Origin of the sequence: Pseudomonas monsensis, from assembly GCF_014268495.2 — a bacterium.
GTDB lineage: Bacteria > Pseudomonadota > Gammaproteobacteria > Pseudomonadales > Pseudomonadaceae > Aquipseudomonas > Aquipseudomonas monsensis.
Genome location: NZ_CP077087.1, coordinates 2,543,319 through 2,774,004, shown reverse-complemented (window position 1 = coordinate 2,774,004; position 230,686 = coordinate 2,543,319). Strand labels below are relative to the sequence as shown.

General features: G+C 60.6%; 206 protein-coding genes and 4 pseudogenes. 118 read left to right on the top strand and 92 right to left on the bottom strand.

Translation table 11 applies throughout. From position 1 onward, the window contains the following. Positions 1-417 precede the first annotated feature (417 nt). On the top strand, positions 418-957 hold the full coding sequence (locus HV782_RS12200) for a thioesterase family protein (RefSeq protein WP_186747738.1): 540 nt from the start codon (positions 418-420) through the stop codon (positions 955-957). 237 nt (positions 958-1,194) lie between these two features. Here HV782_RS12200 and HV782_RS12195 read toward each other — a convergent pair whose 3' ends face one another. From HV782_RS12195 to HV782_RS12185, 3 genes are all read right to left on the bottom strand, one after another. After that, a complete protein-coding gene (locus HV782_RS12195; RefSeq protein WP_186747736.1) occupies positions 1,195-1,674 on the bottom strand; it encodes a GNAT family N-acetyltransferase in 480 nt (159 codons plus the stop codon). A 13-nt stretch (positions 1,675-1,687) separates the two neighbouring features. Further along, on the bottom strand, positions 1,688-1,900 hold the full coding sequence (locus HV782_RS12190; protein WP_186747734.1) for a DUF4287 domain-containing protein: 213 nt from the start codon (positions 1,898-1,900) through the stop codon (positions 1,688-1,690). Between the two features lie 230 nt (positions 1,901-2,130). Beyond that, positions 2,131-2,679, bottom strand: a complete 549-nt coding sequence (locus HV782_RS12185) for a cytochrome b (RefSeq protein ID WP_186747732.1) — start codon at positions 2,677-2,679, stop codon at positions 2,131-2,133. Positions 2,680-2,888: 209 nt separating this feature from the next. On the opposite strand from HV782_RS12185, the gene HV782_RS12180 reads away from it, so the two are divergent. From HV782_RS12180 to HV782_RS12145, 8 genes are all read left to right on the top strand, one after another. Next, a complete protein-coding gene (locus HV782_RS12180) occupies positions 2,889-3,566 on the top strand; it encodes a thermostable hemolysin (protein WP_186747730.1) in 678 nt (225 codons plus the stop codon). Beyond that, entirely contained in the window at positions 3,556-5,037 is a 1,482-nt protein-coding gene (locus HV782_RS12175; protein ID WP_186747728.1) for an AMP-binding protein, read from the top strand. Before HV782_RS12180 ends, HV782_RS12175 begins: the two co-directional genes overlap by 11 nt. Next, positions 5,034-5,708 carry an iron-containing redox enzyme family protein gene (locus tag HV782_RS12170; protein WP_128615603.1) on the top strand — a complete coding sequence of 225 codons (675 nt, stop codon included), beginning with the start codon at positions 5,034-5,036 and terminating at the stop codon, positions 5,706-5,708. The genes HV782_RS12175 and HV782_RS12170 overlap by 4 nt, the downstream gene beginning before the upstream one ends. Then, entirely contained in the window at positions 5,695-6,504 is an 810-nt protein-coding gene (locus tag HV782_RS12165; RefSeq protein WP_186747725.1) for an SDR family oxidoreductase, read from the top strand. The genes HV782_RS12170 and HV782_RS12165 overlap by 14 nt, the downstream gene beginning before the upstream one ends. After that, complete coding sequence (locus HV782_RS12160) at positions 6,501-7,145, top strand: tetratricopeptide repeat protein (protein WP_186747723.1); 645 nt, start codon at positions 6,501-6,503, stop codon at positions 7,143-7,145. The genes HV782_RS12165 and HV782_RS12160 overlap by 4 nt, the downstream gene beginning before the upstream one ends. Positions 7,146-7,156: 11 nt before the next feature. Next, positions 7,157-7,819 carry a response regulator gene (locus HV782_RS12155; RefSeq protein ID WP_123467753.1) on the top strand — a complete coding sequence of 221 codons (663 nt, stop codon included), beginning with the start codon at positions 7,157-7,159 and terminating at the stop codon, positions 7,817-7,819. Next, positions 7,816-9,234, top strand: coding sequence for an ATP-binding protein (locus HV782_RS12150; RefSeq protein WP_186747721.1), 1,419 nt, complete (start codon positions 7,816-7,818; stop codon positions 9,232-9,234). Before HV782_RS12155 ends, HV782_RS12150 begins: the two co-directional genes overlap by 4 nt. A gap of 148 nt (positions 9,235-9,382) precedes the next feature. Beyond that, positions 9,383-9,946 (top strand): GNAT family N-acetyltransferase, encoded by a 564-nt coding sequence (locus HV782_RS12145; protein WP_186747719.1) that lies wholly within the window; start codon positions 9,383-9,385, stop codon positions 9,944-9,946. 47 nt (positions 9,947-9,993) lie between these two features. Here the strand turns inward: HV782_RS12145 and HV782_RS12140 are convergent, their stop codons facing one another. After that, positions 9,994-11,067, bottom strand: coding sequence for an NAD(P)-dependent alcohol dehydrogenase (locus HV782_RS12140; RefSeq protein ID WP_186747716.1), 1,074 nt, complete (start codon positions 11,065-11,067; stop codon positions 9,994-9,996). A gap of 255 nt (positions 11,068-11,322) precedes the next feature. Here HV782_RS12140 and HV782_RS12135 point away from each other — a divergent pair, with 255 nt between their 5' ends. Then, a complete protein-coding gene (locus HV782_RS12135; protein ID WP_186747713.1) occupies positions 11,323-12,255 on the top strand; it encodes a universal stress protein in 933 nt (310 codons plus the stop codon). Positions 12,256-12,352: 97 nt separating this feature from the next. Here the strand turns inward: HV782_RS12135 and HV782_RS12130 are convergent, their stop codons facing one another. Beyond that, positions 12,353-13,246 carry a LysR family transcriptional regulator gene (locus HV782_RS12130; RefSeq protein WP_123467745.1) on the bottom strand — a complete coding sequence of 298 codons (894 nt, stop codon included), beginning with the start codon at positions 13,244-13,246 and terminating at the stop codon, positions 12,353-12,355. Positions 13,247-13,379: 133 nt separating this feature from the next. On the opposite strand from HV782_RS12130, the gene HV782_RS12125 reads away from it, so the two are divergent. Further along, positions 13,380-15,029, top strand: coding sequence for a GMC family oxidoreductase (locus HV782_RS12125; protein ID WP_186747711.1), 1,650 nt, complete (start codon positions 13,380-13,382; stop codon positions 15,027-15,029). 146 nt (positions 15,030-15,175) lie between these two features. Next, positions 15,176-16,798 carry an MFS transporter gene (locus HV782_RS12120; RefSeq protein ID WP_123467741.1) on the top strand — a complete coding sequence of 541 codons (1,623 nt, stop codon included), beginning with the start codon at positions 15,176-15,178 and terminating at the stop codon, positions 16,796-16,798. A gap of 54 nt (positions 16,799-16,852) precedes the next feature. Here HV782_RS12120 and HV782_RS12115 read toward each other — a convergent pair whose 3' ends face one another. Together HV782_RS12115 and HV782_RS12110 are read right to left on the bottom strand one after the other, a co-directional pair. After that, complete coding sequence (locus tag HV782_RS12115; RefSeq protein WP_186747709.1) at positions 16,853-17,221, bottom strand: DUF427 domain-containing protein; 369 nt, start codon at positions 17,219-17,221, stop codon at positions 16,853-16,855. A 304-nt stretch (positions 17,222-17,525) separates the two neighbouring features. Next, the gene (locus HV782_RS12110) at positions 17,526-18,932 is read right to left on the bottom strand and encodes a serralysin family metalloprotease (RefSeq protein WP_186747707.1); all 1,407 of its coding nucleotides are present in this window, start codon (positions 18,930-18,932) and stop codon (positions 17,526-17,528) included. Between the two features lie 279 nt (positions 18,933-19,211). Here HV782_RS12110 and HV782_RS12105 point away from each other — a divergent pair, with 279 nt between their 5' ends. The 3 genes from HV782_RS12105 to HV782_RS12095 all read left to right on the top strand — a co-directional run bounded on the left by HV782_RS12105 (position 19,212) and on the right by HV782_RS12095 (position 22,686). After that, complete coding sequence (locus HV782_RS12105; protein WP_186747705.1) at positions 19,212-21,140, top strand: DNA topoisomerase III; 1,929 nt, start codon at positions 19,212-19,214, stop codon at positions 21,138-21,140. Between the two features lie 202 nt (positions 21,141-21,342). Then, positions 21,343-21,846 carry a GNAT family N-acetyltransferase gene (locus HV782_RS12100; RefSeq protein ID WP_128615594.1) on the top strand — a complete coding sequence of 168 codons (504 nt, stop codon included), beginning with the start codon at positions 21,343-21,345 and terminating at the stop codon, positions 21,844-21,846. Between the two features lie 510 nt (positions 21,847-22,356). Continuing rightward, positions 22,357-22,686: a hypothetical protein gene (locus HV782_RS12095; protein ID WP_123467733.1), complete on the top strand. Its 330-nt coding sequence runs from the start codon at positions 22,357-22,359 to the stop codon at positions 22,684-22,686. Between the two features lie 334 nt (positions 22,687-23,020). Here the strand turns inward: HV782_RS12095 and cynR are convergent, their stop codons facing one another. Next, on the bottom strand, positions 23,021-23,908 hold the full coding sequence (gene cynR / locus HV782_RS12090) for a transcriptional regulator CynR (RefSeq protein WP_186747703.1): 888 nt from the start codon (positions 23,906-23,908) through the stop codon (positions 23,021-23,023). A gap of 122 nt (positions 23,909-24,030) precedes the next feature. Between cynR and cynS the strand changes: the two genes are divergently transcribed. From cynS to HV782_RS12075, 3 genes are all read left to right on the top strand, one after another. Beyond that, the gene (gene cynS / locus HV782_RS12085; RefSeq protein ID WP_123467729.1) at positions 24,031-24,498 is read left to right on the top strand and encodes a cyanase; all 468 of its coding nucleotides are present in this window, start codon (positions 24,031-24,033) and stop codon (positions 24,496-24,498) included. 80 nt (positions 24,499-24,578) lie between these two features. Continuing rightward, positions 24,579-24,815: a DUF2790 domain-containing protein gene (locus HV782_RS12080; protein WP_123467727.1), complete on the top strand. Its 237-nt coding sequence runs from the start codon at positions 24,579-24,581 to the stop codon at positions 24,813-24,815. A 12-nt stretch (positions 24,816-24,827) separates the two neighbouring features. After that, the gene (locus HV782_RS12075) at positions 24,828-25,487 is read left to right on the top strand and encodes a carbonic anhydrase (RefSeq protein ID WP_123467725.1); all 660 of its coding nucleotides are present in this window, start codon (positions 24,828-24,830) and stop codon (positions 25,485-25,487) included. Positions 25,488-25,532: 45 nt separating this feature from the next. On the opposite strand, the gene HV782_RS12070 is transcribed toward HV782_RS12075, so the two are convergent. Then, positions 25,533-27,035 (bottom strand): aldehyde dehydrogenase family protein, encoded by a 1,503-nt coding sequence (locus HV782_RS12070; RefSeq protein ID WP_186747700.1) that lies wholly within the window; start codon positions 27,033-27,035, stop codon positions 25,533-25,535. 214 nt (positions 27,036-27,249) lie between these two features. Continuing rightward, complete coding sequence (gene glsB / locus HV782_RS12065) at positions 27,250-28,158, bottom strand: glutaminase B (protein WP_186747698.1); 909 nt, start codon at positions 28,156-28,158, stop codon at positions 27,250-27,252. Positions 28,159-28,296: 138 nt separating this feature from the next. Here glsB and HV782_RS12060 point away from each other — a divergent pair, with 138 nt between their 5' ends. Continuing rightward, positions 28,297-28,785 carry a GFA family protein gene (locus HV782_RS12060; protein WP_186747695.1) on the top strand — a complete coding sequence of 163 codons (489 nt, stop codon included), beginning with the start codon at positions 28,297-28,299 and terminating at the stop codon, positions 28,783-28,785. A gap of 185 nt (positions 28,786-28,970) precedes the next feature. On the opposite strand, the gene HV782_RS12055 is transcribed toward HV782_RS12060, so the two are convergent. From HV782_RS12055 to HV782_RS12045, 3 genes are all read right to left on the bottom strand, one after another. After that, positions 28,971-30,257 (bottom strand): ATP-binding protein, encoded by a 1,287-nt coding sequence (locus HV782_RS12055; protein ID WP_186747693.1) that lies wholly within the window; start codon positions 30,255-30,257, stop codon positions 28,971-28,973. Next, positions 30,258-30,965 carry a winged helix-turn-helix domain-containing protein gene (locus HV782_RS12050; RefSeq protein ID WP_186747690.1) on the bottom strand — a complete coding sequence of 236 codons (708 nt, stop codon included), beginning with the start codon at positions 30,963-30,965 and terminating at the stop codon, positions 30,258-30,260. Positions 30,966-31,192: 227 nt separating this feature from the next. After that, positions 31,193-31,801 carry a MiaE family protein gene (locus HV782_RS12045; protein WP_025111469.1) on the bottom strand — a complete coding sequence of 203 codons (609 nt, stop codon included), beginning with the start codon at positions 31,799-31,801 and terminating at the stop codon, positions 31,193-31,195. Positions 31,802-31,960: 159 nt separating this feature from the next. Between HV782_RS12045 and HV782_RS12040 the strand changes: the two genes are divergently transcribed. Then, a complete protein-coding gene (locus HV782_RS12040; protein ID WP_123467713.1) occupies positions 31,961-32,824 on the top strand; it encodes a universal stress protein in 864 nt (287 codons plus the stop codon). Between the two features lie 104 nt (positions 32,825-32,928). Here the strand turns inward: HV782_RS12040 and HV782_RS12035 are convergent, their stop codons facing one another. Next, positions 32,929-33,399, bottom strand: coding sequence for a DUF1289 domain-containing protein (locus HV782_RS12035; protein WP_108590615.1), 471 nt, complete (start codon positions 33,397-33,399; stop codon positions 32,929-32,931). A gap of 467 nt (positions 33,400-33,866) precedes the next feature. On the opposite strand from HV782_RS12035, the gene acnB reads away from it, so the two are divergent. Beyond that, a complete protein-coding gene (gene acnB, locus HV782_RS12030; protein ID WP_186747746.1) occupies positions 33,867-36,476 on the top strand; it encodes a bifunctional aconitate hydratase 2/2-methylisocitrate dehydratase in 2,610 nt (869 codons plus the stop codon). A gap of 75 nt (positions 36,477-36,551) precedes the next feature. On the opposite strand, the gene HV782_RS12025 is transcribed toward acnB, so the two are convergent. Continuing rightward, positions 36,552-38,207 (bottom strand): SulP family inorganic anion transporter, encoded by a 1,656-nt coding sequence (locus tag HV782_RS12025; protein ID WP_186747688.1) that lies wholly within the window; start codon positions 38,205-38,207, stop codon positions 36,552-36,554. A 144-nt stretch (positions 38,208-38,351) separates the two neighbouring features. Beyond that, on the bottom strand, positions 38,352-39,632 hold the full coding sequence (locus HV782_RS12020; protein ID WP_128614397.1) for an HAAAP family serine/threonine permease: 1,281 nt from the start codon (positions 39,630-39,632) through the stop codon (positions 38,352-38,354). Positions 39,633-39,939: 307 nt separating this feature from the next. Between HV782_RS12020 and HV782_RS12015 the strand changes: the two genes are divergently transcribed. The 3 genes from HV782_RS12015 (at position 39,940) to HV782_RS12005 (ending at position 42,311) form a co-directional block, all read left to right on the top strand. Further along, positions 39,940-40,323: a tautomerase family protein gene (locus HV782_RS12015; protein ID WP_186747686.1), complete on the top strand. Its 384-nt coding sequence runs from the start codon at positions 39,940-39,942 to the stop codon at positions 40,321-40,323. 416 nt (positions 40,324-40,739) lie between these two features. Then, positions 40,740-41,174, top strand: coding sequence for a hypothetical protein (locus HV782_RS12010; RefSeq protein ID WP_177490473.1), 435 nt, complete (start codon positions 40,740-40,742; stop codon positions 41,172-41,174). Positions 41,175-41,342: 168 nt separating this feature from the next. Beyond that, positions 41,343-42,311: a 2-hydroxyacid dehydrogenase gene (locus tag HV782_RS12005; protein ID WP_128614400.1), complete on the top strand. Its 969-nt coding sequence runs from the start codon at positions 41,343-41,345 to the stop codon at positions 42,309-42,311. On the opposite strand, the gene tssA is transcribed toward HV782_RS12005, so the two are convergent. From tssA to HV782_RS11980, 5 genes are read right to left on the bottom strand one after another with little or no spacing between them, the layout of a single operon-like run. Next, positions 42,308-43,390: a type VI secretion system protein TssA gene (tssA, locus tag HV782_RS12000; RefSeq protein ID WP_186747684.1), complete on the bottom strand. Its 1,083-nt coding sequence runs from the start codon at positions 43,388-43,390 to the stop codon at positions 42,308-42,310. The genes HV782_RS12005 and tssA overlap by 4 nt on opposite strands. After that, the gene (locus HV782_RS11995) at positions 43,387-47,208 is read right to left on the bottom strand and encodes a type VI secretion system protein (RefSeq protein WP_186747674.1); all 3,822 of its coding nucleotides are present in this window, start codon (positions 47,206-47,208) and stop codon (positions 43,387-43,389) included. Before HV782_RS11995 ends, tssA begins: the two co-directional genes overlap by 4 nt. Beyond that, positions 47,205-47,969 carry a DotU/TssL family secretion system protein gene (locus HV782_RS11990; protein ID WP_186747672.1) on the bottom strand — a complete coding sequence of 255 codons (765 nt, stop codon included), beginning with the start codon at positions 47,967-47,969 and terminating at the stop codon, positions 47,205-47,207. The genes HV782_RS11995 and HV782_RS11990 overlap by 4 nt, the downstream gene beginning before the upstream one ends. An 18-nt stretch (positions 47,970-47,987) precedes the next feature. Continuing rightward, complete coding sequence (tssK, locus tag HV782_RS11985; RefSeq protein ID WP_123467689.1) at positions 47,988-49,319, bottom strand: type VI secretion system baseplate subunit TssK; 1,332 nt, start codon at positions 49,317-49,319, stop codon at positions 47,988-47,990. A gap of 46 nt (positions 49,320-49,365) precedes the next feature. Then, positions 49,366-49,791, bottom strand: a complete 426-nt coding sequence (locus tag HV782_RS11980; protein ID WP_128614472.1) for a type VI secretion protein — start codon at positions 49,789-49,791, stop codon at positions 49,366-49,368. A gap of 250 nt (positions 49,792-50,041) precedes the next feature. On the opposite strand from HV782_RS11980, the gene tssB reads away from it, so the two are divergent. The 10 genes from tssB (at position 50,042) to HV782_RS11930 (ending at position 62,376) form a co-directional block, all read left to right on the top strand. After that, positions 50,042-50,584, top strand: a complete 543-nt coding sequence (tssB, locus tag HV782_RS11975; protein WP_123467685.1) for a type VI secretion system contractile sheath small subunit — start codon at positions 50,042-50,044, stop codon at positions 50,582-50,584. Positions 50,585-50,613: 29 nt separating this feature from the next. Next, complete coding sequence (gene tssC / locus HV782_RS11970; RefSeq protein WP_186747670.1) at positions 50,614-52,098, top strand: type VI secretion system contractile sheath large subunit; 1,485 nt, start codon at positions 50,614-50,616, stop codon at positions 52,096-52,098. A 74-nt stretch (positions 52,099-52,172) separates the two neighbouring features. Then, a complete protein-coding gene (locus HV782_RS11965; RefSeq protein ID WP_123467681.1) occupies positions 52,173-52,670 on the top strand; it encodes an Hcp family type VI secretion system effector in 498 nt (165 codons plus the stop codon). A 15-nt stretch (positions 52,671-52,685) separates the two neighbouring features. Then, the gene (tssE, locus tag HV782_RS11960) at positions 52,686-53,129 is read left to right on the top strand and encodes a type VI secretion system baseplate subunit TssE (RefSeq protein WP_123467679.1); all 444 of its coding nucleotides are present in this window, start codon (positions 52,686-52,688) and stop codon (positions 53,127-53,129) included. Next, positions 53,113-54,906, top strand: a complete 1,794-nt coding sequence (gene tssF / locus HV782_RS11955) for a type VI secretion system baseplate subunit TssF (protein ID WP_186747660.1) — start codon at positions 53,113-53,115, stop codon at positions 54,904-54,906. Before tssE ends, tssF begins: the two co-directional genes overlap by 17 nt. Continuing rightward, positions 54,870-55,895 carry a type VI secretion system baseplate subunit TssG gene (gene tssG / locus HV782_RS11950; protein ID WP_128615333.1) on the top strand — a complete coding sequence of 342 codons (1,026 nt, stop codon included), beginning with the start codon at positions 54,870-54,872 and terminating at the stop codon, positions 55,893-55,895. Before tssF ends, tssG begins: the two co-directional genes overlap by 37 nt. A 2-nt stretch (positions 55,896-55,897) precedes the next feature. Continuing rightward, on the top strand, positions 55,898-58,441 hold the full coding sequence (gene tssH, locus HV782_RS11945) for a type VI secretion system ATPase TssH (RefSeq protein WP_186747650.1): 2,544 nt from the start codon (positions 55,898-55,900) through the stop codon (positions 58,439-58,441). 66 nt (positions 58,442-58,507) lie between these two features. After that, positions 58,508-59,788 (top strand): endonuclease/exonuclease/phosphatase family protein, encoded by a 1,281-nt coding sequence (locus HV782_RS11940; protein WP_186747647.1) that lies wholly within the window; start codon positions 58,508-58,510, stop codon positions 59,786-59,788. A 23-nt stretch (positions 59,789-59,811) separates the two neighbouring features. Next, positions 59,812-61,821 (top strand): type VI secretion system Vgr family protein, encoded by a 2,010-nt coding sequence (locus tag HV782_RS11935; RefSeq protein WP_186747645.1) that lies wholly within the window; start codon positions 59,812-59,814, stop codon positions 61,819-61,821. Positions 61,822-61,833: 12 nt separating this feature from the next. Then, positions 61,834-62,376: a toxin-antitoxin system YwqK family antitoxin gene (locus tag HV782_RS11930; protein WP_123467665.1), complete on the top strand. Its 543-nt coding sequence runs from the start codon at positions 61,834-61,836 to the stop codon at positions 62,374-62,376. A gap of 597 nt (positions 62,377-62,973) precedes the next feature. On the opposite strand, the gene HV782_RS11925 is transcribed toward HV782_RS11930, so the two are convergent. After that, positions 62,974-63,369 (bottom strand): DUF4280 domain-containing protein, encoded by a 396-nt coding sequence (locus HV782_RS11925; protein WP_008083980.1) that lies wholly within the window; start codon positions 63,367-63,369, stop codon positions 62,974-62,976. A gap of 190 nt (positions 63,370-63,559) precedes the next feature. Here HV782_RS11925 and HV782_RS11920 point away from each other — a divergent pair, with 190 nt between their 5' ends. Together HV782_RS11920 and HV782_RS11915 are read left to right on the top strand one after the other, a co-directional pair. Continuing rightward, the gene (locus tag HV782_RS11920; RefSeq protein WP_186747643.1) at positions 63,560-64,627 is read left to right on the top strand and encodes a phosphotransferase family protein; all 1,068 of its coding nucleotides are present in this window, start codon (positions 63,560-63,562) and stop codon (positions 64,625-64,627) included. A gap of 22 nt (positions 64,628-64,649) precedes the next feature. Continuing rightward, complete coding sequence (locus HV782_RS11915; protein ID WP_041480848.1) at positions 64,650-65,417, top strand: SDR family oxidoreductase; 768 nt, start codon at positions 64,650-64,652, stop codon at positions 65,415-65,417. 126 nt (positions 65,418-65,543) lie between these two features. Here HV782_RS11915 and HV782_RS11910 read toward each other — a convergent pair whose 3' ends face one another. From HV782_RS11910 to HV782_RS11880, 7 genes are all read right to left on the bottom strand, one after another. Continuing rightward, a complete protein-coding gene (locus HV782_RS11910; protein ID WP_189655927.1) occupies positions 65,544-66,197 on the bottom strand; it encodes a trimeric intracellular cation channel family protein in 654 nt (217 codons plus the stop codon). Beyond that, positions 66,182-66,403, bottom strand: coding sequence for a hypothetical protein (locus HV782_RS11905; protein ID WP_128616307.1), 222 nt, complete (start codon positions 66,401-66,403; stop codon positions 66,182-66,184). Before HV782_RS11905 ends, HV782_RS11910 begins: the two co-directional genes overlap by 16 nt. 726 nt (positions 66,404-67,129) lie before the next feature. After that, positions 67,130-67,387 carry a DUF1652 domain-containing protein gene (locus HV782_RS11900; RefSeq protein ID WP_123467658.1) on the bottom strand — a complete coding sequence of 86 codons (258 nt, stop codon included), beginning with the start codon at positions 67,385-67,387 and terminating at the stop codon, positions 67,130-67,132. 134 nt (positions 67,388-67,521) lie between these two features. Continuing rightward, positions 67,522-69,018 (bottom strand): helix-turn-helix transcriptional regulator, encoded by a 1,497-nt coding sequence (locus HV782_RS11895; RefSeq protein WP_186747641.1) that lies wholly within the window; start codon positions 69,016-69,018, stop codon positions 67,522-67,524. 100 nt (positions 69,019-69,118) lie between these two features. Further along, positions 69,119-70,021, bottom strand: a complete 903-nt coding sequence (locus HV782_RS11890; protein ID WP_186747638.1) for a LysR substrate-binding domain-containing protein — start codon at positions 70,019-70,021, stop codon at positions 69,119-69,121. A gap of 6 nt (positions 70,022-70,027) precedes the next feature. Further along, positions 70,028-72,241 carry a xanthine dehydrogenase family protein molybdopterin-binding subunit gene (locus HV782_RS11885; RefSeq protein WP_186747636.1) on the bottom strand — a complete coding sequence of 738 codons (2,214 nt, stop codon included), beginning with the start codon at positions 72,239-72,241 and terminating at the stop codon, positions 70,028-70,030. Next, positions 72,241-72,705, bottom strand: coding sequence for a (2Fe-2S)-binding protein (locus HV782_RS11880; protein WP_128615187.1), 465 nt, complete (start codon positions 72,703-72,705; stop codon positions 72,241-72,243). Before HV782_RS11880 ends, HV782_RS11885 begins: the two co-directional genes overlap by 1 nt. A 118-nt stretch (positions 72,706-72,823) precedes the next feature. Between HV782_RS11880 and HV782_RS11875 the strand changes: the two genes are divergently transcribed. From HV782_RS11875 to HV782_RS11835, 9 genes are all read left to right on the top strand, one after another. Beyond that, positions 72,824-73,729, top strand: coding sequence for a LysR substrate-binding domain-containing protein (locus HV782_RS11875; RefSeq protein ID WP_128615186.1), 906 nt, complete (start codon positions 72,824-72,826; stop codon positions 73,727-73,729). A gap of 642 nt (positions 73,730-74,371) precedes the next feature. Further along, positions 74,372-75,301 carry an amidohydrolase family protein gene (locus HV782_RS11870; protein WP_095047475.1) on the top strand — a complete coding sequence of 310 codons (930 nt, stop codon included), beginning with the start codon at positions 74,372-74,374 and terminating at the stop codon, positions 75,299-75,301. Positions 75,302-75,305: 4 nt separating this feature from the next. Then, positions 75,306-76,211: an amidohydrolase family protein gene (locus tag HV782_RS11865; protein WP_003224037.1), complete on the top strand. Its 906-nt coding sequence runs from the start codon at positions 75,306-75,308 to the stop codon at positions 76,209-76,211. Between the two features lie 220 nt (positions 76,212-76,431). Beyond that, the gene (locus HV782_RS11860; RefSeq protein ID WP_186747634.1) at positions 76,432-77,817 is read left to right on the top strand and encodes a UbiD family decarboxylase; all 1,386 of its coding nucleotides are present in this window, start codon (positions 76,432-76,434) and stop codon (positions 77,815-77,817) included. Continuing rightward, the gene (locus HV782_RS11855) at positions 77,814-78,443 is read left to right on the top strand and encodes a UbiX family flavin prenyltransferase (protein ID WP_437180213.1); all 630 of its coding nucleotides are present in this window, start codon (positions 77,814-77,816) and stop codon (positions 78,441-78,443) included. Before HV782_RS11860 ends, HV782_RS11855 begins: the two co-directional genes overlap by 4 nt. A gap of 93 nt (positions 78,444-78,536) precedes the next feature. Then, positions 78,537-79,586 (top strand): CobW family GTP-binding protein, encoded by a 1,050-nt coding sequence (locus HV782_RS11850; RefSeq protein ID WP_186747632.1) that lies wholly within the window; start codon positions 78,537-78,539, stop codon positions 79,584-79,586. Positions 79,587-79,845: 259 nt separating this feature from the next. Continuing rightward, positions 79,846-81,213 (top strand): nucleobase:cation symporter-2 family protein, encoded by a 1,368-nt coding sequence (locus HV782_RS11845; protein ID WP_128615407.1) that lies wholly within the window; start codon positions 79,846-79,848, stop codon positions 81,211-81,213. Positions 81,214-81,226: 13 nt separating this feature from the next. Continuing rightward, the gene (locus HV782_RS11840) at positions 81,227-82,615 is read left to right on the top strand and encodes an amidohydrolase family protein (RefSeq protein WP_186747630.1); all 1,389 of its coding nucleotides are present in this window, start codon (positions 81,227-81,229) and stop codon (positions 82,613-82,615) included. Between the two features lie 216 nt (positions 82,616-82,831). Then, positions 82,832-83,023, top strand: a complete 192-nt coding sequence (locus HV782_RS11835) for a hypothetical protein (protein WP_128615405.1) — start codon at positions 82,832-82,834, stop codon at positions 83,021-83,023. A gap of 50 nt (positions 83,024-83,073) precedes the next feature. Here the strand turns inward: HV782_RS11835 and HV782_RS28580 are convergent. After that, positions 83,074-83,310, bottom strand: a pseudogene (locus tag HV782_RS28580) (NUDIX hydrolase); the annotation flags it as partial. 14 nt (positions 83,311-83,324) lie between these two features. Here HV782_RS28580 and HV782_RS11830 point away from each other — a divergent pair. After that, positions 83,325-83,645, top strand: a complete 321-nt coding sequence (locus HV782_RS11830; protein WP_186747628.1) for a hypothetical protein — start codon at positions 83,325-83,327, stop codon at positions 83,643-83,645. 45 nt (positions 83,646-83,690) lie between these two features. Further along, complete coding sequence (locus tag HV782_RS11825) at positions 83,691-84,119, top strand: nuclear transport factor 2 family protein (protein WP_123467650.1); 429 nt, start codon at positions 83,691-83,693, stop codon at positions 84,117-84,119. A gap of 110 nt (positions 84,120-84,229) precedes the next feature. Here the strand turns inward: HV782_RS11825 and mqo are convergent, their stop codons facing one another. The 3 genes and pseudogenes from mqo to HV782_RS28955 all read right to left on the bottom strand — a co-directional run. Continuing rightward, positions 84,230-85,879 carry a malate dehydrogenase (quinone) gene (gene mqo, locus HV782_RS11820; RefSeq protein ID WP_128615404.1) on the bottom strand — a complete coding sequence of 550 codons (1,650 nt, stop codon included), beginning with the start codon at positions 85,877-85,879 and terminating at the stop codon, positions 84,230-84,232. A gap of 497 nt (positions 85,880-86,376) precedes the next feature. Continuing rightward, positions 86,377-87,102: a methyl-accepting chemotaxis protein gene (locus HV782_RS28960; protein WP_371921311.1), complete on the bottom strand. Its 726-nt coding sequence runs from the start codon at positions 87,100-87,102 to the stop codon at positions 86,377-86,379. 132 nt (positions 87,103-87,234) lie between these two features. Continuing rightward, a pseudogene (locus HV782_RS28955) lies at positions 87,235-87,990 on the bottom strand (MCP four helix bundle domain-containing protein); the annotation flags it as partial. A gap of 235 nt (positions 87,991-88,225) precedes the next feature. Here HV782_RS28955 and sodC point away from each other — a divergent pair. The 3 genes from sodC to HV782_RS11800 all read left to right on the top strand — a co-directional run bounded on the left by sodC (position 88,226) and on the right by HV782_RS11800 (position 89,697). Next, on the top strand, positions 88,226-88,747 hold the full coding sequence (sodC, locus tag HV782_RS11810; protein ID WP_186747624.1) for a superoxide dismutase family protein: 522 nt from the start codon (positions 88,226-88,228) through the stop codon (positions 88,745-88,747). A 153-nt stretch (positions 88,748-88,900) separates the two neighbouring features. Continuing rightward, positions 88,901-89,215 carry a DUF2388 domain-containing protein gene (locus HV782_RS11805; RefSeq protein WP_025111286.1) on the top strand — a complete coding sequence of 105 codons (315 nt, stop codon included), beginning with the start codon at positions 88,901-88,903 and terminating at the stop codon, positions 89,213-89,215. A gap of 80 nt (positions 89,216-89,295) precedes the next feature. After that, positions 89,296-89,697, top strand: a complete 402-nt coding sequence (locus HV782_RS11800) for a hypothetical protein (protein ID WP_185015820.1) — start codon at positions 89,296-89,298, stop codon at positions 89,695-89,697. Here the strand turns inward: HV782_RS11800 and ligD are convergent, their stop codons facing one another. The 4 genes and pseudogenes from ligD to HV782_RS11780 form a co-directional block, all read right to left on the bottom strand. Further along, complete coding sequence (ligD, locus tag HV782_RS11795) at positions 89,698-92,349, bottom strand: DNA ligase D (RefSeq protein WP_186747622.1); 2,652 nt, start codon at positions 92,347-92,349, stop codon at positions 89,698-89,700. Positions 92,350-92,366: 17 nt separating this feature from the next. Further along, entirely contained in the window at positions 92,367-93,320 is a 954-nt protein-coding gene (locus HV782_RS11790; RefSeq protein ID WP_186747620.1) for a methyltransferase, read from the bottom strand. Positions 93,321-93,331: 11 nt separating this feature from the next. Continuing rightward, on the bottom strand, positions 93,332-94,708 hold the full coding sequence (locus HV782_RS11785) for an iron-containing redox enzyme family protein (protein WP_186747618.1): 1,377 nt from the start codon (positions 94,706-94,708) through the stop codon (positions 93,332-93,334). Between the two features lie 184 nt (positions 94,709-94,892). After that, positions 94,893-95,701, bottom strand: a pseudogene (locus HV782_RS11780) (tellurite resistance TerB family protein). A gap of 199 nt (positions 95,702-95,900) precedes the next feature. On the opposite strand from HV782_RS11780, the gene pcsA reads away from it, so the two are divergent. Continuing rightward, positions 95,901-96,623, top strand: coding sequence for a phosphatidylcholine synthase (gene pcsA, locus HV782_RS11775; protein ID WP_123467635.1), 723 nt, complete (start codon positions 95,901-95,903; stop codon positions 96,621-96,623). Positions 96,624-96,688: 65 nt separating this feature from the next. Here pcsA and HV782_RS11770 read toward each other — a convergent pair whose 3' ends face one another. The 5 genes from HV782_RS11770 to HV782_RS11750 all read right to left on the bottom strand — a co-directional run bounded on the left by HV782_RS11770 (position 96,689) and on the right by HV782_RS11750 (position 99,770). Then, positions 96,689-97,501 carry a class I SAM-dependent methyltransferase gene (locus tag HV782_RS11770; protein ID WP_123467633.1) on the bottom strand — a complete coding sequence of 271 codons (813 nt, stop codon included), beginning with the start codon at positions 97,499-97,501 and terminating at the stop codon, positions 96,689-96,691. Positions 97,502-97,534: 33 nt separating this feature from the next. Next, positions 97,535-97,807 (bottom strand): DUF4242 domain-containing protein, encoded by a 273-nt coding sequence (locus HV782_RS11765; protein WP_123467631.1) that lies wholly within the window; start codon positions 97,805-97,807, stop codon positions 97,535-97,537. 166 nt (positions 97,808-97,973) lie between these two features. Then, positions 97,974-99,185 (bottom strand): cytochrome c biogenesis protein DipZ, encoded by a 1,212-nt coding sequence (locus tag HV782_RS11760; RefSeq protein WP_186747407.1) that lies wholly within the window; start codon positions 99,183-99,185, stop codon positions 97,974-97,976. A 39-nt stretch (positions 99,186-99,224) separates the two neighbouring features. Further along, entirely contained in the window at positions 99,225-99,479 is a 255-nt protein-coding gene (locus HV782_RS11755) for a hypothetical protein (RefSeq protein ID WP_186747405.1), read from the bottom strand. A 27-nt stretch (positions 99,480-99,506) separates the two neighbouring features. Further along, positions 99,507-99,770 (bottom strand): DUF2790 domain-containing protein, encoded by a 264-nt coding sequence (locus tag HV782_RS11750; protein WP_186747403.1) that lies wholly within the window; start codon positions 99,768-99,770, stop codon positions 99,507-99,509. A gap of 296 nt (positions 99,771-100,066) precedes the next feature. Here HV782_RS11750 and HV782_RS11745 point away from each other — a divergent pair, with 296 nt between their 5' ends. Together HV782_RS11745 and HV782_RS11740 are read left to right on the top strand one after the other, a co-directional pair. Further along, positions 100,067-100,807, top strand: coding sequence for a response regulator (locus HV782_RS11745; RefSeq protein ID WP_007919579.1), 741 nt, complete (start codon positions 100,067-100,069; stop codon positions 100,805-100,807). Further along, positions 100,804-102,105 (top strand): sensor histidine kinase, encoded by a 1,302-nt coding sequence (locus tag HV782_RS11740; protein WP_186747401.1) that lies wholly within the window; start codon positions 100,804-100,806, stop codon positions 102,103-102,105. The genes HV782_RS11745 and HV782_RS11740 overlap by 4 nt, the downstream gene beginning before the upstream one ends. Before the next feature lie 51 nt (positions 102,106-102,156). Here the strand turns inward: HV782_RS11740 and HV782_RS11735 are convergent, their stop codons facing one another. Next, positions 102,157-102,909 (bottom strand): HvfC family RiPP maturation protein, encoded by a 753-nt coding sequence (locus HV782_RS11735; protein WP_186747399.1) that lies wholly within the window; start codon positions 102,907-102,909, stop codon positions 102,157-102,159. Continuing rightward, positions 102,902-103,741, bottom strand: coding sequence for an HvfB family MNIO-type RiPP peptide maturase (locus HV782_RS11730; RefSeq protein ID WP_186747391.1), 840 nt, complete (start codon positions 103,739-103,741; stop codon positions 102,902-102,904). The genes HV782_RS11735 and HV782_RS11730 overlap by 8 nt, the downstream gene beginning before the upstream one ends. A gap of 301 nt (positions 103,742-104,042) precedes the next feature. Between HV782_RS11730 and HV782_RS11725 the strand changes: the two genes are divergently transcribed. From HV782_RS11725 to HV782_RS11715, 3 genes are all read left to right on the top strand, one after another. Then, on the top strand, positions 104,043-104,921 hold the full coding sequence (locus HV782_RS11725; protein WP_186747388.1) for a hypothetical protein: 879 nt from the start codon (positions 104,043-104,045) through the stop codon (positions 104,919-104,921). 185 nt (positions 104,922-105,106) lie between these two features. Then, a complete protein-coding gene (locus HV782_RS11720) occupies positions 105,107-106,153 on the top strand; it encodes a class I SAM-dependent methyltransferase (RefSeq protein ID WP_123467613.1) in 1,047 nt (348 codons plus the stop codon). 215 nt (positions 106,154-106,368) lie between these two features. Further along, a complete protein-coding gene (locus tag HV782_RS11715) occupies positions 106,369-107,211 on the top strand; it encodes an NAD-dependent protein deacetylase (RefSeq protein ID WP_186747386.1) in 843 nt (280 codons plus the stop codon). Between the two features lie 19 nt (positions 107,212-107,230). Here the strand turns inward: HV782_RS11715 and HV782_RS11710 are convergent, their stop codons facing one another. Then, the gene (locus tag HV782_RS11710) at positions 107,231-108,106 is read right to left on the bottom strand and encodes a LysR family transcriptional regulator (RefSeq protein WP_123467609.1); all 876 of its coding nucleotides are present in this window, start codon (positions 108,104-108,106) and stop codon (positions 107,231-107,233) included. A gap of 174 nt (positions 108,107-108,280) precedes the next feature. On the opposite strand from HV782_RS11710, the gene HV782_RS11705 reads away from it, so the two are divergent. Genes HV782_RS11705 through HV782_RS11695 form a run of 3 tightly spaced genes read left to right on the top strand, consistent with a single transcriptional unit; the run spans position 108,281 to position 110,864 of the window. Next, positions 108,281-108,979, top strand: coding sequence for a CoA transferase subunit A (locus HV782_RS11705; protein WP_103306907.1), 699 nt, complete (start codon positions 108,281-108,283; stop codon positions 108,977-108,979). Positions 108,980-109,005: 26 nt separating this feature from the next. After that, positions 109,006-109,671, top strand: coding sequence for a CoA transferase subunit B (locus HV782_RS11700; RefSeq protein ID WP_025111273.1), 666 nt, complete (start codon positions 109,006-109,008; stop codon positions 109,669-109,671). An 11-nt stretch (positions 109,672-109,682) separates the two neighbouring features. Then, positions 109,683-110,864 carry an acetyl-CoA C-acetyltransferase gene (locus HV782_RS11695; RefSeq protein WP_186747384.1) on the top strand — a complete coding sequence of 394 codons (1,182 nt, stop codon included), beginning with the start codon at positions 109,683-109,685 and terminating at the stop codon, positions 110,862-110,864. A gap of 248 nt (positions 110,865-111,112) precedes the next feature. Here the strand turns inward: HV782_RS11695 and HV782_RS11690 are convergent, their stop codons facing one another. Together HV782_RS11690 and HV782_RS11685 are read right to left on the bottom strand one after the other, a co-directional pair. Further along, a complete protein-coding gene (locus HV782_RS11690) occupies positions 111,113-112,432 on the bottom strand; it encodes an Nramp family divalent metal transporter (protein ID WP_186747381.1) in 1,320 nt (439 codons plus the stop codon). 79 nt (positions 112,433-112,511) lie between these two features. Then, positions 112,512-113,048 (bottom strand): chalcone isomerase family protein, encoded by a 537-nt coding sequence (locus HV782_RS11685; RefSeq protein ID WP_186747379.1) that lies wholly within the window; start codon positions 113,046-113,048, stop codon positions 112,512-112,514. Positions 113,049-113,195: 147 nt separating this feature from the next. Here HV782_RS11685 and HV782_RS11680 point away from each other — a divergent pair, with 147 nt between their 5' ends. Next, positions 113,196-113,978 (top strand): hypothetical protein, encoded by a 783-nt coding sequence (locus tag HV782_RS11680; protein ID WP_186747377.1) that lies wholly within the window; start codon positions 113,196-113,198, stop codon positions 113,976-113,978. Between the two features lie 109 nt (positions 113,979-114,087). Beyond that, complete coding sequence (locus HV782_RS11675; RefSeq protein ID WP_186747375.1) at positions 114,088-114,651, top strand: DcrB/PsbP domain-containing protein; 564 nt, start codon at positions 114,088-114,090, stop codon at positions 114,649-114,651. Here HV782_RS11675 and HV782_RS11670 read toward each other — a convergent pair. The 4 genes from HV782_RS11670 to HV782_RS11655 all read right to left on the bottom strand — a co-directional run bounded on the left by HV782_RS11670 (position 114,641) and on the right by HV782_RS11655 (position 118,418). Continuing rightward, on the bottom strand, positions 114,641-115,357 hold the full coding sequence (locus HV782_RS11670) for an alpha/beta hydrolase (RefSeq protein ID WP_186747373.1): 717 nt from the start codon (positions 115,355-115,357) through the stop codon (positions 114,641-114,643). The genes HV782_RS11675 and HV782_RS11670 overlap by 11 nt on opposite strands. 168 nt (positions 115,358-115,525) lie before the next feature. Then, positions 115,526-116,638 carry a succinylglutamate desuccinylase/aspartoacylase family protein gene (locus tag HV782_RS11665; protein WP_186747371.1) on the bottom strand — a complete coding sequence of 371 codons (1,113 nt, stop codon included), beginning with the start codon at positions 116,636-116,638 and terminating at the stop codon, positions 115,526-115,528. A gap of 198 nt (positions 116,639-116,836) precedes the next feature. Continuing rightward, positions 116,837-117,616, bottom strand: a complete 780-nt coding sequence (locus HV782_RS11660; protein ID WP_123467594.1) for an ABC transporter substrate-binding protein — start codon at positions 117,614-117,616, stop codon at positions 116,837-116,839. A 373-nt stretch (positions 117,617-117,989) separates the two neighbouring features. Continuing rightward, positions 117,990-118,418 carry a rhodanese-like domain-containing protein gene (locus HV782_RS11655; RefSeq protein ID WP_123467592.1) on the bottom strand — a complete coding sequence of 143 codons (429 nt, stop codon included), beginning with the start codon at positions 118,416-118,418 and terminating at the stop codon, positions 117,990-117,992. Positions 118,419-118,519: 101 nt separating this feature from the next. Here HV782_RS11655 and ftrA point away from each other — a divergent pair, with 101 nt between their 5' ends. Further along, positions 118,520-119,494, top strand: a complete 975-nt coding sequence (gene ftrA / locus HV782_RS11650; RefSeq protein WP_186747369.1) for a transcriptional regulator FtrA — start codon at positions 118,520-118,522, stop codon at positions 119,492-119,494. A 112-nt stretch (positions 119,495-119,606) separates the two neighbouring features. On the opposite strand, the gene cobF is transcribed toward ftrA, so the two are convergent. Both cobF and HV782_RS11640 read right to left on the bottom strand, forming a co-directional pair. After that, entirely contained in the window at positions 119,607-120,362 is a 756-nt protein-coding gene (gene cobF / locus HV782_RS11645) for a precorrin-6A synthase (deacetylating) (protein WP_186747366.1), read from the bottom strand. Next, complete coding sequence (locus HV782_RS11640) at positions 120,362-121,114, bottom strand: histidine phosphatase family protein (protein ID WP_367616132.1); 753 nt, start codon at positions 121,112-121,114, stop codon at positions 120,362-120,364. Before HV782_RS11640 ends, cobF begins: the two co-directional genes overlap by 1 nt. Positions 121,115-121,262: 148 nt before the next feature. On the opposite strand from HV782_RS11640, the gene HV782_RS11635 reads away from it, so the two are divergent. From HV782_RS11635 to HV782_RS11600, 8 genes are all read left to right on the top strand, one after another. Then, on the top strand, positions 121,263-122,117 hold the full coding sequence (locus tag HV782_RS11635; protein WP_186747364.1) for a MurR/RpiR family transcriptional regulator: 855 nt from the start codon (positions 121,263-121,265) through the stop codon (positions 122,115-122,117). Positions 122,118-122,119: 2 nt separating this feature from the next. Then, positions 122,120-122,764 (top strand): cysteine hydrolase family protein, encoded by a 645-nt coding sequence (locus HV782_RS11630; RefSeq protein ID WP_123467582.1) that lies wholly within the window; start codon positions 122,120-122,122, stop codon positions 122,762-122,764. Further along, positions 122,761-124,092: a type I glutamate--ammonia ligase gene (locus HV782_RS11625; protein ID WP_186747362.1), complete on the top strand. Its 1,332-nt coding sequence runs from the start codon at positions 122,761-122,763 to the stop codon at positions 124,090-124,092. Before HV782_RS11630 ends, HV782_RS11625 begins: the two co-directional genes overlap by 4 nt. Further along, the gene (locus HV782_RS11620; RefSeq protein ID WP_186747360.1) at positions 124,076-124,828 is read left to right on the top strand and encodes an N-formylglutamate amidohydrolase; all 753 of its coding nucleotides are present in this window, start codon (positions 124,076-124,078) and stop codon (positions 124,826-124,828) included. The genes HV782_RS11625 and HV782_RS11620 overlap by 17 nt, the downstream gene beginning before the upstream one ends. 88 nt (positions 124,829-124,916) lie before the next feature. Beyond that, positions 124,917-126,266: an APC family permease gene (locus HV782_RS11615; protein WP_128615882.1), complete on the top strand. Its 1,350-nt coding sequence runs from the start codon at positions 124,917-124,919 to the stop codon at positions 126,264-126,266. Between the two features lie 118 nt (positions 126,267-126,384). Further along, a complete protein-coding gene (locus HV782_RS11610) occupies positions 126,385-127,401 on the top strand; it encodes an arginine N-succinyltransferase (RefSeq protein ID WP_186747358.1) in 1,017 nt (338 codons plus the stop codon). A 61-nt stretch (positions 127,402-127,462) separates the two neighbouring features. Continuing rightward, positions 127,463-128,497 carry an arginine N-succinyltransferase gene (astA, locus tag HV782_RS11605; RefSeq protein ID WP_123467572.1) on the top strand — a complete coding sequence of 345 codons (1,035 nt, stop codon included), beginning with the start codon at positions 127,463-127,465 and terminating at the stop codon, positions 128,495-128,497. 355 nt (positions 128,498-128,852) lie between these two features. Further along, positions 128,853-129,722 carry an isocitrate lyase/PEP mutase family protein gene (locus HV782_RS11600; protein WP_123467570.1) on the top strand — a complete coding sequence of 290 codons (870 nt, stop codon included), beginning with the start codon at positions 128,853-128,855 and terminating at the stop codon, positions 129,720-129,722. Between the two features lie 133 nt (positions 129,723-129,855). Here the strand turns inward: HV782_RS11600 and HV782_RS11595 are convergent, their stop codons facing one another. Continuing rightward, complete coding sequence (locus HV782_RS11595; protein WP_186747356.1) at positions 129,856-130,158, bottom strand: hypothetical protein; 303 nt, start codon at positions 130,156-130,158, stop codon at positions 129,856-129,858. A gap of 757 nt (positions 130,159-130,915) precedes the next feature. Here HV782_RS11595 and HV782_RS11590 point away from each other — a divergent pair. Both HV782_RS11590 and HV782_RS11585 read left to right on the top strand, forming a co-directional pair. Beyond that, on the top strand, positions 130,916-131,869 hold the full coding sequence (locus HV782_RS11590) for a reverse transcriptase domain-containing protein (RefSeq protein ID WP_186747346.1): 954 nt from the start codon (positions 130,916-130,918) through the stop codon (positions 131,867-131,869). After that, complete coding sequence (locus tag HV782_RS11585; protein WP_186747344.1) at positions 131,869-133,218, top strand: ATP-dependent nuclease; 1,350 nt, start codon at positions 131,869-131,871, stop codon at positions 133,216-133,218. The genes HV782_RS11590 and HV782_RS11585 overlap by 1 nt, the downstream gene beginning before the upstream one ends. Positions 133,219-133,290: 72 nt before the next feature. Here the strand turns inward: HV782_RS11585 and HV782_RS11580 are convergent, their stop codons facing one another. Together HV782_RS11580 and HV782_RS11575 are read right to left on the bottom strand one after the other, a co-directional pair. Next, positions 133,291-134,529 (bottom strand): M20/M25/M40 family metallo-hydrolase, encoded by a 1,239-nt coding sequence (locus HV782_RS11580; protein WP_186747342.1) that lies wholly within the window; start codon positions 134,527-134,529, stop codon positions 133,291-133,293. Between the two features lie 156 nt (positions 134,530-134,685). Next, positions 134,686-135,759 carry a diguanylate cyclase gene (locus HV782_RS11575; RefSeq protein WP_123467564.1) on the bottom strand — a complete coding sequence of 358 codons (1,074 nt, stop codon included), beginning with the start codon at positions 135,757-135,759 and terminating at the stop codon, positions 134,686-134,688. A gap of 189 nt (positions 135,760-135,948) precedes the next feature. Here HV782_RS11575 and HV782_RS11570 point away from each other — a divergent pair, with 189 nt between their 5' ends. The 17 genes and pseudogenes from HV782_RS11570 to HV782_RS11490 all read left to right on the top strand — a co-directional run bounded on the left by HV782_RS11570 (position 135,949) and on the right by HV782_RS11490 (position 156,217). Continuing rightward, on the top strand, positions 135,949-137,403 hold the full coding sequence (locus HV782_RS11570; protein ID WP_186747340.1) for a flavin-containing monooxygenase: 1,455 nt from the start codon (positions 135,949-135,951) through the stop codon (positions 137,401-137,403). A gap of 21 nt (positions 137,404-137,424) precedes the next feature. Beyond that, positions 137,425-138,351 carry an alpha/beta fold hydrolase gene (locus HV782_RS11565; RefSeq protein WP_123467560.1) on the top strand — a complete coding sequence of 309 codons (927 nt, stop codon included), beginning with the start codon at positions 137,425-137,427 and terminating at the stop codon, positions 138,349-138,351. Between the two features lie 189 nt (positions 138,352-138,540). Then, positions 138,541-140,040, top strand: coding sequence for a glycolate oxidase subunit GlcD (gene glcD / locus HV782_RS11560; protein ID WP_186747338.1), 1,500 nt, complete (start codon positions 138,541-138,543; stop codon positions 140,038-140,040). After that, the gene (gene glcE / locus HV782_RS11555; protein WP_186747336.1) at positions 140,040-141,089 is read left to right on the top strand and encodes a glycolate oxidase subunit GlcE; all 1,050 of its coding nucleotides are present in this window, start codon (positions 140,040-140,042) and stop codon (positions 141,087-141,089) included. The genes glcD and glcE overlap by 1 nt, the downstream gene beginning before the upstream one ends. 2 nt (positions 141,090-141,091) lie before the next feature. Then, positions 141,092-142,312: a glycolate oxidase subunit GlcF gene (gene glcF / locus HV782_RS11550; protein WP_186747334.1), complete on the top strand. Its 1,221-nt coding sequence runs from the start codon at positions 141,092-141,094 to the stop codon at positions 142,310-142,312. Positions 142,313-142,400: 88 nt separating this feature from the next. Next, positions 142,401-143,789, top strand: coding sequence for a 2-oxoadipate dioxygenase/decarboxylase HglS (gene hglS, locus HV782_RS11545; RefSeq protein ID WP_128616079.1), 1,389 nt, complete (start codon positions 142,401-142,403; stop codon positions 143,787-143,789). Between the two features lie 363 nt (positions 143,790-144,152). Further along, positions 144,153-144,668 (top strand): Hcp family type VI secretion system effector, encoded by a 516-nt coding sequence (locus HV782_RS11540; RefSeq protein ID WP_007949952.1) that lies wholly within the window; start codon positions 144,153-144,155, stop codon positions 144,666-144,668. A gap of 131 nt (positions 144,669-144,799) precedes the next feature. Further along, positions 144,800-146,842 carry a type VI secretion system Vgr family protein gene (locus HV782_RS11535; protein WP_128616078.1) on the top strand — a complete coding sequence of 681 codons (2,043 nt, stop codon included), beginning with the start codon at positions 144,800-144,802 and terminating at the stop codon, positions 146,840-146,842. Then, positions 146,832-147,572, top strand: coding sequence for a DUF4123 domain-containing protein (locus tag HV782_RS11530; RefSeq protein WP_186747332.1), 741 nt, complete (start codon positions 146,832-146,834; stop codon positions 147,570-147,572). The genes HV782_RS11535 and HV782_RS11530 overlap by 11 nt, the downstream gene beginning before the upstream one ends. Then, positions 147,569-152,431: an RHS repeat-associated core domain-containing protein gene (locus tag HV782_RS11525; RefSeq protein WP_225931070.1), complete on the top strand. Its 4,863-nt coding sequence runs from the start codon at positions 147,569-147,571 to the stop codon at positions 152,429-152,431. The genes HV782_RS11530 and HV782_RS11525 overlap by 4 nt, the downstream gene beginning before the upstream one ends. Continuing rightward, the gene (locus HV782_RS11520; RefSeq protein WP_186747330.1) at positions 152,428-152,847 is read left to right on the top strand and encodes a hypothetical protein; all 420 of its coding nucleotides are present in this window, start codon (positions 152,428-152,430) and stop codon (positions 152,845-152,847) included. The genes HV782_RS11525 and HV782_RS11520 overlap by 4 nt, the downstream gene beginning before the upstream one ends. Positions 152,848-152,974: 127 nt before the next feature. Continuing rightward, positions 152,975-153,268 (top strand): barstar family protein, encoded by a 294-nt coding sequence (locus tag HV782_RS11515; protein WP_367616133.1) that lies wholly within the window; start codon positions 152,975-152,977, stop codon positions 153,266-153,268. Positions 153,269-153,468: 200 nt separating this feature from the next. Then, positions 153,469-153,669 (top strand): annotated as a pseudogene (locus tag HV782_RS28805) (HNH/ENDO VII family nuclease); the annotation flags it as partial. 8 nt (positions 153,670-153,677) lie between these two features. Next, positions 153,678-154,124, top strand: a complete 447-nt coding sequence (locus HV782_RS11505; RefSeq protein ID WP_186747328.1) for an SMI1/KNR4 family protein — start codon at positions 153,678-153,680, stop codon at positions 154,122-154,124. A gap of 463 nt (positions 154,125-154,587) precedes the next feature. Then, the gene (locus HV782_RS11500) at positions 154,588-155,058 is read left to right on the top strand and encodes a hypothetical protein (protein WP_186747325.1); all 471 of its coding nucleotides are present in this window, start codon (positions 154,588-154,590) and stop codon (positions 155,056-155,058) included. A gap of 131 nt (positions 155,059-155,189) precedes the next feature. Then, positions 155,190-155,660, top strand: coding sequence for a hypothetical protein (locus HV782_RS11495; RefSeq protein ID WP_186747323.1), 471 nt, complete (start codon positions 155,190-155,192; stop codon positions 155,658-155,660). Positions 155,661-155,719: 59 nt separating this feature from the next. After that, complete coding sequence (locus HV782_RS11490) at positions 155,720-156,217, top strand: hypothetical protein (RefSeq protein ID WP_186747321.1); 498 nt, start codon at positions 155,720-155,722, stop codon at positions 156,215-156,217. A gap of 38 nt (positions 156,218-156,255) precedes the next feature. On the opposite strand, the gene HV782_RS11485 is transcribed toward HV782_RS11490, so the two are convergent. Further along, positions 156,256-157,068, bottom strand: coding sequence for a VanW family protein (locus tag HV782_RS11485; RefSeq protein WP_186747319.1), 813 nt, complete (start codon positions 157,066-157,068; stop codon positions 156,256-156,258). Between the two features lie 224 nt (positions 157,069-157,292). On the opposite strand from HV782_RS11485, the gene HV782_RS11480 reads away from it, so the two are divergent. Then, positions 157,293-158,090 (top strand): glycosyltransferase family 2 protein, encoded by a 798-nt coding sequence (locus tag HV782_RS11480; RefSeq protein ID WP_186747409.1) that lies wholly within the window; start codon positions 157,293-157,295, stop codon positions 158,088-158,090. A 359-nt stretch (positions 158,091-158,449) separates the two neighbouring features. Here HV782_RS11480 and HV782_RS11475 read toward each other — a convergent pair whose 3' ends face one another. The 7 genes from HV782_RS11475 to HV782_RS11445 form a co-directional block, all read right to left on the bottom strand. Then, positions 158,450-159,034, bottom strand: coding sequence for a hypothetical protein (locus HV782_RS11475; RefSeq protein ID WP_186747316.1), 585 nt, complete (start codon positions 159,032-159,034; stop codon positions 158,450-158,452). Positions 159,035-159,119: 85 nt separating this feature from the next. Next, on the bottom strand, positions 159,120-159,302 hold the full coding sequence (locus tag HV782_RS11470; RefSeq protein WP_186747314.1) for a hypothetical protein: 183 nt from the start codon (positions 159,300-159,302) through the stop codon (positions 159,120-159,122). Between the two features lie 11 nt (positions 159,303-159,313). Further along, on the bottom strand, positions 159,314-159,556 hold the full coding sequence (locus tag HV782_RS11465; RefSeq protein WP_186747311.1) for a hypothetical protein: 243 nt from the start codon (positions 159,554-159,556) through the stop codon (positions 159,314-159,316). A gap of 75 nt (positions 159,557-159,631) precedes the next feature. Next, positions 159,632-160,702, bottom strand: a complete 1,071-nt coding sequence (locus HV782_RS11460) for a lipocalin-like domain-containing protein (protein WP_186747309.1) — start codon at positions 160,700-160,702, stop codon at positions 159,632-159,634. Next, positions 160,692-163,163 (bottom strand): ABC transporter permease, encoded by a 2,472-nt coding sequence (locus HV782_RS11455; RefSeq protein WP_186747307.1) that lies wholly within the window; start codon positions 163,161-163,163, stop codon positions 160,692-160,694. The genes HV782_RS11460 and HV782_RS11455 overlap by 11 nt, the downstream gene beginning before the upstream one ends. After that, complete coding sequence (locus HV782_RS11450) at positions 163,160-163,813, bottom strand: ABC transporter ATP-binding protein (RefSeq protein ID WP_186747305.1); 654 nt, start codon at positions 163,811-163,813, stop codon at positions 163,160-163,162. Before HV782_RS11450 ends, HV782_RS11455 begins: the two co-directional genes overlap by 4 nt. Positions 163,814-164,008: 195 nt before the next feature. Next, on the bottom strand, positions 164,009-165,706 hold the full coding sequence (locus HV782_RS11445) for a sulfatase-like hydrolase/transferase (RefSeq protein ID WP_186747303.1): 1,698 nt from the start codon (positions 165,704-165,706) through the stop codon (positions 164,009-164,011). A 389-nt stretch (positions 165,707-166,095) separates the two neighbouring features. Here HV782_RS11445 and HV782_RS11440 point away from each other — a divergent pair, with 389 nt between their 5' ends. The 17 genes from HV782_RS11440 (at position 166,096) to HV782_RS11360 (ending at position 184,855) form a co-directional block, all read left to right on the top strand. Beyond that, complete coding sequence (locus HV782_RS11440; protein WP_123467516.1) at positions 166,096-167,448, top strand: UDP-glucose dehydrogenase family protein; 1,353 nt, start codon at positions 166,096-166,098, stop codon at positions 167,446-167,448. Further along, entirely contained in the window at positions 167,445-168,482 is a 1,038-nt protein-coding gene (locus HV782_RS11435) for an NAD-dependent epimerase (protein WP_128614155.1), read from the top strand. The genes HV782_RS11440 and HV782_RS11435 overlap by 4 nt, the downstream gene beginning before the upstream one ends. 18 nt (positions 168,483-168,500) lie before the next feature. Further along, positions 168,501-169,247, top strand: coding sequence for a sugar transferase (locus tag HV782_RS11430; protein ID WP_123467512.1), 747 nt, complete (start codon positions 168,501-168,503; stop codon positions 169,245-169,247). Further along, complete coding sequence (locus tag HV782_RS11425) at positions 169,247-169,894, top strand: CpsD/CapB family tyrosine-protein kinase (protein ID WP_186747301.1); 648 nt, start codon at positions 169,247-169,249, stop codon at positions 169,892-169,894. The genes HV782_RS11430 and HV782_RS11425 overlap by 1 nt, the downstream gene beginning before the upstream one ends. Before the next feature lie 21 nt (positions 169,895-169,915). Further along, on the top strand, positions 169,916-170,941 hold the full coding sequence (locus HV782_RS11420; RefSeq protein ID WP_128613588.1) for a polysaccharide biosynthesis/export family protein: 1,026 nt from the start codon (positions 169,916-169,918) through the stop codon (positions 170,939-170,941). Positions 170,942-170,958: 17 nt separating this feature from the next. After that, a complete protein-coding gene (locus HV782_RS11415; protein WP_186747299.1) occupies positions 170,959-172,551 on the top strand; it encodes a GumC family protein in 1,593 nt (530 codons plus the stop codon). Further along, positions 172,548-173,639: a glycosyltransferase family 4 protein gene (locus tag HV782_RS11410; protein WP_123467504.1), complete on the top strand. Its 1,092-nt coding sequence runs from the start codon at positions 172,548-172,550 to the stop codon at positions 173,637-173,639. The genes HV782_RS11415 and HV782_RS11410 overlap by 4 nt, the downstream gene beginning before the upstream one ends. Next, a complete protein-coding gene (locus HV782_RS11405; protein WP_186747297.1) occupies positions 173,636-175,006 on the top strand; it encodes an O-antigen ligase family protein in 1,371 nt (456 codons plus the stop codon). The genes HV782_RS11410 and HV782_RS11405 overlap by 4 nt, the downstream gene beginning before the upstream one ends. Beyond that, a complete protein-coding gene (locus HV782_RS11400) occupies positions 175,003-175,971 on the top strand; it encodes a glycosyltransferase (protein WP_186747295.1) in 969 nt (322 codons plus the stop codon). The genes HV782_RS11405 and HV782_RS11400 overlap by 4 nt, the downstream gene beginning before the upstream one ends. Then, on the top strand, positions 175,964-177,100 hold the full coding sequence (locus HV782_RS11395; RefSeq protein ID WP_123467498.1) for a glycosyltransferase: 1,137 nt from the start codon (positions 175,964-175,966) through the stop codon (positions 177,098-177,100). The genes HV782_RS11400 and HV782_RS11395 overlap by 8 nt, the downstream gene beginning before the upstream one ends. Positions 177,101-177,113: 13 nt before the next feature. Then, positions 177,114-178,115, top strand: coding sequence for a polysaccharide deacetylase family protein (locus HV782_RS11390; RefSeq protein ID WP_123467496.1), 1,002 nt, complete (start codon positions 177,114-177,116; stop codon positions 178,113-178,115). Then, positions 178,112-179,419 carry a lipopolysaccharide biosynthesis protein gene (locus HV782_RS11385; protein ID WP_186747293.1) on the top strand — a complete coding sequence of 436 codons (1,308 nt, stop codon included), beginning with the start codon at positions 178,112-178,114 and terminating at the stop codon, positions 179,417-179,419. The genes HV782_RS11390 and HV782_RS11385 overlap by 4 nt, the downstream gene beginning before the upstream one ends. Continuing rightward, on the top strand, positions 179,416-181,338 hold the full coding sequence (locus HV782_RS11380; RefSeq protein WP_186747291.1) for a hypothetical protein: 1,923 nt from the start codon (positions 179,416-179,418) through the stop codon (positions 181,336-181,338). Before HV782_RS11385 ends, HV782_RS11380 begins: the two co-directional genes overlap by 4 nt. 68 nt (positions 181,339-181,406) lie before the next feature. Then, positions 181,407-182,096 carry a GNAT family N-acetyltransferase gene (locus tag HV782_RS11375; RefSeq protein WP_123469143.1) on the top strand — a complete coding sequence of 230 codons (690 nt, stop codon included), beginning with the start codon at positions 181,407-181,409 and terminating at the stop codon, positions 182,094-182,096. A gap of 4 nt (positions 182,097-182,100) precedes the next feature. Continuing rightward, a complete protein-coding gene (locus HV782_RS11370; protein ID WP_123467490.1) occupies positions 182,101-183,285 on the top strand; it encodes a GNAT family N-acetyltransferase in 1,185 nt (394 codons plus the stop codon). After that, on the top strand, positions 183,257-184,048 hold the full coding sequence (locus HV782_RS11365; protein ID WP_186747288.1) for a ChbG/HpnK family deacetylase: 792 nt from the start codon (positions 183,257-183,259) through the stop codon (positions 184,046-184,048). The genes HV782_RS11370 and HV782_RS11365 overlap by 29 nt, the downstream gene beginning before the upstream one ends. 114 nt (positions 184,049-184,162) lie before the next feature. Beyond that, entirely contained in the window at positions 184,163-184,855 is a 693-nt protein-coding gene (locus HV782_RS11360; RefSeq protein ID WP_186747286.1) for a GNAT family N-acetyltransferase, read from the top strand. A gap of 152 nt (positions 184,856-185,007) precedes the next feature. On the opposite strand, the gene HV782_RS11355 is transcribed toward HV782_RS11360, so the two are convergent. After that, complete coding sequence (locus HV782_RS11355) at positions 185,008-185,805, bottom strand: class I SAM-dependent methyltransferase (RefSeq protein ID WP_186747284.1); 798 nt, start codon at positions 185,803-185,805, stop codon at positions 185,008-185,010. Between the two features lie 199 nt (positions 185,806-186,004). On the opposite strand from HV782_RS11355, the gene HV782_RS11350 reads away from it, so the two are divergent. Next, on the top strand, positions 186,005-186,352 hold the full coding sequence (locus tag HV782_RS11350) for a hypothetical protein (protein ID WP_186747282.1): 348 nt from the start codon (positions 186,005-186,007) through the stop codon (positions 186,350-186,352). 159 nt (positions 186,353-186,511) lie between these two features. On the opposite strand, the gene HV782_RS11345 is transcribed toward HV782_RS11350, so the two are convergent. From HV782_RS11345 to HV782_RS11325, 5 genes are all read right to left on the bottom strand, one after another. Further along, positions 186,512-187,942, bottom strand: a complete 1,431-nt coding sequence (locus HV782_RS11345; protein ID WP_123467480.1) for a sigma-54-dependent transcriptional regulator — start codon at positions 187,940-187,942, stop codon at positions 186,512-186,514. Beyond that, entirely contained in the window at positions 187,911-189,404 is a 1,494-nt protein-coding gene (locus tag HV782_RS11340; RefSeq protein ID WP_186747280.1) for a sensor histidine kinase, read from the bottom strand. Before HV782_RS11340 ends, HV782_RS11345 begins: the two co-directional genes overlap by 32 nt. 94 nt (positions 189,405-189,498) lie before the next feature. Further along, positions 189,499-190,602: an SCO family protein gene (locus tag HV782_RS11335; RefSeq protein WP_186747278.1), complete on the bottom strand. Its 1,104-nt coding sequence runs from the start codon at positions 190,600-190,602 to the stop codon at positions 189,499-189,501. Continuing rightward, complete coding sequence (locus HV782_RS11330) at positions 190,599-193,406, bottom strand: multicopper oxidase domain-containing protein (RefSeq protein ID WP_186747276.1); 2,808 nt, start codon at positions 193,404-193,406, stop codon at positions 190,599-190,601. The genes HV782_RS11335 and HV782_RS11330 overlap by 4 nt, the downstream gene beginning before the upstream one ends. A gap of 217 nt (positions 193,407-193,623) precedes the next feature. Next, positions 193,624-195,072: an ATP-binding protein gene (locus HV782_RS11325; RefSeq protein ID WP_186747268.1), complete on the bottom strand. Its 1,449-nt coding sequence runs from the start codon at positions 195,070-195,072 to the stop codon at positions 193,624-193,626. Positions 195,073-195,885: 813 nt separating this feature from the next. Between HV782_RS11325 and HV782_RS11320 the strand changes: the two genes are divergently transcribed. The 6 genes from HV782_RS11320 (at position 195,886) to HV782_RS11295 (ending at position 202,276) form a co-directional block, all read left to right on the top strand. After that, positions 195,886-197,232 (top strand): hypothetical protein, encoded by a 1,347-nt coding sequence (locus tag HV782_RS11320; protein ID WP_186747855.1) that lies wholly within the window; start codon positions 195,886-195,888, stop codon positions 197,230-197,232. A 35-nt stretch (positions 197,233-197,267) separates the two neighbouring features. Next, on the top strand, positions 197,268-199,502 hold the full coding sequence (locus tag HV782_RS11315; RefSeq protein ID WP_186747853.1) for a cadherin-like domain-containing protein: 2,235 nt from the start codon (positions 197,268-197,270) through the stop codon (positions 199,500-199,502). 72 nt (positions 199,503-199,574) lie between these two features. Further along, on the top strand, positions 199,575-200,039 hold the full coding sequence (locus HV782_RS11310) for a curlin (protein WP_128616044.1): 465 nt from the start codon (positions 199,575-199,577) through the stop codon (positions 200,037-200,039). A 28-nt stretch (positions 200,040-200,067) separates the two neighbouring features. Then, entirely contained in the window at positions 200,068-201,519 is a 1,452-nt protein-coding gene (locus tag HV782_RS11305) for a curlin (RefSeq protein WP_186747850.1), read from the top strand. Between the two features lie 276 nt (positions 201,520-201,795). After that, positions 201,796-202,002, top strand: a complete 207-nt coding sequence (gene relB, locus HV782_RS11300) for a type II toxin-antitoxin system RelB family antitoxin (protein WP_034152589.1) — start codon at positions 201,796-201,798, stop codon at positions 202,000-202,002. After that, complete coding sequence (locus tag HV782_RS11295; protein ID WP_186747848.1) at positions 201,992-202,276, top strand: type II toxin-antitoxin system RelE/ParE family toxin; 285 nt, start codon at positions 201,992-201,994, stop codon at positions 202,274-202,276. Before relB ends, HV782_RS11295 begins: the two co-directional genes overlap by 11 nt. Before the next feature lie 180 nt (positions 202,277-202,456). On the opposite strand, the gene HV782_RS11290 is transcribed toward HV782_RS11295, so the two are convergent. The 21 genes from HV782_RS11290 to HV782_RS11190 all read right to left on the bottom strand — a co-directional run bounded on the left by HV782_RS11290 (position 202,457) and on the right by HV782_RS11190 (position 226,038). Beyond that, positions 202,457-202,828 carry a DUF6124 family protein gene (locus HV782_RS11290; protein ID WP_186747846.1) on the bottom strand — a complete coding sequence of 124 codons (372 nt, stop codon included), beginning with the start codon at positions 202,826-202,828 and terminating at the stop codon, positions 202,457-202,459. Between the two features lie 979 nt (positions 202,829-203,807). Beyond that, positions 203,808-204,668 carry a CsgG/HfaB family protein gene (locus HV782_RS11285; RefSeq protein WP_186747843.1) on the bottom strand — a complete coding sequence of 287 codons (861 nt, stop codon included), beginning with the start codon at positions 204,666-204,668 and terminating at the stop codon, positions 203,808-203,810. A gap of 29 nt (positions 204,669-204,697) precedes the next feature. After that, entirely contained in the window at positions 204,698-205,129 is a 432-nt protein-coding gene (locus tag HV782_RS11280) for a curli assembly protein CsgF (RefSeq protein WP_128615748.1), read from the bottom strand. Then, positions 205,126-205,518 carry a curli production assembly/transport protein CsgE gene (csgE, locus tag HV782_RS11275; protein WP_093439237.1) on the bottom strand — a complete coding sequence of 131 codons (393 nt, stop codon included), beginning with the start codon at positions 205,516-205,518 and terminating at the stop codon, positions 205,126-205,128. Before csgE ends, HV782_RS11280 begins: the two co-directional genes overlap by 4 nt. Next, positions 205,515-206,054: a type II secretion system protein gene (locus tag HV782_RS11270; RefSeq protein WP_186747841.1), complete on the bottom strand. Its 540-nt coding sequence runs from the start codon at positions 206,052-206,054 to the stop codon at positions 205,515-205,517. Before HV782_RS11270 ends, csgE begins: the two co-directional genes overlap by 4 nt. After that, on the bottom strand, positions 206,029-206,403 hold the full coding sequence (locus HV782_RS11265) for a type II secretion system protein (RefSeq protein ID WP_064588154.1): 375 nt from the start codon (positions 206,401-206,403) through the stop codon (positions 206,029-206,031). The genes HV782_RS11270 and HV782_RS11265 overlap by 26 nt, the downstream gene beginning before the upstream one ends. Positions 206,404-206,408: 5 nt before the next feature. Beyond that, positions 206,409-206,882: a type II secretion system protein gene (locus tag HV782_RS11260; RefSeq protein WP_123463232.1), complete on the bottom strand. Its 474-nt coding sequence runs from the start codon at positions 206,880-206,882 to the stop codon at positions 206,409-206,411. Between the two features lie 2 nt (positions 206,883-206,884). Next, positions 206,885-208,732: a secretin GspD/PilQ domain-containing protein gene (locus HV782_RS11255; protein WP_186747839.1), complete on the bottom strand. Its 1,848-nt coding sequence runs from the start codon at positions 208,730-208,732 to the stop codon at positions 206,885-206,887. Continuing rightward, positions 208,729-209,241, bottom strand: a complete 513-nt coding sequence (locus tag HV782_RS11250; protein WP_186747837.1) for a hypothetical protein — start codon at positions 209,239-209,241, stop codon at positions 208,729-208,731. The genes HV782_RS11255 and HV782_RS11250 overlap by 4 nt, the downstream gene beginning before the upstream one ends. After that, complete coding sequence (locus HV782_RS11245; RefSeq protein ID WP_128616014.1) at positions 209,241-209,789, bottom strand: GspMb/PilO family protein; 549 nt, start codon at positions 209,787-209,789, stop codon at positions 209,241-209,243. Before HV782_RS11245 ends, HV782_RS11250 begins: the two co-directional genes overlap by 1 nt. Continuing rightward, positions 209,776-210,321 (bottom strand): PilN domain-containing protein, encoded by a 546-nt coding sequence (locus HV782_RS11240; protein WP_186747835.1) that lies wholly within the window; start codon positions 210,319-210,321, stop codon positions 209,776-209,778. Before HV782_RS11240 ends, HV782_RS11245 begins: the two co-directional genes overlap by 14 nt. A gap of 1 nt (position 210,322) precedes the next feature. Then, on the bottom strand, positions 210,323-211,126 hold the full coding sequence (locus HV782_RS11235; protein WP_186747833.1) for a hypothetical protein: 804 nt from the start codon (positions 211,124-211,126) through the stop codon (positions 210,323-210,325). Beyond that, positions 211,107-212,813, bottom strand: a complete 1,707-nt coding sequence (locus HV782_RS11230) for a GspE/PulE family protein (protein ID WP_186747831.1) — start codon at positions 212,811-212,813, stop codon at positions 211,107-211,109. Before HV782_RS11230 ends, HV782_RS11235 begins: the two co-directional genes overlap by 20 nt. Before the next feature lie 81 nt (positions 212,814-212,894). Next, positions 212,895-213,425 carry a response regulator gene (locus tag HV782_RS11225; RefSeq protein WP_128616012.1) on the bottom strand — a complete coding sequence of 177 codons (531 nt, stop codon included), beginning with the start codon at positions 213,423-213,425 and terminating at the stop codon, positions 212,895-212,897. A gap of 219 nt (positions 213,426-213,644) precedes the next feature. Beyond that, on the bottom strand, positions 213,645-214,406 hold the full coding sequence (locus HV782_RS11220; RefSeq protein WP_128616011.1) for a peptidylprolyl isomerase: 762 nt from the start codon (positions 214,404-214,406) through the stop codon (positions 213,645-213,647). Between the two features lie 15 nt (positions 214,407-214,421). After that, on the bottom strand, positions 214,422-215,972 hold the full coding sequence (locus HV782_RS11215; protein ID WP_186747829.1) for an ABC transporter substrate-binding protein: 1,551 nt from the start codon (positions 215,970-215,972) through the stop codon (positions 214,422-214,424). A 9-nt stretch (positions 215,973-215,981) separates the two neighbouring features. Continuing rightward, complete coding sequence (locus HV782_RS11210; RefSeq protein WP_123463253.1) at positions 215,982-216,602, bottom strand: SCO family protein; 621 nt, start codon at positions 216,600-216,602, stop codon at positions 215,982-215,984. Beyond that, the gene (locus HV782_RS11205) at positions 216,599-217,249 is read right to left on the bottom strand and encodes an SCO family protein (protein WP_186747827.1); all 651 of its coding nucleotides are present in this window, start codon (positions 217,247-217,249) and stop codon (positions 216,599-216,601) included. The genes HV782_RS11210 and HV782_RS11205 overlap by 4 nt, the downstream gene beginning before the upstream one ends. Positions 217,250-217,263: 14 nt before the next feature. Beyond that, positions 217,264-219,186 (bottom strand): YncE family protein, encoded by a 1,923-nt coding sequence (locus HV782_RS11200; RefSeq protein WP_186747825.1) that lies wholly within the window; start codon positions 219,184-219,186, stop codon positions 217,264-217,266. 208 nt (positions 219,187-219,394) lie between these two features. After that, positions 219,395-225,229 carry a manganese-oxidizing multicopper oxidase MnxG gene (gene mnxG / locus HV782_RS11195; protein WP_186747823.1) on the bottom strand — a complete coding sequence of 1,945 codons (5,835 nt, stop codon included), beginning with the start codon at positions 225,227-225,229 and terminating at the stop codon, positions 219,395-219,397. Positions 225,230-225,429: 200 nt separating this feature from the next. Next, on the bottom strand, positions 225,430-226,038 hold the full coding sequence (locus tag HV782_RS11190) for a lytic transglycosylase domain-containing protein (protein ID WP_186747821.1): 609 nt from the start codon (positions 226,036-226,038) through the stop codon (positions 225,430-225,432). A gap of 206 nt (positions 226,039-226,244) precedes the next feature. Between HV782_RS11190 and gspG the strand changes: the two genes are divergently transcribed. The 3 genes from gspG to HV782_RS11175 all read left to right on the top strand — a co-directional run bounded on the left by gspG (position 226,245) and on the right by HV782_RS11175 (position 228,457). After that, entirely contained in the window at positions 226,245-226,673 is a 429-nt protein-coding gene (gene gspG / locus HV782_RS11185) for a type II secretion system major pseudopilin GspG (RefSeq protein WP_123463262.1), read from the top strand. Between the two features lie 14 nt (positions 226,674-226,687). Beyond that, positions 226,688-227,875: a type II secretion system F family protein gene (locus HV782_RS11180; RefSeq protein WP_186747819.1), complete on the top strand. Its 1,188-nt coding sequence runs from the start codon at positions 226,688-226,690 to the stop codon at positions 227,873-227,875. Positions 227,876-227,950: 75 nt separating this feature from the next. Next, the gene (locus tag HV782_RS11175) at positions 227,951-228,457 is read left to right on the top strand and encodes a hypothetical protein (RefSeq protein WP_186747817.1); all 507 of its coding nucleotides are present in this window, start codon (positions 227,951-227,953) and stop codon (positions 228,455-228,457) included. A gap of 146 nt (positions 228,458-228,603) precedes the next feature. Here HV782_RS11175 and HV782_RS11170 read toward each other — a convergent pair whose 3' ends face one another. After that, entirely contained in the window at positions 228,604-229,503 is a 900-nt protein-coding gene (locus HV782_RS11170; protein WP_186747815.1) for a LysR family transcriptional regulator, read from the bottom strand. Positions 229,504-229,664: 161 nt separating this feature from the next. On the opposite strand from HV782_RS11170, the gene HV782_RS11165 reads away from it, so the two are divergent. Then, a complete protein-coding gene (locus tag HV782_RS11165; RefSeq protein WP_186747813.1) occupies positions 229,665-230,684 on the top strand; it encodes an alpha/beta hydrolase in 1,020 nt (339 codons plus the stop codon). The last annotated feature ends 2 nt before the right edge of the window (positions 230,685-230,686 follow it).

Below are 230,686 nucleotides of genomic sequence, written 5' to 3'. Positions count from 1 at the left end.
CCAGGCACCCGGCAGACCCGAAGGTCTCCCGCACAAAGCTGCCATTAAGCGGACACGAACGAGTGTCCTTTGGCTGGCTGTGCGACTGGTTTTTCCGGCGGGCTTGCAGACCCGATCACTGATGAGCAGTGACAGGAATCAAGGTACGGAGGACGTGCCAGGCGCACAAGCCGGCGGATTCTGGCGCACTCGTAGGCAATGGCGCAAGGCGCTGTAGGGCATGGATGATAACGACAGGCTTATTTAAACATTTCGATTGTTTTCTGTTTATCCGCCGATTGAACTGGCTACCAATCCAACACCACCTCCGCAATGATCGGAATGTACTGTTCAGACCAAAAAAGTCATTTACGCACCTACCTCACCGACGTCCGGGTCGCTAGAGTGCAGCGCCCCTCTCAAATGGCTGACGTACTTATGAATTTGTGGTTTCGACTGCTCTGCATGCTTTTTCACCGACCGTGGCGCAACCCGGTCAATGCGCTGGAATCCACCATTATCCGCATGCGCGTGTGGCCACTGGATCTCGATTTCAATCGGCATGTCACCAATGGCCGCTATTTCACAATGGCAGACGTCGGACGCATGGATTTTGTGTTGCGCAGTGGCGCGTTTCGGGTGGCGCTGCGCACCAAGGCGCTCCCGATCGTTGGCGACACCTGGGGTAAATTTCGGCGCGAACTCAAGCTGTTTGAAGCGTTTGAAATCCACAGCCGGATGCTCGGCTGGGATGATAAATGGAGCTTCATGGAACATCGCTTCGTGAGTAAAGGCCGGGTGATCGGCGTGGTGGTCATGCGTGGGCTGTTTCGTTCGGCGAAAGGAACGATTGCGCCGGGTGAGTTCGTCAGGGAGTTGGGGTTGCCTGAGCGGTCGCCCGAGATGCCGGAGTGGCTGACGTCGTGGTCTGCGAATTGCGATGCAATGAGTTGTCAGCTTAGGGGTGAGGAGGCTTGAGTAATGTGGTTTCTGGATGATCGCGTTTATGGATAGGGTGCGGTGGTGGTTGGTCGTGCGCCATCGCTCGCAGGCTAGCTCTCAAAGGTTGTTTGGCTGACTTGGGAATGGGGGTGGCTGGGCTGGCGTCTTCGCGAGCAAGCTCGCTCCCACAGCTTGCGCACAAGTCTTGGGAGCATGTCCGGCCGGGCGAACGCCATTGCGAGCAAGCCAGTTTCCCTCAGGTTTTGGGGATGGCTATGGTCGGTGGCGCGTCATGTTGATGAGGGCAGAACGTCCACCATTTGGCGCCGGGCGTTCTTCGATAGAGAACGGCACGAAGCCGAGTTTCGGGTAGAGCAGCAGGCCTGCAGTGTTTTCGTTGAAACACGACAGTTGCACTTCTTTGGCCTGATATTTTTCGAAACCCACTGCGGTCATGGTTTCGACGATATACCGCGCAATACCTTGGCCTCTGGCGTAGGGCGCGACGATGACGTTGCCGATGCAGCAGATGCCATCGCGCTCAGCGCGGTAGAAGTTGGCGAAGCCGACGAACTCGCCGTTGGCCAGAAAAGCCGTGGAGTCGAAGCGCTGGCTGATCGCGCTGTGCATTTGCTCTTCCGTCAGCGGGAAGTTGGCTTTCGGGAACATGAAGAACAGCTCTTGTTCGCCTTGGGGAAAGCTGCAGAGGGTGTTGACGTCGTCGGCCGTCACTGGTCGGTGGGAGAAATTCATCGCTGCCCTGCCCTCACTTTTTAGCCGCCAGATGATGCGCAACCAAGGCGTTGGCATGACCGTGGCCCATGCCGTGTTCATCCTTGAGCCACGCCACCAGTTCCATGTGCTTCTTGTCGGTGATGCCGGCGAGCAGGTTTAGCCAGTGTTCGATGGGCTGGCCGTATTTTTTCTCGATGGAGGGGAAGTACGACGCCGGGCCTTTTACCTTGTTGTCTTCGCTCATGCTGCAAGCTCCCTGTGGTCACGACGGAGGGTCGGCGGACGCTCCTTGTCGGCAGGTCATAGAGTGGACGCGAAGTGCGGTTCCGGCAACTGCCCCGTTCTGCCAGACATCACAAAATCCTGTGGGAGCGAGCTTGCTCGCGAAAGCGTCGTATCAGCCAACATCATCAGAGGCTGACACATCGCCTTCGCGAGCAAGCTCGCTCCCACAGGGGTTGTAGTGGATCAGGGTTATTCGGTGCGGCCTGGCAGCATCCGCACCAGCGTGTTATCCCGCACCCAGTAATGGTGAAACAGCCCCGCCGCGGCGTGCAGGCCGATCAGCCAGTAGCCAGTGCTGCCCAGCAGTTCGTGCCAGTACTTCAGTTGTTTGGCAAAGTCCGGGTCGATGGCCACGGGTGCCGGGACGTGGAAGCCGAAGTACGGGAACGGTTTGTCGGCGGCGGCGAGCATCAGCCAGGCGAGGATCGGCGTGGCGATCATCAGCACGTACAGCGCCAGGTGCATCAGGTGCGAAATGCCGGTCTGCCATGCCGGTGGCTTGGGCGTGATCGGCGGACGCGGCGTCAGACGGCCGAGCAGGCGCAACCACACCAGCGCGAAGATGCCCGTGCCGAACAAACCATGAAAGCCCATCAGCAAGCCGCGCGCTTCGCTGCCCTTGGGCATGTAGCCCTTGATTTCGACGCATGCGTAGACGCCGACAAACAGCGCCAGCATCAGCCAGTGCAGGGTGATTGAGAGTTTTCCGTAACGGGTTACGGCGATGTCGCGGGACATAAGCTGCGCCTCTTGATTGTCATGAGTGACGGCCAATTCGTTCGACCGCCTCGCTCCGGTTGTTGGGCGAACCGACGGCGTTACCCTGCCCGCCCAGTCTTAAGAGAGTCTGAAGACAGACCCTCAGGTTAACCTTTTTTTACCTTCAGACTTCGTTAAGAAATGGCTTGGATACTTCGCTCAAATCTATTGAGGGAGGCGTTCTGCCCATGCCCGAATCTGACTGGAACATCCCCCTGCCCCTGCGCTTCGGTCAAGCCGAAACACCGCAGATGACACTGACCGGCGCGCTGCCCGAGGACACTCTGCGAGCGACGTTTGAAAGTTTTATCCAACAACGCTTTCGCAAGGCCCACGGCGCCGACATCCGACACTTTATGCCCGAGCTGTTCGGCATGCACAACGGCGACGGCGAGTTGTGCGCGGTGGCCGGGGTGCGTCGTGCACATCTGGAGCCGCTGTTTCTCGAGCGCTATCTGGATGAGCCGATCGAACCGTTGATCAGTGCTGCGGCGGATCGTCCGGTCGAGCGCAGCGCCATTGTCGAAGTCGGCAACCTCGCCGCCAGCGACACCGGTAGTGCGCGGCTGAGCATCATCGCCATCACCTACCTGCTGGCGATGGGCGGCCTGGAATGGGTGACGTTCACCGGCAACATCGGGCTGGTCAACAGTTTCCATCGCCTGGGTTTGAAGCCAGTGACATTGTGCGCCGCTGATCCGGAACGATTGGGTGACGAGCGTCAACACTGGGGCAGTTATTACGAAAGCAAGCCTTGGGTGCATGTCGGCAACATCCGCGCCGGCTTCATCCATCTGCGCAATATCGGTCTGTTTACCCGCCTGGGTTTGCCGAGTTCGATTGAAGGAGCCTGTCATGTCGCTTGAATTGCAACGTTTCCAGGAAACCCTGCGCGACCATGCCCGGCGCAATGACCACGCGACCGCCCTGTGGGGCGACACGCTGAAACTCGATTACGCCACGCTGTACGCCGAGGTGCTGTATCGCCAGGAGCGTTTGCGCGATGAGCAGGCGCAGGTGATTGCGCTGGCGTTGGACAATGGCGTCGACGCGATGCTGTGGGATCTGGCCGTGCTGTTTGAAGGCCTGACCTGCGTGACCTTGCCGCCGTTTTTCAGCCCGGCACAGCGCGCCCATTGTCTGGAACAGAGCCAGGCCGAACGGGTGATCGCCGAGCCGGAACTGGGCGCCGAACTGCTCGCAGCTGGCTATGAACAACGTGGCGAGTTCTGGTGTCGCGCGTTCAGTGGCCCCAGTCGCATGCCCGCCGGCACCGCGAAACTCACCTTCACTTCCGGCACCACCGGCACGCCGAAAGGTGTGTGCCTGAGCGCCGACAGCCTGCTGCGGGTTGCACGGGAGCTGCATCAGGCCAGCGAAGTGACCGGCCCGCAGCATCATCTGGCGCTGTTGCCGTTGGCGATTCTGCTGGAGAACCTCGGCTGTTATGCCGCGCTGTATGCCGGTGCGACGCTGAGTTTGCCGAGCCAGAGAACCCTCGGCATTCAGGGCGCCAGTGGCGTCGAGATCCCGCGCTTGCTCGGTTATCTGGCCAGCCGTGCGCCGGAGAGTCTGATCCTGGTGCCGCAGTTGCTGTTGTTACTGGTCAGCGCCGCCGAACAGAAAGCCTTCGACCCGCAAACCCTGCGCTTTGCCGCTGTCGGTGGTGCGCGAGTGTCGGAGGATCTGCTGCACCGCGCGCAACGGCTCGGGCTGCCGGTGTTTGAAGGCTATGGCTTGTCCGAATGCGCCTCGGTGGTGTGCCTCAATCGCCCCGGCGCACGGCGTCCGGGCAGCGTCGGCCGGCCGCTGCCGCACGTTGAAGTGCGCCTGGCCGAGGACGGCGAGGTGCTGATCAAGGGCTCGACGTTGCTCGGTTATCTGGGCGATGCGCCGTACGCCGATGAGTGGTGGCCCAGTGGTGATCTGGGCGAGTTCGACCCGGAAGGGTTTCTGTACCTCAAGGGCCGCAAGAAGCACCAGTTCGTCACCAGCTTCGGGCGCAACGTCAACCCGGAATGGGTCGAGTCAGAACTGACCCAGCGCCGCCACATCGCCCAGGCCTTCGTCTACGGCGAAGCAATGCCGCACAACCACGCCCTGCTCTGGCCGCACCGGGCCGACTGCAGCGACGCGGAACTGGCCGCTGCTGTCGCCGAAGCCAACGAAGCCTTGCCCGATTACGCCCAGGTGCATCAGTGGACGCGCCTGCCGCAACCCTTTACCGCCGCCAATGGCTTGCTCACCGCCAATGGCCGCCCGCGCCGCGACGCCATCGTCGCGCAGTATCACGCCCAATTGACTGAATCCGCTGTTTCCGAGGAGTCCGCATCATGAGTTTTTTCGACACCCTGCAAGAAGCCACGCAACAGGAACGCCACGAACTGTTTAACCTGCCGATCATCGTCGATGCCCTGCAAGGCAAGGTCAGCCTCGACAGCTATCGGGCCTTCCTCGCGCAGGCGTATTACCACGTGCGCCACACCGTGCCGTTGATGATGGCTTGCGGTGCGCGCCTGCCAACGCGCCTGGAATGGCTGCGCAAAGCGGTGGCCGAATACATCGAAGACGAATACGGCCATGAACACTGGGTGCTCAATGATATTGCCGCGTGTGGCGGCGACCGCGATGCGGTGCGCGACGGCCAGCCGTCGTTGCCAATCGAACTGATGGTGAGTTTTCTCTACGACCTGATCGCTCGCGGCAATCCGGTGGGCCTGTTCGGCATGGTCAATGTGCTCGAAGGCACCAGCATTGCCTTGGCGACCCATGCGGCGGGCAGCATTCGCGAGCGTCTGGCGCTGCCGGACAGCGCATTCAGCTATCTGAACTCGCACGGTTCGCTGGACATCGAGCACATGCAGACCTATCGCCGTTTGATGAATCAGCTGGAAGATCCGCAGGATCAGGCGGCGGTGATTCACGCCTCGAAAGTCGTCTATCGCTTGTACACCGACATGTTCCGTGGCCTGCCGCGTGACGCGGAGGCTCAACATGCAGCTGCGTGATGCACGTGTGGTCTTGACCGGCGCCAGCGGTGGCATCGGCCTCGCGATTACCGAGGCTCTGTGCGCCGCCGGTGCCAGGGTGCTGGCCGTAGCGCGACATCAGGAGGCGCTGGCGCCGTTGCTGGCGCGCTATCCCGACACGCTGTGCTGGGTCGCCGCCGACCTGACCTTCCTCAGCGACCGGCGCAAAGTGCTGGCCGCCGCCGAAGCCATCGGCGGCATCAACCTGCTGATCAACGCGGCCGGGGTCAATCACTTCGCCATGCTCGAACAGCTCGATGACAGCGAGATCAACGCGATGCTCGCGGTGAATATCAGCGCGCCGATCTGCCTGACCAAGTTGCTGCTGCCACTGCTCAAAGAGGCCAACAGCGCCATGGTAGTCAATGTCGGCTCCACCTACGGCTCGATCGGCTACGCCGGTTATGCCAGTTACTGCGCGACCAAGTTCGCCCTGCGCGGTTTCTCCGAAGCGCTGCGCCGGGAGCTGGCCGACACTCGGGTCAACGTGCTGTATGTCGCGCCCCGCGCCACCCGCACGTCGATGAACAGCGCGGCGGCGCAGGCCCTGAACGATGCGCTCAAGTCCAACGTCGATGACCCGCAAACCGTGGCTTCGGCGGTGGTCCACGCGATTGCCGGCGACCGCCGCGACCTGTATCTGGGCTGGCCGGAACGCTTCTTCGTGCGCCTCAACAACTTGCTGCCGCATCTGGTGGATCGCGGCTTGCGCAAGCAATTGCCGCTGATCCGCCGCCTCAGTGAAAAACCTGACAACGAGTCCCTCAAACCATGAAAAAACTTAGCGCATGTCTGTTGTTCGCCGCCCTCAGCCAAAGCGTCTGGGCGCTGGAACCGGCCGATCAGCAACGCCTCAACGGTATCCAGCAAAGTTGGGCGCATATCCAGTACGAAGTGGCAGAGAAACAGCGCGGTGCCGCGTTCGAGCAACTGTCGTCCGACGCCAGCGCCTTCGCCACCCAGCGTCCGTCGGTGGCCGAAGCGTGGATCTGGAAAGGCATCGTCACCAGCAGTTGGGCCGGTGCCCAGGGCGGGCTCGGCGCCCTGGGCAAGGCCAAGGACGCCAAGGCCGATCTGGAAAAAGCCCTGAGCCTCGACCCCAAGGCCCTCCAAGGTTCGGCCTACACCAGCCTCGCCGCTCTGTATGATCGCGTTCCGGGCTGGCCGATCGGTTTCGGCGACAGCGACAAGGCCGAGCAACTGCTCAAACAGGCCCTGCAACTCAATCCCGATGGCATCGACAGTCTGTACTTCTGGGGCGATCACCTCTACCGTCAGAAGCGCTACGCTGAAGCCAAGGCTGCCCTGCTCAAAGCCCAGCAAGCCGCGCCACGTGCGGGCCGTGAAAGCGCCGACGCCGGGCGTCGCAAAGAGATCGCCGCCCTGCTGGTGGACGTGAACAAGAAACTCGACTGACAGGAGTGCGTGTGCGTTTATTACTGATCGAGGATGATGTGGCGCTGGGTGAAGGCATTCATCAGGCGCTGGGGCGCGAGGGCTACACCGTCGACTGGCTCAAGGACGGCAGTAGTGCCTTGCATGCGCTGCTCAGCGAAACCTTCGATGTCGCCGTGCTGGATCTCGGTCTGCCGCGCATGGACGGCCTCGAAGTCCTGCGCCGTCTGCGTGACAGCGGTTCGAACCTGCCGGTGCTGATTCTCACGGCCCGCGATGCCACCGAAGACCGCATCGCCGGGCTCGACGCCGGGGCCGATGATTATCTGATCAAGCCGTTCGACCTCGCCGAACTCAAGGCACGCTTGCGCGCCTTGTTGCGTCGCAGCGCCGGGCGCGCCCAGGCGCTGATCGAACACGCCGGCATCAGCCTCAACCCCGGCACCCAGCAGGTCAGTTATCAGGGCCAGCCCGTGGCCCTGACACCCAAGGAATATCAGCTGCTGCACGAACTGCTGTCACCGCCGGGCCGGGTGATGACCCGCGATCAACTGATCCAACTGCTGTATGGCTGGAACGAAGAAGCGGAAAGCAACACCCTCGAAGTGCACATCCATCACCTGCGCAAGAAGTTCTCCACCGACCTGATCCGCACCATCCGTGGTGTGGGTTATCTGGTGGAGGAGCGCCGATGACCTCGATCCGCCGCCGCACGCTGACCCTGATCATTGGCCTGTTGCTGGCCGGGCTGGCAGTGCTCAGCACCTTCAACCTGCACGACAGCAACCACGAAATCGCCGAGGTCTACGACGCGCAACTGGCGCAGAACGCACGCCTGTTGCAGGGGGTGATGCGCATGCCGTTGGCCGGTAACGATCACTCGCAGTTGTATCAGGCGTTCAATCAGGCCTTGAGTGAAGCGGCACCGCGAGTCGACGGTCACCCTTACGAAGGCAAGATCGCCTTTCAGGTGTGGAACCCCAAAGGTGAGGTGCTGGTGCACACCACCAGCGCGCCCTCCTTCACTGTACCGCCGACCCAGCCCGGTTTCAGCGATGTGGTGGATTTGAAAAATCGCCAGTGGCGCGCGTTCCTGCTTGAAGACAAACAGAACGGCCTGCGCATCTGGGTCGGTGAGCGAAATGACGTGCGCGCTGATCTGGTCGACCGCATCGTCCGCCACACCCTGTGGCCCAACGTGATGGGCAGCCTGATCCTCGCCGGCATGGTCTGGCTGGCCATCGGCTGGGGCCTCAAGCCACTGGCGAACATGGCCGCCACCCTGCGCGCCCGGCACAGTGGTTCACTGGAGCCGCTGCAACTGACCCCGCTGCCCAGCGAACTGGAACCGATGCAAGCGGCGCTCAACCGCATGCTCGCGCAGATTCAGGAGGTGCTCGGCCGCGAACGCCGCTTCATCGCCGACGCCGCCCACGAAATGCGCACGCCGCTGGCGGTGCTGCGGGTGCATGCGCAAAACCTCCTGGAGGCCGGCACCGAACAGGAACGCCGCGACTCTCTGGAGTTCCTGATGGCCGGCGTCGACCGCACCAGCCGTCTGGTCAACCAGTTGCTGACCATGGCGCGCCTGGAGCCCAGACCCGACCCGCCGCCCCTGCAACGCATCGACCTCAGCGAAACCGTGCGCAACAGCCTCGTGCAACTGACACCGTGGCTGTTGAGTAAACAGCTGGAGCTGGCTTTCGACGACAGCGCGCAACCGTTCAACGTCATGGCCAGTGCCGCCGCGATCGACATTGCCCTGAACAACCTGATCACCAATGCCGCCAACTTCTCTCCGGAACACGGAGTAATCACTGTCAAGCTGAGTCAGGCCGAAGGTTTCTACCAACTGAGCGTCGAGGATCAGGGACCGGGCATTGATGAAGCGGACCAGGCGCGGTTGTTCGAACGTTTCTACAGCCGAGGCAATGCGCAAGGAGCAGGTCTGGGGCTGACCATCGTCAACACCATCGCCACACGCCTGGGCGGACGAATCACCTTGGCCAACCGGGCCGAGGGAGGCCTGCGCGCGACGTTGTCGATCCCCGAGAGGTCATCGCACCCCGCTTCGCCGCGCAGCACCCGTGAGCCGCCGGGCCGAGCATGACAGCGGCGCGAGGAGCGCCATCATCGCCTCAGATCAGTGGCCGCGTGCCGATCTGATCCAGATCAGATCGCGGCGTTGCCATCGGCGTAGAACAGACCTCAGCGCACTCCCCCGCGCGTTGCTCGTTCAGCCGATGGAGGCTCACCTCATGCTCACTGTCAAAGACCACAACGACCGCGCAGCGGCGGCTTATGCCGCGCACAACGGTGAATACTGGATCGAATCGCTCAAGGATGGCCGACACGTATTGATCCGCGCTTTGGCCGCCAAGGACCGCGAACGCGAGTACGCGTTCATCAAGCGCTTGTCGCCCGAATCCCGGCACATGCGCTTTCTCGCGCAAATCAGCGAACCGGGCACGGCGCTGCTCGATCAGTTGATGGACATCGACTACAAGCAACGCGCGGCCTTCATCGCGCTGGTGCACGAAAACGGCGAGTTGATCGAAATCGGCATCAGCCGCTACGCCGCCACGGGCGAAGAGGATTGTGAATGCGCGGTGACGGTCGCCGATGAATGGACCCAACTGGGCCTGGCCACGCTGCTGATGGAACACCTGATCAAGGCCGCCCGCCGCAACGGTTTCAAGCGTATGTACTCGGTGGACTCGGCCAGCAACACGGCCATGCGCGACCTGGCCAGATCCCTGGGCTTCGAAACCCACGGCGACCCTGATGACACCCGTCAGGTCATTCATCGCCTGAGCCTGTAGCGAATCCTGCGCCCCGCCGTCTTCAACGCTGCGGGGCGCAGCACCGGTCAGGGTGTAATCGCCACTTTCATCACGCCATCGCGCTGATGACCGAACAACTCATACGCGGCCTCGATATCGTCGAGTTTGAAATGGTGGGTCACCAGGGGCGACAGATCGACGCCGCCGCTTTGCACCACCGCCATCAATCGCCGCATGCGTTCCTTGCCGCCGGGGCACAGGGTACTGACGATGCTGTAATCGCCCAGTCCCGCCGCAAAAGCATCATAGGGAATGCGCAAATCCGAAGCGTAGACCCCCAGGCTCGACAACCGACCGCCCGGACGTAACACCCGCAGCGCTGACTCGAATGTGCCCTGGGTGCCCAAGGCTTCGATGGACACATCGACGCCACGCCCGTCGGTCAACGCCATGATCTGCTTGACCACGTCGCCGTCCTTGAAATTGACCACATGGGTCGCGCCCAACTGACGAGCGACAGTCATGCGCTCGGCCACCGTATCGACGCCGATAATGACGCTCGCGCCCTTGAGTCGCGCCCCGGCCACCGCGCAGAGCCCGATCGGGCCCAGTGCGAAAACCGCCACCGTGTCGCCGATACTGACCTCGCCACGCTCGGCACCGGAAAACCCGGTGGACATGATGTCCGGGCACATCAGCACTTGCTCGTCGCTCAATCCGTCGGGGATCGGGCACAGGTTGGCCAATGCATCAGGGACCAACACGTACTCGGCCTGGCAGCCGTCGATGATGTTGCCGAATTTCCAGCCGCCAGTGGCGCGAAAGCCGTGGCGGGTGTCCGGGCCGTCCTGGGAGCCGCAGCCGCACAGGCAGGCGTAGCTTTGGCCACTGGGGGTGATGGCGCCGGCGATCACTCGCTGGCCTTCGGTAAACCCGCGAACCTGTGAACCGAGCTTTTCGATCACCCCCACCGGCTCGTGACCGATGGTCAAGCCTTTGGCCACCGGATACTCGCCGCGCAGGATGTGTACGTCGGTGCCGCAGATCGTGGTGGTGGTGATCCGCACCAGTGCGTCCAGCGGACCGACGTCGGGGATCGGCTTGTCATCCAGTACGATGCGATTCTTTTCGACGAATATCGCCGCTTTCATCATGGCCATGAGCGAGGCTCCTGCGCAGGTCGGTTCAGTGAGTTCAGCACCTTTCACAGGCTGCGCCGTGCTCACCGGTGCAAGGTTGATAACAATCAACAATTGCGCAATTGCGCCGGTCACTGCCATCCGTCGGGCGCGCGCATGGCGCTGTCGCGTCATTGACAAAGATCAAGCTGCGCCCGGCTACCCGGAGCAGCATGACCCTACGCCTCTGTCGCCGTTGCGCCCACGCATCCCGGCCATCCCCACAGGAGATTCGTCATGTCCGAGCAAGCACGTTTCATGCTGGTGGCTTCACCTCTGATGAAAAACAGCCCCGCATTCGACCGGGCGGGCGCGCTGGCCAAGGCCTCGGGCGCGGCGCTGCATATCGTCGCGTTCGATTACCTGGAAGGCCTGGCAACCGCCGGACTGGTCAATGAACAGGCGCTCGAACAGATGCGCCTGGGCTATGTCGAACGCCATCGTCAATGGCTGGAAGACCAGGCCCGGCCGATGCGCCACCTCGGTGTCACGGTGACGACGGAAGTGGTGTGGGTCGACAATCCGTTGCGCGAGATCCAGATTCACCTCAAGGAACAACCCATGGCCCTGCTGATCAAGGATCTGCAGCACGCCTCGTTCATGTCGCGGCTGATGTTCACGCCGCTGGATATCCATTTGCTGCGTGAGTGCCGGGTGCCGCTGCACTTCGTCAGCCATGTGCAACATGCCAGGCCGCGGCGGATCGTGGCGGCGGTCGATCCGTTTCATCGTGACGATCAGTACGCCGATTTCAACGACCGTATCCTGCGCGAGGCCGTCAAACTGGCCAGCCTCTGCGACGCCGAGCTGGATGTGGTCTATGCCTATGACTTGTCCTCGATCAGCGCCGACGAGTTCGGCTTTGGCAATCCCTCGCCGTTTTTCAAGGTGGGCGACGCGAAAGCGCTGTTCGATGCACAAGGCGATGCATTCCGTGAGCTGGCCGAGCGCAACGGCATCCCGCCGGAACGCCAGCACATGGTCATGGGCAACCCGGCCAAGGTGCTGTGCAGTTATGCCGATGCCTATGACATCGACGTGATCGTCATGGGCCGCATCGGCCATCGTGGCCTGGGCCGGTTGATTGGCAGCACGGTGGAGCAGTTGCTGTACAAAATGCCGTGCAGTGTCTGGGTGGTGTCGCCGCAACTGATAGAGCAAACCAGTTAAGCCCTGCCCACATTCAGGCAGGCGCTGCGGCACGCTGCGATCTTTTGATCCTGCTTGAAAGATCGAGATCAACAGACCGCAGCGCCTACAGGGGATGTCATCCGGACTGACCGCGCAGCAAACCCTGCTCCGCCTCGCACAGGCCCACCACATAATCCCAGACCACCCGCAACCGCACCGATTTGTGCAACTCGCGCCGCGTGCTGATCCAGTAACTGCGCTCGATGCCCTCGTCCGGCAGCAGCGGCACCAGGCCGGGATCGGCTGCTGCCATGTAGCACGGCAGCACGGCGATCCCCAGTCCCGAACGCGCCGCTTCCTGCTGGGCGATGACACTGGTGCTGTGAAACACCACGCGCGGACTGCGGCAGAAGCTGTTGAGGAACATCAGTTCCTGGCTGAACAGCAAATCATCGACGTAACCGATCCACGCCTGTTTCCCCAGGTCTTCACGGCTGTGCAGCGGCGGCGCGGTGTCGAGATAGGCCTGGCTGGCATACAGCGCCAAACGGTAGTCGGTGAGCTTGCGCGTCACCAGCATGTCCGCTGCCGGGCGCTCCAGATGAATACTGATCTCCGCCTCGCGGTTGAGGATGCTGACGAAGCGCGGCACGGCGACCAGCTCCACTTCCAGCCCCGGATAGCGCTCGAACAGGCCGATCATGCGACTGGCGAGAAACTTTACCCCGAGGCCCTCGGTGACGCCGACGCGGATCTTGCCCAGTGGCGCGGTGGATTGGGTGATTTCTTCCTGGGCCAGCAGCGCGACGTTTTCCATGGCTTCGGCGTGCTTGAGCAGCGCCTCCCCCGCCGGGGTCATCTCATAGCCTTGGGCGTGCTGCACGAACAGCGCGGTGCCGAGGCTTTTTTCAATGGCCTCGATGTGCCGGGCGACGGTGGCGTGGGTGGTGTTCAAGCGCCTGGCGGCGGTGAGCAGGCGACCGCTGCGTTGCAGTTCAAGAAAAAACCGCAGGTCGTTCCAGTCGAACATGGCAGGTCCTTGTCAGCGATGGTCAGGTGAGGCTGTTTGAAAACGCACAGCGGCTGCGCAAAAACTAACATTCTTTTGACGAAAGCTAACAACTAGAGTGTCCGACAATAAAAACAAAAAGCGAGGTCAGGGAATGCAGACTTCCCTTGAGGAATACGATTACATCGTGGTCGGCGCCGGCCCTGCCGGGTGCCTGCTGGCCAATCGACTGTCGGCGGATAAACAGCAGCGCGTGTTACTGCTCGAAGCCGGCGGACGCGACAACTATGCGTGGATTCACATCCCGGTCGGCTACCTGTTCTGCATCGGTAACCCGCGCACCGACTGGTGCTTCAAGACCGAAGCGGAACCCGGCCTGCAGGGCCGCAGCTTGAGCTACCCGCGCGGCAAAGTGCTGGGCGGCTGTTCCTCCATCAACGGCATGATCTACATGCGCGGCCAGGCCAACGACTATGACGGCTGGGCGGCCGAGGGCAATCCGGGCTGGGCCTGGAACGATGTGCTGCCGCTGTTCAAACAAAGCGAAAACCACTTTGCCGGCGCCGCCGAATTTCACGGCGCCAAGGGCGAATGGCGCGTGGAGCAACAGCGCCTGTCGTGGCCGATTCTCGATGCGTTTCGCAGCGCCGCCGAGCAGAGCGGCATCGCCAGCATCGACGACTTCAATCAGGGCGACAACGAGGGTTGCGGCTACTTTCAGGTCAACCAGAAGGCCGGGGTGCGCTGGAACGCGGCGAAGGCCTTCCTCAAACCGGTTCGCGACCGGGCCAATCTGACGGTGCTGACGGGGGTGGAGGTGGATCGGGTGCTGCTGGAGGACGGTCGCGCCTCAACCGTCAGTGCGCGGCATGCAGGTCAGGTCAAACAGTTCAAGGCCCGCAAGGAGATCGTGTTGTGCGCCGGCTCGGTGGGTTCGCCGAGCATTCTGCAACGCTCCGGGATTGGCCCGCGTCCGTTGCTGGAGCGCCTCGGGATCGGGGTGATTCATGAGCTGTCGGGCGTCGGCGGCAATCTGCAGGATCACCTGCAACTGCGCCTGATCTACAAACTGCAGAACGCCCGCACCCTGAATCAGATCGCCGGCAGTGTCTGGGGCAAGATGGGCATGGGCCTGCGCTATCTGTATGACCGCAGCGGGCCGTTGTCGATGGCGCCGAGTCAGCTCGGGGCGTTTGCCCGATCCGGGCCGGAGCAGACCTCGGCCAACCTCGAATACCACGTGCAACCCTTGTCGCTGGAGCGCTTTGGTGAGCCGTTGCACAGTTTTCCGGCGTTCACTGCATCGGTGTGTGATTTGCGGCCGCAGAGCCGTGGGCGCATCGAGATTCGTTCGGCGGACCCATCGCAGGCGCCGCTGATCCAGCCCAACTACCTCAGCCATCCCGAGGACCTGCGCGTGGCGGCGGATGCGATTCGTCTGACCCGACGCATCGTCAGCGCGCCGGCCTTGCAAGGGTTCAAACCGGTCGAGTACCTGCCGGGTGCCAGCCTGCAAAGTGAAGAAGAATTGCAGCAAGCGGCGGCGAAGATCGGCACGACGATTTTCCACCCGGTCGGCACCTGCCGCATGGGCCAGGACGCGGACTCGGTCGTCGACGCGCAACTGCGGGTACACGGCGTGCCGGGCCTGCGTGTTGCCGACGCGTCGATCATGCCGCGCATCACCTCGGGCAACACCTGTTCGCCGACGCTGATGATTGCTGAAAAAGCGGCGCAACTGATCCTGAAACCTACAGTACACATAACCCCTGTGGGAGCGGGCTTGCCCGCGATGACGGTATGACATTCAACATTGAAGTTGGCTGACCCAGCGCAATCGCGGGCAAGCCCGCTCCCACAGGTTTTGGCAGCAGATTCAAGGCATCGCGCATCAACCGGACACGCAACACCAGTGGAACAACAAAAACAATCACTGTGAGGGATACCGATATGTCAGAACACGCTCAGACGCTGGACGCCGCGAGCGGCGCCAGCACCAGCAATGCCACGCAGAAAGTCATCTTCGCCTCGTCCCTGGGGACCGTGTTCGAATGGTATGACTTCTTCCTCTATGGCGCCCTCGCGGCGGTGATCAGCAAGCAGTTTTTCGCCGGGGTCAACGACACCACGGCGTTCATCTTCGCGCTGATGGCCTTCGCGGCCGGGTTTATCGTGCGGCCCTTCGGCGCGCTGGTGTTCGGGCGGCTGGGGGACATGATCGGGCGCAAATACACCTTCCTTGCGACCATCATCCTGATGGGCGTCGCGACCTTCTGCGTCGGCCTGCTGCCGACCTACGCCAGCATCGGCATCGCCGCACCGATCATTCTGGTGGTGCTGCGCATGCTGCAGGGCCTCGCGCTCGGCGGTGAGTATGGCGGCGCAGCCACCTACGTGGCCGAGCACGCGCCGATTGGCAAACGCGGTTTCCACACCAGCTGGATTCAGTCCACCGCGACCCTCGGCCTGCTGCTGTCGCTGCTGGTGGTGCTCGGTTGCCGCTACTTCACCGGCGATCAGTTCGAAGTCTGGGGCTGGCGCATTCCGTTCCTGCTGTCGATCGTGCTACTGGGCATTTCCACATGGATCCGCCTGAGCCTGCACGAATCGCCGGCGTATCTGAAAATGAAAGAGGAAGGCAAAACGTCGAAGGCACCGATCCGCGAATCCTTCGGCAAATGGGAAAACCTCAAAGTCGTGCTGATCGCCCTGTTCAGCATCAACGCCGGGCAAGCGGTGACCTTCTACGCGGCGCAGTTCTACGTGCTGTTTTTCCTCACCCAGTTCCTGAAAATGGACCCGGCGGTGGCCAACAGCCTGCTGATTATCAGTGTGGTGATCGGTGCACCGTTCTTTATCATTTTTGGCTGGCTGTCGGACAAGGTCGGGCGCAAACCGGTGCTGATGCTCGGCCTGCTGCTGGCCACGGTGCTGTACTTCCCGATCTTCAAATCCCTGGCCCACTACGCCAACCCGGCGATCGACCAGGCCAGCCGTCAGGCACCGATTACCGTGCTGGCGGACCCGGCGACCTGCACATTCCAGTTCGATCCGGTGGGCAAGGCGAAATTCGACAGCCCGTGCGACAAGGTCAAAACCTTCCTGGTCAAACAGGGCCTGCCCTACTCCAGCGCCGCCGCTCCGGCCGGCAGTGGCGTGCAGGTGAGCATCGGCGACATGAAGATCGACGGCTACGACGAAGCCGCACTGCGCGGCGCGGTGACACTCGCTGGTTACCCACAACAGGCGGATCTGCAGCAGATCAACAAACCGATGATCGTGGCGCTGATCGTCGCGCTGATCATCATCTCGGCCATGTGCTACGGGCCGCTGGCGGCGCTGATGGTCGAACTGTTCCCGACGCGCATCCGCTATACCTCGATGTCCCTGCCCTACCACATCGGCAATGGCTGGTTTGGCGGGTTCCTGCCAACCGTGTCGTTTGCGCTGGTGGTGTACACCGGGGATATTTTCTATGGGCTGTGGTACCCGGTGCTGATTACCGGGGTGAGTTTGGTGGTGGGCATGTTCTGTCTGCGTGAGACGAAGAATATAGATCTCGACAAGAACTGAAACTCACCCAGACAACTCAATCGGCGAGGGCTTTTACCCTCGCCGTTTTTTTGCTCAGGCATCAGCCTTGATCACTTCGAACTTCACCTGATCCGGATAAAACGCCACGTAGTTTTTGATCTGCTCGACCGAGATTTTCGGTTTCTCATAAGTCCACACCGCATTCGCCCCTTCATGCCCCGGCACTTGCAGACTGAAGTAATTGGCATCGCCCTTGTACGGGCAATAACTGGTGTGATCGGTGCGGGCGAAATACTTTTCGTCGATGTCTTCGCGGGGGACGTAATAAACCGGTGGGTAGTTGGCTTCGTTGAGGATCAGCACGCGGGAGGACGCAGCGACCTGGATGCCGTGGAATTTCACCACCAGGCACCCGACAAGTTGTTCGAGGTTTATAACGGGACTGAGGCCGGAACTTTTCATGGGGTTCCCCTGAATACGGCGAAGAGACCGGTTCAGGTATAGCCCATCGGTTCTGGTTGGGGTGGTTTTACAGCCGAACGGCCCATCAACTTCAAAAGCCCCTCACCCTGGCCCTCCCGAAACGTCGGACTGCCCCGAGGGAGAGGGGACTGACCGAGTTGTCTGACGAAATCCATCGACCTGAAAAATCGAGTCGATTATGGATTCAAAACCAATCGTTCAAGTCGGTGAATTTCGCCAAAATCCCCCAATCAGTCCCCTCTCCCGCTGGGAGAGGGTTAGGGTGAGGGCCGATCTTCAGGCATCACGCCAGAATATCAGTCGCCACCGCTTGCCCCACCACACCGACGGCAAAGTCCACCGAGCCCTGCCCCGTCAGATCAACCATCAGGCTGGTCTGATTGGTCTGCGCGAAGTAGGTCAGGATCGCGTCGCCGGCATGTCCGGTGAAGCCGCTGACGAAGTTCAGCGAGGCTGCACCCGTGGCGAAACCGGCGATCCCCGACAAGTCGATCTTGTCCAGACCGCTAGTGAAATCCATGATCCAGTCCGGCGCGGTCATGGTCGAATCGCTGGCCGCGCCAAACACAAAGGTGTCTGCGCCTGCACCGCCCCACAAGGTATCGCCACCGCCACCACCGTAAAGGATGTCATTACCGGCACCGCCGACCAGATCATTGGCCGCCGCATTGCCGATCAGCAGATCATTGCCTGAACCACCCAAAGCGTTTTCCACGGTCACACCGTAAGCGATGGACACGTTACCCACCAAACCGCCGACGTCGGAGAACGAACCCTCATTGAGGTTGATTTTCTGGTTCTGGCTGAAGCCTGAGAAGTCCAGCGTGTCGTTGCCGCCGCCATCCCACACCGAAAACACCACTTTCGACGACGCCGAAGTGGCGCTGTAGAAATCGCGCTCGGCGTTGGAGTTGAAACCGTACGTAGTGTCCTCGGCACGGGTCGCGTAGTTGGCGCCATAGAGTTTTTGCACAGCAACGATATCGTCCAGCAACGGCGCCGAGGCGTACGCGCCGCTGCCGTCCTTGCTGAAGTTCTGGTCGGTGTTGGCTTCGCTCCAGTAGCTCATCAGGCTGTAGCCACGAGTATCTTCAGCGTATTTGGCATCGTTGTAGGTCGGGTTGCCGTTGCCGGCGTTGTAGGCGCCCGGGTGCGACAGACCGAGGGTGTGGCCGATCTCGTGGGTCAGGGTCTGGCGCCCGTAGTTGTTGGTGTCCGGGGTCTTGTTGACCTGATATTGATTGTTGATCAGGTACCACGACTGGCCGTCATAGCTGCCGCCGCTTGGCAGGTAGGCAAACGCCGCGCCACCGGTGCTGACGTCGTAGTTGCCGAACGTCATGTGCCCGTCGCCGCCCTTGCCCTCGGTGAACGTGACCCTGGCGACATCGGCCCAGGATTGCATGGCCAGCACGGCCTGCGCCTTCTGCTGGGCGCTGAATTCGCTGAAGTTGCCCAGTTGCGGATTGTAGTTCGCCGGTTTTTCCGTGAGGAAGCTGTAGCTCAGGTCGATTTTGCCGTCAGCGTTCTTATCGCTCCACGACAGGCCTTTGCGCAGAATTTCGTCAGCGGCCTGGTCGGCGGTGAACGACGGTTTGCCGTTGATCAGACCGACGCCACGGTCGTACAGGTGGCTGAACGTATTGACGTCGTCGTAGGCGCTGCTGGTGCTGGAGGTGGCTTGAGCCATGATGGACTTCCTTGTTTCTGAGTAGTCAGTGTCCGACAGACCACGGCGATCCCGTGCCGGGATCGTCCTGTCACGTGCTTGTCATAAAAACGCACTGAACCTGACATGGCGGGCAACACGAGGCTAATCAATTTCTCGATAGCCGGGGTGACGTCCCCGGATTACCCGTCACGTGCTGCAATCGTTTTTATCTGTATATCCATACAGATAAACGTTGCCCCTGAGGCGAAGTCCGGACATTCTGTGCACCTGTTCCGACCTTGATCGACGATGGTGGTTATGCGGCTGTACCTCTGTGAAAAACCTTCCCAGGCCAAAGACATTGCGGCCGTGCTCGGCGCCCGGCGCCGGGGCGACGGTTGCTGGCTGGGAACGGACGTCACGGTGACCTGGTGCATTGGCCACTTGCTCGAAACCGCGCCGCCGGATGCCTACGACGCCCGCTACAAGCGCTGGGTGCTGGCGGATCTGCCGATCATTCCGGACAAATGGAAAATGACCGTCAAACCGCGCACTGCCAGCCAGTACAAGGCAGTCAAGCGCCTGCTTGGCGAGGCCAGCGAACTGATCATCGCCACCGACGCCGACCGCGAGGGCGAGATGATTGCCCGGGAACTGGTCGAGCACTGTCGCTATCGCGGGCCGATTCGGCGCTTGTGGCTGTCGGCGCTGGACGAGGCATCCATCCGCAAGGCGCTGGCCGCACTGAAGCCGGGGGCAGAGACGTTCAGCCTCTATCACTCGGCGCTGGGTCGCTCGCGGGCGGACTGGCTGATCGGGATGAACATGAGCCGGTTGTTCACGCTGCTGGGCCGTCAATCCGGTTATCAAGGTGTGCTGCCGGTGGGCCGGGTGCAGACGCCGACCCTGCGCCTGGTGGTCGATCGCGACCGCAGCATTGCCGATTTCGTCCCGGTGCCGTACTGGGCCGTCGATGTGCAACTGCTGCACAACGGCACAACATTCACCGCGCAATGGCGGGCGCCGGGCGACGCCTGTGACGATCAGGATCGCTGCCTGAATCAGGCGCTGGCTCAAACAGCGGCAGCCGCTATGAGTAGTGCTGCCAGCGCCCGGGTGGTGAAGCTGCGCACGGAGCGCATGCGCGAAGTGGCGCCCCTGCCCTTCGACCTCGGCACCCTGCAGGAAGTCTGCTCGAAGAAACTCGGCCTCGGCGCACAGGAAACCCTCGACATCGCCCAGGCCCTCTACGAAACCTACAAGGTCGTCACCTACCCGCGCAGCGACTGCGGCTATCTGCCCCTGAGCCAGCACAGCGAGGCGCCGCAGATTCTGGCGGCATTGCGTCAGGCCGACCCGAGCCTTGAGGTGCTCAACGGCTTTCTGCAGCCCCAGCGCAAATCCCGGGCATGGAACGACGCCAAGGTCAGCGCGCACCATGGCATCATCCCCACGGCTGCAGCGAAGAACCTCGAACGCCTGAGCGGCAAGCACCGCGCGGTCTACACACTGATTCGCGCGCGCTATCTGGCGCAGTTTCTGCCCAATCATGAATACGATCGCACCCAGGCCGACTTCGATTGCGCCGGTGAAACGTTGCGCGCAGTCGGCAAGCAGATCATCGAACCGGGCTGGAAACGTGCCTTGCCCGAAGCACTCGCACCGGCCAAGGGTCGTGAAGCGCCCGCACCGCAGACCTTGCCGACATTGCACGAGGGCATCGACTGCGCGGTGGCTGACGTCAGGCTCAAGGACCTGTGGACGCAACCGCCCAAGCCCTACACCGAAGGCGATCTGATCAAGGCGATGAAGAACGTCGCCAGACTGGTGGAGGATCCGCTGCTCAAACAGAAACTCAAGGACACTACCGGCATCGGCACCGAAGCGACCCGGGCGTCGATCATTCAGGGCTTGCTGGATCGCGGCTATCTGGTGAAGAACGGCAAGGCACTGGCCGCGACACCGGCGGCGTTCAGCCTGATCGATGCCGTGCCCCGCGCCATCGCCGACCCCGGCACTACCGCGATCTGGGAACAGGCGCTGGACATGGTGCAGAGCGGCGAAATGAGTCTGGAAGAGTTCGTCACCAAACAAGCGGCATGGATGAGCAAACAGGTCACCCGCTGTTCCGGCCTGAGCCTGACCATCAGCGGCCCGCCGCCGTCAGGCAAGGCTGCCGCGCCGTGGAAGAAAAAGCGCAAGTCGCCACGCAGTAAAACCACCGGTACCAAGCGCAAAACTCAATGACCACAGCCTCTGTGCCGAGGGGATTTATCCCTGTCAGGTCGCGAAGCGGCTCCTCTTTTGTTACAACCATCAGGGGGACTGCTGCGCAGTCCAACGGGGATAAATCCCCTCGCCACAAGGTATGTGCATTCGCAATACCTGGGCTTACTACAAAGTGTTGGGGCCACAATACTGGCTCATCACTGCCGGGAGTTCAGCCACTATGCCCACCATCGCACTGCACCCCGCCCACCGCGACGAATGGGACACCCTGGAAAACCTGATGCAGTTCTACATGCACGACTTCAGCGAATGGCTGCCGCTGAAACTGGCCGGGCACGGTTTGTTCAGCATTCACCCGAAAGACGACTACTGGCGCAATCCCGCCACCCAGCCCTTTCTGATCCGCGTCGACGGCGAACTCGCTGGTTTCGTCACCGTGGACAACGACACCCACATCGCCGGTGCCGAATTCAACATCGGCTACTTCTTCATCGCCCGGCGCTTTCGTGGCCAAGGCGTCGCGCAATTTGTCGTCTCTGCCCTATTGAGCCGTATCCCCGGTCAGTGGCAAATTTTCCATATCGACGCCAACCTGCCGGCACAGCGCTTCTGGGCCCGACTGATCCCCGAGTTGAGTGGCGGCGAATTCACCTGCCAACCGCGCGAAGTGGACGGTTACCCGTGCACCTTCTACGCGCTGTACGCGCCTTTTTCCGTTGCCTGAACGGATCCTTTCTCATTCCAAAACAGCTTTGTCCGACAATATGTAGTGAGAAAAAATAATCACTACAAAACCGTTGACGGCATCGTTTTGCTTTTGCATGATGAAGACGTTCCCCGATCGGGAGCACTGGCAACACGCTTGAGCAAACTCGTCTGACCGCCGAGTTGTTTTTTCCGGATACACGCTGCCCACAAGGCAGATTGAAGAAGCTGACCTGGCCTGAACGTCCAGTACAAGGACGAGAAGCGCTGGCGAAAATTCTCAAGACGCTTGTGGTCGACACTGTAAAGGTCGTCAAGGAGCCTCCCGGTTTTCGCTGCTTCTCCTCGTTGTGACGCTATTGCGTAGCAGTTATTCAACACGACTACATGCAACAGATGCACGACCCCGTACTTGTCACGGGCGAGCGCTGACGTCCTGGTTTCGGTGCCAGGGATCAACTAACCGATGGGCTACCTGTATTAGCGAATCAACTTTGAAAGATCACCAAACTGGTCAAGGGGCAACATCATGAATCTGAACAATCAACCGACTATTGAAGAACTGGCTCGTATGTTCGCTGCGCAAAAAGACAGCCACGACAGCCATATTCTGTGGATCAGCAAGACGGGCCAGGTGCATATCGACTGCCTGTCGCCCCATGCTGGTGAAGAAGAGTTCGACCAGAACAACCAGAACCTGCTGGCCCGCCTGAAGATGTACCGCCGTGGCCACGGTTATGTCGGCAAGAAAGCTGCGGCCGACAAGGACTTCATCGGTAATGTTCTGCAAACGCTGAAACAGGCGTGGGACTCGATGCAGAACAACAATGAAGTTCGGGTGATTGACCGGTTCTGCTGAGTTAGTAATTAGATAATTGAAAGGCCTGCGTCCTTAAAGGAAGCAGGCCTTTTTTTTGTTCGCTTGCATTGATATGGCGTGACTGGAATTGTAGCCCCTCACCCCAGCCCTCTCCCGAGGGAGAGGGAGCTGATTTGTGCTGCGCTGAAAATTTTAGTTCGGCTCAAAACTTTCAGGTCAGCGTAAATCGCACAAACACCTCAGTCAGTCCTCTATCCCTAAGGAGAGGGAGCTGATTTATGGTGCTTTCAGAACCTGAGTTCGACTCAGGTTTCTCAGGTCGGCGTAGACCGTACAAACACCTCGGTCAGTCCCCTCTCCCTCCGGGAGAGGGTTAGGGTGAGGGGCTTCCCATGCCCAACACCAATTCCACAAACGCCACCGACGCCGCACTGTGATAATTATTGCGCCGCCGCAACAACGCCGCCCCACGCTGCGGCGCCTCGCTCTCTACGCGCAACCGGCGCAACGCCCGATCTTCCGTCGCGATCGCCTGCGGCAACATCGTCGCCATCGGCGAATGACGCACCACCTCCAGCAACGTACTCACCGAATTCACCTCAATCCGCACCTGCGGCGTAATTGCGTGCTGACGGAAATATTCATCAACCGATAGCCGGGTGATGAAGTCTGACGCCAGTAACGCGAAATCCAGTTGGGCGATGTCCTCCGGGGTCAGCACCGAAGTGCTTTCGTACAGCGGATGCTCGCGCCCGACCATGATCCCCAGGGTTTCGGCAAACGCCGGAATGCATTCGATATCCGGGTGGCGCACCGGGGTGAAGGCAATGGCGATGTCCAGCGAGTCATCCGCCAGGCCCGCCTCGATGTCGTCCATCGACAACTCGAAGATCTGCAGGTGAATCCCCGGATACCGCACCGCATAGTCACGCACCAAGGGCCCGACCAGATACGCCATGAACGTCGGCGTCATCGCCAGGCGCAAAGTGCCACGGGACAGGTCCTTCACGTCATGCAACGCACGCCTGCCCGCCTCCAGCTCCACCAGCACCCGCCGTGCAGATTCCAGATACGCCATGCCGGCATCCGTCGGTTTCACCGTGCGTGAGGTGCGATCGAACAGTTCCACCCCGAGGCTTTCCTCCAGTTGGCGAATCTGTTGCGACAGGGTTGGCTGCGACACGTGCAGCGCCTCCGCCGCGCGAGTGAAGCCACCGTGATCGGCAACGGCCAGCAGATAACGCAAATGACGCAGCAGCATGGGGGCACACCATCTATAGGCAGGACTTATGCAAAGCATTGTATATCGGTCTTGGACGCTATGGGTCAATCGGCAGAAGATGAATCCCACACAGCAAGCCAACCCCTGAAAGGAGTGACACCATGCAACAGTCCCATGCCTACAACGACACCAGCCTGGCCCTGACCACCCGCATTCTGGACATCAAGGCACGCAAAAACCTGTCGTGGCAGGATCTCGCCGACGGCACCGGCCTGAGCCTGGCCTTCGTCACCGCCGCTCTGCTCGGACAGCATCCGCTGCCGGAAAACGCCGCCCAAGTGGTCGGCGACAAACTCGAACTGGACGCTGATGCCGTCGCCGCCCTGCAAATCATCCCGCTGCGTGGCAGCCTCAGTGGCGTGCCGACCGACCCGACCATCTACCGCTTCCACGAAATGATCCAGATCTACGGCACCACGCTCAAAGCCCTGGTTCACGAACAGTTCGGCGACGGCATCATCAGCGCGATCAACTTCAAACTCGACATCAAGAAAGTCGAAGACCCGGAAGGCGGCTCCCGCGCCGTGGTCACCCTCGACGGCAAGTTCCTGCCCCTGCGTCCGTTCTGATCCAGCCCGGCCCGCACCCTGCGTGCGGGCCGGCTCCCCCGAATGACTCACTGTCACCACCTGCGTCTGGAGGTTGCCCCATGCAAAAAATCCTGTTGACCCTGGCCCTGATCGGCGGCCTGTCCGCCCAGGCATTTGCCGCTGACGAAGTTGTCGCCTACCGCTACGGCATGCCACTGGACATCGCCCAGGTGCTGAGCATTACCCCGGTTGCCGACGTTTGTGGTGTGGTGCCGGTAGAGATGACGTATCTGGACAGCAACGGCGGCAAACACATTCTTCAATACAGCGAATTCGGCAGCGGTTGCTCGAACTAAGAGGACAACACCATGAAAAACCTGATTGATGGTTTCCTGAAATTCCAGAACGAAGCGTTCCCGCAACGTACCGAACTGTTCAAACACCTGGCGACCACGCAACAGCCGGGCACATTGTTCATCACTTGTTCCGACAGTCGTGTCGTGCCGGAACTGCTGACCCAACAAGAACCTGGCGAGCTGTTCGTGATCCGCAATGCCGGCAATATCGTACCGTCCTACAGCCCGCATCCGGGCGGGGTGTCGGCGACGGTGGAGTATGCGGTGGCGGTGCTGGGTGTGACGGACATTGTGATCTGCGGACATTCGGACTGCGGTGCAATGACCGCGATTGCCCAGTGCAAATGCATGGATCACCTGCCCGCTGTGAGCGGCTGGCTGCAGCATGCCGAGTCGGCCAAAGTGGTCAACGAAGCACGGCCCCATGCCAACGACGCGGCGAAGTTGAGTTCGATGGTGCGCGAGAACGTGATCGCGCAACTGGCGAATATCCAGACCCACCCGAGCGTGCGTCTGGCCCAGGAGAAAGGCCTGTTGAATCTGCATGGCTGGGTGTACGACATCGAGACAGGCTCGATTGATGCGCTGTCCTCGGATCGTCGCACCTTCGTGCCGCTGGCCGAGCAACCAGCGACTTGCGCGGTGCACGCTCAAGCCACCCACGCTGCCTGAAAAAAACACCCCTGTGGCGAGGGAGATCCCTCGCCACAAGTGTTTTTAGCGCTTCACATCGAGGTCGGTCTGGCTCATGCGGCTACGTACGGTGAACACACCATCGCCAGACAAAATCGCACTGCGGGCAAACAACCGGCCGCTCTCCCAGTTCGAAAGGCCCAGCTCCGGCTTGTTCAACGCGTACTGCCCATCCACCCAACGGGTAATGCCGTTGCCTACGAAAGGCGCGTTGACCGCGTTGTAAAACCGCTCTTGAGCCAGCGCATCCTCACTGATCAGCGACACGGTGAACTGCGGACTGTAGCGGTTGAACAGATCAATCGCCTGATCCAGATCGTCGACGATCATCAAGCTGACTTCCGGGGTTTCTTCCCACTCCCACTCGCGGCCCAACTCGGCTTCCGCCAGCGGTTCGGCCAGTGCTTCGGTCTGCAAACCTTCGGCGCGATAGACCTCGACCGTCGCGTTCTGCCATTCGCCTGGCAAGCAAGCTTCGCTGCCTTCGACGATGTGCAATTTGCAGCCCTGCCCGCGCGCGGTGCCCGCCTGCTTCAGTGCATCGAGGAACAGCGGCACCAGTTCAGCGGCACGTTCACGTTGAATCAGGCACACGTTCAGGGTGTTACACACTTTGCGATCCAGCGAGTTGCGCACCACCGCCGCAAAACGCCCGGCGTCAGCTTCACGGTCGGCCACCAGCCACGCGCCACCGGTGCCGTGCAGGCTGACGGCGGTGCCGGCCTGCTGGGCGATGCTGCCCAGTTGACTGACCGCACGACCCGAACCACGCGCGACGGCCAGCGACAAACGCCGGTCAGCGAACATCGCCCAACCGGCGGCATGATTGACACTTTCCACCAACGACACCGCACCAGCCGGCAGACCGGCATCGGACAGTGCCGGGTTCAACGCATGAGTGACGATGGCTTGCGCGGTGCCCAACGCATCGCTGCCAATGCGCAGCACGGCGGTGTTGCCAGTGCGCAAGACACCGGCGGCGTCGGCGAATACGTTCGGCCGGCCTTCAAAGACAAACGCGACGATGCCCAACGGCGAAACCACTTGCTCGACCTTCCAGCCGTCGTGTTCAACGCTGCTGATGACTTTGCCCCGGGTAGGTGCGGCATCGCGCCAGGCACGCAGGCCAGCGATCATGTCGCGACGCATGCGCTCATCGGCCAGCAAGCGTGTGGTGGAACGTCCGCGCGCCCTGGCCCGTTCGATGTCGGCACGGTTGGCGGATTCGATCTGCGCCCAGCATTGCGGGGTTTCCAGACGCTGCGCGAACAGATCGAAAAACTGACTGATCGCTTCGTCGGACACCGCCGACAGCGCGGCAAACGCCGCAGCCGCACGCTCGATCGCCACCGCGGCGGCTTGTTGGTCAGCCACGGGAATCAGTAACAGCTCGCCACTCACCTGCTCCACCAGCAGGTGATCGCCGGGTCGAAAGCGCTCCGCCAGTTCGGGGCTGACCACGGTGACGCGGTTACCAGCGAAAGGAATCGGGGTGCCAGCGACCAGACGTTCGAGCGCGAGAGACATGAAGCGGATTCACCATGCAGAGAGCGGCCGGAAAATGTAGCGGATTATTCGATGAAATACATCTCTTCACACACTAAAGAAACTTGAGGGAGCTCGCTTGTCGGGGCGCCGCATCGCCGCGATGGCGGTGGTTCAGGCGACATTGATTCTGGATCTCCCGGCCTCATCGCTGACAAGCAGCTCCCACAGGGTTTGTGGTGTTTGTGTGATCGGATCAGAACACCGACCAGCCAATTCTTGAGCTGAGCATCTCCAGTGCCGCCATCCCTGCCAGCGAGTTGCCGGCTGCATTCAACTCCGGTGACCACACGCACACCGTGAACTGCCCCGGCACCACCGCGACGATCCCGCCGCCCACCCCGCTCTTGCCCGGCAAACCGACGCGATAGGCGAAGTTGCCGGCTTCGTCGTACAAACCGCTGGTGGCCATGATCGAGTTGACCTGCTGGGTCTGGCGCCGACTGAGGATCTGTTCGCCGCTGTGCTTGCAGAACCCGTCGTTGGCCAGGAAGCAGAACGCCCGGGCCAGATCAATGCAGCTCATACGCAGCGCGCAATGGCTGAAGTAGCTGCGCAGCACCGCTTCGACGTCGTTGTGGAAGTTGCCGAACGATTGCATCAAATACGCCATCGCCGCGTTGCGCGCACGGTGCTGGTATTCGGAATCGGCGACTTTGCCGTCGATCATGATTTGCGGATTGCCCGACAGGCGCCGGACAAAATCGCGCATCGACAGGGTCGGCGCAGCGAAGCGCGACTGATTGATGTCGCAGATCACCAGCGCACCGGCGTTGATGAACGGGTTACGCGGCCGACCGCGTTCGAACTCCAGTTGCACCAGGGAATTGAACGGCTGGCCGGACGGTTCGTGACCCAGCCGCTCCCAGATCGCCTCGCCGGAATGCTCGATCGCCTGCACCAGGCTGAACACCTTGGAAATACTCTGCACCGAGAACGGCGTCTCGGCGTCGCCGGCGTAATACATCTCGCCGTCGTTGCCATACACGGCAATGCCCAGTTGATTGGCCGGCACGGTGCCGAGGGCAGGAATATAGTCAGCCACCTTGCCCTGCCCGATCAGGGGCCGGACAGCGTCAAGGATCTCGTTCAACAGCGCTTGCATGCCGGGTTCCGAAGTCTCGCCCCATGGGATTGCGGGGACACTGGGGCTAGACGCTGCGCCCGCCCGTCGAATCACACCGACCGCCATCGCACTGAATGTTCTAGGCTCAACCGCACATTCAAAAACGGGAGAGCAACCATGCAACTCGAAGGCTCCTGCCATTGTGGCGAGGTCACGTTCAGTCTCACCAGCGCCCATCCCTACCCTTATCAACGCTGCTACTGCTCGATCTGTCGCAAGACTCAGGGCGGTGGCGGTTATGCGATCAACCTTGGCGGCGACGCGACCAGCCTCAAGGTGCGCGGGCGCAAACACATCAGCATTTACCACGCGAAGATGAAAGACGAAGGCGACCAGCGCGCCCATCGCAGCAGCGCCGAACGACATTTCTGTTCACTGTGCGGCAGCGGCTTGTGGCTGTTCAGCCCGGAATGGCCGGAACTGATCCACCCGTTTGCCTCGGCCATCGACACGCCGTTGCCGGTGCCCCCGGAACATACGCATCTGATGCTCGGCTCGAAAGCACCGTGGGTGGAAATCGACGTTACAGCGAAAGACAAACAGTTCGACGTCTACCCCGAAGAATCCATCGCCCAATGGCATGAACGCCTCGGTTTGACCCGCTGACCGCGTAACTCCAGACTCCCCCCTGTAGGAGTGAGCCTGCTCGCGATGGCGGTGGGTCAGTAGCAAAAATGCCGATTGGACTGACCCCTTCGCGAGCAAGCTCGCTCCCACAATGATCTCTGGCGTTCACAAATCCAATGTGGGAGCGAGCTTGCTCGCGAAGGGGGCGGCACAGAGCAACGCATTCAATCCAGATGCGCCCAGGTCATGCGAAACGACGCCCCGCCCCAAGCCGAATCCCCGACCTCAACCTGCCCGCCATGGGACTGCGAAACCCGCCGCACCAACGCCAGCCCCAGACCGAAACCGCCGGTACGGCGATCCCGGCTCGCGTCCAGCCGCGAAAACGGTTCAAAGATCTTCTCCCGGCCGTCCACCGGCACGCCCGGCCCGTCGTCGTTGACCCGCACTTCGTAGTAGTCGCCATGGCGCACCAGCGACACCTCCACCCGCTGCTCGGCATAGCGAATCGCGTTGCGCAGCAGATTGATCACCGCCCGCGCCATGAAGCGAGGTTCGATACGCACCGTGTCGAGCCGGCAATCGCCAATCAGCAACTGCACCCCCGCCGCTTCCGCCTCCAGCGCCACACTGCCGACCACACTATCGAGCCAGTTGGCCGCCTGGATGTTCTCGCGCTTGATCACCGTGGCACCACGCTCGAGACTGGCGTAGGTGAGCAATTCGGAGACCATTTCTTCCAGTTCGCCCAGGTCGGCGTACATGTCGGCAATCAGCTCGCGGTTCTGGCTGGCGTCCGGCTGTTGCTTAAGCTGGTCGAGTTCAAACGACAGCCGCGCAATCGGCGTGCGCAACTCGTGGGACACGGCGTTGGTCAGTTCCCGCTGATTGGCAATCAGCCCTTCAATGCGCGCCGCCATCAGGTTGAAGTGTTCGGCCAGATCACGGATGTTCGAACGCTTCGACAACTGGATGCGCACCGACAGATCGTTATCGCCGAAACGCTCGGCGGCCAGGCGCAGTTTTTCCAGATCGCGCCAGTGCGGGCGCACCCAGAAAAACAGGACGATGCCGATCAACACGGCAATCATCAGGTAGGCACTGGCGATGTAGAACGGCATCAGGCTCGGCTCGGCCGGCAAGCGGATGCTGAGCAACTGCGGCCCCTCGTCAATCGCAGAAATGTACTGGTTGTACTTGTCGCGGATCACCAGCAGCCCTTTGGCCAGCTCGGCTTTTTCCTCGTTGCTCAGAGCCAGTTCAGAGGCGTCGACCAGCGTCAGCCCCAAACCGTAATGCGGTCGGATCGTTTCCAGCTGTTGTTCCCGGGCCGGTCTGTCGAGGTCGCGCAGCTGCTGGCCCAAAGTCCAGGCCTGGCCGCGCACGGCCTCACGGTTGTAGTCCTGCATCTGATAATCGAGCAAGGCATCAAAAGTGCGCTCGACCGTTTGCAGGGCCAGCACCAGACCTATTGTCATCACCAGAAACAGCCCGAGAAATAACCGCAGCATCTACAGCTCCCACGCAAACGGATTGAACAGATAGCCCTTGCCCCACACGGTCTTGATACACACCGGCTCGCGGGGGTTGTCCTTGAGTTTGTTGCGCAACTTGCTGATGTACACGTCGACGCTGCGGTTCAGGCCATCGAAGGCGATGCCGCGCATACGGTTGAGAATGTCATCGCGCGAAAGGATCTTGCCCGCCGCGCTGGCCAGCAACCACAGCAGCTCGAACTCCATCGTGGTCATTTCGATGACCTCGGCGGCCAGACGCACTTCGCGGCAACTGCGGTCGATGCTCAACTGGCCGAACTCCATGAAGCTGACCACGTTGCTGTCCGGCACTTGTCGCCGTTGCAATGCGCGCAGGCGGGCCAGCAACACCGGTGGCTTGATCGGTTTGATCACGTAATCGTCGGCACCGGATTCGAGACCGAGAATATGGTCGAGGTCATCCTCCTTGGCCGTCAGGATGACGATCGGCGTGTCCGACACGCTGCGGATCTCGCGGCACACGTGCAGACCGCTCTGCCCCGGCAGCATCAGGTCGAGCACCACCACTTTCGGTTTGAATTCGAGAAAGGCCGCCACTGCCAGGTCGCCGCGATGCACCGCGCGCGCCTCGTAACCGTGTTGTTCGAGGAAGTGTGCGATCAGCGTGGCCAGACGCTCATCGTCTTCCACCAGCAGGACTTTGCCAAAACCCAGGTTATCCATAACGCCCGTCTGCCACCCTTGTGTGAAGTGGGCGACATTATGGCGGCAATCGCGGGCAGGACGTTTGTTTCAGGCAGCAAAAACCGGCCATGGGGGCCGGTTTTCGGTGATGTTTCATACTCTTAAGAGTTTTTTACAATCAAGAGCAAGGATCGCAGCCTTCGGCAGCTCCTGACGTTGACATGCTATGCCCTGTAAGCGCTGCCGCAGGCTGCGATCTTTTGATCTTAGGCCGCGGCCGGTACGCCACTGTGAAAACGGAATTCTTCATCGGGCGACTCGATCAGTTCCTGCTCGGCAGCGCGAACCTTCTCGATCACCTGGGCGATGTCCTTCGCGTCGCCATACTGGTAAGCCAGTTTCAGGTAACCCTGAAAGTGCCGCGCCTCGCTTTTCAGCAGGCCAAAGTAGAACTTGCCGAGTTCTTCGTCCAAATGTGGTACCAGTGCTTCGAACCGCTCGCAACTGCGCGCTTCGATAAAGGCCCCGACCACCAGTGTGTCGACCAGTTTCACCGGTTCGTGGCTGCGCACCACTTTGCGCAGGCCCGAAGCGTAACGCCCGGCATGCAGCTGACGCAGTTCGATCTTGCGGCGCTTCATGATGCGCATGACTTGTTCGTGGTGCACCAGTTCTTCCCGGGCCAGGCGCGACATCATGTTGATCAGGTCGACGTGGGAATGGTACTTGGCAATCAGGCTCAGCGCGGTGCTGGCAGCCTTGAACTCGCAGTTCTTGTGGTCGATCAGCAGGGTTTCCTGATCGGCCAGTGCGGCCTGAACCCAGGCGTCGGGCGTGCGGCAGCCAAGGAATTCGTGGATTTCGGGAAGGATCATGGGGCTCACGGTAAAAGGTGTTCGAGCGAAGGCCGCCGATTATACCGGCCTGTCCGCAGACCACCAGTGGCGGGTGTTGATATGCATCAAGTCACGGACGTTCGGGCAGCAACTATAGTTGTGCAACGCCGTGCCTTTTCTTTGCTGGAGACTCCGCTCATGCAAGCCATTCGCAGCATTCTGGTGGTCATCGAACCCGAACATTCGGAAAGCCTGGCGCTCAAGCGCGCCAAGTTGATCGCTGGCGTGACCCAGGCTCATCTGCACCTGCTGGTGTGCGACAAGAAGCACGACCACGCCGGCATGCTCAGCGTGCTCAAGGCCGCGCTGTTGGCGGACGGCTACAGCGTCACCACCGAACAGGCATGGAACGAGAGCCTGCACGAAACCATCATCGACGTGCAGCAGGCCGAAGGCTGCGGTCTGGTGATCAAGCAGCATTTCCCCGACAGCTCGCTGAAAAAAGCCCTGCTGACCCCGGCGGACTGGAAACTGTTGCGCCACTGCCCGACCCCGGTGTTGCTGGTGAAAACCTCCACTTCCTGGAAAGACCGGGTGATCCTCGCGGCCGTCGATGTCGGCAATGCCGATGGCGAGCACCGGCATCTGCACACCACCATCATTGATCACGGCTACGACATTGCCAGCCTGGCCAAGGGGTATTTGCATGTGATCAGCGCCCACCCATCGCCGATGCTGTCGGCGGCCGATACGACCATGCAGTTGAGTGAAACCATCGAGGCGCGCTATCGCGAGCAATGCCGGGCGTTTCAGGCGGAGTTCGATGTCGATGATGCGCATCTGCACATCGAAGAAGGTCCGGCGGACGTGTTGATCCCGTTCATGGCGCACAAGCTGAAGGCGGCGGTGACGGTCATCGGCACCGTGGCGCGCACCGGGTTGTCAGGGGCGCTGATCGGCAATACCGCCGAAGTGGTGCTGGATGCACTGGAAAGCGATGTGCTGGTGCTCAAGCCGCAGGAGGTTGAGGATCATCTGGTGGAGCTGACGGTGAAGCACTAAGGATTGCGGTGCCTGAACCGGCCCCTTCGCGAGCAAGCTCGCTCCCACATTGAATTGATGTCGTTCACAAAATCATTGTGGGAGCGAGCTTGCTCGCGAAGCTTTCAAGCGCCGAAGGCGTCTTTCAAAAAGCCCGGGGCGATGTAGCGCTGGTAGTGCGCTTCCGACAGCAGGAAGAATTCCCGATCAATGGCATCGCGCAGTTCCGGCAGGTTCCAGTCGCGGAACTCCGGCAGCAGTACCATCCCGTAGGCCTCCAGATTAATGATCACCCGGGCCCCTCGGGCAATCAGCTGATACGCCCAGCAGTACTCCGACTGATGCGGCACGAAGCGGATCTTGCGCTGTTCCAGCTGCTGGCGCAGGCGCGCCGGATCAAAGATCTCGACCTTGCTCGCCATCACTTGTGACAGCAACTGCTCCAGACGCAACCACACCGCGCGCTTTTCCTCCTCCCCGTAACCATTCCAGTTGATCACTTCGTGGTGGAAACGCTTGCAGCCACGGCACACCAGATCACCGTAAACAGTGGAGCAGAGGCCGACGCAGGGGGTCTTGATGGTCTGATTGGGCATAAATTGGCAAAACACTGAAACGCGGAACAGGCCGGCATGTTAGCCCTTTGTCGGGCATTGATCACCCCTCAAACGTCAGGGGCAAGGCCTCGATCGCGGTTTGCCCCGTGCACGCACAACGCCACCAAAGTCCAATAGAGCCCGACTTACCTTTAAATTTTTTTTGCCGTAGAATCAGCCAGCCTTTTAAGGCGCCAATGTCCGTTAGAAGCTGTTTTCAAAGCGTCACGAGCACAGTCGTTCCTTCAGAGCGGTGTTGGCGAAGGGTTTTTCCAGCGGGGAAAAGCCTGTCGCCAACCCTCATCAGCTCCCCGTTCTGCAGGCGTAAAACTTTGAAAGCAGCTTCTGTAAGGAATTGCCGGTAATTCTGACCGAGCGACCCACAACGTCGTGAGGTGCATGAGTACGGCCATTTCGGGATGAGCGTCCCGGACACCCATTTGGGACCACTGATGAGGGTAATAACTGTGCTTGAAGCCTACCGCAAACATATCGAAGAGCGTGCAGCCCTGGGTATCGTTCCCCAGCCGCTTAACGCCGAACAAACTGCAGGCCTGGTCGAGCTGCTGAAGAATCCTCCGGCTGGCGAAGAAGCTTTCCTCGTTGACCTGATCACCAATCGCGTACCACCAGGAGTGGACGAAGCCGCTTACGTCAAAGCCGGTTTCCTGTCGGCCCTGGCCAAAGGCGAAGTCACCTCCCCTCTGCTGGACAAGAAGCGCGCTGTAGAACTGCTCGGCACCATGCAGGGCGGCTACAACATCGTGACCCTGGTTGAACTGCTGGACGACGCCGAACTGGCGCCAGTGGCTGCCGAAGAACTCAAGCACACCCTGCTGATGTTCGATGCCTTCCACGACGTGGCTGAAAAAGCCAAGAACGGCAACGTTCACGCCAAAGCCGTGCTGCAATCCTGGGCTGACGGCGAGTGGTTCAAGAAGCGCCCTGTGCTGGAAGACAAAATCAGCCTGCGCGTATTCAAAGTAACCGGCGAAACCAACACCGACGACCTGTCCCCGGCGCCAGACGCCTGGTCGCGTCCGGACATCCCGCTGCACGCCCTGGCCATGCTGAAAATGGCCCGTGACGGCATCGTTCCGGACGAGCAAGGCAAGACCGGCCCGATGAAGCAGATCGAAGAAATGCGCGGTCAAGGCTTCCCGATCGCCTACGTCGGTGACGTGGTCGGTACCGGTTCTTCGCGTAAATCGGCGACCAACTCGGTGCTGTGGTTCTTCGGCGACGACATCCCTTACGTGCCGAACAAGCGCGCTGGCGGTTTCTGCTTCGGCAGCAAAATCGCTCCGATCTTCTACAACACCATGGAAGATGCCGGCGCACTGCCAATCGAGTTCGACGTATCGAACATGAACATGGGCGACGTGATCGACCTGTACCCGCACGCTGGCAAAGTCTGCAAGCACGGTACCGACGAAGTCATCACCACCTTCGAAATGAAGACCCCTGTGCTGCTGGACGAAGTCCGTGCCGGCGGTCGTATCCCGCTGATCATCGGCCGTGGCCTGACCGAGAAGGCTCGCGCCGAACTGGGTCTGCCAGCATTCGACCTGTTCAAGAAGCCGGAAGCACCGGCTGAAAGCACCAAGGGCTTCACCCTGGCGCAGAAAATGGTCGGCAAGGCGTGCGGTCTGGCAGAAGGCCAAGGCGTTCGTCCTGGCACCTACTGCGAACCGAAGATGACCACCGTAGGTTCTCAGGACACCACCGGTCCAATGACCCGTGACGAACTGAAAGACCTGGCGTGCCTGGGCTTCTCCGCTGACCTGGTAATGCAGTCGTTCTGCCATACCGCGGCGTATCCAAAGCCGATCGACGTGACCACTCACCACACCCTGCCTGACTTCATCATGACCCGCGGCGGCGTTTCCCTGCGTCCGGGCGACGGCATCATCCACTCGTGGCTGAACCGCATGCTGCTGCCGGACACCGTAGGTACCGGTGGTGACTCGCACACCCGTTTCCCGATGGGCATCTCGTTCCCGGCCGGTTCCGGTCTGGTCGCGTTCGCCGCTGCCACCGGCGTCATGCCGCTGGACATGCCGGAATCGATCCTGGTGCGCTTCAAAGGCAAAATGAAACCTGGCATCACCCTGCGTGACCTGGTTCATGCGATTCCTTACTTCGCCATCCAGAACGGTCTGCTGACCGTCGAGAAGAAAGGCAAGAAAAACGCCTTCTCCGGCCGCATCCTGGAAATCGAAGGCCTGGAAGGTCTGACCCTGGAACAGGCGTTCGAACTGTCCGACGCCTCGGCCGAGCGTTCGGCTGCCGGTTGCACCATCAAGCTGTCGAAAGAGTCGATCACCGAGTACCTGAACTCCAACATCACCCTGCTGCGCTGGATGATCGGCGAAGGCTACGGCGATGCGCGTACCCTGGAACGTCGCGCGCAAGCGATGGAAGCCTGGGTTGCCAACCCGGAACTGATGGAAGCCGATGCCGACGCCGAATACGCCGAAGTCATCGAAATCGACCTGGCCGACATCAGCGAGCCTGTACTGTGCGCGCCGAACGACCCGGACGACGCCCGTCTGCTGTCCAGCGTTGCTGGCGAGAAGATCGACGAAGTGTTCATCGGTTCGTGCATGACCAACATCGGTCACTTCCGCGCTGCCGGTAAGCTGCTGGATCAGGTCAAGGGTCAGCTGCCAACCCGTCTGTGGCTGTCGCCGCCGACCAAGATGGACGCTCACCAACTGACCGAAGAAGGCTACTACGGCATCTACGGCAAGGCCGGCGCACGCATGGAAATGCCAGGCTGCTCGCTGTGCATGGGTAACCAGGCACGCGTTGAGCCGAACAGCACCGTGGTCTCGACTTCGACCCGTAACTTCCCGAACCGTCTGGGCGACGGCGCGAACGTCTACCTGGCTTCGGCTGAGCTGGCGTCCGTAGCCTCGATCCTGGGTCGCCTGCCGACCGTCGAGGAGTACATGAAATACGCTGGCAAGATCGACAGCATGGCGGCCGATGTTTACCGCTACCTGTCCTTCGACCAGATCGCCGAGTTCCGTGAAGCTGCTGCGAACGCCAAGATCCCGGTCGTTCAAGCCTAACGTTACAAAGCAATGAAAAACGCGGCCCATCGTGAGATGAGCGGCGTTTTTTTATACGTTGAAAATAGCGAAGGCCTACAAGGGGTCAGTGTTGGGCTTGAGGGCCTGCTGCACCGCGCCATCAACGCTCAATCCGCTGAGGATCACCCCATTGGCCGTAACCTCCGGCAACGCTTCCAGCGCAGCCAGCGCCTCATGCTTGAGCCGCGCCAGAATCAACCGCTTGTCTTCCTGATGCACGCGCAGGAAGAACTCCTGCATCGCCTCGATACTGGTACCGTCCAGGTCCGGGCTTTCCTCCAGACTGATAATCACCGTATGCAGCGGCGCGTCCGAATGACGTATCAAGTGCAGCGCCGCACCGAGAATTCGCTCCACATTGGCGAAAAACAGCGCCTCGCTGGGTCGCAAGATCAACACGCCCGGCTCAACCATCGCCGTTGGATGGCGCTGCAAATCGACAAAATCGTGCCCGCCGTCGATCCGCCCGAGCACCTGAATATCCGCCGCCGACATCTGTTTGAGCATCAGCAACACGCTGATGGCTACCGACACCAGCAAGCCGTCGAGAATACCCAGCACCAGCACCGCCGCCACCGCGCACAACACCAGCACCCGGTCCCGACGCCAGATGAAATAGCGGCCCAGCGGCTGCAGACTCAAGCCGCGGCCAAGGGCGTGCATGACGATCGCCGCCAGAATCGGCTCCGGCGTCAGGGCGATCCATGGCAGCACCGTCAGTACGATCACTAGCACCACCAGCGCCGCTACCCCGCCCGCCCAGCGTGACGTTGCCCCCGCTGCCTCGTTCGCCGAAGTCGCCGAATAGCCCGCCCCTGCCGGCATGCCGTGGAACAATCCAGACAGCAGATTCGAGGCGCCGAGTGCCAGCAGATCGCGGTTGGAGGTGACGCGGTCGCCATGCTTGAGCGCAAACGAGCTGATCGAACCGTAGGACTCGGCATACAGAATCATCACCATCGCGAACGCCACTTCACCCAACCGGAGCCAGTCAGCGAACGGCAACACCGGCAGATTCGGCACCTCCAGACTCAGGTCAATCAGCCCGATCATCTTCACGCCATACGCCGGCAGGTTCAGCCACTGCCCGGCGGCGATGCCGATGCCGACCACCAGCAAGCCACCGGGCACTCGGGGGAATCGCGAAAACAGCCACAACAACACCAGCGCGACGCCAGCGACAGCGGCCGCCGGCCAGTTCCATTGCGGCAGTTGTTCGAGTAATTGCGGGGCGAAGCGCACCAGATTCGCGTCGGTCAAGTGCACGCCGACGACGCTGGCGACCTGCTTGATAATGATGGTCAGCGCCAGTCCGAAGGCAAATCCGCGCAACACCGGTTTGGCGATAAACGCGGTAACGCTACCAAAACGAAAGATCCCCGCCAGCAGAAACAACCCACCCGTGACCAGCACCAGGCCGATCGCCAGGCTCGCGCGCAGTTGCGGATCGCCATTGGCCAGCGACGCCGTGGCCGCCGCCAGCACGGCAGCTGACGATGACGTCGCCGAGACGATGGCGAAACGGCTGGTGCCGAACAGCCCATAGCAGAGCAAACCCGCAAACAAGGCAATTACCCCGGCCTGGGGCGCCAATGCGGCGATGGTCGAATAGGCGACGGCTTCGGGCAACAACAGGCCGGCAATCGACAGTCCGGCGAGAATGTCCTGCCAGCGATTGGGTGGTTCTACAGCTTGGGGCGCGCTCGACAATCCACTGTCTCCAGACGAAAAAAAGCCGCTGCGCATCACGGATGCGCAGCGGCCTACTGTAGCTGAAAAGCAAAAGATCGCCGCCCTCGGCAGCGCCTGCGGGTGTAGATAAAACCCCGCAGGCGGCGATCTCTCGATCTCGCCTTAAGCGCTCAGCGAATAAACCAGCGCCGAAATCGCTACCAGCCCCACGGCGGTGACAAATACGTTCGACGCCTGACCACGATAACGGGCCATCGCCGGCACCTTGCGAATCGCATACATCGGCATCAGGAACAGGATGGCTGCGATCACCGGACCACCGATGGTCTCGATCATGCCGAGGATGCTCGGGTTCAGCGTTGCGACGATCCAGCAGATGACCAGCATGAACGCCGCGACAATGCGATCCAGCGCCTTGGCACCCGGACGCTTGCCGCTTTTGACGATCAGGCCTTTCAAGCCTTCACTGGCACCGATGTAGTGACCGAGGAACGACTTGGAAATCGCCACAAACGCAATCAGCGGCGCGGCAAACGCGATGGTCGGGTTGCTGAAGTGGTTGGCCAGGTACGACAGGATCGACAGGTTCTGCGCCTTGGCTTCGGCCAGTTGTTCCGGCGACAGGGTCAGCACGCAACTGAACACGAAGAACAGCACCATCGCCACCATCAACAGGTGCGCACGGGACAGGATCTGCGAGCTGCGTTCTTCGGCGTGAACCCCGTAACGACGCTTCTGATCCACCGCGAAGGCCGAGATGATCGGCGAGTGGTTGAACGAGAACACCATCACCGGAATCGCCAGCCACAGGGTGTGCAGCAGCGCCGACGGTGCGGGCACCTGCGAAGCGGTGGTCAGGATGCCACCGTTCCAGTGCGGAATCAGATACACCGCCAGAAACAGCAGCGCGACGATAAACGGATACACCATCAGGCTCATCGCCTTGACGATCGCCTGCTCACCGCAACGCACCACGGCCAGCAGGCCGAGGATCAGCACGAACGACAGCAACGCGCGCGGTGGTGGCGTGATGTGCAGTTGGTGTTCAAGGAAACTCGCGACCGTGTTGGTCAGGCCAACGCTGTAAATCAGCAGGATCGGGAAGATGGCGAAGAAATACAGCAAGGTGATCAGCGCCCCGGCCTTGATGCCGAAATGCTCCTCGACCACGTCAGTGATGTCGGCGCCTTCGCGACCGGAGAGCACGAAGCGGGTCAGGCCACGGTGTGCGTAGAACGTCATCGGGAAAGCCAGCAGCGCAAGGATCACCAGCGGCCAGAAGCCTCCCAGCCCTGCGTTGATCGGCAAAAACAGGGTACCGGCGCCGATGGCCGTCCCAAACAGTCCCAACATCCAGGTGGTGTCCTGGCGATTCCAGCTCGAAAGTTCAGCGGGTGCTGCTGCATCAAAGCGTTGATCGACGCTTTTGGCCTGATCATTCATCCGGTCGGATCTCCGCATTCCGGTCACTTGCCACTCGGTCAGGACGCATCGGAAAAAACCGACAGACATGCCCCGGCCGAAACAGGGGCGCGATTCTCCGCGATAAATGAGCAGAAGCAAAGACTTAGCTGAGGAATGGTTGTGCGGTGCAGATCAGCGGGGTGTCGCTTTTGGGAATAAAGCTGTCGCTGAGAGACACCTGAAATGTCGTTTTTGATACATCTTTTCGAGCTCAAGCACCCAAGCCTTTCAATTTAGGCCACATGATCTAGCGTGAGATGAGTCCCCTGCCCTGCGGAGCCTTCTCATGCCTTTGGTTCGCGTTGACATCAAACAAAACCCCGCCCCCCACTTCGCCAGACACATCGGCGAACAGGTCTACGCCGCCATGCGCAGCACCATCAATGTGCCGGAGCACGACAACTTCCAGATCCTTGCCGAGCACGATGGCGAGCACTTCATTTTCGACCCGCAGTACCTGGGCATCCAGCGCACAGACCAATTGGTAATCATCCAGATAACGCTCAACGAAGGCCGCACCCTGGAGCAGAAAAAAGCGCTCTATCAGACCATCGCCCAAAACCTCAACACCCAACTGGGCATCCGTCTCGAAGACGTGTTCATCAATCTGGTGGAAGTGAAAAAAGAGAACTGGTCGTTCGGCAATGGCATCGCGCAATACGCCAGTTGACCGCCCTTCACCTCCCGCCACGCGGCGTTCGCAGGGCTGCTCACCCGTGTCGATGGGACGTTCTGAGCCGGGGCTGCGCCGTTGCACCAAAGTGCGGCGGCGTCAATGCCCTCTTTTATTGGCGCTCGTTTTCCTACAACTTTGTTTAAGTATTTATTGTGACTGGCAATAACCCGCACCTGTATCGCGCGAAAAGAATATTACCCACCGTATAAATCATCAAAGAACTCAGATATTTCCTACAACTAAAAACACCTTATAAAACCATAACAAAACGTGACTAAAAGTTTATTTGTTACAAGCAACTTCCCCGCCATTGAACAGACTTTCAATCCGGGCCTATATTTTCCCGCGACGAATATGGCAATGAATACCGCCCGATGAAACCCCGGGCGGCCATCAAACAATAAAACAGGATGCCCATCGTGCAAAAACTTAAAACACTGCTGATGTCGACAGCGCTGATCGCTTCGGTCTGCTGCAGCGCTGTTCATGCACAAGCCGTCACTCCAGCTGCAAACCATGCGGCTGCCACTCCGGACAACGCGATGATGCTCACCGTGTTTCTGAAACACGATCAGTCGCGACCGTTAAGCGAAATCAAGGCTCAGCTCGCTCGCCAGGGGTTCTATGAAACCTTCCCCCCGGCCGGCGTCGAAGTGGTGAGCTGGAACATCATGATGGGCATCGGCCAGGTGGTCACCGTGCGCTTCCCGGCTTCGCGTCTGGCGGAAGTCAACCTCGCCCTGGAGAACACCGCGTGGGGCAGTTACCGGACCGAGTTCTATCCCACTTATGATTTCAAACCGATTGCCCTCGCCGAACAAACCAGGGCCCGGGCAGCCCAGTGATCATGCCGGCACACTGGATGGCCGGTATTGCGGTGCGCTTGCTTCTTGCGCGAAGGCGTCCAGAATCAATCACAGCGCGAATGACAAAGATTGCCAGGCCGCTCCGCAATCAGCACTCTGCTACGACTTTCGCGAACCAACCCCGCCGACGATCTCAGGAGCCGCGCAATGCCCGCCACCGTTCTGGTACTGGTTGAAACCATCAATGACTATCTGCCGATTCTCGAACATCAGGGCTTTCACCTGATTCTCGCGCCGACGCCGGCCGAACGCGCGCAGGCCATCGCCAGCCAGGGTAGCCGCATCGACGCCGTATTGACCCGCGGGCCACTGGGCCTGACCGCCGAAGAAATCGCCGCCCTGCCCGCGCTGAAGATCATCACGGTGATCGGCGCCGGTTACGAGCAGGTCGATCTGCAAGCCGCCAGTGACCGCGGGATTACCGTCACCAATGGCGCCGGGGTCAACGCCTCGTCGGTGGCCGACCACGCCATGGCCATGCTGCTGGCGCTGGTGCGGGATATTCCGCGCTGCGATGCGGCGGTGCGCCGGGGCGAGTGGCCAAAGATCATGCGCCCGTCGCTGGCGGGCAAACGCCTGGGGGTTCTCGGCCTCGGCGCGGTGGGCATGGCGATTGCCAAACGCGCCCACCTGGGCTTCGACATGGCAATCAGTTACCACAGCCGCCAGGTGCGCACTGACGTGCCCTACGCCTTTTGCTCGACCCCGACCGATCTGGCAAGAGCCTCGGATTTTCTCGTCGTCGCCACTCCCGGCGGCATCGGCACGCAATCGCTGGTCACGCGCGCGGTGCTCGATGCCCTCGGGCCGAAAGGCTTTATCGTCAATATCGCCCGCGCCAGTGTGATTGCCACGGCAGATCTGATCGCCGCCCTCGAGCAACGGCGCATTGCCGGCGCCGCACTGGACGTGTTCGATCATGAGCCACAAGTGCCCGACGCGCTGAAAACCCTCAGCAACGTGTTGCTCACGCCACATGTCGCCGGGTTGTCACCGGAAGCCACCCAAGGCACGGTGGAACTGGTGGGGAAAAACCTCGTGGCGTTTTTCTCCGGGCAACCGGTGCTGACCCCCATCGCCCTGCCGCCGCGAATCTCCAACCAGCGCGTGCACTAGAGCACGCCAAGCAAGGTCCACAGGCGTCGCGATTCGGCATCGGCGGAGATCAATTCACCGAGCAGTTCGCTCAGCGGCTTGTTGCCCCACTCGACCCCGCGCCGGATCAGATACGGCACCGGGCTGTGGGGTTCGGTGCGGGCCAGGTATTCGGCAATCAGCAGCAATTGCCGGTAAGCCTCCTCACGGCTGGCCGGTTCGCGGAATACCTGCGCAACCGGCGCCTGCGCTTCAGGCTGTGCCACAGCGGGCGGTGCTTCGGCGAGCGGCGGTGGCGGCGCCGGTTGTTGTGGGTGCATGGCGATAAACTCCTGAACCAGCGTCAGCAGCGCTTGAATGGTTTCCTGCAACGGCCGCAACCCTGGGCCCTGTTCGCCCAGATAGGCATCGCTCCAGGTGTCGAGCCGTTGCAGATGTTGCAGGCTCAGTAGCAGATTGCCCTGGGTGCGCAGCCAAAAGGCCAACGGCGTGGCGCGGATCTGTTCGTTGAGTTTCTTCTGTTCGTTGCGCGCGGTTTCCGCCGAGCTCTTGGCATTTTTACTGTCGTTGACCTGTACCTGCTGCAGCTGCAAGCGCCGCCATACCTCAAGGGTGCAGCTCTCGAAATCACTGTTACGGGTGCCGAACAATGGCACCCGCGTCAGCAGGATTTCACTGTAACGCCGCACCAGCCATTCCAGCGGGATGACCCGCCAGGACTGATCGCCGTCCTCGGCCTGCGGGTGCAGATGCTCGGGAAAGCGTTCGCACAACCCGGCGATCAACGCCAGGCTGCCGGGCAGTCCATCCAGCGCTTGCAGGTGCAGCCACGCCTCGCCCAGCCAGGCACTGAGCATCAGGTCCTTGCTGCGTTCCAGCAATAACGTCGTCGTGAGTTTCTCCACTTCCGGCCAATTCGCCCGCTTCAGCGTCGACTGCCAGACCCCGGTCGGCAAGCTCGCATCATCCTCGCGACGCAGATCACGCAACTGATCAAACTCGCGTTCATAACGCAAATCGACGCCACACGGCGCTTCGGCGCTGATCGGTGCGAGCAACTGATCAATCAAGTCCGGCAATTGGGTTAATGGCAGGCTCACAGGCCCTCCTTCTGCGTTTCAATGGCGGCCGTGGTGCCGGTGAACTGGAACGGTGAACGCGGTGCGCGGGTCGGCAGCGGCGCAATCGCCAGCGGCAGTTTCGAGCCCTGACTCATCAGCGACAGCCGCACGTACATCCGCGTGAATTCGCTGGTGACGCTGTCTGTCGAGGCCGTCACCGGCAGGCGCAAGGTCAATGGAAAATCGGTGTAATCCATGCTCGGCTGACGCTGCACAGAGAAGTGCGCACGCATCATGCGCAGCAACGACCACGGCCCGCCGTATTCCCAACCGGCTTCCAGATCGCGCACCACCAGGTTCGGTTGCAGCGGATCGTTGACTGGACGTTCCTTGCCATTGCGCGCCCAACGCAGGGTCAGGCGAACAGGCTGGCCGACCATCCAGCGCAGGTTCGGTTGCTCGGCGGCGGGATAGTTGATCTGCTGACTGCCAGCGAGCAGACCCCAGGCAATCACCTGATCGGCGCCCTTTTCGTCCTCGCGATCGGTACGCCAGCGCACATCAAGTTCAACGCCGAGAATGCCACTCTTGTCGCGCACGAACAGCGGCGTCAGCCACGTGCTGGCCTGCTTCAAGCGGTTGAGGAAGTCTTCTGCCGCCTGGCGTTCGGGAGTCTGGCTCAGCACCAGCCCGGCCTGGGCCACCGGCAGGCGTTTGTCGATGATCTCGAGAAAATGCTGGACGCGCGCCGGGTCGGCATCCTGCGCCTGCACGCCGTTGGCGAAGGGGAAGCGATCGGCCAGGTACTGATTGAAGTAATTGGCCAGTTCATTCCACGCCGCCGCAGCCTGCTGTTGTTGCAGGTACTGGCAACGCTGCATGGCCGACTGCTGCAATTCCACCGCACGCATCGCCAGGGTCCCGCGGCCACCAGCAAGGTTGGCGGTCTGCAGGACCTGCACGCAGGAGGCGGTGTCCATCTCGATGAAATCGCGGCTGACCAGTTGCTCGATCTGCGCCGGTGAACTCGCCGGGTTCGCCTCCTTGTACTTGAGCAATTCGTCATTGAGTGCGCTGAACTGGGTGACCCGCTCGTAATCCAGCGCCGACAGATTGCCCTGTTGGGCCATCAACCACTGCAATGCCGACGTGCGCCGTTCGGTGATGCCGAGCATGGTGTTGAACTGCTGCTTGAGGCTCAGCTTCAAGTCCTGCACATCGTTGGCGCCATAGAGTTGCAGGCCGAGGTTTTTCGAGCCGTCCCACTGGCTGATTTCGGTGCGTCCGGCGAACAGCGGTTGCGCGGTGATTTCATCAAGACCGCCAACGATTTGTGCCAGTGCCCGACGATTGAGGGCGCCTTGCAGCCGCGCAGCAAGATCGTTGCGATGCACTTCGACAAAGGCCTTTTGCAACGCCATCGCCTGCTCGGCCTGTACATTGAACACCGCATAAGGATGCATTTGATCGTCGTGATCCTTGAGGCTCAGCCACATCGCCTGCGCGGCAGCACTTTCGGCGGTTTGCAGCAAGGCTTCACGATAAGCCGGCGGAATGCGCGGCAGTTCTTCGGCGATGTAACTCTTGTAACTGGAGAAGTAGTTCAACGAGGTGTTGAGGTCATCGCCATCCACGGTCTGACCTCGCAGATTGGCGCTGTCCTGACTGGCGCGCAGAGCGACCGAAACGAAGTCACGTTTGAACAGCGCCTGCACCGCGTTGTCGAGTTTGACCACATGTTCCTGCAATGCCAGTTGCCCACTGCCCTGCTGGATCAGCAAGTTGCCGCGCGAGCCGACCTGGGCGATCCACTGATCGCGGAAACTCTGCTGCAACTTGCTCGCCTGGGCCTCCAGTTGCTGCTCGACGGCAGGGCCAAGCAAGATGCTTTTGTGCACCTTGTCGAGAAACTCTCGATAACCCGGCACCAGTTCCTGGCCTTTGCCGCGGCTCCAGGTGGAATTGGTCAGGGCGATCGCCGCTTGCAGGTCGTCGATCAGTGCCCGCAGGTCTTCCAGTTCGGTCAGGCTGTTGCCGCTGCCGGCCTCCAGTTGCTCCAGGTGCAGCTTGAGATATCCGGCCTTGCTGACGAAGTTGTCGGCGAGGAAGTACTGATCGAGCCAACGCTCCATCAGCCCGGTAAAGTGGCTGGTGATCAAGGGCCGCTCGACGCTCAGATCCAGCGCTTGCAAATCGCCGCCATCCCCTGCTGCCAGCAGGCGGTTGTAGTACGCCGCATGGGGCAAGGTCGCCGCGTTGAGATTGAGCGACAGCGCGCTGTTGCTCAGTTTCACCAGGTCATCCAGCGGCGCCCGTTGATTGTTCTGGACCTCCCCGAACAATTGGTTTTGCAACTCGAGGCGCAGCGCGCGGTCGACCAGATCGCTCGCCTTCTGATAGTTCTGCCACTGCGCCGGGTCTTCGCTTTCGAGGCTGCTGCGTCGGTCGGTGGCGCGGATCGCCTTGATCCTGTCCAGTTCGTCGACCAGCCATTCGTGCAGAGGCACGAGCATGTGGCGTTGCGTTGACTTGAACACCTCTTGTTCGAGCTGAGTGTCGAGGGAGGAAAACCACGAGGTCGGAAACGCCAGCGACACATAGTGCCAGTGCGGCGCACGCTCCAGCACCCGCCAGAAACTCTGCACGTTGCGCCGGGTCGGCTCGAGCCGATGTGCGTCATCGGTGACCGCCAAGTAGCTCTTCTGCGCACCCTGCATCAGCCGCGCCAGCTCGTGGGCATCCTTGACCGACTGGTGCCAGACCCACAGCATCGCCACCGCCCAGATCACCCCGACCACCAGCGCCACCCCGGCGGTCAGCCGTTGCCAGCGCTGACGCAGGCGCAACAGGCGCGGCACCCCTTGCGCCAGGCCCCGTTCGCCGACCAGACGCTGACGCCACAACTGGCGCACGAACACGCTTTGCTGCAAGCCGCTGTCATCGGCGGAAAAACCGTCCCTGGCGTCCTCGCTAGCCTGACTCGCACTGAAGTACACCCCGCGAAAGCACGGCGCCTCACCCTGCGCATTGCCCTGAAAAACCGGCTCCAGCACACTCTGCAAACCACGGCGCAGGGTTTCCAGACGCTCGGGCAACGCATACAGATCGGCGCTCAGATGCCCGGACAAGGTGCCGATTTCGATCACTGCTTCAGCCACGGCACGATGAATACGGTCCAGCGCCTGATCGCTCCACTGCCCTTGCCACACAGCATCGCGCGCGTAGGGCGACGACCAGCCCAAGGTGCGTTCACGAGCCTCATCGGGCAAGGCATCAATCAGCTCCTGAAACCCCGGCAACTCTTCAAGTCCCGTAACGATCACGTACACCGGCACGCTCAAGCCAAAGCGTTGCAGCAGATCAATGAAGCGGCGGCGTGCGGCCAGACCGAGGCTCGCTGCCTGCTCCAGATTGCTCAGGTGGCTGACCGGCACGGTCCAGATCACGCCGTCCAGCGGCCGTTTGCTGCGCAGGCGCAGGATCAACCCGAGCAGCCGCCACCAGCCACCGCGTTGCAGATGCATGCCGTCGTCCGGCAAGAACAGCGCCTGCGGCACCACCAGCACCGCGCCCTCGGGGTCCGACCACCAACGACCGAACCACGCCGGTTTGTCGGTGGGTTGCAAATGCCATTCAGTGACCAGCTGCGTACCTTGAGTGTCATCGCCGAGCATCAGCAGCCACGGCATCTCATACCGATCGCGACTGCCCTGCTCCTGTTCCATATGGCGTACGGCCGCATAGAAACTGCGGATCGCCGCACCACTCTGGGTGCGCAGCCACCACACCGCCACAGCGATGATCACCAGCAGCAACAGCAACCCGACGACCCACGCGACAATCGTCAGGGTGCTCATGAGTCTTGCTCCGGCGTGGCCACGGAATCGGGCATTTGCAGCACCGGTTCCAGCTCGGAGCGAATGTCACGCCAGAGCAACTGGCCGAACCCGGTCAACAGCAACACCATTGCCAGAATGCCCAGCGCCAGACGAAAGCCGTCCGGCAGCGCCGTGCGGACCGGCAACTGCAACGGCGCGGCCAGCGACGGTTGCACCAGTCGCTGACTGACATCGTCGTAAGTGGCGTCGTCCTGCCAGGCAAAGTTGAACAGCGCCAGCCGCCATTTCGCCAGCTGCGCCTGGCTGTGTTCGCCGCGCAGACGCCCGTGAAAGCCGAGAATCAGGCATTGCAAATACACGTTGGCGAGGTCGCGGGTGGTCGGTTGTTGTTCATCGAGCAGGGTTTGAATGGCCGCCGGCACTTGCTCGCCAGCCTGGCGACTGGAATACAGCCGCGACTCCAGTGGTTTGTCCTGCCACGCCGCTTGTCCCGGCCACGGGCTGAACAGCAGGGTTTCATCGACCAGTGCGACGAACGCGTACACCAGCGCCTTGACCTGCTCGGTCGCCGAGTCGCCGACCCGCGAATACGCCGTGCGCCACAGTCGCTGCGAAGCCTGGGTCGACAGCTCGACCACGGTCTCCACCAGCGCCGCTTCGTCCTCGCTGTCCTTGGGCAATTGTGCCCAATCCTGTTGCCATTGCTGCCACGTCTGGCGGAACGCGCTGCTCAACGGTGCGTCCTGCAACCCCAGGCTTGCGGCACTTCCCTGCGACATACGGCGTTCCTTGTGTGATCAGGCACTTTCACTGTTCTGGGCGACAAACAGCACCACCTGCCAGGGGCTGCTGGTCAGCTTCGCAGCAGGCGCGGCGATGGTCAGCGGCAGTTGGGCGTCGAACCAGGCGCCTTCGGCCGTGACCACAAACAGGCGCGTGTCATCGCCGACGCTGTAGGCCACTTGTTCGCTGCGACTCATCGCCTGATGGGGCAAACCGCTCATGCGCTGACGGCTGAGCAAGGCGATATGCGGCGCCGAAGCGATGATCGCGCCACGCAGCCAGTCGCCGGCAGCCTGCTCGCTGGCGCCGTTGGGCATGCGCAGGCCGATGACCAGACGCTGGCTCGGCTGCTCGTCGGGCAACTGGATCGAAAAGTGCTGTTCACTGCGTTCGAATGGCAGGCTGCGATAACCGGCACGGATCAGTTCCAGGGTGGTTTCCAGCCACTGCAACACGGCGTCGTAACCGCGCTGTAACTCAAGAAAATCCAGCGGCGCAAACGCCGGCACCCCGGCCAGCGGATCAAGCGCCGACCACGCGCCAGCCAGACCGAGCAAGTGCACGTAAAGACTTTGCGGGTGGGCGATGCGGCTGTTGAGTGCGCCTTCGACTTCCGGCAGACGCGCCCACAGTGCGGTCAACTGGCGACGGATTTCCAGGGCATCGTCCTGATTGCCGGCCTGTTGCGCCTGACGCAAGCGGCCACCAAGAAACAGGCACTTCTCCCGCGCCCGCGCGCAGAGTCCGGCGATGCGGCGACCCAGTGGCGACTCCGGCAACAGCAGCGGCGTCGGTGCGGTGTAGGTCAGCGGCAGAAAACCACCACCCTCCTTGCGGATCTTCAACAGCGGCAGGCAGATCGAATCCGCCTTGTTCAGTTGCGTGCACAGCCGTGGGTTGGGTCGCCAGACCGTGATCGACTCAGGGAATTCACCGCTGGTGAGGTCCGGCAAGGCCTCGCCGACCACCGACTGCAAACGGCCCTTGAGCGGCAGCAATTGCCCGGCGCGCCACATCGGGCTGATCGCCAGATACACGGTGACGGTGGCATCGTCGGTGGCGTCGATCGCGGTGCTGACGTCCAGCTCCAGGGTCGGGCCGATCCCGGCCTGCAAGTCCACCGGCAAACCGTCGGGCAGAGTGCCTTGCAGCGACACCACCCGCACCACGCCTGCGCTCAGCGCCGACGGGTCGAATTCCATATGGCTGACGCCCCAGAACCACGGGTTGCACGCCTGCGCCAGATGCGCCCCGAGCGCTTCGGCCCGCAGCCCTTGCAACTGAAAATGCTGCGGCAGCAATTGCATGCCTTCGTGCCAGCAAACCGCGTCAGGTAGCAGACTCATACGACTCCCTTCGACTACGCCGCGATCCGGCGGCAGCGGTGGTTTTTCAGTGCTCGGTGGGATTGACCAGCGTCATCTCGCGACTGTCGAATTTCAGCCACGCTTCGCTCTGGTCATCGAGGCGCAATCGGTGCGCTCCGGGTGTGTTATAGCTGGCGAAGACTAAAAGTCCAGCGGCCTTCTTGCCCCCCAGCGGGAAGGGTTGGCGGTCGATGAATTGCCCCGGCACCAGCTCCAGTCCCCACACACTCATCAACTGACGATAGTCGCGCTGGTACTGCTCGCGTCCGGCAAACCACTGGCTGGCGCTGATGCCCGAGAGTTGCTTGAGCAGATCCGGGTCGGCGACCGCAATGAAATCCACGGCAATCGGCGTGTCGTCATTGGCCTTCGGTGCGACGTCGAGGGTCAGGCTGTCGAGGTCCACCTTCGGCCCGAAGAAGGAACAGCCGGCCATGAGCGCAAACACCATCGCTACAAAAAAACGTCCGTACAAAATGAATTTTCCTTTTCCCGACCCTGTCCAAAAATGTTTTTGCTTGCATTTTTATAGACCTGTTCTAGCGTCTTGGGTAGTTCGGCCGCTACCGCCGAATGAGGAAGGTTTGTCAAAGGAACGACAGGTCATCTGCTCCCCTTTCTAACCTACGGTCCAGTAAGGGAAAGCGATGAACGGGCCTCCCGATGCATTGCGCCCGCCCAACGCATCGGAGTCCGCCGTCATGGCAGAAAGTACTCAGCACAAGCTCGACCGGGTGCGCCCGCCCCGGGTGCAAATCACCTACGACGTCGAAATCGGCAACGCCATCGAGAAAAAGGAATTGCCCCTGGTAGTCGGGATCCTCGCCGACCTCTCGGGTAAACCGCTTGAGCCATTGGCAAAACTGAATGAACGGCGTTTTACCGAAATCGACCGCGACAACTTCAACGAAGTGCTCGCCTCGATCGGCCCGCGCGCCACGCTGCAAGTCAACAACACCCTGAGCGGCGACGACAGCAAGCTCAACATCGAACTCAACTTCAAGCACATCGACGACTTCGATCCGGTCAAGGTGGTCGAGCAAGTCACGCCGCTGCGGCGCCTGTTCGAGGCCCGCCAGCGTCTGCGCGATCTGCTGACCAAACTCGACGGCAACGATGATCTGGACAAGCTGTTGCGCGACGTGATCGCCAACACCGAAGGCCTGCAAGAGATCAAGTCGGCCCGCCCGGACACCGCTACCCCGGCAGCTGATGCCGAGGCGCCGGCCGAACCGCAAGCCTGATCATCCACTTAACCGAGGGAGCATCCGTCATGCCCGCCGCCGCCCAGAATCAAGCCAGCGACAATGCTGCAGCCGAGACTTTATCCCTGCTCGACCGGATCATCGCCGAAGGCCGCATGGCCCACGATGACAGTCAGCAGGATTACGCCCGCGACATGCTCGCGGAATTCGCCACCCAGGTGCTCGACGAAGGCATGGCCATCGACAAGGACACCGTGGCGATGATCAACGACCGCATCAGCCAGATCGACGAACTGATCAGCGCTCAGCTCAACGAGGTGCTACACCACCCCGACCTGCAAAAACTCGAAGCCTCGTGGCGCGGTTTGCACATGTTGGTGCAGAACACCGAAACCAGCACCCGCCTCAAGTTGCGCCTGCTGAACGTCACGCAGAAAGAGCTGCAGAACGATCTGGAGAAAGCCGTCGAATTCGACCAGAGCGCGCTGTTCAAGAAGATCTACGAAGAGGAATACGGCACCTTCGGCGGGCATCCGTTCAGCCTGCTGGTGGGTGACTACACCTTTGGTCGTCACCCGCAGGACATCGGCCTGCTGGAGAAACTGTCGAACGTCGCCGCCGCCGCGCACGCACCGTTCATTGCCGCCGCCAGTCCTCGGCTGTTCGACATGAACAGCTTCACCGAACTGGCGGTGCCGCGCGATCTGTCGAAAGTTTTCGAGAGTCAGGAACTGATCAAGTGGCGCTCGTTCCGCGAGAGCGAAGACTCGCGTTATGTGTCGCTGGTGCTGCCGCACTTCCTCCTGCGCCTGCCCTATGGCCCGGACACTTCACCGGTGGAAGGCATCAATTACGTCGAAGACGTCAACGGCACCGACCACAGCAAATACCTGTGGGGCAATGCCGCGTGGGCACTGTCGCAACGCATCACCGAAGCGTTTGCCAAGTATGGCTGGTGCGCGGCAATTCGCGGCGCTGAAGGCGGTGGTGCGGTGGAAGGCCTGCCGGCGCACACTTTCCGGACCAGCTCCGGCGACCTGTCGCTGAAATGCCCGACCGAAGTGGCCATTACCGACCGCCGCGAGAAGGAACTCAACGACCTCGGTTTCATCGCCCTGTGCCACAAGAAAAACAGCGACATCGCGGTGTTCTTCGGCGGCCAGACCACCAACAAATCCAAGATCTACAACACCAACGAGGCCAACGCCAACGCACGGATCTCGGCGATGTTGCCGTACGTGCTCGCGGCCTCGCGTTTCGCCCATTACCTGAAGGTGATCATGCGCGACAAGGTCGGCAGTTTCATGACCCGCGACAACGTGCAGACCTACCTCAATAACTGGATCGCCGACTACGTGCTGATCAACGACAACGCGCCGCAGGAAATCAAGGCGCAGTACCCGTTGCGCGAAGCGCGGGTGGATGTCACCGAGGTGGCCGGCAAGCCGGGGGCCTACCGCGCGACGGTGTTCCTGCGGCCGCACTTTCAGCTGGAGGAACTGACGGCGTCGATTCGCCTGGTGGCGACCTTGCCGCCACCGGTTGCTGCCTGACCTGCTGCCCCCGCCGCCCGTGCGGCGGGGGCCTGCCCTATATCTAGCGTGATACCTTTCAGGAGTTTCAAGCGATGGATGCAATCATTCTCGACCTCGGTGGCGACATCAAAGGCGACAGCCTGCTCGAGGGTTACAAGGACAAGATCGAAGTCATGTCCTACAGCCACAACGTGGCCATGCAGGTCACCAATGACGTCAGCAACTCGGAGCGCACGTCGGGCCGGCCACACATTGGTGAATTCACCCTGACCAAATTCGTCGACAGCTCAACGCCGTCGCTCAACGAATACTGCTGCGCGGGCAAACCGATTCCCGAAGCGAAGATCACCATCGGCCGCAATGCCGCCGAGGGCAGCGGGCAGTTGATGCCATTCATCATCTACACCCTGACCAATGTCGTGCTGTCCAACGTCAGTGTCAGCGGTGGCACCGGTGGCAAACCGGTGGAAACCCTGTCGCTGAACTTCACCAAGATCAAATGGGAACTCACCGCGCAGAAAGACGACGGCACCAAGGAAGGCACCGCCGGTACGGTCTGGGATCTGGCGGCCAACAAGGCCAGCAAGTAACCGGTCGCCCTGGCCATGGCTGGCACCGGGATCCGCGCGCCGCTGTTCGAACGCCTCGCGTCCAGCGAGGCCGAGGGCGCACGGGAGTTTGATCGGCAGGCGTTGCTCGACTCGGTGCATGCCGAGCTCGGGCGCCTGTTCAACACCCGTCGCGGCTCACGCCCACTGACCCGGCCGCCCAGCGTGATCGACTACGGCATCGCCGACTGGAGCGCCTTGCAACAACAGCGCAGCGATGACCGCCGGCAACTGGCGCGGGACATCCGCGAAGCCATCACCCATTTCGAACCGCGCCTGAAACTCGGCGAGGTGCAGGTCAATCCGGTGCCCGAACACCCGCAACAATTGAGCATTCGCCTGCTCGGCGAGTTGCGCAGTGGCCAGCAACACTGGCCGGTGGCATTTGTCATCGAGCCCGGCGGCCAGGGCCTGGAGGTGCGCCATGAGCGACTCGATTGACGCGCAACTGCTCGATTACTACCAACGCGAACTGACCTGGCTGCGACACGCCGGCAGCCAGTTTGCCGAACGCTATCCGAAAGTCGCGCGGCGCCTGGAGTTGTCACCCGGTGAATGCCCCGACCCGCATGTCGAACGTTTGCTGGAAGGCTTTGCCCTGCTTGCAGCCCGTCTACAACGACGCCTGGATGACGATTACGCCGAATTCAGCGACGCGCTGCTCGAACAGCTTTACCCCTTGGCCATGCGCCCGCTGCCCTCCTGCGCCATCGTCCAGTTCGAGCCGGACCCGAGCAAAGGCAATCTCGACGAAGGCTATCCCCTGCCCCGCGACACGCCATTATTCGTCACCACCGACAAGGGCCAGAGCATTCACTTTCGCAGCACGGCTGCCGTGCACTTGTGGCCTGTCGAAGTGACTGAAGCCTTGATCCTCGGCAGTGACGAAGCCCAGGCGCTGACGGGTGTTGCACAGTCGCGCTCGGCCTTGCGACTGAGCCTGCGCTGCCTGGGCGAAAGCCAATGGGCGGGGCTCGGCATCGAACAGTTGCGCATTCACCTGGCAGCGTCGCCGGTGATCAATGCCTGCCTCTATGACTTGCTCGGTGCGCATGCGATGCAGGTTCTGGCCGGCTCACCGGGCAGCGTTCCGACGCCGCTGAAAGGTCTGCCGAAGATTGTCGGATTTGCCGACGACGAAGCGCTGTTACCCGACGAAGACGGTGTGCATCCGGGCATGCGCCTGCTGGCCGAATACTTTGCCTTTGCGGACAAATTCCACTTCTTCGACCTGCCCTTGCGCGGCGTGACCAGCGACAGCCAGACACTGTATCTGTACATCGTCTTCGACCGCGCTCCGGGCAGTCGCCTGCATTTGCAGGCCAGTGATATCGCCCTCGGTTGCGCGCCGGTGATCAACCTGTTTCCGCGGACCTCCGAGCCGCTGCGTCCCGATGGGACCCACAGCGAATACCGCCTGATTGCCGACAGCCACCGCGAGAACAGCGTGGAGATCCACAGCATTCGCGGCATGCGCGCCAGCTCTAGCGCGGGGGTGCAACGCTTGCCGGCCTACTACGGCAGTCAGCACAGCGGTGGCGATCAGCAGCGTTACTGGCATGCACGACGGGTCAGCGGCATGACACCGAACCGCCTCGGCAGCGACCTGTTGGTCAGCGTGGTCGACACCCGCTTCGAGCCGCAGACGGACTTGCCCGATTACAGCCTCACCGCCGAACTGCTCTGCACCAATCGCCACCTGGCGCAAAGCCTGCCGGCCGGCACACCGTTGGGATTCGAGCGCCCGGGACCTGTGGCCTGGGCGCGTCTGCGCAATCCGCCCAGCCCACAAAGTCTGCCACGGCTGGACGGTGATTCACGCTGGCGACTGGTGTCGCAACTGACCCTCAATCACCTGTCACTGGTCGAAGGCCCACAGGCGCTCGATGCGCTGAAAGAAATTCTGCAGTTGCACAACCTGCGCGATGAAGCCAGTGCCCTGCGCCAGATCGAAGGCCTGTTGAGCCTGCATGCCGAGCGGATCATCGGTCACGTCGGGGCTGACGCCTGGCGCGGTTGGCGCAATGGTCTGGAGGTGCAAGTGCAGCTCGATCCGCAGCACTTTGTCGGCAGTAGCGCGGTGTTGTTTTGCGCCGTGCTGGCGCAGTTCTTTTCGCTGTACGCCACGGCCAATCGCTTTGTGCGCACGGTATTGATACAGGACGACAAGGAGGTCAAGGCATGGCAACCCCAAGCCGGCATGCCCCTGTCGCTCTGACCCTGAGCCAGCGTCTGCGCCGCGATCCGCAGGCGTTCGAGTTGTTGCAGGCGCTGTTGCTGCTGGAGCGCGAACAGCCGCAGGCCGAATCCCTCGGCAGCGGCACTTCGCCCCAGGCCGAAGCGGTGAAACTGCGTGGGCCGTTGACGCCGATGTTCGCCGCCAGCCAGATCGAAAGCCTGCGCGAAGCGCCGGGCGAGCCGCTGACCCTCGACACGCCGGTGTTCGGCCTCGGCGGTCCCGACGGCCCCCTGCCCTACGCCTATCAGGAATGGCTGCAACAACGCGCCCGGGCCAAGGATCATGCGCCGGCCGAGTTCCTCGATCTGTTCCAGCATCGCCTGCTCAGCCTGCTGTACAAGGTGATGCGCAAACACCGGATAGCCTTGGGTTTCGTCACGCCGGGAGCGTCGCCGGTGCAGGCGCAATTGCGCGCACTGACCGGGTTGTTACCCAAGTCGTTGCAGGAGCGCCAGGCCGTGCCGGATTGCGCGGTGCTGGCCTGCACCGCGTTGTTCGCCGATGGCCGCCGTTCGCTGGCCGGGTTCGCGGCGATTGTCCGCGAACAGTTTGCCGTGCCGGTCGCGCTGAGTGCCTACGAAGGTGCCTGGCGCGAAATTCCAGTGGCCAGCCGCAGCCTGATGCAGGCCGGCGGCCGCAACCTGCAATTGGGCCGTACAGCGGTGGCCGGCACGCGGGTCTGGGATGAGCACGCCGGCATTCGCCTGACACTCGGGCCATTGCCGTCGGCGCAGGCCGCACGGTTCCTGCCCGATGGCGAAGTGCATCCGGCGCTGGCCAGCCTTGCCGCATTGTATTTCGGCCCGGATCTGGACGTGAAACTGGTGTTGCTGGTGCGCGGTGCCGGGCCGCTGAAACTCGGCCGGCAGGTGCCGACGCTGCTGAGCTGGAACGGCGGTCTGCAACGCCAGGCCAGCCTTGCCGTGCAACGCATCGAAACCCGTCTGCGTCAGCTGGAGATCACCTGAAAATGGAACTGGCCAGCCTGATCGGACGCCTCAACCCGGACAACCGCCGCGCCCTCGAACGCGCCGCGCAACGCTGTTTGCAGCGCGGCCATCACTTTGTCGAGATCGAACACCTGCTGCTGGAATTGCTCGACATCGAGGGTGGCGACTTTGCTTTTCTGCTGCCGCGTTTCGGGCTGGAACGGGATGCGCTGAGTGCGGAAATCAACAAGGCACTCGACCTGTTCAAGGCCGGCAGCACGCGCACGCCAGCACTGTCATCGCACACCTTGGGCCTGCTCGAAGATGCGGTGGTGCAGGCCAGTGTGCTGGGGCTCGAAAGCATTCGTTCCGGGTTGTTATTGCTGGCACTGATTGACCGTGATGAGCGCCGCAGTCTGCTGCTCAACAGCGCCTCGTCGTTACTGCGAATTCCCAAAGAAGCGCTGCGGGCGAACTTGCTGGAGTGGACCGAAAACTCCCGTGAACATGTCGGCTCGCGTTCCGCGGCTTCCTCTGGAAATCCTGCGCCACGCCAGGATTCGGTGCTGGATCAATACACCCAGGATCTGACCGCCGATGCCCATGCCGGGCGCATCGACCCGATCGTGGGTCGCGATGGCGAAATCCGCCAATGCATCGACATCCTGCTACGCCGCCGGCAGAACAACCCGATTCTGGTCGGCGCACCGGGCGTGGGCAAAACCGCCGTGGTCGAAGGCCTGGCCTTGCGCATCGCCGCCGGTGACGTGCCGCCGTCGTTGCAGGAGGTCAGCCTGCGTGTGCTCGACCTAGGCCTGTTGCAGGCCGGCGCCGGGGTCAAAGGCGAGTTCGAACAACGGCTCAAAGGCGTGATCGACGCGGTCCGCAGTGCCGACAAACCGATCATCCTGTTCATCGACGAAGCCCACACCCTGATCGGTGCCGGCGGTGCCGAGGGTGGCAGCGATGCGGCCAACCTGCTGAAGCCGGCGCTGGCCCGTGGCGAGTTGCGCACGCTCGCGGCCACAACGTGGATGGAGTACAAAAAATACTTCGAGAAAGACCCGGCCCTCGCCCGTCGTTTTCAACTGGTGCAGGTGGAAGAGCCGGACGAAATCACCGCCGTGGAAATGCTCCGTGGCGTTGCCGCCAAACTTGAACAGCACCACGGCGTGCAAGTGCTCGATGCGGCGATCCACGAAGCGGTGAAACTCTCGCACCGCTACATCTCCGGTCGCCAGTTACCGGACAAGGCCATCAGCGTGCTCGACACCGCGTGTGCCCGCGTCGCCCTCGGCCAGCACGATGTGCCGCCGCCGCTGGAAAGCCTGCGTCATCGGCAAAACAGCCTCAAGGACGAAGTCGAACGCCTGCGCCGCGAGCAAGCCACAGGCCTCGATCACCGCGAACGCATCACCCTGCTGGAAAGCGAATCGCAGGGCAACGTGCAGGCGATCCGCGAACTGGAAACCCGCTGGAGCGAAGAACGCGTGGCCGTGCGCGAACTGCTCGACACCCGCCGCGAATTGCTCGACTTGAGCGAACGCGCCGACAGCGACAAACCCGATGAAGCCACCGACAGCCGCATCGACCACCTGGCCGCCGAACTGCTGCGCCTCGAGGCGGGACTGGACGCGATTCGCCAGGACGATCCGCTGGTGCCCGAACAGGTCGACGCAAAAACCGTCGCTGCGGTGATCGCCGGCTGGACCGGCATCCCCGTTGGCAAAATGCTCGCCGACGAAGCCCACGCGGTACGCACCCTCGGCACCCGCATGGGTCAACGGGTGATGGGCCAGAGCACCGCGCTCAACACCATCGCCCAGCGCTTGCAGGCGTATCGCGCGGGCCTGACCGATCCACAGAAACCGGTCGGTGTGTTCCTGCTGGTCGGCCCCACAGGCGTAGGCAAAACCGAAACTGCGTATGCACTCGCCGACGCCTTGTACGGCGGCGAACGCAACCTGATCAGCATCAACCTTTCCGAATATCAGGAAGCCCACACCGTAAGCCAACTCAAAGGCGCGCCACCCGGTTATGTCGGTTATGGCAGCGGCGGCGTACTGACCGAAGCGGTGCGACGCAAACCGTATTCGGTGGTACTGCTGGACGAAATCGAGAAGGCCCATCCGGATGTGCTCGAAGCGTTCTACAACGTTTTCGACAAGGGCTTGATGGAGGATGGCACCGGCTTGGTGGTGGACTTCAAAAACACTGTGATGCTCGCCACCAGCAACGTCGGCGCGGAGCTTTTGCTGGATACACCCGCCGCGCAACTCGGCTCGGATGCCTTCAACGAGGCACTGCACAAAGTCCTCTTGCAAGCCTTCCGCCCGGCGTTTCTGGCGCGCATGACCGTGGTCGCCTATCGACCGCTGGATGAAGCGACGCTGGAGGGGATTGTGTTGGCGAAACTGGAAAAACTGCGGGGCCGTTACAAGGCGGCAACGGGCAAACAATTCGAGTTTGATTCGGGAATCGTTAAAGCGGTACTCGCCAAGTGCAGCGCGGCGGGTGCGCGGGATGTCGAGAACGTGTTGATGACGCAGGTGACAGGGAAACTGGCGGAGTGGGTTTTAGAGTGAACGACACAGGAAAAGCTGCGTCGCGCCCTTTCTCGTAAGTGTTCGACTTCTTTGCAGGTATTCGCGATGCCCTACAAAATTCTTATATGGAACACGCAGCACTTCCATAACCAGAGCAAAAAAGAATCAGAGGCATACCAGGCAAAGGCCGCTTACCTGAGCAAAGTATTGCTGCTCAAGCGGCCCGATATTCTTGCACTCTTTGAAACGGGCACGACCGGGGCGCCCAATGTCAGCGCAGAGAAGTTGCTGGAATCGCGCGGATACCGGTTGGTGCATGCGCTGGACAACGAGGGCGGCGCGCGAATCGACACGACTTTAGGTTCGATGGTGTTCGTGCGCAATGAACTGGCAGGAGCCTTCGAGATGCTCTCCGACTACATACTGGGCGCTTCCGAGCGGCGCGCACCGATCGTCATACGACATAAATACAATGGCGACGCCCTGGCCTTCTATCATGCCAACTCATCTTATAAGGCGGCCGAAATCACGGCCGAAACCATCAACTTCATCGTTGCCAACAAGCGTGAAAAATTTCGCGAACTGATTTTCTTCGGCGGCGACCTGAATGCCGAGCCTCACGAGAATCACAAGGAAATCAGGCCTCCCGAGCACAGACCGCTGAAGCCCGTCCCACCCGCTACAGCCGGCACCCATATTCAGATCACCAACAAGACGCTCAAGGAGGCCAGACTGGATTGGCGCAACAATGTCGAGTATGTGTTCGACGACGAACAAGGCATTGATGTGCCCGTGCGTTCCCAGGAAAGCTGGAATACAAGCTATCGGTGGGATGAGGGCATCTGCGAGGACGAGTATGTTGCCACCCCTCGGGTTCTCGACTACGCCTACGTCACAGATACCTATCGCTGGAATTGCGAATGCGACGGCCGAGCGCAGTGCATCCCGAACGGTACCGGCGGTTATAAAGCCATCAGACGTATCAGTTATGGCGACGTAATTCGGAGTGACCACTTCCCGGTATTTTACTTCGGCAAACGACATGATGAAGAAGCGACCTTTCTCGTGCATATCGCAGAAGATCCCTATCTGAGTGCCGCATTGAAAAACCGGCTCGGCGCCGGTGAGCAGCGGATAACCCTGCGTTTTGGCTCCTTCAAGTCTTCACCGGTAGAGATGGAAGCTCCGCTTGACGCTACGTATTGGGCCTGGACGAGCGCAAAGACTTTGCGGGTGACATCAACGAGCAATCTGACAGGGCATTTTCGCTTCAAGAAACAGATTGGCGTGACATGGCCGGCCATCATCGAATTTCCCGCCGTGTCCGGAGCAATCGGCAGCAGCGCAAAGCTCACGCTGTATGTAACGGGTATCGACTATGAATAGTTTTCCCCCCCTCGAGATTGCTCATGACTCGCTCGACTGACAGCAACACCACCCTCTCCCTCACCGCCCCCTCGCTGTCGGCGCTTTATCCTGAATCACTGTCCGGTGAAGAAGCCCTCAACTCACTCGGATCGCAAACCCTCAACGGCGTGAATGACGGCGCCTCTCTGACGCTGACCAGTGCCATTGCCACCCACGTCACCACCACCCTGCACAATGACGCGCAACTGCGCCCGTACGATGCGCTGGTTGCCGAAATCCGCCAACTGCCCGCCGATGCCACGGCCGAGCGCTACCAGTTGCTGTTAAGGCCGTGGCTGTGGTGGCTGACCCTGGCGAGCAATAACCGGGTGTTCCAGAACCTCGCCACCTCGGACATCGTCACGACGATTTTCAAGGCCCACGGCTTTACCGATTTCAAGCTGTCGCTGAGCGGCAGTTACACACCGCGCGAATACTGCGTGCAGTACGGCGAAACCGATTTCGCATTTGTTTCGCGGTTGCTGGAAGAAGACGGCATTTTCTGGTTTTTCACCCACGACAGCGGCAAACACACGCTGGTGCTCGGTGACAGCAACGACGCCTTCGTAGCGATCCCCAACGGGCCGAAGGTCAAGTATCTGGGTCAGGGAATGGGTGAACGTGAGTTACACGGAATTCGCGCCGGGCAGGTGTGCCTGCAAGCGGTGGCCGGAGTGTATCGGGCCACGGATTACGAATTCACCACGCCAACCACATCGCTGTATGGCCAGGCGGAAGCGGTGGCCGGGCCGCGTTCGATCTACGAGCATCCGGGCGGTTACAACGCCAAGGCCCGGGGCGATGCGCTGACCAAGCAACGGGTTGAGGGTTTGCGCAGCGAAGAGAAACGTTTTGTCGGTGAAAGCGACTGTCGCTGGCTGGTGCCGGGGCACTGGTTCACCCTCGACGGGCATGAAGACGCGAGCCTGAATATCGACTGGGTGGTGACGCGGGTCACCCATGACGTCAGCCACGAACGCTATCGCAACCGTTTTGAAGCGATCCCCAAAGCCACGCCGTTCCGCGCGCAACGCACCACGCCGAAACCGCGCATGCATCCGCAGACCGCCATTGTCGTGGGCAAGTCTGGCGAAGAAATCTGGACCGACGAGTACGGCCGGATCAAGTTGCAGTTCCCGTGGGATCGCGACGGCAAGAACGATGAAACCAGTTCCTGCTGGGTGCGTGTGGTGTTGCCGTGGAGCGGCAAAGGCTTCGGCATGCAGTTCATTCCGCGCATCGGTCAGGAAGTCATCGTGACCTTTATCGACGGCGATCCCGACCGGCCGCTGGTCACCGGTTGCGTGTACAACGGCGACAACGCCCTGCCCTACGCCTTGCCGGCCAATCAGACCCATTCGGGGATCAAGACGCAGTCATCCAAGGGTGGCGGTGGTTTCAACGAGCTGCGTTTTGAGGACAAGAAGGATGCCGAAGAGGTGTTTTTGCAGGCGCAGAAAGACCTGAAGATCAATGTCCTCAACGACACCACCGCCACCGTCGGCCACGACGAAACCCTCACCGTACAGAATGCACGCACCCGCACGGTCAAGGACGGCGACGAGACCGTAACCCTGGAGAAAGGCAAACGCAGCGTCACGATTCAGACCGGCAGCGACACCCTGGACGTCAAGGACAGCCGCACGGTGAAAGTCGGTGCCGATCAGAATCACAGCACCGGCGGCAACTACACCGACAAAGTCACCGGCGATTACAGCCTGACCGTCGACGGCAACCTGACGATCAAGGTCAGCGGCACCCTGACCCTGCAAAGTGGCGGCAGCTTCACCATCAAAAGTGGCGCCGATCTGGCCACGTCGGCCAGTACCTCGATCACCCACAAGGCCGGAACTGCCTTGACCAATCAGGCCGGTACATCGCTGGACAACAAGGCCGGTACCACACTGACCAACGATGCCGGGATAAGCCTGACCAACAAGGGCGCGGCTTCGCAGACTGTCGATGGTGGCGGCATGCTGACCATCAAGGGCGGGCTGGTGCAAGTCAACTGACAGGGAGCACTCATGGCGATCACACCGCTGGATCTGCAGCAGGATGACAAGCAGCTCAAGGGACGTCTGCAGGAGGGCCAGCTCGACGGGCCGCTGCAGATCAAGGATGACGGGCGCAAGCAGGCAGACCTCAACTACAGCGCCGGGGTGCTGCAAGGAACCTCCCTGCTCTATCACCCCAATGGCAAGGTCTCGGCGCAGATGCCATTTGTGCGCGACAAGGTGCAAGGCGTCGCGAGTTTCTATTCCGCAGAGGGCTGGTTGCAACGCAAGGCGACCTACCGCCGTGGGTTGCTGCATGGCGAGGCGTTCAATTACTTTCCTGACGGACAAGTGGCTGAGGCGGAGTTTTATCGCGATGGTGTGCGTGAGGGGCGTTATCAGCGCTTTCATCCCAATGGCAAACCGGCGGCCGAGGCGCGGTATGTGAACGGGCAGTTGCTGGAGCCGGAGCAAGGCTTTGCCGAGGATGGCCGGCCGCTGGGAGCGGATGGCAAGCCGATTTCGCGGGTGCGGTGGTGGTATCGGCAGTGGGCGGATCCGCAGCAGGCCTGAGAACCTTGGAAAGCCCCTCACCCTAACCCTCTCCCCGAGGGAGAGGGAACTGATCGGGGGAGATTGGCGAGTTACGCCGACGTGAAAGGTATGCAGTGAATCCATAATCGACTCGGTCGTTCAGGTCGATGTATCGCGATAGACACCTTGGTCGGCTCACTCTCCACGAGGGAGAGGGAATTGATCGGGGGAGATTGGCGAGTTACGCCGGCGTGAAAGGTATGCAGTGAATCCATCATCGGCTCGGTCGTTCAGGTCGATGTATCGCGATAGACACCTTGGTCGGCTCACTCTCCCCGAGAGAGAGGGAACTGATCGGGGGAGATTGGCGAGTTATGCCGGCGTGAAAGGTATGCAGTGAATCCATCATCGGCTCGGTCGTTCAGGTCGATGTATCGCGATAGACATTTTGGTCGGCTCACTCTCCCTCTCCTCGACGGAGAGGGAACTGATCGGGGGAGATTGGCGAGTTACGCCGGCGTGAAAGGTATGCAGTGAATCCATCATCGGCTCGGTCGTTCAGGTCGATGTATCGCGACAGACATCTTGGTCTGCCCCCTCTCCCTCTGGGAGAGGGCTGGGGTGAGGGTTAGCGGTTCAGGGGATGAGCATCTGCATCTGCCCCGGCATGGCGATCTTGATCACCCCCGCCCAGTTGCACATCAAGGTGCTGTTGGCATCAATCGCCGGCATGCCGCCCAATAACAACGTCGGCGCGCCACCGGGGATCCACGGTGTGGCCGTCGCCGGAATGCACGGCATCGGCGTCAACACCCCAAGCGCCGCAGCGGTTGCCGCCGCCACCATAGGATTGGCCATGCTCATGCACACTCCGAACGGCAGGATATTGACCAGCGGGATGTGATCCATGATGTTCGCCGCCGGCATGCCGCCGGTCAGCGTGCGGTTCACTGGCAGCACATTGAGCATCGACGGCGCGGCGCCAAAGCTGCATTGCAATGTGGCGGTGGCACAGACTTGCGGACAGCCCATTTCCCGACTCCTTCGTGGACACGGCATACCCGCTAAACCTTAGTCTGCTGCGGCTCCTCGCGCACATTCCCAAAGGTGATTATCCGGCAACACGCTAACCTATAAGACCGACCCGCGCTTGTGACCGCCCGAGCGCGCCATTAGATTAGCCAATGATGTCTGGCCTCCAAAATAAGCAGAAGGGATAAGCATGGCGCTTACTGACCAGTCCACCCGTATCCGCTCTGGCGAAGAACTCGATGCCAGCCTGATTGATCCGTACCTCAAGGCGCATATTCCGGGCCTGAGCGGCTTACCTGCGATCAGCCAGTTTCCCGGCGGCGCGTCGAACCTGACCTACCTGCTGGAATACCCGGAGCAGGAGTTCGTCCTGCGCCGTCCGCCGTTCGGCCACAAGGCCAAATCCGCCCACGACATGGGCCGCGAATTTCGTATCCTCAATCAATTGCGCGACGGTTTTCCGTACTGCCCGAAAGCCTACGTGCACTGCACCGACGAAGCGGTGATCGGCGCCGAGTTCTACGTGATGGAACGGGTCAAGGGCATCATCCTGCGCTCGGAACTGCCGCCGGAGCTGGGCCTCGATGCGGCGAAAACCGAAGCACTGTGCAAAAGTTTCATTGACCGCTTCGTCGAGCTGCACCGGGTCGACTACAACGCTTGCGGCCTCGGCGATCTGGGCAAGCCGGAAGGCTACGTTGCCCGTCAGATCAAGGGCTGGAGCGAACGCTACGAAAAAGCCCTGACCCCGGACGCACCGCACTGGGAAGCCGTCAAAGCCTGGCTCAACGACAAGATGCCGGCCGATCACCCGACCTCGAGCATCGTCCACAACGACTACCGCTTCGACAACGTCATCCTCGACCCGGACAACCCGATGCAGATCATCGGCGTGCTCGACTGGGAACTGACCACCCTCGGCGATCCGCTGATGGACCTGGGCAACACCCTCGCCTACTGGATCGAAGCCGGCGATCCGGCACCGGTGCAACTGATGCGCCGTCAGCCGAGCCACGCGCCAGGCATGCTCACCCGCCGCGAGTTCGTCGACTACTACGCCGAACGCTCGGGCATCCAGATCGACAATTTCGACTTCTACTACACCTACGGTCTGTTCCGCCTGGCCGGCATCGTGCAGCAGATCTACTACCGCTTCTACCATGGCCAGACCCAGGACAAACGCTTCGCGCAGTTCATTCACATGAACAAACTGCTGGAGCAGATGAGCCTGCAGGTCATTGCGAAATCGAGCCTCTGACGGCCCACACCAAGGAACCCCTATGTCCAAGACTCAGTTGTTCGACCTCGACGGCAAGATCGCTTTTGTTTCCGGCGCCAGCCGTGGCATCGGTGAAGCCATCGCCAAACTGCTGGCCCAGCAAGGCGCCCACGTGATCGTTTCGAGCCGCAAGCTCGAAGGCTGCCAGCACGTCGCCGATGCGATCATCGCCGCCGGCGGCAAAGCCACCGCCGTGGCCTGCCATATCGGTGAAATGGAACAGATCAGCCAGGTGTTCGCCGGGATCAAGGAACAGTTCGGCCGCCTGGATATTCTGGTGAACAACGCTGCGACCAACCCGCAGTTCTGCAACGTGCTCGACACCGATCTGGGTGCGTTCCAGAAGACCGTCGATGTAAACATCCGCGGCTATTTCTTCATGTCGGTCGAAGCCGGCAAGCTGATGCGCGAGAACGGTGGTGGCAGCATCATCAACGTCGCGTCGATCAACGGCATTTCGCCGGGGATCTTCCAGGGCATCTACTCGGTGACCAAGGCTGCTGTGATCAACATGACCAAGGTCTTCGCCAAGGAATGCGCGCAATTCGGCATCCGCTGCAACGCCCTGCTGCCGGGCCTGACCGACACCAAATTCGCCTCGGCGCTGGTGAAGAACGATGCAATCCTCAAGCAGGCGCTGACGCAAATTCCGCTCAAGCGTGTGGCTGATCCGAGTGAAATGGCCGGGGCGGTGCTGTACCTGGCGAGTGATGCGTCGAGCTATACCACCGGGGTTGCGCTGAATGTGGACGGTGGGTTTCTGTCCTGAGTTAAACGGCAAATGATTAACCCTGTGGGAGCGAGCTTGCTCGCGAATGCGGTGTGTCAACCCAATCATTGTCGATTGACACTACGCCTTCGCGAGCAAGCTCGCTCCCACAGGTCGTTGCTTGAATCAGGCATCGAGGACCTTCGGTAACTGCCAGCCGAAATGCACCGAGAGCAACCGCAGCGTCAGACACGCCGCTCCCGCCAGCAACGCCGCCGCTACCGGCGAAACGCCCAGCCTGCGGCCCATGATCAACACCGCTGCACCGACAAACGCCGAACTGGCATACAAATCCGCCTGCAACACCACGGGTATCCGCGCCAGCACAATGTCGCGAATCACCCCGCCACCGACGCCGGTGATCGTGCCCATCAGCATCGCCACAAACGGCGTGATCCCGAAATTCAACGCCTTCTGCGCCCCGGCCACGGCAAACAGCGCCAGCCCCGCCGCGTCCAGTACGATCAGGGTTGAACCGGACCAGCCCAACACCTGCTCATGACAGACAAACGCCAGCCCGCCCATGAAAAACGCCAGCGCCGGATAACGCCAGTCGGCCACGGCGTTGGGCGGCGTGGCACCGATCAGCACGTCACGGGTCACCCCGCCGCCAAGCGCGACAATAAACGCAATCACCATCACCCCGAGCAAATCGAGCTGACTGTGCATTGCCGCAATCGCACCCTCGACAGCAAACACCGCCGTACCGGCCAGGTCGGCCACCAGCACAATCCGCTCAACCCGAGACTTGCGCCCCGCCGGCGCTATTGAGTGACGCAACGGGTCGTGGTGATGTGACGAGTGGTTTGCCCGTCGACATACATGTCGCCGGCCACTTGAGTGTTCTCAAGCACCTGACAGGTGCGTACCGGCGGCGGAGGCGGCGCGGCCGGTGGAGGTGGCGGCGGACTGGCACAACCGGCCAGCAACGCTACGGAAAAAACCAGCGACAGCGGCGAACACACGCGTTTCCCAAGATTGTTCATAGGACGACCCGCGATAAAGGGAGACCCACTCCCGCGCACAACCCAACACGGAAGACCTGACCACTCATTCTTTATAGCCGAGCCCCCTGTAACCGCCAGTAAACCCGCCGCCGAAGACATGCCTGGCTGTCGATTTTGCTTTTCGGCACAGCCGAACCCTGGTCGGCTGTCAGGCCGCCATCGCTGGCAAGCCAGCTCCCACAGTTGGTTTGAGTGCATTCAGTTAGAGCATGGTCGGTTATCAGGCCGCCTTCGCTGGCAAGCCAGCTCCCACAGTTGGTTTGAGTGCATTCAGTTAGAGCATGGTCGGCTGTCAGGCCGCCACTGTCTCCCACAATAACCGAGCCAACCAATAGGCCGAGTGTCAGCTCGCCTGCTTTTGATCTTGATCTTCAGGCCCCTTCGGCAGGCTGAGTGGAGGGATTCATCCGGGGGGCAGGCGCGGAGCGCCGTGCGGCGAAGCCGCATACATCGAGAGGAGGTGCAGCGAAGCAAACCGGAGGCGATGCCCCCGGATGAAACCCGCAACGAAGGAACCCCGAGCCCCAGCGAGCGGGCCGAACGCTGGGGCAAGCCTTTTTTTGCTTACTTTTTTGAGGCGTTTGTCAAAAAAGTGAGTCGCCGTAAGGGCGAAACCGCCAGCCGCCACACCCCAAAAAACGGATATACACCCAACCCCCAAGAACATGGTCGGCCCAAAGGCCGCCAAGTCTCACACCCCCAACCCTAGGCCAAATCAGGATCCCGAGAAGAGCGCAAAGAAAAACTCTCAAGCTCATACCGCAACTCGTCAATCAACCCCTGCACCGCCTCAGGCGTACGCAGAGAATCCAGCTTCAACCCACTGATCACCAGATCGACCTGCCCCGACCCCGGGTGATAAAGCTTCACCGTCAAGGAATGGTCACCATCCACCAGACATTCGCACGCCAGCGGTGAAAAGCTGTGTTCCAGCCGCGCGCGCAACTGCGCAATATTCATCATGGGGCTGTTCCTATAGTTACTTCGAAGGGACGCGATCCCGAACCCGAATGGCTCGTATCGCACCCCACCAGACTAAGAACAGCCCCCTTGAGCCAACACCTCCATTTGCACTGATTCAACTAGTGCATTTGCACCTACCGCTGATTCTTGCTGCTCCACTCACCGGAAAACAACCCACGCTCCCGCGCCCAGACAATCGCCTCGCTGCGGCTATGCACATCGAGTTTGGAATACACCGTCGCCACATGATTGCGCACCGTGTTCGGCGCCAGTTTCAGCCGCGCTGCAATCTCCTTGTCAGCCAGCCCTTCACAGATCAACCCCAGCACATCGCGTTCACGCGCCGTCAGATCGGTGAACGAAACACTCGGCAGCTGTGGCGCGTTGATCTTCTTCACATTGGCCAGCTTCTCAATCAGCGTGCGGCTGAACCAGGAGGCATCTTTCATCACCTCTTCAATCGCCGCGACCAGTTCAAGCTCGGTGCGTTTGCGCTCGGTGATGTCCATCAGCACCAGCAAATAACAGCGCGTGTCCTGAATGTTGACGGTATCGGCGGACACCGCGCACTCAAGCAACTCCACATCCTTCTTGCGGACCCGCACATCGACCCGATCAATCCGGCCGTTCTGCTCCAGCGCCGTCAACAACCGCGACCGGGTGCTGCTGTCGTCGATGAAACCCAGCTGCGTCACGGTTTTGCCCAGCACCTCTGCGCTGTCATACGCCAGCGTGTCGAGGAACGCCTGGTTGACATCAATCACCTGTTGCTCGTCGGCGCTGCAAATCAGAATCGGCACCGGGCTCAGCCGAAATGCCTTGGCGAAGCGCTCCTCGCTCTGGCGCAGCGCCACTTCGGCCTTGCGTCGCAACTCCATGTCGACGAAGGAAAACAGCATGCAATCCTCATCGTTGAGCGTCAGCGGCTGCCCGGCCACGATCACTTGCTTGTTGCTGCCATCAGGCAAGCGCAGTTCGGCTTGCATCTGCGGGATGGTCGCGACATCACGCAAGCGCTGGATCGCCAGGTCTCGGTGTTCGGCCTGCTCGAAAATGTCGATTTCGTAGGAGGAAGTGCCAATCACCTGATCGCGGGTGTAGCCGGTCATCTCCAGAAACCCCGGATTGACCTTGATGTAGCGCAAGTCGCTGAGACGACAGATCACCGCCGGTGCCGGGTTGGCGTTGAAGGTCCTTTCGAAACGCTGCTCCGCGTTGGCCCAATCGGTGACGTCGCTCATGATCAGCACCAGCGACTCGGGCTGACCTTCGCGGTTGGTGAGCACCATGCTGCGCACGTTGTGCACCCAGACGCGCTCCGGGTCATCGACGGCGGACACTTCGATCAGCACATCACTGAACACCTCGCAGCGAGCGACGCGGCTGATCGGATAGTTCTCCGGTGGCAGGGTGTGGTTATTGCGATAGCGCAGGCTGAAGCGCTTGGCGTATTCGCCGGCACTCGTGCCCAGCTCACCAATCCGGCTGACCCCGTGCATGGCCAGCGCCGCTTCGTTGGCCCAGAGAATGCTCTGATCCAGCTCCAGCAGAATCACCCCGTCCGACAAACCGGCGATGATCTGTTGCAACTGGCGACGATTGGTTTCGGTGGTCAAGACTTCCTGGCTCATTGGATCTCCACAGGTAATACGCGTGTGAAGATTACGACCGCAGCCGCCCGCGATCGTGCCACCCTCTTCACCCCACCCCATATCCATTGCAGGCTCACTCCTACCGGGATTTGTGTTGGCCTGAGGTTTCGACAAGTTCTCGCAGAGTATCGAGAAACAGTTTGAGCACTGGCGAGGCATCGTCGGCGCGGTACGTGGCGTACAGCGGCACTTCCGGCAGCGCCGGGGTCAAGGCGCGGAACACCAGCCCCGCCGGCGCCAGCTGTTCGATGGACGCCGGCAACAGCGCCACACCAAACCCGGCGCGGACCAGACTGAGCAGGGTTTGCACTTCAATGACCTGTTGACGAATCTGCGGGGTGAATCCGGCCTGAACGCAGCACTGATAGAGAAAGTTGGCGAACCGCGACTGTTTCAATTCCAGCGCCACAAACGGCTCCCGGGCCAGATCTGCCGGCGCCAGCACCTCGCGCGTCGCCAGTGGATGATCCGCAGGCATGACCACGTGAATCGGCTCGTAGATCAGCAACTCATTCCGCAACTGCGGATCGTCATAACCGACCCGAAACACACAGGCATCAATGCGTTTCTCTTTCAACGCCTTGACCTGCGCCGCCGGGGTCATCTCGTGCAGGCGCCAGTTGACCTGCGGATAACGCTCGCGAAACAGGTGCAAAGCCTTGGGCAGCACGCCGACCATCACCGAACTGATCATGCCGATCTCCAGCTCGCCCAGTTGCCCGCGCCCGGTCTGGCGGGTCAGGTCGAGCGCCCGGTCGAGTTGTTCGAAGACCAGCGGCGCCTGCTCCTTGAGCATCTGCCCCGCCGCAGTCAGCTCGACCCGATGGTGACTGCGCTCGAACAGCGGCGTCCCCAATTCCTCTTCCAGCAGACGAATCTGCTGACTCAGCGGCGGCTGGCAGATGTGCAGGCGTTCGGCGGCGCGACCGAAGTGCAGCTCATCGGCCAGGGCCATGAAGTAACGCAGCAGGCGCAGGTCCATGGCGGCTTATCCCAGGCTCAGCGGTGTCGAACGCTGGCGCACGCCGGTCAGCGCAAACAAGGCGTTGGCAATCGCCGGTGCCACCGACGGGCTGCCCAGCTCGCCGACGCCACCGGGTTTGCCCGGCTCGCCGTCCAGCACCACGATGTCCGTGGCCGGCATGTCTGCCATGCGCGGCACGCGGTAGTCGTGGAAGTTGCTCTGCACCACCCGGCCCTGCTTGATGTCGAGGCGGTCGAACAACGCATGGCCAAAGCCCCACATCAGCCCGCCGTAGATCTGCTCCTCGACCCCGCCCGGCGACACGGCCAGACCGCAATCGACCACGCAGGTGAGCTTCTCGACGCTGGCCTTGCCGTCAACCGTCGCAACCTGCGCAACCACCGCGATAAAACTGGTGTAACCCTGATGGGTCGCGATCCCCAGCGCAGTGCCCGGTGGCAGCGGCTTACCCCAACCGGCGCGCTCGGCAGCCTGCTTGAGCACGGTCACATGACGTGGCCGTTCCTGCATGTTGGCCAGCCTGAACGCCAGTGGATCTTCGCCAGCGGCATGGGCCAGCTCATCCATGAAACTCTCCACGGCGAACACGTTGGGAATGAAGCTCACCGAACGATACCAGCCGCTGGGCACATGGCTTTCGTGCTTGACCCAGTTCAGCTCCAGATGCGGCGGACGGTAGGCAAAGTCCCACGCAGTGATCGCTTCGGTGGTGCTGTAATCCATGTGATCCGGACGCTCGAAGTAACCCGGCTCCCATTGTTCCGGGGAGGCCGGCGACACCGCATGCAGTTGCAACGTGGTGAGTTTGCCTTGGGTGTCGAGCGCACCTTTGACCCGGTGCAACGTGGCCGGGTGATTGAACAACGCGTGCATTTCATCTTCGCGGCTGTTGAGCAGCTTCACCGGCACGCCAGTCTTCTGCGCCAGGTACGCGACTTCGAACAACCAGTATTTGGTTTCCCGTGCACCGAAGCTGCCGCCGGATACCAGCTCGTTGATCGTGACGTTGGCCTTGTCGATGCCGCACACGGTTTGCGCCGCTTCCAGCGCCGAGGACGGCACCTGCACACCGCCCCAGTAAGTGATCGCCCGGTCCTTGACCTGCGCGGTGATGCAGATCGGCTCCAGCGGGTTCTGCACTTTATAGGGCATGGTGTACTCGGCTTCGATCAGCTTCGCCGCGTGCGCCCATTGCGTGCTGACATCGCCGTGGCTAATGGCCTTGACGGTTTGTGCCTTGGGGTCATGGATGGCGTTGGCTTGCGCAGCAGACAGCTGGTCGCTGTCGAACCCTGCCAACGGCGAATCGCTCCACTTGATCTCCAGCACCTTGCGGCCCTGCTGCGCGGCCCAGAACGTCTCGGCCAGCACCGCGACCCCCTCGAGGTTACCGCCGAGCACATCGGGCCGCCCCGCAATCGCCAGCACCTGACGGACGCCCGGCACCTGCAAAGCTGCCGCCGAATCGACGCTGACGACTTTCGCCCCGACCACCGGCGCCCGCTGTACCACCGCCACCAGCATCCCCGGCAATTGCACGTCGCTGCTGTACTTGAAGCGTCCGCAGACCTTGGCCGCCGCGTCGCGTTTGTGGCGCAGCTTACCGATGTATTTGAACTGGGCCGGATCCTTCAGCGTGACTTTTTCGGGCGCTGGAAGACGCGCGGCCACGTCGACCAACTCGCCATAGCCGAGGCTGCGTTTACTCGATGCATGCACCACCCGACCTTCCACGGTGGTGCAACTGTCGGGGCTGACTTTCCACTGTTTCGCTGCAGCGCTAATCAACAGCGCCCGCGCCGTCGCACCGGCCATGCGCAAGCGATCGTATTCGAGGGAAACGCTGGTGCTGCCGCCGGTGGAAAATACCTTCCAGACCGGATGAATGTAGGTTTCGAAAAACGGATCTTCGGGGGTGATCACCTGCACGGTCATGGGGTTGACGTCCAGCTCCTCGGCCACGCATGCGGCCAGCACCGTTTGCGTGCCAGTGCCGGAATCGTGTTTGTGCACCACCAGTCTCACCGTGCCATCGGGGAAGATCCGTACCCAGGCGTTAGGCTCGAATTCTGTGGCGGGGGCCGGGGCATTCGGGTCCGTGACCGCGATACCGGATGGCAGGTAGAGGGCGATCGCCAGCCCCGAAGCCAGCGTCGCCGCCTGCTTGAGAAACACCCGTCGGGATGGTTCGATCAAGGTCTCGTCGAGCCGGCTCATCACGCCTCCTTCGGCGCATTCGCCGCGCGTTTGATCGCTTTGTTGATCCGTCCGTAAGTGCCGCAACGGCAGATATTTCCCGACATTGCATTGCGAATCGAATCGTCGGTTACCGCCGCACCGGTGTTGAGCAGCGCGGCGGCAGACATGATCTGCCCGGATTGACAGTAGCCACATTGCGGAACATCTTCGGCAACCCAGGCCAGTTGCAGCGGGTGGCTTTGCGTCGGCGACAAACCTTCGATGGTGGTGACGCTGTGCCCCGCGACGGCGGCCAGCGGCAACTGACAGGAACGCACCGCAACACCGTCCAGGTGCACGGTGCAGGCACCGCACAGGCCCATGCCGCAGCCGAATTTGGTGCCGGTAAGTTTCAGTTGATCACGCAGTACCCATAACAAGGGCATGGAGGGGGTCGCTTCATCCAGCTCGCGTCGTTCGCCGTTAACTGTGAATGCAATCATTGTCAGGCTCCCAAAGAGCGGCCCGTCTTTGTGCGGGCCTGGTGACCGATTATTGGAAGCCGCGACAATCCCCGGCCAGCGACGATTTCTGCCAACCGCTGTAAGCAGGACTAACAACATGTACAAACGATACCCGTCGGTGCAGTCCATGAGCGCGTTTATCCACGCGGCGCGCAGCGGCAGTTTCTCCAGCGCCGCGCGCAAGCTCGACCTGACCCACAGCGCCATCAGCCAGCAGATCCGCGCGCTGGAAGAGTTCATCGGCCAGCCGCTGTTCGTGCGCGAAGGCGGCGGTAGCAACCTGACCGATGCCGGGCAGTTGTTTGCCAGTGTGCTGTCGGATGGTCTGGCGCAGATCGACCGCGCGCTGTCCTCGGTGAAGAACCGCAGCGTGGCACAACGCCTGACCCTGGATGTCGACAGCGAACTGGCGCAGAGCTGGCTCAATCCGCGCCTGCCCGAACTGCTCGATGGCCTGCCGGATTACGAAGTGACGCTGCTGTCGATGCCGCGCAGTGATCGCAGCACGTTTGAGCGGGTAGATCTGGCATTGCGATATGGCTATGGCGATTGGGATGACTGCGAGATGACGCAGATCTGTGGCGACCGGGTGATGGCGGTGGCCTCGCCGGCGTTGCTTGAGCGTTATGGGTTGCACGTGCCGTTGAGCCCGGCGCAGATCCTTGAACTGCCGCTGTTGGGGTATACGCGGCGCTCATGGATTCCGTGGCTGGATGCGGCGGGGATGCCGCCCGTAGAACCGCCGGCGCGAGTGATTTTTGATAATGCGGCGAACCTGATTGCGGCGGCTGAAGCCGGGGTGGGTGCCGCACTGGTGCGCGGATTACTCGCCGCCGATGCCTTGCGCAGCGGGCGCCTGGTGGCATTGAACGAGGCGCAGATTGCCGCGCATTACAACCTCTACGCGGTATGGCCGCACGGGCAGGCTGAGCGGGTGGCGCCTGTTGTTGAAGTGATCAAGCAGTTGGCTATGCGTACACAGGAAATCCAGCCCTCACCCTAGCCCTCTCCCAGAGGTAGAGGGGACTGATCTGGGAATATTGGCGAATTACACCGACGTGCACCTGCTGCTGTGAATCCGTAACCGAATCGGTTCATCAGGTCGATGCATCACTCGGTCGGCCCCCTCTCCCAGAGGTAGAGGGGACTGATCTGGGAATTTTGGCGAGTTACACCGACGTGCAACTGCTGCTGTGAATCCGTAACCGAATCGTTTAATCAGGTCGATGCATCGCGCAAGGCCACTCGGTCGGCCTCTCTCGCCACGGGAGAGACAACTGATCGGGGAATATTGGCGAATTACACCGACGTGCACGTGCTGCTCTGAATCCATAACCGAATCGGTTTTCCAGGTCGATGCATCGCGCAAGGCCACTCGGTCGGCACCCTCTCCCTCCGGGAGAGGGCTGGGGTCAGGGTAGCTTTTGACACGCCCATATCGAACACGTATCACCACCGCGCCCAATTAATATTGTACGAACCCCTCCCCCCTTTCCAATACTCGCCCCCAGCAGCCACCCACCCGGGCCGGATGCGAACAGGCGAGGGAATGCGCGAGTGTTGCGCATAGAAATGGCCGATTGCCCGGGACGTGGATGCCGAGAGCCGCAAGGCTCCCTTCCCCGCTATCAGGAGATCGACTGCAATGATCATCGATATCAGCTGCTATCCCACCGATCTGGTGGACCTCGCCTGGAGGCATGACGGTGACCCGTTCACCGGCGAGCGTCTGCTGGAGATGATGGATGGCCCGTACATGGTCAACGGCAAGCCGCGCCGCATCGACAAAGCCTTCATCCAGCCGCCGCAAGGCAACACCATTTACACCTGGACCGACGGCGAACTCTCGGGCCGTGAATCCATCGACGCCTACATGGCCTACACCCTGAAAATGGTGCAGACCTACCCCGATCGTTTCATCGGCTGCTTCGTCTACAACCCGCGCTGCGGCGTGGAAAACGGCGTCGAGGCGATCGAGCGCTACGTCAAGGAACACGGGTTCAAGATGGTCCAGATGCAGGCCAACATGCACGCCTACCGGCCTGACCGGGCACTGGATTGGGTGCGCCCGTGCTTCGAGAAATGCGCCGAACTGGGCATTCCGGTCAAGCTGCACACCGGCGACGGGCCGTACAGCATCCCGTCGGAATGGGTGCCGATGATCAAGGAATTCCCCAACGTCGATTTCATAATGGCCCACTTCGGGGTGCAGACCGGCGGCGTCTACGTGTTTGAGCCGATGCAATGGGCAATGGAGTTGCCCAACGTCTACTGCGAATCCGGCTGGTGCCTGCAATCGCGAATCGTCGAGTTCGCCAAGGTTCTGCCGACGCACAAGATCCTGTTCGGCACCGACACCCCGCCGAACGAACCGGGCATGTGGCTGCGCCTGCTCGAAGTGCTGTGCCACGAACCGCCGCAAGGCCTGAACCTCGACGAGGACACCCTCGAAGAGTACCTGGGCAACAACACCGCGCGGATGATCGGCCTCGAACCGACCCCGCCGCCGCGTTCCGTTTCCGAAGCAGAGGCGCAACTCAAGCGCCCCGTCACCACGCAACTGGCCAGGAGCTGAACCGATGATCATCGACACCCATCTGCACCCCACCAACCTGGTCGACGAGGCCTGGCGCCACACCGGCGAACCGTTCACCGGCGAGCGCATGCTCAAGCTAATGGACGGCCCGTACATGATCAACGGCAAACCGCGCCGCATCGACATGGGTTTCATCCAGCCGCCACCGGGCAACACCGGTTACCGCGACGGCAACCGCCGTGGCCGCGAGGGCGTGCGTGACTATATGTCGTACGTCGCCGAACTGTGCGTGAAATACCCGGACCGTTTCATCGGCAACTTCAACTTCAACCCGCGCTGGGGACCGGAAAACGGTGCGGCGGAGCTGGAATTCCACATCAAGGAATACGGCTTCAAGATGCTCAAGCTGCACGCCAACATGCACGGCTATCGCCCGGACCGGGCGCTGGACTGGTTGCGTCCGGCGATGAAGGTCTGCGCCAAGTACAACATTGTTGTGCTGATCCACACCGGCGACGGCCCGTACACGATTCCGACGATGTTCTACCCGATCATCCGCGAGTTCCCGATGGTCAATTTCATCATCGGTCACTTCGGTATCCAGACCGGCGGCAACTACTCGTTCGAGGCGTTCTGGATGGCGATGGACACGCCAAACGTGTACTGCGAATCGGGCTGGTGCTTTCAGTCGCGGATCGTCGAGTTCGCCAAGGAACTGCCGCGCAACAAGATCGTGTTCGGCACCGACTCGCCGCCGAACGAACCGGGCATGTGGCTGCGCGAACTGGAGGTGTTGTGCTCGCCGGCGCCGCAGGGGTTGGGGATTGATGAGGATCATCTCGAAGACTACCTGGGCAACAACATCGCCCGGTTGTGCGGGATCGAACCGACGCCACCGCCGAAGGATCTGGTCGAGGCCGACATACGCCTGACCACCACTTACCTCTAGTTAACGCAGAGCCCTGGGACACAAGGGAACCCTGTGGTGAGGGGATTCATCCCCTCACCACAAAGGCCCTCACCACTAGGGATCTCCAGTGTTTCATGTGGGCAACACAGCGACTTTACAGGCACGAAGATGACCCGGCGTTCCTTCGACCGGCAGGCCAACGGCTGCTCGATCGAACGCCTTCTCACCCCTGCGTGCCTGCTTTTTAAGAGGTGCAACCATGACCCGTTCGACGCTCGGCGATTCCCAAGACTTTCACGTGTTCATCGACGCCTATCGCCGTGAATACCCGGACGATGTGCTGACCATCACCCAAGCCGTTTCTGCCGATCAGGACGTCACCGCCCTGGTCGACGCCCTCGCTGCACAAGGTCGCGATCCGCTGCTGATCTGCGAAAACGTCGGCCACCTCGGGGTGCCGGTGGCGACCAATGTGTTCGCCTCCCGTACCCGCATTGCCCGGCTGTTCGGCGTCACCCCGGCGCAATTGCACGAAACCTTCCAGCGCCGCGCCAATCAGTCCATCGCCCCGCACTATGTGGAAAGCGGCCCGATCCTCGATGAAATCTTCGAAGGCGAAGCGCTGGACCTGGCGCTGCTGCCGATGCTCAAGCACTTCGACAGCGATCGCGGCCCATACATCACCAACGCGATCATCATCGCCGAAGACCCGCTGACCGGCATCGCCAACATGAGCTACCACCGCTCGATGCGCCATGCCCGGCAAGCGCTCGCCACCAGCCTGCACTCTCGCGGGCACCTGTGGCGGATGCTGCAGACTGCCCGTGAGCGCGGCGAAGAATTGCGCGTGGCGATGGTGGTCGGTGCGCATCCGCTGTTCATGCTCGCCGCCGCTGCGCGTTTGCCCTATGGCAGCGATGAGCGCGCCGTGGCTGGCGGTTTGTTCGGCGCGCCACTGGAGCTGGTGAAAACCCCGCGCTACGGCATCGGCGTGCCGGCTTACGCCGAGTTCGTACTGGAAGGCGCCATCGACCCGGCGGCCTACGCCGAGGAAGGCCCGTTCGGTGAGTTCAGCGGTTACTCCTCGGATCGCTCGACCAACAACGTGTTGCGCGTCGACACCCTGCTAAAGCGTAAAGACGCCTGGCTGGTGGACGTCATGGGCGGACGCTACGCCGAACACCTGACCCTCGCCCGCCTGCCGCGCGAGGCAGAAATGAGCGAGAAACTGAAAGCCCGTTTCCCCGCCGTCACTGCCGTGCATTACCCGAACTCCGGCACCCACTTTCACTGCTATGTGGCGCTGGATCAGAGCCGTGACGGCGAGGCGCGGCAGATCATGCTCGCGCTGCTTGGCTGGGATCCGTACCTGAAAACCGTGATTGCGGTGGACAGCGATATCGACATCAGCGACGACAGCCAGGTGCTGTGGGCACTGGCCACGCATTTCCAGCCGCACCTGGACATGTTCATGATCGACGGTCTGCCCGGCAGTCCCCTCGATCCATCCTCTTCAGTCAATGGCACCACCTCACGCATGGGGCTGGATGCCACCCGCGGTTCAGGCTTTGACGGGATCAAGGCGCAACTCGATCAGGATGTGCTCGAACGTGCGCGGCAACTGCTCAAAGGCCTGCCAGCGTGAACCGCCAGCGGATGGTGGTCGGCATCAGCGGCGCGTCCGGCTTCATCTACGGCGTGCGCCTGCTGCAATTGCTCGGCGAACTGGACATCGAAAGCCACCTGATCATCAGCCGCGCCGCGCTGCTGACCATGGCCCATGAAACCGACTACAAGCTGGCCGACGTCACGGCGCTCGCCAGCCATTACCACCGCGCCGATGACGTCGCTGCCGGGATTGCCAGTGGCTCGTTCCGTTGCCTGGGCATGGTCGTCGCGCCGTGTTCGATGCGCACACTGGCGGAGATTGCCACCGGCACGTCATCGGGGCTGATCGGCCGCGCCGCCGACGTCACCCTCAAGGAACGTCGCACGCTGGTGCTGATGGCCCGCGAAACGCCACTGACCCTCGCCCACCTGCGCAACATGACCGCCGTCACCGAGATGGGCGGGATCATCGCCCCGCCGGTGCCGGCGTTCTACGCCCGCCCGGAGAACCTGGCACAAATGGTCGACCACAGCCTCGGTCGCGTACTCGACCTGTTCGGCCTCGATGCCGGCGTCGCACAACGATGGCGAGAACACCAAGCATCCTGTGGGAGCGAGCTTGCTTGCGAAAGCGGTGGAACAGTCGCCATCACTGCTGAATGACACACCGCATTCGCGAGCAAGCTCGCTCCAACAATGAAGCAGCATCACCCGAATTCATCGTGCACCGGTCAATCAGTACAAAGGAGCCTCACCATGAACACTCCCTTCAACGCCCCAACCCCGAACACCAAAATCCCCGTGACCATCCTCACCGGTTTCCTCGGTGCCGGGAAAACCACCCTGCTCAACTACATCCTCAAGGAAAATCATGGGCGAAAGATCGCCGTGATCGAAAACGAGTTCGGCGAGGTCGGCATCGACGGCGATCTGGTGCTCAGCTCGGAAACCGAAGAAATCTACGAGATGGTCAACGGCTGCGTATGCTGCACCGCCGAGGTCCGCGAGGACCTGGTGCGCATCGTCCGCGAACTGGTGGCGCGCCCGGTGCGTCTCGATCACATCCTGATCGAGACCAGCGGTCTGGCCGATCCGTACCCGGTGGCGCAGAGCTTTTTCATCAATGATCCGATCGCCGAGGAAGTCGAACTCGATGCAATCGTGACCATGGTCGATGCCAGGCACATTGCCCAGCACCTGGAAGATCTGCAACTCGATGGCGTCGACAATCAGGCTGTAGACCAGATCGTCTGTGCCGACCGGATCATCATCAACAAGGTCGATCTGGTCAGCAGCGACGAGGTGGAAATCCTGCGTGGCAAGATCCGTGGCTTGAACGCCACGGCTGATCTGGTGACCTCGACCCACGCGCAAATCGACCTGACGAAAATCCTCGGCATCGGGGCCTTCGAGTGCACGCAAAAGCTGATGGAAATTGGCGCGCAACAACACGATCACGCTCACCACGAACACGACCATCACGCCGAAGAACCTGATCACCAGCATGATCCGAGCGTGTCATCGGTGGGCATCGCTGTGGACGGCGCGGTCAATCTGATGGCGTTCCACCGCTGGATCAGCGAGTTGCGCGCCTCCCAGGCCGACAACCTCTATCGCATGAAAGGCGTGCTCGCCGTGGCCAATGAAGACCAGCGCTACGTGCTGCAAGGCGTGCACAGCCTGGTGGAGTTCCGCGCCTCGACTGCGTGGGGCACGGAGCCCCGTTCGAGCAAGATCGTGTTCATCGGCCGCGACCTGGACCGCGCGGCGCTGAACCAGGGCTTCGCCGCCTGCCTGGCAGGCTGAAACACGGCATTGGAGCCGGTGGATGGCGGCTTCGCAGCACGAATGAACGAATGACTGATGCCACAACAGAAGGAACAACACAGAACCTGTGGGAGCTGGCTTGCCAGCGATAGCGGATCGTCAGTTGATGAATAGGGTGACTGATCAACCGCCATCGCTGGCAAGCCAGCTCCCACAGGGTTCCACTGTGTTCTTGAGCTGATCGGCATCAGACGAATACCCCTCTCTACCGCATAAAAACAGCCAGAGGTGTTTCCCCATGTCGTCAGCCACATCCCCAGCGCAAACCGCATCCACCGTGCACCCCGTCGACCGCATTTTGCCGGTGCGACAGATGCTCACCCTCGGCCTGCAACACATGGCCGTCTCGTACATCGGCGCCATCGCCGTGCCGTTGATTGTCGCCAGCGCCCTGAAAATGTCCCACGCCGACACGGTGGTGTTGATCAGTACCACGCTGTTCTGCTCAGGCATCGCCACCCTGTTGCAGACCGTCGGTTTCTGGAAATTCGGCGTGCGTTTGCCAATCCTGCAAGGCGTAGCGTTCAGCAGCGTCGGCCCGGTGATCGCCATCGGCAGCAACCCCGAGGTGGGCTTCGCCGGAGTCTGCGGCGCGGTGATCGGCGCCGGGATTTTCACGATGTTGATGGCGCCGTTCGTAGGCCGATTGCGCCGGCTCTTCCCGCCGGTGGTGACCGGCTGCATCGTCACGGTCATCGGCTTGCAGCTGTTCCCGATTGCCTATGAGTGGGTCGGTGGCGGGCGCAACGCGAGCAACTTCGGTGCGCCGGCGTTTCTCGGCGTAGCGGTGGTGGTGCTGCTGACCATCCTGCTGGTCAACCGCTACGGCAGCCCGTTGCTGCGCAACATGGCGGTGTTGATCGGCATGCTGATCGGCGCCGGTCTGGCCTACGGTCTGGGCATGGGCAGTTTCCACAGCGTCGAAGAAGCGCCTTGGCTGACCGTACCCTATCCGTTCTACTTCGGTTTGCCGACCTTCAGCCTGATTCCCATCGCGACCATGGTGGTGGTGATGATCGTGCAGATGGTCGAGTCAATGGGGCTGTTCGTGGCCATCGGTGACATCGTCGAGAAACCGGTGGAAGACAAACAGGTGATCAACGGCCTGCGCGCCAACGGTCTGGCCAGCACCATCGCCGGGATGTTCGCCGCGTTTCCCTTTATCGCCTTCATGGAAAACGTCGGTCTGGTGATCCTCACCGGTGTGCGCAGCCGTTGGGTGGTCGCGGTCAGCGGCTTGCTGATGTGCTCGATCGCGCTGGTGCCGAAGGCCGGCGCAATCATCGCCTCGATGCCGACCGCCGCCCTCGGTGGTGCGGGCATTGCCATGTTCGGCGTGGTTGCCGCAGCGGGCATTCAGACCCTGGCCAAAGTCGACTACGAGCGCAATCGCTACAACGTGCTGATCGTCGGTTTCACTATCGCAGCCGCGCTGGTGCCGGTGCTCGCGCCGACCCTGTTCAAACAATTACCCGAGTGGTCGCAGCCGTTCCTGCACAGCAGCGTGGTCATCGCCTGCCTGGTGTCGGTGCTGCTCAACGCTGCACTCAATGGCGTCAGCGTGCCGGAAACCACCGCCAGCAAATCCGCCTCGCACATTCTTTGACTGGAGCCTGCCCATGACTCATCTGCAAAACATCCTGATCAAACACCCCGTCGCGGTGATGACCGGCCTGCGCGGCCCGCGTGCCCGGGCCGGCGCCGTCGACATCCGTGTGGTCAACGGCCGCATCGCTGAAATGGCCGCGAATCTCGAGCCACAACCCGGCGAACGGGTGATCGACGCGCGTAACTGCGTGGTCTATCCGGGCTGGATCAACACCCACCATCACCTGTTTCAGAACCTGCTCAAAGCCGTACCCGCAGGCTTGAACCAGGATCTGCAAGGCTGGCTGGCCAGTGTGCCCTACCCGCGTTTGAACCATTTCACTCCGCAACTGGCGCAGATCGCCGCGCGCCTGGGCATGGTCGAGTTGTTGCTGTCCGGCGTCACCACTTGCGCCGATCACCACTACCTCTACCACGCCCACGGCAGCACCGAGACCGGGGATCTCCTGTTCGATCTGGCGGAGGAGTTCGGCCTGCGCTTTGTGCTGTGCCGTGGCGGCGCACTGGAATCGGCCAGCGCGCATCCAGGCTTCTCGAAAACCGCGCTGCAACCGGAAAGCCTTGAGCAAATGGTCGGCGACATCGAACGGCTGAAAGCGCGGTATCACCAGGACACACCGGATGCGTTGCGCCGGGTCGTGGTGGCGCCGACCACGCCGACGTTCTCATTGCCGCCAACGCTGTTGCGCGAACTGGCGCACACCGCCCGGGGTCTTGGTCTGCGCCTGCACACGCATCTGTCGGAAACGCAGAATTACGTGAATTTCTGCCGCGAGAAATACAACTGCCTACCGGTGGAATTCGTCGCCGAACACGAATGGCTCGGCCCGGATGTGTGGTTCGCCCACGCCGTGCACCTGCAACCAAGTGAGATCCGCATGCTCGCCCAGACCGGCACCGGCATCTCCCACTGTCCGGTGAGCAATGCGCGGCTGGGCAGCGGCGTGGCGCCGGTGCCGCAGATGTACGAGGCCGGCGTGCCGATCTCACTGGGTGTCGACGGCGTGGCGTCCAATGAATCCGGTAGCATGGTCGGTGAAACGAACACGGCATGGCTGATTCACCGGGCAGAACAAGGCGCTTCGGCCACCACGGCCGAAGACATCATTCACTGGGGCACGGCGGGAGGTGCACAGGTGCTGGGACTTGGCGCGGTCGGCACGCTGCAAGTCGGGCAAGCGGCAGACCTGGTGATTTACAGCCTCGATCATCCACGGTTCTTCGGCTTCCACGACAGCGCTGTTGCACCGGTCGTGGCGGGCGAGCCGATCACCGTCAAATACAGCCTGGTCAGCGGCCGTGTGGTCGTGGATAACGGCGTGATCCCGGGCCTGGATATCGAGCGCATGCGTGCCGAGGCGTGGGAAGGTGTACAACAGTTGATGAACGTTGACGACTGATTAATACCCACCACCCCCTCCTGTAGGAGTGAGCCTGCTCGCGATAGCGGTGTGTCAGCTGAGATTTACTTCACTGATACTCTGCTATCGCGAGCAGGCTCACTCCTACAGGAGATCGCAGTGCATTCGCGACTTCAGGGTTTGTCATCTAGAGTTACTACCTCATCGGATAGAGCCCCTGCCCGCAACACCGGGCTCTTTTTCAAGGAGAGACTGATGACGTCGCGTCGCAACATCGAACAGACCTACCGCACCTGGTCCAGCCCGATCCTGCTGGAGCTGAAAAAGCGTGAGCACCAAATGGCGCCAATCGAGCGCCAGGCCCTTGAAAATGTATTGGTGGAAAGAAGGTTGCTGGACGTTGGCAACCCGGACGGTATTGAACGTCGCCGAAACAGCGGTGACTGACAGATCGCTATCGCGAGCAAGTTCGCGATAGCGTCACCCCTCGACTGAGCTCAGCGGAGCAATCCGGCGCTCTTCAGCAGTTCGTGCAAGCCTTTCGACACCACGGGCGCCTGCTCGTTGAAGCTTGAGCTGTCATGCCAGCGCACAGTGAAGGGCGCGCCGTCGCTTTCGTGGCCATTGATCTGCTCACAGGCGTATACGCCCGGATCGATAAACGACGCGTCGTATACCTGAACAATCTTGTGGCCTGGTTTGCCGTTGTAGACGAACAGGCTTTGCGCGGCACCCCTGCGGACGTCACTTGAAGGAGATCACCTCAGACCGGCGAAATCGTCGCGAGCAGGCCGATCAGAATGGTCAGTGTCAGGAATCCACCCAGAAAAATCGCCATCTTGTTCATGTTGCTCTCCTCAATGCTGAGCTTGCGGTGCACTGGGCGCTTCGGGATGAAGAACTGCCGCGAGTGACCGAACTGCCGGGGCATTTTGAGCGTATGACTGCGCCGGTTACAGAGGCAGATCCAGTGAAAAAATACGGATCAGATGCTCATCTGATCTGCTTGGGCCATGGGCGGATATTCAGATTGCGGCACGAGGGTTCAATTTCTGCGTGGTTGATCTAGAGTCATTGCCGTCGCAAGAACAAAAAGAAAAACTCTGGAGTGAAGATGACCGACCTGAACCTGCAACCCAATGTCGCCGTATCGCTAGGCAAATGGCACGAAATGATCCGCACCGGCAACCTCAGCGCCCTGCCCGGTTTGCTCGATCCGCAAGCCGTGTTCCGCTCGCCGATGGCCCACACGCCCTACCCCGGCGCGCCGGTGGTGTCGATGATCCTCAACACCGTCTTCGAGGTGTTTGAGGATTTCCACTATCACCGGGAACTGGCGACTGCCGATGGCTTGAATGTGATTCTGGAGTTCAGTGCGAAAGTCGGGACGAAAGAACTGAAAGGCATCGACATGATTCGCTTTGACGAAAGCGGCAAGATTGTCGAGTTTGAAGTGATGGTGCGGCCCCTGAGCGGATTACAGGCCTTGGGCGAAGAGATGGGACGGCGCCTGGGTGTCTATCTGGCCAAGGCCAAATCCTGAGCACGGTGGGAGCAGCCTCGTTTCACTCGACAGCACCTGCAAAACGCTTAGCCACAAAAAAGCCCACTGACCGTCGCCGGTTCAGTGGGCTTTGTGTGTCAGGCGTCTGGTTACAGCGCCATGTCACGTGCAGCGTTTTCCTTCGGAGCCTTGGCCTTGTCAGCCGCAGCATCGACTGCCGGAGCAGCGACCTGACCGATCACCGGAGGCGTCGGCAGTTCGAGGATCTTGGCGGTGTAAGCCCACTCTGCAGCCACTTTGGCTGGATCGCTGTTCAGCTGAGTACCGTAGCTTGGAACGATCTGGTGCAGCTTGGTTTGCCACTCAGGGGTCGCGACTTTGTCCTTGAAGACTTTCTGCAGCACGCTCAGCATGATCGGTGCAGCGGTCGACGCGCCTGGCGATGCGCCCAGCAGACCAGCGATGGTGCCGTCTTGTGCAGCAACGATTTCGGTGCCCAGTTTCAGCACGCCGCCCGCGGCTTCATCACGCTTGATGATTTGCACGCGCTGGCCGGCTTGCCACAGGCGCCAGTCTTCGGCTTTGGCGTTCGGGAAGTATTCCTTCAGCGCGTTCAGACGGTCTTCATCCGACAGCATCAGTTGGCCAGCAAGGTACTCGACCAGCGGGTATTCCTTGATGCCGACCTTGGTCATAGGCCAGATGTTGTGGGTGGTGGTGCTGGTCAGCAGGTCCAGGTACGAGCCTTCTTTGAGGAACTTGGTGCTGAAGGTCGCGAATGGGCCAAACAGGATGACGCGCTTGCCGTCCAGGACACGGGTGTCCAGGTGCGGAACGGACATCGGTGGTGCGCCAACCGACGCTTTACCGTAGGCCTTGGCCAGGTGCTGTTCAGCGATGGCCGGGTTATCGGTCACCAGGAACGAACCACCAACCGGGAAGCCCGCGTATTCCTTGGCTTCAGGAATGCCCGACTTCTGCAGCAGGTGCAGCGCGCCGCCGCCAGCGCCGATGAACACGAACTTGGCGTCGGTTTCGGTTTTGCTGCCGTCTTTCAGGTTTTTGTAGCTGACGCGCCAAGTGCCATCAGCATTCTTGGTGATGTCCTGGACTTCGCTCGACAGTTTCAGGTCGAAGTTAGGCTTGGTCTGCAGGTAAGCGGCGAACTGGCGGGTGATTTCGCCGAAGTTCATGTCGGTACCCAGCGGGCTCCAGGTGGCCGCGATTTTCTGGTTCGGGTCACGCCCTTCCATCATCAGCGGAACCCACTTCTTGATCACAGCCGGGTCTTCGGAGTACTGCATACCGGCGAACAACGGGCTCGCCTGCAGGGCTTCGTAGCGCTTTTTCAGGAACTTGATGTTGTCATCACCCCACACGAAGCTCATGTGCGGCGTGGTGTTGATGAACGAGCGAGGGTTCTTCAGAACGCCTTGCTGAACCTGCCAGGCCCAGAACTGACGGGAGACCTGGAACGCTTCGTTGATCTCAACAGCTTTCGGGATCGTGACGTTGCCTTTGTCGTCTTCCGGGGTGTAGTTCAGCTCGGCGAGCGCCGAGTGACCGGTACCGGCGTTGTTCCAGCCGTTGGAGCTTTCCAGGGCGACGCCGTCGAGGCGCTCGACCATTTCCATCGACCAGCTCGGCTCCAGCTCATTGATCCACACACCCAGGGTGGTGCTCATGATGCCGCCGCCAATCAGCAGTACATCGACTTTCTTCGGGTCTTGAGCATTGGCGGAAGACATCCCCATCGCCAAAGCCAGCCCCAGCAGGGCTGTGTTCACTTTTTTAAACATCTGTTGCACCTATGATAAAACGCCTTCCGCCCGCCGCTGTTATCAGTATGCGATCCGCTTTGATGACGCTCAGGCTCGCGTCGCAGATTCCGGCACACTTCAATTTTGACGGGTGGGCACACAAGGCCGACATGCTGCATCGACCTCAGTTAATGTCCCTTCTGAACTGACTTCTTATCATTATTGGCTCAGCTACTTGAGCGACAGGGATTCCGTCAGCCCGCCCGAAGGCAAGCAAACTGAATAAGGTCAAACCAAGTTGGCGCGAAGAATATCACGTCAGGGCAAACCCGCGCGTCTGTTCCCGACTTGATGGTCTTTTTCCGCTGTGGGAATTATCGGCCGGCAAACGCTGAACATGAACCCGACGCTGGCTCTGGCTGAAGCCTTCAAACGATCCACGGGGTCGATATTCACACGACAAAACCCCGTGGGAGCGGGCTTGCCCGCTAAGGGGCCCATTCCGGCAGCGCAGGCTGAGTTGACTCACGGCAGCCTTACAGACGAAACCGATCCACCGACTGCGCCAACTGCCCCGCCAGGCTCGACAACTCATCGGTGGTATTCGCCGTCTGCCCGATCACCCGGCTATTGCCCTCGGACATCCCCGCAATCATCTCCACCTGATGAGCGATTTCATTGCTCGCCTGGCTCTGTTCGCCAATGGTGCGGGTGATGTCGTTGACCAGTTGTGTCGTGCTCAGCGTGGCCTGCAGAATTTCCCGAATCGCCCGTTCGACGTCCGCCGTCACTGCCATGCCCTTGTCGACCTGCGCCACACCGGCCTCCATGCTGCTGACCGCCTCGCGGGTGCTGTGCTGGATGCGCGCGACCATCGCGGCAATTTCCTGGGTCGAGGCGCTGGTTCGCGCCGCCAGACTGCGCACTTCATCCGCCACAACCGCGAAGCCCCGGCCCTGTTCGCCGGCCCGGGCTGCCTCGATCGCGGCATTGAGCGCCAACAGGTTGGTCTGATCGGCAATGCCTTTGATCACCTGAATAATGTTGAAGATGCCTTCGGATTCCTGATCCAGCGTACGAATTACCTGCGCCGACTGTTGCGCCGAGCGGGCAATGTCGTCCATGTCGCTGACCACTTGATGGATGACCTGCCCGCCATTCTTTGCCAGTGATTCAGCCTGATTGGCCATGCTCAGGGCGCGTTCGGCATGGCGGGTGATTTCCTCGATGCTCGCGGTCATCTGGCTGGCAGCCGCGGCCATGGTGCCGGCGGCGACGCTTTGTTGCTGGCTGCTGTCGGCGACCTGATGGCAACCGTGGCTCAGTTGTTCGCTCATGCCGCTGACGCCGTGGGCGTTGCGTCGCACCACGTCGATCATGTTGCGCAAATCGCGCTGCATGGTCGCCAGTGTGCGGATCAGCGCACTGGCTTCATCCTTGCCGGTCGGTTCGATGATCGGCTCGCCGAGGTTGCCATGGGCGATGCTTTCGGCAATGTGACTGGCGGACTTCAGCGGGCCCATGATGCTCAGGATGACCCAGCGCCCTTGCGCCAACAGCAGTAACAGACTGGCGATCAGCACCACGCCGAGGGCGATGTTGGCATTGCGGATCGCCGCTTCAGTCGCCGCACTGGTCTGCTGCGTGTTGGATTCGATCAATTCACTCAACGCAGCCATCTGCTCTTCCAGCTGGCCGAAGGCGGTGTTGAAGGTGCCCAGTTCCTGCTGCGCGGCGTCCGGGTTGTCCAACGCCAGCCCGACGATGCGCTCACCAGCATTGATGTAGGTATCGAGATTCGGCTTGATCTGTTCCAGCGCCGTGCGCAGCGTCGGGTTGATCGGCAACTTGAGGTTGTCATCGAGCACTTCCCGGAAGTGCCCGGCATGCTCATTGATCGAGTCACGCACCTCGGTCGCTGTACTGGTGCTCTTGCCCAACCCGACCAACATCGCCGAGTAGACATCGGCGCGCAGGGCGTCGTGCATCATGTCGGCTTCCATGTGGTTGCGCAGTGCGCTCATGCTCACCGCATTGTCGCTGACCGCCGAAGCCATTCGCACGTTGCCGACATAACTGACCAGACTCACGATCAACGCCGTCAGCAGGCTGGTAACAATCAGCAACACTAAACGCAGTTTGATCGACACCGTAATGTTCTCCCCCTTCGCCACGCCCGCAAGCGCCTGTCAGATCTTCAGTTAAGCCTATTTACGCGGGTCTGCCGTGCCAGAACGTGACAGCAGGTGTCTGCGCGCGGGAGAAACGCGGTAAAACTTTCGGATTGCGCGGCAAGTCTCACTTTGCACACCTTCATCGCGGGTTAATACCGCCGGGCTATTGAGTCCGGCGTTCAAAACACTCAGGCAGCAAAAGGAAACGCTAATGAAACGCGCACTGTGGATGGGATTGCTAGGCACCTTCGCCATTGGTACGGCTCAGGCAGCCACCGAAAAAGTCGCCATCAATCTGGTCAGTGCCAATGGCGCGCCGCAGGCCATCGGCTCGATTACGGTCAGTGAGACGCCATATGGCCTGTTGTTCACCCCGGGCCTGAAATCCCTGCCGGCCGGCGTACATGGCTTCCATGTCCATGAAAACGGCAGTTGCGAAGCCGGCATGAAGGATGGCGTGAAAGGCGCCGCACTGGCCGCCGGAGGGCACTTCGACCCGCAGAAAACCGGCAAACACCTCGGCCCTTATGCCGATGGCCATCTGGGTGACCTGCCGGCGGTTTACGTGACCGCCGACGGCATGGCCAACTATCCGGTGCTGGCACCGCGCCTGAAGACAATCTCCCAGATCAAGGGTCACGCGCTGATGATCCACGCCGGCGGCGACAATCACTCCGACCAGCCGAAACCTTTGGGCGGTGGCGGCGATCGCATGGCCTGCGGGGTGATCTGAGCGCGCGTGAACCCGGGCAACCCTTAACGGTGTTGCCCGAGTCTTTTTTGCATTCACACAGACTTTAGCGCCCTACGGAACTCCGCCCCACCGCGCGCCTCTGACACTATGCAGTACTTCCTTTTTGCTTCGCGCTTGTGGAGGAACACCGTCATGCGCAAGTTAGTGCTCGTTTCTTCTTTACTCTTATGCCTGCCGGTCGGTTCGGCGCTGGCCCGCGTCGATGCGGGTGATGTTGCCACCTCGGCGGGTGTCTCCGCGTCGCTGTACTCGACCTTCAAGGATCACAAGATGGTGATCCCGGCCCGTGACGACTTGTCTGCATTTGTCGCCAGCGGCGGGGCCATCCGTGGGGTTTATCTTGAGTCGGTCTTGCAACAGGTGCGTCACGACAACCCCGGTCTCAACGCCAGCGATGAAGACCTCGCCAATGCGATTCTGGTGCATTACGAAGGTCTGAATCAGTAGCCGTCAGGGATAACGCGGCCGATGGATGGCCGCTGACGGCGCATAGGCAAAACTGTCCGACGGCCTCTATGATGGAGGCCATGACGACTTCTGTGCCCCTGCGCTCACCCTGCCCGCCCGGCGCCTGCAATTGCGGGCGCGATCCGTTGCTGGAAACGCCCGGCGCGGATGTGCGCATCCTGCGCCTGACCCGCGAGGAAGAAAAACGCCTGTTGGCGCGTCTGGAGAGGCTCAAGGATCTTGCCGATCTGCGGCACCTGCAACAGCGCATGTTCGAGCAACTGGGGATTCGCGTCGATGTCGCGCCCGGTTTCAACGAAGTGCGCACCATGCGCGGCATCGCCATTCAAATTGATGAGTTGCCGGGACTTTGTCGCAAGACACGCGCGGCGATCCCGGCAGCGATTCGTCGCGGTCTGGAAAATCATCCGCAAATCGCCTTCGAACTGCTCAACGCCCACGACTTGCTGCGTGATACCTGATCACGGGTGCATGCCGACCCGTTTGCGCATCTGTGCGGTGATGCTCTGACGGGTTTTCTTCATGTCTGCCCAGGGTTCGTCGCCGACCTCAGCCAGGCGCTCGTGAATATTGTGGATGTTCCACTGGTTGCCGCCCTTGATCTCGGCGACCTCCTCACGAAACAGCGGCACCGACACCGGCAAGCCCTCACGGGTACGCGCCGCGTAGGCGCAAATGGTGGTGGCCCCCAGACCGTTGCGCAGGTAGTCGATGAAGATCCGTCCGACGCGGTTTTTCGGCCCTGACACCGCCGAAAAACGATCCGGCAACAGCTTGGCGATGTGGCTGACGATCGCGTGGCTGAAGTCCTTGACCTCGTCCCAGCCGAGCTTACGGGTCAGCGGTACGACCAGATGGATACCCTTGCCGCCACTGGTTTTCAGAAAGGCCTTGAGGCCCAGCTCATCGAGCACTGTTAGCGTCAGCGCAGTGGCTTCGACCATGCTTTTCCACGGCAGCGCCGGGTCTGGGTCGAGGTCGAGGACGAAGCGATCGGGCTTGTCCAGATCGACTGTGGTGGCATTCCAGGTGTGCAGTTCGACCGTGCTCATCTGCACCGCGCCGATCAACGCTTCAGCATTGTTGATCAACATCACGGGCTGACCGGTGACATCCTTGTCCAGCGTTGTGATGCCAGGAATCGCCAGCCGCTCGGCATTTTTCTGGAAGAACAGTTCGCCGGCGATACCATCCGGAGCACGCACCAACGCCACCGGGCGATCCTTGAGTTGCGGCAGAATCCATTCGGCGACGCTGGCGTAGTACTCGGCCAGTTGCATCTTGGTGGTGCCGCTGACGGCGTCGATCACCCGGTCCGGGTGAGTGATGCGCACCTTGCCATTGGCCAGGTCCCGTTGTGACGGCACGGTTTGCGCCTTGCTCGCAGCGGATTTTGTTGCCGGTTTCTTTGCGCCTTTTTTGCTGGTGGAAGGCTTGCTGGCGGAAGGCTTGCTGTCGGAGGCCTTGCTGTCGGAGGCCTTGCTTCTGGATGTCTTCACGGGCTTCGCTCGCTCTTCGGTGATGTCCTTGGCCGGCTTGTCATCGCGCAAGCCATGGAACACTGCGTGGCGCACCGAACCGTCCTGGGTCATTTCGGCGAACGCGACTTCGGCGAGCAATTTCGGTTTCAACCAATGCACGCCCTTGGCTTCGAAACCGCTCGGTGGATTGACCACGGCGGCTTTCTTCACCTGCAAGGGTTTGAGCTGGCCCAGGAGGGTTTTCAACGTGGTCTCGTTGAAACCGGTGCCGACCTTGCCGGCATAGCGCAGTTCACCCCTGTCGCGGTCATGCAGGCCCAGCAACAAGGCGCCGAAAGCACTGCGCGAGCCTTTCGGATCGGTGTAGCCGACGATCACGAATTCCTGCCGGTGTTTGCATTTGAGTTTGATCCAGTCGCCGCTGCGGCGGGACACATAAGGCGAGCCGAGGCGCTTGCCGATCACGCCCTCCATCTGCATCTGGCAGGCGCTGTTGAGCAGTGCCTCCGGGGTTTCATCGAACGCCTCGGAGAACCGCAGCAACGTTTGTTCATGGGCACCGAGCACTGTGGACAGGGCCGCGCGGCGCTCCTCGACCGGCACTTCGCGCAGGTCGACGCCGTTGAGATACGGCAGATCGAACAGGTAATAAAGAATGTTGCCGCTGCGTCCGCTCTCGAAAGCGTTTTGCAGCGCCTGGAAATCCGGCACGCCGTGTTCATCGGCAACGACCATTTCGCCATCGAGCCACGCCGATTCGAGACCCAACGCGGCCAGCGCCGCAGCCTGTTGCGGCAGTTTGTGCGTCCAGTCATGGCCATTGCGTGTGAACAGTTGCACCTGGTCACCGTCGATCCGCGCCATGATCCGGTAACCGTCGAACTTGATCTCGTAACTCCACTGGCCCTGCGGCGCACTGTCGACCAGCGTCGCCAGTTGCGGTTTGAGCGAAGCAGGCATTTTCGCCTTGTGCGCCCCGCCGAGCGTGGCGCTGGTCGGCTTGCGTGATGGGGTCTTAGTCTTTTTCGCCGTTTTGCTGGTTTCGGCCGCCAGTTTGGGTTTGCCGACAATTGTCCGCTCACTCAATACGCTGTCCGGCTCGGCGACCAGTACGTCATAATCCTCCTGCGGGCGGGCGGCACTGTCCTGATGCTTGATCAGAAACCAGTTCTCTTTCTTGCCCGGCATGTGCGTGCGCACCAGATTCCAGATCCCGGCAAGTTTCTCGCCTTGCAGTTCGAACTTGAGCTTGCCTTTGGCGTAGGCTTTTTGCGGGTCTTCCAGCGGGATCCACACGCCACGATCCCAGACAATCACATCCCCGGCGCCGTAGTGCCCCTCGGGAATGCTGCCCTCGAAGGTGGCGTAATCAAGCGGGTGATCCTCGACATGCACCGCCAGGCGCTTGACCTTGGGGTCGAGTGACGGGCCCTTGGGCACCGCCCAGCTTTTCAGCGCACCGTCGAGTTCCAGGCGAAAGTCATAATGCAGGTGCGACGCGTCGTGCTTCTGGATGCAGAACTGCAAGGCGTGGTTACCGGCGGTTTTGCGTCCCGGGCGCTTGACGGCGGCAGGCTCCGAGGTCGCCGAGAAATCGCGCATGCGGTTGTAGTCGTCGAGGTTCCTGGTCATCGCACACCTGCCTTGTTTCAGCCAATTCGGGTCACGGTCAGCGCCACCACGGCAATCCGGTCAACCCGCTGATAGCCGGGGTTGAGCAACTCCTCGCCGAAGACATCGGGATCGAGTTCGCGATAGGTCCAGCCAAAGCGCTTTTGATCCAGGCGCGGCAGCACCGTGTCGAGAAACGGATCGTGACCATCGACCATTGCCACGCCGGTGTAGAGCAACAGCGAACCTCCGGGTGTCAGGCGATTCAGTGATTGCGCGACGATGCGCAGCGACAGCCCGGCGCCCAGGGTACCGCCGCCATGTCGATAGGCGCGTGCCGCCGGATCGGCCATATACGGTGGATTGGCGACGATCAGGTCGAACTCGCCCTCGACACCCTGCAACAGATCGCTGGCGCAGGCTTCGACGTTGGCCACCTCGGCCAGCGCCGCGTTGATCGTGGTCAGGCGTAGCGCGGCGGGATTGATGTCCAGCGCCAGCACCTGCGCTTCACGCCGCGCCCGGCCGATGAGGATCGCGCCGACCCCGGCGCCGCAGCCGATATCGACGGCGCGTTTGATCGGGGCAAAATTCTGCTGCAGGTGAGCGTGAATCAGTTGCGCAAACCGATAGGTGTCGGGGCCGAAAAACACCGCGTCGGCGGCGTCGGTGGGGAACGCCGAATGCACAAACAGCAAGTCATCCAGACTCGACCAGCGCACCCGGCTCTTGAAGCAACCGGCGTAATTGTCGATGACCTGAGCGTCCTGCAGTTGCTGCAGTTCATCGGCGGACAACAGCCCTGCTTCAAATGGCCGCGACCAGCCGAATACATCGCGCAGGGAATCGACCGCCTGGCCTTCGTTGCGCTGGTTGACCCGTTGGTGGGTCAGCGGGGTGGGCGTGATAAAACGATAACCGTCGGCCTGTAGGCGGCGGCCCAGTTGCAACAGTGCAAGATCATCGGCGCACAGTGAATCTTCCTGAATCATTGGGTCGCTCCTTAAGGCAGGCGGGATTTGAGTTCGATAAAGCGGCGAGTCGCGAGCAATCCGGCCGGATGCGCATGCCGCGCCGGCGCCAGCCACGGGATGAGCAGCGCCATTTGCGCGTGATCGTCCTGGCCTTGCAGCGCTGCGTTCAATTGCTGGAGGTCGGGATCCTGCTCGGGAATGACCGCGGGTGCCGAAGTCTGGCCATGGCGCCGAGCGGATTTCACCGCTTTCGGGGATGTCCAGCTGCCGGCAATCCAGTCGTGCAACAGTTGTTTTTCATAGGCGTTGAACACGCCGAACATCGCGGCGCCATCGCCGCAGATCAGTTGCCAGAAGCGACTGGCTTGCGGGTCTTGATTGCGCTTGATCCAGCCTTTGTCTTGCATGGCCTGAAGGAAACCGGGCAACTGCTCCGGCGTCGCCAGCCACTGATTGACGGTCTGGCCTTCAAAACGGCAATAGTCCGAATGCAGGTGCTGGCCGAACGGCCGCTTGCGCGCGAGCATTGCCAGCAACTCGCGATCAAGATCGAAGCCTTCAATGATCGCGCGACTGCCCTGGCCCAGATCGTTGAGGCGATAGCCCAAAGAAACCCGTCGCAGAAACTCGCTGCGATCGGCTTCCAGCGGCAGTAGGTCGAGCACAGCCTGCACGGCTTTTTGCGCATGCCCGGTGCTGGCGTTATCAATGGTCACGTGCAGGGTGAAATAGTACGGATTGATGCCCAGTTCGCTGAGTTCGTAACTGCTGATCAGCAGGTGCAGCGGCAATTGTTCGTAGCCGAGGTTGTAGCCAATCACCTCCGGCAGACAGTCCATGCCGCCAAGCCCCAGCGCCAGTTGCAGCGCGCCTTGCAGGTAGTGTTCATCGGCGATGGCGGCGCTTTCCTGCAGGTCTTGATCGGCCAACAGTTTGCGGTAAATCACCACATGATTCTGCGCCGGATTGCCCTCGCCAAGTTCTTCCAGATAGGTGCTCAACAGCCCCGCGAAACGCGGATCGTGCCACTGCGGCAAAAGGCCGGACAGCCAGGCACCATCGACCAGTTTGGTCGGTGCGACGGCTTGCAGAAAGTACAGCGCCTGAGCCTTGTTGCTGAAGAACTGCCGCGGGCCGCCTGCCTGGCGTTGTTGCAGGTAGTCGGCGTATCGCCGGGCGACCTCGGTACAGTGCGCGGTCATCCACTCATGCCAGCGCCCAGGATCGCGTGGCAAGGTTTCAGCGATATCTGCGGCCTGTTGCAACTGCTCCTGCAAAAAAGCGTGAGCACGTTCCCGGGGATTTTCATCGCGCAGCAGCGCTTCATACAGCTGCCGCAGATTGCCGGCAGGATGGAGCGCTTGCGATTGTGCCGGCGCAGAAGGCAGGCGAGTCAGGACAGTCATGGCTAAATTCTCGGTCGATTGGCAGGACGCTGATTCACACGCCTCTACAGCAGCAGAGAGGTGACGCCTGCGAAAAATTCAATCGACGTGAAAATTGCCCGGACGGACGGAGCCCCCGCCCCCCTGCTCTCCCCTGTGCAGGAGCTGCCGAAGGTTCGGACCGCGATCGGACGATCCTTGGCTTTCAGGCCGTGCCCTTGACCTGTTCCTCCAGATGCACCTGCAACTGCGGATCGATCTGCAAGGCCGCCGCCAGTTCATCCAGATAATTACGCTCGGCCGCTTGCTGGTCATCCACCAGCATTACGCTGGCCAGGTACATTTCGGCGGCAACCGCCGGATCACCTTGTGCCGATTGGGCAACTTCCGCCGGATCCAGCGGTTTGGCGAACTCGGCGTCGAGCCATTGCTGCAACTGCGGGTCCTCGGCGTGTTTGCCGATTTCGCAGCTGATCCGGTCTCTTTCCGCTTGATCAATGCGTCCGTCAGCCTTGGCCGCCGCGATCAAGGCGCGCAGCACTGCATGGCTGTGTTCTTCAATGTCGGGGCCAGCCAGCAAGTTAGCTGTTTGCGGGGTTTGCTGCGGTGCCGCGCTGGCCTGGCTGCGTTGCCAGGCCTGATACGCCTGGAACGCCATCATCCCCAGCGACGCCAACGCAGCGTAATTGGTAGCGCCGGAACGGCTTTGCGTACCACCACCCCCGAGCATGCCCCCAGCCCACCGCCACCGCCAAGCAGCCCGCCGAGCAAACCACCCAATCCGCCCAGCCCGCCCAGCCCGCCGGGCGCCGCCGAACCGCCGCCACTGGCTTGACCGCCACCCAACAGACCGCCCAGCAATCCACCCAGACCGCCACCGGCCGAAGCGCTTTCCTGTTGTCCCGCCGGGGCCTGGCCTCGCAGCAGTTGTTCGAGCAAATCGCTGGTGTTCATGACGTCATCCTCCGGCGTTGGTATTGGCCGCGTCTGGCAACGATAGACCGGTGCGGCCATTGCGCCAGCACCGTTTGGCCGACGCACCCTCCGCTGAATCATTTCGCCCAACGCATTTTTTGGCGGCCAGCTAAGATTCATGGCAGGTGAACCTTATCCCGGCCAGACCGGTCGATAGCTGCAACCCCGACCCGGTTTGCCGGCGCCCTTCTGGACGAGGGTGATAACCGGCTTGCTTTACTTTCTGGAGAACGCCCCCGTGATATCGACTCTACACATCGCCAGGCTCAAAGCATGGGGCGCCCATGGTTTTACCGCGACCGGCGTGGTCACCGCCTTCCTCGCCACCCTCGCCCTGCTGGAAAACCAGCCGACCCACTGCCTGATGTGGCTGGGCGTGGCGCTGATCGTCGACGGCCTCGACGGTGCGCTGGCACGCAAGGTCAACGTGCAATCGGTACTGCCGAGTTTCGACGGCTCGATCCTCGACCTGGTGATCGACTACCTGACGTACGTTTTCATCCCGGCCCTGTTCATCTATCGCTACATTCCGTTGCCGGACTACACCTTGCTGCTGACCGTGTCGCTGATTCTGGTGTCGTCACTGTTCTGTTTCTGCAACGTCAATATGAAGAGCAAGGACAACTATTTCGTCGGTTTCCCCGCAGCGTGGAACGTAGTGGCGCTGTGTCTGTACATCATCGGCCCGGGGCCGTGGATCACGTTCCTCACCGTGATCGGCCTGGCGCTGTTGACGGTGACGCGAATGAAGTTCCTGCACCCGTTCCGCGTGCGCCGGTTCATGCCGATCAACATTGCGGTGACGGCGATCTGGCTGCTGTGCAGCCTGTCGCTGGTGCTCAACCATCCGCTGATCAACCCGCTGGTGATGGGGTTGTGGTTGCTGATGTCGGCGTACTTCCTGGGCATCTGCATCTGGCGCACGGCGCTGGAGTGGTTTGATCGCGCCCAGTTGAAATAGGCCATCCGCCGCAACACATCTCCTCTGCAGGCTCACGCCTGCAGAGGACGTTCGCTTTTGCGTGATCAGCGTTTGGTGATCACCACCTCCAGATACTCGCTCGGCACCACCAGCGATGCCTCCCCCGCTCGATTTGAGCGGTTGAGCAAATCCGCCAGATCACTCTCCAGTGCCTGACCGCTCTCTGGCGGCAGCGCCGCGAAGGCCTTGTGCACCGGCCCGTACCAATGACGAAAGATGTCGATGAAATGCAGCGCCGAGCGATAACGGAAATTGAAGGTGCGCCGGGTTACTTGCACGACAAAATCGTGATCGTTGAAATGCGTATGCAGCCAGGCTTCGGTGCCCCAGTTTGCCGGCGGCTGGGCTACGGGCGGCGGTGGCAGATGGCGGCTGAGGGTCTTGAACATCTGGCCGACAAAACCTTCTGGGGTCCAGTTGGCCAGACCGATCCGTCCGCCCCGACGACAGACCCGCGCCAGTTCGGCGGCGGCCTGGGCCTGATCGGGTGCGAACATCACGCCGAAGGTCGACAGCACCGCGGCAAAACTGTCGTCGGCAAACGGCAAGGCTTCGGCATCGGCCACCTGAAAGGTCACGTCCAGATGTTCGGCCCGGGCGCGATCCTGGCCGCGTTCGAGCAAGGCCGCGACATAGTCGGTCGAAGTCACCAGACAGCCGCGCCGCGCCGCCGCCAGTGTGGCGTTGCCGTTACCGGCGGCAACGTCCAGCACCTCCTCGTCGCAACGCAGGTCGCAGGCCTCGGCGAGATTTTCGCCGACGATTTGCAAGGTGGTACCGATCACGGCGTAATCGCCGCTGGCCCAGGCGACTTTCTGGCGTTCTTTCAGGGCTGTCAGATCAATCGGGGTACTCATGGCGTCGAGCTCCACGGCAGGTTGAAGCCGACATCATTCGGCGGTCGTCGGATCGATGACCGTCATCACCCGCGCCACGCTGTTGGCCGGGAAACCACCCAGCCGGGCATGCTCGCGCACTTGCGCTTCATCGGGAGCGATGTACACGCAATAGACTTTGTCGGCGGTGACGTAGCTCTGCAGCCACTGCACTTGCGGCCCGAGTTCACGTAACGCCTGGCAGGATGTTTGCGACACGGCCTTGAGTTCTTCTTCCGACAGCTTTCCGGCTCCTGGAATCTCGCGTTCAATCACGAATTTCGGCATGGCAACCTCGCGTTCTTGTTATGTGGCAGGACCGGCAGTAGCCCTGCTCAATCACTATCGCGCCGAGTCCCGCCGGCGTCCCTGCCGGTCGTCCGGCGAAGCGGAATTAACCCGGCTTTGCCGATGAGTGGCGTGAATCTGTTAAGCCGTTGTAACAGCTCCTGCCTCAGGCTGCGGGGGCTTTGGCTTCTTCCAGCAACTGGCGGATCATCTGCTCCTGCGCCTCGTAGCGGCCTTCGCCGAAATGGCTGTAACGCACCTGCCCCTTGGCATCGATCAGGTAGTGCGCCGGCCAGTACTGATTATCGAAGTGACGCCAGATCGCGTAGTCGTTGTCGATTGCCACCGGGTAGGTAATGCCGAGCTTGCGCACCTGCGCCTTGACGTTGTCGATGATGCGCTCATAGCCGTATTCCGGGGTGTGCACACCGATCACCACCAGGCCGTCCTTCTGGTACTTCTGCGCCCAGTCTTTGACGTAAGGCAAGGTGTGCTGGCAGTTGATGCAGTCATAGGTCCAGAAATCCACCAGCACCACTTTGCCGCGCAGGGATTCGGCGCTCGGCTCCGGGGAGTTGAGCCATTGCACGGCGCCGGACAACGACGGCATCGCGCCCTTGCTGTCGTTCTGCATCGAGTCGGCGCGGACTTTGCTGACCAGGTAATCGACCACTTTCGGCACGTTTTCCAGCACGCTGTTTTCGACGCTGGCGACACCTTCGGAAGACGACCCGGCCAGTAACGTCTTGTCTGCCCCGGTGGCAATCACCGCCGCCGCAGCCAGCACGGCAACACCTGCCCCGCGACGAAACCAGCCCGTGAACGGGATCGACGGTTTCAGCCGGTTGACCAGCCCGCGCCCGGCGAAAATCAAAGTGCCCAGCGCCAACGCACTGCCTGCGCCATACGCCAGCAACAACAGGCTGGTGTGAGCGTTAGCGCCTTGCAGCATCGCCCCGGTGAGGATCACGCCAAGGATCGGGCCGGCACACGGCGCCCACAGCAGTCCGGTGGCAACACCGAGCAGGATCGAGCCCGTCGACCCGGCCGTCTTGCGGTTGTCGGCATCAAGGCGATTGCCGAGCAGGACCAACGGCCGGGTCAGCCAGTCACCGATGCGTGCCGAGATCAGCGCCAGGGCGAACGCGATCATCACGAGCAACGCCACCTGCCGCCCGGTGTTACTGGCCTGAATCACCCATTCGCTGCTGACCACGGCCAGGCTGGAGATCAGCGCAAAAGTCAGGGCCATGCCACCGAGGGTCAGCAGGATCGACGAGCGCCGGCGGTTGGCGCCGGCGAACAGGAACGGCACCACCGGCAAAATACAAGGGCTGAGGACGGTCAGCAGACCGCCGAGGAATGCAATGAGATACATGATGATCACCCTGTGTAAATGTGCGCCCTTGTGGAGGGCTCAGGCTCTCTGGCTTTGCAGCCACTGGCCCTGCGGTGTGCGGCTTGCGCCGTTCTCGGCAAACATCTGGCCCTGCGGCGTGCGGCTGGCACCGTCGGCTGCGAGCGAGCTATCAATGCTCTGTCTGGCCATCGGCGTTAGCTGCAAGCAACTGCCGCCGTGGCAGCTATTCTGTTCAACCGACGCATCGGCATGGGCAGCGAAGCCGCTGAGGGAAAAGGCGATGGCGGTCAAAAAACGCGAGACGTTGTGCATGGTGATTCTCCAGAGAATTGGAATGACTCAGTTGTCGTTGTTGCAGCCGTCGGCGAACTTGCGGTAATCCAGCACCTGCGTGGCGCCGGTCGAGTCGAGATACGTCATGCGCGCATCGACGATGCCGCAGGTCACCGAGTCGTCCTGGGTCAGCGAGATCACCTGGCGGATGTCCAGAGGCGTGCCGTAGGTGTAGGTTCGCGGGGTAACATCGGCTTCGGCACGGGCTGCAAAGGTGCAGATGTTGAGGGCGGCAAACAGGCCGGCGGCCATCGCGGTTTTACTGATCATGGGAGTTTCCTCAAGGCGTCAATGGGTTTGAGCCGAGGCCATCTGTGTGTGCCTCGATGGAGCCTATTTGAGGCTCGCGAGGTATCGCGGGTGTGTCGGAAAACCGCGCGGATAAATCGTTACGTATCCCTGCCGGTCGGGGATACACAACGATACAAAACCCGGGGAGGCGGCCGTTTTTGCCTCGCCGTGTATCCGTGCTCACGCTGGATACACTGCAATACAAAGGCCTGCAGGCGGGTCGTCGATGGCGCTATAAACTGCACGGCATTCCCCTTTGCTGGAGGTTTGAACCGATGGACCATGTCGATCACATTCTCATCGTCGACGACGACCGCGAGATCCGCGAACTGGTGGGCAACTACCTGAAAAAAAACGGCCTGCGCACCACCGTGGTCGCCGATGGCCGGCAGATGCGCAGCTTTCTCGAAGCGAACACGGTCGACCTGATCGTGCTCGACATCATGATGCCCGGCGACGATGGCCTGCAGTTGTGCCGCGAACTGCGGGTGGGCAAACACAAGGCCACGCCGGTGCTGATGCTGACCGCGCGCAATGATGAAACCGACCGCATCATCGGCCTGGAAATGGGCGCGGACGATTACCTGACCAAACCCTTCGCCGCCCGTGAGTTGCTCGCGCGGATCAACGCCGTGCTGCGGCGCACACGGATGCTGCCGCCCAACCTGGTGGTGACCGAGGCCGGCCGCCTGCTGGCCTTCGGGCGCTGGCAACTGGACACGTCGGCGCGGCACCTGCTGGACAAGGACGGCACCATGGTCGCCCTCAGCGGCGCCGAATACCGCTTGCTGCGGGTATTTCTCGATCACCCGCAACGGGTACTCAGCCGTGATCAACTGCTCAACCTGACCCAGGGCCGTGACGCCGACCTGTTCGACCGTTCCATCGACTTGCTGGTCAGCCGTTTGCGTCAACGGCTGCTGGATGACGCGCGCGAACCGGCGTACATCAAGACCGTGCGCAGCGAAGGTTATGTATTCTCGCTGCCGGTCGAAATCCTCGGGGCGCCCGCATGAGCCTCAACCTGCATTGGCCGCGCACGCTGACTTCGCGAGTGTGGCTGATTTTTCTGATCGGCATGATCCTGGCCCAGGCGTTGTCATTCGGCGCGCAGTATTACGAGCGCTACCAGATGGCCAGGAACACCATGCTCGGCAATCTGCAGACCGACGTGTCAACCTCGATTGCGATCCTCGACCGCTTGCCCGCCGAGGAACGCCCGGCGTGGCTGTCGCGTCTGGCCCGGACCAATTACGCCTATCTGCTCAATGCAGGTGAAGCGGGCGTGCCGATCAAGGCCGGCGACGTGCCGATTGCCGTCACCTCGATCACCGACGCCATCGGCGAACACTATCCATTGACCTTCACCGACATTCCCGGACCGAAAAAACACTTTCAGGGGCATCTGCGCCTGAGCGATGGCAGCCCGGTAACCATAGATGTGCGGCCGTCGATGGTGCCGCTGTCGCCGTGGCTGCCGGCGGTGTTGCTCGGCCAACTGGCGCTGATGATCGCCTGCACCTGGCTGGCAGTGCGGATTGCAATCAGCCCCCTCACCCGCCTCGCCAACGCCGTGGAAACCCTCGACCCCAATGCCCATCCGATCAACCTCGACGAGCAAGGCCCTACCGAAGTGGTCTACGCGGCCCGCGCCTTCAACACGATGCAAGCCCGTATCGCCGCCTACCTGAGAGAGCGCATGCAATTGCTTGCCGCCATTTCCCACGACCTGCAAACGCCGATCACCCGGATGAAGCTGCGCGCCGAGTTCATGGACGACTCGGCGGAAAAGGACAAGCTGTGGAACGACCTTGGCGAGATGGAACACCTGGTGCGCGAAGGCGTGGCGTATGCGCGCAGCATCCATGGCTCAACCGAAGAAAGCCGCCGCACCAACATGGATTCGTTTCTCGAAAGCCTGGTGTTCGACTATCAGGACATGGGCAAGGACGTGCAACTGATCGGCAAGAGTGAAGTGGTCATCGACACCCGCCCACATGCGTTGCGCCGGGTATTGGTGAACCTGACCGACAACGCCCTGAAGTTCGCCGGCGCGGCTGAGGTATGGGTCGAAGCGAACAACGGCAGCCTGAGGCTGACCGTCATGGATCGCGGCCCGGGCATTGCCGAGGCCGAGCTGCAGCAGGTGATGGAACCGTTCTACCGCGTGGAAAACTCGCGCAACCGCGAAACCGGCGGCACCGGGCTGGGGCTGGCGATCGCGCAACAACTGGCGATGGCACTGGGTGGCTCGCTGAGCCTGAGCAACCGCGAGGGCGGCGGGCTGTGCGCGGAACTGAAGCTGCCGCTCTGACATGTGGGAGCAGGCAAGCCCGCTCCCACAAGGCTTACGGAGTCTCTGGAATCACGATGTCGGCCCCATTACGCGGTCTTCGTGCAACTGCTGCAACAATGCCAAACCACTGTCCATGAATGACGCATTGCCCAACTCGCCGGCCTCTTGCGCCAGACCGTGCAACTGCTCGCGCCCGGTCAACACAGGGTACTCACCGATCCGCTGCAACAACCGCCAGGCCAAGGGGCTCAACTCAGCAAACCTGACGCTGAAATCCGCAGTGCGGCGTACCAGCAACAGGGTCGGTTGGGCCGGGGCCACGGCGGGTTGAAGGTCCGGCGACAGCCGTTGCACCGGCCACACATACGCCAACGGCCAGGCCAGCGCCGATACCCGTAGTGGACGTTCCAGCAGCAAGCCTTGGTCTGTTGGTGGTAACGGCTCGGCGTCTGATTGCTGCAGTACCATCTCTACCCATTCGTAATGCGCCAGCTCCAGCAGAAACGCCGGCCACTCGCCGTCGCGCAACACCTGCGGTGACGAAGCGAGATAGTCGAGAAACGTTTCGGCAATCTCTCCAAACTTTGGGGTCTGCGCTCGCCACTCGCGCAAAAAGCCTCGCACCAGGAGGCCCCAGCGTTGTTCCCCGATAATCCGGATCAACACCGGAAACGTGCCGCTCAACAATTGCGAGACGTTGTTGAACACCAGATCGCGATAAACGTTGACCCGCGCCACGTCCATGTCGACCGGTGGCGTTTGATGTTCGGGATCGCGCAAATACCGGGTCAGCGCCCGTTGCTGCTGCAACAGGTTATCCACGATGGCGGCCTCCCGCTTGCAAATGGCGAATGGTTTGCAACTCGCTAACCAGTTCGGAAAACACCGGGAAATTGAAATCCCGCTCAAGCAACGTTGGCTGGACACCGAACCGAGCATAGGCGTCGGCCAGCAACGCCCAGACCACCGGTTTCACCGAGGCACCATGGGTGTCGATTTTCAACGTGTCCGACTCATCGAAATGCCCGGCCACGTGCATGCCGACCACCCTGCCCGGCTCAACCCCGGCGAGAAACCGGTGTGGGTCGAAGCCGTGGTTGATCGAATTGACGTAGACGTTATTCACGTCCAGCAGCAGGTCGCAATCGGCCTCGCGCAGCACCGCGTTGGTGAACGTCACCTCGTCCATGTCCTGACGTGGCGCGGCATAGTAAGAGACATTTTCCACCGCCAGACGCCGCCCCAGAATGTCCTGAGACTGGCGGATCCGCGCGGCGACGTGATGCACCGCCTCTTCGGTGAATGGCAACGGCAGCAGATCGTAGAGATGACCGTCGTCGCTGCAGTAGCTCAGGTGTTCGCTGTAAAACGGCACTTGATGGTGGTCAAGAAACACCCGGACTTCTTCGAGAAAACCGACGTCGAGCGGCGCCGATCCGCCAAGTGACAACGACAAGCCGTGGCAAGCCAATGGATAACGCTCGGCCAGTTCGTGCAACGCCGCGCCGTGGGCACCGCCAACGCCGATCCAGTTTTCCGGGGCGACTTCGAGAAAGTCGAAAACACCGCTATGGGCAGCTCGCAGGTCTTTCAACAAGCCTCGTCGCAGGCCGAGTCCGACTCGGGCAAGTGCAGATGGATGAACAATATGCATGGGGCTGTCCCTCTGTTGGCGCATCAGCGTGATGGCGATCAAAAGGTCAACCTAAACAGTGTATGTATCGCGGTTGTTTCGACGACGAAGTCGAATGCACAGGTTATGTATCTGTGATCGCGCTGTATTCATTGAGATACAGATCATCGGTTTATCGAAGGCAATCCCGCGTCAAAATTAACAAAACAGAATAAAAATTTATTTTTTATACCTGTCAACTTTGACAGTTATGCGTAGCAGGCACCGCCACTACACTGGCGCCTCATTCTTTCGTAATGCCCTCGAGAAAGGAATCCAGAACATGAATAGCAAAATGTCCATCACGCAAGGAACAGTAGCCGCCACGGGCACGCTTACCGCCAAAAGCGCCGGCGAGCCGGATTTCCAGGCCAATAGCGGACTTTTAATTGAAAAACTGCCAACCCATTGGGAAATAAACGCCACCCATATCAGCGGCGACAGCGTTCGCTACATGACTTTTGTTATCCCTCTGAACCTCGGAGGCAATGGCGTGCCCATGAGTTATTCGCTTGTTTCTGGCAGCGATAAAAATCTGGCGCACGCTCATTACTTTTCCCAAGACCGGTTAGTGGTCTCGACCGAAGGATTATTGTCCATTCAATACTTCGAATCCGAGCAGCGAATGGTCGGTACGTTTAACTTCAAGGGCAATATTGGAGGCCAGGAATATATCTTGAGTGAGGGCAAGTTCGATCTGAAAGACATTACCCGCACTTCGGCGGCAGACAAGCTTCAGCAGCATGAGTTTTTCGCTAAACTTGAAGGAGGTATTTATCATGAGTTCAAGTCCGACGAGGTTGAAATCTCCTTTCAAGAAAACACGCAAACATTTGCAGTGGTCGCCAATCAGAGAGTCTGGGAATTAGACCCACCAAAACCGCACCGCGTAACGCTGTTCATTGCAGCAGGGCTAAAAAAAGGAAAGTACACGTTTGAAACAGGTGATCTAAACATTCGGGCGGCCTATCTGGATTTGCTGGGGAGCGCTTACCTGGCGGTCGAAGGGACACTGGAGCTTAAGGAAGATCCATCCGTGGAGCGAATCGAAGCCACGCTGGAGTTCACCGGAAAAACGCTCTCGCTTCCTGAAAGAGTGGCCAAGCTGTCCAATGGCGTGTTGAGCCAGACGCCTGCATCCAAGAAGCGTACAAAAGCCTGAAAAACGATCGCTTCATGGCATTGGAGGGCTAGACTTGTTGCATAGCCCTCAAGAGTAAAATCTGGGCGATGAATCCAGCAGTGATTCATCGCTCAAACCCAAGACGACCACTGCCCGATGGCGCACGCCTCGACCCTCGATCCTTGACGCCGCCGGACTGTGATCCTGTTTCAGGAGCACACGTGATGGACGAGGCCCGACTCAACGAATTCATGGGAAAACTGATCAACGACATGGGCGGCGCGGCGATGCTGGCTAATGTCATCGTCGGCGAAGAACTCGGGTTGTACCGGGCGATGGCCGACAGTCAGCCGATCAGCCCAGAAGCACTCGCTGCGAAAACCACCTGTAACCCGCGTCTGGTCCGCGAATGGCTCAGCGCCCATGCCGCTTCAGGCTACATGGAGCATCACGACGGGCAATTCCGCCTGCCGGAAGAACATGCCCTGGCGTTGGCCCTGGAAGACTCACCGGTGTACGTCGCCGGCGGTCTGGGCGTGGTGGCGTCGTTTTTCCATGACAAGGATAAACTGGTGAAAGCCATGCGCGGCAACGGCGCCTTGCCCTGGGGCGATCACCATCCGTGCATGTTCACCGGCACCGAACGGTTCTTTCGCCCCGGTTACAAGGGGCATTTGATCGCCGAATGGCTGCCGGCACTGGACGGCGTGGTGGCCAGGCTTGAGGCAGGTGCCAAAGTCGCTGACGTCGGTTGCGGCCACGGCGCCTCGACAGTGATCATGGCTCAGGCCTTTCCCAACTCGCGCTTCGTCGGTTTCGACAACCACACGCCCTCAATCACCGTGGCTACCCAGCGTGCCGAAGAAGGCGGTGTCAGCAGCCGGGCGAAGTTCTTCCAGGGCACGGCAAAAAATTACCCCGGCGACGACTATGACCTGATCTGCTATTTCGACTGTCTGCATGACATGGGCGACCCGGTCGGCGCCGCACGCCATGCCTACGACTCGCTGAAGGACGACGGCACGGTGCTGCTGGTCGAACCGTTCGCCAACGATACGCTGGATGACAACATCAACCCGGTCGGCCGACTGTTCTACGCGGCGTCGACCTTCATCTGCACACCGAATTCCCTGTCGCAAGAGGTCGGCCTCGGGCTCGGCGCACAAGCCGGGGAAATGCGCCTGCGCAAAGTGTTTGCCGAAGCCGGCTTCAAGCAGTTCCGGCGGGCCACGCAGACACCGTTCAATCTGATTCTGGAGGCGCGCAAATAGCCCGGAGACAAGCTATTGACCGTGCGGGAGAAATCTGGGGCGAGGGCGCTTGCTTGCGCTCGGCGGCGAAGCCGTCGGCGGTTTTGGGGCCGCTGCGCGCCCCAGCGGGAGCAAGCCCCTGCGTCACTGGAAAATCCGCGCCCCCCAGCCAGACTCCCTCGCTATGGAAGGTCAGTGCTAACCTGCAAGGCATTCATCTGCCCGGAGTGCTGACCATGCTCGACAGCCCGATCCGCGACCACCTCGACACCTTGCAACAAGCGATGGCTGACGGCGACTTTCTGGTGCTGACCGGCGCCGGCATCAGCACGCCGTCGGGGATTCCGGATTACCGCGACAGCGACGGCGTGCGCCGGGGGCGCCAGCCGATGATGTATCAGGAATTCCTCGCCGCCCCGGAATCACGCCGGCGCTATTGGGCGCGGGCCATGCTCGGCTGGCCACGGGTGCGGCAGGCGCGGCCGAATGCAGCGCATGAGGCTCTGGCCCGTTTGCAGACGCATGGGCGGATCGGCGGATTGATCACGCAGAACGTCGACACCCTGCACGATCAGGCCGGCAGTCAGGACGTGATCGAACTGCACGGCAGCCTGCACCGGGTGCTGTGCCTGGATTGCGGCCAGCGCAGTGAGCGCGATGCCATTCAGCGCTTGATGGAGATGCACAACCCGTATCTGGCCGGCGTCGATGCCGTGCAGGCGCCGGACGGCGATACCCTGCTCGACCCCGCATTCGAAGCCCGGTTTCAGGTGCCGCACTGTCCACATTGCGCGGGCGAGCGGATGAAGCCGGATGTGGTGTTTTTTGGCGAGAACGTCGCGCAGCAAACCGCTGCACGGGCGCTGGCGGCGGCGGAACGCGCGGCCGGGATGTTGGTGGTGGGCTCGTCGTTGATGGCCTATTCGGCCTTTCGCCTGTGTCGGATGATTGCCGATCGGGGCAAGCCGCTGATTGCGATCAACCTGGGCAAGACTCGCGCAGATGACCTGCTGTCATTGAAAATCGAAGCCTCATGCGAACAACTCCTGCCCCTGCTGACACAACGCCTGCTCACCTGACACACAAAATCCCGCGGCTTCAGTGCTCAGCCTTGAGGATATCGAACAGCGCCTGTGCCGCCGCCGACAACTCATTTCCGGGTTCGGTCAACACGCCGATCGCCCGCTCCACCGAGTCATCCAGGGTCAGGCAACGGGCGCCCAGTTCCTGCATCTGCTCGGCACACAACGCCGGTACGGCACTGACACCAAGGCCACTGGCGACCATGCGCCCGACCGTCGCCAACTGATGGCTTTCGAACTCCACCGGCAATTTCAGGCCGCGCGCCTGCAAGTGTTCTTCGAGCATCACTCGTACTGTCGATGGCCGCTGCAAGGTGATGAACGGCTGCTGCAGCAAGGTTTGCCAGTCGATAGCGGTGCGCGCCGCCAATGGCGAATCCTGCGCCACCACGGCCACGAAGCGATCCCTGTACAACGGCGTGAAGGTCATCGAGGTGCTTTGCATCGGCTCGAACGCCACGCCCAGCTCCACTTGCCGATCGCGGACCATCTCCAGCACCTGCTCGTTGATCACGTCGTTGACCGTGACGTTGACGTTCGGATAGCGCGCACGGAAGGTCTTGAGGATCGGCGGCAGCAGGTTGCCGGCGAACGACGGCATCGCCGCCAGCGTCACCCGTCCGCGTTGCAAGCTGAAGCGCTGACGCATTTCGTCTTCGGCGTTGTCCCAGTCGGCAATCAGCCGCCGGGCCAGCGGCAACAGGGATTCACCTTCCGCCGTCAGCGCCACGTTGCGCGTATTGCGGCTGAACAGGCGCCCGCCGAGGCCCTCCTCCAGCGCCTTGATGGTCAGGCTCAACGCCGATTGCGACAGGTGCAGGCGCTCGCAGGCCACCGCAAAACTCAGGCTCTGGGCCACGGCGAGAAAGGCACGGATCTGCTTGATGGTCATGTCGCTTCGCTCCAGTTGTAAGCTCCAGGCGTCAAGCTGCAAGCTATAACGCGACGAATTATTGAGTTTTATCTATCAATCAACCTTAAAAATCAACTTAACAAATATATCCACCAGCGAGACACTCCAGTCATTCGGCTAGCCAGCCGCCCGCAAATAATAAAAGAGGTGCATATGGCAGGTTTCGACAAGCGCGTGAGTTCCTACGAGGAAGCCCTCGCCGGGCTGGAAGATGGCATGACCGTCATCGCCGGCGGCTTCGGTCTGTGCGGCATTCCGGAAAACCTGATCGCCGAGATCAAGCGCAAAGGCACCCGCGACCTGACTGTGGTTTCCAACAACTGCGGCGTCGACGGGTTCGGCCTCGGCGTGCTGTTGACCGATCGCCAGATCAGCAAAGTCATCGCCTCCTACGTCGGCGAAAACAAGCTGTTCGAAGAGCAACTGCTCAAGGGCGAGATCGAAGTCATCCTGACCCCGCAAGGCACCCTCGCCGAGAAAATGCGCGCCGGCGGCGCCGGCATTCCGGCCTTCTTCACCGCCACCGGCGTCGGCACCCCCGTGGCCGAAGGCAAGGAAGTGCGTGAATTCAAAGGTCGCAAGTACCTGATGGAAGAGTCCATCACCGGCGACTTCGCCATCGTCAAAGGCTGGAAAGCCGACCATTTCGGCAACGTCATCTACCGCCACACCGCGCAGAACTTCAACCCACTGGCGGCCACCGCCGGCAAGATCACCGTGGTTGAAGTCGAAGAAATCGTTGAACCCGGCGAGCTGGATCCGTCGCAGATCCACACCCCCGGCATCTACGTCGACCGGGTCATTTGCGGCACGTTCGAAAAACGCATCGAACAGCGCACCATCCGCAAATAACTGAAGCCCAGACGGAGAACAACAACATGGCACTTTCCCGCGAACAAATGGCTCAGCGCGTCGCCCGCGAAATGCAGGACGGCTACTACGTGAACCTTGGCATCGGCATTCCGACCCTGGTCGCCAACTACATTCCCGAAGGCATGGAAGTCATGCTGCAATCGGAAAACGGTCTGCTCGGCATGGGGCCTTTTCCAACCGAAGAAACCATTGATGCCGACATGATCAACGCCGGCAAACAGACCGTGACCGCACGTATCGGGGCGTCGATTTTCAACTCCGCCGAATCCTTCGCGATGATCCGCGGCGGGCATGTCGACCTGACCGTGCTGGGGGCGTTCGAAGTCGACGTCGAAGGCAACATCGCCTCGTGGATGATTCCCGGCAAGCTGGTCAAGGGCATGGGCGGCGCCATGGACCTGGTGGCTGGGGCCGACAACATCATCGTGATCATGACCCACGCGTCCAAGGACGGTGAATCCAAACTGCTGTCCAAATGCAGCCTGCCGCTGACCGGTGCCGGTTGCATCAAGCGCGTGCTGACCGACCTGGCTTATCTGGAAATCGAAAATGGCGCTTTTGTCCTCAAGGAACGCGCACCTGGCGTCAGCGTCGAGGAAATCGTCGCCAAAACCGCTGGTAAACTGATCGTCCCGGATCACGTACCGGAAATGCAGTTCGCTGCCCAGTGAGGAATTCGAAAATGCAAGACGTCGTAATTGTTGCCGCCACGCGCACCGCGATCGGCAGTTTCCAGGGCTCCCTGGCCAGCGTGTCCGCGGTGGATCTGGGCGCGGCGGTGATCCGCCAGTTGCTCGAACAAACCGGTCTGGACGGTGCCCAGGTCGATGAAGTGATCATGGGCCAGGTGCTGACTGCCGGCGCCGGCCAGAACCCGGCGCGTCAGGCCGCGATCAAGGCCGGCCTGCCCCACGCCGTACCGGCCATGACCCTGAACAAGGTCTGTGGTTCGGGCCTGAAGGCCCTGCACCTGGGCGCGCAAGCGATCCGTTGCGGTGACGCCGAGGTGATCATCGCCGGCGGTCAGGAGAACATGAGCCTGTCCAACTACGTACTGCCGGGCGCACGCACCGGTCTGCGCATGGGCCATGCGCAAATGGTCGACACCATGATCAGCGATGGTCTGTGGGATGCGTTCAACGATTACCACATGGGCATCACCGCGGAAAATCTGGTCGATAAATACCAGATCAGCCGCGAGCAACAGGACGCTTTCGCCGCAGCCTCGCAGCAGAAAGCCGCTGCCGCCATCGAGGCCGGCCGCTTTGTCGATGAAATCACCCCGATCCTGATTCCGCAGCGCAAAGGCGATCCTGTCGCGTTCAAGGTTGACGAACAACCACGCGGCGACACCACCGCCGAATCGCTGGCGAAACTGCGCCCGGCCTTCAAAAAGGACGGCAGCGTGACGGCCGGCAACGCCTCGTCGCTGAACGACGGCGCCGCTGCGGTGATCCTGATGAGCGCCGAGAAAGCCAAGGCCCTGGGCCTGCCGGTGCTGGCAAAAATTGCCGCCTATGCCAACGCAGGCGTTGATCCGGCGATCATGGGCATCGGCCCGGTCTCGGCTACCCGCCGCTGCCTCGACAAGGCGGGCTGGAACATCGGCCAGCTCGACCTGATCGAAGCCAACGAAGCCTTCGCTGCGCAATCGCTGGCGGTGGCCAAGGATCTGCAATGGGATCTGGACAAGGTCAACGTCAACGGCGGCGCCATCGCCCTCGGTCACCCGATCGGTGCCTCGGGCTGCCGGGTGCTGGTAACCCTGCTGCACGAGATGATCAAGCGTGATGCGAAAAAGGGTCTGGCGACCTTGTGCATCGGCGGTGGTCAGGGCGTGGCGCTGGCGCTGGAACGCGCTTAAACATCGAGTTCAACGGCGGGCGGTGGATCCACGACATCCGCTGCTCGCTGGCAACAAAAACCCGGTGCGACTGGCGTTGCACCGGGTCTTTTTTTGCCTGGATTTATGTAGGTTTTGATGGCCCCATCGCTGGCAAGCCAGCTCCCACGGTGATTGAGGGTGGATTCAAATTCTTTGTTCACCCCCAAACCCTGTGGGAGCTGGCTTGCCAGCGATGGGGCCATTTCAGTCACCACAAAAACATCTGTTCACACCGCCATCTGCAGAATCAACCACGCGTTCGCCCCACTGATCACCGCAAACAAGCCCCACGCCAGTATCCGGGTCGGCAGGCGATTCACAAACGGCCCCATCAGCTGTCGGTCGTTGGTCATGCGAATCAGCGGATACAGCGCAAACGGCAGTTGCAGGCTCAATACCACCTGACTCAACACCAGCAACTTGCCCACCGCGTTGTCCCCCATCAGCCACACGCCGATGAACGCCGGAATCAGCGCCAGCCCGCGGGTGATCAAACGGCGCTGCCAGCACGGAATTCGCAGGTTCAGGTAGCCTTCCATGATCACCTGCCCGGCGATGGTGCCGGTGAAGGTCGAACTCTGCCCCGAAGCGAGCAGTGCGACACCGAACAGCACGCTGGCCAACGCACCGCCCACCAGCGGATCGAGCAAGTGATAGGCGTCCTGAATATCCACCACATCGGTATGTCCGGACTGGTGAAATGCCGCTGCCGCGAGAATCAGGATCGCCGCGTTGACCAACAGCGCCAGCGCCAGCGAGCCGATGGTGTCGATGCGTGCCAGCTTCACCGCGTCCTGCTTGCTCGCCAGGTCTTGGCCGATCATGCGTGTCTGTACGATCGAGGTGTGCAGGTAGAGGTTATGCGGCATCACCGTCGCGCCGAGAATGCCGATGGCCAGGTACAACGGTGCCGCATCGCTGATCGCCGCCAGTGACGGTTTGAAGCCTTGAAAGACGTCCGGCCAGTAAGGTTTGATCAGCACCAGTTCGACGAAAAAACACACGCCGATGGTGGCCACCAGCACCAGCATGATCGCTTCCAGGCGGCGAAAGCCCCGGTTTTGCAGGGCCAGCACCAGCAGCGTGTCGAACGCGGTCAAGGCAATGCCGAAGGTCAGCGAACAGCCCAGCAGCAAGTGAAACGCCAAGGCGCAGCCAAGCACTTCGGCCAGGTCGGTGGCAATAATCGAGATCTCCGCCAGCACCCATTGCAAGCGCGCGGTCGGCGTGCTGTAGCGCTCACGAGAAAGTTGCGCCAGGTCGCGGCCGGTGGCGATGCCGAGCCGCGAACACAGGCATTGCACGACCATGCCCGCCAGGCTCGCCAGCAACACCACAAACAACAGGCTGTAGCCAAAGCGCGAACCGGCCTCGATGGCGGTTGCCCAGTTGCCCGGGTCCATGTAGCCGATCGACACCAGCAAACCGGGACCGGCGAAACGCAGCACGCGTTTGAAGAACGCGGCATTCGGATCCACCGCCACACTGCCGGCCACTTCCGGCGGGCAAAACGGCGCGGTGGCGATTTTGGGCAAACTGAATTTCACGCACACATCCAGAAACAAGTCGGAAAGACGCAGCTTAGACGTTTCAGCCGAAGCCTTGAAGGGCTGCGATCTTTTGCTCTTAACGACTCACACCGAGTAACTGTTGACGCAACTCGGGGCTGCGGGTCCGCGGATCCAGCCAGATATCGAAAAACGCCCGGGCAAACTGCGGATCATCAATCTCATGCTGCAACTGTTGCCCGACAAAAAACCGTGCGCCCTGTCCCGGCAGGTACACCCCGGTAATTCGTGTACCGGCCTGCACATCGACGAACGACTGCTGCATCTGAATCTGCCAGCCGGCCAATTGCGCGGGACTGACGCTGCTGCCTGCCAGACGTTTGATTTCATCGACGCTGGCCTTGACCAGGTCATCGCGGGAGATGGTGCGGCGATAGATCAGCTCCAGCGCGAAGGGCTGGCCGTCCGCCAGCGGCCGCGCGGCGCTCCACAAACGCGCGTTGTACACGTCGAAGCCCCACACGCTGAAATCGCCGGTGCCGATGATCTGCGCGCCGGGCACTGCGTCCTGCCAGTTGGCCCAGGTGGGCGTCAGCAATAACGCCCATAAACCGATGCCACAACATCCACGCAGCACCTTGGGTGTTCTGTTCATTGCAATATCGACTCCGGCAAGCCCTGATAGACAGAGCATAGCCGGGGATCGCGCCTCGTACCCTGTGTACATATTTTGCGCACATCTTCAGCAATCAATTGTCGACAATGCTAACGTAACGCCACTCACCCGGACGGAGACACCTGCGTGCTGATCCTCAAACTGCTGCTGATTCCCGGTTTTCTGCTGCTGATTTCTCTCGCAGGCAAACGCTGGGGGCCGAGCGTGGCCGGGTGGCTGTCGGGGTTGCCGGTGGTGGTCGGGCCGATCCTGTTTTTCCTCGCGATCGAACAAGGCCCGGCATTTGCCGCGCAGTCAGCGGTGGCCGCGTTGTCGGCGATGTTTGCGATGATTGCGTTCTGCATCACCTACGCTCAGGTCGCGCAACGGGCGAACTGGCCTTCGGCGCTGATGACTTCATTGGCGGTGTGGACCGTGATCGCGTGGGGGTTATCGCTGATTCCGGCGTCGCTGCCGTTCTCCGTGGCCGCCGCGGCGGTCGCATTGCTGTCCTCGCCCTACCTGTTTCCCAAGGTGCAACCGGTACTCAATGGCCCGGCGCCGAAGTCGGACAAATTGATCTGGCGGATGATCGCCGGTGCGGCGTTGACCTTGCTGGTGACGATGCTCGCCAGCACGGTCGGCGAACGCTGGAGCGGCCTGCTCGCGGTGTTCCCGGTGCTCGGCAGCGTGATGGCGGTGTTTTCCCAACAGACCCGCGGGCCGGCATTCACCGCCGCATTGTTGCGAGCGACGGCAACCGGCATGTATTCGTTTTCGGCGTTTTGCCTGGTGTCGGCGCTGACCTTGCCGAGCCTGGGCCTGAGTGGGTTTGCCGTGGGTGTCGCGGTGGCGGTGGCGATGCTCGGCGTGACCCGCAAGCTACTGGCTAAACCGGCCCCGCCCAGACAAGCGCACCCTCAAGCCTGAACCCGTCCCCTGTGGCGAGGACGCGGGTGTTCAGACGGGCCGGGCTGGAGTGATAAGGCGCTGCGTGGGATGATCGCCCGCCTAGCGCGACCATCCACCGGAGATTCGAATGTCATTGCTCAGCAAGAAAGCCGTCGTCCTGTTGCTGGCGGCCGTCGCCGGCCTCGGCGCCATCAACGCTCAGGCAGCCAAGGCCAAGGAAAAAGCCGCCACCGAGAAAGTCTCGATGCTCGGCGGCAAGTTCACGTTCGTGTTGCCCAAGGGCTTCGTCGCCGATCCGCTGCCGGCCAGTCCGAGCGGGGCCGTCGGCACGATGTACACCAACGAAGCCACAAAAACCGTGGTCATCACCGCGGAAAACCGCATTCCCGAAGGCGTTAACGTCAAGGACAACGACGGTGAGTTCCTCGACGCCAGCGTGTCACGGTTCATTGAAGACCAAAGCAAGGCGCTGCCGGACTTCAATAAGCTCAGTGAAAAGAGCCTGACCCGCAAAGGCACCGGCCTTGGTGTGCGGCAGGTCGACAGCACCGCCACCCAGGGTGGCGGCCAGACGCTCAACACCACGTTGCTGGCCGGCTCCGGCACCAAAATGGCACTGGTGCAGGTGATCTCCCGTGCCAGTGACAAGAAAGGTCACGACGCCCTGGTCACCACCCTCCTCAAGGATTGAGCTGCTGCAACCAGCCATTCAGGTCCCGCAGTTCGGCCGCACTGATGCTGTGGCCGACGCCGGGATAGGCGTGAAATTGCGGTTTGTAGTCGAGCTTCTGCAGCAGCGCATTGGCCTCGGTGCCATCGCGATACGGCACACGATCATCGGCGGTGCCGTGGCCAATGAAGATGTTCAGGGCCAGAGGGGGTTGCCCGGCCTTCAGTTCGCCCTTCAACACCGGCAATAAACGACCGCTCAACGCCGCAATACCGCCGACCGCCAGCGGCGACCGCAACCCCACTTCGTAAGTCATCATCGCGCCCTGGCTGAAGCCGATCAGGTACACCTTGTCCGGGCTGGCGTGATATTTCTTCGCGGCCTGGGCGATAAAGTCGCGCAGTTTCCGGCCGCTGACCTTCAGATCATCGGTCTCGCCGTTGTAGGCCCCTTCGCCCTTCTTGCGAAACCACTGGTAGCGACCTTCACCCAGCGCCATCGGCGCCTGCACCGACAGGTAGTTGTATTGCGCCGGCAACTGGAACTTCATGCCGATCAGGTCAGCTTCGTTACTGCCGTAACCGTGCAGGAAAATCACCAGCGGCCGCGACTCGGCGTCAGGGTGAACCTGTTCGAGGTACTTGAGCGGCAGATCGGATTGCAGCGTGATTTGAGCCTGGACGGCGGAAGACGCCAGCAGGGTCAACAGGGCAAATACTTTCAACATAAAGCCTTCCTCACAACGTGTCGGTTCGGGGGGAGCCTGACACCCTGCGGTCAGGATCCAGATTTGGCGATGTTGCTGATGGCCCCTTCGCGACAAGCCCGCTCCCACAGAGAAACGCATTTCAAGGTGGCAGCGCGCCTGCTCGCGAATGTATTCGCCGCAGATCTGTCAGTCGTTGGACAGCTTGCCCGTCCGGAACGGCACCCGACCCGCGACTTTCGCCTGCCAGATCCCCGGTTGGGTGTAACGCCCACGGTCGATGGCAAACAACACGCCGCTGGTACCGGCGCACACGGTGGTCACGCGATCCTGCAGCGGATCGACCACTTCAAACAGTGCATCGCCCTGCTCGACCCACTCGCCCGCATTGCGCAGAAAACTCACCACACCATGGTGTGGCGCGAACAGATATTCAGTGCCCTCGAACGGCAGGCCCTCGCAGCACGCGTCCGGCGCGGTCGGCCATTCGCCGCTGATAAAGCCCTGCTCGGCGAGAAAACCGAGAATCGCTTCGCAATTGGCCTGGGCCTGATCGACCCGGGTGTCGCCCATGCTGCCCAGCTCCAGGGTGGTGGCGAGGTTGGCCAGTGGAATCGCGGCCTGGGGAAATGCCCGCGCCAGGCGCAGCCACGGCGTCGAGCAGGACTCATCGAACGAACTGCCGCCGGAATCCTCACACAACAGCGCCACGCCAGCCTTCAGCCGTGCCGCCAGCGATTGCCATCGCGGCCAGTGCTGCGGCAGCGCGTAAAGGTGGATCGCGGCGTCGAAATCGCAATGCAGATCAAGGGTGATGTCGGCATCGCAGGCGTGGCGCAGCAACAAGCGATGCAGGGCTTCCAGTTGCGAAGCCGGAGCCGGCAGCTCATCGAACAGCTGAAGCATGGTCTGGCGGATCAAGGCGATGTTGGCCTCGGCATCGCGGCCCAGACGCTCGCCGATCTGCGCCGCCACCGGTGCGCTGAGTTCGACGAAGGCGCGGTTGAAGTTCTTGCCGCTGCCCAGTTCGAAACGGCCCATGTGCGCACCTTGCAGATGCTGGTCCAGCCCGATCGGGTTGGCCACCGGCACCAGTTCGATCACGCCCTGCAAACGGCCTTGCTGTTCGAGCGCGTTCAGACGCTGCTTGAGTTCCCACGCGGTGCGCATACCCGGCAGTTCATCGGCGTGCAGGCTGGCCTGGATGTAGGCCTTGCGCGGGCCCGCGCCGTAACGGAACACACTGAGGGAGCGTTCGCTGCCCAGGTGGCTCCAGGGCAGAACATGGTCGATGCGTTGCATGGGATATCTCCTGAAAACCGGATCACACAGATCCCCTGTAGGAGTGAGCCTGCTCGCGATAGCGGTGGATCAGACAACAGTGATGTTGAATGCTAAACCGCTATCGCGAACAGGCTCACTCCTACAAGGCTCTCGCCACCATTAGAGCGTAAAAAAAGTGGCCGGCGCAGTGCGCGGGCCACTTTTTTCTACGGCGTATTAATGGCCGTACACGTCAAAGTCAAAGTACTTGTCCTGCACTTGCTTGTACTTGCCATTGGCGCGGATTTCGGTGATGGCCTTGTTGAACTGCTCGGCCAGGGCGGTATCGCCCTTGCGCACGGCAATGCCGGCGCCACCGCCGAAGTACTTGGCGTCTTCGTAGGTCGGGCCGACGAATTCGAAGCCTTTGCCGGCGTCGGTTTTCAGGAAGCCGTCACTCAGGTTGACCGAGTCGGCCAGCATCGCGTCGATACGGCCGGAGACCATGTCGAGGTTGGCTTCCTGTTGCGAGCCGTAACGCACCAGCTCGATGCCGGCCGGAACCAGCACTTCGGTGGCGTAGCGGTCGTGGGTACTGGCACGCAGCACGCCGACTTTCTTGCCCTTGAGCTCGGTCAGCGGGTCCTTGACACCGGAACCTTCCTTCATCACGAAGCGCGCCGGGGTGTGGTAGTACTTGATAGTGAAATCAACGTTTTTCTTGCGGTCGTCGGTGATGGTCATCGAGGACAGGATCGCGTCGATTTTCTTCACTTTCAGCGCCGGGATCAGGCCATCGAACTCTTGCTCGACCCAGGTGCACTTGACTTTCATCTGCTCACACAGCGCATCACCGATGTCCACGTCGAAACCGGTGAGTTTGCCGTCAGGGGTTTTCATCGAGAATGGCGGGTAACCGGCTTCGATACCGATGCGGATCGGCTTGGCGTCTTCGGCCACGGCGGTCAGGGACAACATCGACAGTGCCAGGGCACCGAACATCACTAGCTTCTTCATTTATAACTCCTGTGTGCGGAGGCTTTTATTGGCAGCTTCGATTCAGCGTTCGGTCATGGCCAATGGGCGGCAAAAACCGAAGTGGCCGGCAGTCTATGGCGCCGCGCACAGGGCAAATTGTTTTTAAGCGACAAATACTTACAGGAATTCGGCAAGGCGATTGACCGGGGTCAACCGCTGCGCCGTCGTGGTGCAAAGGCTGTAGGACAAGCCCTCGATCGGCCCACAAATCAACTGCAGGAGACGCCGAAGGCTGCGATCTTTTAACGCTGGTTCGGGCGGCAGAACACTTTCGGCTGCATGCCCACGCAGAGCGTGGGAACGCTTGGCCCGTTCAACAGATCGCCGTCTTCGGCAACAGTTGCATGTGCTTTCAGCAGGCGCAGTTGACGGGACTCCCGGCGGCGTGCGGCAGGCTCAGTTCGAACCCTTCGTCCAGCCAGCCGGTGACGCCGCCGAGCATTTCCTTGACCGGGTAACCCAGTGCCGCCAGTTTCACCGCTGCCTTGTTGGCGCCGTTGCAGTGCGGGCCGGCGCAATACACCACAAACAAGGTGGTTTTCGCGTAGCCCTGCAACCCTTGTTCCGTCAGCAGACGTGTCGGAATGTTGATCGCACCCGGCACATGGCCGCGCTCGAACGCCAGCGGCCCACGTACATCAACCAGCACGAAGTCGATTTCCCCGGCTTCCTGGCTGCTGTACACGTCGGAGCAATCGGTTTCGAAAGTCAGACGGTTGCTGAAATGCATCAGGGCAATGGCCGAGGGGGCGGCAGGAATGTCGCGAACCAGGCTGGTCATAGGTGTTGCTCCTTTATCTGAACGGGTGTGAACAGACTTTATCGAGCCGGCGCTCGGCGCTACAGTGGCGCACAAGACACCCACCGGGAATTTTCCGCCAAATGCACACCTCACCAGGACTGGTCGCGATTCTGGCCTACGATGGCCTCTGTACCTTCGAATTCGGCATCGCCGTGGAGATCTTCGGCCTGGCCCGACCGGAGTTCGATTTCCCGTGGTACACGCATGCGATTGCCGCGGTCGATCAAGGCCCGATGCGCGCCATGGGCGGGATTCAGGTGTTGGCAGATGGTGGCCTGGAACTGCTGGCCGACGCGCGTACCATCATCATTCCCGGTTGGCGCGACCGTAACGCCGCCGTGCCGCCGGCGTTGATCGACGCGTTGCGTCAGGCCCACGCGCGGGGCGCCCGATTACTGTCGATCTGCTCCGGGGTGTTTGTGCTGGCGGCCAGCGGCCTGCTCGACGGTCACGGCGCCACGACTCACTGGCGCTACACCACGGAACTGGCTGAGCGGTTTCCGGCCATTGCAGTCGATCCGGACGTGCTGTACGTCGACGCCGGCCAGTTGATTACCTCGGCTGGCAGCGCTGCGGGCATCGACGCCTGCCTGCACCTGGTGGCGCGGGACTTCGGCACTCAGGTCGCCAACACGGTGGCGCGGCGTCTGGTGATGTCGCCGCAACGCACCGGCGGTCAGGCGCAGTTCATTCCGGCCCCCGTCAGCGCGACGCCGCGCAACGATTTGTCACGGGTGATGCAGTGGGCCCGCGAGCGCTTGCACCAACCGCTGGAGGTGCGCGATCTGGCCAATGAGGCGGCGATGAGCGAGCGGACCTTTTTGCGGCGGTTCACCGAGGCCAGTGGTCAGTCGCCCAAGGCGTGGTTGCAGCATGAGCGGCTGGCGCGGGCGCGAGAGTTGCTGGAGAGCACACCGCAGCACACCGAACAGATTGCCCAGCGCTGCGGGTATCGCTCGGTGGAAAGTTTTCGCGTGGCGTTTCGCAGCGTGGTGGGGGTGCCGCCGTCGGTGTATCGGGAGCGGTTCGGGCGTGGGGACAACGCAACTTCCTGAGGTGATCCCAGGGGCTCCTTTGCGGGCAAACCCGCTCCCACAGGCTTTAGCGGTGATTGACTCCCGTGGGATCGGGCTTGCTCGCCGAAAGGCCGGCAGAGGCGCCAATGGACTATGGCCGGCGCAGCAAGTAGGTATCCATTATCCACCCATGCTCAGCCCGCGCCGCCTGGCGCACCCGCTCAATCTCATCCGCCACGTCTCCCAACTTGCCACTGATCAGAATCTCGTCCGGCGTGCCCAGGTACGCGCCCCAGTAAATCGACGTCGCAGGATCCGCCACCCGCCGATAGGCCTCTTCGCCATCGAGCATCACCACCAGACTCTCGGCCTCACTCACCTGCCCCGCCGCCAACCGCCGACCGGTGGTGATCTCCACGGAGCAACCGATCGAGTTCAACGGCACTTTGTGCTGCGCAGCCAGTGCCTGCACGCTGGTGATGCCGGGGATCACTTCGAACTCGAACGCACAGCGGCCCGAGGCCAGAATGGCTTGCAGGATGCGGATCGTGCTGTCGTACAACGCCGGATCGCCCCACACCAGGAAACCGCCACACTGGCCGTCGGACAATTCATCATTGATCAGCCGTTCGAAGGCCTGCTGCTTCAGCCGATTCAACTCATCGACACTGGCGATATAGTCGACCTCGCCGCGCTCGCGCTCCGGGCTGTGGGCTTCGGCAAAGCGATAGGCACGATCGGTGATGTAGCGCGCACAGATCTCCCGGCGCAGGTCGATCAGTTTGTCCTTGCTCTGGCCCTTGTCCATGAGGAAGAACACATCGACGCGGTTCAGCGCCTTCACCGCCTGCATCGTGATGTAGTCCGGATGACCGGCGCCGATGCCAATCACCAGTAGTCGTTTCATCAGAGCACTCCCTCAGGGTCTATGCCGGGCAAGCGTAGCCGCCATCGACCGTTGAACTGCAATTCGATCGACGCCAGCGGCTCGACATCAATTGCGTTGAACGCCGCGCCCTGCACAACCTGCATCAATGCCGCACGGACCACGAACGGATGAGTGACAGCGACCACATGGCCAGGCGCCGACTGCACTTGCATCAGCCATGCCGCCACCCGGGCGCCGAGTTGCGTAACGGATTCCCCCCCTGGCGGCACAACCTGTGGATCGCTGAGCCACGCGTGCAACGCTTCGCCCTCCTCGCGCTGCACATCCTTGATCGACTGGCCATGCCAGTGGCCCCAATCGCAGTCACGCAATGCGTCCTCCACGTCGGCATCGGCACCAAACCACGCGGCCGTCTGGCGCGTGCGCAACTCGGGGCCGCAAAGCAAGCGGCGCGGCCGGGGGTAGCGGGCGGCCAGCGCGTCGGGCGCCAGCGCGATATTTTCAACGGGCTCGTTCGTAGGAAAACGCGCCAGTTTTTGTGCGACGGTTCGCGCATGGCAAATCAAAGTCAAACGGGTGGTCTGCACGGTGCATCGCTCGCTCAGGAGGCATGAAAAACAACGGCGCAACGCCGACGGGTCGGCAATTGTGCCGTAAACCGCGGGCTGCGGGACAACACAAAACGCGCCGGAGCGTGCTCGTACTGTTAGAAAAGCGGCAATCTCTGACACCACCATGGGCAACGGACTACAAAGCCGGTCGACTTTCATGTAGGCCTTGTTACACGGGCATTTCGCACCCTTTTGGAGCCTGTTCAACATGGCGAAAAATTCACTAGACATGTAGCGTCAGTTACATAAATACTGTTTTAACGGATTGTGAAGCGAATTCGACACCCCCCATCCAGCAGGAGCCCGGATGCCCCCTCTCAGAGACCTGATCACTGACCCTGGCCTTGAACTGACGCCATCAGAGCGCAAAGTCGTGCGCGCCTTGCTCGATCAGTATCCGCGCAACGGCCTGGGGCCAATGGCACGCCTGGCCGAACACGCCGGTGTCAGCGATCCGACTATCGTGCGTCTGGTCAAAAAACTCGGTTTTGGTGGTTACGCCGAATTCCAGGATGCGTTGCTCAGCGACATGGACCATCGCCTGCGCTCGCCGCGCACTCTGTTGCAGCCGCGTGCGCAACAGCACAAGGACGATGCCTGGAGCCACTACCTGGGCGACAGCCATCGCCTGCTGGTCGAAACCCAATCGCTGACCCAGCCCGAAGACGTGCGCATCCTCAGCGACTGGCTGCTGGATACCCGTCATCAGGTGTACTGCTTTGGCGGGCGTTTCAGCAGCCTGATGGCCAACTACCTGCTCAATCACCTGCGCTTGCTGCGTCCCGGCTGTTTTGCCCTGGAAGACAACGCGCAATTGCCCGACCGACTGTTCGACCTGCAGCGTCAGGACGTGGTGCTGGTGTTCGACTATCGCCGCTATCAGACCCAAGCCCTGCGTGTCGCCAGCGCGGCGAAACACAATAACGCGCGGGTGGTGCTGTTCACCGATATCTACGCCTCGCCCTTGCGCGAACTGGCCGACCTGATCATCAGCGCCCCGGTGGAGTCGGCCTCGCCGTTCGACACCATGGTTCCGGCACTGGCGCAGGTCGAGGCGCTGATTGCCTGCCTGACCCTGCGCAGCCCGGATCTGGCCGATCGCCTGGAAGGCATCGACGCCCTGCGCAACGACTTCAACACCCACCTGCTGGAGGATAAATAAGGATGTTCAGCCTTCCCCACCGCTCGCCGCGGGATCTGCCGTTTGTCACCGATCACAGCGCATTGCTGCTGGTGGATATGCAGCGTGCCTGGCTCGAACCGCAGTACGACCCGCACCTGAACGGACCGGATGCCGAGTACTTCCTGACCCGCACCCACATGCAGGTGGTGCCCAACCAGCGCCGGTTGCTCAGCGCCTTTCGCGAAGCGCGGCAGAACGTGCTGCACACCATCATCGAGAGCCTGACCGCCGACGGCCGCGACCGCTCGCTGGACCACAAACTGTCGGACATGCACCTGCCCAAGGGCAGTGAGCAGGCGCGGATCATCGACGACCTGACCCCGGTGGAAAACGAGATCGTCTTGCCGAAAACCTCGTCCGGGGTATTCAACTCGACCAACATCGACTACGTGCTGCGCAACCTCGAAACCCGTCACTTGATCATCGCCGGCATTGTCACCGACCAGTGCGTCGACATGGCCGTGCGCGACGCCGCCGACCGTGGCTATCTGGTGACCCTGGTCGAAGACGCCTGCGCCACCTACACCCCGGCGCGGCATGACGCCTGCCTGAATGCGATCAAGGGCTACTGCTGGATCACCGACACGCAAACCGTGCTCGGCCGGTTGCAGGAGATGCGCCCATGAGTGCACGCCTGACGCCGCTGCCGATGACCACCATCGTCACCACCGACCTGATCGGCATTACCCGTGGCCGCTCGTTTCCCACCGATGAGCTGGAGCATTATCAAGCCGCCGGCTGCGGCTGGGTGCCGGCCAACAGTGCGCTGACGCCGCAGGATGTCATCGCCTCGACCAACCCGTGGGGCGCTTATGGCGATCTGCGGCTGATTCCGGACCTGAGCAGCCGCGTCACTGTCGGCAACGGCCCGGAAGCCGATGCGCCAGCGCTGGACTTTATCCACGGTGATATCCGCGAAACCGATGGCCGCCCGTGGGGCGCCTGCCCGCGCACGTTGCTGCGTGACGAAATCGAACGATATCGCGACGTACTGGGCCTGCAGGTCAACGCCGCGTTCGAACACGAATTCAACCTGCACGCCGGGTTTGCCGAACACCTGGCGTTTTCCCTCGAAGCCCAGCGTCAGGGCGCAGAATTCGGCGGCTGGCTGCTCAGCGCCTTGCGCGCCGGTGGCGTCGAGCCAGAAATGTTCCTGCCCGAATACGGCAAGCATCAATACGAAATCACCTGCCGCCCGACCCTTGGCGTGGCGGCGGCAGACCGTGCGGTGAACGTGCGCGAAATCACCCGTGAGATCGCCCGGCAAATGGGCCTGGATCTGAGTTTCGCACCGAAAACTGCCGCCGATGCCGTGTGCAACGGCGTGCACCTGCACGTCAGCCTGCTCGATCTGGCGGGGCAGCCGCAGCTCTACGACGCGGGCACCAGCAACGGTTTGTCGAGCCTTGGCCAGCATTGGGCGGCGGGGATTCTGCATTATCTGCCGGCGCTGTGTGCGTTCACCGCTCCGACGCCGGTGTCCTACGAGCGCCTGCAGCCGCATCACTGGAGTGCGTCTTATGCCTGTCTGGGCCAGCAAAATCGTGAAGCGGCGCTGCGCATCTGCCCGACCGTGACACTCGGCGGCAAACCCGTGGCCAACCAGTTCAACCTGGAGTTCCGCGCCATGGACGCCACCGCCTCGCCGCACCTGGCGATGGCCGCGCTGCTGATCGCCGGACGGCTGGGCATCGAACAGCGCCTGGCGCTGAACGCCATCACCGATGAAATTCCCGATTCACTCAACGACGAGCAACGCAAGGCCCGGGGCATCGTTGCCCTGCCCGCCTCGCTGGCCCAGGCGCTGGATTGCCTGCGTGACAGTGCAGTCTTCAATGAATGGCTGCCCAAGCCCTTGCTCGACACCTACCACGCCCTTAAAACCGAGGAACTGGCGCTGACGGAACAGCTCTCGCCCGCTGACCTGTGTGAGCACTATGCACGCCTGTACTGAATCCACCGAGTCGGGGTTGTACACCCGCCCGGTCTACAACCTGAGCCGCGAAGATTCATCGCATCCGTTGATCCTGGTGTGCGAGCACGCCAGCCGCTACATCCCCGAGGCCCTGAACAATCTGGGCCTGGACGATGCCGCCGCCCGCGAGCACATCGCCTGGGACATCGGCGCACTGCAACTGGCAGAAGCACTGTCGGAAACACTCGGGGCGACACTGTTGAGCGCCAATTATTCACGGCTGCTGATTGATCTGAATCGTCCGCGCCATGCGCCGGACAGCATTCCGGCGCAGAGCGAGATTTACCAGGTGCCGGGCAACCGCGAGCTGGACGAAGCCAGCCGCGAATACCGCCGCCAGACGCTGTTCAAACCGTTTCACGCGCGCTTGCAGACGTTGATCGACGCCCGCATCGCCAAAGGCCAGCCGGTACGGGTGGTGGGGATTCACAGTTTTACCCCGGTGTATTACGGCCAGCCACGACCGCTGGAAATCGGCGTGTTGTTCGGGCAGGCGAAAGCCTATGCGCAACGTGTGCTCGACGGCCTCGACGAACTTGCGCTGAAGGTCGCCGGCAATCAGCCGTACAAGATTGACCCGCTGGGCGACATGACTGTGCCGGTGCATGGCGATGCCCGAGGCCTGGATTCGGTGCTGATTGAGGTGCGCAACGATCTGCTGCGCAGCCCGCAAGCCGTGGCCTTGTGGGTCGAGCGCCTGGCGCCACTGCTGTAACGAATGTTGTAGAAACTGCAGATGCTGTAAATGACGGACCGACATAACAACTAAAAACGCTCGATAAGCTGACAAGGAGTTGCGCTTCATGGAAATAGAAGAGTTCGGCTACAAACAGGAGTTGAAACGTAGCCTGACACTGACCGACCTGGTGGTGTACGGGATGATCTTCATGATCCCCATCGCCCCGTTCGGCGTGTATGGCTACGTCAATGCCGAGGCGCCCGGGATGGTGCCGCTGGCCTACATCATCGGCATGGTGGCAATGCTGTTCACCGCGTTGAGCTACGGCAGCATGGCCAAGGCTTTTCCGATCGCCGGCTCGGTATATTCCTACGCACAGCGCGGTCTCAATCAACACGTCGGGTTCATTGCCGGCTGGCTGATGCTGCTCGATTACCTGCTGATTCCGCCACTGCTCTACGTCTATGCAGCAATGGCGCTCAATCACCTGTACCCGGACATTCCGAAAGTCGGCTTCATTCTGGCGTTCCTGGTCAGCGCCACCTTCGTCAACCTGCGCGGCATCACCTTCACCGCACGGATGAACATCATCTTCCTGCTGGCGCAACTGGTAGTGCTGGGGATTTTTTTGTTCTACGCCTGGAACGCCCTGCACCACGGCGGCGGCAACGGCGAGCTGACCCTGGCGCCGCTGTATCACCCGGAAACGTTCAACTTCGCCCTGCTGATGCAAGCGGTGTCGATTGCGGTGCTGTCGTTCCTCGGCTTCGATGCGATTTCCACCCTCGCGGAAGAAATCAAGGGCGATCCGGGCAAAAGCGTCGGCAAAGCGGCGCTGATCACATTGCTGGTGATGGGGGTGATTTTCGTCGCACAGACCTGGATCGCCACCGATCTGGCAGCAGGCATGGGCTTCAAGTCCGCCGACACTGCGTTCTATGAAATCGCCGAAATCGCCGCCGGCAGCTGGCTGGCGACCCTGACCGGGGTGGCGACCGCGCTGGCCTGGGGCGTCGCGGTGGCAATCACCTCGCAAGCCGCGGTCTCGCGCCTGCTGTTCGGCATGGCCCGCGACGGCAAGTTGCCGAAAGTGCTGGCCAAGGTGCACCCGACACACAACACGCCGTACCTGAGCATTTATCTGGTGGCGGTACTGTCGCTGGTGATCTGCTACCTGTTCATCAACTCGGTCGACACCCTGACCTCGCTGGTCAACTTCGGCGCGCTCAGCGGCTTCATGCTGCTGCACCTTACGGTGATCAACTACTACTGGCGTCGGCAAAAGTCCGGTCAGGTCGTGCGTCACCTGATCTGTCCGGTGATCGGCTTCATCATCGTCGCGGCCATCATGTACAACATGGGCGTCGATGCGCAGAAACTCGGCCTGATCTGGATCGCTCTGGGCCTGGTGTACCTGTTCTTCCTCAACAAGCTCGGCGCCAGTACCGCGCTGCCTGACCCGAGCAACGGCTGACAAGAAAAAGAGCGGCGTCTGACAACAGATCAGGCGACCGCCGATTTAACGCGTGGACACCGACAGTGATAGTCAGGTTCGGCGAATTCGCCGGACCTTTTGATACAGGAGTACATCCATGCTGGTCTTACGCCCAGTGGAACCCGGCGACCTGCCGCAATTGCAACAATTGGCGCGCGATAGCCTGGTCGGCGTCACGTCGCTGCCGGACGACAGTGAACGCCTGCGCGATAAAATCGCCGCGTCCTGCGCCTCGTTTGCCAGCGAGTCCACGGCACCGGGGCCGGAAAACTACTTCTTCGTGCTCGAAGACCTCGACAGTCAACGCCTGCTCGGCTGCTCGGAGATCCTCGCCACCGCCGGTTTCAAGGAACCGTTCTACAGTCTGCGCAACCGCCACTTCACCAGTGCCTCGCGGGAGTTGAACATCGAGCACGGTGTACCGGCGCTGTCGCTGTGCCACGACCTCAACGATCACACCCTGTTGCGCGGTTTTCATATCGACGCGGAACTGGTGCGCACGCCGTTTTCCGAGTTGCTGTCGCGAGCACGCCTGCTGTTCATCGCCGCCCACGCGCCGCGCTTCGCCGAAGCGGTGATCACCGAAATCGTCGGCTACAGCGACGAGAACGGCCACTCGCCGTTCTGGGATGCGCTGGGCAAACACTTTTTCGACCTGCCCTACGTCGAAGCCGAGCGCCTGTGCGGATTGCAGAGCCGCACGTTCCTCGCCGAACTGATGCCGCAATACCCGATCTACGTGCCGATGCTGCCGCCCGCCGCACAGCAATGCATTGGCCGCATTCACCCGGACGGCCAGGAAGCGTTCGACATTCTTGAGCGCGAAGGTTTTGAAACCAACAGCTACATCGACCTGTTCGATGCCGGCCCGACCCTGTATGCACGCACGGCGAACATCCAGTCGATCGCCTGCAGCCAGACGCTTGAAGTGCAGCAACAGGCGCACATTGATGCGCGCGGCGGTTACCTGCTGAGCAACGACTCGCTGCACGGCTACCGGGCGATTGTCGCCGAACTGGATTACCGCCCCGATCAACCGCTGGCCCTCACCCCGGCAATGTGTGCGGCGCTGAATGTGACCGACGGCAGCCTGATCCGCCTGATTGCCCTGTGAACCGCGCCCGGTCTCGCACCCAACGACAGTGCCCGAGCAGGCGCGCAGAAGGAGTTACAGCATGATTGTCCGCCCGGTTAAAGTCAGCGACTTGCCAGCCTTGATGACACTGGTGCAACAGGCCGGCCCGGGGTTTACCACCCTGCCGGCCAACGAAGAGCGTCTGGCCCACCGGGTACGCTGGGCGCAACGGGCGTTTGCCGAACAGGTGGAACGTGCCGACGCCGACTACCTGTTCGTGCTCGAAGACGACGACCTGCGCGTGGTCGGTGTCAGCGCGTTGACCGGGGCCGTGGGCCTGCGCGAACCCTGGTACAACTATCGGGTCGGGCTGACAGTCAGTTCGGCCCCGGACCTGGGCATTCAGCGGCAGATTCCGACGCTGTTCCTCAACAACGAACTGACCGGCCAGTCGGAGCTGTGCTCCTTGTTTCTGGGGCATGACCACCGTCAGGGCAGCAATGGCCGCCTGCTGTCGTTGGGGCGCTTGTTGTTCGTTGCCGAGTTCCCGCACCTGTTCGGCGAAAAAATGATTGCCGAACTGCGCGGCAGCGCCGATGAACAGGGCTGTTCGCCGTTCTGGGACAGTCTGGGCCGGCACTTCTTCCAGATGGACTTCAGCCATGCCGACCACTTGTCGGGGCTGGGCAACAAGTCGTTCATTGCCGAACTGATGCCACGTCAGCCGTTGTACACCTGCCTGCTCACCGAACAGGCGCAAGCGGCCATCGGTCAGGCGCACCCTAATACCGAACCGGCACTGAAAATCCTCCAGGCCGAGGGGTTCGCCCATAAGGGCTATATCGACATTTTCGACGGTGGCCCGGTGATCGAAGCGCCAGTGCGCAGCATTCGCACCGTGCGCGACAGCCTGGAGCTGACCCTGAGCCTCGGCACCCCGGACGAGCAGGCGCCGCTGTGGCTGATCCACAACCGTCGTCTGGAAAACTGCCGCATCACCGTCGCGCGGGCCCGTCGGGTCGGCAGCAGCCTGGTGATCGACCGCCTCACAGCCAAACGCCTGCAACTGCAACCGGGCAATTCAGTGCGCGCAGTGATGCTGCCCAATCAACAGCAGCAGGCGGTCGCGGCCTGAATCGTCATCTGCCAGGAGATTCCCTGTGGCGAGGGAATTGATCCCGGTTCGACTGCACAGCATTAGCAGAATCTCGAAATACGACGGGTCTGAAGAAGGCAGGTGATTGGCTCAGGGGCCGCTTCGCAGCCCATCGGGGATAAATCCCCTCGCCACCGATCAATCAGGTATCCACAGGTAAATCCCCTCCTATAGCGTTGATCGCTGATGAATCCTTTCAGCGCAGAATTCCCCCTCCCAGGTCACCCTCGCAAATTCGTCATGATCCTTGACCCATTCGCGTGATAGCCTTTTCATCCTTCGGCGTTGACTCATTTGCTCAAGCCTTCCATTCCTTTGTATTGGTGGAACTCGTATGACCCGGCTTTCCCATCAAGATTTGCGCCGTAGTTTCCGTCAGCTGCTGGCTTCCGACACCTGCTACCACACGGCTTCGGTGTTCGACCCGATGTCCGCCCGCATCGCCGCTGACCTGGGTTTTGAAGTGGGGATTCTTGGCGGTTCCGTGGCCTCGTTGCAGGTGCTGGGCGCTCCGGACTTTGCCCTGATCACCCTCAGCGAGTTCGCCGAACAGGCCACCCGCATCGGCCGCGTCGCCCAATTGCCGGTGATCGCCGACGCCGACCACGGCTACGGCAACGCCCTCAACGTGATGCGCACCATCGTCGAACTGGAACGCGCCGGCGTCGCCGCCCTGACCATCGAAGACACCCTGCTGCCCGCGCAATTCGGGCGCAAATCCACCGACCTGATCACAGTCGCCGAAGGCGTCGGCAAAATCCGTGCGGCGCTGGAAGCCCGGGTCGATTCGGAAATGGCGATCATCGCCCGCACCAATGCCGGCATTCTGCCCAACCAGGAAATCATCAGCCGCACCAAGCAGTATCAGGCGGCGGGCGCCGACGGGATTTGCATGGTCGGGGTTCAGGATTTCGATCAGCTCGAGCAGATTGCCGAGCATTTGACCGTGCCGCTGATGCTGGTCACCTATGGCAACCCGGCGCTGCGCGACGACAAACGTCTGGCCGAACTGGGCGTGCGCGTGACCATCGACGGCCATGGCGCTTATTTTGCGGCGATCAAGGCGACCTACGACAGCCTGCGCGAACAACGGCAGATCTTCACCCAGGCATCAGACCTGAGCGCGACCGAGCTGACGCACACCTATACCCAGCCTGAGGAATACATTCTCTGGGCCAAGGAATACATGAGCGTCAAGGAGTGATGCACACGCTTTACCGGCCCTTTCGCGAGCAGGCTCGCTCCCACATTTGATCGGTGTCGAACACGAATATTGTGTTCACCCAAGATCCGCTGTGGGAGCGAGCCCGCTCGCGAAGGCGTCGCCCGCTACACCGCTAAACCGGCGTCTTGTAAGCCTCCTCCCGCTGCACCGCCCGCGCCTGAATCACATCCAGAATCGCACAGCCCTCGCGCATCAACAGATGCACCGCGCTGGTCACCCGCGTCAGATCACAATCGGAAATACCCTTGAGGTTGAGACTGGCAAAGGTGTCGGCCAGATCACGCACGACCACAAACCGGTGCATCGCACAGGCGGCCATGTCGCTGAGTTCTGAGTGGGTGTTGAGGAAGAGCACCGGGGATTCGGCGTCGTAGGTGTCGATGGGGAGGAAGCGGGGCATTACTTGGTCGTTCATAGGTGTATCTCCAGGTAAGGCAACCACCGTTCGCGGCCAAACGAATAAGGTGGCAGCTGTGTGCGGGTTGGCCGACCAGATACCTGAAAGATCCGGCACACCCGCAGGTGTCCCGCGCACAGCTACCATTACACGCTGCTCAGTCCTTGAAGGTCTGAACAATGGCACTGTTGCATTTCAGGTTACCGACCGGCCAAGGTCGTTCGCGGTGTTTTTCCGCGAACCCGAACTATAGGGGTCGATACTGAAACGCGGCAACAGGGTACGTTGTAGGAAACGTCTTGGAAAGTTGTACGCAAAAAAGACGGCTCGTAGGACCCACCTAATATCGCTCCCGGAAGCTCTCCCTACCGCTCGGCCAGAGCATCAGCGTGCCTCTTGTTTTCCACCCTGCCCTGAATTAGAGTTCGACTCATGCCAGTGACTAGGAGCATCTCCAGTCATCAAATCTGGCCTCTACAGGTGTCTAGTCTCCTTTTACGGTTGTGTGCCTCTTTAGCGAAACGCTAAGAGGCACACAAATTGTAAACTTTGTTTTCTTGGTTACCTATCCACTATCTATTTACGCTTAGCTCCCTACCCTCTAAGTCACATTCTTTACAAAAACTTATCATCGATATTTCTTGAGATGATTTGCTGGAAACCATCAGCGACTTCTTAAAAAAAGGCTATCCTCTTTACGTATTATGCTACACGAAGATTTTCGGCATATTTTTTGCCTAATGAACGCGCAGCAACATCGAGTTGGACTTTAGCTATGAATAAAAGACCTTTAAAAGACCTGCTAAATGCTATGTATCAGGGAAAATTTGAATTCCCAGAACTCGAAACGGGCGAAATTAGTTCACTTTATGAAACAAAAAAAATAAACGACAGAGAAATTCACATTCCGAACAAAAGGCTTAAAACCTTCCACTCATTCTTGAGATTCTTCCTACTGGAGCATTTAAAAACAAATAACGACGTAGTGTTTTCTTATAGAAAAGGTGTAAACACTGTTGACGCAGTATCGAAACATGCACATAGCAAATACTTCTTCCAGACCGACATCAGAAATTTTTTCAATAGTATTGACACCGAGCTAGTCATCTCAACGATAGAAAACAATCTCACCAACACCCCGATTGAAGACATACAGCTATACATAGAGAAAATAACAAAAACCTTAACAGTCAATAATTTCGTCCCAGTGGGTTTCTCTACTTCACCCCCACTAAGCAACGCATGCCTCTTTGACTTCGACAACAAACTCCAAAAATACTGCCTGGAACAAAAGTTAATATACTCCAGATACTCCGACGACATTATAATTTCGTCTCGCGAAAAACAAGCAATCCTCGACATTGACGAATACATATCACAAACCCTACAAACAACCACTAAAGGCAAGCTCACCATCAACACCAGTAAAAACAAACACACTCAAACAGGAAATAAAATAAAATTACTCGGCATGGTTATCCTGCCCAACGGAAAGGTTTCGATTGATAGAAAATTTAAAAAAGACACAGAAGTCAAACTTCACTACTACCTTTCAGACAAGAAAAAATTCTACGAACTTACCGGCCCAGACACCAATAACGCAATAACAAAAATATCGGGACAACTTAATTACTACAACACCATTGACCCAAGCTACCTCGACAAACTCAGAAAGAAGTATGGTGCCACAATAGTGGACATGTTCCTTCACAAGTCGGACAAGCTATAATGCAAATCTCCGTAGAGCTGAAAAACATACAGCATGTAAAACATATGCTCTTTAGCCTTGATCTAACCGAAAACAGACTTACTTGCCTCGTAGGTAAAAATGGCGTTGGCAAAACCACACTTATCAAATCAATATTAAATTTATGCTCAGCAGACACTTTCTCAAAAACCATTTCACCTGGCGTATTCAAAAACGACAGCGAGGTTATTTACAACCATGATAACGAGACCTTCGTATTCGATTACGATGCCTCGATGAGCACTCTTAATTGCAAATCTGCCATTCCCGAAAAATTAAAAGACTCTATCGACGTAGAACTCCCAATTCCTTTCGGGAGACGCTTCGATCATTATCAAAAAATCAGCTCAGCCGACAAAGACATTCGAACGGCAATAATTCTAGGTCAGCACACGAAACCGATGGAGCTAATAGATTTCCTCAACGACATATACTCCAGCAAAAAATTTGAAACCCTAGTTGAAATAAATATAAAAAACACAAACTACTACTGCATTCCACTTGATGGCGATCGCTATGTCAGAGAGGATCATCTTAGCTCGGGAGAATTTTTCCTGATTAGCTTATATAGAAAAATTACAAACCACCGCAAATTGATTGTGATTGACGAAATAGACATATCTCTGGATGCAGCAGCACAGGCACATCTCGTAAGGAGGCTTCGCAACTTCTGCGAGACATATCAAGTAAACATCCTTTGCACGACTCATTCATTAGCCATCATGAGAACACTTAGAGACAATGAACTCTACTACATGGCAAACACGGATGGCGCAGGAAACATAATACCTGCCTCATACAACTACATAAAAAGTATTATGTTTGGCTTTATAGGGTGGGACAAATACATTCTCACCGAAGATGAAATGCTAAAAAACTTCCTGGAATTTATAATTGACAGGTACTGCCCAAACAATTTTTCCCGCTGGAAGATAATTCCCATCGGAGGTGGAGCAAACGTCACAACTTTGGCGCGATTGAATCATGCTGAAAAATTTCTTTCTATTCCGGAAAATGTAATATCAATACTAGACGGCGACCAACGCATTTTCAAATATAACATCAGCTGCCCTAATACGTACTTTTTACCATTTGAAAGCGTTGAAAAGAAAATATATTCGGACTATAAAAAATCAAAATTCCTACCAAACTTCATACATACAGAGACCCCTAACTCAAAAAAGCCAGACAAAATCTTTTACAGCGAGATCATAGAAAAAGAAGCTATCACCAACGTAGAGATATTCGAATACCTTTGCAAAGATGATGAGGAAGGCGCTATAAACTTATCCAAGACAATATCAAGCTTCCTTTCCCAAAAAAACAACTAGGCAATATTATTAAAATCTTCCTTACGAATAGACTTAGTAAATTCGCCTTGAGTCTATTCGTAAGTCACAGACTTATTTGCTCGTAGACAAATCCATAATCATCCGCGACAACAGATAAATCCGCGGCGCCACGCTCGCCACTTCGGCGTACTCCTCCGGCGTGTGAATGTTGCCGCCGACAATCCCGAAACCATCCAGTGTCGGCGTACCCACCCCGGCCGACAGGCTGGCATCCGCCGCGCCACCGCTGCCCTCCTCGGTCAGTTTGCGGCCGATCTCGCCGTAAATCCCCTGGGCCATCGCCATCAGGCGATCCGACTCGGGCGTCTGCGGCATTGGCGGCAAACCGCGCTGGAGTGAAGTCTTCACTTCGGTGTCAGCAATCAACTTGTCCTGCGACACCCGGGCCAGATCCTTCTCGATCCGGTCGAACTCTTCCGGAACCGCCGCGCGCACGTCAGCCTTGGCCGTGGCCTGATCCGGGATCACGTTGGTGCGGTCACCGGCCTTGAGCACGGTGAAGTTGATGGTGGTTTTCTTCGCCTCATCGCCGAGTTTGCCCAGTTGCAGAATCTGGTGCGCGGCTTCCATCGCCGCGTTGCGCCCCAGTTCCGGGGCGACGCCGGCGTGCGCGGCTTTGCCCTTGACCTCGACCAGCGCCGTCGCGCTGCCCTTGCGCCATACCACCAGGCCATCCGCCGGACGCCCCGGCTCGAGATTGAGGGTCACGTCGTGTTCCTTGGCAGTTTTCTTGATCAGGTCGGTGGCGACGTCCGAGCCGGTTTCTTCGCTGGCATCGAGCAGAAAGGTGATTTGCGCGTAATCCTTGAAGTCGAGGTTCTTCAGCACTTTCAGCGCATAGATCCCGGCGACAATGCCGCCCTTGTCGTCCATCACCCCCGGCCCGTAGGCGCGACCGTCCTTGATGTGGAACGGCCGTTCGGCGGCGGAGCCTTCCTTGAACACCGTGTCCATGTGCGCCATCAGCAGGATCTTTGCCTTGCCGGTGCCCTTCAGGGTAGCGAGCACGTGACTGGATTTTTCCGGGGTGTTCGGCACCCGTTCGATCGTGGCGCCAAGTTTTTTCAGCTCATCGACGGCAATGTCGCTGACTTGCTTGAGCCCCGGCTCGTAGCCGGAACCGGACTCGATATTGACCAGACGTTCCAACAATTTCAGGGCTTCGGGCTGGTATTGCTCGGCGTCGGCGAGCACCTGTTTGTGCGGTTCGGCGGACGCCACGGCGGCCGAGAGCGTGAGCGACAGGCCGAGGCTGGCGGCCAGCAGAGAGCGGGAAAATGAACACGTCATGAATCAATCCTTGTTTCGCGTCGGGGGTGGATTGAAACCGTACCCGACATTGACGCAAGGCTCTACACCCAATACGACGCTGACCTGGCCGACCGCACCCGAAACCTGTGGCCGCTAGCTGGCCTGCCAGCGTCTACAGGATCAGTCGCAAGCGGCTCAGACCGAGTCGAGCTGCGGCTGCTTCGGCAGGCTCTCGCAATTGCAGATCACCCGATTGCGGCCACTGGCCTTGGCTTCATACAAGGCCTGATCGGCATCATTGAGCCACCGCGTCGCGTCGGCATGCGCGGGATCGTACGCCGCCAGGCCGATACTCAAACTGACCTTCAACGCCGGGTTCTGCTCATAGCCAAGAACGGCAAAGCGCTCGCGTAGCGCCTCCATGGCTTGCGCCGCGTTGAACAGCGGCAGCTCCGGAAGAATCACGCAGAACTCGTCCCCGCCGTAGCGCCCGGCGACATCTGTGGCGCGCAGGTTCTGCTTGAGCATCTTGCTCAACTGGCGCAGCACGATGTCACCGGCGACATGCCCGTAGGTGTCGTTGATCGCCTTGAAATGGTCGATGTCGATCAGCGCGATCGCCGCGCCCTGTTTCTGCCGTTTGCAACGCTGAAAAGCGATCTCCAGTTGATCCTTCCAGGCGCCGTGATTGAGCAGTCCGGTGAGGCTGTCAGTACGACTCAGCGCGAGCAACTCACGTTTATGCAGGCCGAGGGTGTAGGCCTGGCGAAAACAGATCCAGCCCAGTGCCAACGGGTACAGCAGCAATAACGGGAAACACGCGTACATCTGCGCGGGTGAGGTTTGCGGAATGAATGCCGGCGCGAAAACCACCAGGCCGACGGCAACCCCGAGCAACTGCGCCGCGGAGCCCGCCAATAGAAAGCGTGAACCTCCGATAGCGACGTTGTTCATCGCCATCATCGAAATGGTCGTTGCCGTGGGCAGCGGATTGAAATGCATGGCAGCGACCCAGAAGCCGCCAAGAAAGGCGTCGATCAACAGGTTGCGGTGTTCGGCGTGGAAAGGCACCTCGGCGCGGCGCGCCCATTGAAAGGCCAGATGCGGCCAGATCAGGCCATTGAACAGCATCAACGCCCAGACCCACAGCGGCGGATCGAGGGCTTGCATCGCCACGGACACGCAGAGAAGCCCAAGCAACAGCCCGAGGATTCGCGACGTGTAAAGCCTCCTGGCCAATGAAAGTCCCTTTCCTCCCGTTTTTCCCATAAGGGCCTCGACCACTCGACGGAACCTGCACACCGTAGGACGGATGTGTTGGGAGTCTATCAGGGCAACGTTAAATAGCCATCACCGGCCAGCGGGCTGAATAGAGCGACATTACCGCTGCGCACAGTGCAAATATTTGGCTATACATGAAAGGAGGAAAACGAAAAAACAACTATAAGAAGGAGCCCCATGCACACCTACCACGTGTTGATCATCGGCAGCGGTTTCGGCGGCCAGTGCGCGGCGGTCAACCTGCTCAAGGCCGGGATCGACGATTTTCGCCTGCTGGAGCGCCGGGACTTCTTCGGCGGCACCTGGTGTCAGAACACCTACCCCGGCGCTGCGGTGGACGTGCCATCGCCGCTGTATTCGCTGTCGTTCGCCTCTTACCGCTGGTCGCAGATGTTCGCCGAACAGGCCGAGCTGCACCGCTACACCGAGCACGTGATCGACCGGTTCTGCCTGCGTGAGCGGGTGGAGTTGCAAGCCAATGTCGAGCGTGTCGAATGGGACGACGAGCAGAAACGCTGGGCCGTTCATACCGGCGCCAAAGGCACGTTCCATGCGCAATTCCTCATCAACGCGACCGGCCCGCTGAGCCAACCGGTGATCCCACAGATCCCCGGCCAGGAGCGCTTTCAGGGCAAGACCTTTCACACCAATAATTGGGATCATGGCTACGACTATCGCGGTAAACGCGTGGCCATCGTCGGCAGCGGCGCCAGCGCGGTGCAGGTGATTCCGGCGATTGCCCCCGACGTCGCGCAACTGCACGTGTTCCAGCGCACGCCGCATTGGGTACTGCCTCGCGCCGATCGTCTGTTCGGGCCGCTGCAACGCTGGCTGCTGGGTGTGAAACCGGCCTACAAGCTGTTGCGTTGGTTGATCTACTGGCAGTTCGAAACGCGGGTGATCGCGTTCAAATATTCGAGACCGGCCATCCGCATGGTCCAGCGTCAGGCCTTGCGTCTGCTGGAACGCCAGGTGCGCGACCCGGCGCTGCGGAAAAAGCTCACACCGGACTTCACCATCGGCTGCAAACGCGTGCTGCTTTCCAACACCTATTACCCGGCGTTGACCCGGCCCAACGTGACGCTGCACACCCGCGAACAAGGCATCACTTCGTTCGACGAGCGCGGCATCAACACGCAGGACGGCCAGCACATCGAGGTCGATCTGATCATCTGGTCGACCGGTTACGACGCCACCGACGGGGTGATTTCCTACCCGGTCAGCGGAAAAAACGCCGTGCAACTCAGAGATGTCTGGGCCCAATACCCACGCGCCTACCTCGGCACCAGCCTGCCCGACTTTCCCAACCTGTTTATCGTCACCGGGCCGAACACCGGCATCGGCCACACCTCGGCGCTGTTCATCATCGAGTCGCAGATGAACTACATCCTCGACTGCATCCGCACCGTGCAAGCCAAAGGCCTGCGCAGCATCGAAGTGCGCCCGGAAGCAGAACGTACCTACACTGAGATGATCCACCGGGAAATGGAACGCACGGTGTGGAAGTCCGGTGGCTGCCACAGTTGGTATCAAAGCAAGAGCGGTCATGTGATCGCAATGTTTCCCGGCTTCAGTTTCAGCTATCACCGCTTGACCCGGGCGCTGAAACCGGCCGACCACATTCTGTCCTGAACACGTAAAAGGAAGACGTCGATGCTTTTGCTGTTTGTCGCCCTCGCGGTTTTCGTGGCCTGGAGCTGGTTGAGTTATCCGGCGGTCGGTCATTGGCTGTATGACCTGAACATGGCCGTCGAGGCCAAACTGTACAAGCTGCACAAGATCGAAGTGCCGATCGCCGAGATGACCGTTTCGACCTGGCAAGGCGGGCCCTATGAAGCGGCCAGCGCCATCCTCATGCTGCACGGCTATAGCGCCGACAAGAATCTGTGGCTGCGCTTCTCCCGGCACTTCGTGCGCCAGTATCGGGTGATCATTCCGGATCTGGCCGGCCACGGTGAAACCGGCTTCAAGGCTGGCGGCGGCTACGACATCGCGGTGCAAGCCAAGCGCATGATCCAACTGCTCGATGTCTGCGGAGTGGAAAAAGTCCATGTAATCGGCAACTCGATGGGCGGTTACATCGCGGCGTGGCTGGCGGCAACCTACCCGGACCGGATCGCCTCGCTGGCGTTGATCGACCCGGCCGGCGTCACAGCCCCGGAGGCCAGCGACATGGAGCGCCACCTGGCCCGTGGGCACAACCCGTTCCTGATCAATTCCCGGGAGGACTTCCAGCGTTTCTACGCGATGACCATGGCGTCGCCGCCGTGGGTGCCGAAGCTGGTGCTGGATGCCATTGCTCAGCGCTACGAACAGCAACGCGATGAACTGGAGGAGATCTTCCGCGATTTCCGCGCCAGTGAACCGATGGAGCCGAAACTGGCTGACATCAAATGTCCGTCTCTGCTGCTCTGGGGGCGCAAGGACCGGCTGATCGACGTCAGCAGTGTGCCGGTGTGGAGCAAGGGCATCGCCAATCTGCGCGTGGAGGTGTGGGATCACGTCGGGCATATGCCGATGGTCGAACAACCGGGGAACACCGCGCGGTTGTATCGGGAATTCCTCGGCAACCAACGATGATCAGCAGGCCTCATCCGCCTCCGGTAGCGAAGGAACGTGCTCCCGCCGGGCTGCGCAGCAGACCCACAGCTGACGGCGGGTTGCACCCGACAGCCTGTGCTGGCTGGATCAGGCCCGTTTTGCGCCCCATCGCGAGCAAGCGACTTCGCCACAGGGGTGCCCCTCTCTTAGAAAGGTTGCGGGACTGAGATGAACATTCTGTATGACGAGCGCCTCGACAGGCCCTTGCCCGAGGTGAACAAGGCCAGGGTTCTCGAAGCCTTGCAACGCGCCGTGCCCGATCTCGACATTCTCTGGCGCGACGACGAACTCAAGCCCTACGAATGCGATGGCCTCTCGGCTTACCGCACCACGCCGATGCTGGTCGCCCTGCCCCGGCGTCTCGATCAGGTGCAGAGCCTGCTCAAACTCTGTCATCAGCACCAGGTCCCGGTGGTCGCTCGCGGCGCCGGCACCGGATTATCCGGCGGCGCCCTGCCGCTGGAAAAAGGCCTGTTACTGGTGATGGCACGCTTCAACAACATCCTGCACATCGACCCCGCCGCACGTACCGCGCGGGTTCAGCCCGGTGTGCGCAATCTGGCGATCTCCCAGGCAGCGGCGCCGTTCGGCCTGTATTACGCGCCGGACCCGTCTTCGCAAATCGCCTGTTCCATCGGTGGCAACGTCGCTGAAAACGCCGGCGGCGTGCATTGCCTGAAATACGGTCTGACCGTGCACAACCTGCTGAAAATCGAAGTGCTGACCATCGAAGGCGAGCGCCTGACACTGGGTTCGGACGCCCTCGATTCAGCGGGTTTCGATTTGCTGGCGCTGTTCACCGGCTCTGAAGGTTTACTGGGCATCATCACCGAAGTCACGGTCAAATTGCTGCCAAAGCCTCAGGTTGCCAAGGTGCTGCTGGCCAGTTTCGACTCGGTCGAAAAGGCCGGCCGTGCGGTGGCCGACATCATCGCGGCGGGGATCATTCCTGGCGGTCTGGAGATGATGGACAACCTGGCGATTCGTGCCGCCGAGGACTTCATCCACGCCGGTTATCCGGTCGATGCCGAAGCCATTCTGTTGTGCGAACTCGACGGCGTCGAAGCCGATGTCCACGACGATTGTCAGCGGGTGCGCGACGTCATGACCGAGGCCGGCGCCATCGAAGTGCGCCAGGCCCGTGACGAGGCCGAGCGCGTGCGCTTCTGGGCCGGGCGCAAGAACGCCTTCCCCGCCATCGGTCGCCTGTCACCGGACTATTACTGCATGGACGGCACCATTCCGCGCCGCGAATTGCCCGGCGTTCTGCAAGGGATCGCGCGCCTCGGCGAAGAATATGGCTTGCGCGTGGCCAACGTGTTCCATGCCGGCGACGGCAACATGCATCCGCTGATTCTGTTCGATGCCAACCAGCCGGGGGAACTGCACCGCGCCGAAGCCCTGGGCGGGAAAATTCTCGAACTGTGCGTGCAGGTCGGCGGCAGCATCACGGGTGAACACGGCGTCGGCCGCGAAAAAATCAATCAGATGTGCGCACAGTTCAACAGCGACGAACTGAGCCTATTCCACGCCGTAAAAGCCGCGTTCGATCCACAAGGCCTGCTCAATCCCGGCAAGAACATTCCGACCCTGCATCGCTGTGCCGAATTCGGAGCGATGCATATTCACGCCGGGCAACTGCCCTTCCCCGAGCTGGAGCGCTTCTGATGGCTGACTTCGATGCCGCCAAGGCGTTGCTCGAACAGGTCAACGAGGCCCGGGCCAACGCCACGCCGCTGAAAATTCAGGGTGCTAACAGCAAAGCCTTTCTCGGGCGCGAAGTGGCCGGTGAAGTGCTCGACACCCGCGCCCATCGCGGCATCGTGCGTTATGAGCCGACCGAACTGGTGGTCAGCGTGCGCGCCGGTACGCCGTTGTCGGAACTGCTCGCAGCACTGGAAGCGGCCGGGCAGATGTTGCCTTGCGAACCTCCGGCGTTCGGCGAAGGCGCGACGGTCGGCGGCATGATCGCCACCGGGTTGTCCGGGCCGCGACGCCCCTGGTCCGGCTCGGTGCGGGATTTTGTCCTCGGCACCCGGGTGATCACCGGCCTCGGCCAGCACCTGCGCTTTGGCGGCGAAGTGATGAAAAACGTCGCCGGTTATGACCTGTCACGCCTGATGGCCGGCAGTTTCGGTTGCCTTGGCGTGCTCACCGAAGTCTCGCTGAAAGTCCTGCCCAAACCGCGCCAGTGCTTGAGCATCCGCCTCGATATCGACTGCGCGCGGGCGCTGGCCAATCTGGCCGAATGGGGCCAGCAACCGCTGCCGATCAGCGCCGCCTGCCACGATGGCGAGAGTCTTTATCTGCGTCTTGAAGGCGGCGAAGGTTCGGTGACGGCGGCGCATCAACGCCTCGGTGGCGAGCCACTGGATTCGGTGTTCTGGTGCGATCTGAATGAACAACGCCTGGCGTTTTTCAACGAAGGCCTGCCGCTGTGGCGCGTGTCCTTGCCGAACAATCTCGGCTTGCTGGAGCTGCCCGGCGAACAACTGATCGACTGGGCCGGGGCGCAACGCTGGCTGAAATCCGACGTCGAGCACATTCATGTCCTCGCCCAGGCACTCGGCGGCCACGCCACTTGCTTCAGCCACGGCGCCAGCCAGTCGCCTTTCCAGCCATTGGCCCCGACACTGCTGCGCTATCACCGGCAACTCAAGGCGCAACTCGACCCGCAAGGGCTGTTCAACCCTGGCCGGATGTACGCGGAGTTCTAGCCATGCAAACCACCCTCAGCGAACAATCCCGACAGCTGCCCCGCGCCGCCGAGGCGGAAAAAATCCTCCGCACCTGCGTGCATTGTGGCTTTTGCAACGCCACTTGCCCGACGTATCAATTGCTTGGCGATGAACTCGACGGCCCGCGCGGGCGCATCTACCTGATCAAGCAGGTACTCGAAGGCGCACCGGCCACCGCACAGACGCAACTGCATCTGGACCGCTGCCTGTCGTGCCGCAATTGCGAAACCACCTGTCCGTCCGGTGTCGACTACCACAACCTGCTCGACATCGGTCGCGCGGTGGTCGATCAGGCGGTGTCACGCCCGGCTGCACAGCGGCTGCTGCGCGAGGGCCTGCGCGCACTGGCACCGAATCCGCGACTGTTCAAAGGCCTGCTACAGGTTGGCAGCACTTTTCGGCCGCTGCTGCCGCAGATCTTTGAAAGCAAGCTGCCGCAGCATCTGCCGACGTCCGGGGTGCGCCCCGCCCCACGACATGCACGCCGGGTGTTGTTGCTCGAGGGTTGCGTACAGCCGGGGCTGTCGCCAAACACCAATGACGCCACCGTGCGGGTGCTCGACCGGCTCGGCATCAGCGTCACCCCTGTGGTCGAGGCAGGCTGTTGCGGCGCCCTCGACTATCACCTCGACGCCCAGGCCAAAGGCCTCGACCGCGCCCGGCAGAACATCGACGCCTGGTGGCCGCACCTGCAACACGGCGTCGAAGCCATCGTGCAGACCGCCAGCGGTTGCGGCGCCTTCATCAAGGATTACGGGCATTTGCTGGAAAACGATCCGGCGTACGCGGACAAGGCGCGACTGATCAGCGAACGCACCCTGGATCTGGTGCAGATCCTTGCCGGTGAACCGCTGGAACAGGCCTGTGCCGCCAGCGAACGACGGATCGCCGTGCATTGTCCGTGCACCTTGCAGCACGCGCTGAAACTCGGCGGCGCGGTGGAAGCACTGCTGACGCGCCTCGGGTTCAACCTCACTACCGTGCCGGACGGTCATTTGTGCTGCGGTTCGGCAGGCACCTATTCGCTGACGCAACCGACAATCGCCCGACAACTGCGCGACAACCGGCTCAACGCATTGGAAAGCGGCCGCCCGCAGTTGATCGTCACCTCCAACATCGGTTGCCAGAGCCATCTGGCCAGCGCCGGTCGTACACCGGTAATGCACTGGATCGAACTGGTGGATCAGTCGTTGGCAGAATGAAGTTCGTAGGATTCTTCGTTTGCCCGCGTGCGAGAAGGCTGCGATCTTTTCCCTCATCCATTCCGTGACCGTGGCAGGAATTTTTTTCATGACCGTGCAGCCGTTCATCAGCCCCGACCTGATCCGCCAACGCTTCTCCAAAGCGATGTCCGACATGTACCGCAAAGAAGTGCCGCTGTACGGCGCGCTGATGGAACTGGTGGAGCAGACCAATCGCGATGTGCTTGCACGTCAGCCGGACATCGCCCGGCAGCTCAACAGTAGCGGTGAAATCGAACGGCTGGACAGGGAGCGCCATGGCGCCATTCGCGTTGGCACCGCCAGCGAACTGGCCACCCTCGCCCGCCTGTTTGCGGTGATGGGCATGCAACCGGTGGGTTATTACGACCTGACGCCAGCGGGGGTGCCCGTGCATTCCACGGCGTTTCGTGCGGTGCATGAAGAGGCGCTGCAGGTCAGTCCGTTTCGGGTATTTACCTCGTTATTGCGCCTGGAGTTGATTGAGGATCCTGCGTTGCGCGCCTTCGCCGAATCGGTGCTGGCCAAGCGTTCGATCTTCACGGCGGCGGCCTTGCAGTTGATCGAGCTTGCGGAAACCGCCGGTGGCTTGAACGCAACGCAGGCCGAGGAATTTGTCCTGCAGGCTTTGGAGACTTTTCGCTGGCACCACAGTGCCACCGTCAGCGCCGCGCAGTACCAGACGCTGAGCGCCCAGCACCGCTTGATCGCCGATGTGGTGGCGTTTAAAGGTCCGCACATCAATCACCTGACGCCGCGCACCCTGGACATCGACATCGTCCAGGCACAAATGCCGGCGCATGGCATCACGCCCAAAGCGGTGATCGAAGGTCCACCACGGCGGCACTGCCCGATCCTGCTGCGCCAGACCAGTTTCAAGGCGCTGGATGAGCCGATCGCCTTCACCGACCAGCCTGAAACCCGTGGCAGCCACAGCGCGCGCTTCGGCGAAATCGAACAGCGTGGCGCGGCGCTGACACCCAAGGGGCGTGCACTGTACGACCGCTTGTTGAATGCCGCCCGCGATGAACTGGGTGACTTCCCCAACGAAGGCAATGCCGCACGCTACAACGCGCTAATGACCCGGCACTTTGCCGAATTTCCTGACAGCGTCGCGGGCATGCGTGAACAGGGGCTGGCGTACTTTCGTTATTTCCCGACGGCAAAAGGCCTGGCGGCGAGCGGGCTGGGCGAGGTTTCACTGGAGGATTTGCTGCGCGAGGACTATGTGAAAGCGGAGCCGCTGGTGTACGAAGATTTCTTGCCGGTGAGCGCAGCGGGGATTTTTCAGTCGAACCTCGGTGATGCCGCGCAGGCACACTACGGCGAACACTCCAATCGCCAGGCTTTCGAACAGGCGCTGGGGCGTTCGACCCTTGATGAGTTGGGGTTGTATGCCGAGACGCAGCAGCGTTCGCTCGAGGATTGCGAGAAAGCGCTGGCTGTGAAGCTGATCTGAGTACCCGGAAAAATCTTGTGGTGAGAGGGTTTATCCCTTCGCGCCAGAGCGATTCAGCGTAACCCTAACTGCGCAAGAAGTTGCGCACTGACGGGTGATTTTTCGCGGTCGATCTCGCTACAGCCCTTGATCTACAAGGGCTGTGGACGAGTGCGCAAGAAGTTGCGCAGTACTGCGCAACTTCTTGCGCACTTTTGCGCCCCTCCGCTCGTAGAATGCCTCCAAAATCGCCGACCAAAGCGTTTTCACCCAGAGCCTCCGGGGGTCTCGCAAAACCTGGCACGCTCCTTGATAACACTCAGGCACCCACCGGGCGATTTCGCCTCCCGGGCACCTTAAATTATTCCGCAAGGAGAGCACCCCATGGCAACACCAGCGTACATGTCGGTTACCGGCGAAAAACAAGGCCTGATCACTGCCGGCGCTTTCACCGCCGACTCCGTTGGCAACACCTACCAGGAAGGCCACGAAGACCAGGTTATGGTTCAGGCTTTCACCCACGACGTGATCATCCCGCGTGACCCACAATCCGGTCAGCCAACCGGTCAGCGCGTGCACAAGCCAGTTGTGATCACCAAGGTCTACGACAAGGCTTCGCCTCTGCTGCAAGCCGCTCTGACCTCCGGCGAGCGCATGAGCGAAATCGTTATCCAGTGGTACCGTACTTCTGCTCAAGGTACTCAAGAGCACTACTACACCACCAAACTGGAAGACGCGATCATCGTCGCCATCAACAACAAAATGCACAACTGCCAGGATCCAGGCAACGCGCACTTCACCCACCTGGAAGAAGTGCAGTTCACCTACCGTAAAATCACCTGGACCCACGAAGTATCCGGTACTTCGGGTTCCGATGACTGGCGTGCTCCAGTCGTTTAATTACGGCTGATCGTTACAAGCATCGACCAGCCCTGCTGGTCGATGTTGTTTACGCCCCTCCAGAATTTCGCGTACGTTGAGCCGCTTTGCGGTCATCGACGAGCGCCGCTGTACAGCACGAGGAACAAGGGATGTTCGCGCCGGCCAATGAAACCCACTTTGCCCTGACCATCGAAGGGCTCTCTGCCGATTTTCAGGTATTTACCCTGACCGGCCGGGAAGCCATCAGCCAGCCTTTTGTGTTCGAGGTGGAACTGGTCAGTGAGCAGCCGTCGCTGGACCTCGAAACCCTGCTGCACAAACCGGCCTTCCTGCAACTGTCGCCCGATGGCAGCGGCATCCACGGCCAGATCTATCGCGCCGCCCAGGGCGATTCCGGCAAACGCCTGACGCGTTATTCGGTGACCCTGCGCCCGCAACTGTCGTACCTGGCGCATCGCGTCAACCAGCGCATCTTCCAGAACCTCAGCGTGCCGAAAATCATTGGCATGGTCCTCGAAGAGCACGGCATCCAGAGCAACGCCTACGAATTCAAGACCGGTTCGATCTATCCCGAGCGCATCTACTGCGTGCAATACGATGAATCGGACCTGCATTTCATCCAGCGCCTGTGCGAGGAAGAAGGTATTCACTACCACTTCCAGCACAGCGCCACGGCGCACAAGCTCGTCTTCGGCGATGACCAGACGGTGTTCCCGAAACTCAAGCCTGTGACCTACCAGCAAGACTCCGGCATGGTCGCCAGCAACCCGGTGATCAAGCGTTTCGACCTGCGCCTGGAAACCCGCACCAGCCGCACCACCCGCCGCGACTACGACTTCGAAAAACCACGCATCACCCTCGAAAGCGAAAACCGCGGCGACGCCCTGCCCGACCTCGAAGACTACGACTATCCCGGTCGTTTCATCGACCGCGAGCGCGGCAAGCACTTGGCCAAACGCGCCCTCGAACGCCACCGCAGCGACTTTCAGCTCGCCGAAGGCAAGAGCGATCAGCCACTGCTGGTCAGCGGCCATTTCCTCGCCCTGACCGAGCACCCGAAGGCCAAGTGGAACGACCTGTGGCTGCTCACCGAAGTCTTGCATGAAGGTAAGCAACCGCAAGTGCTCGAAGAGTCGGTGACCAGCGACACCACGGCATTGAAAGACGATTTCCATCAGGGCTATCGCAACCGTTTTCAGGCCACCCCGTGGGACGTGCCCAACCGCCCACCGCTGCGCCACCCGAAACCGCGCATCCTCGGCAGCCAGAGCGCCGTGGTCACCGGCCCCAAAGGCGAAGAGATCCATTGCGACCAGTACGGCCGTGTCAAAGTCCAGTTCCACTGGGACCGCGAAGGCCAGGCCGACGACAAGACCAGTTGCTGGCTGCGCGTCTCCAGCGCCTGGGCCGGCGCCCAGTATGGCGGCATCGCCATCCCGCGCATCGGCATGGAAGTGCTGGTCACCTTCCTTGAAGGCGACCCCGATCAACCGCTGATCAGCGGCTGCCTGTACCACAAGGAAAACACCGTCCCGTACGCCCTGCCGGCGAACAAGACCCGCAGCACCTTCAAGACCCTCAGCTCGATGGGCGGTGGCGGCTACAACGAACTGCGCATCGAAGACAAAAAAGGTCAGGAGCAGATCTACCTGCACGCCCAGCGCGACTGGGACGAGAACATCGAGCACGACCAGAAAATCCGCGTCGGCAACGAACGCCACGACACCGTCGAAAAAAACAGCTACACGGAATTCAAGGCCGAAGAACACCACACCGTCTACGCCGACCGTAAAGTCGAAGCCCGCGCCAACGACCACCTCACCGTAGGCGTCAATCAGCACATCAAGATCGGCACCGGCCAGTTCATCGACGCGGGGCAGGAAATCCACCTCAGCAGCGGCATGAAAGTGGTGATGGAAGCAGGCGCAGAACTGACCCTGATCGGCGGCGGCAGCTTCATCAAGATCGACGCCGGCGGCGTGACCCTGAGCGGCCCGGTGATCAACATGAACTCCGGCGGCAGCCCCGGCAGCGGCACCGGCGCCGCCCCGCTAATGCCCGGCATCCTCAAACAAGCCGACGCCGACAAGGCCGGCCAGGTCCTGACCCCGGCCCAGATCAACACCCTCAAACGCAACGCGCCGTTCTGCGAAGAATGCGAAAAATGCAAGGCAGGTGCCTGTGCCATCTGATCGAATTACGCCCAAGGACTGGCTGGCACAACAGCCGCTGCGGAGTGGCGAGCGCTTGTATCTGATCATCAGTGCAGCGAGCGATGCCGAGCCGCTCAAGCCCTTCTATCAGCAAGATGCCGCACCACAACTGCAGCCTATTTGGAGTGGAACGCCTTACGCCGATTGGCTTCCCGTAATGCCGTATCTCGCCGAGATCAGCCCCAATGCCAGTTTTTTGCAATGGATTACTGAAACCGATGCACTGGATTGGGGTTGGCTAGCGGTATCCACCAGCGCGCCGGAAACGGTGCTGGAGCATTTGCGCAGCCTGACCCAGGTAAAAATGCCAGACGCTACTGAAGTGTTTTTCAGGTTCTGGGATGGTCGACATTTTCATCCGATCATCGAAGGGTTAGGTGCTACGGCAGGTGAATTACTGCCGGTTTTCCAACGCTACCTGATTAACGGACAGACGCTCGAAGTCGGCAGAAGAGCAGTACCTCCCGCAAAAGAGTGGCCCTGGTGGGATATTCCCCAAACGCTATTGGATGCTCTCGCGAAGAAGGACCACACCACCGTCGTCGAGAACCTGATGCAGTGGCTATCAGAAGATTGCCCAGAATTGTACTTCGAATTCCCCGAAGCCAACTTGCGCAGAAAGGTTGAGCGCTTCGTGCGCCAGAACCCAAACACAGAAGATATGGCAGAGCGTCTCGCCGCAGAGCTGACAAAGGAAGTCACGTCATGAATACCCCGATTGGTACCCTGGTTCTGCGTGTGCTGGACGCCAAAGCGCCTGACGTGAACCTGATCCTCAAAGACTTCAAAAACTGCCTGAGTGATTACAAGGAATGGGCGGACGGTTTCTGGACTGGCTGGGCGCTGGACGTCGACCAGACCTTCAAGGTCGGCAACGAAGTCAGCATCACCGAACGGAAAACCGAAACAGGTGCGGTAAAGACCTATGCCACTTGCCCGTTGGTAGGTGACTTCACGCTGATTCATATGTTCGAGTCGGCGCGCTTCGTGCCGATTGGCAACACTCCAGTCAAACTGGAACCGGTCACCAAAGGTACCTTTTACGACGACGTTACCGGTCCGGTAATCGAAACCATGATCGGCCCGAGTGGTATCAAAGTGATCGAGGGGGCCAAGAAGGGCCAGACCTATCGCATTACGTTTTTCCCCAACGTATCCCAGAATGACGTCAAAGCGCTCTATAACTCCTATCAAGGCGTTATCAGCAAGCTTGATGGCTGGTTGCAGAGCGAATGGTCGAGCAAGTTTAAGCCGCAATGGGCCAGTTACTCTGCAGCGGATCGCGCCGGACGTTCGGTGATTTTGCTCAAACGCGCCCTGGAGGGGTTTGAAAAGGCTCTGTTGCAGCTTTGGGATGACATCAAAAGCTTGTTCGAGCTACTCGCCAATCCGAGGAAAAATTACGAAAAACTGAAAAAGTACCTGTCGGACGTCGAGATCGACAAACTCTATGCAGCCTCCAAGGAGTCGATTGCTTCAGGGCTGTTGATCCTCAGCGACGAGCCGCTGATGTTCATCTACGTCTCCGCCATTGTTGCTTGGGTCGGCATGCTACCGCCGCAGGTTGTTGTCGACGTGATGACTGCCATCGCCTCGGAATTCCTGATCAACGTACTGGTGGGCATCTGCCTGACAGGTGGCGCCGGACTGGCCGTGAGAGCGGGCACCAAAGTCCTCTCCACCGTCAAATCCGGAGAAGCCATCAAGTATCTTGAAGACCTCGCGTCTACCTTGATGACACTCAGCAACAAACACGCCCTGCCCGCCCATGCGGAAGTGTCGAAACCAATCATCGCCAGCGCCAAGAATGTGCCGATGAAGCCTGCCAAAACCGCAGCGCTGAAAATCGATGAAGCTACCACTGAAGCGCCAAAAGCTGGCTCGCGCAAGGCTGAACCCAAGAGCCAACTAGAGGGACTGTCTCCCACAAAACAACTGCCTAAAACTGCAGATACTCCGAAACAGGAAGTCAAAGACGCCTCTTCGTTCCCAAGGGACAAGAAAAAGAACCAGTCCACTCTGCAACCCAAAGAAAAAGTCGACGACGTTCCTGATCAGTCCAAGACACCCGATGACAAAAGCGCCACTTGCGCGAAGAAGACCTGCACCAACGGCTGCCCGGTCTCGATGGTCACCGGTGAAGAGCTGCTAACCATTACCGACGGTGAACTCGGTGGCCTGCTGCCATTCAGTTGGACTCGACTCTACCGAACCAGCGCGGCTGAAATCGACTGCGGTCTAGGCTATGGCTGGAGCCACGCCCTCGCTCAACGGGTGGCCATCAATGGCGACGAGGTCGTGTGGACCGATCACGAAAACCGGGTCACCACATTTCCCCTGCCCAGCGTACAACGCCCGGCAATCACCAATAGCCTTTCGGAAGCCGCTATCTTCATTGGCGAAGATCCCTCCGAACTCATACTGACTCAGGCCGGCGAAAAGCCGCTGTTCTATCACTTCCGTTTCAACAGTAAAGGCGCGACGCTGATCGCCATCAGCGACAACTACGATAATCGCCTGCAGATCACCCGTGACATCCATGGTCGAATCAAGCGAGTGGATAACGGTGCTGGTCGTGCGCTGCTTGTCCGGTACGACCGCAAGCACATTGTCGCCATCGACTATCAGCAATTCATTCCGGCGGACAATCTCGAAGACGCCTGGAACACCGTTCAGACGCTGACCACCTATGAATACGATGGTCACCATCGGTTGATCAAAGCCACAAACGCTCTGGGAGAGTCCGAGCGTTATGCCTACAACGAGCAAAACGTAATTCTTGAGCGGCAACTCGCCGGGGGCGCAAGCTTTTACTGGGAGTGGGAAAAGGAAGGCAAGTCTGCACGTTGCATCCATCACTGGGCCAGTTTCTCTCAGATGGATGCGCACTATGCGTGGGATGACAAAGGCAGCGTCACCGTTACCAACGCCGATGGCAGCGAAGAGGTTTATACCCACGATGACAAGGCTCGACTCGTCGCCAAAGTTGATCCGGACGGTGCAGAACATCTAAAGGCCTATGACGACAAAGGCCGACTGATCGCCGAAAAAGACCCGATGGGGGCGGTCACGGAATATCAGTACAACGAAGCGGGTCGATTGGTCGCGGTGATCCCACCGGAAGACGCACCGACCACCTACGAGTACTACAACGGGTTTGTCCGTGTGGTAAATCGTGGTGACGCCAAATGGATCTACTGGCGTAACGACCAGGGTGACATCACTGAACAAGTCGACCCGGATGGCAACTCTACGCATTACGCCTATGATCGCCAAGGACGCCTGCTGGAGATCCGCCATCCCGACGGCAGCCGCCACCAACTGGGGTGGAACAACCTCGGCCAATTGCTGGAGGAGCGCCTGCCGGACGGCGGTCAGCGCAAGTACCGCTACGATGCGCTCGGGCGCCAGATCACACGTCAGGCTGAAACGGGTGCAATCACCCACTACCAGTGGGATGCGGCTAACCGTCTGGCACAGATCACCCTGCCCGGCGGCGCTACCCGTGCGTTCACCTACAACCCATACGGCCGCGTCACTGCAGAACGCGACGAACTGGGGCGCGTAACCCGTTACGAGTATGCCGATAACCTGCATCTAGTCAGCCGTCGCATCAACCCGGACGGCAGCCAACTGCGCTATCGCTACGACAACGCACGCCTGCTGCTCACCGACATCGAAAACGAACGCGGCGAACACTATCAGCTGGATTACTACTCGAACGGGCTGATCCAACAGGAAACCGGTTTCGACGGACGCCGCACTGCCTACGAGTACGACCTCAACGGCAAGCTGCTGAAAAAAACCGAATTCGGCGACGATGGCAGTGAGTTGGTGACCGATTATCAGCGCGATGCCTCTGGTCGCCTGCTGGTCAAAACCATGCCCGACGGCGAAGAAATCCATTACAGCTACGATGCGTTGGGTCGCCTGGTAAACGTCGACGACGGCCACTGGCCCCTCGCCTATGAGTACGACGTACAAGATCGCCTGATCACTGAGCACCAAGGCTGGGGCACCACGCGTTACGAGTACGATAGCGTCGGCCAACTAAGCCAATGCCGACTCCCTGATGGCAGTACACTCGATTACCGCCACCTCTCCGGCGGTCGGCTGAGCAGCATCGACCTCAACGGCTCACGCCTGACTACGCACCAGTTCGCCGCTGGCCGTGAACAGCAGCGCCAACAAGGCGTGCTGCTTAGCCAATACCAATACGACGAACAGGGAAGGCTTCAAGCGCACACCGTAGGTCAGCAGGACCGCAATCTGTTCCAGCGCCGCTACGCCTACGATGCAAACGGCAACCTGGCCGGCATCGATGACAGCCGCAAAGGAAACCGCAGCTACCACTATGATCCACTGGATCGTCTGGTCAGCGTTCGCGGCGCCACCCCCGAAACTTTCGCTCATGACCCAGCCGGCAACTTGCTCGGTCAAAACGATCTGCCCACTGCGAACCTCGCCAACGTCAAAGGTAATCGCCTGCTTATGCAAGGCGACCGGCATTACGACTACGACGCCTACGGCAATCTGGCCCGGGAACGCCGTGGTACCGGACAGCAACTGGTCACCGAATACCGCTACGACTGCCAGCATCGCTTGATTGGCGTCACCTTGCCCGGTGGCAGCACCGCAAGCTACAAATACGACGCCTTTGGCCGTCGCATAGAGAAGACTGTCGATGGCCAGACCACCGAGTTTCTCTGGCAAGGTGAACGCCTGATCGCCGAAAGCGCTGAGAATCGCTATCGCACCTACATCTACGAGCCAGGCAGCTTCCGCCCATTGGCGATGCTCGATGGCGAAGGCCCGCTGAAGGCGACGCCGTTCTATTACCAACTCGACCACCTCGGTACACCTCAGGAACTTACCGACTACAGCGGCGAAATCATGTGGTCGGCGAAATACCGTGCCTATGGCAACCTGGCAGCCTTGGACGTCGCCGAAATCGACAACCCTCTGCGCTTCCAGGGTCAGTATTTCGATGCGGAGACGGGGTTACATTACAACCGGCACCGCTACTACAATCCAAGCACCGGGCGTTTTTTGACGCCGGATCCGATCAAGCTTGCGGGTGGGTTGAACAACTATCAGTATGTGCCTAACCCTACGGGTTGGGTGGATCCGTTGGGGTTGATGTGCGAACCGTGCGACGATCCAGATAAAGCGGAGACAAGCAAAACTAGGGAGACACATTATGAAAGCCTTCCTAAACTTCCCGATCATGAGGACGGGTACCTGTATCGCGGAGTTCACAAAGGACACCCTGCAGAAGCCGACGCAATAAATGGAAGAGTAACTCCTGGAAAAATAGAGGGTGACGTTAGTCCAGAAGACCACAACTATGGTGGGGCATCAAGCGAAAGCCCATTTACCTCTTGGACAAGGTCTCCGGACATTGCCAAACAATTTGCAAAAGAAGACGGAATAATACTTCGCCTTAAGGTAGGGGCGCCTAAAGAAGGTGATAAATGGTCATGGCAATATTCCGAAGATCGTTGGGGCGAACAAGAAGTTCTTTTAAAGGGTCCTCGCGAAGGAGATATCGAGGTGTTTAAACCATGACGCTTTTAGACTTTCTCGAACAAAACTTTGACGTACCGAAAAATATTTATGAATCGGTTAAATCCATTTCACACAAAACCGACGGAGAGTTCTCTTTTAAAAATAGCTACACAATAAAAAAAAGCAGCAGCGAATACATAAATGAAGTATCCATACAAAAAAATATAGCTAACAAAGCTAAAAAACCGATGCCCGGTTATCCTGAGCTACTTAGCGAACTAAGAAAAACATCGCCTGAAGCTGTAATCGCCATGCGCTTTCTCGATAGCCAGGATTGGGATGGAAGGGTTTTCTTCAGTGAAAAACAGATATTAAAAGGTGTAATTCTAGGAAAAAAAACAAATAAAACTTGGGAAACGCCTCCCAACTGGGATGGTTCAAAAGAAATGATCGAAAAATACAATTCAGACAATTAAACGTAAACGTGGGACAGACCACGCTTTCTTATTCTGAAGGTGATCTGCACTTTATGAGCTTCAATTTTTCGCTCTGTAAAAGTGGTCCGTCCCTGATTGGTTCACCCCTATTGGAAAGTGGAAGTAAATCAAAATTATAGTTGAGCTTGATGGATTATCCATCTCATCTGAGCAAGAATTCCATAAGCGGATAGCGTCTGCTTTTTCTGCCACTCAATACTATGGAAATAATCTTAATGCGCTTTGGGATCTACTCAGCACCGACGTAGAGCGCCCAATTGAATTAATTTGGATAAACTCAAAACATTCAGAAGAGCTAATGGGTGACTCATATAGAAAAATATTAATCATTCTTGATCGAGTAAAAAATCAAGATGAAAGCTTTGGGCTGTATGAGAAATTCAGTTACCAATTGAAATAGTAAAGGTGTAACCGGGGATGAAGTCACATTTTGTTTTGTCTGAATATGGTCTTCCCCGAACTGCCATCCACCCTCTCGAGTAAAACACGGGACAGACCACGGTTTCTTTTTTTGTATCTATAATCTGCCCTTTGGAAACTCTCCTCTTTCTCGCTATTTAACTTGGTCTGTCCCTGTAACACCTTGGTCCAGATGGGAAATACATAAACCTTCACCACGTTACAGGCGATGAGCCAGGTCCGATGGTAGAGTTAACTGGTACCGTACATAAGAAATACCATAAAGAGCTTCATGGAACGATTGAAGACGGTGATAGCTTCAGAAACAACCCTAAGCTTGAGCTACAGTATGCAAAATTTAGAAAGGCATATTGGAAAGAACGAGCCAAAGACTTTGAGTGAGCAGAACCATGCATAAATACCAAGACTTGATAACGAAACTCGATAACTCCGATGAAGAAACATTTTGGCTCGGCCCCGCCACTGCCGAGCAAATTAAAATACTCGAGAATATTCTAGGCATAAAGCTGCCTGAAGATTTCGTTGACTTCTTGAGTGTATGCGGTGGTGGTGGTGCAGCAGACTCAGAAATATGCGGAATTGAGAATAATGATGCAACTCTAGATAACGGCGGAACTGTAAATTACAGCACCATGTACTGCCGTTCAGAGTTTGAATTACCTAGTCATTTCGCCGTAATTTATTTAAAAGACGACGAAGTATGCTGGGCAATTGATTGCGGCCCCACGGGAAATGGACAGGTCATTAGCTACGATCTGTTTAAGCGCAAACCGTCTAAGAAAATAGCGGAAAACTTCTATTCATTCTTTGAGGAATACGTCGAACTCAGAACTTAACTTTCAACCGTGAGTTATCTAGTAAGCAGTCGAGGCATTCCACATTATATTTTCTAGATGCGTGATGAGGTACCCATTGCAATTTCCGATGTAAAATTTATGAATCCTGCTGATCAGCATCAGACAAAAGGGGACAGATTTATTTTCGACACACTGAAAATAAATCTGTCCCCTTTTCTGCTTGCCCCCTTTTCCACTCAAATAAATCCGTCCCCTTTTCTCGGTTTCTTTTTTTCATCTTTAATCTGCCCTCTAGAAACACTACTCCTTCTCGCTATTTACCGTGATCTGTCCCTGAAACACCGAATAAAAATAAAGCAGGCTCCTATCCTAAAGAATGAGTTCCTGGAGGTAAAACAATGAGCAGCACAAAAGAGGCCGCTCTTATTGGCTCTGAAAAAATCGACCACGGCGCCGACATGAACAAGCTTTTAAGCCAATTTGACGACTGGGAACAACTTCAATGACAACCAACTTTGAAATAGCTTTTAAAAAGAATGAACTCCCTGACTTCTTCAGAGGTAATGGCCAATATTTCACAAGAGACCCCGACTGGGGAACCCAGTTGCATATCATAAATTGGCAAGGACTATGCAGATATTTAAAATCGCTAAAAAGCTCGATCGAAATATTGAGGAATGCTTTTAGCGTATACGTAAACTCGGTTGAGTTTACAAAAAATGACGCCAGCGACCTGCTTGAAAACATTGGCTGCTATTATCGCCTAAGAAATAAACATCCATTCTTGTCAAAAGATGGATTTGATCTTGTACGCGATGCTGCTGATAGTGAGAAACAGAAAATTTCTCATATCATGACCTTTCTGAGAAAAACAATCGAAGCCAACAATGATATTCAAGATCTTGAACTCTATAATCGCCGCATGAGAAAACTCATTGATGACGGCGGCCCAACCAATATAGAGAGCCTCTAATTCTTTAGACGGAACCCACTGTAAAAATGTGACCAAAAAGGGGACAGATTTATTTTCTACAAACTGAAAATAAATCCACCCCCTTTTCTCCGCAGCGTCATTGAAAATCTTGATGACTGGAAAAAAACTCAATGAAAACCACCTTTGAAACGGCTTTAGAACTTCATGAAATATCTGACTTCTTTAAAGGCAATGGGAAATATTTTGCCCGCGGCTCCGATTGGGGAGATCATCTCTTCATTAGCAACTGGCAGGAAATGTGCGGAGTTTTAAAGCATCAAAAAGCAGCACAAAACCTGCTGACAACTTTATTTGAAAAATATGCAGAACACTTAAAAGAAGATTATTCAGATGCAGAAGGCTTGCTTTCAAACATAAGCGCTTACTACACACTTAAAAACAAAATCGCTTTTCTGTCGAACAATAATTACGACTTAATTGAGAGCCTTGACGAAAAAAGCAAAAACAACATAGGAAACTTATTCCGCCTCCTTAGACAGCACTACGACATAAAAAACGAATTCTTGCCAAAATACAAATTCAATGATGAGATCAAGCAATTAAAACTCAAAGGCTGTCTAATTAACCTCGAACACCTTTGAGCAAGATATTTGATGCGACTACCTCACACCACCGTACGTTCGATATTTGACCAGTCCTCATGAATAAACATCAGATCACTCTAGCCAATGGATGGACAGCAACCTTTGATAACAACGGTGAGTTCCGCATGGGAGCCGAAGGCTGGAGCTTGCTCCTGCAAGGGCCTGACGGCAGAAATATCAATTACTTCGCGGACCAGATCATTTTGGTCAACGATGACGACGGCATCCAGGCAAAATCGTGCATTCGTCTATCCAGCGATGGTGTTTACGGTTATTTGAGCACAGCCGTTGATAGCTGCTGGGTGATCGATTTTTCGCGGGGCATGATCGCCCCACACCGAGTGAGCATCCGTCACTTCCATGACATCTACGACGAAAGCGTGGCAGCTTACGAACAACCGGCCTTCAAACGTGCGAGGCAATATATCAGTGTGGTTGGAAGGTACATCTATCTGACCTTCCCGCTGACCAAAGATGAAGACTTCCCCAATATTTGGGAAGAGTATCTGTCGATACGCAAACGCCAACTGGATGAGCTCTATTTCAGGAACTGATCAATGGGCGCCACCGTCAGCGAAGCTGTTTGTGCGCCCTACCCGATCAACTCGTCCATCACGTCGTACTTAACCACCACCCGATTCCGATACAACCTCACCCTCTCCACCAATTCCCCCACCTGTCCCTTCTCCCGCACCTCCCGCCAAATCTCATTCTCCCGGTACACCCGCGCACCCTCCCGCACAAACCGATGCCCTTCCTGAAACACGTGATACCGATACTCCCGTACCTGATCGCACAGCAACTCGCCCTCCAGCTGCGTGTCCCCCACCTTCAACTTCAGCTGAAAGCTCCGATCCGTCGGGTTGTGCAGCACCAGATCAACGTAGTTGTAGAAAATCGCCGCCCCGGACCCGAATGGCAGCACCCGCCCCTCATCCGGAAACGGGTCGAAGCTGTGGTTGGAGCGTTCAACCACCACCAGCGGTGAATGAATGGCCATCCAGTGAATCAGATTGCTCAGTTGGCAAATGCCACCGCCCACCCCGCGTCGAGCTTCGCCGAAGGACAGTTCCATGCCTTCCACATACCCGCGTTCGCGTGTCGGGCGGCCGACGAGGCGGCAGAAGGAGAAGTGTTCGCCGGGGGCGATGATGACGCCGTCGATGGCGGCGACTGCCAGTTTGAGGTTGATGACTTTGTTGTGTTGCAGGACAAGGTCGGAGTCGCCGAGTTTGCGGATGAGTTTCGAGGTGTGTTTGAGGTAGCGAAATGGCAGGCGCTCGGCCTGTGCGCGAAGGCTTGCGTAGCGTTTGCCGGAGCAGCGCCAGGCGATCTGGCGGAACAGTCTTTTTTGCCACACGCGCAGCCAGTACAGGGCCGGGTGATAGAGGGAAAGTGGTTTCATCCGTGATACGTCGGCGCTTGCCGTTGCTTCCTTGAGCCGTTGGGCGCGCATTTTAGCGTGTAACGATCTCCGGCACCCGTGGCATTTCCAGGCAAATCGAACGCTTTCAGACATTCGCCGCGCTCAGGAAATCTGCAAATTAAGGTTCGACTAAGGTTGCGTCGCTACCATCGCGTCTCATGAAACCCCTGTCGCCCCATGAACCGCGGATGAGTCCTTCTGATATGAGAGCGTTCGATTTACCAGCCCGGCCACAAGCGAATTTCAGTCTTGTCTTGGTAAATTACAAAACCCCTGACATCACCAGGATGTGTCTTGAGTTATTGCACCCACATGTCATGGAGCTGCGTATTCCGGTGTGGGTCGTGGACAATGATTCGGCCGATGCCAGTCTTGATTACTTGCGTTCGCTTGACTGGATCAATCTGATCGAACGTCCTTCGCCGGGTAAAGAACCCGGCCACATTGCGCACGGCAAAGCGCTGGATCTGGCGCTGGACAAAGTCGACACCGATTATCTGTTTCTGCTGCACACCGACACCTTTGTCTACGACAAAGAAGTGTTTGCCATGATGATGCGTGAGTGCACAAAAACACCGGACATGGCCGCAGTCGGTTGTGTCGAGCAACTCAATCGCGGAATTGTTCGTGACACCTGGCGTTTAACTTCGCGTTTCTGCAAGCACTATGTTCGTAAAGCGAAAGTGCGTATGGGCCTGCGTTCGAAACAGCCAAGACCTTACAAAGAAACGCATCTGAAAAGTTTCTGCACGTTGTGGAATGTCCGCTTGATGAAGTCTCAAGGCCTGCACTTTTGTATGGATGATCGAGTGCCCGGTTATACCCTGCAGGACCGGATGGTCGACTTGGGTTACGGCATCAAATTCCTCTCGCCGCGCAAGATTTTCAGCTATCTGGATCACATTCAGGCAGGAACCGTTGCCGCGGCGGGTACCTACGGGGAAAACCACCGGCGCACGAAGATGTATCAGGCCACCCTCAAGCGTCTTCAGAGGGCATAAACCAGAAGACGATGCAAGTGAAGGTTAATTTAAGTCCAATAAAAAAGGGCGACTGCAAAGTCGCCCTTTTTGCTTGCAGAAATTGTATACATCCGCTCCGAAGAGGTGTTCGCCCAGTGTAATGGCCTGGCAATCCATGCACCGGTAAAGAGCCCTGACACTGGGCGAACGGGTTGGATTTTAATAGAAGTTGGCGCTTATGTCCTCATACTTCAATGTAAAAATTATGTACGAACAAGTTAACAGATATTTATCGACGATTTCTTGCGTGAAACTTTCGGGATCGCTAAACCCTATTAATAGTATGACTACTCTAATACAAAAACTGTACAAGAGCAGTCATGCCGTAGAGTTAATACTCAACTTTCGTGTTGACTGGTCACTTTTAATATATCGGTGTAAGTGACGATGACGCTCTGCCCTTCTTTCAAATCTTTCAGCTTGGCTTGAATTTCAGGCTTTTTCACGTCGAGGATTTTCGATTGACCTTGCGGGTTTTGCAGGGTCACCTGATTTTTCTTCAAATCAATTTTGGTGATTTTCAGTTGCACCTGAACCTGACGGAACGCTTCACCGCCCGGATTATCGCTGCCCGGGGCGTTGCGCAGCTCGCCGGTATGCTCGACGGTGCCAGGCAGACCTTTATCCACATCGGTGTCGAGGTACGCGGCGACGGAGCGCTGGACTTCAACCTTGACCAGATCGCCGACCTTGAGATTGGCGAGGTTTTTCGCCTTCTCGCTGAGCTGGACATGCACTTGACGACCTTCGGCGCCCTCGAGCACGACCTGGTGTTTGGCAGCATCAACGGAGATCACTTTGGTCGTGACCTGATCCGCTTCGAGGGTGGCAGACAACGGAATATCGGCGGCCAATGCGCCGAAGCTGGTGGCGGACAGTACGGTGGCGAGGGTGATGGCCTTGGCCAGTGTATGAAGCTTCATAGACGATCCTTTCCCTGTGATGAATGGCAGCACCCGGCGTCGAACCGCGTTCGGCGCCGAATGTGCCCCTGAGCATAGACGCTGTTCAGGGCTTGGCCGTCGTCTGTTGCTTTGCCGTGTCCTGCGCGGTGGACTCGCCGCTTTGTGTGCCTTTGCCGCTGTTCTGGCGCTGTTTGGGATCGGTTGGCCGCAACGCGTCGTTATCGCGCTCGGTTTCTCCTGGTGGCCGGGGCTCGTCGGGGTGTTCGCTGGAGTTGACGGGGTTCATGGCGGTTGTCCTCAGGCTTCGGGGTCGTCGAGTTCGCGGGTGACGTTGACCGCGGGGGAATCCTTGTGCAGGTCATCGGCCTTGGCGCGCAGGATCTGCCATTGCTCCAGATCGATCGCGCCTTGGCCCAGCAGGTCGTCGGCGATGCGTTGCAGATCGAAGTAGTGAGCGTCGGGAGATTGCTGCCAGTAGGTTGTGTCGTCGAAAAGGCGCTGCCAAATGCTGAGGTCCGGGGGTTGCAAGTCGTCGCTCATGGCCAATCCTCCACAGGTATTACGGTGTAGAGGCGGCGAAATGAAACGGAGTTCAATCCAATGCAGGCGCGCCGGTCAGTACCCGGTCATTTCCAGATAGCCGCGCCCGCCATGGCTGCCGCTGACCCGCACCGGCCCTTCCCAATAGGGAATGCGCAGGTTCATCCAGGCGTTGGGGTTCAACGCGGACAGGCTGATGTCCAGTTGCTTGTCGGGAATGCGAATGGTCCAGCGCACCGGCATCGAACGTCCAGCGACTTTGGCGGTGTCTTGCGGGACGAGTTCGATTTGTTCACTGCGCAAGGTTTGCGCCTGGCCGTCGGCGGTGATCCAGGTGCCGGTGAGGTATGGCGCGCCGTCCTTCTGGCGCATGCGGTAGAGCATGACGTGTTCACCGCTGTCGAGGTGCAGGGAGAACCAGTCCCAGCCGGTCTGATTGGCGGTCAGCGGCTGACTGCTCCATTCGCGATCGAGCCAGGCCGGGCCGCTGACGGTGTAGATCTGGCCGTCGATCTGCAAAGTGCCACTGGCCTGGAAAAACGGCTGGCTGTAGTAATACGAGGCCTGGCCCTGCTCGGATTTCTGGCTGAAGCCATTATCGCCCTGCAACACCAGCGGCCGACTGGACGTGAGGTGCAATTGATAGGCGAATGATTGATCGCGTGCACTGAGTTGCATATCGCTCAGGGGATCCTGCGCCTGACTGGCAAACCGCCAGTCATCGATCCACGCCTCGAACGGCGCCACGTTCACCCCGGCCTGCCCCACGCCGCCCCGAGCATAACGCTCGGCAGCATGGTGCGCGGTGGCCGAGGTCACCGCCGCATGGCCGAGCCAGACCGTCTGATTGCCCCAGCCCGGTTGCTGCGACACGGGCTTCAAAGCGCTGCGAAACAGCGTCCACTGCACACCGAAATCGTTGCCCTGCGGGTCCTTGAGATTGGCGGTGACGTACCACCACTCGATACGAAAACCGTCATGGGCACCGTGATCGGAAGGGAAGCTGAACACCCGCCCGGGTACTACGGGGGTGAACTGCGCCGCCTGGTCGCCGAGCCCGGCAAAGCCCTTTTGTTCAGGCGCCGATTGATCACAGCCGGCCAGCAGCAATGCCAGGCACAACGACGCCACCCGGTTAATCCTCATGGGCAAACGTCCTCAGCAGGTCCGCCGGTTGCGTGCGGTACAACGAATACAGCGGCCAGGCTGAGGCGAGCAAGGTCGCCAGCAGCGCCAACCCCATCAGTTGCAGGAGTTGCAGCGGAAAGATCCGCAACGGCAACCGCCAGCCGAACGCCTGCACATTGATCACCGCATCCAGGCACCATGCCAGCGCGATTCCCAGCGGCAGCGCCAGTACCAGCGTCAGCACCGCCAGCAGCCAGGTCTGGCCGAGGTTGAGCAGCATCAACTGCCGGCGCGTCACACCCAGCGCCCACAGCGGCGCCAGTTGTCCGAGGCGGCTCTGGCTCTGGGTCAGCAAGCTGATGAACAGCGCCACACCCGCCACCGCCAGCGTCAGGCTGTTGAGCGCCGCCGTAGCCGCGAACGTGCGCTCGAACACTTGCACCGACCAGCCCTTGAGTCGCGCCTGGTCGACGATGCGACTGTCATCAATCTGGAAGCGCGTTTGCAGCGCCGACAAAAATGACGGGATGTCGGGCGGCGCGATGCGCAGGTTGAAACGGTTCGGCGTCAGTGTCGGCCACAGCCGCAACAGATGATTGCTGTTGACCAGCAGGTGCCCCCTGGGATTGCCATAGTCGGCGTAGATCCCGACGATGCGCGGTGACCAGGTTCCGCCCGGGAACGGCAGGCTCAGATGCTCACCCGCACGCACCCTCAGGCGCCGCGCCAGTTGCTCGCTGAGCATCACCGCGTCGTCGTTCGCCAGGTGCGCCCACGGATCCCCGGCGATCGCGTCGAGCAGCGGCCAGTGCTGCCGGTAATACGGATGATCAATCGTCCCGAACACATCCGCCGGCCAGCCTTGCAGGGTCACCGCCACTTGCCAGTTGGGCAGTACGGCGCTGACGCTCGGCTGCTGCTTGAGCCAGCTATACAGCTCGCGGGACTGCGCCGGATTGACCGGGTTGATATAAAGCTCGGCGCTCAGGCGTTGTTCGAGCCAATCGTTGAAGGTCTGGCGAAAACCGGCGGTCATGCTGCCAGCGCCGATGTTCGCTGCGAGCGCCAGCAGCAGCGCCATCAGCGCCAGACTCAGCGCTGGCAGTTGCTGGCGACAGTCGGCCAGAAACCACTGACCGAGCACCGAACGACTGCGCCCGAGCAGTTGATTGAGCACCGAGCTCAGCACCACCGGCAGCGCCAGCGCGGCGCCAAGCAGCAGCCCGGCCATCAACGCAAAACCACTGCCGAGGCTGTCGCCCCAGACCAGCGCCAGCAACGCCATCGCGCCCAATAGCGCCGCCAGCCACCCCTGACGCCGCAACCAGCGCGCATGCTGCTGATGCCAGGCCTGCTGTTCCGCCACCGCCAACAGCGGCAAGCGAGCCGCGCGCAGCAGACTGTTGGCACCGGCCAGCAATGCGCCGAACAGGCTCAGGCCGATACCGCTGAACCACCACCACGGACTCAGGCGCAGCTGCCCCGCCACTTCCGCACCGTAGAGACCGCGCAGGCTGGCGGCGACGTCCGGAAGCAACACACTCGCCAGCCAGTATCCGCTGATGACCCCGAACACCCCGCCGACCAGGGCCAGCACACCCAGTTCGACGATCAGGCTACCGATCAGCATCCGCGCACTCACCCCGCAGGCGCGCAGGGTACGCAGCAGTCCACGCCGTTGTTCCAGCGCCAGGCCAATGGCCGCGTGAACGATGAACAGCCCGACCACGAACGAGAGAAACCCCAAGGCATCGAGATTCAAATGAAAACTCTCGGTCAGGCGCGCCAGATTGTTTTCCTCGGCACTGTTTTTAAGCTGCAACTGACCGTTGAACGCCGCCGGCAGTTCGGCGTGAAAATCCTTCGGCAATAACAGCCGCGACAGTTGCCCGGGTTGTTCGAGCAGGGTTTGCGCAACGCCGATGTCCACCAGCAACACGCCCGGGGCCATGTCCTGTTGTGCGTGCAGTGGAGGCAGGGTCTGGCCGTTGACGGTCTGCGGCGTGGCGCCCTCGCTGAGGTTCAAGGCCTGCAGCGTCTCCGGTGAAATCCACGTACTACCCGGCGGCGAGAAGAACGCTACGATACGCTCGATCGGCATCGCCTGCCCGGCCACGGCGGAATCCGCCGGCAGTGACACCGGTTCGATGCCGATCAGTTGCAGACGCTGGTTATCGTGATCCTTGAGCACCAGTCGCCCCTGCAACAGCGGCGAAACCGGCCAGCCGTCGCGGCGCAGATCGACAAACCACTGCTGCGTGAAGGTCGCACCGTTCGGTGTCGCGAGACTGGCCTGGGGTTCGCCACCGATCATCTGGCTGGCCCGGGCGTAACTGTCGCGGGCCTGACTGTTCAGCGCCTCGACCCCGGTCAGCAGACTGGTCGCGAGCCACAACCCGGTCAGCACACTGAAAAACTGCACGGGATGCCGCCGCCAATGGCTGAGCAGCGCGCGCAGGGTTTGCCAGAAAACGTTCACGTCAGCCGGCCATTGGACAACACCACCCGCTGCGCCAGGCGTGCGGCAACCCGCGGACTGTGGGTGACCATCAGCAGCGTGGTCGGCGTGTCGTCGAGCAGCTCCAGCAACAGACGCAGCACTTCATCGCTGGTGGCTTCGTCGAGGCTGCCGGTGGGCTCGTCGGCCAACAGCAATTTCGGCCGCGACGCCAGGGCCCGGGCCAGCGCGACCCGCTGCTGCTGGCCGCCCGACAACTGTTCGGGATAGCGCTTGAGCAACTCGCCCAGCCCCAGGCGCTGCACCAGATGCGCCTGCCAGTGCGGATCATGGCGGCCGGCCAGGCGCGCCTGAAACGCCAGATTGTCCTCGACCCGCAGGCTGCCGATCAGGTTGAACTGCTGGAACACCAGACCGATCTCGGTGCGGCGCCAGTCGGCCAGTTGCGCTTCGTTCAGGGTTTCCAGCCGATGCGCGCCGCTGCGGATGCTGCCGCGATCAACCTTGTCGAGGCCGGCGATCAGGTGCAGCAAGGTGCTTTTGCCACTGCCGGACTCGCCCATCAGCGCCAGACTGCTGCCGGGCTCCAGGGTCAGGTCGATGCCTTGCAGCACCGGGAGCGGGCCTTGTGGGGTGAGGTAACTTTTGAAGACGCCTTGAACCTGAAGCATGCCGCCATCCGTTGGGTCAGTGTGGGGCAAGGATAGCGGATAGCAGCCTCTTCAGATCAGTGGTGTTTGCACGGGCCTCATCGCTGGCAAGCCAGCTCCCACAGTGTTTTTGGGTGTATTCAGTATTTGTGAACAACCTCAATCCCTGTGGGAGCTGGCTTGCCAGCGATGAGGCCCGCTGGCCCAACACAAATCTCACTGCCCGGTTGCCACACGGGTCGCCGCCTCCCCCGGTGTGACAATGGTGTTTAGATCAATATGCTTCCACTCAGGCTTGGCCCCCAGCCGCGCATTGAAGCGGTAGTTGAAGGTGAAATCGTCCGCCGTCGGCACCGTCAACGGCTTGCCATACACCGCCTCGATCCCCGTCAGGTCGTACCCCATCAACTGCAGCAGGGTCGGGAAAATGTTGTAGTGGCTGGAGCGGTCCTTGTTCACCGTCAGTGATTGCGCCCAGTCGGGCCCCTGCAACTGATCACCCTGAATCACCACTAACGGCACCAGCCCCTCCTCCTCCACCGGGTCGCCGCCGCAGTGCGTATTGAGCCCGGGGTTACCGCGTTCATGCAGGTCCTGGCCGTGATCGGAGGTGTAGATCAGCAGCGCATTATTCAAGTTGGCCTGGGCAAACACCCGCGCGAAGAACTCGCCAACGTTCCAGAGAACCGTGTTCTTGTAGGCATTGCGATACAGCGCCCAATCGTCTGGCTGGCCGTTGAAACCATCGCGCTTGCCGGTGTCGGCGACTTCGGTGAACTGCCCGCGCGGCAGTGTCGGGCGATACGCCATGAACGCGTCGGGGTATTTGTCGTGCACCGGGAAATGCGCGCCGACCTTATTGATCACCACCAACTCCGGCTGGTCATCGTTGAGCAGCTCGATCAGCTTCGCGGCGGCGGCCATGTCGCGGTCACGCACGCTGGTCTGGTCAAACTGGACGAATTGGTCGATGTCCTTTTTCTCGCTGTCGGTCATCAGGTTCTGCAAGTTGCCGCTGGTGCGCTGGGCGTCGATGTACACCGTGCGCAGCCCGGCTTTTTTCGCGTACTGCCAGATCGACGGCAGGGTGCTGTTGATCCGCGTGTAATCGTCGCGAGTGCCGCCGTAGCGCAGGGTGACGTTGGTGTCGGCGCTGCAGTTGGCAATGGACGCGGCATAGCCGTAATTGAAGATGTCGACACCTGGATGCGCCTGCTTGAGGTTGCTGTGCACCCCGAACGGCGCGTTGATGTCCAGGTAATTGCCAGAGATGCTTTCGTCGATGATCAGCACGATGTCGTGATTGACCGCCGTTGCGTTGCGCGCCAGCGTCACCGGTTCACGCGGGCCGACGGTGTTGTGCAGCGCTTCGTAGGTGAACAGGTTCAGATAGGCCAGCGGCGTGTACATGATCGGCAAGCCCCGCGCGCCCTCGCCCGCCCGCAGGAACAACACCGTACTCAACAGCAACACGCCACACACCGGCGCCGCCACGCGCAGCGCATTGGGCACCCTCAGCGCATGACGCGGCTTGAGCCCTATGCCGAACAACAACAGCAGGCCACTGAGCGCGCCATGAATGATCGCGTCGCGGTACTGGTAGGCGGCTTCCTGGATGAAGCCGCCGGAGTACACCAGGGAGACAAAGCTGCTGTAGCTCAGGTAATCCGCAGTGACCCGGGTATAGACATCAAAAAACACCGCCGAGACAAACAGTGTTATTGCGAATAAGTGGCGAATGAGCGCCTGACGAATATAAGCCGTTAGATATAACGCTAAAGTCAGCGCCAAAAACATCGCGCCAAAAAGAAGCACAGCAAAACCGACACCGATAGCATTTAACCGATCAATGTAATATTCGGAATAAAGCAGCAGATAAATAATTAAAAGCAATTCTTTGGCATATCTGGACATGGCGATACCGGACGTGCAATACGGCAGAGAGTCAAAGGCTTGTCGGTCAAAATCTGACACTAGCACCCGGCCATCAAAGCGCAAGAATTGACTGTTTTTTTTAGAAAGCGTCAAAAAAACGATGACTCAAATCTGACACACACGAAACGCTACAAGCCTTTAAATTAGCGACTTACAACCGTCCATCGCTTATTTTGAATCTGAACAAATCTGCAAGAAATCAACAAATTCAATCGCAGCAATGACTTGATGGCCAATCGCCAAAAAACGCTCAAGTGTTATACACGTGCAACATGTCATTTTGCTGACACGCTTTCCAAACCCTGCGCTATACCCCTTTTACAGTCTTCTTCCGAACTTCTTCTTTTCGCTCTATCGAGGGTGCGCAGATGGACGTGAGCGTATTTGGCACGGGCTATGTTGGACTTATTCAAGCCGCCGCACTTGCAGATGTCGGTCATCGGGTTTTATGCGTAGATATTGACCCAAACAAGATTAAACAACTGCAACAAGCCGTGCCGCCCATCAGCGAACCGGGACTGTCGGGCACACTTGAAGAAAACATCAAGGCCGGCCGTCTGCTGTTCAGCACCCAGGCCAGCGATGCGGTCGAGCATGCCGAGCTGATTTTCATCGCCGTCGGCACGCCGGCCGATGAAGACGGTTCCGCCGACCTCAGCCACGTGCTCAACGTCGCCCGGCAGATCGCTTCGCACATGGAGGCCGATCGCACCCTGATCATCAAGTCCACGGTGCCGGTCGGTACGGCCGATCAGGTGCTGGCCACCGCCAACAGCGAACTGCTGCGTCGCGGCAAAAGCAATCTGGCCGTGCGCGTTGTCTCCAACCCCGAATTTCTCAAGGAAGGCAGCGCTCTTGCCGACTGCATGCGCCCCGACCGAATCATCGTCGGCACTCGCGATGACGTGGCTCGCGAGCAGATGAGCGAGCTGTACGCGCCATTCTGCCGCAATCACGAAAAACTCATGTTCATGGACAACCGCAGCGCCGAACTGACCAAGTACGCCGCCAACGCCATGCTCGCCACGCGCATCAGTTTCATGAACGAACTGGCCAACCTCACCGAACTGCTGGGCGCCGACATCGAAGCCGTGCGCAAAGGCATCGGCTCTGATCCACGCATCGGTTACCACTTCATCTATCCGGGCTGCGGCTTCGGTGGCTCATGCTTTCCCAAGGACCTGCGTGCCCTGCTGCATACCGCCGAACACAACGGCATGCCGCTGAAACTGCTGCGCAGCGTCACCGACGTCAACGACAGCCAGCGCCACATACTCTTCAGCAAACTCAAGGCGCAGTTTCCGCAAGGCCTGGCCGGCAAGTCCATCGCGATCTGGGGCCTGGCGTTCAAACCGAACACCGACGACATGCGCGAAGCACCCAGTCGTTACCTGATGGACGCGCTGTGGGCCGAAGGCGCCAGTGTGCAAGCCTATGATCCGGAAGCCATGTCCGAATGCCGGCGCCTTTACGGCTATCGCAACGACCTGCACCTGTGCGCCACCCGCGACGACACTCTGGAAGACGCCGATGCCTTGGTGATCTGCACCGAATGGAAAAACTTTCGCGTAGTGGACTTCGACCTGCTCGCGGAAAAACTGCGTTCGAAAGTCATCATCGACGGCCGCAACCTCTACAACCCGGAACACGTGGCCGCCGCCGGCCTGCATTACAGCGGCATCGGCCTGCGTCACATCGCACCGCAAGGGCTACGCCCATGAAAATCCTGGTCACCGGCGCAGCCGGCTTCATTGGCGCCCATTGCGTGTTGCGGCTGATGCGCGACGGGCATGCGGTGGTCGGCCTGGATAACTTCAACGGCTATTACGACCCGCAACTCAAACACGATCGCGTGCGATGGGTACGCGATCAGGTCGGGCATTTCCCGCTCGCGCGGATTGACCTGGCCGACGCCGCCGCGATTGAAGCGCTGTTTGTCCGCGAGCAACCGCAAGTGGTGATCCACCTCGCGGCGCAGGCCGGGGTGCGCTACTCGCTGGAAAACCCGAAGGCCTATCTGGACAGCAACCTCAGCGGCTTTTTGAACATTCTCGAAGGTTGCCGGCATCATCCGGTCGAGCACTTGATCTATGCCTCGTCGAGTTCGGTGTACGGCGCCAACCAGCACACCCCGTATTCGGTGCACGACGGCGTCAATCACCCGCTCTCGCTGTACGCCGCGACCAAAAAAGCCAACGAGCTGATGGCCCACAGCTACAGCCACCTGTTCGGTATTCCCAGCACCGGCCTGCGCTTTTTCACCGTGTACGGCCCCTGGGGTCGGCCCGACATGTCGCCGATCCAGTTCGCCCGCGCGATCACCGAAGGCACGCCGCTGAAACTGTTCAACTACGGCGAGCACCAACGGGATTTCACCTACATCGACGACATCATCGAAAGCATCGCGCGCCTCACCGACCATCCGCCGCACAACCACCCCGAGTGGGATCGCGAACATCCCGACGCGGGCAGCAGCATGGCGCCGTGGTGCCTGTTCAACATCGGCGGCCACCACCCGGTGGAGCTGAAAACCTACCTGGCGTTGATGGAAAAACACCTCGGTCAGAAAGCCATTGTCGAGCTCTTGCCCCTGCAACCGGGCGATGTGCTCAACACCTGTGCCGAGACCGACGATCTGGCCCAGGCCACCGGGTTCCAGCCCCGGATCGAGCTGGATGAGGGGCTGGGGCGTTTCATCGCCTGGTTCCGCGACTACTACCCCACTGCCTGTCGCCCACGCGCCGCTCGCGGCTGAACATCAGCGGAGGACCCCATGACTGGACATGAGCAAGGTGTACCGATCCAACAAATGCGCCGCGACAAGCGCATTGACCCCGAGCACCGGATGCGCCTCGATGCGGCGATTCATCGCCAGGGACGCGGCTGGTTCACGGGCCGCGAAGGCGGTCGTCCATGGCAACTGTCGCGCACCAATCGGGTGATGGCCTGCTTCGGCGCCCTGGCGATTCTGCTATTGATTTCGCCGCTGTTGGTCGGCCTGGCGCTGATCATCAAGTTCACCAGCCCGGGGCCGGTGATGTTCGTGCAGAAGCGCACCGGCTATCGCGGCCGCAAATTCGGCATGTACAAGTTCCGCACCATGGTCGCCAACGCCGAAGAATTGAAAGAGTCGCTGCGTCACCTCAACAAGCACGGGGTCGACGCGATTGATTTCAAGATCGACAAGGACCCACGCATCACCCGGATTGGCGGTTTCCTGCGGCGCACCAGCCTCGACGAACTGCCCAACCTGATCAACGTGGTGACCGGTGACATGCGCCTGGTCGGCCCCCGTCCGACCTCGTTCAACGCCTACCGCTACAAGGACAACCACCTTGCCCGTCTGGCGATCTACCCCGGCATGACCGGCCTGTGGCAGATCTCCGGACGCAGCAACATCGACTTCGACCAGCGCGTTGAGTTGGACCTCAGCTATATCGCCGAGCAGAGCCTTTTGCTTGATTTGAAGATTCTGTTGAAAACCCCCTTCAAAGTATTCAGCGGCCACGGAGCAAGCTAATGGACGGTTCAACCAACAAAAGCCTGAGCATCGCCAACCCTAGCGAATCGAACCTGACCTCGACCGTGCTGGATCTGGATCTGCGGATCCTGTTCCTGACCGCCGCCAACCCCGGGGCCGGCACCACCACCAGCGCCCTCGCGCTGGCCAGCCAACTGGCGCAAATGAGCAGCGGCCAGGTGCTGCTGGTAGACGCCAGCCAGTCGGCAAGCAACCTGACCCGACAATTGAACCTGAGCAAGGAGCGCGGCCTGCGTGACTTGCTGTTCAACCCGGACAACCCGCCGCTGTTGCAGGACTGCGTGGTGCAGGTGTCGAGCCTGCCGTTTCACGTACTGCCCAACGGCCGACCGATCCGCACCCTGGAACACCTCACCGCCGAGCGCCTGAGCCCATTGCTCGACCAGTTGGGCAGCCAGTATCGCTTTGTGGTGATCGACGGCGACGCGGTGTATTCCGCCGCCGACACGCTGGTGATCAGCACGCAGGTCGATGGTGTGGTGTTTGTCGTTCGCGCCGAAGACACCCGCTGGGAAGTCGCCCAGGCCGCCGTGCAACGCCTGACTCAGGCCGGGGCAAAAGTGGTCGGCAGCGTGTTCAACCGACGCAAGTACTACATGCCCAAATGGCTTTACAAAAACCTGTAAGCGAACGCGAAGGATGACGCCATGAACGCCAAGATACTTGTTCTGCTGATGCTGCCGCTTGCAGGCTGCTCAAGCACCTCCGAAACCCAGAACATGCCGGTGAATATCCTCACCGCGACGCCGGCCAACGCCCAGGCCACCGACATGCCGAAGGTCGAGCAGACCCTGCGCCCGCAGGATGTGCTGGACGTGATCTTCCACATCAGCACCAGCGGCTCGGATGCCTACCGCGTGCAGTCGGGTGATCAGATCGGCCTGAACTTCACCGCGGCCAGCCAGCTCAACGGCAACCAACTGGTGCTGCCCGACGGCACCATCAACCTGCCGGGGGCCAACACCTCGGTGAAAATCGCCGGGCTGACCAGCGATGAGGCCCGTGAAGAAATTCAGCGTGCCTATCAGCGCAAACAGTTGTTTCAGCCCAACCGCAATCAATTGACCGTGCAGATCATCAGTCCGTTGACCAACGAGCAGAACCTGAAAAGCGCGCTGAACCACCCGGCCACCGGCATGAGCCGTGAGATCACCGTGGGCACCGACGGCTACGCGAGCTTCCCGGAAATCGGCGCCGTGCCGCTGCAAGGCATGACCGTCAATCAACTGGAAACCTTCCTCAACCAGAAGTACGCGCAATTGCCCGGACGGATGAGCGTCGATGTGCTGCTCAAATCCACCGCCGGCAATGAAATCTACGTGCTCGGCGAAGTCGGCCAGCCGGGGTCCTACCCGATCCGCCGTCCGGTGTCGGTGCTTGAGGCGCTGACCCTGGCCCGGGGCACCAACGTCAAGGCCCGTCTGGATTCGGTGGTGATCATGCGCCGCAACGGCAACCAGGTGCAGGCCGTGCACTACGACGTGGAAAAAGCCCTGTCGGGCGACGCGTCGCAGATCGCCTACCTGCAACCGGACGACATGCTGTTCGTACCGAAAACAAAACTGGCGAGTGCCGGCGATCTCGCCCGGCAACTGGCAGACGTGGTGTTGTTCCAGGGCGTCGGGTTCAGCTTCGGCTACCGCGTCGACAACAAAAGCAGCAGCAGTAACTGACTCTCAGGTGAACGATCATGAATCCAAAGGAAAACTACCTGCATGAGTTCTTCAGGATCTTCTTCGCCAACAAGCAACTGGTGAAACGGGTCTTCCTGATCTTTGCAGTCATCGCGTTGTTACTGCCGCTGGTGCTCAAACAGAGCTTCGATATCACCGCCCAGGTGATCGTGCAGTCGAAAAAACTCTCCCAGGGTGACGCCACCACGTCACTCACCGTGGATAACGCCACCTTCATTCCGCCGTCACTGGCGGACATGGAAACCGAGAGCAACATTCTGCGGTCACCGGCGCTGATTCGTCAGACCATCAGCGAACTGCGCGACAAGGGCGAATACACGCCACCGGTCGGCATGTTCGCCAGACTGGTCGTGGAACCGTTCAAACGCTATGTCACCTCGCCGCTGCGCCAGTACCTGATCAATCCGCTGCGCAACATGCTCGGCCTGGAAACCGATCCGGTGCGTGACACCGCGCTCGACGCGTTGACCCAGCAAGCCATCGACAGCCTGAAAATCGAGACCCTGCCCGGCTCCAATGTAATCTCGATCGTCTACAGCTTCCCGGATCCGCATCAGGGCACGACGTTTGTCAGCGCCCTGCTGCAGAACTATCTGGTCAGCCGTCAGGCCCTGCAGTCGATCGACTTGCCGCAGTCTTTCTACGAGTCGAAGAAGCATCTCTATCAAGTGCGCCTCGATGGTCTGGAAGGTAACCGCCAGGCCTTGCTGGAAAGCGTCGGCTCGTCGGATCCGAAGGAAGAAATCACCTTCCGCCTGAACGCGATCAACACCGAGGAGCAAGCGCTGAACCTGTATCAGGATCGTCTGTTGCAGAGCCAGCGCTGGCTCGAATACCTGAAAACCGCGCTGGCCGCCGCGAGCAATAACAAGCTCAACGACTACACGTTTCCCTACACCTTCACCACTACGGTGGACAACGTGGCGTTCGAGGATCGCGAGATCAAGCAAATGGGTGAGCAACTGACCACCCAGGTCAGCCGCTACATGAACGATCTGGCAGTGTTCCAGCCCGGCAGCGAACCCATGCTGTTGACCCGCGAGCAAATCGCCCGCACCCGTCAGCAATTTCTCAAAGTGGTGAGCAACCGCATTCAGGAACGCACCAACGACCTGGCTGTGGTGCAACAGGTGATCAATCAGAAAACCGCACGCATTGCCGAGTTCAAGAACCGCATCCACACCTTGCAGCAGACCCAAAGCAAGTTGCGGCAGATGGACACGGAAATCGACGCGCTGCACACGGCGTTCTCGACCTACGCGCAACGCTTCGCCGAAAGCAGTACCGCCGGCTCGCTCAACGATGACCTGTCGAACGCCAAGGTGCTCAGCCCGCCGTTCGAACCGACGGAGCCGGCATTTCCGAAAGCGTTCCTGATCATTCCATTCGGCCTGCTCACCGGTTTGCTGCTGGCGATTGCCCTGGTCTACGTGCGTGAGTTCTTCGATCATCGCTTCAAACATCCGGCGCAAATCAGCCACGAGCTGGGCCTGCCAGTGTTGCTGGTGATCAACGACGAGAACGCACTGCCGAGCAATCCGCACAAGAACTGGACGGTGCCTAGCTTCGTGCACTGGGTGCGCAATTGAACACTGCGTCCGCCCCGAACCCCGCGCTGCCGATCATTCATTTGCTCAGCAGCGGCGGTTTCTATGGCGCCGAGCGGATGTTGCTGGATCATTGCCTGGCGACGCCGGGACAGCATCAGGTGCTGTTTCTCGACGCGCCAGCGGAACTGATCGCGCGCTTTCGTGAGGCCGGGGTGGACTGTCGCGGGTGTGCCGGCCTGGGCGAATTGCTCAAGCACTTGCGGCAGCGGCGCAGTGAACAGCCGCTGATCAACACGCACAATTTCAAGGGCCTGCTATTCGGCTGGGTCGGGGCGACGCTGTTGCGCCTGCCGCTGGTGATTACCCAGCACGGCTTCACCCCGCGCAGTCGCAAGCAGAAGTTCTACACCTGGCTGAGCCTGCAACTGTGCCGCACCGCGTCGGTGGATCGGGTGGTCTGCGTGGCGGAAAGCATCGCCGCGCTGCACCGTCAGGCCAGTGTCCGGGCGGAGAAGTTGCAGGTAATTCCCAACGGTTTGCCCGCCGCCGCGGCGCTGGTCCCGGACGGCGACCGGCAGCGTTGGCTGAGCGGTTACGTCGGACGGTTGAGCAGTGAAAAAGGCCCGGATCTGTTTCTCGATGTGCTGATCCCGCTGTGTCACCAGCATCCGCAACTGGATGCGGTGATGCTCGGCGATGGCCCGGAACGCGAGGCGTTGCAGGCACGGATCGACAACGCCGGTCTGCAGCAACGGATACGTCTGCCGGGGTATCAGACCCACATGCAACCGTGGTGGCGACAGCTCGATGCGCTGGTGATCAGCTCGCGCACCGAGGGCACGCCGATGATTTTGCTGGAGGCGATGCAGGCTGGCGTGCCGGTGGTGGCGTTCGCGGTGGGCGGGATTCCCGATGTGCTCGAACATCGGCATAACGGCCTGCTCGCCTCCCCCGTCGACACCGCCGCCCTCGCCCGTCAGCTCGACACCCTGCTGAGCGAGCCGAAACTGGCGCGCCAGTTGCGCGACAACGCAAAACGCACGCAACAGGATCGCTACGACCTCAAGGCCCTGGCCGAACGCTGGTCGCAGCTGTACATCCGCACGGCACGGGAGGCACGCGCATGATTTTCCCGCTCTCGATCGTCACTCTGCTTGGTTTGGTGTGCATCGGTTTGCTCGCCAGCCCTTATCCGTTTCTGGCACCCGGCGCCGTCATTGGTCTGGTGGGTTTTTCGGTGTTGTACCGCAAGCCGACCTGGGGCCTGCTGGGGATTGCCGCGCTGGTGCCGTTCGAAGGGTTCTTCAAGGACAGCGCGTTCTCCGGGAGCAAACTGCTCGGCGCCTCGCTGGCGGTGATCCTGATGCTGCAACTGGCCCTGCATCAGATTCCCGGTGAGCGCCTGCGCAGCAACCTGTGGCGTTTTTTGCTGTGGTTTCTGGTCCTGTATTTCCTCAGCCTGCTCAATACCGATGACCTGGGCATGTCGCTGGGGCACCTGCGCGAGTTGAGCGTCGGGCTGATCCTGTTTGTCATCACCCTGCTGATTGGTCGCGAACTGAACCTCGACCTGTTTGCCAGACTGGTAACCCTGAGCGTCAGCGCTACCTGTGCCATGGCGATGTTCTCGGCCAAATTCCAGGACCAGGGTCGTGCGGCCGGGCTGCTCGAAGACCCCAACGCCTTCGCCCTGCTGATCGCCTTCGCCATTCCGTTGGCGCTGCTGTTGGTGATTCGCGGCCCCAACCTGCTGCACCGGTTGTTCTGGGGCGCCTGCTGCCTGTTGCTGCTCGGCGGCATGACCAAGACCGAGTCGCGCTCCGGGTTGGTGGTGGTGGCGCTGAGTCTGTTGATCGGCTGCTGGCACTACCGCGCCCAACTGACCCGGATCCGCCCACGGCACCTGGGTTTCGCCATGCTCGGCGCAGCCATTGTGATTCCGCTGGCGATCTACGCGATGCCCGCCGGCTACATCGCACGCATTCAATCCCTGAGCGTGCTCAGCGCCGGGGCCAAGGGCCACGACGACGAATCCCTCGGCCGTCGCGCCTCGTACATCGTGGTCGGCAGCCAGATGATCCGCGAAAACCCGCTGCTCGGCTCCGGCCCCGGCACTTTCCCGCTGCACTATGCAACCACCGGTTACGCCAAGGCGTTTTCCGCCAACCGCAAGATCGGCGACCTCTATCGCCGTGCCCACAACACCTACCTGGAAATCTTCAGTGAACTGGGGATTCCCGCCGGGCTGCTGTTCGTCGGCATGCTTGGCCTGGGCCTGTACAACCTGATCCGCGCACGCGCCGCGTGGCTGCTGCGCCGTGACGGGCAACAGGCAGACCTGATGACCCACCTGGGCGTGAGCTTTCTGTCGCTGACCCTGTTCCTGATGTTCCTCAGCGCGCCGAACCAGAAATACGTGTGGATCATGCTCGCGCTGACCAGCGTGCTGCGCCTGAAAGCCGAACAAGCCCCCCTGACCGAGGCCCGCGCATGAGCCGGATCAGCATCATCATCCCGATGTACAACGAGGCCCGGCACATCGGCCGCACGCTGCTGGCTGCACAAAAAGCCGCGCATGCGGCCAACGTGGAGTGTGAGTTGATTGTGGTCGACAACGGTTCGAGCGACGACGGTCCGCACATCGCCCGCCAGTTCGGCGCGCAGGTGCTGGTGCTGCCGGGCCTGCTGATCGGCGCCCTGCGCAATCGCGGCGTGCTGCTGGCGAGCGGCGAGTGGCTCGCGTTCATCGACGCCGATGTCGAGATGCCCGAAGACTGGCTCAAGCCATTGTTCGAGCTGCAAGCCGAGGGACAGGCCGACGTGTTCGGTCTCGACCTGCACACCCCCGCCGCCGCGCCGTGGTACGCCACCGCCTGGCAACGGCGCACACTGCGCCCGTCGACTCAGGCGTCGCACCCGGTGGAGTGGCTGCCCAGTTCCAACCTGCTGATGCGCCGCAGCTGTTTCGACAAGGTCGGCGGGTTCAACGAACACCTGCGCACCGGCGAAGACAAGGAGTTCACCCTGCGCCTGCACAAACAAGGTGCGCGGCTGCTGTCGGTGAACAGCAGCGTGGCCCTGCACTGGGGCTACGAGATGAACTGGCGTGAGTGGATGGGCAAGGAAATGTGGCGTCAGGGCAGCCATCTGCAACTGCTGCGCACCCATGGTTTCAGCCTGCGCCTGCTGCGTTTTCCGCTGCTGTCGCTGGCGGTGTGGATTCTGGATTTCCTCGCGATCTCGGCTCTGCTCGACGGTTTTCCGCATCACGCGGCAGTCATGGTGCTGTTGACCCTGTTACCCGGACTGGTCCTGAGCATTCGTCAGAGTGCACGCCATCACGACCTCGGACTGACCCTGCAACTGTGGGGCCTGCACTGGGTGCGCCTGCACCTCGCCGGGGCGGCGTTCATTCTCAATCTGTGTCATTGGAACGCCAGGAGGCCTGCCCGTGGCTGAATTCATTTTCTGGCTGTGCCTGTTGCTGCCGGTGTATGCCTACGTGGGTTACCCGTTGCTGCTGACACTTCTGTCGCCGCTGTTTCCGGCATGGCGTCACGCCCCGGCACCGCCGCTGAACGTGAGCATCGTGATCGCCGCACACAACGAGGCGCGGCATATCGAGCACAAGCTGCGCACGTTGCTGGCGCAGGATTATCAACCGGCCAGTTTGCAGATCATTCTCGCCAGCGACGGCTCCAGCGACGACACCGTGGCCTGCGCGCGCAAGGTGGTTGATGCGCGCATCAGCGTGCTCGACCTGCCGCGTCAGGGCAAAGCGGCAACGCTGAACGCCGGAGTGGCCCTGACCACCGGCGACATTCTGGTGTTCACCGATGCCGACAACCAATGGTCGCGGGAAACCCTCGGCCACTTGCTCGCGCCGTTGAGCGATCCCGCTGTCGGTGCCTGCGCCGGGCACATGGTGATCCCGGTGACCGGCGGCGGCCTCAGCGTCGGCGACAGCCTGTATCGGCACTACGAGGGCTGGTTGCGCCGGATGGAGAACCGCACCGGCTGCATGGTCTCCGCCGACGGCGCTCTGCTCGCCCTGCGCCGCGAGCTGTTCCAGAACGTACCGGCGGAGGTCAACGACGATTTTTTCATCAGTACCTGCGCACCGGTCGCTTTCAAACGCATTGTGTACGTCCCCGAGGCGCAAGTGATCGACCACGGCGTCGACGAAGCGGACAAACAGTTCCGCCGTCGTCAACGCGTGACTGTCGGTGGCTTGCAAAGCCTGGCCCAGCGCAGTGAGCTGCTCAACCCCCTCAAACATGGCCTGTATTCGGTCGCACTGATCAGCCACAAACTGATCCGCCGCCTGGCGCCGATCCTCCTGCTGCCGTTGCTGCTGAGCAACTTCTGGCTGTGGGACGACCACGGTTTCTATCGCCTGGCCCTGATCGCCCAGCTGTTCGGCTATGGCGTGGCGATCGCCGGTTTACTCGACTCGCAACACCGCTTGCCGAAACCGTTTCGTCTGGCCGCGTTTCTGCTGGTCACGCTCGCCGGGATGAGCCTCGGCCTGTGGCAGTTCCTGCGCGGCCAGCGGTATGCCCAGTGGAATCCTGAACAGAACCGTTAAGAGGACCGAAGCCATGGCGATCAAACAACTGATAAAACGCACCAGTGGCTGGCTCTATCTCAACTCTTCCGTGGGCCGCAACCAGTTGCACGGTGCCGGGGTGATTCTGATGCTGCACCGGGTGCTGGCCAACGACCGCGCCGCCAACCTGCCGCACCGCAATGAACTGTGCGTCGGGCCCAAGGCCTTCGAGCACTTGCTGGTGTGGCTGCGTCGCCACTTCGACTGCGTGCCGCTGATGGAAATCCTCCAGCCCAACTCGCTGCGCACCGAGCGCCCGCGGGTGGCGCTGACGTTCGATGACGGCTGGCGCGACAACGCGGTCAACGCCTGGCCGCTGCTGCAGAAATATCAGATACCGGCGAGTATTTTCCTCTCCACCGATTTCATCGGCAGCCGTCAACGTTTCTGGTGGGAGGCCCTCGGCGAAACCCTGTGGGGCAGCCACGGCGAGAAGCCGCGAATGCATTTGATCGAATGCCTGCAAGCGTGCGGTCATCCGCTGCCGGTGCTGCTCGACGACATTGACGTCGACCGGCGCAGTCTGGCGCTGCTGCATTACCTGCAAGGGCTCAAGGGCCTGGAGCCGCGCGAACTGGAACGCCTGACCGATGAATGTCCGCAAGAGTCGCAGCCGCAAGCGCTGGACTGGCATCAGGTGCGGGCGCTGGAGGCGTCCGGGCTGGTGCGTTTCGGCCCGCACGGTGCCAGTCACGCGATTCTCACCGGTCTGGATGATGTGCGCCTGAGCGAGGAAATCAGCCGCAGCCGCGATGCCCTGAACAACGGCTGCAACCGGCCGTTGCCGGTGTATTGCTACCCCAACGGTGACAACGACCAACGCGTGCGCGAACAGCTTGCCCGCCACGATTATCCGTTCGCCCTGGGCACCGCCACCGGCATCTATCGCGGCGAAGGCGATCCGCTGAACCTGCCGCGTTTCGGCGTCAGTCAGCGCACTGCACGCAATCCGGAACTGCTGTCGTGGCGAATCTTTCGCGGGGCACGGCCATGAGTCGAGGCCACTACCTCAAGCATCTGGCGCTGAGCATGGGCACCAAACTGGCGATGATCGCCCTGCGCTTGCTGCGCAACGTGCTGCTGGCGCGGATCCTCGGGCCAAGTGAGCGCGGGCTGTTTGCCCTGCTCAGCACCTTGCCGGACCTGATCAGTGCGGCCACCAGTGGCGGGCTGAACTCGGCGGTCGGCTATCAGGCCGCCAAGCAACGGCCGATGGGCCTGCTGCTCAGTCAGGTGTTGGTGTTCGGCTGTTTGCTGGCCGGGTTGTTGACCTTGCTGGTGGTGGCGCTGGTACGTGAATTCGGCAGTGAACTGGATGTCACCGTGCAACTCGGTCTGCTCGCCTGGCTGTTGCTGCTGGCGGTGCCGCTGACGGTATTGAAAAGCGGTCTGCTGACCTTGCACAACGCCTCGGGCGGTGTGGTGGCGTTCAACGCCTTGCGCCTGGTCGAGTCACTGGCGCCGCTGCTGCTGTTTCTCGCCCTGTTCTGGATGTGGAAAAGTGCCGCCCTCGAAGCGGCGCTGATCAGTTGGCTGGCCGGCATCAGCCTGGTCGTGCTCGCCGGCTGGGTCTGGCTCAAACGTGCGCAACCGTTGCAGCTGCAGTGGGATCGCGCCAGCCAGAACGAACTGCTGCGCTACAGCGCCCGCAGCCATCCGGACCTGCTGTTCCAGCAAGTGATCCTGCGCTCGGATTATCTGTTTATCGGTGCTTTGCTCGGCAGTACCGCGCTGGGCCATTACGCAATGGCCAGCGCCGCCGCCGAACTGCTGCTGATCGTTCCGGAGGCGGTGACCACACCCTTGATGAAACGCCTGCTGCAACAGGACGAAGGCATGGACAAGGTCACGCCACTGGCCCTGCGCCTGACCGCCACGGTGATGCTCGGCGCTTGCCTGAGCATGGCGGTGATTGGCCAATGGCTGATCGTCACGCTGTTCGGGGTCGCTTACCAACCGGCGTACCCGGCGTTGCTCGCGTTGCTGCCGGGGCTGCTGGGCCTGTGCTACGCAAGCATTCTGCGCCTCGATCTGCTGGGCAAAAACCGCCCCGGCACGGTGTCGTTGTTGATGGGCCTGGGCGCCCTGCTCAATCTGGCGCTGAACCTGGTGCTGATTCCGGCCTACGGCATCGTCGGCGCGGCGGCGGCTTCGTCGATTGCCTATCTGGCCGTGACCGTGGCGATGCTGATGTTGTACTGCCGCTTGAGCGGCGTGCCGTTCTGGCAAACCCTGATCATTCTGCCCCGCGACGTCACACCGATGTGGCTGATGCTGCAACGGCGGAAAACCGCATGAAAGGCCTGGCCCTGCTGCTCGGTCTCGGCCTGTCGCTGGACGCCTTTGCCGCGTCCATGCGTTGGGGCGAGATCCGTGACGGCAGTCTGTATCTGCAAGCGGATCGCCCGGATACGGTGACGGTGCGCTGGACGCCGGCGTGGCAGGCCGAGGCCAATGAAGAGCATTTGTATCTGCTCGATGGCCAGGGCAGGTTGCAGGACGACCGGTTCATTCAGGCCCGTGAAACCCGTGGCAGCCAGAGCTGGCCGCTGCTGCCCGGTGCGGCCAGTTATCGACTGGAGATTCCCGGCTACAGTTTCCGCCATTATCGCGTTGAGCATGACGAGCGCACCGTCGCGCTGTTCGCCCCGGCCAAGGTGCATTTCAGTGCCGAAACGCAAAACGGCGATGAATTGTATTTCAAGGTCGCCGCCGGCGAACACGCCGTGCTGGCCGGCAAGTTTCATGGCGGCGTCAGCGCGTTGCAGGCGCAACGGGTCGGCGATGATCAAGCGCTGACGCTCGCGCTGAAACCCTATCGCGCCTACTGGCAATTCGATCAGGTCGCACTGCCGGTCAGCGAGCGCGAGCAAGTCTGGCGCCTGCGCCTGCAAGGCAGCGGCAAGGCGGCGTTCTGGCTCGATGGCACGGCCAATCTGTTTGCGCAGAACCCGCAGCAACTCAAACCCTTGCGCGAAGACGCCGGCCAGATCCATCTGGTCGTGCATGACAAAGTCCTGGGGCGCACGCCGGATCTGGGCATCGCTCTGCCCTACGTGATGCCGCCAGCGGCCAGTCATGCCGCGCTCGATGCGCTGAAACCGACAGCGGCGAGTTACTACAGCTTTGTTGATGTGACGGCGAAGAATCCGCATTTCGAAGATGCGTTCCGTCAGGTGTATCAGGAGCGTTTCGGCATCAAGCAGGACATCACGCTGCTCGCTGGCAGCCAGCGGCAAGCCGATCTGCGCGCCGATGTGCAAAGCAACGGCGGCCTCGCGGCATGGCTCGCCGGCACCCGTGCGCTGGGCGGCCAAGGCACGCACTACATCGGCTTTGCCGACGAGCCGAACCTCAACTATTCCAGCTATGCGCAATATCAAGCGATCTTCACCAGCATGGCCCGGCAGGTGCGCAGCGATCCGGCCAATGCCAGGGCCGGTGTGCGCATTGCCATGCCGGCCAGTTCGCGGCTGGTCAACGGGCCGTTCGCCGAGAACGCGGCAGACAAGCGCGGCATCGACTGGGCGCGGCGTCTGCTCAGTGAATCAGGCGATCAGGTGGATGCACTGGCGTGGCACGAATGGATGATCCGCGACCTGCTCGCCACTCGCGTCTACCGCGACAGCGTGCGGCGCGCCGCCGAACTGGTTGGCCTCGACAGCAAGGGGCAGCCGCGTAAAGCCTTGCTGCTCGACCAGACCAATCTGTCCAGCGGTTCCAGCCTCAGCCCCTACGATCAGGAAACCCACTACACCTCGCTGTGGTGGGCGTCGGTGGTGGTCAACGCTTCGCAGGATGGCTTGCTGAGCATGCTCAACTGGTTCCAGGCCGCCGATGAGCCGCAATACCCCAAAGGCATGCTGCGCGTCTCGGACGATGAACGCCGCTTCGAGCTGAAACCGGTGGGGCTGGCCCAGCAGTTCATTGCGCAGCACTGGCTGCATCAGGTGCTGTGGCTGGAGAACGATGGATTTGAGGTGGATGTACTGGCGATGGCCGGCGACGAGCAGCGTGGTCTGCTCGGCGTGAATAAAGGCACACGCCTGCAGCGCATTGATCTGAGCGGGGCGAAATGCCCGTTGAACAATGGCGCCTTGCGCTACTTCGGCGCCGACAATCGCAGTCGCGACGCGCCGTTTGCCTGCCAGGACGGACGCGTGCGTTTCGAGCTTCCGGGGCAGACCCTCTTCTCCCTTAGCTGGAGCGCGTCATGAACCGTCCGTTGATGTTCAGCTGCGCAGGCCTGTGGCCGCGCGATGCCTCGTCATCCGGAGTGAACACCATGAACATGCTCAACAAACTGACTGAACACCTGCGGCAGAAAGGACTTACTGCCACCGTCAAGAAAGCGTGGAAACACTACATTTTTTCCCATCAGGAACTGCTGTGGATGGAACGCGATCTGGTCAGCCCGGTGCCGCCGCACAGCCTCAAACCCTACCCGCCGCTGCGGGTGGTGAAGATCACGGCGGACAACGCCAGCGCCTTTGCGCGCTATTTCGGCGACCGCGTCGGCACCATGGCCGAGCTGGCCAACGAAGGTCACACCGGGCATATGCACCTCGACGATCAGGGCGACGCGGTAGCGTTTATCTGGGGCAGCGCGCGGGACTATTTCGACCGGCACTATTACGGCTGCATGTTCCCGGTGAAACCCGGGGAATTCTTCGAGTTCGGCGGTGAACTGACCCGCGCCTATTGGGGCACCGAGCTGTCGGTAGATCTGCAACTCGAGTTGTGGAAAGCCATGGCCGCACAAGGTTGCGACAAGGTTGTCGACGTCTGCGAATTCCACAACATCCCGGCGCTCAAGCTGCACTTGCGTATGGGCTACACCGAGCAAAACCGCATCATGAATGTGTACACCCTGTTCGGTCGCTGGCACTTCTACCGCGAAACCCGCTACAGCGGCTCGCGTCTGGATGCGCTGCGCAAACCGTCCCGTCCACCCGTAACAGCCACGGCGGCCTGAGCCTATGGTGACGCGATTCGAATGGCGCACCTCGCTGTGCGCCGCCGACTTCCCGGCAATAGCGTATGAAGCGCTGTGCCTGCGGGTGACGGATCACACGCCGTTCAACCACCTCGGTTGGTTGTGCGCGGCCGAGCAGGCCCTTGGCGAGGGTGAGCGTTTGCACATTCTGCTGGGGTGGGAAGCGGACGAATTGCGTCTGTGCCTGCCATTGGTGGCGAGTCGCGAGCGTTTCGCCGGCGTGCCGTTCCGGGTCGTGCATCACTTGGGGTATCCACTGGCCGATCGCTTGGCGCTGTTGTCTTTGCTCGGCTGTGAGGACATGCGCAAAGCGTTGCTATTGATTCGCCAACGGGTGCCGCACGCGTTGCTGCAACTCAATGAATTGTCCGAACCTGCGGGTGAGGAAAGCGCGCTGACCGAATGGATGGCGCGCAGCTCGACCGCTGAACGGCGCCTGAGTTGTCGGGTGCCGGTGCATCTGATCAGCGCGGCCGATCATCAGGAAGTGTCTGGCGACCCGCGCTACAAACTGCGTCGGGCACGCAAGCGGATTGCCGCGTGCGGTGCCGAGGTGCGGCGCATCGTGCCCGATGCGATGAGCATGGGCCCACTGCTGCAGGTCATCAGCGACGTCGAAGCGGTGAGCTGGAAAGGTGACGAAGGCGTGGGGATTTTCGCCAGCGAACGCAGCCGCCAACTGATCGAGCGCGCCTTCACCGCCCTCGCCGGCCAGGGCCTGGTGCGGGTGGTGACACTGGAGTTGAACGGCCGTTGCATCAGCTACCGGCTCGGCCTGCTCGAACAGGGTCGGCTCTACGATTACAACCTCGCCTTCCTGCCGCAATACGCCGACCTGGGCAGCGGCCGGGTGTTGCTGGAGGAATGGATTCGCTGGGGGCTGGACGACAACTGGCGCTGGATCGACGCCTCGCGGGTCAGCCTGGAAAACTCCAGCCATCAACTGCACGAACGCATGACCGGGCAACTGGAGCATTGGCGCTGGAGTTTCTACTCATGGCGCCCGAGTGGTCTGGTGCTCGGCCTCGGCCTGCGCCTGTGGCATCGACTCAAACCGACGCTGCAACAGTGGCGCGCCAAACGCGCAGATAAACCTGCACCTGTCGTCAAACCTGTCGCAATCACCACGGAGGGCGAACATGCCTCGCCAAGTCATAGTCAACGCTGACGATTTCGGCCTCAGCCCGAACGAAAACGCGGTGATCTTCGCCGCGTTTCAGGCCGGGGTCATCAGCAGCGCCACCGCCATGGCCAACATGCCTGCATTCGAAGCGGCCTGCACGATGGCCCGGCATGCTTCGCTGCAAGGTCGGGTCGGGTTGCATTTCAACCTGACGTACGGCCGGCCGCTGAGTGCGGCGATCCTGCGCAGTCGCACCTTCTGCGATGGCCACGGGGTGTTCGACCTCAGCTTGCCGCGTCACAGCCTGTGGCTTGGGCGTGAGGATCGCGACGCGGTGCGCGAAGAGCTGCAGGCGCAGTGGCAGCGCTGTGTCGAGCACGGCATGCGTCCCAGCCATATCGATTCACATCAGCACGTGCACAACATCTGGCCGATCGGCGAGATCGTCGCACGGTTTGCCGCGCATCAAGGTGTACCGATTCGGCTGGCGCGCAACCTGGGACAGAACCTCAATCTGCCCAAGCGTGTATTCAAGGGATTGCTCAATTGGCGTTTGCAGAGTCTGGCCGGTGTCACCGCCGATTACGTGTGCACGCCGATCGACCTGCGCAACGACAACGCGCCGACCGACGGCGTGCTGGAAATCGTCGCGCATCCGACGCAACTCGGCGCCGACTTTGGCGATGCCTATCTCCACCCCGACGAGTCTTTGAGCCGTGTTCTAGAGCAGCGGCTGATGGGCGTTCTGCGGGTTTCCTATACCGATCTGAACAAGGATTTTCTACGCGGGGCGACGGCACTCGATTGAGCTACACAAGTTGAAATACTTTCCAAAGTGGCCCTTTGAAATTAACTGGCCAGCGTGATCTATACCCACAAAAGCACCATCCACCACACCCGGGCTGCGGCCACGGAGGGCATCATGAGCGTGATCGAAAAACTACAAGAACGCATCCGACAAAAGGGCCTCGGCCGCACGTTCGGCACGTTGTGGAAACGCTACGTGTTCTTCCATTGGGAACTGTTGTGGATGGAGCGTGACCTGGTCAGCCCAGTACCGCTACACAAGCTGCGGCCTTACGACGGACTGCGCAGAGTCGACATCACGCCGGAGAACGCCATCGCCTTCGCCAAGCATTTTGGGGACCGCGTGGGCACCATGGCGGAGCTCGCCGCCGAGGGGCACACCGGGCACATGTACCTCGATGCTGACGGCCACGCAGTCGCTTTTATTTGGGGCAGCATTCGCGACTATCACGACCGTCACTATTACGGCTGCACCTTCCCGGTGAAGCCGGGTGAGTTCTTCGAGTTTGGCGGTGAAATGACCCGCGCCTATTTCGGCAGCAGCCTGTCGGTGGACGTGCAAGTGGCGCTGTGGCAAGCCATGGCGGCGCAGGGTTGCGACAAGGTGGTGGACGTGTGCGAGACGCACAATATTCCGGCGCTGAAGCTGCATATCCGCATGGGATACCACGAGCAGGGGCGGGTCACGCACGTTTACGGCCTGTTCGGCCGCTGGAGGTTTTTCCGTGAAACGCGGTATGAGGGATCACGGCTGGAACCGCTGCGCAAACCGGGACGGCCGGTGGTGAGCTCGGCGGCGCAGGCTTGATTCAATCCGAGGATTTGTGGCGTCTTTAGGCCGTCATCGCTGGCAAGCCAGCTCCCACAGGGTTTTGAGTTGTACCGATTATTTATGTACGACACAAAATCCTGTGGGAGCTGGCTTGCCAGCGATGAGGCCAGTGGCAACGACGATGAATTTCAAATCCTGGTGGCGACCAAGGTAAAACACATCGGCATCTGCGCCTCTTGATTCAAATACCGGTCATACACCTCTTCCCGGTTCGAATGGGCGTACTCCCTGAAGTGCGCAATATTCAGCCCTGCCGCAATGGCAGCGCTGAAGATGGCGCCAAGGTTATGCACAAACCAATACGACTTCGCCGCCGGCTGCTCAACCTTGCCGACATAGACAATCGGCTCTTCCTGCACAAACGGTTCGGCGCGAAAATACGAGCTGGCGAGGCGGTACGGATCTTCAGCGTCGGGATCAACCATTTCCAGGAACGGATGGGTTTCATAGATCACCAGTTTGCCACCCGGCTTCAGCGTTGAAGCGACATGGCGGAAAAACTCGCCGATGTCCGGCATCCAGTTGAGGACGCCGATGGTGATCAGCGCCACGTCGAAACGATTGTGCAGGGACGCTGGCAGATGATGGATATCGCTTTCGATGAACTCGGCATTGTGCGGTGAACGCTTGTTCAGCTCACGCGCCTGTTCGAGAAACGCAGCCGATTGATCGACACCGACCACGCTTCTGGCACCGAGGGCAAACAGGGAGAGACTCTCGCGGCCATTGTTGCAGCCCAGTTGAATCACATCCTTGGCGTCGACCTCCAGTAACCCGCTCAGGGTCTCATCGAGGCAGGAGAAATCCGCCTGCGCGACGTCGCTCAGTAACGCCTGCCAGTCAGGCGAATCCTGATGGTGACGGGCGGAATCGTTCCACGCCTGTCGATTGCTCTCGATGGCGGTTTTATTATTGGGCACTTCCATGGCGCACTCCGGACGAGGCTCGTGATTGAGCGGATCCGAGTCTAGATCAGCCCGGCAATTGTGGTTGTTGCAAACTTGTAAGCCAATTCCTGTAGGCGCTGCCGAACGCGGCCCGAGCCTTGGGCAGCTCCTACATTGGTTTCGTGTGAGGCAGCTATAGTTAATAGCCTTGGGGAAAACCGCACTCGCAGGTGCCGCCATGCTAATGCTCGAACGGCTATTGTTGACCGGCTGTCTGCTCGCTGCCACTCAGGCGCAAGCGCTGGACAGCAATTTCAATTATTACGGGCCGAACCAGCCCTTCGCCCACCCTGCCCCGTATTCACTGCAGGCCACGCCGCCAAGGCCTTACGAGGATACGGCGCCGCAGGATTTTGTGGTGATTCCGGGTGACCATGATTTCTACGATTCACAATTGCCGACCGTGGCGGATGCGACGGTGCGGGTGTTTATCCGCACGTACGATGCCGAGCGCGGGATTTATGTGAATGACGAGGTGCTGGATCCGGGTTGTTTGCTGGAGTGTTTGAGCCGACAGCAGCATTGATCCGGGTTGCCCAAACATTCTGCACACGCCAGATAACCCTGTGGGAGCGAGCTTGCTCGCGAAAGCGGTGGATCAGTCACTTTTATGCTGACTGACACACTGCATTCGCGAGCAAGCTCGCTCCCACAAGGTTTTGTGCTGGCTCGGACATCTGCATTTTTACCACTGCCGTTTGTCCGGCCGGGCGAGGCCGAGTTTTTCGATGCGGTAGCGCAGCATGTCGCGGCTCAGGCCCAGCAGGCGCGCGGACTTGGTGACATTCCAGTCGGTCTTGTCGAGCATCTTGCGCACCATGTCGCGCTCGACTTCCGGCAGGTTCATCGACTCGGTATTGCTCGCCGGACGGGATTCGTAGTGCGTCGGCACTTCGTGCAGGTGCAGCGGCGGTTCGTCGACCAGGCTCATGCACACGTTCAACTGATGCGCGGCGATGGTGTCGCTCGGCGCCAGCAGCACGGTTTGCTCAAGCATGTTGCGCAACTCACGCACGTTGCCCGGCCAGGTGTAACTGAGCAGCAGTTCTTCGGCCTGATCGCTGAAATGCAGGTTCGGCTTGCCGTAGCGTTTGCCGTGGCTGGCGAGGAAGTGCCGGGCCAGCATCAAAATGTCTTCACCTCGGGCATACAGGCGCGGCACCTTGATCGAAATGATCCGCAAGCGGAAAAACAGATCACGACGGAATTTGCCCTGCTGGACCATTTGCTCAAGGTTGCAGTTGGTGGCGCTGATCACCCGCAGATTGACCTTGCGCTCCTTCACCGAACCAACCCGGCGAATCGTCCGGTCCTCCAGCAACTTCAACAGCTTGGCCTGCAACAGCAGATCCATTTCCCCGACTTCATCGAGAAACAGTGTGCCGCCGTCCGCGGCTTCCACTAAACCTACGCGACGATCCTTGGCGTCGGTGAACGCGCCTTTCTCGTGACCGAACAGTTCCGACTCGACCAGATTCGACGGGATCGACGCACAGTTGAACTCAATGAACGGGCCTTTGCTGCGCGGGCCGTCGAAGTGCAGAGCGCGGGCCACCAGTTCCTTGCCGGTGCCGGTTTCGCCCTCGACAAGCACCGGCGGTAGATCGGTGTTGGCCATGCGCCGCTCGGCATCGAGCAACTGGCCGATGGTGTTTTTCAGAAACTGCATCGGCGCCGAGTCGCCGATCAGCGCCTGCACCCCGGATTTCTGCGCCTCGCGGTCCTGATAGAACGACAGCGTGCGCTCCATCCGCTCGGTGGCCAGGGCCTTGTCGAGCAGCAGTTTGAGTTCCGGCAACGCCACTGGTTTGGTGACGTAATGAAAGGCGCCCTCCTTCATCGCCACCACGGCATCTTCGACGTTGCCGTAGCCGGTCATCATGATCACTTTGAGATCCGGCGCGCTGATGCGCAGCTTCTGGATCAGGTCGTGACCACTCATGCCCGGCAGCGAGTTGTCGGTCAGCACAATGTCGGGCATGAAGGTTTCCAGTTGCCCCAGCGCGTCTTCGGCCGAATGGCAGACCGTCACCTCGAAGTCCTTGCGCTCCAGGTAGGTCTGAATATTCTCGGCCAGCAGTTCGTCATCCTCGACCAGCAGAATGCTGTGTTCCATATTCCCCTCCCGATGCCACTTTGAAGTTGAGACTGACGCGGGTTCCCTCCTGCTCGCGGCTGGTCAGCACGACCGAACCTTCGAAACGCTCCATGATGCGTTTGACCAACGCCAGGCCAACCCCGAGGCCGCCCTGTTTGGTGGTGAAAAACGGTTTGAACACCAACAACTGCTGCTGCGCGCTCATTCCCTTGCCGGTGTCGCTCACGGTCAGGCGCACGCTGTCAGGCTGCGGCGATTCGAATTCGACGCTGAGCACACCGCCCTTGGGCATGGCTTCGAGGGCGTTGGCAAACAGGCTATTGAGGATTTGCGTGAGCAACACCTTCTGGCTGACCACCAGCGCGCAATTCTGCGGTGTGAAGCGCACTTCGACGTTGCAGCGTTTGATCAATGCTTCGAAGGCGCCAACGGTGTCTTCGACCGCCATCACCAGGTCCACCGCTTCGCCGTCGTCATTCATCGGCCGCAGCGACACCAGCAATTCGCGGACCCAGCGCGACATGCGATCGACCTGGCTGATGATGTCGCCGATATTGCGTTGCGCGCCGGGGCTGGCGATTTCCTGAGCCAGTTCGGCGCTGGAACGAATGGTCGCCAGCGGATTGCGCAGGCTGTGCGCCACCGCCGAGGACATTTCGCCGAGAGCGACAAAGGTTTCATTACTGATCAACTGTTGCTGTTGGCTCTGCAGCAGTTTCGCCGCGCGGCGGACGATCCAGAACAACGCCAGAAAGATCGCCGCCCCGCCGAAACACGTGGCGGCCCAGATCGAGGCAAATCCACGGTCGATGCGGTCGACCAGATCCGCCGGCTCCTTGTAGACCTCGACCATGGCAACGACTTTGCTTTTGTCGGCGTTGAACATCGGGATGTAGTTCTCGATGAACAAATACTTCGGTTCGCGCAGTAACTGCTGCTCGGGTTTCTCATCGTCGATCTTGTGATAACTGGAGGACACCGCGACTTTCATCTCGAACGACTCGTCGAGTTCGTCGTCATCCTCGAACTTGACCCCGATCAGTTCGGGATTAGTCGACCAGATCACCGTGCGATCCAGCGCATACACCGTGGCCAGGAGAACGTCGGGCAGGTGTTGGACATGGTCGAGGAACTCGGCGCGGGCGGCTGCATGGGCAACGGGGTCGACATCGGGAAAGTTGTCGTCCTGGCGCGGGTCGAGCATTTCGCCCATGGTCCGCGCCGGGGTGATGCCGGCGTGGCGTATTTCCGCCGCGCCAATCGCCTGAACGAATTGTGCAGTCAGCAAGGCGTCGCGCTCGACACTTTCGGTGACGACAAAGCGCGTCGAGATGTACCCCAGCCCCACTGCCACGGAGGCGATGATGAAAAAGCTCGCGAGCGAGAACCAACGCAGCAGATTGAACTGTTCGCGCCAACTTTTGCCCATTGCCGCCGACGTGTCCGGCGCAGATGTTTTTTGTGCTTCCAGTCGCTGCATGGGAGTGCCCTGGAGGTTTTGTATCGAGCCAGTTACAGCCATCAGTGTAGGTGGCTCTGACCGCGACACACGGTTCAATGATGCTATTTCGCCGCTACCGCATCTGACTCACCGTCGCGGCTGGATCGCCCGGTTTTACTGGCGTCAAAGCACCGTCGGCTACGGCACTGCTGGACGGTTGCTGACGCTCGGTTTCGTCGCTGAGGAAGTCGATAATCGACTGCGCGGACTGTTCGTCGAGGCGCAGATTGGGCATCGGGATTCGCTCGAATTGTTCGTAGAGTTGCAAGGCAATCGGGTCTTTTTCCGCGAGCAGGCGATCCGGTTCGCGGATCCAGCGATTCAGCCACTGCGGATCACGGTGGCGGGTTACGCCGATCAGGTCTGGGCCGATGCTGCGCATGCCAAGGCCCTGGCCATCCTGCGGGCCTAGGCTGTGGCACGAGGCACAGCGCGTGCGGAACAGTTCTTCGCCATTGCTCGGGGGGCGAATGTCCGGGGCGTTGGCGTAACTTTCTTCGATGCTCGGCTGTTTCCAGTTTTGCAAAGTGTTGGCCAGTTGATCGGCGAGGATCCACGGATTCTCGAATGGCGAGGCTTTCATCCAGCGCCCGGTGGTCTGGTTGCCGACGATCAGGCTGAGGTTGTGATCTTTGCTGCGGCCGTTGTCGACGCCTTCGATAAACAGCCCGAGTTTTTTGCGCAGGTCGGTGACGTCTTCGAACTCGCCGGTGAGAAACCTCCAGCCGGGGCCGACTTTGAAGCGCTGCGAATAGGCCTTGAGCACTTCGGGCGTATCACTGAGCGGATCGATGCTGATCGAGTAGAAAAAGATGTCCTGGCCGACCCGATCACCGAGCAGTTTTTGCACCTGGCGCAGGCGCGCGGTTTCCAAGGGGCAGGAATCGCTGCACGAAGTGAAGATGAAGTTGATCACCACCACTTTGTCTTTGATCAGGTCATCGAAGAAATGCACCTGCTGACCGTCCTGATCGGTCAGCAAGGTGTTGGGGAAATAGTCGCCACCCCACGGGGTGGCGGATTCACTGGCCGCAGGGGGTTCGCCGACGCTGGCCTGGTGCGCCAGCAGCACACGGCTGGCGAGCACACAGACCACCAGCATCAACACCAGGTGCATGCCCAGCGCCCGGGAGCGCGGGGTATGCACGGATTGGCTGTCACCGTGACGACGGTTCATGGCTTGACCACCACTTGTGGGCCCATACCGTCACCGTTGCGGAAGGTTGGCAGCGCGGCGGAGTTGACGTAGCGCACACCGTCCCAGCTTGGCAATGGGGTGGGCATCAGTTGCAGCTGACCGGGTTTCTCCAGGTCCCAGCGCAGCAGCATCGAGTTGTCTTCATGCTGAGTATTGTGACAGTGCTCCATGTAGGTCCCGGCGAACTCGCGGAAGTTGATCGCCATTTCCACGCTGTCCAGACCATCGGCTTCGGAGCCGATGCGATAGACGTCTTTGCGCGCCCATTTTTCCCACTCTGGCGGGGCCTTGCCGCCGCGACTGAGGATGATCCCCTCCTCGAAGTGCACGTGCACCGGATGGCTCCAGCCCTTGCCGCCAGCCTTGATATTCCACACTTCAAGGGTGCCGAACCCGGTGACACCGGCATCGGTCGGGCCGCTGGACAACTGGGTCGAAGCGTTCAGGCGCCGTGGGTCCATGTGGTAGCCAAAACCACCATCGGTCTTGACCGTCCACGGCGCTTCATCGGTGCCATCGGCGCGGCCAAAGGTAAAGGTGCGGTGACGGGCCTTGGCCAGCAGCGCCTTGTCGGCAGCGTTGTCGCGGTGAATTTTCAGCGGGATCATCACCAGCCCTTCAGCCTTGCCCGGTTTGGCCGGTTCGTAGGCCGCCGGGTTCATCGCCAGATCCTGGCCGGTGTAGGCCTTGACGTTGAGCTGCAAGACCTTGCCCACCACCGGATCGCCCTTGTCCCACTGCGGGCCTTTGCTGGTTTGCTTGATCACCGGCAGGTACTTTTCCGAGAGCACGTCGGCCAGGGGGATCACTTCTTTCGGGCCTTTGCCGTCGTCCTGCGCCTGCAGGTTGAGGAAGAACAGCTTGTCGCCAGGCTTGATGCCGTTTTTCGAGAAGTTGACGATGATGTCGAAGCGCTCGGCGATGCCTTGGGTCGGCAGGATCGCGTTGTGGTTCTGTTTATCGCCATCGGCGTCGAGGTCCATGCTGCCGTCGAACGGCACGCTGTGTTCCATGATGTTGCCGTCGTTGGCGATCATGTGGAACGGCACGCGGCTGTAGGTCACGCCCGAGTTTTTCGGCCCCTGGAACTCTCCGCCACTGCCTTTGATTTCCCGCACCAGCGCCAGTTTGAAGTAGCGCGACACCGAACCGTTGAGAATGCGGAAACGATAACTGCGTGCGCGCACATCGAGGGTCGGTTTCCACTGCCAGTTGACCAGCACCTGGTCGCCAATGAAGCCGTCAGTGTTGAACGGGTTAAACCACAACTGACCTTCCTGATCCCAGGCTTTGTCGGCGAACACCAGGTTGATGTCGTAATCACGGTTGCCCCAAGGCAAGGCGCTACCGCTGGGGAAGCGCAGGTTGACGCCGTCGTTGACCGACTCGTTGCCGCGATCCAGCGCGCTGTAGTAGTTCATCATCGCCGCGTTGCCCTTGTAGACATTCTGCGCGGTGAAATCGAGCATGTGGTCGTGGAACCAGTGGGTGCTCATGGTTTCGCGCCAGTCGCCGCGGATCTTGATGGTGCCGTTATTGCAGGTCTTCTTCGCCGGGGCCAGATCGTTGACCCATAGGGTCTCGCCCGGCGCGCAGGGGAACGCCGCGCGCGGGTCTTCAGCCTTGGTGTTGATGCTGTCGTAACCGGCGAGCTGGATCGGCCAGCGATAGTCATAGAACTGCCCCGGGAAGAAGAACGCGTTGGCATAACCGTCGCTTTCTGCCGGCGCGTGACCGTTGTGCTCGTGGGTGCTGATGGTATGCAGACCAAAACCACGGTTGGCTGACGGGTCAATCGGCAAGCCGTTGTAGTGGCGCATCATCACCGGTTGGCCGTAGCGCACCATCAACAGTTTCGGCGGCAGTGTGCCGTCGAAGGTCCACACCGAGTTGTGGTTCTGCACGGGCATATTCGGGTGGAAGCGCGGGTCGACGCCTTTGGCGGTACCATCGGTCACCGGTAAACCGGCGACGTTGTGGTACAGACCGCCGAGGCCGAACTCGCCCATGGCGTAGCCGTGCATTTGCCGACTGTCGCGCAGGCCACCGTTGAGGCGCGCGCCGGTCTGTACGGTTTTATAGGCGACTTGCGGGTAGAACTCGTTCCAGCGTTGGTGCGACCAGCCTTTTCCAGGTGGCCGTCCTTCCGCGGAGGAGCCGATGTGGCGGTTGAGGAACACTTCGATCTGCGCCTGCCACGGGTTGCGGTCGACGACGTTGGCGAACTGGCTGGGGAATGGCGTCAGCCCCGGTTGGCGCAAAAACGCATCAAGGGCGCTGCCGGGTGGCGCGCTGCGGGCGACGTTGTTCGGATCCTGGGCCGGGGCCGGGCCAATCGCGGCCGGTGGAAACGGCAACGGCGCGGCCGGAGTGGTCGGGTCGAGTTTTTCCGGGCCGAACTCTTCGAACAGGGTCAACTGCTGGGTGAACGGCTGCGCACCATAGAGCGGGCTCGGCTTGCCGTTGGTGGGGTAGTTGAAACTGGTCTGCACGGTGGGCGGCAGCACGTTTTCCGTGCGGGTCGAGTTCCGCGTGCCTTTGACCCCGTCGGGCAAATCGAAGGAATCTTCGTTGGCCTCGGGCATGGTCAGGATGGCATTGAGTGCGGTCGGTTCGTCTGCCGGCTCGTCGTAGTACGCCGACGGGTCTGAGGTTTCTGGCTGTCGTTCGTCATCAATGGGGCTGGCGCGAACGCCGACCATGGTGCCGAGGGTCAACATCAGAAAGACGCTCAGCGGCGTCAGCAGAAAGGTGTTGCTTGGGTCACGCGTTGCTCTGTCCATCACCAGCCGCCTCATCAAGGAAGGGGTGATGGTGTTTTGCAACTAGTGCGCCAAAAAATTATTTCCAGTTGTAACAGGGACTTGGAAGGTCTGTGGGTTTCCCCACTCCCCGGTGACCGGGGCTTGACACCCATTGGTGGGGGAAGTTCATAAATTTTTATGGCGATGCACAACTGATTCAGGAGCTGCCGCAGCGCCTACAGGGGGAATGTGTGTTTCAGGGGACCAGTTGAAAGGCCAGGCGAACGGTGGTGCCCTCGCCTTCGCGGCTGTCGAGGGTCACGCCGCCGCCGAAGCGTTCCATGATGCGTTTGACCAGTACCAGGCCGACGCCCAAGCCACCTGATTTGGTGGTGAAAAACGGCCGGAACGCCATGGTCCGTTGTTCTTCGTTCATGCCTTTGCCGGTGTCGCTGAGCACCACACACACGCCGCGGTCGTCGCTCGGTTCCAGGCTGACGGTCAGCGTGCCGCCCTTGTCCATCGCCTCCAGTGCATTGGCCAGCAGGCTGTTGAGGATCTGCGTCAGTTGCACCGGTTGGCTGAGCACCATCGGCGTCTGCTGCGGATGAAACACCACTGTCACCCCGGCCCTGGCGATCTGCTGTTCGAAGGCGACGAGGCTTTCGTGCAGCGCGGCCACTAGGTTGACCGGTTCCGGGTCATCGTTGAGCGGACGCAACGACTGCAGCAGTTCGCGCACCCATTTCGACATGCGGTCGACCTGGCCGATGATGTCCTTGATGTTTTTCTCGGCCGGGCCGGCATCGAACTCCAGCGCCAGTTCGGCGCTGGAACGGATGGTCGCCAGCGGGTTACGCAGGCTATGCGCGACAGCTGAGGACATCTCGCCCAGCGCAACAAAGGTTTCATTGGCGATCAGTTGTTTTTGCTGGGCGGCGAGCAGGATCGCGGCACGCCGGACAATCCAGTACAGGCCCAGGTAAATCAGCCCGCCGCCGAGCGCGGTGGCCAGCCAGATCAGGGTCAAACCGCGCTCCATGCGCGCGATCAGGTCTTTGGGTTCCTTGTAGATCTCGACCATCGCCGTGACATTCTTGCCCTCGGCGTCGAACAGCGGAATGTAATTTTCGATAAAAATGTAATCCGGCGGGATGACGAATTTCTGCTCTTCCCGGGCCTTGTCGACGTCGTGGTAGCTGGCGGATACCGGAATCTTTTCGTTGAAGGAACGATCGAGGTCTTCGTCGGCATGAATGCTGGTGCCGATAAGCGCGGGATTGGTCGACCAGATCACTTGGCGGTCCGGCGAGTAAATATTGGCGAGAATCACGTCCGGCAAGTGTTCGATGTGATCGAGAAATTCGCCCCGTGCCCCTGCCCGGGCCAGTGGGTCGACATCGGGGAAGTCCTTGTCCTGACGCGGGTCAAGCAGTTCGCCCATGGTGCGGATGTTGGGAATCGACACGTGACGCACTTCGGCAGACGCGATGGCCTGAATGAACTGTGCGGTGAGCAAGGCATCGCGCTGCACGCTTTCATCGATCACGAAACGCGTTGAAACCGCGCCAAGCGCGATGGCCACGGTGCCGATCACCGCCATGCTGATCAGCGAAAACCAGCGCAGCAGGTTGAACGGCTGCTTGTGCGAGCCCAACCGTAGATGGCCCTCCTCAACCGGAAGCGATTTCGACTGCATGTTCATGGCGGCGACTTCTCGATACGTCCTATAGGGTTATAGCCCACGGGTGGGGGTTTGCCCGGATGCGGGGATATCGCCCCGATACACGCCTCCCCAACCACCACAAATCCCTGTGGGAGCGAGCTTGCTCGCGAAGGCGGCAGGTCAATCGACATTTTCGTCACAGGAAGTCCGCTTTCGCGAGCAAGCTCGCCCCCACAGTGGCCTGTTTCACTCACCTGTTTTGTTTTCACCGAAGAAACTTGTGGGAGCGAGCTTGCTCGCGAAGGCGGCAGGTCAGTCGACATTTTCGTCACAGGAAGTCCGCCTTCGCGAGCAAGCTTGCTCCCACAGTGGCCTGTTTCACTCACCTGTTTTGTGTTTACCGTAGAAACTTGTGGGAGCGAGCTTGCTCGCGAAGGCGGCAGGTCAGTCGACATTTTCGTCACAGGAAGTCCGCTTTCGCGAGCAAGCTCGCTCCCACAGAGGCCTGTTTCACTCACCTGTTTTGTTTTCACCGAAGAAACTTGTGGGAGCGAGCTTGCTCGCGAAGGCGGCAGGTCAGTCGACATTTTCGTCACAGGAAGTCCGCTTTCGCGAGCAAGCTCGCTCCCACAGGTTCTTCATCTGACAGACGTTCAATCTCATCCCCACCGTCCCCAATCCTGGGGAATGACGCCCTTTCCCCGCTGGCCAAAAACCTGACCCTTCTGCGCGTCAAGCCCTCTACCCCGGCCCTCTCCCGCCCATCCACCACACCTTGGCATGGAAGGTGTACAGGCCCTGTGCAACTGACCCATCTCCAAGGGGCAGGTACTTTGATAGAGGGATTAACTCATGCACCCTTTACTGTCCAAAACCGCGACTGTCCTGGTCGTGAGCGCGTTGGCCCAGGGCATTGCCCAGGCCGCTTTGTTCGCTGTTGATCCGGGGCCTTACGTACCGGCCAATGGCGGTTTCGCCAGTTGGTATCAGGACACCCACGGCCGCACCCTGGACCTGTGCCTGTCCAAAGCACTCAGTTCGCGAGTGCCCAGCACACCGGGCGCGCCTTCGTATATGTGCTCGCTGTTGCCGGCGCCCGGCATATTCGATGACGCCCAACCGCTGGCTTTCCCCAGCAACTTCCCCGACGAGGCATTCTGGTTTACCGCTGACGGCACGATTGTCGACGCCGCGCGCGGCATCAACCTTTCCTACGGCTCGGCGATCGAAGCCGCGTTCAGTGGCGGTGACCCGGCGGAAGGCGATCAGATCAGCTTCGCGCGGATCCGCATCCGGGTCGATATTCCTACAGCCGGCACCTACGTCATCACCCACCCGTATGGCGTCGAAGTGTTCAACATCGACACTCCCGGCCGCCGCGCAATCAACATGACCCGCGACATCGGCATCGGCACACCGAAAACCTACGACGGCGCGCTCAAGGGGGACGTCGGACCGTTCCTGCGCAGTCTCAACGGGCCCTACACCGAAACCAATCCGGTGACTGGCTCGGCAGAACAATTTGTCGGTGATCCGAACCTTGAAGAAGCCGTGACCGGCAGCCCGTTCAACACCAACTTCATTCGTATCGAAGGCCCCAATGGTCTGGATCTGCGGACCACGACATTCGCCGTCTCCGGCAAGTTGTCGACGGTAGTTCGACCCACACCAATGATTACCCAGCGCAGCACTTACTCGCGCAAAGCGGGGACCAGTGCACCGGTCGCCCAACAGGACGTCTTCGTCCTCGCACCACCCGCGCCCGGCATGGTCGCCGTGACCAGTTTCACCCCGGTGCTGAACATGACCGAAGCCAACTCCACCGGTGCCTGGTATGCGCAATCGTCGGCCAACCCGACCGTGCCGAGCGTCCTGCAAGTGACCGCCGACAACCACCTGGCCATCGCCAGCAGCACGCCGACCACCCTGCCCATGACCCTGACCGACCTGGTGGTGATCCAGAGCGCGCAATACAGCCTGAGCTCCGGACAACTCACCGTGGTGGCCTCGACCAGTGACGAAACCTCGCCCCCCGTACTTACCGCCACCTCCGGCAGCGGCGCCGCCATCGGTGCCCTGAGCGGCGACGGCGCGGTGAAAACCCTCGCCACCGGGATCTCGCCGATACCGCCGGCCAAAGTGCGCGTGACGTCGTCCAACGGCGGCAGCGACACCGAAGAAGTGGTCATCGTGCAATGAACGCTCACATGCCCAGATCCGTATCAGGAGGCATCATGAACAAGTGGCCACGCTTTGCGCTCAACGCGCTCGGGCTCGCTCTCTCGCTGACCGGCAGTGCCTATGCGCAACTCGCCGCCGTCGACCCCGGTCCCTACACCTTCGCCACCGGGAAATTCCCGATGTGGTACCAGGACAACAATCTGCTGTCGATGGAGCTCTGTCAGTCGCGCGCCGCCAGCTCGCGGGTAGCGGTCAGCACGCCACCGGCCTACATGTGCACCCTGCTGCCGGAGCCGGGCATCTTCGACGACAGCCTGCCGATGGTGTTCCCCGACAACTGGCCGCCAGAAGCCTTCTGGTTTCTCGCCGAAACCACTATTCCCAACAACGGCGCCGGCTATGGCATGGACGCTTATGTGGCCGGGATAGAAGCCGCGTTTGCCTCGGGAAACCCGGCTGACGGCGATCAACAAAGCTTCGCGCGCATTCGTATCCGGGTGAACGTTCCCGTGGCCGGTACCTACACCATCACTCACCCGTATGGTGTGGAAACGGTCAACGTCACCACCCCCGGACGCCGCGCGATCAACATCACCAAAGACATCGGCATCGGTGCGCCGGGCGATTTCAGCGGCACACTCAACGGCGCCATCGGGCCATTCCTGCGCAGCATCAACGGCCCGTACACCGAAGTAAACCCGGACACCGGCAGCGTCGAAACCTTCGTTGGCGACCCGAACCTCACCGAAGCAGTAACCGGCAGCCCGTTCAACACCAACTTCGTGCGCATCGTCGGGCCGTCCGGCGCCGGCACCATTCAGACAGCCCTGTTCACCGTCGCCGGCAAGGTGCTCGACAGCCGTCAGCAAACCCATGTCGACATCGACCGCGCCACTTATCGCCGAACCTCGGCCGGTGTGCGTGCCGAGGTGTTCGCCAAGGCTGACAGCAGCTCGACCCTGTGCTTCCGTGAAACCGTCGCGTTGCTTCCTGGCCCACCGCCTACGCCATGCGAGACCAGCCTGACCGGTGACAATACCGGTTTGTTCTTCGGCCAGCGCCTGGGCAACGGCACCCTGCCGTCAGTCGTCGTGGTGACCGCGACCAACCCGGCCGGGACCACGCGACCAACATCGGTGTCGAGCAAGCTCACCGACGTGGTGAAAGTGCAAACAGCACGCTACAGCTGGGCCAACAAAACCTTGCTGATCGAAGCGACATCGACCGATGAAGTGGCGATCCCCGACATGGTTGCGCAAGGCTACGGACGTCTGTCGAAAACCGGCACCCTGCAACGCATCACCGTCGCCGACCTGACTCAGCCACCGGCCACCGTGACGGTTAAATCCGCCGCTGGCGGCAGTGACACCGAGCCCGTTGTCGTAGTCGGCACCGCACCGGACACCGGCGAAAACCAGGCACCGATCGCTAACGCCGACAGCGGCAGCACCAGTTTCGGCGTGCCGATCACCCTCAGCTTGTTGACCAACGACAGCGATCCCGATGGTAATAATCCGCTGAGCATTACCGCGTTGACCCAACCTGCTGCGAACCAAGGCACCGTGGCCCTCAGCGGCACCGCCGCCGTGGTCTACACCCCGCCAGCCGTGGTCAACACGCCACTGACCACGACCTTCACCTACAAGGCGCAAGACGCCAAAGGCCTGACCTCGGCCAATCCGGCCACTGTGACGATTACCGTCGCGCCCAACCGGGCACCGACCGCCGTCGCCGACAGCGTCGCCACCTTGGGTGTGGCGATCCCGATCAACGTACTGGCCAACGACACCGATCCGGAAGGCAACGTGCCGCTGGGCGTCGCCAGCCTGACCCAACCGGCCGTCGGTCGTGGCACGGTCAGCACTGACGGCAGCGTGATCACCTACACGCCACCGGCCACCGTCACCACGGCGTTCACCACAACCTTCACCTACATCGCCCGGGACAGCTTCGGCGCCCTGTCGACGCCGGCCACGGTCACGGTGCAAGTGTCGCCACGGCCAGCAGCGGAAACCTTCACCGTCACCGCGTCCACGGTGCAGGCACGCTCCGGCGGTCGCTTCAACTGGGACTTCACCGGCACCTCGTCGGTGACCACCGGCAACACCATCACCGTGCAGGTCACCACCCCGACCGGACTGGTCACTCTCGGCACCACCACCGTACCGGTGACCGGACGCTGGCGGCTGACGCTGAACAACACAACGGTGGTGCCATCGGCCAACCCGACCGCGACGATCCGCTCGTCCCAGGGCACCGTGCGCACGGTCTCGGTGACCACGCTGTAAGCCAGATCCCCAGCCACTCTCGGGTGGCTGGGGTCGATTTCGAACCGGTTAACGCCTGACAGGATGTGAGCCATGAACACGCCGACCGCCGCCCTGCTTTGCCTGCTTGTGCTGTGCAGCAGTGCGGGCGTGCGTGCCGACGACCTGATGGAAAACGATGACTTGGCCCCGACCAGCAGCGACCTCGGCGAACTGCCCCCACCGGTGGGTCAGCAAGCCCTGATCGACCAGCTCGGCCAGGCCAACGTCGCCCTGCTGCAACAGAACGGTCAGTCGCTGCTCGGGCAGATCGTGCAGTCGGGCAGCAATCAGGAAGCGTACATCCTGCAACAGGGCAGCGACCTGATGGCGCTGATCAACCAGAACGGTTCCGGCAACGCCGCTTCGATCACGCAGAACGGCAGCCATAACCGCGCGCAGATTTCGCAAAACGGCAACAACAACGACGCCAGCATCGAGCAGGCCGGCGCGGGGCTGCAAAGCGCCGTGACCCAGTCGGGCAACGGCATGAGCGTTTCGGTCAAGCAATACCGCTAAGCACTGCAAATCATCGGAGAGTTCAATCATGTTCAAACTGACGCCCCTCACCGCCGCCCTCCTGGTCATGATCAGTGCCCAGGCCATGGCCGACGACAGCCTGTCCAACCAAAGCCAGGTCGGTACCGCCAACATCGCGGATGTGAAACAGACCCAGGCACCGTTCAGCACCGCCACCCAGACCCAACTGGGCCAGGGCAACGACGCCGCCGCTGTGCAAGACCACGCCAGCAGCGTGATCACCCAGGACGCCGTCGGCGACTACAACGCCGGCTACGCCGAACAACTTTACGAAGACAACGCCACCATCACCCAACAACAGGTCGGCGCCTTCAACACCGCCCACGCCAGCCAGTCGCTGGGCTTCGGCTCACCAAACAGCGCGCTGCAACAGCAGCAAGGCACGGGCAACTTCTCGTTCGTCTATCAAGACTCGCAAAACGGCAGCGAAGGTAAAACCTTCCAGTTCGGCGACAGCAACGAAGCCAACATCGAACAACTCTATGAAGGCAGCGGCAACAGTTCAGTGATCACCCAATACGGCACCGCCAACTACGGCACCGCCGAACAGGTCACCCACAACGGCGGCCAGATCGGCATCAACCAGGCTGGCGAAAGTAACTACGCCTACGGCGACCAACGCAACGGCACCGGCGGCACCATCACCATCAACCAGTTCGGCAACCTCAACGGCAGCGAAATCTGGCAGGACGCGCAACTGGCCAGCCAGGCCACCGTCAACCAATACGGCGACAGCAACGAAACCGTGGTCGACCAAAGCTTCGGCGAAAACAACAGCGCCGCCGTCACCCAGGTCGGCAACACCAACGCGATCTACGCCGACCAGTTCGAGTCAGTCAACTCGACGCTGGCGCTGTACCAGATTGGCAACGGCAACGTGCACTACACCTATCAGAGCGGCGACGGCCACACACTCAGCGCCACCTCCGTGGGCAACGACAACAAGGTCTACGCCAGCAACTGGAAAGGCCCGCAATCGGGTGGACAGTTCGGCAGTAACCAGCGTGCGACGGTGACTCAGGCGGGGAATGGCAACATCGCCAGCTTCACTCAGGATGGCGTCGGGCATGTGATGACCACGCACCAGACCGGGACTGGCAACAAAACCACGGTCAGTCAGGCTGAGTCGTATAACGAGCTGTATTTTGATCAGAACGGTAGCGACAACATTTTGATCTCGGATCAGCGCGGCACGGGCAACCTGGTGCAGGGTTCTTCGAATGGCACGGGCAACAGTGCTGAGTTTGATCAGTCCGGGTCTGGCAACCAAGCGTATACCGCGCAGTTGTATGGCAGCGACAACATGATCACGGTGAAGCAAGCGGATACGATGAACGTGGCGTATGTGACCCAGGGCGGGACGGGGAACATTGCCAATGTCGATCAGAGTGGGGTTACGCAGACGGCGAATATTCAGCAGTTCGGGTCGGCTAACCAGGCGACGGTTTTGCAGCAGTAGGGGTTGGGTGTTGATGGGCCGCGATTCTCTGGTGAGGGGGGTCGCGGTTTTTTTTGCGCTGACGTTTGAGTTGCGTCCTACGGAAAACGGAACGTTTTTAGAAATTCGGGGAGTTTTCTGACAAGTTCTGGCGGTTGGCCGTCGGAAGTACAGGCTCTAGGATTTGCCGGGACAACTTGATCCTCATGGAGCTTGGCCTACATGCAATTCATCCAGACAGCGACGACAGCGATACCGTTAACGAATAGACTTCGAGGCACCAAACCCGGAGGTTCTATGATCGACCCGTCCTTGATCGACCCACTGTGCCCGGTTGTTTCGGATCTTGATCCCGAGGAACAGGCTGCGAGTTATGACCGTTGGTTTCGGGCCGAAGTACAGGCCTCTCTCGATGATCCGCGCCCGAGTATTCCCCATGAGCAAGTGATGGAGGAAATCAACGCCTTGATGGAATCAATGCGCAAAAGCGCTGATGCAGATTAAGTGGCGACCCAAGGCTCGGGTCGAACTCTCGAAAATCCTGAAGTACATTGGCGAGCGAAATTTTTTAGCGGCGACTGCACTTCACAAGTCCGTCGTAAAAACTACATCTGCGCTTTGTTGGCATCCACACCTGTATCGCAAAGGCCGCTCTCCCGGCACTCGAGAGATTGTGGTAAGCCCGAACTATCTCGTCGTTTATCAAGTGGCGGACCAAATTGAGATTGTGAGCATCTTGCATACGCGTCAGGAGTACCCTCGACGCGACCCCGGTTAAGATCGCTTCCTCGTCTCAACACAAGAAACCGTGCTTCCCCTGGAGGTACGGTTTTTTTGTATCTTGATCGTTCCCACGCTCTGCGTGGGAATGCCTCTCGGGACGCTCCGCGTTCCAAATTGCGAATTTGACGCAGAGCGCCAAGGGCTGCATTCCCACGCAGAGCGTGGGAACGATCAATCAGCCATCCTTCAACTCGACGTGATCGAGGGCTTGATTTACCGCCAGTTCGCCCAGCATGACGACTTGTGCGATGCCCAATGCTGTCTTGCGGTGGGAGGTTTCCAGGGAGGCGGCGAAGTTGATGAGCATTTCGCTGGCCGAGCCTAGGGTTTCGCTGGCGTTGGCGAGCAGGGATTCGGTGTTGTACCTGGGATTGGCGAGGTACATGGGTTCCGGCTCGTTGGCGCTGGACATGATGTGGGCGGTGGGGTTGAGGTAGAAATCCAGGGCGCGGTCGGCGGCTTCGTGGAGTTTTTTGCTGTCGACTGAGGCGTAGGGGGATGTGCTGTCGGCGTCTGATTCTGGGGGGTTGGGTGTTGGCTTTTTCATGATTATTTACCCTGTATGACGGTTATAGCTGGCCCCCATTCGGTTTCCAAGCGAATAGGTGGCAGCTGTACGCAGGTTGGAAACCCGGGACAGAGGCAACCCGGCAGACACAAGGTCTCCCACGCACAGCCGCCATAACAAAGTGCACACAGTGAAGGTGCGCAAGGATACGTTATGAATGGCGCTTGTGCGCTCTGTAGTTACTCGGGTTTCCACGCCCGGTCGCTGATTTGGCAGCGACGAGCATAGGCTAGAGACCGGACGTCCGACGGACAACCTGAAAACCTTGTGGGAAGGTTCCGCCGATTCAGACACTTCTTTAAACACACTTCAGATCGCAGCCCTCACCCTAGCCCTCTCCCGGAGGGAGAGGGGACTGACCGTGGTGTTTGGGAAATGTACGCCGACGTGCGATACCCCGTTGAACTCAGATTTTGAAAGGCCCAAAAATCAGCTCCCTCTCCCTCGGGAGAGGGCTGGGCGGGCGGCGTTCCGATGAGGGGCGAATCCACCACAAATCCAAAGCCGAGCACGCTGTGCTCCACACCACTCAATAGGCCGAGTGTCAGCTCGCCTGCTTTTGATCTTGATCCACGGGCGACGTCGGAAGGCTGAGTGGAGGGATTGATCCGGGCGTGGGAGCGTAGCGACCGTTTGGCGCAGCCAAACACAGCGAGAGGAGGTGCAGCGAAGCAAACCGTAGGCGCTGCGCCCGGATCGATCCCGGAGCGAAGGAACCCCGAGCTTTAGCGAGCGGGCCGCACGTAGGAGCAAGCCTTTTTGGTTACTTTTTCGGCGTCTGGAAAAAGTGACCCGCCGTAAGGGCGGAACCCTAATCAGCCGTTACCGCAGAAACGGATATGTACTCAGTCAAAAAGAACCCCCGCCTCCTGACAAAAAGCCTTCGCGAGCAGGCTCGCTCCCACAGTGGGAACTGGGTACATCGGCAAGAACCTGGTCGGCCCGAAGGCCGCCACGTTCACTCCGCATCCGGATCAATCTTGTTCTGGCTCAAATACCGATTCAAAACATCATCCTGCGAAGGCACAGAAGCGTCCCCCGCCACCTGCCACAACCGCCGCTCAATCCCCTGCGCCACCATATGCCCCACCGCCGCCTCGATCGCCGACAACACACACAACTGCGCCGGTTCGTTAGTCGTATACCCGACCTCAGCCTCAAGCAACTTCTTGAACTCGATAAACTTGAAAATCCCCGCACTGCGCGCCACCGAATAAATCGTCTTGCTGGTCATCACATTCGCCAACACCTGCCCGCTACGCACATCCACCGCGCGCAAATTCACGGTCACCTGATCCACCCGATATTCACGCTGCAAATCGATCCCGAGATACCTCGCCCCTTCCCCACCGCTACGCACATTGGTGTCATAGGCAATGATCCCGCCCTCAAGCATCATGTTCGCCGCCTGCAACGGTGGCAGCTCACCCTGAATATTTACCGGCGTATTCGGCTTCTTCTGCGATGCGCGAATGATCTTGCGCTCGGTCAACAGGTTCTGCAGCCCTTCCCGCTCCAGTACCACAAACCAGCCACTGGCCTGCATCGCGTCCATCAACATCGACGCTGCGCCTTGGGTCACGCTGGTGGAAAACGAACTCGCAGGCGTCGGCTTGTACTGCCCGGTCTGATCACGGAAGCCGTACACCACCGCCATCAACCGCCCCTTGGGCCGGGGCATCTTCAGCAAGTCGTAGTAGGTCGAGGCCCTGGGGGTCAGGGTCGGGGTTTCGGTGTCCTGCTCGGCCGGCATCGGCTCACGCAGACTGCACCCTTGTAATGTCGCCAACATCAGCCCTAGCGCGATTATTTTTTTCATGTCCATCACTCCCCGGAACCGTCAGCCCGTCATGGGTTGAGGCCGTTCACCTGAATTTCCGAAACCTCACCGGTCGCTCGATCGGTCACTTCAATGCTCAGTGCCCCGGAGTCGTCGATGACGTTGACGATAAAAGAGTCGGTGGACAGGCTCCCCGTGTTGCCGGTGGAGATGTTGTCCAGCAACTGCCCTAGCAGCCGCGATTGCAATTGACTGGTGAAGCGCTCCAGCGCCGAGGTGCCGGCCACGCTCGAACGGCTCTTGAGGTCCGGGTCGTCGTAATCGTTTTGCGCCTGGGCGTTGTTGAGCAGCCAGGTGCCGTTCAGCGGGTTGCCGCCGAACGATGGATTGACCGGCGTGTAGACCAGTTCGGTGGCCTGGACAGCCGCGGCGCTGGCGAGCCCGATCAACAACCCCGAGGTCCAGAATCCGCTGCGCCGTGAGAACGTTGTGCTGTTCATAGTTCGTCCTTCTCAAGGTCGGTGGTGTCCTGCAACAGAGCCTCCAGCTTGCGCTGGACTACCTGGCGTCGAACCCAGTCGGCGGCCGCGTAGGCCTCGTCCTTCAGTTCCACGGTGTTCGGCGGCAGGAAGCGCCGATACACCAGGCGTTGCTGATATTCCACGGTCACCAGGCTGCCCCAGCGCGCGTCGGGGCGCTCGCGCACCACCAGGTTGAAATCCATCGGGCTGGTGTCACGCAGGCGTTCACTGAACGAGTAGTAAAAGTCGTGGCCGATGTGCGAGATCGTGTCGTCGACGATGAAGCCCATCATTTCGTCTTCTTCGCCGGCGTGGGCGCAGCACGCCACAGCGGTGAGGATCAGCGCGCACCACCATTGGCGAGTCATGGCTGCAACGCCTGCGGCAGGTTCGACTGGCCTTTGGCCGGGCCATTTGTGCCCTCAAGGAAGGCTTTTTCGGCAACAAACTGCCAGTCCGAATAACGCTGCATGCCTTCGAAGTCCGACCACTGCGTCGGGAAATCCGCCTGCTTCAACGGCAGCTCCGTCGACGGGCTGTTGAGGCCGGTGATGCGTCCGTCGAAGCCGCGTTGCAGCGCCCATTCACCCTGACCGATCGGGTCCGGATAGAGCTGACGCAGGTGATGCCTGGCCTCGGGAAAACGCTGATCGTCGAGCAGGTCAGCAAGCTCTTTCGGGTACTGCGCCAGCCCCGGCGAACTGCGGTAGTAGCTGCGCAGTGCCTGAGCGTATTGGCTGCCGACCCAGAGCAATTGCTTCTCGCGATCGCGGCGCGAAGCGGTCGACCACAATTCACCGGCACTGGCCAGGCCCATGCCCATCACGACAATCAGGAACAGCACGCCCAGGTAAGTGAAGCCACCCTGCTGCGCGCGGTTACCACTCGGCATACTGGCTGCCATCACGCGCCCTCCCGGTAGCACCGCTTTTGATGTCGGCCACGCCGCCCGCAACGCCGTCCGGTGGCGCGATCAGCACCCACTGGTCTTTGCGTTCGGTGATCGGATCGAGGGGCGCGCTGCGCAGGTAACGTTGTTCGATCAGTTGCTCGATGGAATCCGGGTAGCGGCCGGTGTCGCCGTAGAAGTGATCCAGCGCCTCACGCATCGCCGACAGGCTTTGGCGCAGCGTGGTTTCCTTCGACGCTTCGAGGCTGTTGAAGTAGCGCGGCAGCGCGATGGTCATCAGCGTGGCGATGATCGCCATCACCACCATCAACTCCAGCAAGGTAAAACCTTTTTCCCGGCGCATGAGGTTCACCACTCGCGGTAAGCGACACCGTTGAGGCCCTTGCCCCGGGCGTGGGAGTAGACGTCGAACACGTCTTCGCCATCGCGCGGGTTCTGAGCCGAACTGTTGTAGGCACGTATGCCCCAACCCCCTTCGTCATCACGTTTGGCCGGCACCAGCGGATCGCGCGGGATGCGGCGTAAAAAGTAGAACTTGGCGCCTTTGGCGCTGCGCACATCGCGCACGCCCTCGACCAGCACTTTCAGGTTCGGCGGGTAGCCGCTGCTGTTCAGCGACTTCTCGATGTAGCCGGCATCGAAGGCGCGTTTGTAGGCGTCGATGCCATCGCGAATCTGGTACAGCGCATTGCGCAATTCCTGCTCCTTGCCACGCCGCACCAGGGTCTCGGTCAGTGGCGCGGCCATGCTCGCCAACAGGCCGATCAGGGCCAGCGTCACCACGACTTCGATCAAGGTAAAACCGCGCTGGGAGGCGTTCATGATCAAGGCTTCTCGACAGTGACGCGGGTGGTGGCCACGGCCGACTCACCGACGGCACGCGGCTGCGCGGCAGGCGACGGCATCACGTAGCTCTGTGAACGATCCGGCGCCTGGATGTGCATGCTGGTTTCGGTGCCGGTGGAGAACTCCATGTCCGACGGGCTCTGGTACGGCAGGTTGCGCACGATCCGTGGGGTGATCGACAGCACCAGTTCCGATTTGCCGATGGTGTCTTTGTTGCTGCCGAACAAGCGGCCGAGTCCGGGAATATCGCCGAGGCCGGGAATCTTGTTGCCGGTGGCGCCGTGGTCGTTGCGTACCAGCCCGGCAAGGATCTGCGTTTCGCCGTCGTGCAGACGCAGCGAGGTCTGCGCATTGCGGGTGTCGACCTGCACCGGGATCGTGCCCTGGCGGGTCGGCTCCAGCGGCGTGGCGTTACTCACTTCCAGGGCAATTTTGATCGCCACTTCGTTGTTCAGGTGCACGGTGGGGGTCACTTCGAGCTTCAGACCGACATCCAGATACGTCACGCTTTCGGTGATCACCGGCCCCTGTGTCGACGGCACCGAGGTCGCGCTGATGATCGGCACGCGCTGGCCGATGTGGATGCGCGCCTGCTCGCGGTTGCTGACGCGAATCACCGGACTGGCGAGGGTGTTGATGTCGTTGTCCTGCGCGTTGATCTTGGCCTGTGGCGATGGGCCGATGGAGATGCGGTCGGAGTTGATGCCCTTGAGTTGCCCGAGCAGCGCGACCGGCGAACCATCACTGTTGACCACGCCGAAGGTGCTCGGCCATTGCAGGCCGAGGTCGAGAATGCGCTGAGTGGCGACTTCCATGACCTCGACTTCGAGCACCACTTCGGGGTTGGACTGGTCTTGCGATTGCAGGAGCTTTTCCGCCATGCGGATCGCGTCTTCGGTGTCGCGCATGGTCAGGGTGTTGAGGCGTTCGTCGACGAACACGTCGCGGGTCTTGAGCATGGTTTTCACCATATTCAGCGCGGTGTTGGCGTCGATGCTGGTCAGGTAGAAGGTGCGCATCACCAGTTCCTGGTAATCCTTCACTTTCTGTGGCGAATCCGGGTAGATCAGCAAGGTGTTTTCGTTCACCACTTTCTGGTGCAACTGGTTCTGTTGCAGCAGCAAGGTCACGGCGTCTTCGATGCGCACATCACGCACGAAAATCGTCGCTTTCATGTCCGGGCGCAGGTCTTTGTCGAAGATAAAATTCAGCCCGGCGACCTGTGACAGCACTTCGAAAATGGTCTTCAGGTTGGCGTCGCGAAATTCCAGGGTGACCGGGCGATCGAGCTTGGTGCGCAGTTGCGGGTAGGCAATCACATTGCGGCTCTGCACCAGGCGAATGTTGCCTTGCAGCTCCAGCGCGCCTGCGTTGGCCGGGTCGAGTTCGAGGATCTGTTTGACCTGACGATCAGCGCCGTAGATGTCGCCGCGACGCAGGTCGCCACGGGCCAGCTCGAGTTTCTCGTCCATGGTGCGCAAGTATTCCAGCTGCTTGAGGGCATCCTGAGCGCGGCGGTTGTTCGGTTCGATGGTCAGCACGCGCATGTAAGCGGTGCGCGCCGAAGCAAAGTCGCGGCGCGAGCGGTCGGTGTCGCCGGCCGCCAGCAATGCCGTGATCGCTTTGGCGCGGCCGCTGTTAAGCAGCAGGTGCAATTCGGTGTCGCGAGGGTTCTCGCGCAGACCTTCCTCAATTCGGGCCAGCCCCGCCTCGTACTGCCCCTGATCAATCAGGTCGGCGGCTTCCTTGTTGGCCACCTGCGCAGAGCTGCACGCGGCCAGCCCGGCACACAGGCCCAGGCTCATCAGCAAACGGGAACGGTTCATTGCGTACTCCCCACAGACAAGGTCTGCGACAAATGCAAAGGCAGGTAAACCAGGCTCAATTCCAGATCGGAAATGCCGGTGATCTTCCAGGTGTCGTCGATCACATCCCCGTTGCGCACGACGTAGATCTTTTCGCCGTTCTGCAAAAACACTTGCAGGTCGCTGCGGTCATGCAGCCTGCCGACGAACTGAAACGGCACCGGTGGCAGGCTCGGGGCTTGCACCACTGTGGCCGGGTTGATCGCTTGTTCGGTGACCGTGGCCAGGATTGGCGCGGCCTTCCAGGATTTGGCGGCAAACAGGTCGCCGGCCGGGCTCAGGTCCTTGATCGGCGCCTCCTTGGCCTTGGCGGTGCTCGCCGGCAGCGCGCCACGGGTTTTCCCCGGCGTGGCGACGGCCACTTCGTTGGAATCGGCGTCTTCGCTCGGCGAGAAATATTCCGGCAACCATGCCAGCGCCGCCGCCACGCCGAAGAACGCCAGCCACCCTGTCACGCGCTTGGTATTCATCACGACCTCGACAGGTAAAGGGTCATACGGATCCGGCCGTTGAGGTCGGTGTCGCCAATCTTCTTGCGTTGCAACTCAAGGTCTTCCACCACCACCGCCGGCAACTGGCCGAGCAAGGCATGGAGGAAACGGCGCAGTTGCGGGTAGCTGCCGCGTACCGGCAACAGAATCTGATAGCGCGCCAGATGGGTTTTCGGGTCGACGCCGAGGGCGTATTCACCGCGCGCGAGGGTGATGTGTTCCTGGGCTGCGAGGGCGTAGATGCGGTCAATGGCGACGGTGGCTTGCGGCTGTGCCGGCAGTTTGTTGCGGAAGTCGTCGAGCTGCCGTTGCGGCACCACCGGCGGCGCGATGCTGCCGTCTTCAACCTTGGCCAGGTACTCGCTGGCTTCCTGAGTCTGCTGGCTCAAGTGCTGCAACGATTGCCAGCCCGGCAGCAAGCCGCCGAGTGCCCAGGCCACGGCAACCAGCAGCAGCGCCAGCCCGGCCAGGCCCGGAACGCCGAGACCTTGCAGGTATTCGTGGACGATCAGTCTAGGGATTCGCATCGCCTATCTCCCAGGTCGCCGACAGGTTGAATTGCACCGGTTGCTCCGGCGATTTGACGACGATTTCGTGGCTCAGCAGCGAGACGTCGGACAGCTCGTCGCTGGCTTCCAGACGTTTGTGGAAGTCGAGCATGGCTTGCAGATCCCGTGCTTCGGCGCTGATCCGCACCTGGCCTTTGCGCGCATCCGGGGTCAGGGTCAGCAGCGCGACGTCATCGCGCGGCATCGCTTCGAGCATGGCGAACAGGCGTTCCCACGGCCGGCGCAGTTGCTGCGAGACCTTGCGCATTTCGGCGAGGTTCTGCGCTTGCTCGCGGGTTTCCGCCGGGCTCAGGGTGGACTTCGCACCACTGTCACCGGTGAGCTGACGCTGGGTGGTTTGCAGGTGGCCTTGTTGCTGTTCGGTGTGCGCGTCGAGGTGCTGTTGCACGCCGAAGCACAGCAGCGACAGCAGCACGCCGCCGCCGAGCAGGCTCCAACCCAACGGGCCGGAACGCGGCCGTGGCTGAAAATCGAGGTTAAGGGCGCGCATGTCAGGCCACCGCCCGGGACATGACGTACAAGCCGTCACGCACAGTCATCGAGTCGTCTTCGAGGGTGCGCAGTTGCACACCCGCCACGTCCGGATGCGCATCGAGGCGCGCCGGAGCATGCAGATAAACGTTGAAGGCGCGTTCGCTGGTCGAGGCTTGCAGCTGCCGTTCGCGACCGATCAGGGCATTCAACGCGGCATCGCTGTCGCTGCCGCCCACCGAACGCACGCCAGCCCAGCGCCCTTCCCTCGCCAGCAACAACACGCTGCGTTGCGGCTCGGCGACGACGAACAGGAAGTCGCCGGCATCGAGGCTTTTGTCAAAGCGGTTGAACGCCGTCATCAGGTACGGCTGCACCGAGCGCAGGCGCAAACCGCGAGCGCTGACCAGCGTGCGCAGGCGTTCGAGCAAGTCTTGCGGCAAGGCGCTGGCGATGCGGTCGTAACCGGCCGGCTCGGCGGACAACACCAGACTCCAGGCTTGCGTCGGCGCGCCAAACAGGTCTTCGAAACACAGTTGAGCGAAGCCGCGCAGTTCTTCCGGGCTGCTGATCTGCGCGCTCCATGGCACCAGGCAGAAGCGGCTGAAGTGCCCGGAGATGACCACGCTCAATTCGGCACCGGCACGGGCATGTTCACCGAGCAGGCGATCGAGGGTATCCAGCGCCACCGCGTAGCTCTGGAAGCCTTCGTCGATGTAACCGACGCTGCCCAGCCACAGGGTGTCGCTGCCACGCCGCTGACCAAGGCCAACACCGCTGGCGCCGAGCACGGCGATAAAACGCTCACGCGATAAAAGTGACACGATTGATCTCCTCCAGCGTGGTGCGACCTTGTTCCACCAGCTCCAGCGCCGATTCGCGCAGCAGGCGCAAACCACGGGCACAGGCCAGGGCTTTGATTTGTTTGATCGGTTGGCGCTCGACGATCATCTGGCGCAACTCGTCATCGAGGTGCAGCAGCTCGGCAATCGCCGTGCGCCCGCGATAGCCGCTGCCCCGGCAGTGGCCGCAGCCTTTGCCGTGGACGAAATGGTAGTGATCGACTTTCTGTGGATCGAGGCCCGAGGCGCGCAGTTCTTCATCGCTCGGATTGACCGGCGCGCTGCAACTGGCGCAGACCAGACGGATCAGGCGCTGGGCAAGAATCGCGTTGAGCGCCGAGACCAGGCTGTAGGGGTCGATTTCCATTTGGGTGAAGCGGCCGATCACGTCGAAGACGTTGTTGGCGTGGATGGTGGTGAACACCAGGTGACCGGTGAGCGCCGACTGCACGGCGATCTGCGCGGTGTCCGGGTCACGGATTTCGCCGACCATGATCTTGTCCGGGTCGTGGCGCAGGATCGAGCGCAGGCCGCGGGCGAAGGTCAGGCCTTTTTTCTCATTGACCGGGATCTGCAGCACCCCCGGCAGTTGATATTCGACCGGGTCTTCGATGGTGATGATCTTGTCCACGCCGTGGTTGATCTCGGTGATCATCGCGTACAGCGTGGTGGTCTTGCCGCTGCCGGTCGGGCCGGTGACCAGCACCATGCCGTAGGGTTCGGCGGCGAGGCGGCGCAACTGGCGCAGGGTTTCGTCTTCAAAGCCCAGCGCCTGCAATTGCACGCCGCAGACCTTGTCGGCCAGATCCTGCTTGTCGAGCACCCGCAGCACTGCGTCTTCACCGAAGATGCTCGGCATGATCGACACGCGAAAGTCGATCTGGCGACCGCTGATGCCAATTTTGAAGCGCCCGTCCTGCGGTACGCGTTTCTCGCCGATGTCCAGTTCGGCCATGACCTTGACCCGCGAGATCACCTGCTCGGCGAACTCGTTGCCCTGGACTTTGCTGATGTTGTTGAGCACGCCGTCGATGCGGTACTTGATCACCAGACCGTGGCCGGTGGTGCCGAGGTGGATGTCGCTGGCGTGCATTTTCAGCGCGTCGTAGAGGGTCGAGTTGACCAGTTTCACCACGCTGCTGGCGTCTTCGCTGATGCTGGTCAGCGACAGGCTTTGCAGGGTGTCGATTTCGTTATGCGTGTCGCCTTGGGCGTTCAGCGATTCGACGGCGTGGAAGCTTTCTTCGTGACGGGCCAGATAGGCTTTGAGGTCATCGGCGTGGACCAGATGCAGCGGTGCGCCGTGCAGGCAATCGTCGATCCAGGCCAGGCGCGCCGGGTCGAAGGGGTCGGCGAATACACCGATGACTTCGTCATTGTGGCGCAGCAGGATGAATTCACGTTTCAGGCATTGTGCGAGGGTGACCCGGTCAAATACCGGCGTCGCTTGAAACAGGCTGTCGGTGTCGAGCACCGGGTAATGCAGGGTGGCGCCGAGGGTGTGAATGAACGGCATCGGCGCCAGTTCACAGAGCACGCCGAGGGCTTCAAGCACGCGTTCGCCAGAAGTGGCGGCCCGCGCCCGGGCCTGGGCCAGCTGCTCACTGGAAAAGCGCTCGGGGGCGCTTGCGGCCGGCAGCGGTTCGACGACAACGGACAGACGTTCCATGGCTTGCTCTCCAACCGGGGCTTAGAGCCCTGTCGGCGCGGCAAACCTTGGCGGCAAGTGCCGGAACGTCTGATCGCGCCATTACTCCCCGGTGAGCATTTGATCTTCGTCGGGTGCCATGGCGCGCGACTGTCGTCGCCGATCCGCCAACACCCAACTGCCATCGTACAACTGCAACGGGAAGCTCTCGGTCCTGCTCTGGCGTCGTTCGACAAAGCCCTCGGAGGGGCTCGCACCGGGTTTCGCTTCGCGCTTGATGCCCAGAAGGTCGCAGACCGCCCGCGCCAGTTCCGCCAAGGGAAACGGTTTGAACAGGATGTGGCTGACCCCCAGTTGCCGCGCCCGCTCACAGACTTCGGCGGTCGGGTGACCCGTTATCAGCACAAAATGGCACGTCCTGTTCTGGCGGACCGCGTCGAGCACCTCAAAGCCTTCCATATCGGGCAAGCGGTAATCGAACACCAGCACGTCGGGGGCAAAGGTTTCGGCCAAACCGATAGCCGTCGCTCCGTCATGTGCAATCGCGACTTCCAGCCCTTGCGCCGACAGATAATCCTGAAGGTTTTGTGCAAGCAGCTGTTCGTCTTCGACAACCAGTACTTTGTTAACCAAGGTCGACTCCTTGAAACAGCAGGTCCGATGACCCCGCCCTGAGAGTGCGCCTTACCAGGGGTAACGCACACTTCATGCCAGGCTGAGTTCCGGTAATTTTATCTCTTCATGTCCTTGAATTTAATGACAATGCCCGCTCGTCCCGGTACCCCGTTCCCCAGAAACGGGGAAGCACCTGAATGGGCATCGAAGCCATTCCCCACTATTGGGGGGGAACCTTCAGTCGTCGTCAATTCGTTCGATCCTGTTCTGCACCCGTAATTGCGCGAGCACCTGACGACGAGCCTGGGTCTGTTGCTGTCGGGCGAGCTCTGCCCTGACTGTATCCAGCCCCTGTAAATCTGGGACATCGGCGGCCTCCAAGTGGTTCTGCAAATAAATCACATGCCAGCCGAACGGTGAACGCAGCGGTTGGCTGGCAAACGTCGCGGCCTCGGCAATCGGCGCGCGCATTTGCATCAAGCGTAGACGCGCTGCGGCGACTGTGGCTGCATCCGCTTGCGCGGGCACGCGGATCAGCAGGTGGCGGGGTTGCAAGGTATTGGCGCGGATCAGTTCGGCGAACATCTGCTGCGCCGCCAGTTCCCGGCGGGTGTACTCGGTGAAGGACGCCTCATCGAAACCGGCATCCTGCAAGCGCCGGACAAATTTATCCGCGCCGCCGATGGCAATGCGGGTTTGCTCGATCTGCTGACGCACCGCTTGCTCGTCGATCTGCCGCCCGCGTTTCTGCGATTCCTGCCACAGCAATTCTTTGTCGATCAGCATTTGCAACGCCGCCTGACGCAGTTCCTTGTAGGCCTTGGGACTGCGAATGCTCGTCACCGCACGGCCCTGATCTTCCAGGTATTCAGCGAAAAAGCGCTCGAAGCGAAAGCCTGATATTTCCTCGCCATTGACCCGCGCCACGGCCGGCTCGTTATTCGCCCACGCCAGCGGCAGCCAGCAAGTCAGCAACAAGATCAGCGTTGAGAGTTTCATGATCGGGGCCTCCGTTCAGGGGCTGGCAACAATCGGTTTATAGGGCGCGACCAGATAGAAACGCTGATCGGGCAAATCCACGGTGACCACATGCGCGCCACTCAAGCCCAAGCGTCGACCGGGGCCGAAGCTCAGGCGCGGGGTCAGGCCGGTGTCGAAGTCGTGCAGGTCTTCCAGCGCCGCCACCAGTTTTTCCCGGCTGGCGTCGCGGCCGGCCTGCTTCATGCCTTCGCTGAGCAGCAGCATCGAGGTGTAAGCGCCGACTTGCAGCACCGCGTGCTGGGCGCCGAGGCCCTGGCCTTCACGCAGTAACGTCAGGGCCATGCGCCCGGCCTGGGTCCAGTCGCTGGGCACAAACGGATAGGCGAGGAACACCCGTCGGGTGAAGCCGTCGGGAACTTGCAGCAGATCGCCGGCCACCTGGCTGGAGGCGGCAAACAGATAAGGCACTTGCCCGGCGCTTTGCAGCCTCGTGGCCAGACGACTGAAACCGCCGCCATTGCCCAGATAGAACACCGAGCGCGAACCCAGCGGTAGCGCATCTGCAGCTTGGTCGTAGGCTTGCAGATGGACTTTTTGCCAGCCGTGATCCTGCAAATACTGGCCAAGGTTTTGCGCGGCCAGCGTTTGTGCAGGGTCATCGGGATAAGCAATCAGCGTCGGCCCTTGCAGCACACGCAGGCTTGCCGTGGCGTAGTCGGCCAGCGCGATCAACTGTTCAGGCAATCCCGGCAAGGGTTCGAAAATCTGCGGACTGGCCTGCAGGGTGCCGAGGATCGACATCGGCCCGATCAGCGGCACGCCGGCCTGTTCCAGGCGCAGCCCCAAGTCACTGTCGAGGGCCGGCGCCAGCGGCGCGATCAACGCGAACACCTGTTCCTGCTCGATCAACTGTTGCAGAGCCTGCTCGGCACTGGCGCGGTCCGGACCGGGATCGATCACCGTCAGGCGCAGTTGCCGCCCATGTATGCCGCCGGCTTGATTGATCTGCGCCACACTGCCATTGAGTACCGCCGCCACCGTCGCGCCCTCCTCGGCCAGCGGCCCTTGGCTGGGCAGCAAGGTGCCCAGATGCAAGGTCTCGGCATCGAGGCCGGGATCGCGCTCATCGGCGAGGCGTTTGAGATAGGCGGTGAGGTTGTGCTGATCCTTCATCGACAGCAGAAAGCGCGGCATGCTCGGGTCGAGACGATTGTGGCCGGGGTCGCGGCCCTGCTCGATAGCCGTGGCAAGACTGCTCTCGCTGTAGGCCGGATAACTGCGGCCGTTGACCTGTTGCTGGCCATACGTGCTGGTCAGTCGCGCCCAGTTCAACTCGGGGGGACGCACGCCGCCTTCAGGCCGACCGAGGCCATCGGCACCGTGGCAATTGGCGCACGGCAAGCTGGTCGCCGGCAGCAGCACGTCCGCCGCGCCAACCCGTGCCATGATCGCTTCGCCACTGGCCGACAGGCCTTGACGATAAAGACGCTTGCCCGCCGCCTCTTCCGGTGTCAACGGCGCAGCGCTCGCGCCAAGGCTGAGGCCAGCGAGCAGGATCAGGGCGAGGACGCGGCTCAGGTTCATGGCGCGGACTCAGCGGCCAGCCACGGGCATTGTCAGCAACTGCAAACGCTGGGCAATGGCGGCGGCCGGGGCGTCGGGACGGATTTTGCTCCAGCGTTTATTGGCGACATCGCCGACGATCAGCTGCGTGGAGTGTTGCTCGGGCGTCGGCACGATCTGGCCGATGCGGCTCAATACCAGGTCCATCTGCGCTTTGTCGCCAGTAAGAAAAAGCCAATGAGGGTCATCGGAACCCTGCTTCAAGGTGTAAGCCTTGAGCACCGCCGGCGTGTCGCGCAGCGGGTCACTGGTAAGGGAAATGAAGGTGATGTCCGAGGCCTTGTCACCGAGCAGCTCGCGGACTTCCTTGAGCTTTTGGGTGATCAGCGGACATGCGTCATTGCAACTGGTGAAGATCACGTTAAGCAGGACGATGCGGTTTTGCAGCGCATCGCTATAGAAGCGCAGGGTCTCGCCGTTCTGATCCTGCAACGGCGTGTCGGTGAACCAGGTTTTCGCGTCGTGGGTGCCTGTCGCCGGCGCGGCGGCAACCGCCGCTGGTGCCTCAGGGGCATGGCCTTCGTGGGCAAACGCCACGGTGCTGAAGATCCAGAAGCACACGGTCAGGGAGATCCAGTCGAGCAGTCTCATGGCTGTTGCTCCATGGCGATGGCGGTGTGTTTGGCGTGGGTGCGCAAGCCGCTGAGTTTTTCCACTTCCTTAGCCAGCAGCGCCGGATCGGTGAAGCCGTAGTAGCGCATCCAGTGGCGGCTGTTGCCGTCGCCGACGAGGATCAGCGGTTGATGGCTCTTCAGGTCGCCGCTGAAACTGCCGAGGCCCTTGAGGGTTTCATTGATCGACTGCGGCGAGCCGGTCAGCCAGCTCCAGCCCGGGCCGCGCTGGAAGGTGCGCGCATAATCCTGCAGGCGTTTCGGGTCGTCGCGCTGCGGGTCGATGCTGATCGACACCAGTTGCACTTCTTCGCCGACCCGCGCACCGAGTTGTTTCTGCACCTTGCCCATGATCGACGAGACCACCGGGCACACCGTGGTGCAACTGGTGTAGATGAAGCTCATGACGACGATTTTGCCCTGCACCAGGTCTTGTTCAAGGCGCACGGTTTTGCCGTTCTGGTCGAGCAGCGGCACGTTGGCGAACTTCACCTGAGCGTGTTCCTGAGTATTGCTGGCCGGGACCTTGTGCCCGGCGTGTTCGTCCGCAGAATGGGCTTGGACTTGTTGGAGACCGAGGCTCAACAGACACAAGGTCAGCAGGCCACTGGATGCAAATCGGTTCATGTCGAAACTCCTCTTCAACGGGCCAGGCCGGGAGCTACCCGAACACTGGCAAAGGTCTTGTCATCGAAACCGGCGCCCAGCGACTCCGCACGCACATGCAGGTACCAGGCGCCGCTGCGGTCGAGGGTGATTGGCGCTTCATACACGCCGTCGGCGACTTCCAGCGCCGTCACTTCACGCGGGTGCGAGGTGGGTGCGAGGTAGTAGCGCAGTTGCACGTCTTTCACACCGCTGCGCTGGGTCTTGTCTTTGCCCTGAACGATGCGGAAACGCACGACGTAGGGGTCGTTGAGCGCCACGGCAGTCTTGTCGAGAAGGAATTCGACTTTCGGCTGGCCGAGGTGTTTTTTTGCGGTGCCATCGGCGTCGATCTGCGCGGTGAAACAGTGAATGATGTTCGGCTGGTTGAGCAGGAATGCCACATCGAAGCGCCCTGCCGCCGGCAATTTCACCCGCGCGCTGTAGAGGCCCGGCGAGACTTCGCGCAGGCTGCGGTCGATGACCATGGCGGCGCGGGCGATCTGGCCACGGTTGGGGTAACCGGACATCGGCGCGTTCATGCCTTCGGCGTAAAAGTAGGTGGTGTTGTCGACCGGGTTGACCACGAACACCGCGTTGTCGTCGCGTGACACCGCCAGGCTTGAGGCCAGCGGCAAATCCCCGGCCATACGCGGTGGTTGCGGGCCGGCTTCGAAGCTTTGGCTGATCGGCTGGCGGCCTTCGCCGAGGGACGACAGGTTGATCATGGTGACTTTCGGCGAGGCGAGCCCGCGGATGTAGGCGTAGGCCTGGGTGAACACCACTTGGTAGGGCTCGGCGGAAACGTCCAGATCATGGATGGCGCTGTTGGTCGCGGCGTCGATGACCGTGGCGCGGTTTTCCACGGTGTTGAGCACCACGCCGAAGCGGCCGTCAGCGCTGAAGCCCATGGGGCCGAGGCCTTGTTGCAAGTTGATCACCCGGCGGATGGCGTGGGTGCTGGCGTCGATCACAGTCACGGTGCCGTCCTTGCCATCGGCCACATACACCGCGCCGGACAGCGCTGAATAGGCGACTGACAGCGGATGCGAGCCGGTTTTGATCTGCTGGACGATGTTCAGGCTGGCGATGTCGACCACGCTGACGGTGCCGTCGTCGCGGTTACTGACGAAGGCGAAACGGCTGTCCTTGCTGAAGCTGATTTCGTGGTGGCCGCGCCCGGTCTGCAAGTGTTTGAGGGGTTTGAGGCTTTGGCTGTCGATCACCGTGACGCCGGAGCCTTCGGCTTTGCTGGCGTTGTTGCCGACCCACAGCAGGCGTTCATCCGGTTGCAGTGCCACGCGTACCGGTTGGCTGCCAGCGGCGATTGAGTCGAGGACTTTGAATTGCTCGCTGTCGATGACAGCCACTTCTCCGGCCATCGGCATCGAGACGAATACGCGCTTGTTGTCTTTGGGGGTGACCCAGTCCATCGGCGGTTGCTTGAGCTCGATCCGCGCCAGGGTGCTGGTGATGCCGCCGACCGACACCGACGGATCGACCACAGCGATGCTGGCGTCGCGGTTCATCACCAGCAGGAAATAGCTGTTGAGGTCGAGCAACGGCCGCGCGCCGATGTTGGACTTGAGGAACACCCCGACCCGGGCTTTGCAGCTCTGGTCGCGGCCCTGGGCTTGATCGGCGGCGAGGGTTTGCGGATCGACCCAGGCTCCCGGCGCTACCCCGGACAACGGCTGGCCGGAAGCGCTGTCGGTGACGCGGAACTGCACATCGGCGAATTCGCCTTCGCGCAGCTTGCCGTCGGCGGCCAGTGGCTTGAGGTTGAAATCCACCGCCACGCCGTCACGGTTCAGCGTCTGACCCGTCCCGGTTTGCGCCAGCGCAATCTCACTCAGCGTCAGCAACGCCCCGGCCATGGCCAGCGTGCAAATACCGATGATGTTGATGATCCTGTTCATCCAGCACTCCCCTACACATTCAGTCCAAACGACGCGGTCCCTGTGGGAGCGAGCTTGCTCGCGAAGGCGTCTTCCGCTGCACCCTTGAATTCGGGTTGCTCCCATTCGCGAGCAAGCTCGCTCCCACAAGGGATTTGCATCCGTCCCACTCCCTCACTGCCACCACTGCCCACAAGGGATTTGCATCCACTGGGACATTGCCGTTCTGCTACTGCCCCTGCGGCGCCGGTTCCGGTTCGTTGGTCACCCGCAGCAAGCCCCATAACCCGGAGGTGTTGCCGTAAGCGGCGTAGTCGCGGAACAGGTAATCCCCCGGTATCGCATTGCTGCCACCAGCGCTCGGAATCATGAAGCTGAAGTGCGCGGCCGGCAGGATGCTCTCGTGGGCGCCGATGTACATCGACATCGGGTTGTAGCCGAAGCGCACCGAGCCCACGCCCGGCGAGCCCATCGGATACCCCCCGGTGTCGCTCTTCTCGGCCTGGAACGGGTTCACCGACCAGACATGCCCGTCGAGCTGGAACGTGGTGCCGCGACTGCCACCGCTTGGCATCAGAATGTGCGTACGGAATGGCTGTCCGGGTTTGGCATACAGCACCGGCGTCTGCGGATCGCCACCGATCAGCGCATTGCTGTAAGCCATGTGCGCATTGCTCATGTCGCCGTAACCCGCGCCATCGGCATGCCCGAACGGTGCATCCGGAGCGAGGCCGAAGCGATACCACAGCGGCTCGGTCTTGTAGTTGATCGCCATGCTCGAGTTGTCCTGCGGATCGGTCGGCACGCCAAAGCCCTCAGCGGCAATCCCTTCCACCGGCCGGCCATTGGCCCAACGGGTGTTCAACGCCTTGTGCCAGACCATCGCAAAATCGCGGTAGCTGGTTTGCCCAGGCGCCGTGACCGTGGCGTTGACCTTGCGCGCATCGTCGACCCAGGTCGCGCCGATCGGCAGGATGCTCATTGCTCCACCAAGGCCTTTTTGCGGCTGCTTGATCACGTCCGCCGGGGTGAAATTCAAGCCGCCGAACTCCACCGCTGTGGCGTTGATGTTGTCGACGCTGCGGCCCAGTTGCGTCACCGGTTTGCCCTCACGCTCCAGATGCCCGGCGTAGTACTGATAGGTCCGGGTCGGGTACGCGCCGCTGTTGCCGACACGCGGTGGCACGGTCTGGATCGGATTGGCGCCGACGTTGGCGCCGTCGGATTTGGTGATGTCGTAGGCCAGCAGTTGCGCGTGCAGACCGACGTGGCTGGACGGCCGCATCAGGTTGTTGCTGAAGGTGGTCGAGCCCAGACCGCTGTTGCGATCACGCTTGACCATGCCTTGCATCACTGCGGTTTGAGTCAGATCCGGCATCACGCTCGGCAGACGGTTTTCCAGGGTGATGTTGATGCAATCCCCCGCCGCTGCGCGCAGCACCAGCGGTTCGACCGGGATGCCGGGTTTGAGCTTGCCGCTCACCGGATCCAGATCGGATTTGCGCACATACAGAATCGCGGTCGGATCATGTAGCGGCCCGCTCTGCCCGCCGATGGTGATGGTTTCGCCATCCTCCGGATCGGTCACGGTGACTTGTGGAATGCTCACCGTGCGCGAGTTCAGCACCAGGGTGCCGCCCGCTGGATTGAGCGGCCCGCCGACATGCTGGCCGAGCCCTTCGGGATCGCCGATGGTCAGGCCCAGCGCATTGCCGAGGATGTCATTGGCCAGCGCCGCGACCACCTCATAGTTGCGCTGCACCGTTGGCCGGGTGCCAATACCGTTAGGGTTGGCGCCATAGCGCGGGCAACTGCCCTCGAATGCGACGGTGTTACGCATGCCTGCCGGATTCGGGTTGTTGGGGATGGCGAACAAGTCGCTGCGTTTGGCGGTGTAGTTGCGCATCACGCCCCAGATACCGCTCCAGTAGCCTTCGATCGAAGCGTCCATCGAGTACAGATAGTCGCCCGTGGTCGCCGCCGAACTGGAGAGCATCGACACCGGCGCAATGAAGCCCATCTGCTCGGAGATGCCGATCATCTGCGACGCACGCCAGCCGGAGTTGGAGCTGTTGCCGAACCCGGAACCGCTCTGCAGCCATTTCACCCCGTGCAAGGTGACGTTGTGCTCTTCCTCATGGCCACCGGCATGCACCCGCAGCCGCACGTTGTCGCCGGTGTAAGTACGCAGCATTGGCGTGAACGGATCACCCGGCTCGCCGCCGCCCTTGTTGATGTGCGGCGGAAACAGCGTGGTGCCACCGGTGGGGCCGGTCGCCGAGGTGAGCAGATTCGGCGCCAGGTTCATCGCCGGAATCGCCCGGTCGGTACGGCTTTGCATGGCGAACGCCAGATCACCGCCAAGGCCGTCGGCCTGCATGCCGCGCTTGCCGTCCGGGCCGACCTTGTTCGGGTCGTACACGCGCAGGGCCAGCGGTTCGTTGCGATAGTTGACGACGAACATGCCCGGATCATCCACCGAAATCGCCTGCGGGCATGGCCGGCTCGGGCACCCCGGAACCTGACCGCCCTGCACCTCCAGCACCCCTTCAAGCAAGTTGCTGGCGTTGTTGCGCACCGGCGGGTTGATCGCGTAGCGGAAGCTGTCGGCGGTGGCCGGGAACGCCTGCGCATTCGGCACGCCGTTGGGACCGGCGCCCACATAGACGCCGGCCTCATAGGCGTGCTGGAAGTCGCTGTATTCGAGGAAGAACTCGCGGAAGCTGTCGTTCTTGCCATCGCCGTCGAGGTCGCCGGTGTTGATCACCGCTTGCCACGACGTCGGCCCGCCGTCCTGGCGCGCGCCGCTATAGAGAGGCTCGCCGGTTTCGGCGTGGAACCAGGTGGAACCGGCCGGTTCGGCCAACACGGTGGCGTACAGACCGATCTGCTGGTGCGTCGATGGGCCTAAGTGGTCGTGGGTGAAGATCGTGCCGAGGCCGCGGTCGACGCCTTTGGCGTTGACCACCGGATCGACGAACCAGCGCTGCATCGCCGTGCGCGCACCCAGCCAGTCGGCGCGGCCGTACTGGCCGAAGAACGGATGGTTCCTGGCTTTCGGGCAGGCCTGAGTGCCGTCACGCGGATCAGTACCGGCGCACTGGTTGAACTCGCGGATCGCGTGAATGCGCTCCTGCACAGCGCCGGGCGAGAGCACGCCGTCCTCGTAATTCCAGCCGTTGGAAGAGCCGTCCGCCGAGGTCAGATCCCACTTCGGCAGGTGAATGTGCTGGCCGATCACATCGGTCGGCGTGCGCACCTGATAATCGTCCATCTCGTAAGTGGCCGGCACCAGGTTGGTTTGCTGGTATTGCACGCAATCGAAGGTGTTCATGCGCATCACCAGCGGCTCTGGCGGACGCTGCTTGGTGATCACCGGCCAGGCGTCTTCCCACAGCGCCAGAATGCGCGCCTGCGGAAAGTGATAACCGACTTTGTTGTACACCGCATCAAACTGGATGTTGGCGGCTTTGTAGATCCGTGGGCGGTCGGCGGTGAAGGTCGAGGCGCCGACAAAGGACATGCCGTCGATGCGCTCACCGCTGGCGAACTCGCCGCTGCCGGCATTGCTGGTCAGGCGTTTTTGCCGATCGTCCATGCACGGTTCGTAGTACGGCGCGCCGGCCATCGGCAAGGCACCGTTGGTGCGGAACGCCTTGGCCACCACTTGATTGCCGGGCAGCAGGGCGTAGCTTGGGTGATCTTTTTTTGCGTGGAAGGCCATCGCCGCCTGTTCGACTTCGGTGCCTTCTTCGGGCAGGTAAATCGGTTTGGCGCGGGTGACTTCCTTGGAGAAGTCCAGCGAAGTGGTCACGGTGTGTGCCTCGCCACCGGCCGCGACGCCATCGAGTGCGTGCCGCTGCAAGCCGCCATCCCAACCGCCGGACTGCGCCGGGTCAAGGTTGGCCCACAGCGCTTTGCCGCTGGCCTTGAGCGATTGCGCGGTGGCCGCGTCGAGCATGTCCAGTGGCGGCGTTGGCGGACGTTGGCCGACCGAACTTTCCATGCCGCCGATCCAGAACGGGTAGCCAGGGTTTTTCAGGCTGCCGTCGGCATTGCGGTTGGCTTCGCTGCGATCGACCAGCGCCAGTGAGCCGATGGCCTGACCACCCGCGTTGCCGCCATGGTGTTCACCGTCATCATCGCCCTCTTCTTCGTCATCCTCGTCATCATGGCCGGCGACCAGGGTTTCACCGATTTTCGGCACCACCACGACTTTGCCAGGCATCGGCGCCATGGCTTTGCCGGGCAGCGGCACAATCGCCGGAATGGGTGTGCCGGCAACGATCTCGCCGTCCGGTAAGGCGCGTGCGCCGGCCGCCGGTTTGCCGCTGCGCAAGGCAAACGGTTCGCTGTGGTAGCCGTCGGCGCCCTGCTGCGAAACATCAAGTCGAGTGCCCTCTTCGAACACATCGTGCACCCGCCACATGGCCCACATGCCTTGGGCGAAGTGCGGATAGAAATGGCAGTGATAGATTGCGTCGCCGGCCACGCGGTTGCGGTTGCCCGATCCACCGTTGGCGATTTCATAGGTGTAGCCGGCGCCCGGACCGATGCCTTGGGCGTCGACGTAATCGGAGTTGTCATCGTTGGGGTTGAACAGCCACTGATGGCCGTGCAGGTGGAAGATGTGCTGCTCGTGGCCATTATGGGTGTTGCGGAATTTGACGAAGTCACCGATGTAGCTGTGGTTGACGTTCGACGGCTCCGACGGATACAGGGCCATGGTCGCTTTCACACCGATCTGATCGGCGCGGGGTGTCTGGCCCGGGGCGATGTTCTCCAGCCCGGTGTTGGCCGGCACGTCCACCAGCATCGCCACATCGCCAACCGTGTGCGAGCTGAGGAAGAATTCTTCATAGGCGCACGACAGGCAGTCGTGCATCGGCCCCACGCCCAAACGGTTGGCGACCACTTCGGCGCCCATGCCGCCGGAGCCGTAGTTGATCATGAACGAGTCGCGGGTCGGCTCCAGCACATGGGCCATCACCGGATCGGCCCAATATGCAGGGAACGCTTGAGTCGCGGCGGTTTCGTCCTGGAACTGCGAGGCAAAATCGCGGAACGGTTCCAAGCGGTTGGGGATCGCCGGGTTGCGTTTGCCCATCGTTTCCAGCGGATAGGTGCTGGACGGGAAACTGCCATCGGCGTTGCTGCCCATGACAATCGCATCGCTTTCGCTGGAAATGATTTCATTGCCGTCGACCATGCCGATGATCGGCGTGCCGGCCTTGCCTTCGCGTAACCAAGGTTCGCGCTGCGGGTAGCGCGCCTGGTAATCGACAATGGGTTGGCCGGTGGGTGCGCGGCCAGTCGTGGCCAGGCGCATTTCTTCTTCGGTGAGGGTATTGCGATAAGTGCGACCGCCCTTGGGTAGCACGACGACCTGGCCGAACAGACCGTTGGCAACGTTGCCGGCCGCGCCCTCGCCGCCAAACGTCGCGCCACGGCTGCTGACGGCAAACGCGCCTTCACGTTCGGCGAACAAGGTGTAACTGCGGCTCGCGCCCGGAGGCACCAGGCTGTTGGCGTTACGCCCGGTGAACGAAGAAATGTCATCGATGCTGTTCACCGCTTGCAGGCCGTTGACCTGGAAACCGACGTGACGATCGGCGACCTGCTCGTCGACTTTGAAGTCTTCGGCGCCGTTGGCGTTTTCGACGCCCTCTGCTTCGCCCTCGTTTTCAAAGTGCTTGTTCGGGTTGGCCTGATAGTCGAGCAGGTTCTGCAGATTGATCGTCAGGCAATCGCCGGCGGCCACGCGCAACACCAACGGCCGCGGACGCTTGTCCGGGCGTAGCGAAACTTTACCCGGCACCGCAGCGCCACCGTAAGCCAGTGACTGCTCATGTTCATCGACCACATCGCGGCGCAGGGCGAACATCATGCCGTTGATGTTCTGCGCACCGAGGCGGTTGAACATCAGCGGTTGATCGAAGGCGACGACGTTGGCCACCAGATTGCGCTCGCAACGCACGGCCGCGCCGGCCAGTTCGACGCTGAGCATCGAGGCCAGGATCAGCAGCCAGTTGAACAGAGACGGAGCGTGATGAATGCCAACCATGATCAGTAACCTCGTAGTGGGTGCTCTCGCGAACACTTCTCGACAAATGCCCTGGAGCAATCCGCGTGCCACAAAAAATCTCATTACTGTTCAATCAGTTACCGCGACCACTTGAGAATCCGGGGGATATTCCCCACCGCTTTCCCCCACTTTTCGGGTCTATCCGGTTTGCCCCGAAAGTGGGGAAAACCGGGTTGGGCTCACAACGGCGCATCCATGGCCAGGCCCTGCAAACGCCGGTACTGGCGCAACACGTTCGGCACGTAGCGCTGGGTTTCGGCGAACGGCGGAATCACCCGGCCACGGCTGAGCACCGCGTCCGGCCCGGCGTTGTAAGCCGCCACGGCAAGGGCGATGTCGTTGTCGAACAGGGTCATCAGACGCTTGAGGTATCTGGCCCCGCCCTGGATGTTGGCCTTGGGGTCGTAGACGTCAGTGACGCCCAGCTCGCGCGCGGTGTCGGGCATCAACTGCATCAGCCCGCCCGCGCCTTTGGCTGAGGTCGCGCCGGGGTTGTAGTGGGATTCTGCGTTGATCACCGCGTGCAACAGCGCTTCGGGTAATTGATTGACCTTGGCCGCCGCCGACACCAGTTCCGCGTAAGGCTGGTTGGCGATCATTTGCGGCTGCTGATCAAGGCTGGCCACTGCGGCGTCAGCCTCGTGAATCACCCGTTCGTAGATGCGTCCGGGCCGGTGCACGTTGGACAGCACGTAGCTGCCCTTGGCGTCCACCGAGATGAACACATCGGCTTGCGCGGCGCCGCTGAGCAGCACACAGCCGAGCAATCCGCTGGCAAGAAATTTCATGTCGGGCCTCCCCGGATCGACCCCGATAAATTGGGGGAAATGCCCCAATGGCCGATCACGTTTGAGCCATACGCAAGCACTGTGCCGACTCTTGAAATGCCCGGTTTACAAGGGTTTTAGCCAATCAGGTGGTTTTCAGGGGGGGCTGAGCATGGCAATTGCATAAGCCGTTCAGGCGACACGGCTGCCACTCACGGGAGGTCATCATGAAGCTGCAATATCGTCCGCGTGGCCAACGCGGTTTTACCCTGCTCGAATTGCTCGTGGTGCTGGTGGTGCTCGGCCTGTTGGCCGGGATCGTCGCGCCGAAATACTTCGCCCAACTCGGTCGCTCGGAAGTGAAAGTGGCCAAGGCGCAGATCGAAGGGCTGAGCAAAGCGCTGGATATCTATCGACTGGAGGTCGGTCACTACCCGTCCACCGAACAGGGCTTGCAGGCCTTGGTCACCGCACCGAGTGACGAGGCGAAATGGACCGGCCCGTATTTGCAGAAAAAACTGCCGCAGGACCCGTGGGGACGTAATTACACCTACCGCTATCCCGGCGAAAACAGCGAGTACGACCTGCTCTCGATGGGCAAGGACGGCCAGCCCGGCGGCGAAGGTGAAAACGCCGAAGTGACCAATTGGCAGTGAACGGAGCGCGGCCCATGCGATTTCATGTGAAAGCGGTTGGCAAGGCGGGCGTGGTGTCGTTGAGCGTGGAAGCGCCGGGTGACAGCGAGGCGCGGCGGATCGCCGAGGACCAGGGTTTGCGTGTGCTCAGCTCGCACGCCGACAAGCATTGGCGCTCGCTGAAACTGCGTCAGCGCGAGACCTTCAACCTGGTGCTGTTCAGCCAGGAGCTGACCACCCTGCTCAATGCTGGCCTACCGCTGATCGATGCGCTGGAAAGCCTCGCCGAAAAAGAAACCGCCCCCGCCGCCCGCAAAACCTTGAGTGAGCTGGTGCGCCTGCTGTACGAGGGCAAATCCTTCTCGCAGGCGTTGGGCCAGTTGTCGGCGGTGTTCCCGCCGCTGTACGTGGCGCTGGTACAGTCCAGCGAGAAGACCGGCGCGGTCGGCGATGCGCTGGGTCGTTACGTCAGTTACCGCCAGCGCATGGACGAGGTGCGCCAGAAGATCATCAGCGCCTCGATCTACCCGATGTTGTTGCTGATAGTCGGCGGTGGCGTGGTGCTGTTCTTGATGGGGTACGTGGTGCCGCGTTTCAGTCTGGTGTTTGAAGGGCTGGGGAATAACCTGCCGTGGCTGTCGCAGGTGCTGATGAGCAGCGGCATGTTTTTGCATGCGCATCAGGCCGAGTTCTTCGGCGGGCTGGCAGCGCTGGTCATCGCCCTTGCCGTGCTGCAAAAACAACCGGCGTTTCGCCGCGGGCTGGACCGGCTGGTGGAGAAACTGCCGGCCGTGCATCAACGGATTTTCATGTATGAACTGGCACGCTTTTATCGTTCGCTGGGGATTCTGTTGCAGGGCGGGATTCCGCTGGTGACCGCCATGAGCATGGTGCGCGGCTTGCTCACCGTGGCGTCGCGGGTGCGCCTGGATCAGGCCTGCGAACGGGTGCGCGAGGGGCAATCGCTGTCCACCGCGCTGGAGCTCAATCACCTGGTGACACCGGTGTCCCTGCGCCTGCTGCGCGCCGGCGAACAGTCCGGCAACCTCGGGCAGATGATGGAGCGCAGCGCCGATTTCTACGACGAGGAAATCAGCCGCTGGCTGGAGTGGTTCGTGAAGTTGTTCGAACCGCTGCTGATGACCTTCATCGGCCTGTTGATCGGGGTCATCGTGATCCTGATGTACATCCCGATTTTCGAACTGGCTTCGAGTATTCACTGACCATGGGAACGGGTCGGATCTCGGTACCCACGCACTACCACGTTCCCAAACAAGACCACAAAGACGGAGAACGATATGCACATTAAAAAGCTCGTGCTCGCAATGGCCATCGGCGCAGTTCTGTCAGCGTCTACGGTGCTGATTCCGGAGGGTTTGTCGGGAGTTTCCACGGCTCATGCCAAGGATGGGGGTAGCGGTGGTGGTGGAGGTAGTGGAGGTGGAGGTAGTGGCGGAAGTGGTGGAGGTGGTGGTGGTCATGGCGGCAACGGCGGCGGTAGCGGTGGTGGAAGCGGCGGCGGTGGCAATGGCGGCGGTGGCAGTCACGGCGGTGGCAACAGCGGCAGCGGTGGCGGTGGCGGCGGCAACAGTGGCCACAGCGGCAGCGACCACGGCTCAGGACACTCGGGCAGCAGCGCCTCTTCGGGCCGCAGCGGCACTCACGCCGAAGCGGGGGATGATCATGGCGTCCACCGCGCCGGTGAAGTCGGTGATGATCGTGGCGTGCATGCTGCGGGCGAAGTCGGCGATGATCGTGGCGTACATGTCGGCGGCGAGCCGGGCGATGACAAGCGCGCCAACTGATTTTTAGAAACACCACAAAACCTGTGGGAGCTGGCTCGCCAGCGATGAGGCCCGGTCAGACAAAGCTGTATTGCCTGACACACCGCCATCGCTGGCAAGCCAGCTCCCACAGAATTTTGCAGTGTTTGAAAAATCCACTACAGGGCTCAGAGGGCGACGTGGCTCTCGTTCAACCGTTCGCGCAAAAACTCCACCAATGCCTGCACCGGCCGCGAAGCCTGGCGATGCTGCGGATACACCGCCGATAACGTCAGCGGCTCTGGGCGCAAGTCATCCAGCACCGGCACCAAGCGGCCATCCTTCAGCGCCGCACCCACGATGAACGTCGGCAGATAGGTAATGCCCAACCCCTGCACCGCCGCATCACGCAGCAACTCGCCGTTGTTCACGCGCATACGCCCGGTGACATTCACCAGCAACGGTTTGCCCTGCCCTGCGTTGAAGCGCCACTGCACCGAACGACCGTGGCCATAAGGCAGGCAGTCGTGGCTGTGCAGCTCTTCCGGCTTGAGCGGCGTGCCGCGTTCTGCAAGGTAGGCCGGGCTGGCGCAATACACGCGCTCAATGGAGGCGATGCGCCGGGCGATCAGCGTCGAGTCTTCCAGCACGCCGATGCGCAGCGCCAGGTCATAACCTTCACCGAGCAGGTCCACTGGCCGATCGCTCAGATCCACCTCCACCGTGACCTCGCGATAGCGCTGCAGAAACATCGGCAGCAGGCACCCCAAATGCGCCACGGCAAACGACAGCGGCGCACTCAGGCGAATCGTTCCGCGTGGCTCGGCGGTCTGCCCGGCAATGCCCTGCTCCACTTGTTCAACTTCGCTCAACAGCCGTAGCGCCGATTCGTAATAGCTCTGGCCCAGCGGCGTCACGTCCAGGCGCCGGGTCGATCTGTTCAACAGCCGCACCCCGAGGCGCTCTTCCAGTTGCATCAAGCGGCGGCTGACGAACTGCTTGGACAGCCCCAACTGCTCGGCTGCTGCGGTGAAGCTGCCGGAGTCCATGACCTGGCAAAAAATACGCATGTCTTCGAACGGGTTCATTGTCACTTCCTGGTGGACAGTTAAACGCTTTATAGCCGCTTTTTCACTTTTCGACAGCTCATTAATCTGTGCTTACGGTGTTGCTGAGGCCTGAACCCCAGCGCCACAGCAGCCCGCAACCCAGGCAAACAACTCAAAACATCGTCAAAAGGATTTCCACCATGAACATCGTCAAGAAAACCCTGACCGCCTCCCTCCTCGCCCTGTCCATCGGCAACGCATTCGCCGCCGAAAGCAGCGGTGTCGAACACAACACCCAAGCATTCCTCAACGCCCTCGCCACCGACGGTGGCAAACCGCTGGAGCAACTGAGCCCGAAAGACGCCCGTGCGGTGCTGACCGGTGCCCAGGCTTCGGTGAAGGTGGACCTCTCCGGGGTTGAGGTCAGCGACAAGGCGATCAAGGTCGATGGCCAGACCATCAACCTGAAAGTGGTACGCCCGGCCAAGGTCAAAGGCGAGCTGCCGGTGTTCATGTTCTTCCACGGTGGCGGCTGGGTACTGGGCGATTTCCCGACCCACCAGCGCCTGATCCGTGATCTGGTGGTGGGTTCCGGTGCCGTGGCGGTGTATGTCGATTACACGCCGTCGCCGGAAGCGCAGTACCCGACTGCGATCAACCAGGCTTACGCCGCGACGAAATGGGTCGCCGAGCATGGCAAAGACATCGGTGTCGACGGCAAGCGCCTGGCAGTGGCCGGCAACAGCGTCGGCGGCAACATGGCGGCGGTCGTGGCCTTGATGGCCAAGGAACAGAAAACCCCGGCGTTGCGCTTCCAGTTGCTGATGTGGCCGGTGACCAACGCACAGTTCGACGACGGCTCGTACCAGCAGTTCGCCGAAGGCCACTTCCTCACCAAAGGCATGATGCAGTGGTTCTGGGACAACTACACCACCAACCCGGCCGAGCGTGCGCAGATCCACGCCTCGCCGCTGAACGCCAGCGCCGAACAACTCAAAGGCCTGCCCGCCGCGCTGGTGCAGACCGCCGAGTTCGACGTGTTGCGCGATGAAGGCGAAGGCTATGCACGGCACCTGGATGCGGCCGGTGTACCGGTGACCTCGGTGCGCTACAACGGGATGATTCATGACTTTGGCTTGCTCAACCCGCTGAGTCAGATTCCGGAAGTGAAGGCGGCCGTGCGGCAGGCGGCGGCTGAGCTGAAGACTCATTTGAACTGAAC

Bases quoted from the DNA above. Each gene is read 5' to 3' on its own strand.
- HV782_RS11250 (WP_186747837.1), bottom strand. From the start codon at position 209,241: ATGAATACCAAGCGCGTGACAGGGTGGCTGGCGTTCTTCGGCGTGGCG.
- HV782_RS12070 (WP_186747700.1), bottom strand. From the start codon at position 27,035: ATGTCTCTCGCGCTCGAACGTCTGGTCGCTGGCACCCCGATTCCTTTC.
- HV782_RS12045 (WP_025111469.1), bottom strand. From the start codon at position 31,801: ATGATCCTTCCCGAAATCCACGAATTCCTTGGCTGCCGCACGCCCGAC.
- HV782_RS11330 (WP_186747276.1), bottom strand. From the start codon at position 193,406: ATGGACAGAGCAACGCGTGACCCAAGCAACACCTTTCTGCTGACGCCG.
- HV782_RS11600 (WP_123467570.1), top strand. From the start codon at position 128,853: ATGACCCGGCTTTCCCATCAAGATTTGCGCCGTAGTTTCCGTCAGCTG.
- HV782_RS11935 (WP_186747645.1), top strand. From the start codon at position 59,812: ATGACTCGCTCGACTGACAGCAACACCACCCTCTCCCTCACCGCCCCC.
- hglS (WP_128616079.1), top strand. From the start codon at position 142,401: ATGACCGTGCAGCCGTTCATCAGCCCCGACCTGATCCGCCAACGCTTC.
- ligD (WP_186747622.1), bottom strand. From the start codon at position 92,349: ATGACCAGGAACCTCGACGACTACAACCGCATGCGCGATTTCTCGGCG.
- HV782_RS11520 (WP_186747330.1), top strand. From the start codon at position 152,428: ATGACGCTTTTAGACTTTCTCGAACAAAACTTTGACGTACCGAAAAAT.
- HV782_RS12060 (WP_186747695.1), top strand. From the start codon at position 28,297: ATGCAACTCGAAGGCTCCTGCCATTGTGGCGAGGTCACGTTCAGTCTC.
- HV782_RS11770 (WP_123467633.1), bottom strand. From the start codon at position 97,501: ATGAGTACCCCGATTGATCTGACAGCCCTGAAAGAACGCCAGAAAGTC.
- HV782_RS12160 (WP_186747723.1), top strand. From the start codon at position 6,501: ATGAAAAAACTTAGCGCATGTCTGTTGTTCGCCGCCCTCAGCCAAAGC.
- tssE (WP_123467679.1), top strand. From the start codon at position 52,686: ATGGCTGGCACCGGGATCCGCGCGCCGCTGTTCGAACGCCTCGCGTCC.
- HV782_RS11765 (WP_123467631.1), bottom strand. From the start codon at position 97,807: ATGCCGAAATTCGTGATTGAACGCGAGATTCCAGGAGCCGGAAAGCTG.
- cynR (WP_186747703.1), bottom strand. From the start codon at position 23,908: ATGCTGCTGCGTCATTTGCGTTATCTGCTGGCCGTTGCCGATCACGGT.
- HV782_RS11640 (WP_367616132.1), bottom strand. From the start codon at position 121,114: ATGAAAGTCGACCGGCTTTGTAGTCCGTTGCCCATGGTGGTGTCAGAG.
- HV782_RS11710 (WP_123467609.1), bottom strand. From the start codon at position 108,106: ATGACCATCAAGCAGATCCGTGCCTTTCTCGCCGTGGCCCAGAGCCTG.
- glcE (WP_186747336.1), top strand. From the start codon at position 140,040: ATGGCTGACTTCGATGCCGCCAAGGCGTTGCTCGAACAGGTCAACGAG.
- HV782_RS12035 (WP_108590615.1), bottom strand. From the start codon at position 33,399: ATGCCCAATCAGACCATCAAGACCCCCTGCGTCGGCCTCTGCTCCACT.
- HV782_RS11230 (WP_186747831.1), bottom strand. From the start codon at position 212,813: ATGGAACGTCTGTCCGTTGTCGTCGAACCGCTGCCGGCCGCAAGCGCC.
- HV782_RS11615 (WP_128615882.1), top strand. From the start codon at position 124,917: ATGGAAATAGAAGAGTTCGGCTACAAACAGGAGTTGAAACGTAGCCTG.
- HV782_RS11390 (WP_123467496.1), top strand. From the start codon at position 177,114: ATGGCGATCAAACAACTGATAAAACGCACCAGTGGCTGGCTCTATCTC.
- csgE (WP_093439237.1), bottom strand. From the start codon at position 205,518: ATGACTCGCCAATGGTGGTGCGCGCTGATCCTCACCGCTGTGGCGTGC.
- mqo (WP_128615404.1), bottom strand. From the start codon at position 85,879: ATGTTTAAAAAAGTGAACACAGCCCTGCTGGGGCTGGCTTTGGCGATG.
- HV782_RS11890 (WP_186747638.1), bottom strand. From the start codon at position 70,021: ATGGACCTGCGCCTGCTGCGTTACTTCATGGCCCTGGCCGATGAGCTG.
- HV782_RS11370 (WP_123467490.1), top strand. From the start codon at position 182,101: ATGGTGACGCGATTCGAATGGCGCACCTCGCTGTGCGCCGCCGACTTC.
- HV782_RS11345 (WP_123467480.1), bottom strand. From the start codon at position 187,942: ATGGAACACAGCATTCTGCTGGTCGAGGATGACGAACTGCTGGCCGAG.
- sodC (WP_186747624.1), top strand. From the start codon at position 88,226: ATGAAACGCGCACTGTGGATGGGATTGCTAGGCACCTTCGCCATTGGT.
- HV782_RS11715 (WP_186747386.1), top strand. From the start codon at position 106,369: ATGCTCGACAGCCCGATCCGCGACCACCTCGACACCTTGCAACAAGCG.
- HV782_RS11220 (WP_128616011.1), bottom strand. From the start codon at position 214,406: ATGAAACTCTCAACGCTGATCTTGTTGCTGACTTGCTGGCTGCCGCTG.
- HV782_RS12110 (WP_186747707.1), bottom strand. From the start codon at position 18,932: ATGGCTCAAGCCACCTCCAGCACCAGCAGCGCCTACGACGACGTCAAT.
- HV782_RS11565 (WP_123467560.1), top strand. From the start codon at position 137,425: ATGCTTTTGCTGTTTGTCGCCCTCGCGGTTTTCGTGGCCTGGAGCTGG.
- glsB (WP_186747698.1), bottom strand. From the start codon at position 28,158: ATGCAAGCGCTGTTGAACGAGATCCTTGACGCTGTCCGGCCCCTGATC.
- HV782_RS11745 (WP_007919579.1), top strand. From the start codon at position 100,067: ATGGACCATGTCGATCACATTCTCATCGTCGACGACGACCGCGAGATC.
- HV782_RS11870 (WP_095047475.1), top strand. From the start codon at position 74,372: ATGATCATCGATATCAGCTGCTATCCCACCGATCTGGTGGACCTCGCC.
- HV782_RS11215 (WP_186747829.1), bottom strand. From the start codon at position 215,972: ATGAACCTGAGCCGCGTCCTCGCCCTGATCCTGCTCGCTGGCCTCAGC.
- HV782_RS11170 (WP_186747815.1), bottom strand. From the start codon at position 229,503: ATGAACCCGTTCGAAGACATGCGTATTTTTTGCCAGGTCATGGACTCC.
- HV782_RS11450 (WP_186747305.1), bottom strand. From the start codon at position 163,813: ATGCTTCAGGTTCAAGGCGTCTTCAAAAGTTACCTCACCCCACAAGGC.
- HV782_RS11430 (WP_123467512.1), top strand. From the start codon at position 168,501: ATGACTGGACATGAGCAAGGTGTACCGATCCAACAAATGCGCCGCGAC.
- HV782_RS11440 (WP_123467516.1), top strand. From the start codon at position 166,096: ATGGACGTGAGCGTATTTGGCACGGGCTATGTTGGACTTATTCAAGCC.
- HV782_RS11750 (WP_186747403.1), bottom strand. From the start codon at position 99,770: ATGATCAGTAAAACCGCGATGGCCGCCGGCCTGTTTGCCGCCCTCAAC.
- HV782_RS11350 (WP_186747282.1), top strand. From the start codon at position 186,005: ATGCTAATGCTCGAACGGCTATTGTTGACCGGCTGTCTGCTCGCTGCC.
- HV782_RS11315 (WP_186747853.1), top strand. From the start codon at position 197,268: ATGAACAAGTGGCCACGCTTTGCGCTCAACGCGCTCGGGCTCGCTCTC.
- HV782_RS12115 (WP_186747709.1), bottom strand. From the start codon at position 17,221: ATGAAAAGTTCCGGCCTCAGTCCCGTTATAAACCTCGAACAACTTGTC.
- HV782_RS11500 (WP_186747325.1), top strand. From the start codon at position 154,588: ATGACAACCAACTTTGAAATAGCTTTTAAAAAGAATGAACTCCCTGAC.
- HV782_RS11860 (WP_186747634.1), top strand. From the start codon at position 76,432: ATGACCCGTTCGACGCTCGGCGATTCCCAAGACTTTCACGTGTTCATC.
- HV782_RS11335 (WP_186747278.1), bottom strand. From the start codon at position 190,602: ATGAACCGTCGTCACGGTGACAGCCAATCCGTGCATACCCCGCGCTCC.
- HV782_RS11720 (WP_123467613.1), top strand. From the start codon at position 105,107: ATGGACGAGGCCCGACTCAACGAATTCATGGGAAAACTGATCAACGAC.
- HV782_RS11420 (WP_128613588.1), top strand. From the start codon at position 169,916: ATGAACGCCAAGATACTTGTTCTGCTGATGCTGCCGCTTGCAGGCTGC.
- HV782_RS11180 (WP_186747819.1), top strand. From the start codon at position 226,688: ATGCGATTTCATGTGAAAGCGGTTGGCAAGGCGGGCGTGGTGTCGTTG.
- glcF (WP_186747334.1), top strand. From the start codon at position 141,092: ATGCAAACCACCCTCAGCGAACAATCCCGACAGCTGCCCCGCGCCGCC.
- HV782_RS11265 (WP_064588154.1), bottom strand. From the start codon at position 206,403: ATGCGCCGGGAAAAAGGTTTTACCTTGCTGGAGTTGATGGTGGTGATG.
- HV782_RS11475 (WP_186747316.1), bottom strand. From the start codon at position 159,034: ATGAAGCTTCATACACTGGCCAAGGCCATCACCCTCGCCACCGTACTG.
- HV782_RS11200 (WP_186747825.1), bottom strand. From the start codon at position 219,186: ATGAACAGGATCATCAACATCATCGGTATTTGCACGCTGGCCATGGCC.
- HV782_RS11365 (WP_186747288.1), top strand. From the start codon at position 183,257: ATGCCTCGCCAAGTCATAGTCAACGCTGACGATTTCGGCCTCAGCCCG.
- HV782_RS12190 (WP_186747734.1), bottom strand. From the start codon at position 1,900: ATGAGCGAAGACAACAAGGTAAAAGGCCCGGCGTCGTACTTCCCCTCC.
- HV782_RS11540 (WP_007949952.1), top strand. From the start codon at position 144,153: ATGGCAACACCAGCGTACATGTCGGTTACCGGCGAAAAACAAGGCCTG.
- HV782_RS12055 (WP_186747693.1), bottom strand. From the start codon at position 30,257: ATGCTGCGGTTATTTCTCGGGCTGTTTCTGGTGATGACAATAGGTCTG.
- HV782_RS11505 (WP_186747328.1), top strand. From the start codon at position 153,678: ATGCATAAATACCAAGACTTGATAACGAAACTCGATAACTCCGATGAA.
- HV782_RS11755 (WP_186747405.1), bottom strand. From the start codon at position 99,479: ATGCACAACGTCTCGCGTTTTTTGACCGCCATCGCCTTTTCCCTCAGC.
- HV782_RS11880 (WP_128615187.1), bottom strand. From the start codon at position 72,705: ATGATTGCATTCACAGTTAACGGCGAACGACGCGAGCTGGATGAAGCG.
- HV782_RS12040 (WP_123467713.1), top strand. From the start codon at position 31,961: ATGCAAGCCATTCGCAGCATTCTGGTGGTCATCGAACCCGAACATTCG.
- HV782_RS12100 (WP_128615594.1), top strand. From the start codon at position 21,343: ATGCCCACCATCGCACTGCACCCCGCCCACCGCGACGAATGGGACACC.
- HV782_RS11895 (WP_186747641.1), bottom strand. From the start codon at position 69,018: ATGAGCCAGGAAGTCTTGACCACCGAAACCAATCGTCGCCAGTTGCAA.
- HV782_RS12140 (WP_186747716.1), bottom strand. From the start codon at position 11,067: ATGGCCATGATGAAAGCGGCGATATTCGTCGAAAAGAATCGCATCGTA.
- HV782_RS12005 (WP_128614400.1), top strand. From the start codon at position 41,343: ATGCCCGCCACCGTTCTGGTACTGGTTGAAACCATCAATGACTATCTG.
- HV782_RS11400 (WP_186747295.1), top strand. From the start codon at position 175,003: ATGAGCCGGATCAGCATCATCATCCCGATGTACAACGAGGCCCGGCAC.
- gspG (WP_123463262.1), top strand. From the start codon at position 226,245: ATGAAGCTGCAATATCGTCCGCGTGGCCAACGCGGTTTTACCCTGCTC.
- HV782_RS11585 (WP_186747344.1), top strand. From the start codon at position 131,869: ATGCAAATCTCCGTAGAGCTGAAAAACATACAGCATGTAAAACATATG.
- HV782_RS11245 (WP_128616014.1), bottom strand. From the start codon at position 209,789: ATGCGAATCCCTAGACTGATCGTCCACGAATACCTGCAAGGTCTCGGC.
- HV782_RS11915 (WP_041480848.1), top strand. From the start codon at position 64,650: ATGTCCAAGACTCAGTTGTTCGACCTCGACGGCAAGATCGCTTTTGTT.
- HV782_RS11325 (WP_186747268.1), bottom strand. From the start codon at position 195,072: ATGAACATGCAGTCGAAATCGCTTCCGGTTGAGGAGGGCCATCTACGG.
- HV782_RS11480 (WP_186747409.1), top strand. From the start codon at position 157,293: ATGAGAGCGTTCGATTTACCAGCCCGGCCACAAGCGAATTTCAGTCTT.
- HV782_RS11900 (WP_123467658.1), bottom strand. From the start codon at position 67,387: ATGATGAATATTGCGCAGTTGCGCGCGCGGCTGGAACACAGCTTTTCA.
- HV782_RS11675 (WP_186747375.1), top strand. From the start codon at position 114,088: ATGTCATTGCTCAGCAAGAAAGCCGTCGTCCTGTTGCTGGCGGCCGTC.
- ftrA (WP_186747369.1), top strand. From the start codon at position 118,520: ATGCACACCTCACCAGGACTGGTCGCGATTCTGGCCTACGATGGCCTC.
- HV782_RS11930 (WP_123467665.1), top strand. From the start codon at position 61,834: ATGGCGATCACACCGCTGGATCTGCAGCAGGATGACAAGCAGCTCAAG.
- HV782_RS11905 (WP_128616307.1), bottom strand. From the start codon at position 66,403: ATGAACAATCTTGGGAAACGCGTGTGTTCGCCGCTGTCGCTGGTTTTT.
- HV782_RS12195 (WP_186747736.1), bottom strand. From the start codon at position 1,674: ATGAATTTCTCCCACCGACCAGTGACGGCCGACGACGTCAACACCCTC.
- HV782_RS11670 (WP_186747373.1), bottom strand. From the start codon at position 115,357: ATGTTGAAAGTATTTGCCCTGTTGACCCTGCTGGCGTCTTCCGCCGTC.
- HV782_RS12125 (WP_186747711.1), top strand. From the start codon at position 13,380: ATGCAGACTTCCCTTGAGGAATACGATTACATCGTGGTCGGCGCCGGC.
- HV782_RS11280 (WP_128615748.1), bottom strand. From the start codon at position 205,129: ATGAACAGCACAACGTTCTCACGGCGCAGCGGATTCTGGACCTCGGGG.
- HV782_RS12075 (WP_123467725.1), top strand. From the start codon at position 24,828: ATGAAAAACCTGATTGATGGTTTCCTGAAATTCCAGAACGAAGCGTTC.
- HV782_RS12130 (WP_123467745.1), bottom strand. From the start codon at position 13,246: ATGTTCGACTGGAACGACCTGCGGTTTTTTCTTGAACTGCAACGCAGC.
- HV782_RS11355 (WP_186747284.1), bottom strand. From the start codon at position 185,805: ATGGAAGTGCCCAATAATAAAACCGCCATCGAGAGCAATCGACAGGCG.
- HV782_RS11340 (WP_186747280.1), bottom strand. From the start codon at position 189,404: ATGCAGCGACTGGAAGCACAAAAAACATCTGCGCCGGACACGTCGGCG.
- HV782_RS12010 (WP_177490473.1), top strand. From the start codon at position 40,740: ATGCCCATCGTGCAAAAACTTAAAACACTGCTGATGTCGACAGCGCTG.
- HV782_RS11740 (WP_186747401.1), top strand. From the start codon at position 100,804: ATGAGCCTCAACCTGCATTGGCCGCGCACGCTGACTTCGCGAGTGTGG.
- mnxG (WP_186747823.1), bottom strand. From the start codon at position 225,229: ATGGTTGGCATTCATCACGCTCCGTCTCTGTTCAACTGGCTGCTGATC.
- HV782_RS11360 (WP_186747286.1), top strand. From the start codon at position 184,163: ATGAGCGTGATCGAAAAACTACAAGAACGCATCCGACAAAAGGGCCTC.
- HV782_RS11525 (WP_225931070.1), top strand. From the start codon at position 147,569: ATGAATACCCCGATTGGTACCCTGGTTCTGCGTGTGCTGGACGCCAAA.
- HV782_RS11885 (WP_186747636.1), bottom strand. From the start codon at position 72,241: ATGAGCCGGCTCGACGAGACCTTGATCGAACCATCCCGACGGGTGTTT.
- HV782_RS11175 (WP_186747817.1), top strand. From the start codon at position 227,951: ATGCACATTAAAAAGCTCGTGCTCGCAATGGCCATCGGCGCAGTTCTG.
- HV782_RS11800 (WP_185015820.1), top strand. From the start codon at position 89,296: ATGACGACTTCTGTGCCCCTGCGCTCACCCTGCCCGCCCGGCGCCTGC.
- HV782_RS11835 (WP_128615405.1), top strand. From the start codon at position 82,832: ATGACGTCGCGTCGCAACATCGAACAGACCTACCGCACCTGGTCCAGC.
- HV782_RS11725 (WP_186747388.1), top strand. From the start codon at position 104,043: ATGAATAGCAAAATGTCCATCACGCAAGGAACAGTAGCCGCCACGGGC.
- HV782_RS11990 (WP_186747672.1), bottom strand. From the start codon at position 47,969: ATGTCGCAGGGAAGTGCCGCAAGCCTGGGGTTGCAGGACGCACCGTTG.
- tssB (WP_123467685.1), top strand. From the start codon at position 50,042: ATGGCAGAAAGTACTCAGCACAAGCTCGACCGGGTGCGCCCGCCCCGG.
- HV782_RS11385 (WP_186747293.1), top strand. From the start codon at position 178,112: ATGAGTCGAGGCCACTACCTCAAGCATCTGGCGCTGAGCATGGGCACC.
- HV782_RS11840 (WP_186747630.1), top strand. From the start codon at position 81,227: ATGACTCATCTGCAAAACATCCTGATCAAACACCCCGTCGCGGTGATG.
- HV782_RS11845 (WP_128615407.1), top strand. From the start codon at position 79,846: ATGTCGTCAGCCACATCCCCAGCGCAAACCGCATCCACCGTGCACCCC.
- HV782_RS11940 (WP_186747647.1), top strand. From the start codon at position 58,508: ATGCCCTACAAAATTCTTATATGGAACACGCAGCACTTCCATAACCAG.
- HV782_RS11295 (WP_186747848.1), top strand. From the start codon at position 201,992: ATGCAGATTAAGTGGCGACCCAAGGCTCGGGTCGAACTCTCGAAAATC.
- HV782_RS11495 (WP_186747323.1), top strand. From the start codon at position 155,190: ATGAAAACCACCTTTGAAACGGCTTTAGAACTTCATGAAATATCTGAC.
- HV782_RS11705 (WP_103306907.1), top strand. From the start codon at position 108,281: ATGGCAGGTTTCGACAAGCGCGTGAGTTCCTACGAGGAAGCCCTCGCC.
- HV782_RS11240 (WP_186747835.1), bottom strand. From the start codon at position 210,321: ATGCGCGCCCTTAACCTCGATTTTCAGCCACGGCCGCGTTCCGGCCCG.
- HV782_RS11305 (WP_186747850.1), top strand. From the start codon at position 200,068: ATGTTCAAACTGACGCCCCTCACCGCCGCCCTCCTGGTCATGATCAGT.
- HV782_RS11660 (WP_123467594.1), bottom strand. From the start codon at position 117,616: ATGAAGAAGCTAGTGATGTTCGGTGCCCTGGCACTGTCGATGTTGTCC.
- relB (WP_034152589.1), top strand. From the start codon at position 201,796: ATGATCGACCCGTCCTTGATCGACCCACTGTGCCCGGTTGTTTCGGAT.
- HV782_RS12165 (WP_186747725.1), top strand. From the start codon at position 5,695: ATGCAGCTGCGTGATGCACGTGTGGTCTTGACCGGCGCCAGCGGTGGC.
- HV782_RS11255 (WP_186747839.1), bottom strand. From the start codon at position 208,732: ATGAACCGTTCCCGTTTGCTGATGAGCCTGGGCCTGTGTGCCGGGCTG.
- HV782_RS11470 (WP_186747314.1), bottom strand. From the start codon at position 159,302: ATGAACCCCGTCAACTCCAGCGAACACCCCGACGAGCCCCGGCCACCA.
- HV782_RS11460 (WP_186747309.1), bottom strand. From the start codon at position 160,702: ATGAGGATTAACCGGGTGGCGTCGTTGTGCCTGGCATTGCTGCTGGCC.
- HV782_RS11980 (WP_128614472.1), bottom strand. From the start codon at position 49,791: ATGGTGTTTGCGCTCATGGCCGGCTGTTCCTTCTTCGGGCCGAAGGTG.
- HV782_RS11665 (WP_186747371.1), bottom strand. From the start codon at position 116,638: ATGCAACGCATCGACCATGTTCTGCCCTGGAGCCACCTGGGCAGCGAA.
- HV782_RS11595 (WP_186747356.1), bottom strand. From the start codon at position 130,158: ATGAACGACCAAGTAATGCCCCGCTTCCTCCCCATCGACACCTACGAC.
- HV782_RS11695 (WP_186747384.1), top strand. From the start codon at position 109,683: ATGCAAGACGTCGTAATTGTTGCCGCCACGCGCACCGCGATCGGCAGT.
- HV782_RS11465 (WP_186747311.1), bottom strand. From the start codon at position 159,556: ATGAGCGACGACTTGCAACCCCCGGACCTCAGCATTTGGCAGCGCCTT.
- HV782_RS11625 (WP_186747362.1), top strand. From the start codon at position 122,761: ATGAGTGCACGCCTGACGCCGCTGCCGATGACCACCATCGTCACCACC.
- HV782_RS11380 (WP_186747291.1), top strand. From the start codon at position 179,416: ATGAAAGGCCTGGCCCTGCTGCTCGGTCTCGGCCTGTCGCTGGACGCC.
- cobF (WP_186747366.1), bottom strand. From the start codon at position 120,362: ATGAAACGACTACTGGTGATTGGCATCGGCGCCGGTCATCCGGACTAC.
- HV782_RS12080 (WP_123467727.1), top strand. From the start codon at position 24,579: ATGCAAAAAATCCTGTTGACCCTGGCCCTGATCGGCGGCCTGTCCGCC.
- HV782_RS11610 (WP_186747358.1), top strand. From the start codon at position 126,385: ATGCTGGTCTTACGCCCAGTGGAACCCGGCGACCTGCCGCAATTGCAA.
- HV782_RS11445 (WP_186747303.1), bottom strand. From the start codon at position 165,706: ATGTCCAGATATGCCAAAGAATTGCTTTTAATTATTTATCTGCTGCTT.
- HV782_RS11210 (WP_123463253.1), bottom strand. From the start codon at position 216,602: ATGAGACTGCTCGACTGGATCTCCCTGACCGTGTGCTTCTGGATCTTC.
- HV782_RS11805 (WP_025111286.1), top strand. From the start codon at position 88,901: ATGCGCAAGTTAGTGCTCGTTTCTTCTTTACTCTTATGCCTGCCGGTC.
- HV782_RS11920 (WP_186747643.1), top strand. From the start codon at position 63,560: ATGGCGCTTACTGACCAGTCCACCCGTATCCGCTCTGGCGAAGAACTC.
- HV782_RS11190 (WP_186747821.1), bottom strand. From the start codon at position 226,038: ATGAAATTTCTTGCCAGCGGATTGCTCGGCTGTGTGCTGCTCAGCGGC.
- HV782_RS11785 (WP_186747618.1), bottom strand. From the start codon at position 94,708: ATGACTGTCCTGACTCGCCTGCCTTCTGCGCCGGCACAATCGCAAGCG.
- HV782_RS11425 (WP_186747301.1), top strand. From the start codon at position 169,247: ATGGACGGTTCAACCAACAAAAGCCTGAGCATCGCCAACCCTAGCGAA.
- HV782_RS12135 (WP_186747713.1), top strand. From the start codon at position 11,323: ATGTCCGAGCAAGCACGTTTCATGCTGGTGGCTTCACCTCTGATGAAA.
- HV782_RS11375 (WP_123469143.1), top strand. From the start codon at position 181,407: ATGAACATGCTCAACAAACTGACTGAACACCTGCGGCAGAAAGGACTT.
- HV782_RS11850 (WP_186747632.1), top strand. From the start codon at position 78,537: ATGAACACTCCCTTCAACGCCCCAACCCCGAACACCAAAATCCCCGTG.
- HV782_RS12145 (WP_186747719.1), top strand. From the start codon at position 9,383: ATGCTCACTGTCAAAGACCACAACGACCGCGCAGCGGCGGCTTATGCC.
- HV782_RS11310 (WP_128616044.1), top strand. From the start codon at position 199,575: ATGAACACGCCGACCGCCGCCCTGCTTTGCCTGCTTGTGCTGTGCAGC.
- tssK (WP_123467689.1), bottom strand. From the start codon at position 49,319: ATGAGTCTGCTACCTGACGCGGTTTGCTGGCACGAAGGCATGCAATTG.
- HV782_RS11685 (WP_186747379.1), bottom strand. From the start codon at position 113,048: ATGAACAGAACACCCAAGGTGCTGCGTGGATGTTGTGGCATCGGTTTA.
- HV782_RS11575 (WP_123467564.1), bottom strand. From the start codon at position 135,759: ATGGGAAAAACGGGAGGAAAGGGACTTTCATTGGCCAGGAGGCTTTAC.
- HV782_RS11165 (WP_186747813.1), top strand. From the start codon at position 229,665: ATGAACATCGTCAAGAAAACCCTGACCGCCTCCCTCCTCGCCCTGTCC.
- HV782_RS12200 (WP_186747738.1), top strand. From the start codon at position 418: ATGAATTTGTGGTTTCGACTGCTCTGCATGCTTTTTCACCGACCGTGG.
- HV782_RS11285 (WP_186747843.1), bottom strand. From the start codon at position 204,668: ATGAAAAAAATAATCGCGCTAGGGCTGATGTTGGCGACATTACAAGGG.
- HV782_RS12170 (WP_128615603.1), top strand. From the start codon at position 5,034: ATGAGTTTTTTCGACACCCTGCAAGAAGCCACGCAACAGGAACGCCAC.
- cynS (WP_123467729.1), top strand. From the start codon at position 24,031: ATGCAACAGTCCCATGCCTACAACGACACCAGCCTGGCCCTGACCACC.
- HV782_RS12150 (WP_186747721.1), top strand. From the start codon at position 7,816: ATGACCTCGATCCGCCGCCGCACGCTGACCCTGATCATTGGCCTGTTG.
- HV782_RS11635 (WP_186747364.1), top strand. From the start codon at position 121,263: ATGCCCCCTCTCAGAGACCTGATCACTGACCCTGGCCTTGAACTGACG.
- HV782_RS12180 (WP_186747730.1), top strand. From the start codon at position 2,889: ATGCCCGAATCTGACTGGAACATCCCCCTGCCCCTGCGCTTCGGTCAA.
- HV782_RS28960 (WP_371921311.1), bottom strand. From the start codon at position 87,102: ATGGCCGCGGCTGCCAGCCAGATGACCGCGAGCATCGAGGAAATCACC.
- astA (WP_123467572.1), top strand. From the start codon at position 127,463: ATGATTGTCCGCCCGGTTAAAGTCAGCGACTTGCCAGCCTTGATGACA.
- HV782_RS11730 (WP_186747391.1), bottom strand. From the start codon at position 103,741: ATGCATATTGTTCATCCATCTGCACTTGCCCGAGTCGGACTCGGCCTG.
- HV782_RS11630 (WP_123467582.1), top strand. From the start codon at position 122,120: ATGTTCAGCCTTCCCCACCGCTCGCCGCGGGATCTGCCGTTTGTCACC.
- HV782_RS11490 (WP_186747321.1), top strand. From the start codon at position 155,720: ATGAATAAACATCAGATCACTCTAGCCAATGGATGGACAGCAACCTTT.
- HV782_RS11435 (WP_128614155.1), top strand. From the start codon at position 167,445: ATGAAAATCCTGGTCACCGGCGCAGCCGGCTTCATTGGCGCCCATTGC.
- HV782_RS11580 (WP_186747342.1), bottom strand. From the start codon at position 134,529: ATGACGTGTTCATTTTCCCGCTCTCTGCTGGCCGCCAGCCTCGGCCTG.
- HV782_RS11270 (WP_186747841.1), bottom strand. From the start codon at position 206,054: ATGGCAGCCAGTATGCCGAGTGGTAACCGCGCGCAGCAGGGTGGCTTC.
- HV782_RS12095 (WP_123467733.1), top strand. From the start codon at position 22,357: ATGAATCTGAACAATCAACCGACTATTGAAGAACTGGCTCGTATGTTC.
- glcD (WP_186747338.1), top strand. From the start codon at position 138,541: ATGAACATTCTGTATGACGAGCGCCTCGACAGGCCCTTGCCCGAGGTG.
- HV782_RS11405 (WP_186747297.1), top strand. From the start codon at position 173,636: ATGATTTTCCCGCTCTCGATCGTCACTCTGCTTGGTTTGGTGTGCATC.
- HV782_RS11415 (WP_186747299.1), top strand. From the start codon at position 170,959: ATGAATCCAAAGGAAAACTACCTGCATGAGTTCTTCAGGATCTTCTTC.
- HV782_RS11320 (WP_186747855.1), top strand. From the start codon at position 195,886: ATGCACCCTTTACTGTCCAAAACCGCGACTGTCCTGGTCGTGAGCGCG.
- HV782_RS11485 (WP_186747319.1), bottom strand. From the start codon at position 157,068: ATGAAACCACTTTCCCTCTATCACCCGGCCCTGTACTGGCTGCGCGTG.
- HV782_RS12020 (WP_128614397.1), bottom strand. From the start codon at position 39,632: ATGAATGATCAGGCCAAAAGCGTCGATCAACGCTTTGATGCAGCAGCA.
- HV782_RS11965 (WP_123467681.1), top strand. From the start codon at position 52,173: ATGGATGCAATCATTCTCGACCTCGGTGGCGACATCAAAGGCGACAGC.
- tssH (WP_186747650.1), top strand. From the start codon at position 55,898: ATGGAACTGGCCAGCCTGATCGGACGCCTCAACCCGGACAACCGCCGC.
- HV782_RS11290 (WP_186747846.1), bottom strand. From the start codon at position 202,828: ATGAAAAAGCCAACACCCAACCCCCCAGAATCAGACGCCGACAGCACA.
- HV782_RS12120 (WP_123467741.1), top strand. From the start codon at position 15,176: ATGTCAGAACACGCTCAGACGCTGGACGCCGCGAGCGGCGCCAGCACC.
- tssF (WP_186747660.1), top strand. From the start codon at position 53,113: ATGAGCGACTCGATTGACGCGCAACTGCTCGATTACTACCAACGCGAA.
- HV782_RS11925 (WP_008083980.1), bottom strand. From the start codon at position 63,369: ATGGGCTGTCCGCAAGTCTGTGCCACCGCCACATTGCAATGCAGCTTT.
- HV782_RS11865 (WP_003224037.1), top strand. From the start codon at position 75,306: ATGATCATCGACACCCATCTGCACCCCACCAACCTGGTCGACGAGGCC.
- HV782_RS12050 (WP_186747690.1), bottom strand. From the start codon at position 30,965: ATGGATAACCTGGGTTTTGGCAAAGTCCTGCTGGTGGAAGACGATGAG.
- HV782_RS11995 (WP_186747674.1), bottom strand. From the start codon at position 47,208: ATGAGCACCCTGACGATTGTCGCGTGGGTCGTCGGGTTGCTGTTGCTG.
- HV782_RS12185 (WP_186747732.1), bottom strand. From the start codon at position 2,679: ATGTCCCGCGACATCGCCGTAACCCGTTACGGAAAACTCTCAATCACC.
- HV782_RS11260 (WP_123463232.1), bottom strand. From the start codon at position 206,882: ATGAACGCCTCCCAGCGCGGTTTTACCTTGATCGAAGTCGTGGTGACG.
- HV782_RS11790 (WP_186747620.1), bottom strand. From the start codon at position 93,320: ATGATTCAGGAAGATTCACTGTGCGCCGATGATCTTGCACTGTTGCAA.
- HV782_RS12015 (WP_186747686.1), top strand. From the start codon at position 39,940: ATGCCTTTGGTTCGCGTTGACATCAAACAAAACCCCGCCCCCCACTTC.
- HV782_RS11620 (WP_186747360.1), top strand. From the start codon at position 124,076: ATGCACGCCTGTACTGAATCCACCGAGTCGGGGTTGTACACCCGCCCG.
- HV782_RS11875 (WP_128615186.1), top strand. From the start codon at position 72,824: ATGTACAAACGATACCCGTCGGTGCAGTCCATGAGCGCGTTTATCCAC.
- HV782_RS11760 (WP_186747407.1), bottom strand. From the start codon at position 99,185: ATGTATCTCATTGCATTCCTCGGCGGTCTGCTGACCGTCCTCAGCCCT.
- HV782_RS12175 (WP_186747728.1), top strand. From the start codon at position 3,556: ATGTCGCTTGAATTGCAACGTTTCCAGGAAACCCTGCGCGACCATGCC.
- HV782_RS11535 (WP_128616078.1), top strand. From the start codon at position 144,800: ATGTTCGCGCCGGCCAATGAAACCCACTTTGCCCTGACCATCGAAGGG.
- HV782_RS11655 (WP_123467592.1), bottom strand. From the start codon at position 118,418: ATGACCAGCCTGGTTCGCGACATTCCTGCCGCCCCCTCGGCCATTGCC.
- HV782_RS12105 (WP_186747705.1), top strand. From the start codon at position 19,212: ATGCGGCTGTACCTCTGTGAAAAACCTTCCCAGGCCAAAGACATTGCG.
- tssC (WP_186747670.1), top strand. From the start codon at position 50,614: ATGCCCGCCGCCGCCCAGAATCAAGCCAGCGACAATGCTGCAGCCGAG.
- HV782_RS11570 (WP_186747340.1), top strand. From the start codon at position 135,949: ATGCACACCTACCACGTGTTGATCATCGGCAGCGGTTTCGGCGGCCAG.
- tssG (WP_128615333.1), top strand. From the start codon at position 54,870: ATGGCAACCCCAAGCCGGCATGCCCCTGTCGCTCTGACCCTGAGCCAG.
- HV782_RS11590 (WP_186747346.1), top strand. From the start codon at position 130,916: ATGAATAAAAGACCTTTAAAAGACCTGCTAAATGCTATGTATCAGGGA.
- HV782_RS11825 (WP_123467650.1), top strand. From the start codon at position 83,691: ATGACCGACCTGAACCTGCAACCCAATGTCGCCGTATCGCTAGGCAAA.
- HV782_RS11700 (WP_025111273.1), top strand. From the start codon at position 109,006: ATGGCACTTTCCCGCGAACAAATGGCTCAGCGCGTCGCCCGCGAAATG.
- HV782_RS11205 (WP_186747827.1), bottom strand. From the start codon at position 217,249: ATGAACCGATTTGCATCCAGTGGCCTGCTGACCTTGTGTCTGTTGAGC.